The sequence below is a fragment of the Oricola cellulosilytica genome (assembly GCF_019966575.1).
GTDB lineage: Bacteria > Pseudomonadota > Alphaproteobacteria > Rhizobiales > Rhizobiaceae > Oricola > Oricola cellulosilytica.
The window spans coordinates 223,747-420,231 of record NZ_JAINFK010000002.1; the positions used below are offsets into that span (position 1 = coordinate 223,747).

Below are 196,485 nucleotides of genomic sequence, written 5' to 3' on the forward strand. Positions count from 1 at the left end.
GTTGGCGCCAGCCACCGCCTGCGCCCATTTGGCAGTCGTCCAGCGTTACAGCCATTGCGTCGACACCCGTCTCCGGATTATTGCACCGCAATGTTGCAAATCTCAGAGCTCACCTTCCGCATGATGGGCCGGCCGCTGTTCGAGAGCGCGTCTGCCGTCGTGCCCGAAGGCATGAAAGCCGGACTCGTCGGGCGTAACGGCACCGGCAAGACGACGCTGTTCAAGCTGATCACCGGCGAGCTTTCGCCGGAAAGCGGGTCGATCGAGATGCCGAAGGGATTGCGCATCGGCCAGGTGGCGCAGGAAGCGCCGGGCACGGCGCAGACGCTGATGGAGGTGGTGCTCGCCGCGGACGCGGAACGCTCCGCGCTGCTGGCCGAAGCCGAGACGGCGAACGATCCCCACCGCATCGCGGCGATCCATACAAGGCTTGCCGATATCGACGCCCATTCGGCGGAAGCGCGCGCCGGGGCGATCCTGCACGGGCTGGGTTTCGACGCCGATGCCCAGCAGCGGCCCTGCTCGTCGTTTTCGGGCGGCTGGCGCATGCGCGTGGCGCTCGCCGCGGTGCTGTTCTCCGCGCCTGATCTGCTGCTGCTCGACGAACCGACCAACTATCTCGATCTCGAAGGCACGCTGTGGCTGGAAAACTACGTGCAGCGCTATCCGCATACGGTGATCGTGATCAGCCACGACCGCGACCTCCTGAACTCGACGACCAATTCCATCCTGCATCTCGACGCCCGCAAGCTGACCTTCTATCGCGGCAATTACGACCAGTTCGCACGCGCCCGCGCCGAGAAGCTCATGCTGGCGGGCAAGATGGCCGAAAAACAGGCCGCCAAGCGCAAGCACATGGAAGCCTTCGTGGAGCGATTCCGCTACAAGGCGTCGAAGGCGCGGCAGGCGCAAAGCCGCCTCAAGGCGCTGCAGCGCATGAGCGAGGTCGAATTCGCCATCGACGAGGCAGTTCAGCCTATCCGGTTGCCCTCACCCGAGCGCCAGCCTGCCTCTCCGATTATCGCCATGGAGAACGCAAGTACCGGCTACGGCAGTGGCGCGCCGGTTCTGCGCGACCTCAACCTGCGTATCGACCATGACGATCGCATTGCGCTGCTCGGTGCGAACGGCAACGGCAAGTCGACATTCGCCAAGCTCATCGCCGGCCGACTGGGTGCGATGAGCGGGCAAATAACGCGCGCCGACAAGCTCAAGGTCGCGATCTTCGCGCAGCATCAGCTCGACGACCTGATTCCCGAGCAAACGCCCTACGAACACGTCCGGCCTTTGATGGCGGAACAGGGCGAAGCGAAAATCCGAGGCCGGGTGGCCCGCATGGGTCTCGGGGGAGACCGTATGAACACCAAGGCGAAGGACCTGTCCGGCGGCGAGCGCGCGCGCCTGCTGATCGGACTCATCACCTTTGACGCGCCGCATCTCCTCATCCTCGATGAACCGACCAACCACCTTGATATCGACAGCCGCTCGGCGCTCGCCGAAGCACTCAACGACTATTGCGGCGCCGTAATCCTGATCAGCCACGACCGCCACCTCGTCGAATCCTGCGCCGACCGCCTCTGGCTCGTGCATGACGGCACGGTCAGCCCGTACGAGGACGATCTGGACGCCTATCGCAGACTGATCCTGAAAGGTCCGGGCAAGCCGGGTGCATCGAACGGAGCGGAAAAGGCAAAGCCAAACCTCTCCGGCAAGGAAAAGCGCAAGCACGCGGCAGCCAAACGTGCACAATTCGCTCCGCTGAAGAAAAAGATCAACGATCTAGAGCGTTTGACGGAAAAGGCTCAGGAAGCGATTCATGTCATTGACCGGGATATAGTTGCCGCGGGAAGCGGTCAGAACGCCGATGAGATCGCCTCGTTGTCCCGGAGACGCTCGGAACTGCAAACCCGCATTGCCAGGCTTGAAGAGGACTGGATGCGGCTTTCTACCGAATACGAAGAGGCAATGGCCGACTGACGGGTCTCTTTTTCGTCTAGTCGCGCCGGCCCCTTCCCCATGTAAGGGGTGACTTCCTCTTCTTTCGATGGCCGATGCGTGCGGTTTTCGAGCGCGACCGTGAGCCACGGTCGGAGGAACGCTTCCGCCTTCCGCCGAACAGAAAGAGGATGCCACCCACCGCCATAATCGCAAACCCGGTGGGGCGGTGCTCGTTGACCCATCCGCCGGCCTTTCCTTCGACGATCAGATCGACCGCCGAAATGCCCAGATCATCGCGGTCTCCCTCCCCGACCAGGAACGTGTGTGTTCCACGTTCCAGGGTCCCGATCTCGGCCGCATCCGCCATGAGGGAGCCGTTCTCCGTGACCGCCGCGGTTTCCGGCGACAGGAGAACCACAGCGGTCGCGATCGTCGCTCCCGAGGGCCCGTTGACGACGAGCGTCAGTGTGCTCTCCCCGCCCCCGTCCAGACCTGCCGCCACCTCGACAGTGATCTTCAGAGGAGCATCGCCCTCGGAAAGCGGCACCGTAGCCGGGATGTAACCTGTATCCTCGCGAAAAACCTCGTAGCGCCCGATCTCGAAGTCCGACGCTTCCCCTCCGATAAACCGATCGCCGAATGCGGCGAAAAGCCCGATCAGGACGAGCACCGCTCCCAAGAACCGCATTCAGTCGCCCTCCCCGCTTTCCCGTGGCGAAACCGATTCTGCATGATTTTTCAGCCGACGCCAAACCGTGAAAGCGTGCGGAATCACGCGGCGAGGCTTGTGAATGGCGAAAAGATCCTCGTGAACGGCGGTGAACCCCAGAGACTGAAAGACTCGCAGGTTCCTGCGCTCGAGGGGCCAGGGCGGACCGCTCGCCTCGGCGCCATCGGGCCGCCAGCGCGCATAGACCAGCAACAGGCCACCTGGCCTGACCGTCGAGGCTATCGCTCGTGAGGTCGCGTCAAGCATGTCGGGCGGAAGCGACTGAAGCGTGTAGCATTCGTTGACAAGATCGAATGCGTCGCGCCAGTGAGCCGGAAGAGCGAAAAGGTCCGCCTGACTATAGTCCACCCCAGATTCCGGGAAACGCCGCTTCGCCCACTCGATTGCCTCCGGGGATAGATCGAACGCGGTTGTCGCGTACCCGGCCGCGGCCAATGCCTCCGCGTTGTCTCCAAGTCCGCAGGCTATATCGAGTGCAGATTCGTGCGCTGACGCCGGGTTGCGCGCGAGCCACTCGGCTATCCTTTCCTTCGGGGCCAGATCAGCCCAGGGAATCCTGTCGGCGTCTCCGTCCGCGTCGCGGTAGAGCCCATTGAAGAATGCCGTTCTGCTCCGATCCTCGCCCTTCAAGCCTTTCTCTCCCACCGGCCTTCGTTGTCCTGCTGCCAGTATGTGAGCTGGTGGCCTGCCGCTTTCAAAGCCTTCCAGTGGCCGCGCGCAGAGGCCAGTGCGTCTTCGTCCAGGCCGTCGAACATGAGCACCACTCTCTCGTATCCGGACAGATCGTCCGGCGGCTCGGCTCGCCCGATCAAAAAGCGAATGTCCGCACCATTGGGATTGGCCGTTTCCGTCGTGAGAAGCACCGGCTGGGATTCCGGGTGGTCGCACCCATCCGCCCCGTGCGCGAGGAATCCCTCGGGCCGGTAGGTCCACAGATGCGTGTCCAGTCGATCGCGCAATTCCGCGCTGTCAGACTGAATGGCGGCACGCCAGCCGCGCGCCACCGACTTTTCCACCAGGGCGGGAAGCGCCTCGTCCACGCTCGACTCAGTCAAGTGGTAGAAAAAGACTTCGGACAAGGTTTCGTCAGTTCTCGTAGTGCTCGGCAACGAGCCTATCGAGCAACCGGACACCATATCCGGAACCCCACGACTGGTTCGTGTCGTTTGCCGGGGAGGACATGGCTGTTCCGGCGATGTCGAGATGCGCCCAAGCGACATCTCCGACGAAGCGTTCGAGGAACTGCGCAGCCGTGATCGACCCGGCATTTCGGCCGCCCACGTTTTTCATGTCGGCGAACTTGGAGTCGATAAGCTTGTCGTACTCCTTGCCCATCGGCAGCCGCCACACCTTCTCGCCGGACGTCTCGCCAACCTGGGAAAGTTGACCCGCAAGTTCGTCATTGTTCGAGAAAAGGCCCGCATGCTGCTGCCCCAGCGCGATCAGAACCGCGCCCGTCAACGTCGCCAGATCGATCATGAATCGTGGCTTGTGGGTTTCCTTGCAGTACCAGAGGGCGTCGGCAAGGACGAGGCGGCCCTCGGCGTCGGTATTGATCACCTCGATCGTCTGGCCCGACATCGATGTCACGATGTCCCCCGGACGTTGCGCGTTACCATCAGGCATGTTCTCGACCAGACCGATGATACCGATCACATTGGCCTTCGCCTTGCGCGCCGCCAAGGCGTGCATCAGTCCAGCCACCGCAGCGGCGCCGCCCATGTCGCCCTTCATGTCCTCCATGCCGCCGGCCGGCTTGATGGAAATGCCCCCGGTATCGAAGACAACCCCCTTGCCAATGAAGGCGACCGGCTTGTCCTTCGCCTTGCCGCCCATCCACTTCATCACCACCAGACGTGGCGGCCGGGAGGACCCCTGTGCCACCCCAAGCAGCGCGCCCATGCCAAGTTTCTTCATCTCCTTTTCGGTGAGCACCTCGACCTCGACGCCAAGCGCTGACAGCGCTTCCGCGCGAGCCGCGAACTCCACCGGTCCGAGGATGTTTGCAGGCTCGTTCACGAGATCACGCGCCATCATGACGCCACGGGCGATCGCTTCGGCCGTAGCCCAGGCTTTCTTGCAGGCAGCCGGATCTCGTACCAGCAGTGTAACCTTCTGCGCCCCGGCAGGCTTTTGGTCGCCGTTCCCGTTGGCCTCATTCTCTTTCTTCGTCTTGTATTTGTCGAATTCATACGCCCGCAACATCAATCCCTGCGCAAAAGCGGCAGCCGCCTCGGGATCGGCGTCGAACCCGTCGCCGGAGAGCAGAACCGATAGCGTCTTCGCGGCTCCGCTCTTTCCGCGAACGACGCCGCCAAGGGCCGCCCAGTCGGTAAGCTTCGCCGACCCTGTATCACCGACGCCGAGAACCAGGATGCGATCAGCCGCGGAATTCGCTGGCGCAACGACATCAACGACCGATTTCGACTTGCCGGAAAAGTTCGAAAACTTGATCGCACGGGCCAGAATGCCGGCGGGGTCGATCTCGTCTGCCAACTGCGGGAGGTTGGCGTCCTTGGCTGCCAGCAGCACGACCGTGCCCTTTTTGGGGGCGGAGATTTTGGCGAATGTGATTGTCGGGAGAACGCTCATCGATTTCCTGTCATGGTTTGCCTGAGGATCGGGGACGGCGATGGAAGCTTGATTTTGCCGCAAGGGTTGGCGATAGCAAAGCGAGCATCAAGCAGCAATGCGTTAACCAGGTCCATTCGCGAAGGTTTAGTGCGCATACGCTATCGTTAACGGCAAACTGCCGTTGAAACCGAAATCTTAACGGCCTGACTGATATGCATGCGGACAACGCGGCAACGGCGCCGCCGGTCGAAGAAGGTGCGTATTGAATACGCTGCAACGTTATATCGCCCGCAGGGTAGCCGTCATCGCGACGAGTTCGTTTCTTGCGATTCTGGGGGTCGTTTGGGTTACCCAGGCGTTGACGCGGATCGATTTCGCCATGGGGTCCGGGCAGTCGATTATGGCATTTCTCACCCTGATCATGGCGTTGACGCCTCAACTCGTCGCGCTGGTTTTGCCGTTCGGCGTCGTCATCGGGGTGGTGCAGGTCTTCAACACCATGAACTCCGATTCGGAGCTTGCCGTCATGTCGGCGGCGGGCGTCTCGCGCGGCACGCGGGCATGGCCGGTGCTTCTGATTGCGGCGGCAGCCAGCGCATGGCTTCCGATCTCGAACAATTTCGTGGAACCGGCGTCTAACCGCGCGGGGCGCGACATTCTCGTCTCGGCCCGCAGCGACTTGCTGACAAGCATGATACGTGAGGGCGTATTCACCCGCATCGACAAGGACCTGACCATCTATGTCGACAGGCGGCTCGCCGGAAATCAACTCTCCGGGATCATGGTTTCCGATACGCGCGACGACGATCTCGCCCTGATTTACTACGCACAGACAGGCGCGGTCGGCCGGATCGGCGACAAGGAGGTCCTGGTCATGACCAATGGCCAGATCCACCGGGACAACCTGCGCGACGGCGCCTTGTCGATCATCAGGTTCAATTCCTATGCAATCAGCCTCGCGCAATTCACGTCCGCAGGTGGCAAGACACATTACTATCCGGACACCTACCCGACGGCGGATCTCATCAATCCGGACCCCAATGACCGTCTGGCCAGGGAAAGGCCGGCATGGCTGTCTGCCGAGTTGCATCGCAGGATGACCGACTGGATGTACCCGATCCTTTTCGCGCTGATCGGGCTCGTCGTGGCCGGGCAAACCCAGTCTCACCGCCAGACCAGGTTCAATGCCTATTTTCTGGCGCTCGGCGGCGCCATGCTCTACCGGTGGGGCGCCTACGCGGCTTACGGCGCCACCAGAGCGAACGCCGAGGTCTGGCCGCTCATGTACATCATTCCGGTCGGCGGCATCGCCATCAATGCCCTGCTGTTCCGCTTCGGCGTGGCGATTGCGCTTCCTGAAGGCCTGTTGCGCCAGTTCGACAGGGCCTCGGCGGCGTGGACGAGACTGCGGGTCCGGATGGCGCGCGCAAGGACAACCTGACAATGGGCCGGACACTGCAGACATACTTCTTCTTTCAGATGCTGCGCGCGATCATCCTGTTCTCGGTCGGCATCGCGGCGATCGCCTATCTGATCGACTTCACTGAACTCTCAAGGCGGACCGGCAGTCTGCCGCAATTCGAGGTAACGATGGCGCTCGCGCTTTCGGCAATGCGTGTGCCGTTCATCATGCAGGTGGCGGTACCCTTCGTCGTGCTGTTTGCGACGATGACGACACTGATCATGCTCAACCGCAAATACGAGCTGGTCGTAGCGCGCTCCGTCGGCGTTTCGGCATGGCAGTTTCTGTTTCCCGCATTCAACGCGGCACTGCTTGTCGGCATCTTCGCCGTCACGGTGATGAATCCTCTCGCCGCCACCGGGTTCGCGCGGGCCGAAGCGATCGAGGGAGAATGGCGCTCGCGGCCCTCGTCGTCGCTGTTCGCCAAGGATCGGCCATGGCTGCGTCAATCCCTCGATGATGGCGGCAGCATCCTGATCGGCGCCAGCCGCGCTGCGCGAACCGACCGCACCACTCTCTACGACGCCGTGTTTCTGGAAATCGACCCCGAGGGATCAGTTCGACGTCGCATAGACGCCCCAGACGCCTATCTCGAACCGGGGCGCTGGCGGCTCAATGGCGCTGAAATCAGCAGACCGGGAGAGAAGACCGAACCGGCCAGCGACCTCGTGATTCCGACAAAGCTCGACGAGTCGGTGGTCCAGGAAGCGCTTGTCCCCCCGGAAATGATTCCGTTCTTCGATCTTGGGGATCAAATCGAGGCAGCGCAGTCATTCGGCGTTTCGGCGAACCCGCTTCGCATGCAGTATCATTCGTTGATCGCGCTTCCCTTGCTGCTGGTCGCCATGACCCTGATCGCGGCGACTGTTTCCCTCCGCTTCGTGCGTTTCGGCCAATCCGGCGGCATGATTTTGGCTGGCATAGGGGCGGGCTTCATGCTTTATGTCCTCACCGCCATAACCAAGTCGTTCGGGGGCGCAGGTGTGATTCCACCGATTGTGGCGGCGTGGCTTCCGGTTTTGGTCGCGACTCTTTTCGGTGTCGCGTATCTCCTTCACCGGGAGGACGGGTAGTGGGAATATCGGGGCGGGCAGTGGCCAAGCACTTAAAAAGATTGGCAATTGACCTCGTGGGGGCGGGTGTCTTGGCAGGTTTGGCGGCCGGCGTCCCGGCGTTCGCCCAGACGACCGAATCTGTTGCAGGCCTGACCCGCGTACAGGACGAATCGCCGCTTCTGCTGCAGGCCGACGAACTTGTGTATGACCGGGACCGCGAATCGGTCGCGGCCGTTGGCGATGTCCAGCTCGACTACGGCGGAACCCGCCTGGTCGCACGGCGGGTCATCTACAATCAGCGCACGGCGCGCATGGTAGCGATCGGAAATGTCGAGATCGTCCAGCCGGACGGAACGCGTGTCTTTGCTGACGAGATCGATGTCACCGAGGATTTCGCCGACGGATTCGTGAACGCACTTCGCATCGTGACGCCGGACAAGACATACATCGCCGCCGAAAACGCGGTGCGCGAGGGCGGTACCACGACGACGTTCGGCCATGGTGTCTACACCGCATGTGAGCCGTGCCGGGAGCGACCCGAAAAGCCGCCGCTGTGGCAGATCAAGGCCCAGCGCGTCATATGGAACGGCGAAGAGAAGACGATCCGTTTCGAGAAGGCCTCTTTCGAGTTCTTCGGGATGCCGATCGCATACCTTCCCGTGTTCACGACTGCCGACCCGACAGTGAAGCGCAAGACCGGCTTTCTGATGCCCGGGGTGCGCTACTCGCAGGAACTGGGATTCGGGCTGGCGATCCCGTATTTCATCGCGCTCGCGCCAAATTACGACCTCAAGCTGACCGGCACGGGTTTCACCAGGCAGGGCGGCCTCGGCGAGGCGACCTTCCGGCACCGGACGGAGAATGGCCTCTACACCATCACTGCCGCCGGTATTCATCAGCTCACGCCGGAAGCCTTCGACCCAATCACGCAGGACAGCACCCACGTCAACCGCGCCATGATCGGCACTACCGGCAAGTTTAAGATCAATCCTCGCTGGACTTTCGGGTGGGACGTGCTGGCGCAAACCGACAAGAATTTCTCACGGACCTACGACATCACCGGCTTTTCCGATCTGGTGCAGCAAAACGAGGTCTATCTGACCGGCCTCGGGGATCGAAACTTCTTCGATGCGCGGGTCATGCAGTTCGACGTCCAGGAATCCGATCCCGACGGCGCTGGCCGTGACGCGCAGCAGCCATGGGTGTTGCCCAGCATCGACTATAATGCGGTGACGTCGCGACCCGTTGCCGGCGGCGAACTTGCCTTCAACGTGAACGCCCGCGGCATTTCTCGCGATATTGCGGACCAGCGCGGTAATCCCGCCGACTCTAACTTCGCGACTCGAGGTCTGCGGGGCGAGAACGGGAGGATCACGACAGAGGCAGAATGGCGGCGAACCTATATCGCGCCAAACGGAGTGGCTCTCACGCCGATTCTTGCGGCTCAGGCTGATGCCAATTTCCTCGATACGTCGACGTTCCCGTCCTACTCCGCGACGGGCGCGGCGCTTACCAGCGACGATACCTTCTATCGCTCCATGGTGACCGCCGGGATGGAGGTACGCTGGCCAATCCTGTTCTCCTCGACCAGTTCGGTTCACGTGCTAGAGCCCATCGCACAGGTTTTTGCGCGCCCTGATGAAACCGGGAGCGGCAAATTGCCGAATGAGGATGCGCAAAGCTTCGTGTTCGACACAACGACGCTTTTCGAACGGGACAAGTTTTCCGGTTACGACCGGATCGAGGGTGGACACCGCGCCAATGTTGGCCTGCGCTATACTGGCACCTTCAACAACGGCTGGACGCTGTTCGGCACCGTCGGGCAATCATACAATCTCGGAGGCGAAAACCCGTTTGCCGCGCCCGACCTCCTGAACGTGGGCGCAGAATCAGGCCTCGAGACGGATCAGTCTGATTTTGTCGGCATGTTCGGCGCCTCCTACAACAACTGGCTGCGTGCCGCGGTGCGGGCGCGGTTTGACGAGACGACATTCGAGAACCGCCGCACCGAGACCGAAGCCGAAATCCACACGGGCAGATTTACCGCAGGCGCCGAATACGCCTTCGTTCAGGCTCAGCCGACTTACGGCTTTGCGGCCGACCGGCACGAGGTCACGACACGGGCCTCGGTGCGCTTCGGCGAGAACTGGCAGGCGTTCGGTGGGGCTACCTACGACATCGTCAACGACAGGTTCTCGAGGAACGGCATCGGATTGGCCTATGATGACGAGTGTTTCTCACTCACGTTGCGGTTCGACCAGTCCCGTGACAACAGCGAGGTCCAATCCAATTCGTTTGCCTTCCGGATCTCGCTGCGCACGCTCGGCGATTTCGGCAGCGCTGGCACCGATTTCTAAAGATCCTGGCAGCGCGCAAAGTCACGCTTTCGCCCAACATGTCGGGCATTGGCGTCAATCGCCGGTCAGGGCTGTCGCCTTGTCGGCCGAAAACACAACGGGTAGGACATGACATTCGGGGCTGGCAAGATGAACCAACGAAACCGACTAAGGGCCACTCTTCTGGCGTTTGTTCTCACCGCGGGCACCGGCCTCGCCGCGCTCCAGCAGGAAGCGCGAGCGACGGAAATCAAGGTCGTGGTCAACGATCAAGCGGTCACCTCCTACGATATCGCGAGGCGTTCGGCATTTCTCAAGCTCCAGCGCCGCAGCGGCAACGTACGGCAGATCGCCACGGACGAACTGATCGAGGAGGCGCTCAAGCGGAGCGCGGTGGAGCAGGCCGGCTACCGCATACCCGACAGCCAGGTGGACGCCGCTTATGCGAACTTCGCGAGCACAAACAAACTCTCAATCAGCCAGCTGACCCAGATTCTTCACCAAGCGGGCGTTACACCCAGACACTTCAAGGAATTCATCCGTCTCCAGATCGGCTGGTCCCAAGTTGTAGGGGCGCAATCGCGCGGATCCGGCAATTTGATGAGCGAGCAGGAGGTCGTCGCCAAGATGCTCGAGCAGGGCGGCAACAAGCCGACCTCGACCGAATATACGCTTCAACAGGTTATCTTCGTCGTTCCGCAGTCGCGGAAGGGAGACCTCAAGCGGCGGCGCACCGAGGCCAACAACATGCGTGGCCGCGTCAACGGCTGCGATGGAACGATCGACCTGGCCAAGCAGTTGCGCGACGTGACCGTCCGCGATCTCGGCCGCGTGCTGGAATTGCGGCTTCCCGAGCGCTGGAAAAAAGACATCGCGGGCCTGCGGAGCGGACAAACGACCCGGGTTCAAGATACCGAAAATGGTGTCGAGTTTATCATTGTCTGCGAAGCGCGCTCAGTTTCCGACGACCGTGTGGCCCAACTCGAGTTCTCGACCAAGGACCTTGAGGAGTCCGGCGGTGATCGGGGTGCGAAGCTTCTGGAAGAATTGCGCAAGAACGCACGCATCGAGCGGCGTTGAAGCCTGCTGTCGAACCTTGGCTTGTGACAACGCGAATGCATCTTCCGCTGGCGCTGACGATCGGTGATCCCGCAGGGATAGGTCCTGACGTCATTATGGAAGCCTGGCGACGCCGCCAGCATGCCGGCCTTCCCGAGTTCTATGTTCTCGCCGATCCGGATCACTTGCGCGCGCGCGCCGATGCGCTCAAGGCCGACATTCGGATTGAATCCTGCACGCCGTCGGATGCCTCCGAATGTTTCCGGCGCGCGCTTCCGGTGGTGCGCCTGACACATTCGTTTTCGCGGGCGACCGGTTCGCCGGACCCGGACAATGCGCAGGGCACGATCGAATCCATAGACCGCGCGGTCACCGACGTCCTGGAAGGCCGCGCGTCTGCGCTCGTTACCGCGCCGATAGCCAAGAAACCGCTCTATGACGCAGGGTTCCGTCATCCCGGTCATACCGAATATCTTGCTGAACTGGCCGCTCGCTCCACCGGCCGCGAAGTGACGCCGGTAATGATGCTGGCCGGGCCTAAATTGCGAACGATCCCGGTCACGATCCACATCCCGCTCTCGGTAGTGCCGAGTCAGCTTACTACCGGGCTGATCGTCGAGACATGCCGAATTGCCGACCACGACCTGAGGGAACGCTTCGGGATCCCCGCCCCCCGTCTCGCGGTCGCTGGCCTTAACCCCCACGCCGGTGAAGGGGGAGCGCTCGGGGCCGAGGACGGCGCGATCATTCTTCCCGCGATAGAAGCTCTTCAGCGATCGGGAATTGCGGCGAAAGGACCACTTTCGGCCGACACCATGTTTCACGACCGCGCGCGGGCCCAGTACGATGTCGCCATATGCATGTATCATGATCAGGCGCTGATACCCGCAAAGGCCCTCGGCTTCGATGACAGCGTCAATGTCACACTCGGACTGCCGTTCATACGCACGTCCCCCGATCACGGTACAGCCTTTGATCTGGCAGGCAGTGGCGACGCAGCGCCTGACAGCATGATTGCCGCAATACGGATGGCAGCAAGGATGGCCTCTCACAGCACGAGAGCCAAGTCAGCGTGAGCCGAAGGCCGGTCACGGAGCTTGCCGCGGACGGTCTGCCGCCGTTGCGCGCGGTGATCGAAGAGCACGGTCTGGCCGCAAGAAAGTCGCTTGGACAGAACTTTCTGCTCGATCTCAACCTGACGGGACGGATTGCCCGAACAGCAGGGGATCTTGGTAGGTACACCGTGATCGAAGTCGGCCCGGGACCAGGCGGACTCACACGCGCCCTGCTGACGCACGGTGCGAAGCGCGTGATCGCGATCGAGCGGGATGAACGCTGCCTCCCCGCACTCGCTCAGATCGCGGCGCATTATCCCGGTCGCCTCGAGATCGTTCAGGGAGATGCACTCACAACGGATTTCGAGGCCCTCGCCTCTACCGTGCCAACGCGGATCGTCGCGAACCTACCTTACAATGTCGGCACGGAACTGCTGACTGGCTGGCTGGAAGCGGAGCCGTGGCCGCCCTATTACGACTCGCTGACGCTGATGTTTCAGCGCGAGGTGGCGGAGCGGATTGTTGCCGCGCCCGGCCACAGCGCCTATGGACGCCTCGGTGTTCTGAGCGGGTGGCGCACGCACGCGAGCATCGCGTTCGACGTGCCGCCGCAGGCCTTCTGGCCTCCGCCCAAGGTGACATCGTCTGTCGTGCATCTCGAGCCTCGACGGGAACCGCTGAATGCGCGCGCGGAGGCGATCTCGCGTGTAACCCGGCACGCCTTTGGTCAACGCCGCAAGATGCTGCGCCAAAGCCTGAAACCGCTGGGCGGCGCAACGCTTCTGGACAAGGCGGGAATCGACGGCACCCGGCGCGCCGAAACGCTTACGATCGATGAATTCTGCCGGCTCGCTAACTCCCTCTGACGGCCAGCGTCAATTCATCTTACCCCGGAACCTAGCCTCTGCCGCGATATGGCGCTACGCCTTGGTCGGGCGCCCAGACCCCCTCCGGCAGCTTTCCGTGTTGCCAGAAAACGTCGATCGGAATGCCCCCGCGCGGATACCAGTAACCGCCGATTCTGAACCAGCGTGGCTCTAGAAGCTCAACAAGCTTTCGGCCAATGTGGACAGTGCAGTCCTCGTGGAACGCACCATGGTTGCGGAACGAGGTCAGGAACAGCTTCAACGACTTCGATTCAACCAGCCACCGGTCCGGCACGTAATCCAGTACAAGGTGCGCGAAGTCCGGCTGCCCCGTTACCGGACAAACCGACGTAAACTCCGGCACGGTGAAGCGCGCGACATAGTCGGTGTCTGGGTGGGGATTTTCCACGCGTTCCAACTGCGCTTGTTCGGGTGCGTCCGGCGTGGATACCGGTTTGCCCAACTGGGATAGCTGATCGGTTCCGTCGGTCATTTCCACGGCTCCTGCTGTTGCGAAACGGGTAATGGAGAGACGGGCGTTCCGCGTCGTCGCACCAATCAGCCCGAATACTACGTCTTTTCCGCGAGAAGCTCGCTCACGAAGTCAAAAAGCCCCGGCCGCCGGTCGCGGCGCAGGCGTTCGGCCTTAACGATGGCGCGTACGGCGTCGAAGGCGCGATTCAGATCGTCATTGACGATCACGTAATCATACGACCGCCACTGCTCGATTTCCTCGGCCGCGTTCTTCAAACGACGCGCGATCGTCTCCTCATTGTCCTCGGCGCGGCGGTGGAGCCGCGATTTCAGCTCCGCCATCGAAGGGGGGAGGATAAAAATCGATACGACGTCGACGCGCATCCGTTCACCCAATTGTTGCGCTCCCTGCCAGTCGATGTCGAAGAGAATGTCCCTGCCCTCGGCCATCGCAGCTTCGACCGGTTCACGCGGAGAGCCGTAGAAATTGCCGTGCACCTCCGCCCACTCGAGGAGGGCGTCCGTGTCCCGCATCCGGTCGAATTCGCGGCGCGTAATGAAGTGGTAATGAACGCCGTCGATCTCGCTGGGGCGCCGCGAGCGCGTGGTCACGCTGACGGAAAGTTCCAGTCCGTGGTCCTGCTCAAGCAGGTTTCTTGCGATCGTCGACTTGCCGGCGCCGGACGGCGACGACAACACCAGCATCAGTCCCCGCCGCTGTATCCGCTGCGACGGAAGTTTCCCCTCTTCAGACATGCCGACCTCGCGCAACAGCGACTATTGCAGGTTCTGCACCTGCTCCCTGAATTGATCGATCACGGCCTTGAGCTCCAGACCGATGGCCGTCAACGACGCCGATGCAGCCTTGGAGCAAACCGTGTTGGCTTCGCGGTTAAACTCTTGCGCCAGGAAATCAAGTTTTCGGCCGATCGGCCCTCCGGCCTTCAACAAATTGCGTGCAGCGGACACATGTGCTGCCAGTCGGTCAATCTCCTCGCGAATGTCCGCCTTTGTCGCGAGTAGCGCCGCTTCAGCGTGGAGCCGTGCCGGTTCGATACCGCTCTCGTCCTGCAGAAGCGCCGCCACATCGGCTCGCAGCCGTTGATGGATCACAGATGGATCGCTGCCGGGATCAGCCGCAGCGCGCTCCGTCAGCGCCGCGATCGCATCGATCTGCCCCGCAAGGACGGCTTGCAGGGCCCGCCCCTCGCCCGAACGCGCTTCCACCAGCGTTGCGAGCGCCTCGTCGACCGCACTTATCACATCCTCTGCGTTGGCCTCCGGATCGAGCTTTGCCGCGCCGTCTTCGTCCGTCACGACGCCGCGCACGGAAAGAAGGCCGTCCGCGGTGGGCGGCGCGATGCCGGCCTCCTCTGCCAGCCTTTTTCCCGCATCGGCCAGCGACATAAAAAGCGCTTCGTCGATGCGGGTGGACGCGGCGTCCTCGTCGGGGGAAACATTAAGGAATAGCTGAATGCTGCCGCGCGCAAGGGCGGTGGAGATCCGTTTTTTTATCGGCAATTCCAGAGCTTCGAGCCCGGCCGGAATGCGTAGGCGGACATCAAGCCCCTTGTTGTTGACGGATCGAATGTCGCAGATCAGCGAAAAACCCTTCAGGCGGCGTGAGGCGCTCGCAAAACCGGTCATGCTCTGAACGCCGCTCATCGAAATCCCCTCTCGCCGGCAAAGGCGCTTCGGACGCCAGTCAGTTTTGCCCCGCCTGTTCTTCGGCCGGCTGTTGCTGCGCCTCTTCGGCCCGCCGCTTCTCGATCTCGCGCCACCGGCGCACATTCTCGTTGTGCTCATCGAGCGTCTTGGCGAAGACGTGGCCACCGGAGCCGTCAGCTACGAAATACAGCTCGTCGGTCACGGAGGGATTGGCCACCGCCTCCAGCGCCGCGCGTCCCGGTATGGCGATCGGCCCGGGGGGCAAGCCGTCGATCTGATAGGTGTTGTAGGGTGTCACCTTGTCGATGTCCGAGCGGTAAATGGGCCTCTCCGCCGGTTTGCCCTCGCCGCCGAACAGGCCGTAAAGAATGGTCGGATCGGACTGAAGGCGCATCCCCTTGCGAAGACGGTTCACGAACACGCCAGCAACGCGGGAGCGTTCGTTGGGGACACCTGTTTCCTTCTCGACGATGGATGCCAGCGTGACGAATTCGTTGATATCCTCGATAGGGAGGTCCGGTCTGCGATTTGCCCAGATCTCCTCGACAATTGCGCGCTGCTGCGCTTCCATCGTCCGGACAATCTCCGCTCGTGTCGTGCCGCGAGAAAATTTCTGCGTGTCGGCGACGAGCATGCCCTCCGGGGGCAGTTCCTCAGGCATCTCGCCGACCAGCACCTCATTCTCCGCCACGCGCTGCAGCGCTTGCGCAACCGTGGTGCCTTCCACGACAGTCAGCGGGTGGAGAATTGCCCGTCCACTTACGAGGACGTCCATGACATCCTTCATCGAGGCCCCTGCCTTGAATTCGTACTCACCGGCCTTCAGCTCGCCGTCACGGCCGTAAAACCGGACGCCGAGCTGGAAGATCCGGGCATCGGAAATGATGTTCCGGCTTTCCAGGCTGGTCGCGATCTGGGTCATGCCCGCGCCGGACCGGATGGTATGGGTTACAGCGGTGGTGGTGGGCCCCTCCTCTTCAAAGCGGACCTTGCCATAATAGAGCGCGCCGCCGACGGCGATCAGTGACAAGGTCACCAGCGACAGGAGGAAGTTGAAAAAAACCACGATTCGGTTCCGGGCAGCCCTTGCACGGCGTTTCGGAGGCGGCCCGAGCGCCGGCCCCGGCCGCAATGCCTGGCTGGGCGACTGGGGAATAATCCGCTCGCGCCCTGGCGCGCCGGCCTCTTCGGCGGAAGCGGGCTTGCGTCCAAAATGGTGGTCCGTACTCACATCTTATCCCTGTTTCTGCCTCCCGATCCGGTCACGCAAGGCAACGGGAGAATTGCCGCTCCGACACGCGATTAACCGAATTCGAAAACCCGCTCCCGGCCATTCGGCCCCAAGACCGATTACCCTTCAATGTGGCAAAAACATGCGTCTCGGCTCAGTCGCCGAGGCGCCGAAGAACAAGCGAAGCGTTCGTCCCGCCAAATCCGAAGGAATTCGACAATGCCACGTTGATCTCGCGTTCACGCTTTGTGTGCGGCACAAGATCGATCGGCGTCTCGACATCGGGATTGTCAAGATTGATCGTCGGCGGCGCAACGTTGTCGCGAATAGCAAGCAGACAGAATATGGCCTCGACCGCTCCGGCAGCGCCAAGCAGGTGGCCGATACAGGACTTGGTCGACGACATGGATATCTTTCCGGCGGCATTGCCAACCACCCGCTCCACCGCTCCAAGCTCGATCGTGTCTGCCATTGTCGAGGTGCCATGGGCGTTGATGTAGTCGATCTCCGAGGCTTCGATACCGGCCCGCTTCAGCGCCGCCCTCATGCAGCGCTCCGCCCCTTCGCCGTCCTCCGAGGGGGCGGTGATGTGATATGCATCCCCCGAAAGGCCGTAGCCGATCACCTCGCCATAGATTTTCGCGCCTCGCGCCTTTGCGTGTTCGAACTCCTCGAGAACGACAACGCCGGCGCCCTCGCCCATGACGAAGCCGTCACGGTCCCGGTCATAGGGGCGGGATGCCGCGGTCGGATCGTCGTTGCGTTCCGTCGACAGCGCCTTGCATGCCGCAAAGCCCGCCAGGGAAATCCGGCTGATCGGCGATTCCGTTCCGCCCGCCACCATGACGTCCGCATCGCCGAGCGCAATGAGGCGGCTGGCGTCGCCGATCGCATGGGCGCCGGTGGAACAGGCGGTCACGACCGCGTGGTTGGGGCCGCGCAGCTTGTGACGTATAGAGATCTGACCGCCCGCAAGATTAATCAGCCGGCCGGGAATGAAGAAGGGCGACACCCGGCGCGGACCGCGGTCCCGCAGCGTGTAACCGGCTTCGACTATCCCCTCAATCCCGCCAATACCCGATCCGACGAGCACACCCGTCGCGATCTGATCTTCATCGCTTTCGGGATGCCAGTCGGCGTCATCCAGCGCTTGGTCGGCTGCGGCCATGGCGTAGGTGATGAACGGATCGACCTTGCGCTGCTCCTTCGGCTCCAACCAGTCGTCGGCATTGAACGTACCGTTCGAACCGTCACCAACGGGAATGCGGCAGGCAATCTGGGCGGGGAGATCGCTGACGTCGAATTCAGCGATCCGCGCGGCGCCGCTCTCGCCCGCCAACAAACGTTTCCAAGAATGGTCGGCATTGGCGCCCAAGGGCGAAACCATGCCGATGCCGGTAACGACAACGCGTCGCATGTTCATCAAGCTACACCTGGATACGCCGGCGGGTGAGCCGGCGAGTGCTCCCTGTTAAGCGTTTGCTTTCTCAATGTATTTGATAGCATCGCCAACAGTGAGAATGGTCTCGGCAGCATCATCGGGGATTTCAACCCCGAACTCCTCTTCAAACGCCATCACAAGTTCAACTGTATCAAGGCTGTCTGCGCCCAAATCGTCGATGAAGCTGGCGCTTTCGGTGACTTTTTCGGCGTCAACGCCCAAGTGTTCAACAACGATCTTTTTGACGCGTTCTGCGATGTCGCTCATGTCGGTTATCCCTCGACTTTAGAGTTTTTCGGTTCGTGGTTATCTTCACAACCCGGGCTAATCAAGTCGCAACAAACAGATAGCGACAACTTTGTTTTCCCGGCTGAAACGTGAAAATCGGTCAGATCATGGCCATTCCGCCATTCACATGGAGCGTTTGTCCGGTCATGTAGGCCGCTTCGTCGCTTGCTAGAAATGCGACCGATGACGCGACTTCGGGCCCCGTCCCCATGCGTTTCATGGGAATGGCGCTCATGATCGATTCTTTCTGCTTTTCATTGAGTTTCTCGGTCATCGCGCTTTCTATGAAACCCGGGGCGACGCAGTTGACGGTGACGTTGCGGCTAGCGATCTCCTGGGCAAGGGACTTGGAAAATCCGATCATGCCCGCCTTGGAGGCGCAATAGTTGGCTTGGCCGGGATTGCCGGTTACGCCAACCACCGATGTTATGTTGATGATGCGGCCGAAGCGGCGACGCATCATCGGATGAGCCAATTGCCGCGTAAGGCGAAATACCGCGGTCAGATTGACCTCGAGCACCGCGTCCCAATCGTCATCGGACATGCGCACGAAGAGACCGTCTCGGGTGATGCCTGCATTGTTAACGAGAATGTCGACGCCTTCCAGCGTGCTTTCGGCCTCTTCTCCAAGTGCCTTGACGGCATCGCGATCCGAAAGATCGGCGGGAAAGACATGGACCCGCTCACCGAGTTCCCCGGAAAGCGCATCGAGTTTTTCCCTGCGGGTGCCGTGAAGCCCGACAACGGCGCCCTGGGAATGCAGCACCCGGGCGATCGCCTCGCCAATCCCTCCTGACGCACCGGTCACCAGCGCCTTGCGGCCATTGAGTTCAAACATGATGCTGTCCTTCCGGCTCAGTCTTGTCGGCTGGGATCTTTGCGCTTGGCCTCGCGCCGTCAGGCGTGGGACTGGAGAAACGCTTCTATATCGGCGGGAGTGTTGATGGCAACGCCGGCCAAGGCGCGGTCTATGCGGCGGGCAAGACCGGTCAAGACCTTGCCGGAGCCAACCTCGGCGACCTCATTCACGCCATTTGCCGAGAACCACTCGATCGTTTCCCGCCACCGGACCTGCCCGGTCACCTGCTCCACCAGACGCGCCGCGATGTCCTCGGGTTCGCCCACAGTCCCCACCGTGACATTCGCGATCACCGGAACGCGCGGCGGGTTGATGCGGACATCGGCCAAGGCTTCACGCATCACGTCCGCGGCCGGCGCCATCATAGCCGAATGAAACGGTGCCGATACCGACAGCAACAATGCACGTTTCGCGCCTTTCTCGGTCGCGAGTTCGGCGGCGCGCTCGACCGCCGCCTTGCCGCCGGAAATCACCAATTGCCCGCCGCCATTGTCGTTTGCGATCTGACAGACGCCGCCGGTTTCGCCGGCCGCTGCTTCGCAGACGAAAGAAACCGCGTCATGCTCGAGACCAATGATCGCCGCCATCGCGCCTTTGCCAACGGGGACGGCCGCCTGCATGGCATTTCCGCGAATACGAAGGAGCCGAGCGGTGTCCGCGAGCGAAAGCGTGCTTGCCGCACAGTGGGCCGAGTATTCGCCAAGCGAATGACCGGCAACATAGGCAACCTTCCGGCCAAGATCGAAGCCCTGGCTTTCCAGAACCCGCACGACCGCCATCGAGACCGCCATCAAGGCCGGCTGTGCGTTGGCGGTCAGCGTCAACGTTTCTTCCGGGCCGTCCCACATGACCGCGGAGAATTTTTCACCGAGCGCGTCGTCGACCTCTTCGAAAACGGCACGGGCCTCCGGGAAGGCTTCCGCCAGATCCTTGCCCATGCCGACGGCCTGGCTGCCCTGCCCGGGAAACGTGAATGCTAGCGACATGGAGCGCGCCCCCGCGTTGAAAGTCGCGCCGGTTTGGGAAATGGCGCTTCGCCTGTCAAGTCCTGACCTGCCGTAAGATTGCAACGCGGCGCGCCCCTTGTATCATGGCGCGCTTAAGACGGCAGGGAGGCGGGATTGGGGACATCGTACGATGCGATCGTGGTGGGAGCAGGCCTTGCTGGGCTCGCTGCGGCCGCGGAACTCGGCGACCGTGGCAAGAAGGTGATTGTACTCGATCAGGAAGGCGAGAAGTCCTTGGGCGGCCAGGCATTCTGGTCACTTGGCGGCCTTTTCATGGTCGACACCCCGGAGCAACGGCGGATGCGCATCCGTGACGGTATCGATCTGGCGCGGATCGACTGGATGGGATCGGCGCAGTTCGACCGTGCCGAGGATCACTGGCCGAGGCAGTGGGCGGACGCCTACCTCGATTTCGCCGCGGGTGAAATGCGGCCGTGGCTCTCGGACATGGGCATGAAGTGGTTTCCGGTCGTCGGATGGGCTGAGCGAGGCGGCGCGTTCGCGAACGGTCACGGCAATTCCGTGCCGCGCTTTCACATTACGTGGGGCACGGGACCCGGCGTTCTCGCACCCTTCATCAGACGGGTGCGAGAACGCGAGGCGGACGGCCTGATCACCTTCGCATTCCGCCACCGGGTCTCCCGCATAGAACGAGACGGCGGCCGCCCTTCCGGCGTTTCCGGGGAAATCCTCTCCCCTGCAGGAGTCGAGCGTGGGCAAAAGAGCAATCGCGACCCCATTGGCGAATTCCGGTTCGATTCCGGCAATATTATCGTGACGTCGGGGGGCATCGGCGGAAATTTCGATCTTGTACGGGGAAAGTGGCCCCGCGAGCGCCTCGGAGAACCACCTTCCCACATGATCGCAGGCGTACCGGATTATGTCGACGGTCGGATGATCGGTATTGCCCGTGACGCAGGCGCGGCAACGATCAACGAAGACCGGATGTGGCATTACACCGAAGGTGTGAAGAACTGGGATCCGATCTGGCCCAACCACGGCATCCGCATTCTACCCGGGCCGTCTTCCCTATGGTTCGACGCCCTCGGTAACAGGCTGCCGGCGCCCTGCCTGCCCGGATTCGACACGCTGTCGACCCTCAAGCACCTTCGCACCACCGGTTACGACCACTCCTGGTTCATCCTGACGCAAAAGACGATCGAAAAGGAGTTCGCGCTTTCCGGTTCGGAACAGAACCCGGACTTTACCTCCGGCAGGTGGAGGGAAGTTCTGAAATCACGGCTCGGCAAGGGAGCCACGGCCGCAGTCGAGGCTTTCAAGCAGCACGGCGAGGATTTCATTGTACGCAATGACTTGGACGCACTTGTCGAGGGCATGAATCACCTGACCGGAGGAAACGAGCTCGACGCCGGAAAGATACGCGCCCAGATCGAAGCCCGTGATGCGCAAATCCGCAATCCTTTCTCTAAGGATGCCCAGATCATGGCGATCCACGCGGCGCGAAATTATCTCGGCGACAAACTGATCCGCACGGCGAAACCGCACCGGTTTCTCGATCCCGCAAATGGGCCCCTTATTGCCGTTCGGCTCCACATCATCACCCGGAAGACGCTTGGCGGCCTGCACACCAATCTCTCATCGCAGGTGCTCGATGCGAAAGGCGAACCGGTGCCGGGCCTCTACGCGGCGGGCGAAGCGGCCGGCTTCGGCGGCGGCGGGTATCACGGGTACAACGCGCTGGAAGGAACGTTTCTTGGGGGTTGCATCTTTTCAGGCAGGGCTGCCGGGCGGGCGGCCGCCTGAACAGTAGGGGCAAACCGTCCGGCCTTCCGAAAATATTTTCTCCGGCACGACTCGGCGACGCTTGAAAAATTCTCGGCGCAGACCGACCTGTCATTTCGCACAGCCCCGCATGGTGGCTGGACCGAGTATCGATCATGTCGCATCCAGCGGCCCCTCAACTCCACTCCCCCTCCCCGCCCGACATCCGTCCGGAAAAAGTCCCCCTCAGTTTCCACGTCGTAATCGGCATAGGCGGGTTGTTCCTGTTCCTAGCGAGTCAGATCTGTATCGTCGCGGTTGCGGCGGTATGGGCAATCGGCGGTTATCTACATCTTGCGCTGACCGGCTTCCTGGTTCTGATCGCGATCCTTGGTGCACCGGCCCTTTACCTGTGCTGGAAGGTTCTCGTGATGACCATCTCGGCCGAACGCGACCCCGAGAACAACTGAGCCGGAGCAAAAGATGCTGTCTGATATTATCCTGGTGGCTACCGGGCTCGTCGCTCTTTTCGCAGGCGGCGAATGGCTGGTACGCGGTGCTGTGGCGCTGGCATCGCGCATGGGAATGCCGACCCTCTTGATCTCTCTGACCGTCGTGGGGTTCGGCACGTCGATGCCCGAACTGCTTGTTTCCCTGCGGGCCGCCATGGAAGGCCGGGCCGATATCGCGCTTGGAAACGTGGTTGGCTCCAATATCGCGAACATCCTGCTCATCATCGCGGTCTCGGCGATGGTTTCGCCGATGGTGCGATGGGACGGCGCGGTGAAACGGGATGCAATCGTGATGGTCGCCGCGGGCCTCGCCACTCTGGCTCTGGTGCAGTCCGATGTCATTGGCGCGACCGCCGGGGTTGCGCTGCTCGCGGTCCTGGCCGCCTATGTCGGCTACGCCTACTGGGCCGATCGGAAAGCGGGACAAGCGCTGCAGTTCCACCCTTTCCCCGAAATCAGCCGTCGGAAGACAGTATTTTGCATCCTCGCGGGCTTCATATTCCTTTTTGCCGGCGCCGAGGCACTGGTGAACGGCGCCGTCGGCATCGCTCGGACCTTTGGCATATCTGAAGCCGTGATCGGCCTGACGATCGTCGCCGTCGGCACGAGCCTTCCCGAACTTGCAACCTCGGTGATCGCCGCGGTCCGGCGCCACTCCGACATCGCCATCGGCAATATTGTCGGGTCCAACATTTTCAACATTTTCGGCATTCTCGGCATAACCGCCGTCGTCGCGCCCGTCAGCGCAAGCAACAACTTTCGCGAATTCGACGCGCCGGTGATGTTGGTGGTCAGCGTGATGTTCGCCATGCTCCTGTCGTTCGGCAGGTCCATCGGACGGATTGTGGGTCTCCTGTTCCTCGGTGCCTACGGCGCCTATCTGGTGATGCTGTTCGCCAGCTGACGGGGAAGGCTTGCGGACAAAGCGGAAATCTGTATAAGCACGCCCACTGCCGGTCAGCTGGGGGCTGAACGGAGGAATGGCTATGGCCATTGTCAGGTCTCATTCGACTTGCGCCTCCGGTGTCTCCGCTCTCGACCCGTCAAGTTCGAAGCGCCTTTCTCTCCCTCTTCCGGAGGTTCGGGACTGTCGCAGAGGCTTAGCCGCTGAGCGGCAGTGAACAGAGAACGAAAGGCAAGAATCAATGGCTTATTACGAGCACGTGCTGCTTGCGCGTCAGGACATCTCGTCCCAGCAGGCAGAAGAGCTTGTCACTCACTTCAAGGGCGTCCTCGAAGAGCGTGGCGGCAAGGTCGAAAAGGTGGAAAGCTGGGGTATCAAGTCACTTCAGTACCGCATCAACAAGAACCGCAAGGCGCATTTCGCCCTGCTGAACATCGATGCGCCGGCGGACGCCGTGCAGGAGATGGAACGCCAGATGCGAATTCACGAAGACGTCCTGCGTTACATGACCATCCGCGTCGACGAACTGGAAGAGGGTCCGTCCGCAATGATGCGTCGCAACGACCGAGACGACCGTCCGCGCCGGGGTGATCGCGAAGATCGCCCGCGCCGTGATCACGATCGTCCGCGCCGCGACCGTGACGAGAACCGCGAAGGAGACAAGTAATGGTCGACATCAACCAGATTCCGACGCGCCGTCCGTTCCATCGCCGCCGCAAGACCTGCCCCTTCTCCGGGGCCAATGCTCCGGCGATCGATTACAAGGACATCCGTCTTCTGCAGCGCTACATTTCCGAGCGCGGCAAGATCGTTCCGTCCCGCATCACTGCAGTAAGCCAGAAGAAGCAGCGCGAGCTTGCAAAAGCCATCAAGCGCGCGCGTTTCCTGGGCCTGCTGCCCTACGTTGTAAAATAATCGGCTTGGCCGGGGCGGCATTCCCGCCCCGGCTGGCATCTCGGCAGCCGCGTCGGGCGCGGAGTGCCTTCAATACGAAAATTCCGAGTTGGGGCGCCGGACATCGTGCCTCTAACTGCTGAAGCAGCAGGACAGCGAGAGAAATGGCATCCAGACTGACACCAGAAACAGGCGGAAGGGGCGCGCTCGCCGGGGCGGCCACGGCGTTGCTGTGTCTCGGCTTGTCCAGCGGAACGCCGCTTGCCGCGCTGCTCTACTTCATTTCGCCCGTGCCGCTGATGATCGCCGGACTTGGCTTCGGCCTGAACGCTGCCCTCGTCGGCGCAACCGTCGCAATCGTCGCGACGCTCCTGACCGCAGGCGGCACTGTTGCGACGCTTGTCGCGCTCTCCATCGCAGTGCCGGCCTGCGCCAGCGCCTTCTGGCTGAATCTCGCCCGGCCTGCCGAGGAAATCGGAGGCCCGCGGGGCAAGATCGCTTGGTATCCACTGGCTGACGTTCTCCTGGCCGTCTCCCTTCTCACCGGCCTAGCGTATGTCGTTCTCGGCTTTATGGTCGGGTTCGGACCGGAGATGGCGGCGGAACTCGCAGACGAGCTCATCAACCGTTTCAAGCAGGCGAATCCTGAGGTGGCGTTCACCCCGGAAGGCGTCACGAGCCTTCAGAACTTCATCGAGGCCGCCATTCCGGTGGCTCAGCCCTTCATGTGGATGTTGACGCTGACCGCCTCGATCTATCTTGCGCTCGCGGTCGCCCGCCGTTCCGGCCTGACGAGGCGTCCGAAGGACGACTGGCCAGTGGCGTTGCGCATGCCACGCACGGCCACATTCGCTTTCCTTGCAGCCATCCTTGTAAGTTTCGCGCCGGGAGGCATAGGACACGCCGCAAGCAGCTTCGCCGGGGCGTTGGCAGCCGGATTTACGCTCGCAGGTTTCGCGATGCTGCATCAGCGCACGCGCGGCACCGCCGGACGCACGGCGATCCTCGTTCTCGCGTATGTCGGCGTCGCCTTTATCGCCTTCGTCGCGGTGTTCTTTTTCATCGCCGGAATATTCGGGACCGGCCGTCATGTCCCGCTGTCGCCGGGCTCGCCTCAATCATCTTCATCCGCATCAAACATCGACTGAAAGGAACCCGACATGCAAGTCATTCTACTCGAGCGCATCGCCCGCCTTGGTCAGATTGGCGACGAAGTTGCCGTCAAGGACGGCTTCGCGCGCAACTACCTGCTGCCCACTGGCCGTGCGCTTCGCGCTAACGCCGCCAACCGTACGCGTTTCGAGGCGGAACGCGCCCAGATCGAAGCCCGCAACGCCGAGCGCAAGTCGGCAGCTTCCGAGATCGCCGAGCGCCTCAACGGAAAGACCATTGTCGTGGTGCGCTCCGCCGGCGAGACCGGCCAGCTCTACGGATCAGTGTCCACTCGTGATATCGCCGACATTCTCACCGGCGAGGGGTTCGATGTTTCGCGCAACCAAGTCGACCTAAAAAATCCGATCAAGGCAATCGGCCTGCATGAAATCGAAATCGTGCTGCATCCGGAAGTCGAAACCAAAATCACATTGAACGTCGCTCGTTCATCAGACGAAGCCGAACGTCAGGCTGCCGGCGAGGATTTGAGCTCCGCCGAGGCAATCTATGGTGTCGACGAAGACGCACAGTTGCAGACCTACGATCCGGAAGCCGAGGAGTTCTTCGAGGAAGGCGCCTCCGGCCCCGAAAAAGCAGACGACGAGGAGGCTGAAGAGCAGGCCTGACGCGACGCTCATTCAGTTCCCGCTAAACCACGGCTCCGGATCGTTTCCGGAGCCGTCTTGACTCTTCGGCCCAAAGTTTTATCCAATTGTATCAGACTGTTGGACGAAACCGATGCCTTCGACAGTGCTTACGATACTGAATCGCTACCTGGACGATCAGGATATCCAGGGCCGACTCTCCGTGACATATCCGGACGGGAAAACCCGTTCTTATGGAAAGGGCAATGGCGAAAGTGTCCACGTCGAGGTCACGTCATGGCCCGTTCTCTGGCGAATTGCGCTGTCTCCCGACCCAGGGGTTGCTGAAGCCTATATGGATGGCGAGCTGATCTTTCGGGACGGCGATCCGGCGACCCTGCTGAAACTGATCTATACCGCCAGACCCCCGCAACCCGGCTTCCAGCCGCACCCGCTGTTTTCGGCTGACAGGCTGCGGTATTTCGTCCGCCGCCTGCACCAGTTCAATCCCAAGCCCCGCGCGCGGGCAAACGCTAAGAGGCACTACGACCTCTCGCGGGCATTGTACGATCTCTTTCTCGACGAGGACCGGCAGTATTCCTGCGCCTACTTCTCCGATCCGGATCTTACGCTGGACGCTGCACAGGAGGCGAAGAAGCGTCACATCGCCGCAAAACTGCTGCTGAAGCCGGGAATGAAGGTCCTGGATATCGGATCGGGTTGGGGCGGTTTGGGGCTGACGCTCGCACGCGACCATGGCGCGCTTGTGCGCGGCGTTACCTTGTCGGACGAGCAGCTGGCGCTTTCTCGCCAACGCGCGAAAACTTCCGGCCTTTCCGAGCATGTTCAATTTGATCTGATGGATTACCGAGATGTCGCGGGCCCGTTCGACCGGATCGTCTCGGTCGGCATGTTCGAGCATGTCGGCGTCAATCATTATGCCGAGTTCTTCCGCAAGTCCCGTTCCCTGCTTTGTGATAAGGGCGTGATGCTGCTCCATACGATCGGCCGGACAGGCCCGCCAGGCGTGACGTCCGCCTTCATCAGACGCCACATCTTTCCCGGCGGATACATACCCGCCCTTTCCGAAATCATGCAGGCGGCCGAACCGTCCGGATTGCACGTGACCGACGTAGAGGTGCTAACGGACCACTATGCGGAAACTCTGAAGCACTGGCGCGAACGCTTCATGGCGCGACGCGACGAAGCCGTAAGACTGTACGACGACCGATTCGCGCGGATGTGGGAGTTTTATCTCGCTGCGTCTGAGGCGGCCTTCCGCTATCAGGACATGGTAGTGTTCCAGGTGCAATTCGCGCGCGACAAACTGGCAATCCCGCGGACCCGCCAATACATCACCGATTTCGATCGGGAAGGCATCGCCGGAGCACACGGGATGAAGGCGGCGGAATAATCGCCAGACCCGTCGCGAATCATATAACTCGTCAAGCGAATAAAAACTTTTTTTGCGGGTTATGCACCGGCTGTGAATCACGGGTGCGAAGGGTGTTTTGTTGCCGGGTGCGACATTTGCGGGACTGTCGCCGGAGGACCCGGGGGCTATAGGTGGGCCCCGAACCAGGAGACCGTAATGGCTGACGCAGCCCTCAAATTTGATGACGACAAAAAGGGTGGCGAACTCTATCGCGAAGCGCCGAATAATATTGAGGCGGAACAGGCGTTGCTGGGCGCTATTCTCATCAACAACGACGCGTTCTACCGCGTCTCGGACTTCCTGAAACCGGAGCATTTCTACGAACCGCTGCACCGGCAAATCTATGCGGTCGCGGCGGACCAGATCCGCATGGGCAAGATTTCAAACCCGGTGACGATCAAGACGTTTCTGCCGGCTGAAGAGAAGCTCGGTGACATCACGGTGGCACAGTACTTGGCGCGTCTCGCCGCCGAAGCTGTCACCATCATCAACGCGGAAGATTACGGCCGGGCCATCTACGATCTCGCCACGCGGCGCGCGCTGATCGGCATTGGCGAGGACATGGTCAACATCGCCTACGACGCACCAGTGGAAATGGGGCCGAGCGCGCAGATCGAGGACGCCGAGCGAAGGCTGTTCGAACTGGCCGAAACAGGCCGCTATGACGGTGGTTTCCAGCCCTTCACGGAGGCCGTGCGAATCGCCGTTGACATGGCGAACGCCGCCTTTCAGCGCGACGGACACCTGTCCGGCATTTCGAGCGGCCTGCATTCGCTCGATGCCCGGATGGGAGGATTGCAGCCTTCGGACCTGATCATCCTCGCGGGCCGCCCCGGAATGGGAAAGACATCGCTTGCAACGAATCTCGCCTTCAACATCGCCAACGCGTATCGCGGCGAGCAACAGGCCGACGGAACGGTCAAGGCGGTCGATGGCGGGGTGGTCGGGTTCTACTCGCTCGAGATGTCGTCAGAGCAGCTCGCAACCCGTATCATTTCCGAGCAGACCGAAATCTCCTCCTCGAAGATCCGACGCGGCGAGATTACCGAGGCCGATTTCGAGAAGCTTGTCGCCTGCTCGAACATGATGCAGAAACTACCGCTTTATATCGACCAGACAGGCGGCATCTCGATTGCGCAGCTTGCCGCGCGCGCGCGGCGTCTGAAACGTCAGCGCGGACTGGATGTGATGGTGGTCGACTACATTCAGCTGATGACCGGCTCCAGCGCGAGGGCATCGCAGAACCGGGTGCAGGAGATCACCGAGATCACCACCGGGCTGAAAGCGCTCGGAAAGGAACTGAACGTACCGATTATCGCACTCTCGCAGCTCTCCCGCCAGGTGGAAAGCCGCGATGACAAGCGTCCGCAGCTCTCGGACTTGCGCGAATCGGGTTCGATCGAACAGGACGCGGACGTGGTGCTGTTCGTTTACCGTGAAGAGTACTACCTCAAGAACAAGGAGCCGAAGCCCGGCACCGAGGAATACATCCAATGGGAAACCGATCTGGCGGAGGTGACCGGAAAGGCCGAGGTTATCATCGCCAAGCAGCGCCACGGCCCGACCGGCACCGTACCGCTCGCCTTCCAGGCCGAATTCACCCGTTTCGCCGATCTCGCCTTTGATGATCGCCTGCCGGAACGGTTCGAGTAACCGCGCGGCCACGTGAAGTCCGCCAAGCAAATGACCCTCGTCCAAAGGGGATCCGACCCGCGCCTCGCGGGCGGGCGACTGACGATCGACCTCGACGCGCTTGCGGCCAACTGGCGCGATTTGGCCGAACGCTCGAAACCGGCGCGATGTGCTGCGGTCGTCAAGGCAAACGCCTACGGTCTGGGCGTGGAGCAGGTCGTCCCGGCCCTGCTCGCAGCAGGCTGTGACACCTTCTTTGTCGCCTTGCCTCAGGAGGGCGTCGCCGCGCGAAAGATTGCGCCGAAGGCCGAAATTTTCGTCCTGAACGGCGTTCACGAGCAGTCCGTCGCGACGATCGCTGAGGCCGGACTGATACCCGTACTCAACAGCCTTGAGCAGATCGAACTCTGGGCCGGCCATTGTTCAAGCCGCGGCCTGAACGTCGCCTGCGCACTGGGGGTCGACACGGGGATGAACCGACTTGGGCTCGCCGTGGCCGACATGCTGGCTTTTCGGACGCGGAACGTGAGCGAGCATGTCGTTTCGCCCCTCCTGGTGATGAGCCACCTAGCCTGCGCGGATCAGCCGGACCATCCCTTGAATCGGCTTCAACTTGAATCATTTCAACGGGTTACCGAAGCTTTTGACGACGTGGAGTCAAGTCTTGCCAATTCCGCCGGCATCCTTCTCGGCGGAAAATACCTGTTCGGCGTGACCCGCCCCGGAATTGCGCTCTATGGCGGAGCAGCCACGCTGGAAGGCGCAAATCCGATGCGTCCGGTCGTGACGCTTGAAGCCAGAATTATACAGCTCCGGGAAGCCCGAAAGGGCGAAACAGTCTCCTACGGTGCCGCGGAAACCCTGGAACGGGCTACTAAGATAGCGGTTGTCGCGGTCGGCTATGCCGATGGATATCCGCGTTCGGGCTCGAGCGCCGGCGTGCCTCTCAGGAAAGTTGCGTCGGCTGGCCAGCGTGGCTGGATCGGCGGCGTCACGGTGCCCCTCCTCGGAAGGATCACGATGGACCTGTCGATGTTCGACGTCACCGACGTAGCGGATGATGCCCTGGAGTCAGGCTGGATCGAACTGATTGGTCCCAATATTCCTCTGGATGAGGCGGCGGGTTCCGCCGGAACGATCGGATACGAGCTTCTCACCGGCTTGGGTCCGCGTTATGAGCGCCGGTACATCCAGGCCCCCGAAAGCTGATACGTGGCAAAACCCCGCACCACCTTCATCTGCCAGAACTGCGGCGCCGTCCATGCGCGCTGGGCCGGCAAATGCGATTCCTGCGGCGAATGGAACACCATTGTCGAGGAAGATCCGGCCGGCGGCATCGGCGGGGGTCCCGGCAAGGCGCTGCGCAAGGGCCGCGCAGTGGCGCTGACCGCGCTATCCGGCGAAATCGAGAACGCACCGCGCATCCTTTCCGGCATCTCGGAGCTCGATCGGGTGACCGGCGGCGGCATAGTGCGCGGTTCGGCGCTGCTGGTCGGCGGCGACCCCGGTATCGGCAAATCGACGCTGCTGATGCAGGCGGCGGCAGCGCTGTCGCGCAAGGGGCACCGCATTGTCTACGTCTCCGGCGAAGAAGCAGTCGCACAGGTACGCCTGCGCGCTCAGCGGTTGAAAGCCGCCGAAACCGACGTCCTGCTCGCGGCCGAGACAAATATCGAAGACATTCTGGCCACGCTTTCGCTGGAACAGCGGCCCGATCTCGTGATTCTCGATTCCGTGCAGACACTGTGGACCGAGAGCGCAGATTCCGCACCCGGCACGGTTACCCAGGTACGCTCAGCATCGCAGGCGATGATCCGCTACGCCAAATCCACCGGCGCTGCCGTCATACTTGTCGGCCACGTGACCAAAGACGGACAAATCGCCGGCCCCCGCGTCGTCGAGCACATGGTGGATGGCGTGCTCTATTTCGAGGGCGAGGGCGGACATCACTACCGCATCCTGCGCACCGTCAAGAACCGCTTTGGTCCGACCGATGAGATTGGCGTCTTCGAGATGACCTCCGGCGGTCTGCGCGAAGTATCCAATCCCTCCGAGCTGTTTCTCGGCGAGCGCAACGAAAACGCGCCCGGGGCGGCTGTCTTCGCTGGAATGGAGGGAACGCGCCCGGTGCTCGTGGAGATCCAGGCACTGGTCGCCCCGTCCTCGCTCGGCACGCCGCGCCGCGCTGTCGTTGGCTGGGATTCAGCGCGCCTGTCGATGATCATCGCGGTCCTGGAAGCCCATTGCGGCGTACGGCTCGGTCAGCACGACGTCTATCTCAACGTCGCGGGCGGCTACCGCATCTCCGAACCTGCGGCCGATGTGGCTGTTGCCGGCGCTCTCGTGTCGTCGCTCGCCGGTCTTGCCCTGCCTGCGGATTGCGTTTATTTCGGCGAAGTCAGCCTGTCGGGCGCAATCAGGCCAGTCGCCCATGCGGCGCAACGCCTGAAAGAGGCCGAAAAGCTGGGTTTCAAATCCGCCGTCATGCCAAAAGGCAGCCAAGATGTTCCCGACGCCAGCCGCAAGAGTTCGATCGAGATCGCGAACCTGCCTGATCTGGTTTCGCGTATCGCGGGCGGCACAATCCTGTCGCGTGAGCGTGACGTAGACGAAAGCTGAGATGGCCTGCAGGCCGAGAACGTATTCAGGCGAAAAGCGCGACATCGCGTCGCTACCGGAGAGACATTTTCATGCCCATTACCCTGCTTGACGGCCTACTTCTGGGCTTGACCCTCGTTTCCGCGGTGCTTGCTATGGTACGCGGCTTCTCACGGGAGGTTCTGTCGATCGTCTCCTGGGGTCTTGCAGCGGTCGCCGCGTTCCTCTTCTACAGGCAGGCAACGGCTTATGTGCAGCCCTATGTCGACAACGAGCTGATTGCTCAATTGATTGCAGCCGCGGTGATCTTCGTCGTAGTACTGATTGTGGTCACGTTCATTACCATGCGCGTCGCCGACCTGATTATCGACAGCCGGATCGGGCCGCTGGACCGAACGCTTGGTTTTGTCTTTGGAGCGGCCCGAGGCATTCTGATCGCTGCCGTCGCCGTTTGGTTTCTTGGCTTCTTCATCGGAGAGCGTGAAGTTACGTGGATCGACGGCGCGAAGTCGAAACCGTTTCTGGATTCGATCGCACGCAGCCTCGTGAACATGCTTCCCGAGGATCTCGACAGCATAATTCCGGGCGGAGAGTCAGAAGCCGCGAGCACGGAGGCCTGATGACCATGGACATGCTGTCCGGTGAAGCGGACGATCATTTCCACGACGAATGCGGAGTGTTCGGGATATTCGGCCGGGCGGACGCGGCTTCCTTCGTCGCGCTCGGTCTGCACGCGCTCCAGCATCGTGGCCAGGAGGCCGCTGGAGTTGTCTCATATGACGGCAAGCAGTTCCACGCGGAGCGCCATGTCGGCCTGATCGGCGACAACTTCACAAAGCCGTCGGTGATTGCCCGCCTCGGTGGCGAGAGCGCTATCGGCCACACGCGCTATGCGACAACGGGTGGCGCAGGCCTTCGCAATGTCCAGCCGTTCTTCGCCGAGCTCGAAAGTGGCGGTCTGGCGGTGGCCCATAACGGTAACATCACCAACGCGATGACCGTCCAGCGCGAATTACAGCGGTCGGGATCGATCTTCTCATCGACCTCCGACACCGAGACTCTGCTGCACCTCGTCGCGGTCAGCCCCGAGAAGGATCTGCTCGGAAAGTTCGTGGACGCGGTCAAGAAGCTGGAGGGAGCATTCTCCTTCGTTGCCTTGTCGCGCAAGAAGATGATCGGTTGCCGCGATCCGCTGGGCATCCGTCCGCTTGTTCTGGGCGATCTCGAGGGCTCGTGGATTCTTGCTTCCGAAACCTGTGCACTCGACATCATGGGCGCGCGCTACGTCCGCGACGTGAAGCCGGGTGAAGTGGTCGTGGTGACGGACAAGGGGATTTCCAGCCATTTTCCGTTCGAGCCGCAAAAACGCAGGTTCTGCATTTTCGAGTATGTCTATTTCGCTCGCCCCGACAGCCATGTCGAAGGCCGCAACGTCTACGAAGCGCGCAAACAGATCGGTATCGAACTGGCGCGCGAAATGCCCGTCGAGGCCGATATGGTGGTTCCGGTTCCGGACTCCGGTGTGCCTGCCGCGATCGGATACGCGCAGCAGGCCGGACTGCCGTTCGAACTGGGCATTATCCGCAACCACTATGTCGGGCGAACCTTCATTCAGCCGAGCGATTCCATCCGCCATATGGGCGTCAAGCTGAAGCACAACGCCAACCGCCAGTCGCTTGACGGCAAGCGTGTCATCCTCGTCGACGATTCGATCGTTCGTGGGACGACCAGCCAGAAGATCGTCCAGATGGTGCGCGACGCCGGCGCGAAGGAAGTGCACATGCGCATCGCCTCCCCGCCTACCATGTCATCGTGTTTTTACGGTGTGGATACGCCCGAGACCAACAAGCTCCTTGCTTCGCGGATGAGCGTCGCGGAGATGGCCGATTTCATCCGGGTCGATTCCCTGGGCTTCCTGTCCATCGATGGCCTTTACCGCGCCGTTGGCGAAGCGCAGCGCGACGGCAACCAGCCGCAGTTCTGCGACGCCTGCTTTACGGGCGAGTATCCAACACGCTTGCTCGACCGCGATGGCACCGACAACATTCGCCAGCTATCCATCCTTGCCGGCGGCAATTGAGCTTGGAAGTTTCCACTGATGAACCTGAAACCCGACCTTTCCGGCCGTCTCGCTCTCGTAACTGGCGCATCGCGCGGCATTGGGCGTGAGATCGCGCTGCAGATGGCCGGCCTCGGAGCGCATGTTATCGCGGTCGCGCGCACAGCCGGCGCACTCGAAGAGCTTGACGACGAGATCCGTGCAGGCGGCGGTGAAGCGACGCTGGTGCCGCTCGACCTGACCGATTTCGACGGGGTCGACCGATTGGGCGGCGTCATCGACGAGCGTTGGGGCAAGCTTGACATACTTGTTGCCAATGCCGGAATTCTCGGTCCCATCTCGCCGATCGGCCACGTCCGTGCGAAGGATTTCGAGCGGGTCATGGCGATCAATGTCACGTCGACGTGGCGGCTGATCCGCTCCACGGATCCGTTGTTGCGCAAGTCCGACGCCGGACGCGCCATCATCCTCTCGTCGGGCGCCGCGCACAGTTGCAAGCCGTTCTGGGGTCCCTACTCGGCCTCCAAGGCGGCCGTCGAGGCGCTGGCGCGCACATGGGCCGCCGAGACAGAGAAGTCCGCACTGCGGGTCAATAGCGTGAATCCCGGCGCCACGCGCACGCGCATGCGCGCCCAGGCGATGCCGGGCGAGGATCCCCAGAGCCTTCCATCCGCGACAGAAGTAGCGGCCGCGATCGTTCCCTTGGCCGGCAGTGCCATCCGCCAGACGGGCCAGTTGTGGGATGTCCGTGGGAAGTCCTGGCGGGCCTACAGTTCCTGACAGACGTGTGAAGGGTTCTGTCCCTGCGAGAACCTCGTGAGCGACCCGGATGGGCAAATCCGAAACCTGCTCGCGCGGTGCGGGCTGGATTTCGAGCCCGAGTGCATCGAATTCCACAAGACAGAGCGCATTGTCAGGACCGCCAGCGCCGGACAGGTTCGCAAGCCGGTCTATACCGTCCGCCATTGGAACGTGGCGACGTTTCGAGCCGTTTGTGCCCTCGCTGGGGGCAATCGCGGCCTAATCGCCATTTCGTTTGCCGATTGACCTCCCCCCGGCAGCCGTTATCGTTTTCCCCAAGCGGGCGGAACGATCCGCGGAGCATGTACGGGAGGAGCGCATGATCCAATGGACAGCCGCAATACTGGTAGTGATGTTCGCCGCCATTCTGCTGGCCGCTATCCGCGAAATGAGCGCATTGGGCATCGGATTTCGGCGGGCGTTGATCTTTGCGCCCCTTAAACTGATATACCGGATCGATACGAGCCGCATGAAACGGGCCCGGGACCCGAAGCCCCCGGTCATTTATGCTGTTTCCGAACAATCGAAGCTCGATCCCGCGATCTATCAGGCCATCCTCCCGCCAGATACACTGCACGTTCTGGATCCCGCGTCGGCCGATTCCTGGCTCGTGCAGACGTTCCGGAGCCTCGGCAAGTCGGTGGTGTTCGACAAGGACCACATGATCTCCAACAGACGCTTGGTGCGGCATCTCAAGGGCAAGGGCCGCTTGGCTGTGTATTTTCCCGAGGATGTCGAACCGAACCCGGTGAACTTCCGCCTGTACCGGGCGATCACGCTGCTGGCCCGGAAATCCAACGCGCAAATCGTTCCCCTGCATCTGAGAAACGCACGGTTTCTGCCCTCGTCGTTCACGCCAGCCAGCAAGGCACCGCGGCGAAGGTTTCCCCGACTGAGCGTGCATGTTCTGCCGGCCAAGCGGATTGATGATCTCGTTAACGAGGCCGGAAAGAACTATGTAACGCCGTCGAATGCGCTGTTTGACAGGATGGCGCTGACGCGGTTCGACACTACGGATTTCTCCGTCGGGCTTTTCCGCGCCTTCGTTCAGGCCGCGAAAATCTACGGTCCCTCGCGTATAATTCTGGAGGATACGGTCACCGGTGAACTGACCTATAAACGTCTCCTGATCGGCGCCCGGGTGCTTGGAAAGCGCTTTTCTGCCATGGCCGCTAAGGGCGAAGCATTGGGCGTACTGCTCCCAAACGCCAATGGCGTGGTCGTGACCTTTCTTGCGCTCCAGTCGGCCGGCCGGGTGGCGGCGATGCTTAACTATACGGCCGGCCCAAGGAATGTCGTATCGGCGATCGAAACCGCTAAGATCCGAACTGTCCTATCGTCTCGCGTCTTTATCGAGAAGGCTGAGCTCCATGCGGTGTCAGAGGCCATCGAGGCGAGCGGAACCCGGATCGTCTGGCTCGAAGATATCCGCAAGAGCGTCACGACGGTTGAAAAACTCCTCGCCGCCCTGCAATGGACAAAGCCCCTCGTTCGCGTGGACGCGGACGATCCGGCCGTGGTTCTCTTCACTTCCGGATCGGAGGGTGCACCGAAAGGGGTTGTGCTTTCGCACCGCAACATCCATTCCAACGCGGCGCAGGCAGAGTCCCGGTTCTCCATCTCGGTCGAGGACACGCTCTTCAACGTCCTGCCCGTGTTTCATTCCTTCGGCCTGACGGGCGGAACCATTCTGCCCCTGCTCTACGGCGTGCGGTTGTTCCTGTACCCCTCACCGCTCCATTACAAGCTCATCCCTGCGGCCGCCGCGAAGGTGCGCCCGACAATCATGTTCGGCACCGATACCTTCCTCATGGGCTACGCCCGGACGGCGAAGGACACCGATTTCGAAAGCCTGCGCTTCGTCGTGGCCGGAGCGGAGGCGGTCAAGCCGCAGACCCGCGAGCTATACAAGGACCGCTTCAACTGCGAAGTCCTGGAAGGATTCGGCATGACCGAAGCCGCTCCCGTTGTAGCGGCGAACACCACATCGCACGCTCGTGCGAACACCGTCGGCAGGCTGCTGCCGGGTATGTCAGTCCGGATTGAGCCCGTCGAGGGAATCGAGGAAGGCGGACGTCTGTGGGTCCGGGGGCCGAACGTCATGCTCGGTTACATGACGGCCGACCGGCCGGGCGAACTGCAGCCGCTTGGCGACGGATGGCACGATTCCGGTGACATCGTCACGATCGACCGCGAAGGATACATGGCGATACGCGGTCGGGCGAAGCGGTTTGCCAAGATTGCCGGCGAAATGGTCTCGCTCGGCGCCGTGGAAATGCTGGTTCAGGCGCTTTGGCCCGAGGATCGGCACGCCGCTGTCTCGGTTCCGGATCGGCGCAAGGGTGAACGGATCATCTTGGCAACGACGGCGGCCCACCCGGACAAGAAGACCATTATCCAATATGGAAAAAAGAACGGCGTCGCCGAGCTCATGCTTCCCTCCGATATTGTGCGGCTTGACGAGATACCGGTACTCGGTTCGGGCAAGACGGACTATGTGACGACACAAAAGAAAATCGAGGACAAGCTGGGTATTGGCGACCGGGCGGCCTGATTTAACAGGAGTGCATCACGCAGCCGTCTGCTTTTTTTTCATCTCCTGCGCCGCGCGCTTCCGCCACATGCGCAGACTGATCGGCAACAGCGCGATATAGGCCACCGCGGTGAACGTCATGGTCTGCCACGTGTAGGTTGCGAGCAGTGCGACATACAGCACGACCCCCAGGATCACGGGGATGACGACGGCGCGGGGAATCTTTGCCCCAAGCGTCTTGCCGGACCAGACCGGCAAGCTCGACACCATGAGAAACGCGATGACCAGGGTGTAGACGGATACGACGCTCGCATAATGGAGGTCGGGCTTGATGCCAAGAAAGCCCAGATACACGGGGAGCAGGACCAGAAGTGCGCCTGCCGGTGCCGGCACACCCGTAAAGAACGCCGCCTGCCACTGAGGCCTGTCGCGGTTTTCCATCATCACGTTGAACCGCGCGAGGCGCAGTCCGCACGCAATCGCGTAAAGCAACGCGGCAATCCAGCCGAGAGATCCAGCCGCGTTCAGCACGAACGCATAGAGCACAAGCGCTGGTGCGACGCCGAAATTGACAATGTCGGCAAGCGAATCCATCTCCGCGCCGAACTTCGAACTGCCCTTCACCAAACGCGCGACGCGGCCGTCGAGGCCGTCGAGAAACGCCGCGAGGAGAACCATTGCGACGGCGGTGTCGAAGCGATCCTCGAACGCGAGGCGCACCCCGGTCATTCCGGCGCAGATCGCGAGCACGGTGATGATGTTGGGCACGACGAAACGCAACTGGATATCGCGCAGCCGCCGCTTTCCTTCGGCACCGTCGTCGTTCCTCGGTCCGTCGGGCTCGAACGAGGCGAAGGGCCCTTCGTCGATGTCCATTTCGCGCCTCAGCCCGTCCGGCTCAGCGGCGTTGCCGCATCTTCACTATAATCGGCCATTACGGTCTCGCCGGCGATCGCAGTCTGACCGATGGAGACGCGCACCACCGCCTCCGGCGGCAGATAGATATCCACGCGCGATCCGAAGCGAATCATTCCGAAGCGTTCACCGACCGACAGGTCTTCGCCTTCCTTCGTCCAGCACAGGATGCGCCGGGCGACCAACCCCGCAACCTGCACCACGCCAACCGGCCCGTGCGGACTGTCAATCACCAAGCCGTTGCGTTCGTTTTCTGCGCTCGCCTTGTCCAGATCGGCGTTGACGAACTTGCCCGGCCGGTAGGCGATGCGAGTCACCTTGCCCCGCACTGGGGCGCGGTTGATGTGAACCGAGAACACGTTCATGAAGACCGAGATACGCATGCGCTCTTCATCGCCGAGGCCTAGTTCCTGGGGCGGTGTGACCGGTCCTATGGACGAGATCACTCCGTCGGCTGCGCTGATGACGAGATCGTCGTCGACGGGCGTGACGCGCTGCGGATCGCGAAAGAAATATGCGCACCAGGCCGTCAGCGCGATCCCGGCGTAAAACAGCGGGTCCCAGAGCCAGCCGAGAAGAATGGCGCCCACGGCAAAAGCAGCGACGAACGGCCAGCCCTCCCGGTGAACGGGTACAAGCGTTTTTTGGATTGTATCGACTAGGCTCAAGCGAGTTCTCCGGATGCAGTGACGCTCACATCTATTGCGCCGCATGGCCGCATGCAATCCATCATTGCTGCAACCTGTGCGTCTATCCCGGCGTTGGAAAGGTGCACGTACGAAGAAGGGATATCCAATGAATACGATTTACGAAGAGATTCGCAGCGATCATGACAAGCACCGGGAAATGCTTGACAAGCTGGAAAAAACCAGCGGTGACAGCGAAGAGCGGCGCAAGCTCTGGGAAGATTTCTATTATGAGGTGAAGGCGCATGCGGCGGCCGAGGAAGAGACCTTTTACGCGAAGCTTATGGAGCGTCCGCGCGGCCAGGACGACGCCCGTCATTCGGTTTCCGAGCACAAGGAACTCGACGACATACTGGAAGAACTTAATTCTATGGGATTTGACAATCCAGGCTGGCTGACACGCTTCAAGACGCTGAAGCACGATTACGAGCATCACATCGACGAAGAGGAAGAAGAAATCTTTGCCAAGGCGCGGGAAGTCCTGCCGGATGCCGACAGCAAGCATTTCACGGAGCGGTTTCTGGCCCGCAAGGCCGCCGAGCGCAAGCTGGTCGATCAGAAGGCCAGGGAAAGTCTAGAGGAATAAAGCAGCCTGCAGCCTGCTTACGATCCGCTGGAAAATCCCCGCGCGCTGCCTTCTTTCTGGGTCGAGGAACTGACGCTGTCCGTTGCGTCGACAGTTTCCATTTCTCCCGGTCCCAGCAATCGGCGACGCACGATGACGCCATATTCGTCGGTCTCCCGCGCCTCGCGCAGCCGGCGCTCGGCTTCGATTGCCTCGCTCTGACGCGCCCACATGCTGGCGTAGAGGCCGTCCTCGATACTCATCAGCCGGGTGTGCGTGCCGCGCTCGGCGATCATTCCATCCCGCAGCACAATGATCTCGTCGCAGCCGATGACCGTCGACAGCCGGTGCGCGATCACGAGCGTTGTCCGTCCTTCCGAGACGTAATCCAGCGCCTGCTGGATTTCCTGCTCCGTTGCGGTATCGAGGGCCGAAGTCGCCTCGTCTAGAACTTGGATAGGCGGAGCCTTGAGGATGGTGCGGGCAATTGCCACGCGCTGTTTCTCGCCGCCGGAGAGCTTCAGCCCGCGCTCGCCGACCATCGAGTCATATCCGTCCGGGAGGGACTGAATAAAATCCCCGATCTGCGCCATCTCGGCAGCTTTCTCGACTTCTTCCTTCGTCGCCGTCGGCCTGCCGTACCGTATGTTGTAGCGGATGGTATCGTTGAACAGGACCGTGTCCTGCGGGACCATGCCGATCGAGGCCCGCAAGGATTTCTGGGTCACGTCGCGCACATCCTGCCCGTCAATCGTGATCGCTCCATCCTGAACGTCGTAGAAGCGGTAGAGCAGCCGGGAGATCGTCGACTTCCCGGCGCCGGACGGTCCGACAATGGCGACCGACTTGCCAGCCGGTACTTTGAAACTGATACCCTTCAGGATCGGGCGCTGACGATCGTAGGCGAATTTTACGTCATGGAATTCGACGGTGCCGTCCCTCACGTGCAGATCCGGCGCGTCCGGCTTGTCCTTGACCTCGGCATCGACGTCGAGAAGGTCGAACATCTGCTCGATGTCGGTGAGGCCTTGCCTGATCTCGCGATAGATGAACCCGATGAAGTTCAGGGGAATGGAAAGCTGCATCAGCATCGCATTGATGAACACAAAGTCGCCGATCGTCTGTGTCCCGGCCTGCACCGCGCGCGCCGACATCCACATCATGATGAGCATGCCGATCCCGAATATCAGTCCCTGGCCGAAATTCAGCCATCCGAGGGAGGTCCACACCTTGGTCGCTGCCCGTTCGTAGCCGGCCATCGATGCATCGAAGCGGCGCGACTCCATCTCCTCGTTTCCGAAATATTTCACCGTTTCGAAGTTGAGCAGCGAATCGATCGCCTTGGTGTTGGCGTCGGTGTCGGAATCGTTCATTTCGCGGCGAATCTGGATGCGCCAATCGCTCGCCCGGATCGTGAACCACGCGTACGCGTAGATCGTCACGGCGGTGATCAACACATATTCCCAGCCGTAGGCGAACGCGAAAATGACGGCAACGAGCGCAAACTCGATCAGCGTCGGCGCGGTGTTGAGGATCGTGAACCGAACGATCGTCTCGATACCCTTCGTTCCCCGCTCGATGATGCGCGAAAGACCGCCGGTCCGTCTTTCGAGATGAAACCGGAGCGACAGCGCGTGCATGTGCACGAAAGTCTTGTAGGCGAGTTGGCGAACGGCGTGCTGACCCACACGGGCGAACAGTGCATCACGAAGCTGGTTCAGCCCCCACTGGATGATCTTGAAGACATTGTAGGCGACGACCAGCATCACCGGCGCCAGCAACAGCGTCGGGATCCAACCGGGGGCGTCCAGTTCTCCGTTCAGCGCATCCGTCGCCCATTTGAAGGCGTACGGAACCAGCATGAGGATAAGCTTGGAGGTCACGAGGAAGAACGTCGCGTAGACGACCCGCATCTTCAGATCGGGCCGGTCTGCGGGCCACATGTAGGGCCACAGATTTCTGATAGTCTGGAATGTCGAGCCGCTTTCGGCGGAAACGGTTTTTGAAGACAATGTCAATCCAATCGGTTGCTCTTGCCGCCGCAGCACGCCCCAACGCAGCACTGGTCGACAATGGCGTTCAAATGCTCCGAAACGGCCAAAAGGGCATCGCGGTTCAACCGGTAGGTCGAACGGGGCCGTTTTCGTTCGTGCGTAATCAGATCTGCCTCGAGCAGGACCTTTAGATGCTGTGACACGGTCGACTGCGCCAGCGGCAGAGTGTCGACCACGTCGCCGCAGCCGCAACCGTCGGTGCGCGCAAGATGCAGCACAATCTCGAGACGGGCCGGATGGGCGAGCGCTGCAAGCCGCTCCGTAAGCCGAGTGGCGTCCATGATTCCAGGGTTCATCGTTTATCGGCGATATACGATGAATTCGCGTCGTTGGCAAACGGGCTTGGGGCTCAATTCACTGAAGACGTCTCGTCGTTGTCCGACAAAGCCTTTTCGGGCAGCTCGAAAACCTGTCCCGGCCAGATCAGGTCGGGATCGGCGATCTGTGTCTGGTTTGCCAGATAGATCGTCGTAAAGCGCAGGCCCTTCCCATAGATCCGGCGCGAAATGTGCCACAGCGTATCTCCACGGCGGATGATGACGGACGAGTTGGTCCGCCGCAACTGACCCGTCGTCTGCGGAACGTCTGCCTCGATCGCGGGCGGCGCCGTCGGAAGCGCCGTCTCCGGCCGCGGGACGCTTGCCGCAGCGACTTTTTCGCCCGTGGCCGCTGGTTCTGCCGATTGGGATCCCTGGCCCGCCTCCGCAGAACTTGCGGCTTGCCCCGCCTCAACCGCGACGGCGGCGATTCGCTCGCCCTCGGCGCGCGAGAATGGAACTGCGGCTCGCGCGGTGACCTCGGATGTTCCGCGTTCGATTACGTCGGCACGCATGATGTAGTCTCCGACCGGTAGGTTGCGATTGGCCTGAACCAGAAAGCGCCCGCTCGGTCCCGCCCTGGTGTCACCCAGCAGAAGATCATTGGCATAGACACGGACCTGAGCGCCGGGCGGGGCAGCGCCCGCGACGAATACGGTCTCGCCTTCGATCTCCACGGCTTCGATCCGGACAAGTTCCTGGGCCGGCGGACCGCTCTGCTCCGATCCGGTTTCGCGCGGCGCGGCAGCGACCTGACCTGGCGGTACGGAAGCAGCTTCGGTCCCGGACTGCCGTGCGGCCTCCGTGGACACGGCCGTTTCGTCTGCTATTTTCGCAGATCCGGCGGCTTCGCCATCGGTCGCGGCGTTGCCCGCCTCCGCGATTCCATCCTGAGCGACGGCGATCTGCGTTTCGGTTGCCCCCTCGGTGACGTCCGAATCCGCTGTCGACGCCTCCCCACCGGAAGGCTCCTCGAGTGCGGCCACACCAGCCGTTTCTTTTTGGACCTCCCGCAGAACCGTTGCCGTGGGCTCAGGGGTAGTGATGAGCCGTGAGGGCGCACCGGGCTCTTCGACCAGCGCGAGCAAGCTTCCTTCATCACCCGGCTGCGGCACGCTGACGACAGCCGTTTCCGACGACATCGCAACAGAACCGTCGCGATCGATCGCGCGCAGGACGATCTCGTAATCGCCTGGCGCCAGCGGCGTATCGAGGACTGCGACGAAATCGCCGTTCCCCTCGGCCCTTGCCGATGCGATCATGTCGGCGCCGGCAAGAACCTCGATCTCGGCATTCGGGCCGGCTTGGCCTGCAATCACGGTTGAGCCATCTGGCTCGACGCGAAGGAGACCGAAGGTTGGGACCATAATTCGATCCGCCTTTCCCCCGGTTCCGTTTTCCCCCCGCGAAACAGAGGCCATCTCGGTGGTGGAGGCCTCGCCGTCCTTTTCCGCGAGCGTCGACTGGTTCGGGACTCTTTCCTGTCCGCTGGACGGGGCGCCGGTGCCGGGACTGCTGGTCCTGACCGCCGCGCTGTTCCTGCCTAACAGCGTTTCCACCCGCTCGGATACCGGCGTCAGGCTCAACACGGCGACCACCGCGATGACTCCGCCAACAAGTCCGGCTGCGACAATGCCCTTGTTCATCAAACCCACCCGTTCAACCTCTTCTGTTCTAACACCTGGCTTGCGAGGCGCTCAACACGTCTTGTTGAAAGGTTGCCGCAAATAAAAACGACCCCGGGGAAAGTCTTGACGCGCGTCGCGGGAATGGCAAAAGGGCGCATGACCTCAAATTCCATCTCATCCGTTTGCGTCTACTGCGGCTCCTCACCAGGGAACAGCCCTGAATATCTGCGGGCTGGCGAGGCTCTGGGCCGCGCGCTCGGCGAATCCGGGCTCCGTCTCGTCTATGGCGGGGGGACCAAGGGAATCATGGGCGCGGTTGCGAAGGGGGCCATGAAAAGCGGTTCGAAAGTCACCGGAATTATCCCCCGCTTTCTGATGAACAAGGAAGCGACGGAGGACGCGCTCGGCGCGCTCGACGAACTCGTGATCACTGAAGACATGCACGAGCGCAAGCACAGAATGTTCGAGGCATCGGATGCCTTCGTGACATTGCCGGGGGGTATCGGCACGCTGGAGGAAGTGATCGAAATCATGACCTGGGCGCAGCTCGGGCGCCACACCAAGCCTATCGTGCTCGCGAACATCAACGGCTTCTGGGATCCGCTGCGTTCTCTGCTCGACCACATGCGCGAGGCAGGGTTTATCCATACCGGTCACCGGGTCGACCCGCTCATCATCGACGATGCATCCGGCATCGTGCCGGCGCTGCTGGCGGCACGCGAGCATGGCGGTGGCGATCAGCGCGTCATCGAGCGCCTGTAGCGAGGAGCGCAGCCTTCATCGGCGCAAGAGCGACGTCGTGTAAAGCAGCAGCGCTGTCCAGATGAAGCCGAAGGCGATCAATTGCCATAGGGAGAACGGCTCGCCGAAAAAGAAGACGGCGACCAGAAAAATCATGGTCGGTGTCAGGTACTGCACGATGCCGATGGTTGTATAGCGTAGCGCCTTCGCGCCGAACGCATACAGGATCAGCGGGAACGCTGTGGCGGGCCCGGCCAGAAGCAGCAATCCGATATCCGCGGGACCCGTGGGCCCGAAGTGCCCCTCCCCTTGTGCGACGAGCCAGCCGATGATGACCGTCGCAGGTAGGGACAACAGGATAACTTCCAGCATGAAACCTTGGGTCGGGCCGATCGGCAGCGTCTTTCGCAAAAACCCGTAGAACCCGAACGAGAAGGCCAGCGTCAGCGAAACCCAAGGCAGGCCGCCGGCCTTCACGGTCAGGATGCCTACGGCGATGACTGCGCAGGCAATGGCCGCCGCCTGAAGCCGGTTGAAGCGCTCGCCGAGAAACACCGCACCAAGCAGCACATTGACCAGCGGGTTGATGTAATAGCCCAGCGCCGCCTCGACCGTGCGCTCGGCGGCGACCGCCCAGACATAGACGCCCCAGTTGATGGAGATCAGGCCCGCAGTCAGCGCGGCCAGCGCGAGCGTGCGCGGGGACCGAAAAGCGGCGCGCAGATCGGCGGTGCGGCGCATCAGGATCAGAATGACGCCGGCGACCGGCACCGACCAGACGACCCGGTGTGCTACCACCTCGTAGGCGGCGATATGGTCCACCGCCTTCATGTAGAAGGGCAGGAATCCCCAGAAAATATACGCGCCCAGCGCATAGGCGAAACCGGCGAGCGGCTCGCGCTCGGCTTGGCGGGCAGACGGGACGCTGGCGACTGTTTCGGGCATCCGGCTTGCCTACACCCCGGTTGAGCCGACCGCAAAGCGGCAATTGTCACGAGGACAATTCAGATTCACGCGGCGGCACAATGAACCGCGACAACTTTTCGTCGAGTTCCATCCACCGGTCATGCCAGACGAGTTCGAGCGCGGTTGAGATGATACCCGTCGGGACATTCTCGGCATGGCGCACAATGCGCGGAGAGATGATCGAGACCCGCCTGCGTTGTCCCGCATATGACCAGTTCACCGCAACACGATGTTGGTCGACTGGATACACCGAGAAGGAGTAAGGAAAAGCGAAAATCACATGGAATAACCGATACTGAATTGGAGCACTTGATGCATCGGGTTGGATCGTACTTCCAATCGAAAATACTTGCTTCGCCTGCTCGAGAGATGCGCCCCGATAGAGCGTCGTCGATCCGTCGCAATTATTCCATCGTACATCGAACCGAAGCGCGTTCTCTGATGCTCCCACCTTGGGAAGCTCGCCGTCCTCAACGACGGAATGCCTTTTGATTCTTGGCCGCCAACCTAGCAAGAGCCACGCTATCGCGGCGATGCCGGTTCTATGTGAGGGGTGTGGCCCGCTCACTCCGCCGCCGCCAGGCCGGCATGGCCGCGATTCTTCATCAGCTTGAAGGTGATGGAATCCATCAGCGCCTCGAAGGAAGCGTCGATGATGTTTTCAGAGACTCCGACCGTCCACCAGCGATGTCCCGACGCGTCGGCGGATTCGATTAGTACGCGGGTTACAGCCTCGGTCCCGCCATTGAGGATGCGGACCTTGTAGTCCACCAGCTCCAGATCGGCGATCTCGGCCTGATATTTGCCGAGGTCCTTGCGCAAGGCCATGTCGAGCGCGTTGACCGGGCCATTGGCGCTTTCGGCGACCGACATGCGCTCCTCGCCGTCTACGCTGACTTTCACCACCGCTTCGGCAACGGTCACAATTTCGCCGAGCGCATTGTGCCGGCGTTCGACCAGAGCGCGAAACGACACCACCTCGAAGAAATCTGGAACGTCGCCGAGCGTGCGGCGAGCCAGCAGTTCGAAACTCGCATCCGCGCCTTCATACGCATAGCCTGTCGCTTCGCGCTCCTTGACCATGGCGATCAGGGTGTCGAGGCGCGGATCGTCCTTCGCAACGGTGATGCCGCGGCGCATCAGTTCGCTGATGAAATTCGACTTGCCGCCCTGGTCCGACACCATGATGTGGCGAACATTGCCGACCTTCTCAGGTTTGACATGCTCGTAGGTCGCCGGGTCCTTGACCAGTGCAGACGCATGAATTCCGGCCTTTGTCGCAAATGCGGACGATCCGACATAGGGCGCCTGCGCGGCGGGCGAGCGGTTCAGCAACTCGTCGAAGGACCGTGACAGCCGGGTCAGGCCTTCGAGCTGTTCCGCCGTCACGCCGGTCTCGAAACGCTCGGCCCAGGCCGGTTTCAGCGCAAGCGTGGCGATGATCGTCACCAGATTGGCGTTGCCGCAACGTTCGCCGATTCCGTTCAGCGTCCCCTGGAGATGGCGCGCGCCCGCGGTGACTGCCGCAAGCGAATTGGCGACTGCCTGCTCGGTGTCGTTGTGAGCATGAATTCCCAGCCGGCCGCCCGGAACGCCGGCCTCGATCACGGCGCCGACGATGTCGCGAACCTCGTGCGGTTGCGTGCCGCCATTGGTGTCGCAAAGCACCACCCAGCGCGCGCCTGCCGCCAGCGCCGCCTTCGCGCAGGAAAGCGCGTAATCGGGATTGGCCTTGTAGCCGTCGAAGAAATGCTCGCAGTCGACCATCGCCTCCTTGCCGGCGGCAATGGTGGCTTCGACCGACCGGCCGATATTGTCGAGGTTTTCGTCGTTCGAGCATCCGAGCGCAACGCGCACGTGATAGTCCCAGCTCTTGGCGACGTAACAGACCGCGTCCGCCTTCGACCGGTTGAGTGCGTTGACGCCGGGATCGTTGGACGCAGACACGCCTGCCCGCTTGGTCATGCCGAAGGCGACGAACGCGGCATTCTGGGTGCGTTTGCGCTCGAACAGGGCGTCGTCGGTGGGGTTGGCTCCCGGATATCCGCCCTCCACATAATCGACGCCGAAGCCGTCCAGCATCGACGCGATGGCGATCTTGTCCTCGACCGAAAAGTCAATTCCGGGCGTCTGCGCCCCGTCACGCAGGGTCGTGTCGAAAAGATAGATGCGTTCGCGCGCCATGTCTTACCCGTCGCCGCCTCTTGGCGGCCTCTTATTTTCCGGCGAACTTATCGGTCGCGCGGATCAGCCGGTCAAGGATGCCGGGCTCCGAATAGGCGTGGCCGGCACCCTCGATCAGATGAAATTCGGCTTCCGGCCACGCCTGGTGCAATGCCCAGGCGTATTTCGCCGGACAGGGCATGTCGTACCGGCCATGAACGATCACGCCGGGAATGTCGTGCAGTTTGTGCGCGTCGCGAAGAAGCTGGCCTTCATCGAGCCAGCCGCCATTCATGAAAAAGTGGTTTTCGATCCGGGCGAAGGCTTCCGCGAATTCATCTTCGCCGAAATCGAAATCCATCTCCGGTTCGGGCAGAAGCGTGATCACGCTGCCCTCGAACAGACTCCAGGCCTTTGCGGCCTCTATGCGGGTGGTGCGGTCGGCGCTGGTAAGACGCCGGTGATAGGCGGCCATCATGTCGTGGCGCTCGTCTTCGGGTATCGGCGCGGCGAACTCGGCCCACCGGTCCGGGAACATCTCCGACACTCCGAACTGGTAGAACCAGTCGAGTTCGGGCTTGGTCAGCGTGTAGACCCCGCGCAAAACAAGTTCGCTGACGCGCTCCGGATGCCTCTCGGCATAGGCGAGCGCCAGCGTCGAACCCCACGAACCGCCATGTACAAGCCATTTCTCCACGCCGGCCATCTCGCGCAGCCGCTCGATATCGGCAACGAGATGCCAGGTCGTGTTGGCGTCCAGCGATGCGTGCGGCGTCGATTTCCCGCATCCGCGCTGGTCGAACAGCAGGACATCGTAAAGCTCCGGATCGAACAACCGCCGGTGGTTCGACGAAATTCCGCCGCCCGGCCCGCCATGCAGGAACACCGCCGGTTTCGCGCCCGGCGTTCCGGCGCGTTCCCAGGAGATGCTATGCCCGTCGCCCACATCGAGGAACCCGGTCTCATATGGTTCGATTTCGGGATAGAGCGTGCGAAGCTCGCTCATTCGCCGCGCTCCGGCGGCCAGACATCGGTGTCGCGATCCGGGTGCTGGCGATTTTCAAGACCGGCGACGAACTCCTCTCCGCCGTCGAAGTCACCGGCACGGCGAACCGGCAGCGCATGCAGGCCATCGACAAAGGAAAGCTTGTCGGCCGGCATTACCTGTATCACGGGCGGCGCCAGTTCCGGATCGTCGAGCGAGCCGATGGATACCTCGACCGGCCCGCCCCAGTCATAGGTGAGCGGCGTGCCGCACTGGCCGCAGAAGCCGCGCCGGACCTTGTTGGAACTGGCGAAGAACTGCGGTTCGCCACGCATCCATTTCAGCCCGAACGCGGTAACCAGCGGTCCGTAGAAGCCTCCGAACGCTTTCTGGCACATGCGGCAGTGGCAGATAGACGCGCGGCCGAAGGACTCGCAGCGATAGCGCACTGCGCCGCACTGGCATCCTCCGGTGATTTTCTCAGCCACTATCATCCTCCATCGGCCAGACATCGGTGTCGCGGTCGGGATGCTGGTGGTTGCTGTCCCGGATCGCCTTGATCTCGTGGGCGGAAAAATCGTCCTCGGTCACCTTCTGGCGCGCGCCGGCCCATTCGGCGACGAAAGAGACCCGCGATTCCACTGAATCCTCCGAAACCGGCTTGTAGCGCGAGGGATCGTCGAGGCTGCCAAGCGTCACGGCCATTCCGTCGCGGGTGACATCGTCGAAGAACAGGGGCGTGCCGCAATCGCGGCAGAAGCCCCGCCGGACGATGTCGGACGAATGGAACCAGCCGGGTTCGCCGCGGGTGATGACGATGTCTTCCCGGCGCGCGCCGGCGAGCGGCATGAAATAGTTTCCCGCCGCCTTCTGGCACATGCGGCAATGGCACAGATGGGGGTTGGTGAGTTCCTGCTCGATGCGATAGCGCACCGCGCCACACTGGCACCCGCCGGTGATGGGACGTTTGGTCATGCGCCGTCCTTTCCCTCCCCCCTGAGGGGAGGGTGTCCGCCCAGCGGACGGGTGGGGTTGTTGCATTCATGCTCGATCATCGATGCGATCCCCTGCGCCACCTGCCATGCGTTCGCCGTCACGTCCGGCGAATCCACACGGACGACACGATACCCCTTGGATCGCAGATATTCATCGCGATTTGCATCGTGGCGTTTACGGCTTTCGCTTTCATGGCTATCGCCGTCGACCTCGACGGCCAGTTTATGGGCCAGGCAAACGAAATCGACGATATATGGCCGGATTGGCGCTCGCCGTCTGAACTTTAATCCCATTTCACGCAGGTCGCGCAGTTCGTACCAGAGAGCGACCTCCGATTTCGTCATGTTCTGTCGAAGCGCCCGCGCCTTCGTGTTTCAGCCGTGCCCCGGGTGCGCGGCATCAGACAACCCCACCCGTTCAGCCGCTTGCGCGGCTGTCCACCCTCCCCTCAAGAGGGAGGGAGAGGTCCGGCCCTTCACCTTTTCACTTCCCAGGTGGTGACGCGCTCGCCGGTCTCGGGGTCCTTGCCATCCTTCAACTGGATGCCCTGCGCCAGAAGTTCGTCGCGGATTTGGTCAGCCTCGGCCCAGTTCTTGTCGCGGATGAGGGCGAGGCGTTCATCAACCTTTATCCCGATTTCCGACCGCAATTCATCGCTCACGCCAATGCCAAGTAAGGCCTTTGCCGCATACTCGATTTCATCAAAACCGAGTAAATTCATCCCCAAACGAAACGCAATTTGAGCATCTCCATCACCGGCATTCGCTTCTTTGTACAATCCCTGCAACTGGTTGATGAACAGTGGAGTGTTTAGGTCGTCTACAAGCGGAGACCCTTCAGGGAGCATGGGACTATAACCTGCAGTGTTGGTGCCTAAAGCCAGGTCGGCCCAGCGGTGGTAAATCCGCTCCGCTTCCTCCAGCCGCTTGACGCTGAAATCGATCGGCTCGCGGTAATGCGTCATCAGCATGGCCAGCCGCAGCACTTCGCCCGGCCATTTGCGGCCGCCGAATTTTTCGGTGTGCATCAGTTCGTGGATGGTGAAGAAGTTGCCCTCCGACTTCGACATCTTCTTGCCTTCCACCTGCAGGAAGCCGTTGTGCATCCAGACATTCGCCATCTTGTCGGTGCCGTGGGCGCAGACCGACTGGGCGATCTCGTTTTCGTGGTGCGGGAAGATCAGGTCCAGCCCGCCGCCGTGAATGTCGAACATGTGAGGCCGCGCCAATCCGGCTTCGGAGAGCTTCCCAGCCTCCTGCAGGTTCTCCCAAAGCAATTTGTCGCTCATCACCGAGCATTCGAGGTGCCAGCCGGGGCGGCCGTAGATCGGCGTTCCGTCGAACGTCGCCGGCCAGCCGGGCTCCTTCTCGGAGGATTCCTTCCACAGCACAAAGTCTGCCGGGTTCTTCTTGTGCGCCTCCACCGCTATACGCGCGCCGGCCTGTTGTTCGTCCAGCTTGCGGTTCGACAGTTTCCCGTAGGACGGCATCGAGGTCACGTCGAACAGTACCTCCCTGCCCTCGCTGCCGGTTGCCACATAGGCGTTGCCGCTGGCGATCAGCGTCTCGATCATCGCGATCATGCCGTCGATGTGTTCTGTAGCGCGCGGCTGAAATGTCGGCTTCAGGCAGCCAAGCGCGGCAACGTCCTCCTGATACTGGTTCAGCGTCTTCTCGGTGACGGCGCGGATCGCCTCGTTCAGCGGCAGGTCCGGATGATCGCGCAGCGCCCGTGCGTTGATCTTATCGTCCACGTCGGTGATGTTGCGGACATAGGTTACGTGATCCTCGCCATAGAGATGGCGCAGCAGCCTGAACAGCACGTCGAAGACGATCGCAGGTCGCGCATTGCCGATATGGGCGTAATCGTAGACTGTCGGCCCGCACACATACATCCGCACGTTTTCCGGATCGATAGGCGCGAACGGCTCCTTCGTCCTTGTCAGCGTGTTGTAAAGCGTCAGTTTCGGCGCGTCGGTCATCAGTGTCGTCTCGTTGAAATCGCGGCTTTCCATCGCAAGGGCGTGGCCCAAAGGCAACCCGTCAGGCGACGAGGCTGACCGCCAGCGCGAACATCACGAATGCGATCAGCAGATCGAGCACCTGCCACGCGCGCGGCTTGGCGAACACCGGCTGCAGCAATCGCGCGCCGTATCCGAGGGCATAGAACCACACGAAGGACGCCAGCACCGCACCCGTGCCGAACGCAAGGCGCGCCTGTCCCTCAAAGCCTGCCGATATTCCGCCGAGCAGGACGACCGTATCGAGATAGACATGCGGATTGAGGAAGGTGAACGACAGGCAGATTGCGACCGCCGTCGCGAGTGGCGTGTGCCCGTCCTTCTCCGCCCGCAAGGCATGCGGCCTCCAGGCCCGGCGCAAGGCGATCAGGCCGTACACGGTCAGGAACGCCGCGCCCGCCCACGTGACCAGCCGGATCGCCGTCTCGCTGGTGGCGATGAGCGAGCCGAAACCGGCGACGCCGAGCGCGATCAACAGCGCGTCCGAGAGCGCGCAAATGAGGCAAAGGATGAAAACGTGCTCGCGCAGCAACCCCTGGCGCAGGATGAAGGCGTTCTGCGCGCCGATCGCGATGATCAGCGACGCGCCAAGAAAAAAACCGGAGAGGCCGGCGGAGAAGACCGGTGAGAACGGCATGGAGACAACCTAGAGAAGTTTCATCTGGGCGCCGCCGGATGCAGCGCCGTCCTGCCCTCTATCCGGCTTTTTCTCGGTAGGAAACTCTTTCGGCTCCACCCGCTGCTGGATGTCCGGCGTCGCATTGGCCACTTTGTTGACCTTGTCGGAGACCGGAATCGCCTCGAAATAGTCTTCCGGCGGCGCGGTCAGGAGATCGGCGACGTGCCGCGGCTCCTGCGTGCGGCAGTCCAGCCAGCGCGCGAATTCCTCCGGCGGGACGACGACGGGCATCCGGTCGTGGATTGCGCCGAACTCGCCCGTCGCCCCGGTCGTCAGAATGGCTGCCGTGTCGATTTCGCTTCCGTCCGGCCCGGCCCAAGTCTCGCCCAGTCCTGCGAAGGCGACAATGCCGCCATCGACCGGCCGCACCCAGTAGGCTTGCGATTGTTTCGTCGCCTTGTCGCGCCGCCATTCGTAGAAGCCGGATGCCGGTATCAAGATGCGCCGATGGCGCATCGCGGCGCGGAACGACGCCTTTTCTGCGGCGGTTTCGCTGCGCGCGTTAATCAATAGCGGAAAGTCCTTCGGATCCTTCACCCACGCGGGAAGAAAGCCCCACCGCGCCAGAACTGCCTCACGGTCGGGACGGTTCGAGCCCGGTTCGCGCGGTGGCGCCGCCGCAAGCGTCAGGATTGGCTGCGTTGGCGCTATATTGTAGCGTGGCGGAAACGCCTCGACCCCTTCCAGCGCGAAATAGGCCGCGATCTCCTCGGGCGTTCGAAGCAGGGAAAACCGTCCGCACATGCCGCACTCTTCCGCGCCGCTTAAAGCACGGAAACCCTCCCAACCCCTGTCGTGGACCGTATTTTCGCTTTCATGTCGGCAATTCCCCTGTAACCATCCCTCTCATGCCGATAAGCATGGAACTCCGCAACCAGCGCCTCTCCGAATGCATTTGACTGAGACATCCCCTCGTCCATCTATCGCGGTATCGGTAGTTGCGCGAGACCCCGCCACAGGACTTTTTCTGCTGGTCAGACGCGGCTTGCCACCCGCGCAAGGGCTGTGGGCCTTTCCCGGCGGCAAGGTCGGGTTCGGCGAGACGCTTCTGGAAGCCGCACAGCGCGAATTTCACGAGGAAACCGGCCTTTGCCTGCGCAACACCCGTTTCCACAGATTTCTCGAACTGATGGCCGATGGTTCCGGCGACGATCCGGCGCACCACTTCGTTCTCGCCGTCCATCGCGCCGACGCCTCCGGCGAACCGGTCGCGGGAGACGATGCTGCAGAGGCGTCGTGGTTCGACGTCGGGGCGATGAGCGGCCTGCCGATCACTGCGACCACGCTCGCCCTGGCCCGCGAGATCGCCGACGACACCTGAACGCACGGGCTTCAAGCGATTGTGAGCGGGATTTATTGGGCGCGGCCGTCACCTCGCGCTACTCAATGGCGGAATGCACCCAAATCACCGGGAGGCGTCCATGAAATCGCTCCTTGCCCTCGCGACCGCCCTCGCTCTGGCGGCAACCCAAATCGCCAATTCAGAACCGCTCCGGTGGAAATCGGAGGGATGGCGGACCGATTTCACGAAATCGACCGTCGATCTCGACCGGGTTCTCTCGGGCGGCCCGCCGCGTGACGGAATTCCCTCGATCGACGATCCAAAATTCATCCCGATCGGCGAGGAGACATCCCTCGACGAAAACGAAGCGGTGATCGGACTGAAGATCAATGGCGACGCCCGCGCCTATCCGATTCGCATCGTCACTTGGCACGAGATCGTCAACGATACCGTCGGCGGCGTGCCCGTCGCCGTCACCTACTGTCCGCTCTGCAATTCGTCGCTGACGTTCGACCGCCGCGTGGAAGGCGAGGTTCTGGAGTTTGGCACGACCGGAAAGCTCAAGGATTCCAACCTGATCATGTATGACCGCACAACCGATAGCTGGTGGCAGCAGTTCTCAGGCGATGCGATCGCCGGAAGTTATGCGGGCACATTCCTGAAACTTCTGCCCTCGCGGCTGCAATCGTGGTCGGAATTCAAGGCGGAGAATCCGGACGGAAAGGTGCTGGTGCCGAACAACCCGCGGCTGCGGGATTATGGCCGCAATCCCTATGCCGGTTACGACACCGCACGTCCCTTCCTCTACGACGGACAATTACCGCCCGACATCGAACCGATGGAGCGGGTCGTGGTCGTGCGCCGCGACGGCGAAGAGCCGCTGATCGTGACGCTTAACAAGGTCCGCGAAGACAATGGGCTGCGGGAGGGCGACTATCAGGTTGAATGGGCGCCGGGGCAACGTTCCGCACTCGACACGTCACAGATTGCCAAGGGCCGTGAAGTCGGCACGATCACCGTCCAGAAGGGTGGCAGGGACGTCCCCTATGACGTGACGTTTGCCTTCGTCGCCCACGCCTTCTATCCTGATGTCGCCATCCGCAAGGACTAGTGCCAAAGAACGCTAGTCTCCGTTCGGAAGGCAATGCCAACGTACGTCTGACAGCGAGACGAAGCGTGCGAACCGGGCAAGCTCGGCCTCCAGCTTGGCCGCCCGCCGCGCTGTCCATCGCACGCCCGGCTCCGGCCAGAGACTGACGACATTCAGTACGCCCCCGGCGCGGTCCGCCCTGGCCTCGATCCGGCCGACGAAGCGATCGCCTTCCAGCAGCGGAAAGACGTAATAGCCCCACCTCCGTTTGGCGGCGGGAACGAAAATTTCGATCCTGAAGTCGAAACCGAAGAGCCGCATCAGCCGCGCGCGGTCGCGCACGATCGGGTCGAACGGGTTGACGATGCGCAGCCGCGATCCAGGCTCCGGCGGCTCGGAAATGCGAAGCTCGATATCGTCCGGCGCAAGCGCCCTGCTCCAGGAGCCGTCAGCGGCCTGGATTTCGACCGGCACGAGCGACCGTTTACTGCCGTCGGACCACCTCCTGACCTCCCCCGCGTCCGTGGCGTCCCAAAACCTCTGCACCTCGCCCGGCGTCCCGAAAGCCAGGCGGTCCAGCGCGCCGCGGCAAAGCCAGTCGACCTGTGCCTCATCGGAGTGCTCGAGATCGCGGACGTCAGCCGGAATGACGCGCTCTGAAAGATCGTAGAACTTCTTGAAATTATTGCGATGAGAGGTAGCGAGTTCGCCCGCGTACCACATGTAATCGAGCGCCAGCTTGTGCGGCGGTCTCGACCACATCCGCCTTTCCCCGGCGACCTTGGTCTCGAAGGCGTTTGTCGACAAGGGGCCTTCCGCCTCGATACGCTTCCGGATGGCCTGGCGGCCGGCCGCGTCGAGCATGGAACTGTAGTAATTCGAGCGGTCTATGCGTTCCTTGAGCCGCCGGAATTGCCGCCGCCACATCGAATAAAATTCAATCGGGAGAACGGAGGCATCGTGCGTATAATGTTCGAACAGGCTGCGCTCATGGGCCAGCAGCCGGTTGAGCATCGGCTCGCGGTAATGCTGATTGCGGCTCCACAGGATATGATGGTGTGCACGGGAGACGACGCGAATCGTGTCGAGTTGAACGTAGCCGAGCTTGCGGATGATCGACATCACGTCGAGCGGCCCGACGGGGGTTCCCGCCAGGCCCTGCGCATCGAGCCAGAGCCTGCGGGCATCGCGATTGCTGATCTTCAGGGGCGCGTGTGTGGCGAACATTTCTTGAAAGACGGGTTCCGCTTCAAATCATCTGCGAGTCATGTTCATGCCTATCCCGAAAAACGGGACAAATAAAGAACAGCGACGAACGTGACTGGCCGGCCAAGCGCACGAATTCACCGCAAGCGCGGTAGCCGCGCGCCGAAAAATTGGCTAGAGCGTCGATTAGTCGTGTGCTGTTGCGCGCTGCCGCCCCTTGGAGTTCGCCCTCGGTGAGATTTGGAAAATTACCGTATTGTCTGTTGATCGTGGCGCTGGCGTTCGGCGCTCCGCACGCCGCCCGCGCGCAAGCCGGTCCGTCGGCGGTGGTCCCCTACGACGAGAATCTCCTGCGCCTGGCAGAGGTGCTCGGCTCGGTCCACTATCTGCGCAATGTCTGCGGCGAGGAATCCAACAGTTGGCGCGAGCGTATGGAAGAATTGCTTGTCGTCGAGAATCCCGAACCGCTGCGCCGGGCTCGTCTCGTCGCGAGCTTCAATCGCGGCTACCGCACCTTCGATAGCGTCTACACGAAGTGCACCCGGCAAGCGCTGGACGCAGTGGAGCGCTACATGCGCGAGGGCCTCGAACTCACCCGCGAAATCAACAGCCGCTACGGGGAGTGAGCAGCCTCTCCGGCGCTCATGAGATTATCCAAGTGTTAACGTTTACGCGCTTTGGCGCTTTTGTTTCGCAATGCACTGCTGATATGTTAACAGGCAGTGAAGTGTGTGTGCCAAATTGGTAGCGTATGGTTTGCGAAATGGATGTAACGATCAGCGAAATGGACGAGATCATCGCGCGCGAGAAGCGTGACGCGGCGCTTGAGGTTCACAGCGATGCGTGGGCCGACGGCACGATGGAAGGCATCGACGCGGACATCCTCGCCGATGCGGCCATCGCTACGGCGCTTGAGGAAACGATCCGGGAACTTGGCGAGGAGGCCGCCCTTGCGCTGGTCGAAACGCTGCGGGACCGTATCCTCACCGGCGAGTTCACGCCCAACAGATCACTCCAGTAGATCGACCGGCCGTTCGGGCTGGCGGGGACGGATAATGGGGCGCGCCCTTCGGTTCGTAAATTCGCCGCAACGTTTTCGCTCAGGGCCCGGGCCCCTTACACTTTTTTTCCTCTTGGCGATCCTGTCTGCATCAGGAGCAGGCGCTTCATCGGCTTGGGCGGAAGGGCATTCAGAAGTTTTGCCGGACGGCGAAATCCGGCGTGAGGATCTGCCGCCGCTCGAAACTCCCATTCCCGGCAACACCCCGTCCGACCGCGAGAGCATCGTCGGTCCGCCTCCTTCCGATGCCATCCCTCTACCCGAGCCATTCCGCGCCAAGCCCGGGATGGACCCCGAAAATCCGCTCGCGATCCCGGGGCAAGATGGCGTTGAGCAGGACGGCGGGCTGCCACAGGGCGGGGAGCCTGTCATCGGGGGAGATGTCGAGGATCTGCCGCCCCCCGTGCAACGCATGCGGGAGATGATCATGCAGGCGGCGCGCGACGCCGACTTCGAGGCGCTGCGGCCGCTGATCGGCAGCGGCGCAGATATGACGCAATTGTCCCTCGGTGGCTATGAAGGCGATCCGATCGCCTACATCCGCGACTTGTCCGGCGACACGAAGGGTCACGAAATCCTTGCCATCCTCCTCGAAGTTCTCGAAGCGGGCTACGCGATCTACGATCCCGGAACACCGAACGAGATCTTCGTATGGCCGTACTTCGTCGCAACGTCCCTTGACGAACTCACGCCGAAGCAGCGGGTGGAACTTTTCAAGCTCGTCACGTCGGGCGATTACGAGGACATGCGCGCGTTCGGCGCTTACATCTTCTACCGGGTCGGCATTTCGCCCGACGGGCGCTGGCGGTTCTTCGTTGCCGGAGACTAGGGTCAGGACCCTGGAGCGCTTCGCGGCCCACCCTTGGAAATCATGCCTTCCGTTACGATATCCGGTACGGACGCAATCGGGAGAGGCTGATGGAAACCGGCAACATGATCGCGGAGCGGAAAGCCCCCGCTGACACGGAGAGTTCATCGCGTGGTGCGCTGGTCCGCCGCCTCGTCATCTTCCAGATAAAGCTGTTTACGGACGGCATGCGCGACCTTCTGCTAAGTCCGGTCTCGCTCGCCGCCGCCGCGTTCGGCTTCTTCCTGGGCGGACGCAACCCGCATGGCGCGTTCGACCGGTTGATGGATGCAGGTCACGCCAGCGACCGGTGGATCGACCTGTTCGGACACCACCAGAACGGCGGCCAGGCGGTGTGTCTGGAAAAAATGCTGGGCGATATCGAAACGGTGTTGCGCGAGGACCACGCGCGCGGCGGCCTCACCGCCGAGGCGCACCGGCGCCTGAGATCGCTGGCCGACGAGCTGCGCCGCCGGACGTCACCCCGGCAGAGCCTCTGAAAACAATACCGGCTCGCCCTGCGACGGCGCCGTGATTTCGCCTTCCCACATCACCCGTTCGCCGCGAATCATGGCGCCGACGGGCCAGCCGGTAACTTGCCTGCCGTCATAGGGCGTCCAACCGGCCTTCGACCCCTGCTGCGCGTTGCTGATCGTCTCACGGCGCTTCATGTCGACGATGGTGAAATCGGCATCGTATCCAGCCGCGATGCGGCCCTTGCGGGCGATGCCGAACAGGCGGTTCGGGCCGTGCGATGACAAGTCCACGAAGCGCTCCAGCGTCAGCCGGCCGGCATTGACGTGATCGAGCATGATCGGAACCAGCGTCTGCACGCCGGTCATCCCGGACGGACTTGCCGGATAGGCCTTCGCCTTCTCCTCCAGCGTATGCGGTGCGTGGTCGGAGCCGAGCACATCGATGACGCCCTGCCCGATACCGCGCCAGATGCCGTCCCGATGCCTGCCATCGCGCACCGGCGGGTTCATCTGGATCAATGTGCCGAGCTCCGCGTAATCGTCCGCGGTCAAAGTCAGATGATGCGGCGTCGCCTCCGCCGTCGCGACATCCTTGTGTCCGGCTAGAAAATCGATCTCCTCGGCAGTCGAAATGTGCAGCACATGAATGCGCGCCCGGGTCTCCCGGGCGATACGCACCAGACGCTCGGTGCATTGCAGCGCCGCCGTTTCGTCGCGCCAGACCGGATGCGACGTCGGATCGCCCTCGACGCGCAGGCCGGCCCGCTTGCGCAGCCGGAACTCGTCCTCGGAATGAAAGGCGGCCCGGCGGCGCGTGTTGCGCAGGATCGCCGCAACTCCCCCGTCGTCCTCGACCAGGAGGCTGCCGGTCGACGATCCCATGAACACCTTGATGCCCGCGGCACCGGGAAGCCGCTCCAGTTCTCCGGCAATATCGGCATTTTCGCGCGTGCCGCCGACCCAGAACGCGAAATCGCAATGCATACGATGCCTTGCGCGCCGCACCTTGTCCACAAGCATCTCCTCGCTTGTGGTCAGCGGATTGGTGTTGGGCATTTCGAATACGGACGTAACCCCGCCTAGCACCGCCGCGCGCGACCCGGTCTCAAGATCTTCCTTGTGTTCCAGGCCGGGCTCGCGGAAATGCACTTGGCTATCGATCACCCCCGGCAGGACGTGCAGGCCGGTGCAATCGATGGTTTCTCCGGCTTGAGAGGCATCGAACGATCCGATCGCAGCGACCTGCCCCTGGCGGACGCCGATATCCCGCACGCCCCGGCCGTCGTGATTGACGACTTCGCCGCCTTTCAAAACCAGGTCGAATGTCTTGCTCATTGCCGGTGATCCCTTGCCGCGCCGCCGCTCCGGGATTACGTACCCAACTGCCCTAAAGCAAGCGCGCAAAGTGACCGACCCCATGCCTGTTCACCTCCCCACCGGACGCAGTGTCATCCTCATTGAGGGCGAGGACGCCGAGCATTTCCTGCAGAATCTGGTGACCTGCGACCTCGGTTCGCTTCAGGAAGGCGTGGCGCGCGCTGGCGCGTTGCTCGCACCGCAAGGCAAGGTGCTGTTCGATTTCCTGATTTTCCGAGTTGGCGCCGACGCTTTCATGATCGACATCCGGTCCGATGTGGCCGCCGATTTCATCCGCCGTCTGACCCTCTACAAACTGCGGGCAAAAGTCGAAATTGGTGAGTCGGAGGAATCTCTTGTGGCGATTTCCTGGGAAAATGATTCAAGCGACATCGCGGCGGCGCGCGCCGTGCGCGATTCGCGCTTCGTTGAGGAAATCGGCGTGACGCGCCATTACGGCGATGCCATTTCCGGCAGGAACGACAAGGCCGACGCCTGGAACGCGCTTCGCGTCTCCCATGGCGTCGCCGAAAGCGGCCCCGATTTCGCGCTTGGAGAAGCTTTTCCGCATGACATCTCGCTCGATCAGAATGACGGCGTGGATTTCCGCAAGGGTTGTTATGTCGGACAGGAAGTCGTCTCTCGGATGCAGCATCGCGGCACCGCCCGCCGCCGCATCGTGATCGTCGAGTCAGCGGAGCCGCTGCCGGCTCCGGGGACGGCCATCGAGACAGGCGGGAAACCGGTCGGAACGCTGGGAACCGTCGCCGGCGAACGCGCGCTCGCCATTGTCCGGCTCGACCGGGCGCGTGACGCGCGCGAGAAGGGAATGCCGATCGTCGCTGGCGACACGCCTGTTGAACTCACCTTGCCGCGAGGCGTGAGCTACGACTGGCCGAACGATACTGCCGCGGCGGACGACTGACGGTGGCCGATCGCGAAGGCGCACCGGCGCGGGCATGGCAGCGCATGCTTTCAGGACGGCGGCTCGATCTGCTTGATCCCTCCCCACTCGACATCGAGATCTCCGACATCGCTCACGGACTGGCGCGCGTCGCCCGCTGGAACGGGCAAACTTCCGGCAAACATGCCTACTCAGTGGCGCAGCATTCGCTCGCGGTGGAGTACATCGTCGGACGTATTGTGCCGGATTGCTCGCCCATGCTGCGGCTGGCGACGCTGCTGCACGATGCGCCCGAATACGTCATCGGCGACATGATCTCGCCATTCAAGAAGGTGCTCGGCGGCAACTACAAGGCGGTTGAGACGCGGCTCGAGGCGGCCATCCACATCCGCTTCGGCCTGCCGCCGCATCCGGGCCGGACGATCCGGGGCCAAATCAAGCGCGCCGACCAGATTTCCGCCTTCTACGAGGCGACCGTACTTGCCGGATTTTCCGAAAAGGAGGCCGTTACCTATTTCGGTCGGCCGCGCGGATTTTCACCCGATGGTCTCGATCTGACACCGCGCCCCGTCTCCGACATACAACGGTTGTATCTTGACCGTTTCGCGGATGTGGAGACCGCCTTCAGGAGCCAGGGCGCGCCTGCGCGAAGAAAGGCCTGACCAATGCCCTATATCCTCGTTTGCCCGCTATCGTGCATTCAGGACGCGGCAACGTCGTCCGGCGCCCGGCGGATGCTGACGGTCATCAACGCCGGCACTCCGGTAACGCGCCCGCGCGAAATCGCCGAAGAGCATCACCTTTTCCTCGGCTTCAACGACATCGCTGTCGCCATGGAAGGCATGACGCTGCCGGGTGAGGAACATGTGCGCGCCATTCTGGACTTCGCCCATGGCTGGGACCGCGAAGCACCGATGATCATCCACTGCTTTGCCGGCATCTCGCGCTCCACGGCATCGGCCTATATGAGCGCGCTGGCGCTCAATCCCGAACTGGACGAGTACGAACTGGCGCAGGATTTGCGCTGGCGCGCGCCTTCGGCAACGCCCAATCCGAAACTGATCGAGATCGCCGATGCGGTTCTAGGCCGCGGCGGCCGGATGGTCGACGCCATCCGCGAAATCGGACGCGGTGCGGATGCCTTCGAAGGCGAGCCCTTCAAACTTCCGCTGACGCGCGACGAGATCTGAGCCGGCGCCGGCCAGAAGCCCGGCCTCACCAGCCCCACTGGAACGTGAGGCCGCTCTGCCGGTTACCGCTCTGGGCTACGTCGGATCGGGTGTTCCGGCCAAATTGGAATAGCCCGTAGGCGTTGTCGCTTCCGTACTGGCGCAATGTCCCGGAATGACCGGTACCCTCCTGATGAACGACCCCGTAATTGCGTGAGCCACGCTGCGCGATCCCTGCGCTGTTGTCCGAGCCATATTGGCGAACGACCGCCCCGCGGCGGGATTTGTTGTAATAGGAGTAGAGATCGAGCCCGGTACGGATCGCCGAGGCCGACTCACGGCTTGTCGGTACAATCTCGACAGAAAAGGAGCCTCCGGCGGAAGCTGGAGCGATCAATGCGGTCGTTGCGATCAGCCCAGCTGCTGCGCCTTTGAATGATTTCGGGGTCATGGTCATCTCCTCCATCGACTTTCTGTTGCGGCGGGTCCGTCCCGCTGACAGATCCAGATTGTCGCGAGGGTGCTGAACGGTCCCGGAATTTTCCGTTCAGTTGCCATTCATGGGCCGGACCCGACATCATCCGTTCCAATAAAAAACCCCGGCGTTTTCGCCGGGGCATCCGTTGGTCATGTCAATCGGTCAGATCGCACCGAAACGCTTATCACAAACGATTGTCTTCCCGCGCACCTCCAACTCAAGGCGGGCGTCAAAGATCGCCCCGGGACTGGAGAGCATGACATTGCCGACCTCCGCGTCCTCGCCCGGCCCGGCTTCGAACTCGCCGCTCTGCGAGATGTTGCTGCTGCCGGAGCGACCGGAGCTTTTGACATCGAAGCGATAAATGCCCGTATGGACCGCGTCGGCTTTGACCATGCCGGTCAGGCTGGTCATTCCGGCGCGTGTGGAAGCCTGGATTTCACAGCGGACCGGCTCAACTCCTGAATGCGCCGATCCAGTTGAGACGGCCGCGCCGGCTGCGGTCAAACCGATGGCGGCGACCGCCATGCCGGACATGAGTTGTCTGTGTCTGGTCATCGATCATTCTCCTCGGTTGCGTTTGAACACGCGGCGCGGAAGCTTGGCCGCCTCCGGCCGCGACGGTTCGGGCGTTGCTCAGAAGCAATCCTGAACGAAGGCCGTGACATTGCCCTGGCCGGACTGATTGACATCGGCCTTGCAACCATGACCGACCTGGACGCCGGCGGCGATGTTGCCGTTGCCGTCCTGCGTCAGGATCGTGGTGTGCCTGGCTCCGAACTGGCCGACGCCGGCGGTATTGCGGCTTCCGTACTGCCGGGTTTCGGCAAAGTTCCGGCGGCCGTCCTGGCCGACCACGGCAAGATTGCGCTGGCCGGTCTGCCGACTGATCATCTTGTTATATCTGCCGCTCTGATAGACGCCGATGCGATTGTGAATTCCGGTCTGGGTTCCGCCGGCGGAATGAGCGTAGCCGTATTGACGGATGTTGACTTCATTGGCGCTCGCCGGGATCGCGGACGCGCCGAGCACGGCTGCAACAACAGTTGTCAGGAAGAACTTGCGGGGCATTTTGGTCACTCCTCTCGATGGTGCGATCCGCTGGACCGCTGCTTGACCACCCGAAGGTTAGTGACGCCATCCCGAACGCAGTCTGAAGCCTGCATTCAGCAATCGTTCATGGTGGAGAGGAGTGCAAGGCCGGAACTTAGCTGCCGGCGGGCGTGCTCGCGAATCTCGTTGCGTAGAGCGCTTCGTGCCCCGGGGCCACGTTCGTCCTCGACAGATCGCCATCTGCCCAGCGCAAGACCTTCGGGTCCATGACCGCCCGCCAGAGTGGTGGGATCGCGGCGAGAACGAAGCAGCCCGGATAACCGCTCGGCAGCCTCGGCAACTCCTCAAAGTCGCGCAATGCCTGATAGGGACGCATCGGGTTTGCGTGATGGTCGGAGTGCCGCTGCAGGTGAAACAGCATCAGGTTCGAGACAATATGATTGGTGTTCCAGGAGTGGCGCGGCTGGCACGGCTCGTAGCGTCCGTTTGGCCTCCTCTCGCGCTTCAGTCCGTAGTGTTCGACATAGTTTGCCTGCGTCAGTTGCAGCCAGCCGAAAACGTGGTGAATGACGAGGAACGGAACCACCGCCCATCCGAGGAAGGCTATCAGTATCGCGGCAACGGCGAGCGCGACCGCGTAGCCTTGCAGAAGATTGTTCTTCCAATGCCAGAACGAGAGCCCCTTTCTCTCAAGCCGGGTCCGCTCAAGCGCCCAACCGCGCCTAGCTGCTCCGGGAATTTCGCGCAGGGCGAAACGGTAGACGCTTTCTCCAAGCCGAGCCGAGGCCGGGTCCTCGGGCGTAGCCACCTGAGAGTGATGGCCTCGATTGTGCTCGATGCAGAAATGGCTGTAGCCGGTCAGCGCGCAGGCGAGTTTCGCGCCCCACTGATCGAGCGCGTTCGTCTTGTGGCCGAGTTCATGGCCGACTGTTAACCCGCCGCCAGAGGTGCTGCCGGCCGCCAGCGCCAGCGCCACATAGGCCAAGACCGGCAATTCCATCGTCGCGGCCACAACTGCCGATGTCACGAAACTGAACCAGAGCACCGGAATGGAACAGAACAGCAGAACACGGTAATAGGAATCGCCTGACAGATCCTCGACGACCTCTTCGGGCGGGTTGTTGGCGTCCTCACCAAAAAGCATATCGAGGACCGGAACGGCGACGAAAAAGAACAGCAACGGAAAGGCGGCCCAGAATAGGGCGCCGGTCTGCCAGAGCAGAATCGCTGACACTCCGAGTACGGCTGGCGCGGCCACCGAGAGCCACCAGAGATAGCGCTTCGTGTCCCGGTAGCGAATCTCGTCGCCGTCGCGCGTCGTCGCGACAAAGATCATCGGTCATCCTCCCGTCTCATGACTATCCGCCGAATGTGGCGCGAGTCAAAGCCGCGCCCGATCGGCAAAAACCCTCTTTGCCGCGATCCTGGCAGCCGTCCTGGCGGAACAGCCGCACGGTATACCCGTTTCACCAACGGTGTGGGAGACTGCGCCAGCGGTGGAAACGCGGCTACAGGCCGGAAAATGGCAGGAGAAAAGATGAACCAGCAGCTATACAAAAAGGACAGTCTCTCCCTTGCCGGAGCGGTGGCGATGGGAACGGGGGTGATGATCGGCGCGGGCATATTCGCGCTGACTGGGCAGGTTGCCGAATTCGCTGGCGCCTTGTTCCCGCTCGCATTTCTCCTTGCCGCCATCATCAGCGGGTTCAGTGCCCACTCCTATATCAAGATGTCGAACGCGTATCCGTCGGCAGGCGGAATCGCGATGTACCTGCAAAAAGCCTATGGCCGCGGCACGATGACCGGAGCTTCCGCCCTGTTGATGGCGTTTTCCATGATCATCAACGAAAGCCTCGTGGCGCGCACCTTCGGATCCTATACACTTCAACTTTTCGACAACCAGGAGAACGGAGTCCTCGTCTCTATCCTGGCGGTCGGCCTCATCGTTTTCGCCTTTCTCGTCAACATCGCCGGCAACAAGGTCATCGGCCCGCTTTCGCAAGTGACGGCGCTTCTGAAGATCGGCGGCATAGCGATTTTCGCGATCGCCACGCTTTGGGCGGCAGGGTTTTCCTTCGAAGCTGCATCGGGCGACGTGGGCAATAGCACCTCAGCCGGCGGATTTCTCGCTGCCGTGGCGCTGGCGATCCTCGCCTACAAGGGGTTTACGACCATCACGAACAGCGGCGGTGAACTCAAGAATCCGCACAGGAATGTCGGTCGTGCAATCATCATTTCACTTGCTATCTGTCTTGTGATTTATCTTCTTGTGGCATTCGCCGTCGGTTCCAATCTCAGCGTACCGGAAATCATAGCCGCGAAGAATTACTCACTTGCCGAAGCGGCCCGTCCCGCTTTTGGCCGATACGGCGCGTGGTTCACCATCGCCATTGCCATTATCGCAACGGCATCCGGCCTTATCGCAAGCATCTTCGCCGTCTCGCGAATGCTCGCCATGCTGACCGACATGGAAATCATCCCGCACCGGCACTTCGGCATGCCCGGCACGATCCAGAAGCACACTTTGGTTTACACGGTCGTCGCGGCCGCGCTTCTTGCCGCTTTCTTCGACTTGACCCGCATCGCTTCGCTAGGCGCTATTTTCTATCTCGTCATGGATATCGCTATTCACTGGGGAGTGTTCAAACACCTGAGAAAGGAGATCGGTGCGAACCCCGCGATTCTCGTTAGCGCCATCGTTCTCGACGTGATCGTGCTAGGCGCGTTCGTCGTGATCAAGGCAACCGCCGATCCCCTTATCATCTGGGTCGGTTTTGGCGGAATCGCGTTGGTCTTCGGCTTCGAACACTTCTTCCTCCGCAGCCGGAGGGAACAGGCAGACGAAGCGCCGGAGCACTCGATGTAGCCGACGCCAGCGCCGCTCTAGTGGCCGGGTTTGTGGCTCGGCCTCGCGCCCGCTTGGTGCCCGATAATCTCCGGATGATTGCAGGCATGGCGGCTGCATTCGAGTTGTAGGGTGGAGTGCGCGATCGCGAACTTGTCGCGCAGAGCGGCCTTCACGACGTCCTTGATGGCGTCAGCCTCGCCCCATTTCCCCGCTTCGATGACCAGATGCGCGTCCAGCGCATTTTCATGTTCCTGCATCTGCCATAGATGGACGTGGTGGACGGCGTTGATCCCATCGATTGCACCCATGGCGGCGATTACCTGTCTGGTGTTGATGTCGGGCGGACTGCCGAGCATGAGAATGCGGATCACTGGACCGATCTCCTTGAACGACTGCCAAAGTATGTAGCCGGCGATGAGCAGCGTCACGAGGGGATCGATGAGGCGCCAGTCATAGAGCAAAATCAGCGTGCCGGCGAAAATCACGGCGATCGAGCCCAGCGCATCGGCGACGTTGTGCAGAAAGGCGGCACGGATATTCATGCTCTGCTTGGAAAGAGTGTAGGTCAACGCCGCCGTCGCAGCGTCGACGACCAGCGCGATCGACGCGATTACCACGACCAGCCAGCCATCGACGCTTTGCGGGTCGAAAAAGCGGAAAATCGCCTCGTAGACGAGATACAGGCCGATCACGATCAGCGTGGTGTAATTGACGAGCGCCGCGACGATTTCTGCGCGGGCGTAGCCGAAGGTCATTGCCGCATCGGCGGGCCGCCGGGCGATCTTCCTAGCAAAAAACGCAATGATCAGCGACAAGGCGTCGGACAAATTGTGGATGGCGTCGGCAATCAGCGCCAGGCTTCCGGACAGGATTCCCCCGATGACTTGGGCGACCGTCAGTCCGAGATTGACGATCACCGCCCAGAAAACGCGGGCGTCGCCGGCGTCCGGATCGACGTGATTATGATTGTGCCCCACGGCGCGCTCCCTGTTTTCCGGCGAACTCAGCCGGGCGGGCTGCAGGTTTAACCGGTCAGATCGTGGACATCACATGGGTGGAGAACGGAAATATGGCAACCCGGCTGATCGCCGCAGCTCATCCCAGGCCCCATTCCACGCCTGTCACCTGCAGGAGCGTCGACATCGCAAAGAACGACACCGAGAAAACGAAGGCGTTGCGGGCGTAATGCGTGTGCACTTCTTGCATCATCGTGCGAAAGGCGCGCTTGGCGTGGTCGTTGCGGGGCCGCTCGTTTTCCGCCAGGAGCATCCAGACTTCGGTGCGTTTCGGTTCCCGCCGTTCGGCGGTGAAGGCGAACCACAGAAGAATGGCCGCCATCACGAGCGTCAATATGGCGCCGGCCTGCAATGCCAGGGCGAAATCGAACGCAAACGAGATCATGACAAGGCTGATTGCGAGGCCGCCGAAGAATACGGCTCGCCCCACGCAGAGCATCGCCAGTTGCCGGGTCTTTTCCATGGGTGGCCTCAGCGCACAGACCGCTACTTTCGTATAATGTAGGCTAAAGCGTGAGGGGGCAATCGGTTCCGCCTCTTAAGCGGGCGGCGCACGCATTTGTGATCGGCTGCTTCAGGCGCCGGGCTCCGGGCCGGTCAGATAAGGCGTCGCCTTGAGCCGTATATCGTCCGGTATGACGGTCGCCCGGCGTGCTTCAAGATCGAGAAGAACGCAGCGAAAAATCGCCTCGAACGCCACGATGTTCGGCTCCATGCGGTAGAGCTGGTGCCGGAATGTCATCGACTTGTTGCCGATCTTCTCGATGCCGGATCTCATCACGATCACCTCACCGGCCATGACTTCCGATTTGAAGTCGCTCTCGGCGCGGACCACCGCGAAAGAGAGACGCCGCCCGCCGACGATCTCGCTCAGCCCCAGCCCCAGATCGGTCTGGAGCGAAAACACGGCGTCGCTGCAGGCGGCAAAATAGCGGGCGACATTCATGTGCCCGAGAATGTCGCATTCCGAAGGATCGACCGCCTTTCTCAAGGTCTCCGTCAACGGCATCTCTTCCTCCCCTACTGCATCCGGATATCCAGCCCGATATCGAGCGTCGGGGCGGCCATGGTGATCTTCGAGGTGGAGATGTAGTCCACGCCGGTTTCGGCGATCGCGCGTATGGTATCAAGCGCGACATTGCCGGATGCTTCCAGCTTGACGCGCCCTTCATTGTCGCTCGCGTTGATCGCGACCGCCTCTCGGAGTTCGTCATTCGTCATGTTGTCGAGCAGGATGGCGTCGGGTGCGGCCGTCAGCGCCTCGCGCATCTGGTCGAGCGTGTCGACCTCGACTTCCAAATTCACGAGATGACCGACATATGCACGCGCCGCCTCGATTGCCTTGGCGACCCCTCCGGAAACCGCGATGTGATTGTCCTTGATCAGGATCGCATCGTCGAGACCGTACCGGTGGTTGGAGCCGCCGCCGCAACGAACCGCGTATTTCTCGAAGGCGCGATGCCCGGGAATGGTCTTGCGCGTGCACGTCACCCTAGCATTCGTGTGGGCGATTTCCGACGCGAAGCGCGCGGTGTAGCTGGCAATCCCGCTCATATGCATCAGGTAGTTCAGGGCGACACGCTCCGCCGACAGGATGGCGCGCGCATTGCCCGAAACCTCGACGATCAGGGTCCCGGCCCCTACATGCGCGCCGTCGGCGACCTGTGCCTCGAATCGCAGTGACGGATCGAGCAACCGGAAGGCGCTCGCGGCGAGCGGCAGCCCGGCGATGACACCCGCCTCCCGAACCGAAAGCACCGCCGAGGCTGTGGCATCCGGGCCGATCGTTGCGTTGGTGGTAATGTCCCCGGCCCTGCCGAGATCCTCCAGCAGCGCCGCGCGAACGGCATCCTCGACCATGAGCAGCGGCAATTCGGGCAGCCTTGCTGGTGTCATTCTTCACGCCTCCACGAAATCGGGAATGACGGCTTCGGCCTGATCGAGCGTCACGAGCGTGCGCCGCTTCCAGGCGTCGTCCGGTTCGGGGAAATCGGTGCGGAAATGGCCGCCGCGGCTTTCCTCCCGGTTGAGCGCCGAAACGGCGATCAGCTTCGCCGTCACCAGCACATTGCGAAAGCGTTCGGTCTCCGCCCCCTCCTCGAGTTCGAGGATCGTGCGCAGCGCTTCGCGCATTCCGCCGGCATTTCGCAGCACGCCAAGGTTGGCGCTCATCGTCCCGCGCAGCCGCTTCATTTGCGCACTGTCGTCCGGGGCTTCGAGGTCGGCGCTCCCGATCGAACCTTCCTGCCACCCGACCGGCGCATCGGCGGCGTCATCGCGCAACGCTTCAGCCACGCGGGCCGAAAACACCACCGCCTCCAGCAGCGAATTCGACGCCAGCCGGTTTGCGCCATGCGCACCGGTCGACGTCACCTCGCCGCAGGCCCACAGTCCGGGCAGCGATGTCCTTCCGTGCTGGTCGGTCCAGATGCCGCCCATGAAGTAGTGCGCCGCCGGGATCACCGGGATCGGTTCGGACACGGGATCGATGCCCGCATCCCTGCAATAGCCATACACGGTGGGAAATTCGTCCGGAAACGCCGTTCCCACGGCCTCGGTGCAATCCAGAAACGCGCCGCGTCCCACCTGCACCTCGGCGAATATCCCGCGCGCCACGACATCGCGCGGCGCGAGCTCGGCATCAGGATGCAGCGGCACCATGAACCTTTCCCCGGCGGTGTTGACCAGCGTCGCGCCATGGCCGCGCAGCGCTTCGGTCGCCAGCGGCGCGGGGTCCTTGCCGACGTCGATCGCGGTCGGATGAAACTGCACGAACTCCATGTCGGCCATCCGTGCGCCCGCGCGCGCCGCCATGCCGATGCCGCCGCCGCGCGCCTCCGCCGGGTTCGTCGTCACCTCGTAAAGATGGCCGATCCCGCCCGCGGCGATGACCACGCCGGAGCCCCGGATCGCAATCATGGCATCGCCGCCCGCTGCATGGTTGCGCGCGCGAACACCCGTCACCCGGCCGTTTTCGACGATCAGTTGCTCGGCGACATGACCTTCGAGCACGCGGATCGAGGGCGTCTTGCGCACCGCATCCACCAGCGCCTGCATGATTGCCCGACCAGCCATGTCGCCGCGTACCCGCACGATCCGGCTTTCCGAATGCGCGGCCTCGCGGCTCACCTGCAGCCGGCCCTCCAGATCGCGGTCGAAGGGCACGCCGAATTCGAGCAGATCGTGCACCCTGTCCGATGCTTCCGCCGCCATCAGACGGGCCACCGCCTCGTCGACGATGCCGTCACCGGCGATGATGGTATCGGCGACATGCTTGCCGATCGTGTCGCCCTCGCCGACCGCCGCGGCGATGCCGGCCTGCGCCCACGCAGACGATGCACCCTGCCCGATCGGCGCCGCGGCGATCACCGTCACCGCCTTCGGGGCAAGCTTCAACGCGCAGAAGAGACCGGCCAGCCCGCCGCCAATGATGAGTATGGGGTTGGTCAATGCTTCAAGTTCACCATCCGCTCGACGGCCAGCCGGGCGCGGTCGGCAATCGCGGGATCGACAAGCACCTCCTCCTTCATCTCGCACAATGAATCGAGGATCTTCGGAAGCGTGATGCGCTTCATGTGCGGGCACAAATTGCACGGCTTGACGAATTGCACGCCCGGCACCTCGCTTTCGATGTTCGAGGCCATCGAGCATTCGGTGACCAGGAGCACCTTGGGCGGCCTGCGGTCGCGCACATAGTTGATCATTCCCGACGTTGAGCCGGCATAGTCAGCGATCTCGACCACCTCGCGCGGACATTCCGGATGCGCGATGATCTCGATCTCCGGGTCGGCTTCCTTGTAGGCGAGCAGTTCCTCTGCCGTGAACCGCTCATGCACCTCGCAATGGCCCTTCCAGGTGAGGATCTTTACATCGGTCTGCGCGGCGACGTTCATCGCCAGATATTCGTCGGGAATGCACAGCACCGTATCGGCCCCGAAGGATTCGACCACCTGCACGGCATTCGACGAGGTGCAGCAGATGTCGGTTTCCGCCTTCACGTCCGCCGAGGTGTTCACGTAGGTCACCACGGGAACTCCGGGATAGCGCTCTCGCAACAGCCGCACGTCCGCGCCGGTGATCGATTCCGACAGCGAACATCCGGCCTTCATGTCCGGAATGAGGATGGTCTTCTCCGGATTGAGCAGCTTCGATGTCTCGGCCATGAAATGCACGCCGCACTGGATGATGATCTCGGCGTCGACCTTGGTCGCTTCCTTGGCAAGCTGCAGCGAGTCGCCAACAATGTCGGCAACACAGTGGAAGATGTCCGGCGTCTGGTAGTTGTGCGCCAGGATGACCGCGTTGCGTTCCTTCTTCAGCCGGTTGATCGCCGCAATGTAGGGCGCGTAAACCGGCCACTCGATCTCCGGGATGTGATGGCGCACGCGCTCGTAAAGCTGCGCGGTTTCGGCCGCGATCTCAGGTGTCCACTCCAGGGGCGGCCGCTGGACGACGCCAAAACGCTCGGCCGCCGTCGGTGCGCCAGCCTTTTGCCCCGCGTGAACTTGTCCGCCAGACTGAGTCATTACCGTGATCCTCGTTTGCCTGTTCGTGCCGATGCCAGCTTGCCCGGCGTCGACCTGCCTCCTTTTGGCAGATAGTGAAAGCGTCTTTCAATCCCGATGGAACGAATCGACGATTTGCTGGGTTTTGGTTTTTCGCGGGGCAAGCCGGGGGCGCTTTTCATTATCTGCAATCTGGCTATAAATTTGCGCCCATGCATCCGGAACATTCTATGACTTCGTTCTCGTCCGCGGTCGAGGCGTCGATCCGCGGCTCATCAGCACGCACCTTGCTGAAGGCGACGACGCGGGACTTGCACGAACGGGTCGATGCCCGATTTTCGATGAGCGGCGACAGCACTCGCGATGGATACCGCAACATGCTGCTGGCGCATGCGCGAATCCTGCCGCCGCTGGAGGAAAAGCTGGCGCGGAGCCTCCACGTCCGCAGCATTCCGCATATGGATAGCAGGTGGCGTTCCAGCCATCTTCGCGAGGATTTGCGGGCACTAAATTGCGAAGTCCCGACGCCGATGAATATGTCTTTTGATGATGCGGCCCCGAGCGTCGCCGGGATAATGTATGTCCTTGAAGGATCTAGAATCGGCTCGGGTTTTCTCTTGAAGCAGGTCTTGCGTAACACACAGGAGATGCCGGTGGCGTTTCTTTCCCATGGCCGGGAACAAAAGCTTTGGCCGAGCTTCGTCGCGTGGCTCGACGCTGAACCATGGACGGAAGACGATCGATTGCGGATGCGCGAGAGCGCGCGCTCGATTTTTTCGGCCTATCTTGAAGCCGCGGAACGAACGTCCACGGAGAACCAATGACCGAACTACCATCTCGCGATCGGGTGGATCTGACAAACTGCGACCGCGAGCCCATCCACGCGCTTGGCCGCGTTCAGTCGTTTGGCTTCCTCATCGGTGTCACATCCGATTGGATTGTCTCCCACGCGTCCACGAACATCAGCGAATTCATCAATGCCGACGCGCGCGAACTGATCGGCATGCCGGCGAGAGAGATGTTCCCGGACGATACGATTCACGCGATCCGCAACAAGCTTCAGAACCTTGGTTCGCGAAGTGGTCAGGAACTGATCGGCGGCGTTTCGTTTCGCGGCAATGACCGCCTCTTCGACCTCTCCATTCATGTTTCGGGAGAGACCATCGTTGTCGAGAGCGAACCGCATGACGGCGCCCTGGCCGTCATCGACGAGATCACCGGCGTACAGGTTGCCGCAGAGCGGCTGAACCGCGCGGATACACCCGAAAAGATGCTCGACTTCGCGGTGCGCTTCGTCCGCGCGCTGACCGGTTTCGACCGCGTCATGGGGTATCGGTTCCTGCCGGACGACAGCGGTGAAGTCGTCGCGGAAGCCAAGTCGGCCGGCATGGAACCGTTCCTCGGCCTTCGCTATCCCGCTTCGGACATCCCGAAGCAGGCCCGCGCGCTGTACGTCAAGAATCCGATCCGTATCATCGCGGATTCCCATGACGACGGCTTTGCGATCGAGCCTGCGCCCGCATCTGTCGCGGACACGATCGACCTCTCCGGGTCCGTTCTTCGCAGTGTGTCGCCGATCCACATCGAGTATCTCCGCAACATGGGCGTTCGGGCGTCGATGTCGGTTTCGATCATCGTGGAGGGCAAGCTCTGGGGACTGATCGCGTGCCACCACGACACCCCGCGCGCGCTGACGCAGGCCAAGCGCAACGCCGCCCTCCTGTTTGGTCAGATGCTGTCGCTGATCCTGCAGGCGAAGCTATCGAATCTCAGTCACTCGCTTGATAATCGGGTGCGCGACATCACCAACGCCATCTCCCGTTCAGCCTCGGCCGACGTGAAGATCAAGGACCTGATGCTCGCGCAGGCGGAAGCCATCATCGACATGATGGAGGCGGACGGAATGGCGATCGTCCGTGATGGCGCCGCCGATATCGAGGGAATGACGGCCAGCCCCGACGAACTGGGACTCATCGCGCGCGCGCTCAACGCCAGGCCGGCCGGAATGATCGTTGCCACCAACCAGTTGTCGACCATCGTTCCGGAGGCTGCGGACTACGCCGAGCGGGTAGCCGGCTTGCTTGCGATCCCGATCTCGAAGACACCGCGCGATTACCTGATGCTGTGCCGCAGGGAAGTCTCCAAGTCCGTGAAGTGGGCTGGAAATCCGGCCAAGCCGGTCACGGTCGGCCCCAACGGCGCACGGCTCACGCCACGCAAGAGTTTCGAGACGTGGGCGGCCATCGTCAACGGACAAAGCGAGGACTGGACCCCCGCGCAAATTCGCGCAGCGGACCAACTCCGGATCACCCTGCTCGAGGTTGTTCTGCGTTTGACGGACGAGGCATCGTCAGAGCGCAAGCGCGCAAACGAAAAACAGGAACTCTTGATCGCGGAATTGAACCACCGGGTCAGAAATCTCCTTGGGCTGGTGCGCAGCCTCATCTCCCAGACAAACGGCGGCGGGATGTCGACCGAGGAATTCGTCCGCGTTCTCGACAGCAGGGTCCAGGCCCTCGCCCGCGCCCACGATCAGATAACGAAAGACAACTGGTCGCCCGCCTCTCTGAAAGGTCTGATCCGTACGGAGGCGGAAAGCTATCTGGTCGGCAAGCAGGATCGCGTGCGAATCGACGGTGAGGATGTTTTTCTGGTGCCGGTCGCGTTCTCCAACGTCGCTCTCGTCGTACACGAATTGATCACCAACTCAGCGAAATATGGAGCGCTATCCGATAACCGGGGGCAAGTGAAGGTATCTTTGAGGCGTGGAAACGACGGCTCTCTGTTTATCGACTGGGTTGAAAAAGGCGGACCTCCCGTGAAGGCGCCGACGCGGCGCGGCTTCGGCACCACCATCATTGAGCACTCGATTCCGTTCGAATTACGCGGTACGGCCAGCATCGATTATCGCCTATCGGGAGTACGCGCCGAATTCTGCATTCCCGCCAGCCATGTCCGTGATGCGCCAAGCGAAGTTCCCGCGTCGGTGGTCTTGTCGACAGAGAAGATCGCAGAGGTTCCGTTCCCGGCCGAGGTGATGGTGGTGGAGGACAATCTGCTGATCGCAATGGACGCGGAGGACGCGCTGAAGCGGCTGGGAGCCCAGAACGTCACGGTTTGCCCCGGCGTCGATCGCGCGCTCGAACATCTCGAGAAAAATCCCTGCAACTTCGCCTTGCTTGATATCAACCTCGGTTCGGAGACAAGCACTCCGGTGGCGGAGGAACTCCTGTCGCGGGGCACGCCGTTCGTATTCGCGTCGGGTTACGGGGAAAAAAGCGCCCTGCCCGATGGTCTGGACACCGTCCCGATACTTTCCAAACCCTATGACGGGGACGGAATCAGGGCGGCTTACGCGGCCGTCATGCCGCGAGCCGTCGTCCCGTAAGCCGTTCGGCCACGGCCACATAATTCGAAGGCTTGGCGAATATGAGCGAGTTGTCGAACCCCTCGCTGCGCAATGCCGACTGGTCATGGCCGGACACGAGGGCGAACGGAATATTCTTGCCCGCGAGCTTGTCGGCGATCGGCTTGCTTGTTTCGTCCCCGAGATCGAAATCCAGGATCGCCGCCAAGAACATCCGCGTTCTCAACAACTCCAGTGCCGCCGAGACGCTTCTGGCGGCGACGATGCGGTAGCCCGCATCTTCGAGCGACATCTCCGCATCGAGCGCGATGAAGGCATCGTCCTCGACGAGAAGTATTTCGTTATGGTCATCACGTTGCGTCATGGCCCCTCAACGGGAGGTCGGTGGAATGGTTGCCTGTGCCGATACGAAACAGGCGGTTTCCGCACATGAACGTGCAGTTATGGTAAAGGAACGGTTTTCGGTCGGTGGAGTCCGGACGCTGTTGACAGGTGACCCAATATATCGATAAATCTCGAATTATGGATAAATCATCTGCTGTAGAGGCGCTTCATGCGCTGGCCCAGGAAACGCGGCTGGAGGTTTTTCGCCTGCTCGTCCGGTGCGGCAATGACGGAATGGTGGCCGGAGAGATCGCATCAACGCTCGGCGTGCGGCAAAACACCATGTCGTCGAATCTCGCCGTTCTGGCCCGCGCCGGTCTGGTTCGAAACGAGCGCAACGGCCGCGAGATACGCTATTTCGCCGAATTCGACGGAATGCGCGCGTTGCTGGCCTACCTGATGGAGGATTGCTGCGGCGGCAATCCCGAGGTGTGCGCACCCGTTCTCGACGAAATCGCCTGCGCCTGCTGAGGCGCCGCCACGGAGCCTCTCTTGTCCGACCAGCCCTTCAACATTCTCATCTTGTGCACCGCCAATTCGGCCCGCTCGATTCTCGGCGAGGCGATCCTGACGAAGCTTTGCGGCGACCGCGTCAAGGCCTTTTCGGCCGGGTCCACGCCGCGCGGGACGCCCAATCCTGACGGCATCGCACTGCTCAAGTCGCTCGGCCACGACGTCGGCGGACTCCGCTCGAAGTCGTGGGACGAGTTCGCCGGGCCGGACGCGCCGAAGATGGATATCGTCATCACGGTTTGCGACAACGCAGCGGGCGAGAGCTGCCCATTCTGGCCCGGTGCTCCGGTGCAGGCCCATTGGGGCATCCCCGACCCCGCCGGCCGCGGCGAAACCTCCGACGAGCGCCGGGCGGCATTTGCCGAGACCTACCGCTTGCTGGAAGCCCGGATCCTGGCGCTGGCGAGCCTGCCGTTCGAGGAAATGCAGCCGCAGGACCTCAAAGCCGCGCTCAACACGATCGGCGCGATGAGCGGCGCGACCGATCTCGCCGCTTCCGGCGCGGGCTGAAGGTCATGGGTTGGGAAGACGACAAGTCGCTGCCCAATGTCGCGGACGGCCTCCTCGTGCAGCCGGACTTTGCGGCGCTGTTCAACTCCGCGCCTGCGCAGCACAAGCCGCGCGTGCTGATGCTCTACGGGTCGCTGCGCGAGCGGTCCTTCAGCCGCTTCGCGACGGAGGAAGCCGCTCGAATACTCGACAAGCTGGGTGCGGAAGTCAGAATTTTCGATCCCGCCGGCCTTCCCCTGCCCGACTCCGTGAATGCCGATCATCCGAAGATCCGGGAGTTGCGCGAGCTGTCGCTATGGTCGGAGGCCCATGTCTGGTGTTCGCCTGAGCGCCATGGCGCGATGTCCGGCACAATGAAGGCGCAGATCGACTGGCTGCCATTGTCGCCGATCGGCGGCATTCGTCTGACGCAGGGGCGCACTCTGGCGCTGATGCAGGTCTGCGGCGGCTCGCAGAGTTTCAATGCGGTCAACCAGATGCGCATTCTGGGACGCTGGATGCGGATGATCACGATCCCGAACCAGTCGTCGGTCGCCAAGGCCTGGTCCGAGTTCGACGATGACGATCGCATGAAACCGTCGGCTTTCTACAACCGGATCGTCGACGTGATGGAGGAGCTGATGAAGTTCACGCTCCTGACCCGCGACAAGGCCGCCTACCTGACGGACCGTTATTCCGAGCGGCTGGAAACCGTCGAGGACGTCCACAAGCGCGTCACCACAGGAAACATCTGACAGCGGGCGCGCCTCTTGCCGCCCAAACTCCTTAAAATTTTCATCTAATTACCTGCGATTTCCCGACCTCAATCGTAACTTTTTCGCTTTACCGTCTCCCGACTGATGTGCTGTTGGGCGGGAGTTCGATTTGAATAACAGGGTCGCAGAATTTTTTGCCGATCGCCGCGGAAACTTCGCCGCGATAGGCGCCATTCTTCTGCCGATGCTTCTGCTCAGCGGAGCGATGGCGCTAAACGTATCTGATATGAATAACCGCAAATCGGAGTACCAGCAGTCGCTCGATTCGGGTGTGCTGGCCGCCGCCGCCATGCCCGGTCTCACGGTTGCGGAGCGCGTTGCGATCGCTGAAAGCTACTTCGTCGCCAATACGGACCAATACTGCTCACAGAAATCCTACGACATCCGCATCGAGGGGGATACTGTATACGGGGACTTCACCTGCCGCTACCGGGCCATTCTGGACGGCGTCTTAAAACGGGAATGGCTGGATATTCGCGTCACGTCGGCGGCAAGGCTTGGGACGACCGGTGATCCACTTTGCATCGTCTCGTTGAACAAGACAGCCAAGCGGAGCTTCCTTGAGAGCGGGAAAAGCCATGTCACGGGAAACGGTTGCCGCGTTCACGTCAATTCCGCCAATGTCGAAGCGGTCACGCTGTCGGGAGGATCGACTCTCACCAGTACGGAAAACTGTATCGTGGGGGGCGTCAAACAAGGGCTGACAAGCATTACTCCACGACCGCCCGCCGCCTGCGAGCAGATCGATGATCCTTTCGCGGCGATCGCCAAGCCAGCGGTCGGAACCTGCGACTATTACAATTTCACTGCAAACGCCAACATGACGCTTTACCCTGGCGTTTACTGCGGGGGAATGCGCATCTCCAATGCCACGTTCGATCTCAAGCCCGGATTGTATGTCATCAAGGACGGTATTCTTGAATCGACCGGAGGGGCGACGATCAGGGGTGATGGCGTGACTTTCTTCCTGACCGGCATCGACGCCGGCGTGGTGTTCAGCGGGGGCGGCAAGTACCAGCTTTCGGCCATGACCACCGGTAGCCTCGCTGGCTTCGTCGTTTATCTGGACCCCAACGCTGTCAAGCAGGACAAAAGCACCGTTTCGGGTGGCGGCGACACCTATTACGAGGGTGCAATGTATTTTCCGGAGCAGACCCTCCTGATCTCCGGCGGCGGCACGGTGACGACGCCCTCGCCCTTCACAGCCTACGTGGCGGACATGATCGAATTCACTGGCGGCAGCCAGTTGACCATAGGCATCGACCCGTCCGCCACCAAGGTTCCCGTACCAAGAGGTTTCTTCGAAGCGGGGGCGCCGATCCTCATCCAATGAGGCAGTATGCGGCTTGAACATCTTCGCGAAAAACTGATCCGAAGGCTCAACGGAATCGACTTGGCGGGTCAGGCGGCTTCGGCTATTCCTCGGCTCTCTTGAGAGGAACCGCCATGTCCGCGTCATCGTCCGCCACCGCCGCGCGCGAACCGTCCTTTCCCTGGCTCATCATCGCCAGCGGCTGCCTGATCGCGGCGCTGACCTTCGGTCCGCGCTCGGCGATGGGGTTCTTCCAGCTTCCGATGCTCGCCGAAACCGGCTGGAGCAGGTCGGACTTCGGCCTCGCGCTCGCCATCCAGAACTTGATGTGGGGCGTCGGACAACCGTTCTTCGGCGCGCTCGCGGACAAATGGGGCTCGTGGCGCGTGCTGATGCTGTCGGCGCTGCTCTATGCCGCCGGGCTGGCGATGATGTCCTCGCCGGAAAGCGTATGGTTCCTGCATGTCGGCGGCGGGCTGCTCGTCGGGCTCGGCGTCGCCGCCGGTTCGTTCGGGATCATCCTCGCCGCCTTCGCCCGCAACGTGACCGCCGAACAGCGCTCGCTCGCCTTCGGCATGGGCACTGCCGCCGGTTCGGCGGGCATGTTCCTATTTGCGCCGTTCAGCCAGGCCGTGATCAGTCAGTTCGGCTGGTCGGATGCGCTGCTGATCATGTCTGCCATGATGCTGATCATTCCGGTTCTCGCGATCCCGCTGCGCGGAAACTCGGATTCCGGCACGCAAAAGCAGACCGATATCGACCAGTCGATCGGCGCGGCACTGCGGGAAGCCTTCGGCCATCACAGCTATCTCCTGCTGACCGCCGGCTTCTTCGTCTGCGGCTTCCAGGTGGCATTCATCACGGCGCACTTTCCCGCCTATATCGGCGACCTGGGAATAGACGCGCGCTACGCCGTCATCGGCATCGCGCTGATCGGGTTCTTCAACATCATCGGTTCGCTCGCCTCGGGATTCATCGGCCAGAAATACTCCAAGCCGATCTTTCTGGCGCTGATCTATATCGGTCGCTCCATCGCCGTCACCGCCTTCCTGCTGCTGCCCCAGACGCCGACGTCGGTCGTCGTGTTCTCGGCCGTCATGGGCCTGCTCTGGCTTTCGACCGTTCCCCCGACAAACGCGCTGGTCGCCATCATGTTCGGCACCCGCTATCTCGGAATGCTGGGCGGCATCGTCTTCTTCTCGCACCAGATCGGCTCGTTCCTCGGCGTCTGGATGGGCGGCTATCTCTACGACATCTTCGGAACCTACGATCCGGTCTGGTGGCTCGGTGTCGCGCTTGGGCTTTTCGCCGCAGCCGTCCACTGGCCCATTCGGGAAAAACCGGTCGACCGGACGGTTCTCGCCCCGGCCGGATAGGTCTCCCCCACCGCGCCAAATTCGCGTGGAGCGGCCCATGCACCGCTTCCCTCGCGTAATCCGTCATTTTTCATGGGCCGCGTTCTCATCTGTTTGTGATATTGATGGTGTCCTGGAGCGACGACTTCAGATTTCAGGGAGGAAGCAATGAACGAGCACGTCAAGCACGACACCGTAATCAAGACGCTGACCGATCTCCGCGAAGAGTCGGAGGATGTAGGCCGCAACCGGTCGGAAAATCCGACGATGGGCGACATCATCAACCGCCGCTATTCCAGGCGCAATTTTCTCGGCGGTTCGCTTGCGGTAACGGCGATCGGGGCGACCGTCAGCCCGCTCGCGCTGCTCGCCGCCAGCGAGGCGAAAGCAGGCACGTCCGCGTTTGACTTCACCGAAATCGAGGCCGGCGTTGACGAGACCCACCACGTCGCCGAAGGCTATGACGCCAACGTTCTCATTCGCTGGGGCGACAAGGTGTTCGCGGATTCGCCGGACTTCAACCCGATGAACCAGACGCCGGAAGCGCAGGAGCGCCAGTTCGGCTACAATTGCGACTATATCGGTTTTGTGCCGATCGAGGGCTCCAACGAACACGGCCTTCTGTTCAACAACCACGAATACACCAACGCCGAGTTGATGTTCCCGGGCCTCGCCACCATCGGCAAGGATGACGAAGGCAAGGACAAGGTCATCATCGGCGAAATCACCGAGGACATGGTGAACATCGAGATGGCGGCCCATGGCGGTACCGTGATCGAGATCAGGAAGGTCGACGGGAAGTGGGAGCCGGTTCTCGACGGCGCGATGAACCGGCGGATATCGGCGAACACGGAAATGACGCTTTCCGGCCCCGTCGCGGGGCACGAACGAGTCAAGACCAACGCCGATCCGGACGGAACCAAGGTGTTCGGTACGTTCAACAACTGTGCCGGCGGGGTGACGCCGTGGGGCACCTATCTCATGGCCGAGGAGAACTTCCACGGCTATTTCCTCGGCACGCTTCCCGAAGGTCACCGCGAAGCGAAGAATCACGAACGCTACGGCGTGCCGTCCGGCTGGTACAATTGGGGTAAGTACCACGACCGGTTCGACGTCTCGAAGGACCCCAATGAAGCCAACCGGTTCGGCTGGATCGTCGAGGTCGATCCGTCCGATCCGAACTCGATCCCGAAGAAGCGCACCGCGCTTGGCCGCTGCAAGCACGAGGGCGCGGAAAGCGTGGTCAATGGCGACGGGCGCGTGGTGTTCTACTGCGGCGACGACGAGCGTTTTGACTACATCTACAAATTCGTCACCTCGGGCACGTTCAACGAAGGCGACATGCCATCCAACGCGGATCTGCTCGACGAGGGAACGCTGTATGTCGCGAAATTCAACGAGGACGGGACGGTGGACTGGATGCCCATCGTGCATGGCGAAGGTCCGCTCACTGCGGAGAACGGCTTCGAGAGCCAGGCCGATGTTCTGATCGAAACCCGGATCGCTGCCGACCTGCTCGGCGCGACCAAGATGGACCGGCCGGAAGACGTCCAGCCGAATGCGCAGACCGGCAAGGTCTACGCCATGCTGACCAACAATACGCGGCGCAAGGAAGGCGACGAAAACCCGGCCAACCCGCGCGCCAACAACGCGTTCGGCCACATCATCGAGATCATCGAGCCCGATGGCGACTTCGCCGCAACAAAGTCGACCTGGGAAATCCTGCTCAAATGCGGCGATCCCAGCATTGCCGACGTCGGAGCGACCTTCTCCGCAGCAACGACCGAAAACGGATGGTTCGGCATGCCGGACAACGCCGCGGTCGATGCCGACGGACGGTTGTGGGTCGCGACCGACGGCAACAGCGGCAAGAAGACTGGACGCACGGACGGTCTCTGGGCGGTCGATACCGAGGGCGAGGCGCGCGGCACGTCCAAACTGTTCTTCCGCGTTCCCATCGGCGCGGAAATGTGCGGCCCGCTGTTTACCCCCGATGGGGAGACGGCTTTCCTCGCCGTACAGCATCCGGGCGACGAAGGATTGTCGACCTTCGAAAATCCGACCACACGCTGGCCGGATTTCGATGAGTCCCTGCCGGTGCGACCCTCGGTCGTAACCGTGACCAAACAGGGCGGCGGCAAGATCGGCTGACGTCGTTCCAGATTCGCCAATGCTGGCGCGGGCGGCAACGCCCGCGCTTTTTCGTCTCGCCTCAGCCCGGATGCTTCATTGATTGATTTCGGGTTCGACGAGCCTTGCCAGATTGCGCAGGGAGTCCTGCCAGCCGAGATAGCAGGCTTCGAGAGGAATGACGTCCGGAACGCCCTCTTGGGTGATGTTCACTTCGGTGCCGACCGAGACCGCTTGCAGCGTCACCGTGACCGTCATTTCCCCGGGCATATTGGGGTCATCGAACCTGTCCGTGTAGCGGATGCGTTCATCGGCAACGAGTTCGAGATATTCCCCGCCGAAGGAGTGGCTCTTACCCGTGGTGAAATTGCGGAACGACGCCCGGTGGCTGCCCCCCACCTTCGCCTCCAGTTCATGCACGGTGCAGACGTACCCGTTCGGCGGAAGCCACTGCGCCAGCGCGTCGGGTTCGAGAAATGCCCGGTAAACCTTCTCGGGCCTGGTCGGGAATACGCGATGCAGACGGACCGTATTGGGCATGGCGGCTTTCCTTTCGGCTGGCCTGACTGTCAACTTGCTTTGACGTAACGGGTGAAATTGTCGAGAATGGCTTGCCACCCGTCGCGCTGCTGCTCGACGGAATGAGTGGTTTCCGCATCGAAAGTCACGCGAACGCGCACCCTGTCCTTCTCCGGCAGGAATTCGACCTTTGCGGCGCGGTCCCCGAAAGTATATTCGATAAGCTCGTGTTCGATGACCCTGGTGTAGGTTCCTGCGAAATCGAACCCCATCGAGCCGTCCTTGGCTTCCATGCGCGAAGAGAACGCGCCGCCTTCGCGCAGATCGACGGTCGCGGCGGTGGTGTGCCAGTCATCGGATGCCGCATTCCAATGCATGATGGCCTCAGGATCGGTGTAGGCACGCCAGACGGCGTCGACGGGGGCTGAGACATTGGTCTCAACGGCAATCTTCTGCGTGGTCACTTTCAATCCTTTCCGTGGCTGGGTCACTCCGCGATCCGCCGACATGGCTCGTCGTGCAATTTCCTCTTCAGTCGGCGGCGGCCGCTGCTTCGAGCGTGGCGATGTCGATCTTGGTCATCTCGAACATTGCCTTGGCACCCCGCTCTGCGGCGTCGCTGTCGGCCCCGTAGAGAAGCTCAATCAATTGCCGTGGCACCACCTGCCACGAGAGGCCGTAGCGGTCCTTGCACCAGCCGCACTGGCTGGCCTGACCACCGTCGGCGGTCAATGCCTCCCAATAGAAATCGACCTCGCTCTGATCCTTACAGTCGATCGCGAAGGAAACGGCCTCGTTGAACTTGAAGGCCGGTCCCCCATTGATGCCGAGGAATTTCTGCCCGATCAGCGTGAATTCGACGATCAGCACTTCCCCCTTGGCGGCTGACGGATTGTCCGCGGGCGAATGCATGATCCGGTCGATCCGGCTGTCCGGAAACAAACTGGCATAAAATTCGGCAGCTTCCACGGCATTGCCGTCGAACCAGAGATTTGGCGTGATCGGTTTCATTGCATGGTCCTCCTGTCGGCTACTGACTGTTCCGGCCGGCTCTTCGTGTCCGCTGTGAACAGCAATGTCAGGTATCGGTGCAGATGCTCGATGCTCTCTATGGCGCGGCTGGCTTCACCGCTCGCCTTTGCGAGAATGAACGCGCCCTGGAGTACCGCCTGCGTATGCAGGGCAAGGCTTTCGGCCGTAAAGTCCGCGTCGACATCGTGGCGGGCCATGGCGGCCTCGATATCGGCAATCAACGTCGCGGCATGGCCAAAAATACTATCTCGGCAGGCCGCTTGAATGGCCGGGCTCGTGCCATAGGCTTCCTGCGTCATCGTCCCGACGAGACAGGTAAACTCCGGGACTGAGCCCTGAACGATCTCCTTGCGGAATGACACGTAGCCGAGCACCCGCTCCAGCGGGTCGTCCAGTTCCTGATACGGTGCCGCGGCGAAGAATTCACCGGTGACGTCCGACCAGTGCTGCGCGGCTGCGACCGCCAGCGCTTCCTTGCTGGTGAAGTGGTGAAAGAAGGCCCCTTTCGACACTCCGGCCTCGGCGCAAATGTCATCCACGGTGGTGGCCGAATACCCCTTGGCGCGGATGACAGCGAACGCCGCTTCCATGAGGCTTGATCGGGTGGATGGGTTTTCTTTCCGGGCCACTACAAATCTCCTTCATAAATACATACCAACCAGTCGGTTTTTATTCAAGAGTGATATTTCATACCTTGCATCAACTGGAGTGGATGTTGATACGATTTCCGCCGGTCCCGTCTAACGCACTGTTTTTATTACTGTTTCGAATTTTTCCACGCGAATTTTATCAACAGCTCCCGGACCTCGTTTATCCTTTTCGTGATTGTGACGGGAAAGGAACCGATGGACTGGGAAGGGGCGATCGCGCAAAACCGCGCGGATCTCGAACGCATCGTCGCCGCGCTGTTCGCGCTGGCCGGGCTGATCGGCATGAAGACGGTCGCGACCCTGCCGCGCAGCGTCCATGACCAGATCCTGCTCGTGCTCAGGCCCGCCGAATCAGCCGTCCGCCGGCTGATCGTCACCGCCGCAAGGCACGTCCTGTTTCAGCCCCGCAAGGGCGAGGCCGAGGCCGGTCCGCCCGTGAGCCAGGCGGAGATCATCGCCCAGGCAAGGCTTGCGAGGGAACGGGGAAGATTGATGGAGGCGCAGGCCACCCGCATCGTCTATCACCGGATCAATCTCGGCCTCGCCACCTTTGCGCCCCCAGGGGCCCGTCAGCAACGACGCGAAGCGGAGGCGCTTAAGGGCGGGGCGAAAGACTCCATGCCGGCCTTCCAGTTGTTCGATCCGCTGAAGCGGTTCGATTTTTCCCCTGCCCGCGGTGGCCCGCGGGGCGTGCCGCGCATCGTCAACTTCTTCGACGGCGATCCGCAGCCCGTCCCGGTCCGCCCGGCGCCGACCCCCGACGACCCGGTCAGCGCCGTGCAGCTGTGCCGCCGGCTGCTGGCGCTGAAGGCCGCCCTCGACGACATTCCGGGCGAGGCCAGACGACTCGCCCGCTGGAAGGCGCGGCACGACCACGCGCGGGATAACGGCCGGCCGGTCAGGCCGAGGCGCATCGATCCGCTCAGATCCGGCTGGCCGCCCGGCCACCGCAAGCGCCACGTCCACGACATCGACGAGGTGCTCGTCGAATGCAACTGGCTGGCGCACTACGCGCGGGAAAAGACCGCCGCTCCCGACACGTCCTAAGGCCCCCGCCACCGACGAGCCCCGGGGAGGAGCTTAAGGGCGCAATAGAAATACCTCGCGCCCTCCCTCCCCCTTGTGGGGAGGGATGCGAGGCAGCGAACGCAGTGAGCATGCCGCAGCCGGTTGGGGGTAACGATCGGTGGCGCTGATGCACCCCCACCCAGCCGCGCCTAACTCGCTCTCGCTCACAAGGCTTGGCGATCCCTCCCCACAAGGGGGAGGGAAACCGGAACCGCGCAGCCGGTCGGCTCGCTGCCTAAGCGACCGTCTCCTCGCCGGCGTCCATCGCGCGCAGGACGGCGGACACGAACCCTGTTCGTTCGTCCGGCTCCTTCGCGCCTCGCGGATCATAGACATGGCGATGGAGAAAATAGGTGGTCAGGCGAAAACCGGCCTCCATGGTCTCGCGATCGGGCGTGACGGAGGGCTGGCCGGCAAGGAACGGCGGCAGGGCCAACAGCTTGTCCTTCCACGGCTCGCCGGCCAGCCGGCTCACCGCCCTGCCCGTCTTCGGCGACACATAGACCAGATCGTTGCGCACGCCTGTTCCCGCGCAACTCGACAGATCGAGACCGAAGCCCAGTTCCTCCAGCAACCGCAATTCGAAGCGCACCATGAGCGGTCCGGCGATCTGCGGCTCGCAGAGGTGCTCGATGACCACCTCCATGGCCCGGTAGAGTTCGCTGTGCCGGTCCCGTTCGGGAAGCAGCCGCAGATGGCTGCCGAGGAGCTGGATCCCGTAGACGCCGGATGAATGGTCCATCAGCCGCGCCGCCGACAGCGCAACCGGTTCGACCTGGTAGGTGCCGAGGTGCTCCTCCAGGCGGGCGCGCCATGTCAGATCCACCGCGTTTCCCGGCTGCAGCAGCGGTTGCAGCTTGCGCGAGCGTCCGCCGCGCACGAGGCCGAGATGGCGGCCGCGCCGCTCGGTCATGACTTCGAGGATCAGGCTCGTCTCACCGTGCCTGCGGGTCCCGATAATGATCCCGTGATCGTGCCATTCCATGGCGCGGACAATGCGTCACCCGGCGGAAAAGTCCAGCCCCATCTCGCGATAGCGTTCGGGGTCGTCGCCCCAGTTCTCGCGCACCTTCACGAACAGGAAGAGATGGACATTCTGCTCGAGGATCGCACCGATCTCCTTGCGGGCGGCCTGGCCGATCGCCTTGATTGTTTCGCCCTTGTGGCCGAGGACGATCTTCTTCTGGCTGTCGCGTTCGACATAGATCACCTGCTGAATGCGCACGGAGCCGTCCTTGCGCTCCTCCCACTGCTCGGTCTCGACAGTGGACGAATACGGCAACTCCTGATGCAGGCGCAGATAGAGTTTCTCGCGCGTGATCTCGGCGGCGAGCTGGCGCATCGGAAGATCGGAAATCTGGTCTTCCGGATAGTACCACGGCCCTTCCGGAACGGCCGCCGCCAGCTTGTTCAGAAGATCGTCGCATCCCGATCCGTCGAGCGCGGAGATCATGAAGGTCTCCGCGAACTCGGCCCGCTCGTTGAGCGACTTCGCCAGTTCCAGCAGCTTGGCGCGCTCCACCGTGTCGATCTTGTTGAGGATCAGGTATTTCGCCGGCTGCATCGCCGGCAGCATTTCCAGCATCCGCTCCTCGTCCTCGCGCACCCCTTTCCGCGCATCGATCATCACCAGGACAATGTCTGCGTCCCGGGCGCCCGACCATGCGGTCGTCACCATGGCGCGGTCGAGCCGGCGTTTCGGCGCGAAGATGCCCGGGGTGTCGGTGAAGACGATCTGGGAGTCGCCGACCGTCGCGATGCCGCGCACGAGGGCGCGTGTCGTCTGCACCTTGTGCGTGACGATGGAAACCTTTGAACCGACAAGCCGGTTGACGAGCGTCGACTTGCCGGCATTCGGCGCGCCGATCATGGCAACGAAGCCGGAGCGTGTCTTTCTCTCGCTCGTCTCACTCATCGCCGCGCACCTCTTCACGGGCGAGCAGTCCGGTTGCGGCCGCCTGTTCGGCGGCACGCTTCGAGCGGCCCTGCGCCTTCACCGGATCGAGATCTCCGACAGTGACCGAAACCGTAAACACCGGATCGTGGTCGGGACCGGTCCGCGAGAGGATCGAGTATTCCGGCGTCACGCCGTGCACGCTGTGCGCCCATTCCTGGAGTTCCGTCTTGGCGTCCCGCCTCGCCGCCTCCGCATGCGCCGCACGCTCGCTCCAGTAGCGCTCGATGAACGGGCGAACCGCCTCCAGTCCGCCGTCGAGATAAAGCGCGGCGATCAGCGACTCGACCACATCGGCCTGCAGGTTCTTGCGATGGGTCTTGCGCAGCCGCTGCACGTCGGAGCCCGTCCGGATGAAATCCTGGAGCGACAATTCCTCCGCCACCTCGGCCAGCGTGTCTGCGTTGACGAGCTGGTTCAGCCGAACCGACAACTCGCCCTCGGCGGCGTTCTGGAACTGCGAGAACAGGAGCTCGGCAATGCACAGTCCGAGAACGCGATCGCCCAAGAATTCGAGACGTTCGTAATTGCGGCCGTCGCGGCTGCGGGCGCTGGAGTGCGTCAGCGCCCGGTCGAGCCGCTTCGGATCGCGAAACCGGTGGCCGGTTTTCTCTTCCAGTTCCTGGAGTGCCGCAGGCACCACGCTTGGCTTGACGGCCCTTCTCGTCATTTCGACGCGGACTTGAAGAAGCGGTCGAGCCGCAACTCGGTCGGCCAGCGCCAGATCTCGAGCGGCGAGGCGCCGCCTGCGATCGAGAAGAACACGATGTTGGCGCGTCCGACGAAATTCTCCAGCGGCACGAAGCCGACGCCGAAACGGCTGTCATTGGAGTTGTCGCGGTTGTCGCCCATCATGAAATAATGGCCCTCGGGTACGGTGAACTCGCGGGTGTTGTCGCCGCTCGTCTGCGGCGACAGGTCGAGGGTCGTGTATTTGACCCCGTTCGGCAGCGTTTCCTCGTAAACGTCGACGGGCCTGTTCTGTTCGGTAACGTCGACGTCGTCGAGCGCACCCACCAGTTCACGCGGCACCGCATCGCCGTTGATGAAAAGCTGCCCGTCGCGCACTTGGATGCGGTCGCCCGGCAGGCCGATGACGCGCTTGATGTAATCGACATTGCTGGTCGGGTGCTTGAACACTGCAACATCCCCGCGCTCCGGGTTATCCGACCAGATGCGCCCCGAGAACAGATCGGGGGAAAAGGGAATGGAGGCGTTGGAATAGCCGTATGCGAATTTCGACACGAACAGATAGTCGCCTTCGAGCAGGGTCGGACGCATCGAGCCGCTCGGGATCGAAAAGGGCTGGAACAAGAGGGTCCGGATGACCAGCGCAAGCAGCAGTGCCTGCACGATGACCGAGATCAATTCGACAAACGAATTCTGTTTGGTTTCGGTCTTGTCAGCCACGTTGCTCATTTCCTGTCTTTCGCTTTTTCCGGCGCGCGATCGCGGCTGGTCATAACCGTTCACGGTATGCGCCGCAATTCCCTTGTTTCGAGGGCAGAACTGCTAGTCTGGCACGGCCTCGATAATGACGAATGCCTGGGCGAGCGGCATGTCGTCGGTGATGGTCAGATGGATCATCGGCTTGTGGCCCGCGGGCATCATGGATGCAAGGCGAACTGCGGCGCCGCCGGTCAGCTTCATGGTTGGTTTGCCGCCCGGCAGGTTCACAACGCCCATGTCACGCCAGAATACGCCATGGGCCATTCCTGTCCCGAGCGCCTTCGAACAGGCCTCCTTGGCGGCAAAGCGCTTCGCGTAAGAGGCCGCGCGCATCCTGCGGCGGTCGGACTTCACCCGCTCGATCTCCGTAAAAACGCGATGCGTGAAGCGCTCGCCAAAGCGTTCCAGCGACTTCTCCACCCGACGAATGTCGATGAGGTCGCTCCCCAAGCCAATGATCATGCATTGAGCTCCGGCTTGCCAGTAACCGACTGGCCGGAAGCTGCCTGCCGGCGCTGGGACTGGCTGGCCGCAAGCCGGTGTGTGCGGCGGTTCTGGAAGGCGGCCACGGTGAACCGCGTCAAGATGTAAAGGACGACCGCGACGGCAAGCCCCAACGGGACCCCGCCTACCACCATCGGTTTGAGCAACGGATCCCAGAGAGCCATGATCTCCCCATGTTGCCAAAGCGAACCCAGCTTGGCCGGCGCAACCTCGGCGGTTTCTTCACCCAGGCCGAGAATCGCCGTGCCGGTGCCCAGTGTAGCGGCCCAGATCGCCGGGAAGGTCAGAGGATTGCCGATCGCGGTGCCGAGCGCGGCAGCCAGCATGTTTCCGGCGAGCAGCCAGGCGAGTACGAAAGCGAGAAGGAAGTGAAAGCCCATGAATGGCGTGAAGGATGCGAATGCGCCCGCTGCCACCCCGGCAGCGATCGCGTGCGGGGTCGCCTTGAGGCGCAGCACACGCTTCCAGTAGTAGCGGAAAGAGCGCAGGTAGTTGCGACGGGGCATCAGCCACACGCGGAACCGTCCCCGCCAGTTTTCCCTGTTTCTGCGCTTAAAGATCATTCGGGGCTCACCCAATCATCGCCATGAGGCGTCTTCGCCGCCAAGCCGACAGACCGTATTCGGTACAAATAATGAGGCGGAACTTGCGCATCAAGGCGCGCCAATGGCTAAAGGTTCCGACTTCCCGGTTTCACCGCCGGAATGGCGGCCAATTCCGGCGGCAGTTGATCCGCTGGATATGCCGGAACGGCATATTGCGCAAGCGCGATCAACGGCACGCCGACATCGGCAGCCCCCGCCGACCGATCGATCAGACATCCGGCTGCCAGCACGTTCGCTCCGATCTCCCGCAGGCTCTCGACGGTTTCGCGGATCGAAAGGCCGGTTGTGACGATATCCTCGATAATGACCACGCGCGCGCCCTCCTCGATTTCGAAGCGCCGCAGCTTGAACTTCCCATCTTCGCGCTCGACCCAGATGGCCGGTGCCCCGAGGTGCCGCGAGGTTTCATAGGCAGGAATGATCCCGCCAACTGCCGGCCCGACGACATAATCGATCCGGTCAAGCCCGGAGGCTCTGATCTTCTCGGCCAGGGCGCTGCACAAGGTCTCCGTCTTGTCCGGGTGCATGAAGACACGCGCCTTCTGCAGGAACATCGGGCTGCGCAGGCCGGATGTCAAAATGAAATGCCCGTGCATTATGGCGCCCGCACTTTCGAATACCGCCAAAACCTCTTCGGTCTTCATCAATTTCCCTCTTTGTGCCGGTGTCAGCCGCTCGCCCGCTCCACCGTGCTGACGGCGCTGGTATCTCGAAGTCGCGCGATCACACCGTTCAGATGTTTCAGATCCCAAACTTCGAGGTCGAATATCATCTCGGTAAAATCAGGTGCAGTTCGTACCATCGAAAGCGTATGGATATTGGCGTCCATCTCTCCGATGATCTTGGCGATCTCGGCGAGAGAGCCGGGTGCGTTGATGGCGCTGACGACGACTTGCGCGGAAAATCGCCGACGGTCGGCGCCGCCGAGATCCCAGCGCACGTCGATCCAGCGTTCAGGCTGGTCGTCATAGGCGGCCAGCGCCGGAGACTGGATAGGATAAATCGTTATTCCTTTGCCCGGTGTCGAAATGCCGATAATGCGGTCTCCGGGCACGGCCCCTTCCGGTGAAAACCGGACTGCCATTTCACTTGCCGCGCCGCGAATCGGGACAGCCTGCTTAATGGCTTCGTGGGTGGCGGCATGGCCGTCCTCGCCGGGTATCCGGAACATCATTCCTGTTGCATTGGTGAGATTGAACCAACCGTCGCCCTCGACTCCGCCATCCGGAATTGTGGTCGTTCGTGTCTCCTGATAGTCAGGGAACACCGCACGTACGACGTCATCCGACGGGATTTCGCCCCGTCCAACCGCAGCAAGCACGTCCTCGATCTCCTTGAAACCCAGCCGTTTGACGCCCTGCTTGAGAACGGTGCGGGAGAACTCCTTGCCGGCCCGTTCGAATGCACGCTCGAGAATGCGATGGCCGAGTCCCGCATATTGCTTGCGCACCGCCATGCGTGAGGCGCGCCTGATTGCCGAGCGCGCCTTGCCCGTCACCACAACATGCTCCCAGGCTGCCGGCGGCGTCTGCGCGTTCGACCGGACGATATCGACTTCGTCGCCGTTCTGCAGACGGGTGACGAGGGGCATGATGCGGCCGTTGATCTTCGCGCCGACGCAGGAATTGCCGATGTCCGTGTGCACAGCATAGGCGAAATCGACCGGCGTCGCGCCACGCGGAAGTGCAATCAGCCGCCCCTTCGGGGTGAAGCAGAACACCTGATCCTGAAACAGTTCGAGCTTGGTGTTCTCGAGAAACTCTTCCGGATTGTCTCCTTCGCCGAGGGACTCGATGGTATGCCGCAGCCAGGCATACGCATTCGAATCCTTCGACATGGCGAAATCCACCTCGCGACCGTTACCCTTGGCACCTGCCGCCGCGAGATCCTTGTAGATCGCGTGAGCTGCGACGCCGTATTCGGCAACATTGTGCATTTCGTGCGTCCGGATTTGCAGTTCCACGCGCTGCTTGGACGGTCCGACGATTGTGGTGTGGATCGAGCGATAGTCGTTCTGTTTCGGGGTCGAGATGTAATCCTTGAACCGGCCCGGAACCATGTTCCATTTACGATGGACAACGCCGAGCGCCCTGTAGCAGGCGTCGACATTGTCCACGAGAATCCGAAATCCGAACACATCAGACAGTTGCTCGAAGGACAGGGCCTTGGATTCCATCTTGCGGAACACCGACCACGGCTTCTTCTGGCGGCTGTTTACCTTTGCTTCGACACCGTTTTCCGCAAGCAGAGCTTCGAGCGTCTCGGTGATCTCGCTCAACGTTTGCCGGTTGTACTCGCCGAGCTCGGTCAGACGGTCGGTAATTGTGCGGTAGGCTTCCGGATTGATATGGCGGAAGGCCAACTCCTCCAGTTCTTCGCGCATGTCCTGCATGCCCATGCGGCCGGCAAGCGGCGCATAGATTTCCATCGTCTCCTCGGCGATCCGTGCGCGCTTCTCTGGGGGAACGAAATCGAGTGTGCGCATATTGTGGAGCCGGTCGGCCAGCTTGACCAGCAACACACGCACATCGTCGGCGATCGCCAGGAGAAGCTTGCGCAGATTTTCTGCTTGGGCAGCGCGTTTCGAGACGAGATCGAGTTTTTTCAGCTTCGTCAGCCCGTCGACGAGACGGGCGATATCTTCGCCGAACAGATCCTCGATTTCGTGACGTGTGGCGCTGGTATCCTCGATCGTGTCGTGAAGGAGCGCGACGGCGACGGTGCTTTCGTCGAGGTGCATTTCAGTCAGGATCGCCGCGACCTCAAGCGGGTGGGAGAAATACGGGTCGCCCGACGCGCGCGTCTGGCCGCCATGCTTTTGCATGGCGTAGACATACGCCTTGTTCAGCAGTGTTTCGTTCACCTCGGGCTTGTAGCGCTGGATGCGCTCGACAAGCTCGTACTGACGCATCATGGACGGAACGGCCTTCTGATCTCAACAAAAAACGCGCGGACGGGACCGGCCGCGCGTTTTAACATAAGTGCATCACGAGTGGCTATGAAGGCCGTTCCTCGCGTCAGAGATCGTCGGATTTCTCCGGCGGGACGAGCCCCTCGATACCTGCAAGCAGTTCTTCTTCCGACATGCTGTCGAATGTGAGAGCTTCGGGGGCGTCTTCCCCTTCCGCAGCATCGGCGAAATTTTCTTCCGGCTCGTCCACTTCGACATGCTTCTGCAGCGAATGGATGAGGTCTTCCTTCAGGTCGCCTGGAGAAAGGGTTTGATCGGCGATTTCGCGCAGCGCCACGACCGGGTTCTTGTCGTTGTCGCGATCAATGGTGATCTGCGCGCCCTGCGACACCTGTCTTGCCCGATGAGCGGCCAGGAGAACCAGATCGAAACGGTTCTCTACCTTGTCGATACAATCTTCGACGGTAACGCGTGCCATGTGCGTTCCTTTACTTCAAACTGTGCGGAGTGGTCATCCATACGGATGTCTGAGCGCGCTATAGCCTTTTCGCAGGCGAAGCGCAACTCGATGAACCTCGTCCATACGCCCCATCATGGCTGAAAGAAGGCCTCGCGACATAAATATGCCGGTATTTCATGGCGTCACAAAGAAAGACGATTTGATTTTGAAGTGAACCTGCCCCTCAGCGTCGGGCGCAGCTTTTTTAGGATTTACTCGACGAGGCATAATGATGTTTGATTCCCGCGAGAAGATTGCACTCTTTATCGACGGTGCGAATCTTTATGCCGCGGCCAAGTCTCTCGGCTTTGACATTGATTACCGAAAGCTTCTGACGGCCTTCCACTCACGCGGATATCTGCTGCGCGCCTATTATTACACCGCGCTTGTCGAGGATCAGGAATATTCCTCGATCCGTCCCCTCATCGACTGGCTGGATTACAACGGATACAAGGTGGTGACCAAGCCTGCAAAAGAGTTCACCGACTCGATGGGCCGGCGAAAAATCAAGGGCAACATGGACATCGAGCTGACGATTGACGCCATGGAGCTTTCCGAAGAGGTCGACCATTCGGTGATCTTTTCCGGTGATGGCGATTTCCGGTCACTGGTCGAGGCGCTGCAACGACGGGGCAAGAAGGTTAGCGTTGTTTCCACCCTCGCGACCCAGCCGCCGATGATTGCCGACGACCTTCGCCGGCAGGCCGACCATTTTATCGATCTGAAGTCGCTCAAGGAAGAGATCGGCCGCGACCCATCGGAACGTCCCGCGCCGCGCGCGGCCGTCGAAGCGGACGAAGAAGATGACGACTACTGAGGCCGGCGGCCGGGACCCGGATGATCCTGCGGTCAGTCTTCGACGGTCCTGACCGTGCGCATTCCGGAAATACCGGGTGAACCGCCGCGCGATTGCGCCTTGTGCCCCCGCCTGCACGATTTTATCTCCGGCTGGCGCGCGCGCGAGCCGCGCTGGCACAACGCGCCGGTGCCGACATGGCTGCCGCCCGGCGGCGCCGGGGAGGTCGAGCTTCTGATCGCGGGCCTCGCTCCCGGATTGCGCGGTGCCAACCGCACCGGGCGTCCGTTCACCGGCGACTTTGCCGGTGACCTTTTATACGCGACGCTCGGAAAGTTCGGCTTCACGCGCGGCGCATTCCAATCGTGGCCCGATGACGGGCTCGAACTTTCGGGCGCCGCGATCACCAATGCGGTGCGGTGCGTTCCGCCCGGAAACAAGCCAACGGCGGCCGAGGTCAACACCTGCCGTACGTTTCTGAAGTCCACCATCGACAGGTTCGATAATTTGCGGGTGATCGTCACGCTCGGCAAGATTGCTCACGATTCGACCGTTCGCGCGTTTCAGGAACGGGTGGCGGCGCATCCGTTTAAACACGGCGCCGCTACCCAGATCGCCGGCGTTCACATCGTTTCGAGTTATCACTGCTCTCGCTACAACACCAACACCGGCGTGCTGACCCCGGAGATGTTCGAGGACGTCTTTCGGAATGTCCGCAAGCTGGTTCGCGCCCGACCCCCCTGCAGGCCATTCCCGTCGTAGCCGTGCCGCTTGCGTCCCTGGCAGGAACCGGTCGGGGTCTCACGTGCCCCGATGGCTGCCGACCCTTAGCCCCGGTCGCGTAGAATCCTCGCTTTTTCGCGGTTCCAGTCGCGCTTCTTGGCGGTTTCGCGCTTGTCATGAAGCTTCTTGCCCTTGGCAATCGCCACTTCCAGTTTGGCGCGGCCGCGGTCGTTGAAATAGAGGCGCAATGGCACAAGCGTCATGCCTTCACGGTCCGACGCCTGCGCCATTCTGGCCATCTCGCGCTTGTGCAGCAAAAGCTTGCGGCGGCGGCGCGGCTCGTGGTTGAAGCGGTTGGCCTCAAGATATTCAGGGATGTGCGAGTTGATCAGCCAAATCTCGCCCCCCTCCTCCGACACATAGCTTTCCGCGATATTTGCCTCGCCGTTGCGCAAGGCCTTCACTTCGGTGCCCTGGAGCACAATGCCGGCCTCGGTCGTATCGACGATCTCGTAGTTGAATCGCGCCTTGCGATTGTCTGCGATCACCTTGCGGGCCGCGTCCTTCTTGGTGCTTTTTGCCATAGCCGAAAGGTGGGCGCGGGCCCTCTCAGTTCAAGAGACCGGCGTGGCGCATCGCGCCATCGATGGCCGCGGCCGTCGAATCCTCGACCGGAACCATCGGCGAGCGCAGCCTGTTCTTGATCCGCCCGAGCTTGGCCAGAGCGTATTTCGCCCCGGAGACGCCGGCCTCCATGAACAGCGCCTTGTGAAGCGGCATCAGGCGATCCTGGTATTCGAGCGCCTTGGCGAAGTTCCCGGCGAGGCATGCTTCCTGGAATTCAGCGCAAAGCCTCGGCGCCACATTGGAGGTGACCGAAATCGCGCCCACGCCGCCATGTGCATTGAAGCCCAGCGCACTTGCATCCTCGCCCGAGAGCTGGACGTATCCCGTTCCGCAACTCATGCGCTGTTCTGAGACCCGCTCGACCTTCCCCGTCGCGTCCTTGACGCCCCAGACATTCGGGAAGTCGGCGGTCAGGCGGCCCATCGTGGATGGCACCATGTCTATGATGGAGCGGCCGGGAATATTGTAGATGATCAGCGGGATCTCGATTGCCTGGGCAACCGCCGCGAAGTGTTCGTAAAGTCCGCGCTGGTTGGGCTTGTTGTAATAGGGCGTCACGACCAGAACGGCGTCGGCCCCTGCCTTCTCGGCATGCGCGGCGAGATCCACCGCCTCGGCCGTGTTGTTCGAGCCCGCACCCGCAATGACCGGTACACGGCCTTCCGCCGCCTCGATACAGATTTCAATCACGCGCTTGTGCTCGTCGTGAGTCAGCGTGGGTGATTCCCCGGTCGTGCCAACAGGCACCAGCCCCTTCGTTCCCTCCGCGATCTGCCAGTCGACAAAGGCTCGAAACGCCTTTTCATCGAGCGCTCCCGTCATGTCGAACGGGGTAACGAGCGCGGTCATAGAGCCGCGAAGCGCCGAACGTTCAACCATGGAAAAGCACTCCCGAGTAAGATGTGCGCGCCGTGAGGCGCGCCGATACGTCTGAAATTCGGCGCACCATAGTCGGGGGTCCCCCACGCCGCAAGCGCGGAGACGCCGCCGGGCATAATGCGATTTACGCCTTCTTCATCGCGTGTGCCCACACTCTGCCCGAATGACGCCACGAGTGGCAGGTATCGCGACGGGCATGAGCATTCGCAGCAAGATACTGGTCCTGACGATCGCCGGAGGTCTGACCGTCTCGGGTGCGGGCTGGCTTGCCGACGCGCCCATTCCCGGCGATCGCGGGTCGGTCGCATCGGTCGATCACCCTGCGCCCGGTTCAGTCGATCGCATTGCAACCGGGTCGGTCGGGCGGATCACCACCGGCTCGACCGATACCGGTGAGCGCGGCGCGCCCGAAGATGAGGGCCGCACGCTGAGGAGCGCCTTGCAGGCTCTCGAGGACGGAGACATCACGGGCGCTCACTTCGCCCGCGCGTCTCTGCCGAAAGACAGCATCGACGGCAAGATAATCGACTGGGCGTTAGCCCGATCAGGGCGATCCGGCGTTTCCGCCGCGCATATTGAAGAAGCGCTGAAGGAGCTGTCGGACTGGCCGGATCGCAACCGGTTGCAGGACAATTACGAGCGGGCGTTGTCGCGCGAACGGTCCGATCCCGAGGCGCTTGCGCGGGCTTTCGAAAATTCGCCCCCAAAGACCCTGACCGGGGCGATCTCGCTCGCCCGGGCTCACAAGCTGCTCGGCGATTTCGGCAAGGCGCGGGCGGCGCTATCGCCCTGGTGGCGCAGCGAACCCATGGACGCGCGCAGCGAACTTCTTCTGCTTTCCGAATTCGACGACGTTCTAACCCGGGAAGATCACCGCGAGCGGTTCCTCGCGATGATGTATCGCGACCGGATCCGCTCGGCGGAGCGCGTTGCCGAACCCGCCGGCACGACTGACTTTCTGAAGCCTTGGGCCGCCGCAATCCGTGGGCAGAAGGATGTGCTAAAGTTGCTCGACGGAGCCTCCAAATCGTTCAAGGAGACGCCCCACCACCTCTTCGCGCGCATTGCTTACCTTCGGCGGACCGAAAGGGATTCCGATGCCGCCGAACTGTTGCTGCAATCGCCGACCGACGAGGCCGAGTTGGTCGATCCGGACAAATGGTGGACCGAGCGGCGCATCGTGTCGCGCGATGCATTCGAGCGCGGCGATATCGAAACAGCATACCGGATCGCCGCCATGCATCGGGGCGGCTCCGCCGAAACCCAGATCGATGCAGCCTTTCACGCCGGCTGGTATGCCTTGCGCGGGTTGAAGGACGGTGCGAAGGCCATTCCCCATTTCGAGAAAATCGGCCAACTTGCCGGCGGCGCGATTTCCAGGTCGCGCGGCGCGTATTGGCTCGGCCGCGCCCACGCTGCTGCCGGATCGGCGGAGGCCGAGAGCCATTTCACCCGCGCGGCGGCATTCCAGACCACCTATTACGGCCAACTCGCGCGGCACCGGCTCGGTCTCGACCTTTCCGATCTGCGCCGCCCCTCCGTGACCGCGGACGACATGGTTCAATTCAGGGAGCGAGAACCCGTTGCCGCGATGCAGCGCCTCGAGGCGGTCGGAGAGCAGACGCTTGCAAGACAGCTCGCCGTCGGTCTGGGAAGGTCACTGCGGCGAACATCGGAGATTACCCAACTCGTTGCGCATCTGGAACGGCAAGACCAACGCCAGGTTGCTCTCCGCATAGCCAAATCAGCAGAATGGCGAGGAATTCGGACCGGCGCCCTCACCCACCCGATCGGCGCGATTCCCGCTTCAACGCCGATCGACCCCGCGGAGCGCCCCCTCGCCTACGCGATCGCGCGGCAGGAAAGCGAGTTCAACATTGCTGCGCGCTCACCTGCCAATGCGCTGGGGCTGATGCAGCTTCTCCCAGGAACCGCGCGCGAGGTCGCGCAGCAGACGGGCCTGGAGTATTCACGCACCCGGCTGGATTCCGATGGTGCCTATAACGCCACGTTGGGAACCGCCTATCTGAACGCCCAACTCGACCGGTTCGACGGCTCCTATATCCTGACTTTCGCAGGGTATAACGCCGGCCCGGCGCGGGCGCTCGAATGGATAAAGCGGTTCGGTGACCCGCGGGGCAAACCCCTCGACGAGGTGATCGACTGGGTGGAATCGATCCCGTACCCCGAGACGCGCAGTTACGTACAGCGCGTGATGGAGAACCTGCAGGTCTACAAGGCGCGGCTCGGCGAACCCGCGGATATCGCAGGCGACCTTCGCTTCGGGCGAAGGTCCTAGTTTGAGTTTCCACTCTACGCATCTGTAATATCAGGATATCTTGTCCGCCAGAGCTACCGGGAATTCAGGAGGGAGGGGAAGAGCTCCTCGTTTCGTCCATTGCCCCGGAACCGGAGCCAAGCCGAGGCGCGCGGTTTCCGCCCTCTTTCAATTGCTTCGCGAGACCGTTACCACTTCGCCCCCGATCAACATTCCCACCATCGCAGCGGAGTTTCCATGGCAGTCGAAGGCAAGAGCGTGTTCTTTTCATCGCCGGACGGGCTTCGCCTCCATGCGGTCGACTACGGACGCGGCGCCTTCGACGCGCTGCCGGTGGTCTGCCTTCCGGGCCTCAGCAGAAACGTTCGCGACTTTTCGCGCCTCGCCGAGTATCTGTCGGGACAGGCAAAAACCCGTCGGCGGGTCGTGGCGTTCGACTATCGCGGCCGCGGTCATTCGCAATGGGACAAGAACTGGAAGAACTACAATATCCTGACGGAGTCCGAGGACGTCATCGCCGGCATGGCCGCGCTCGGCCTCGAACACGCCGCGATCATCGGCACCTCCCGTGGCGGCCTGATCGCCATGACACTGTCAGCGCTGCGTCCGGGTCTGATGAAGGCGGTTGTTCTCAACGATGTCGGACCGGTCCTTGAGGGGGACGGATTGACGCAGATTCGGGCTTATCTGACGAAGGTGCCGAAGCCGCGTGACTGGGACGACGCCGTTGCCATTCAGAAGGCCACCATGGGGAAGGCCTTTCCGGCGCTGACCGAGGAGGACTGGCAATTCGAGGCGCGCGCAAAGTACCGGGAATTGGATGGTGTCATCCAGCCGGATCATGATCCCGCACTTGTCAAGACGCTGACGACGCTGGATCTGCGTGACCGCCTGCCCACGATGTGGCCGCAGTTCCAGGGGCTGCGCAATCTGCCGGTGTTATTGCTCCGCGGCGAAAACTCGACGCTGCTCGCCGAGAAGACAGCCGAGATGATGGAAGAGCAGCATCCGCGGATGCGTCGGGAGACTGTCTCGGGTCAGGGCCACGTGCCGATGCTGCACACGGCAGGCATTCCGGAGCGGATCGCGGAGTTTCTCGAGAAAGCCGGCCACTGACCGGCACGGAAGCGCCGCCTACGCGTTCTCCCGGTATCCGAAACGAAAAAACCCGGCAGTTGCCTGCCGGGTTTTCATCAACTGACGATTGTCAGGCGATTAGTACGAACGCTGGAAGCGAACCACGCCGCCCCAACCGTCGGTGCCGTCGTTGAACTGAGCCCACTGAACTTCCGGACGGAAGTCGAAGCCCGGAGCGATCTGGTAGTTGACGTTGGCAGCAACTGCCCAAACGTCCTGAACGCCGCCGTTGGCTTCAGCCCACTGAACCTGCGTGTTGAAGGTTGCAGCGTCGGTAAGCGCGAGCGATGCGCCACCGATGACCGACCAGGTCTTGTCGGTTGCAGCACCGGTTGCCCAGCTCGTGTAGCCGCTGGAGTTCTCACCGTACATGACCATGACGAATGCCGAGATAGCGTCGGTGATGTCGACGTCACCGCGAACCTTGGCAGCCCAGCCACCCTGCACAGTAGCCGGAGCGACGAAATCGTCGCGGGTGTCGTATCCGAACACACCACGGAGGTTCACGATACCGGCGTCGTAGCCGAGACCGACAACCACATGCGGTACGTAATCGTCGATACCCCAGCCGCTCGGAGCAAGACCAACCATCGTGCTGTTAACGCCTTCTTCGAGCGAGATACCGGCAGTGAAGGCACCAGAGGACCAGGTGTAGCTGATCAGGTTGGTGTCGAACGGACCGTAACCACCACCCGTGGTGTCGTTGATGACGGAGCCGGCATAGCCGGTGAAGGTGGTGAAGTAGGACTCGTCCTTACCGACGCGGAAGCCGTTCAGGTCGATGTAGGCGAAGTTGATCGAGAATTCGCCGGCGTTCGTGTAACCCGGGGCGGCGCCGTTGGCGACTGCGTAAGGAGTAGCGCCATTGGTGTCGAACTGCCAACGGGTCTCCACATAGGTGCGGAGCGTGCCGTAGTCGGTTTCAGCAGCGGTCGAAACGCGGAAGGAAGCGCGAGCGCGCTTGCGCCAAGTTTCGTCACCCGAGTTGGAAACAGCGCCGTTCAGCTCGCCAAAGCCCATGTCGTAACGGACATAGCCATGGACGCGCAGGCAGGTTTCGGTGCCGGGGATGTAGAAGTAGCCGGTGCCGTAAGCGTCGCAGACGCGAACGTATTCGACAACTTCCGGTTCCGGAATGATCACGGCGTCCGCTGCGCGAGCGCCGGAGACAGCGACGAGGGCCGCTGCGGAGCCGAGAAGAAGGCTCTTGAGTTTCATGGTCTGACCTCCAGTCAAAAGTTAAAAATGGGTCTGGGCTTTTGTGCTGAAGGACAGCGAGCTGTCCCATCCCCTTGAGAAAGATTCACACAGCAGCGCTCATCTCTCGCCCCGATAAATACCGAACGGGTATGGGGGCGCAACCACGATCAGCATGCATACACCCGCCTCTCGTCGCCTTCCGGGGTGCCTGTTGCGAAAATGACACGATTTGCGTGGCGCGGACCTCACTTTCTTAACAAGGGGTTAAGCCGAAACGGCGAGAACGCTTGGGACTCAAGGTGAATCGCCCGACTCCCTGCACGGTTGCACGCCGCATCAGACGGCGACTCAGAGTGCCCGTTTTGGCGTTTCGCTGGTTCAAAATCAGCCTCAATCGGTCTCCCGAAGCTGTTCCTGCGCACAGGTCGGCGAGACGAATCGGATCCGATTCCCCAGGCGGCTGCCCTCCGATTTGCACATGATTCGGATGCACCCAGGGTATCGTTCGCGATATCCGGCGTGACATCAGAACGATCTCGCCATACATAGAGCGTGCTTCCGGGACTCGTCCCGGCCTTGCAGCGGGAGAGAGCCGAAAGGCCGCCGAAGGGGAAATCGCCCGAAATCTCTCAGGCAAAAGGAACCGCTGCCGGGTGAAGGCACTCTGGAAAGTCGGAGCGAAAGCTCCGCGCCGAAGGTGTAAGCGTTTCCGCCAGGATTCCGGAATCGCGAGTCTCTCAGGCTTCAGACAGAGGGGCACCTCCTGCCATCGCGGATGGCGGAACGTGCTTGTCTGTTGAAAGGAAGTCTATGAGCGATACAGGGCCACTCCGGGAATTGCCCCTCCGCCACATGCATGAAGAAGCCGGGGCGCGATTCGCGCCATTCGCCGGCTGGTCCATGCCCGTCTCCTATTCGCTCGGCGTGATGAAGGAACATCTGCACACGCGCGAACAGGCCGGGCTCTTCGACATCTCGCATATGCGGCTGATCCGCATCTCGGGTCCGGACGCGGCCACGCTCGTGGCGCGCGCCAGCCCCCTCGAAGCTGAGAGCCAGGCTATCGGCGCGAGCAAATACACCTTCCTTCTCAATGAAGATGCCGGAATCATCGACGACCTGATCGTCACCCGCCTTGCCGCGGACCGTTTCATGGTGGTCGCCAATGCGTCGCGCGCGGCGATCGACGAAGCGCAGCTTCGCTGTCTCGCATCCGGTCTGAATGTGCAAATCGAACCGCTCGACCGGGTTTTTCTCGCCCTGCAGGGGCCACAGGCCGCCGAGGTGATGAAGGACTCGGGAATTGAAACCCATGGACTGACATTCATGCATGGTCTCGAGACCGGCGACGGATGGTTCCTGACTCGCTCCGGGTACACGGGCGAGGACGGTTTCGAGATCGCCCTGCCCGCCTCCGATGCGGAAACGCTTGCCGGGAAGCTGCTCGCAGACGAACGCGTCGAATGGATTGGTCTCGCGGCGCGCGACAGCCTGCGCCTCGAAGCCGGGCTTTGTCTCTATGGCAATGATCTCGACGAGCAGACCGATCCGGCAAGCGCGGGTCTTGTGTGGGCGATTCCCAAGCCACTTCGCGGCGGGGGGGGGTATGCCGGCGCGGAAAAACTGGCCGAAATCATCTCGGCGGGCCCGCGGAAGAAGCGCGTGGGCCTGCAGCCGGAAGGCCGCCAGCCGGTGCGTGACGGCGCGACACTGACCGACCCGAACGGGAAAGCGATCGGACGCGTCACCTCCGGCGGGTTCGGGCCTTCCGTCGGACATCCCGTCGCCATGGGCTACGTGCCACCCGATCTCGCCGAGCCGGGAACTGCCGTCCAGGCCGATGTCCGCGGCAAGCCGGTAGCGATGAAAATCGTCAAACTTCCCTTCATTACAAAGCGCAGCAAAGGATGAGCGCCGTGAGCAAGACCTACTATACCGAAGATCACGAATGGATTCGCGTCGAGAACGGCGTCGCAACCGTCGGCATCACCGAATATGCGCAGGAGCAGCTTGGCGACCTCGTCTTTGTTGAACTCCCCGAGCCCGGCGCCACAGTCTCGAAGGGCGATGCGATCGTCGTGGTCGAATCGGTCAAGGTTGCATCCGACGTCTACGCCCCCGCGGACGGAGACATAAAGTCCGTCAACGACGCTCTCTCGTCGGAACCAGGACTCGTCAATTCCTCCGCCGAGAAGGACGGCTGGCTCTGGACGATGGCGCTGTCGGACGAAAGCCAGCTCGAAGGGCTGATGGACAAATCGGCCTACCAGACAACGGTCGACCAAGGGTAACGATGATGACGGTTACACAGTCATACCCCTTCGATCGACGCCATATCGGGCTGTCGCGGGACAATGTCCGGGCGATGCTGACGACGATCGGCATCCCCTCGGTCGAGACGCTGATTTCCGAGACCGTGCCGGGCAATATCCGGATCAAGAATCCCCTCGCCCTGCCCAAGCCGGCTAGCGAACAGGCGGCGCTCGACGAACTTCAGACGATGATGTCGCGTAACACGGTCATGAAGAGCTTCATCGGACAAGGCTATCACGGCTGTTACGTCCCGCCGGTTATCCAGCGCAACATGTTCGAGAATCCGGCCTGGTACACGGCCTATACGCCCTATCAGGCCGAGATCAGCCAGGGCCGTCTGGAGATGCTGTTCCACTTCCAGACGCTGGTGGCGGAGCTGACCGGCCTGCCGGTCGCCTCCGCGTCCCTCCTCGACGAGGCAACCGCCGTCGCCGAGGCGGTTGGCATCGCGCTCCGCCATCATCGCAACAAACGCACGGAGATCGTGTTCGCAGGCGATCCCCATCCGCAAACGCTCGATGTGGTCAACACCCGATGCGAGGCGCTCGGCCTTGCGATCGCCGATACGGTAGGCGACGCCACGGCCGCGCTGATTGTCTCGTGGCCCGATACGCGGGGCATATACGGCGAGCACAGCGAAGTGATCTCCAGGGCCAGGGAGGCCGGCGCGCTGATCGTCGCCGTGGCGGACCCGCTGGCTCTCACGCTGGCGGAGGCGCCCGCGACATGGGGTGCCGATATCGCGGTCGGTTCGATGCAGCGCTTCGGCGTGCCGCTCGGTTATGGCGGGCCGCATGCCGGCTACATGGCCTTGTCGGACGAACTGACACGTCTCCTGCCGGGCCGCCTCGTCGGAGAATCCGTCGATTCGAAAGGCCGGCCGGGCTACCGGCTCGCCCTGCAGACGCGCGAGCAGCACATCCGCCGCGACAAGGCGACCTCGAACATCTGCACCGCGCAGGCGCTGCTCGCCAACATGGCGGCAGCTTATGCGATCTGGCATGGGGCGCCCGGCCTGCAGGCGATCGCCGAACGCGTGCAGGGATTGGCAGCCCGATTCGCCGACGCACTGGGCGACGCGAACCTGAATTCGCGCTTCTTCGACACGGTCACCGTGAAGGTGCCGGGCGACGCGGCAGCCATTGCCGATAAGGCCGAAAAAGGCGGACGGCTGATCAGAATCCTCGATGCGGACCATGTGTCGATTGCCTTTGACGAGACATCAAGCGAGGCGGACCTGAACGCGCTGTGCGCGCTCTTCGGCAGGACCGCACCCACCACCGCCGAGGGCCGCCTGCCCGCGCGTCGGGATCCCGAGCGTTTCATGACGCAGGAAATCTTCCGCCGGAACCGTTCGGAAACCGAGATGATGCGCTTCCTGAGGCGGCTCGCCGACAAGGATCTGGCGCTCGACCGGGCGATGATCCCGCTCGGCTCGTGCACGATGAAGCTGAACGCGGCCGCCGAGATGATGCCCGTCAGTTGGAATACGGTCGCAAACCTGCACCCGTTCGCGCCGAAAGCCCATGCCGCGGGCTATCACACCATGTTCGAACAGCTTGAAACCTGGCTTGCCGAGATCACCGGTTTCGACGCCGTCTCGCTGCAGCCGAATGCCGGCAGCCAAGGCGAATATGCCGGCCTGCTGGCGATACGCCGCTATCACGAAGACCGCGGCGATTCAGGCCGGACGATCTGTTTGATTCCGTCATCTGCGCACGGCACCAACCCGGCGAGCGCCCATGTGGCCGGCCTCGACGTCGTCGTCGTCAAATGCACTGAGACTGGCGACATCGACCTCGACGATCTCAAGGAAAAAGCGGCGCAGCATGCCGACAAGCTGGCGGCGCTGATGATTACCTACCCCTCGACCCACGGCGTGTTCGAGGAAGGCGTTGCGGACATCTGCGACATCGTCCACGACTATGGCGGCCAGGTCTATCTCGACGGAGCGAACCTCAACGCGATGGTCGGCTTGGCCCGGCCGGGCGATATCGGCGCCGATGTCTGCCACATGAATTTGCACAAGACGTTCTGCATTCCGCATGGCGGCGGCGGGCCGGGCATTGGCCCGATCGGCGTCAAGTCGCATCTTGCGCCCTTCCTGCCGGGCCATGTCAGCGAGGGGACCGACCACGCGGTCTCGGCGGCGGCCTACGGCAGCGCGTCGATCCTGCCGATCACCTGGATGTATATCCGGATGATGGGCGCGTCGGGCCTTAAGCGCGCATCGGAAATGGCGATCCTTTCAGCCAACTACATGGCGGTGCGGCTCGATCCGTATTTCCCGGTGCTTTACAAGGGCCGCAAGAACCGCGTCGCGCATGAGTGCATCATCGACACGCGCATCTTCAAGCACAGCGCCAGCATCACGGTGGAGGATGTCGCCAAGCGGCTGATCGACTACGGCTTTCATGCGCCGACCATGTCGTGGCCGGTGGCAGGCACGCTGATGGTGGAGCCCACGGAATCGGAGCCTAAGGACGAAATCGACCGGTTCTGCGACGCGATGATCGCGATCGCCGCGGAAGCCGACCGGATCGCCAAGGGTGAATGGGAGCGCAGCGACAACCCGATCGTCAATGCGCCGCATACGGCGGAAGACGTGATGGCGAATGAATGGACGCACCCCTATTCGCGCGCCGAGGCGGGTATGCCAACGGGCGACTCGCCGGCCTCGAAATACTGGCCGCCGGTGTCGCGCATCGACAATGTGCATGGCGACCGCAATCTGGTGTGCACCTGCCCGCCGATGGAGCATTACGCCACGGGGTAAACAAGCGGCGGACGCGGCGTTCGTCGAGAACGCCGCGTCCAAGCCCTTGCGCGTCAGCCGTCATCCTGCTCGGGCGAGAGAAGGTCTATCAATTGGGCGATCCGCCCGCTCGGTAGTTCACGACCGTCATTGATCAGGGCTTCGTCGTTGTTGATCCATGCCCAAGCCGAGGCCAACTCGCCGGGAGTCGCCCCTGTCTGGACGATTGCGGTCGCGAGAGCCTCGTCAACAGGCCCAAGTATCGTGGTGATTTCAGCGCTCTTCATGATTGACCTCCATTTGCGAGGTTCAGGCACTCCCGTCTTCTTCCAATCTGGGAATGTCTTCGCCCCATGTGAAGGCGGGAAATTTCGATTTCTCCTCTTGAACCAGGAAGAGCCGTTACCAAATCATTTGTGCCGGTCGCCGACTCGGGGCCGGTCCAAAGCTACGAGGCCATCACCGCCTCGCATCACTTGTACCCATGTTGCTCAAAAGGAGGATGTGGCTATGAGAAAAACCGTTGATATTTCTCCCCTTTTCAGGTCGAGCGTCGGCTTCGACCGCTTTATCGACACGCTGGAAAATGCCAGCCGCGAGCCCGTCGACGAATGGCCGCCCTGCGACATCGTGAAGACCGCAGAAGACGAGTACGCCATCACCCTGGCCGTGCCCGGCTATTCATCGGACGCCCTGACGATCGTCCACGAGCCTAACAGGCTGACGGTGACAGGCGAGAAGCTGCACGAGGACAGGGAATACCTGCACCGCGGCATGGAGGACCGGCCGTTCAGGAAGCGGTTTGATCTCGCGGACCACGTGACAGCAGGCGAAGCGGAGTTGGCGAACGGCTTGCTCACTATTTCCCTGAAACGCGAGTTGCCCGAGGAAATGAAGCCCCGTCACATCGCAATCTCGTCCAGCCCTGCTTCGCTCAAGGCGAACGCCAACAAGGCCAAATCCAGAAAACAGGCTGCCTGACGCCATGGACTCTCGCAGCGCCTCGCCGCGGCAGTCCACTCGAAAACGAAAGGAGAAATACATGAGCGTACGTGATCTGATTCCCTGGGGCCGCAATGACAAGCAAACGCCGGCCCTCTATCGCGACAATGATCAAAATCCGTTTTTCTCGCTTCATCGGGAGATGAACCGCCTGTTCGACGACGCCTTCCGTTCGTTCGACGCCCGCTTGCCGGCGTTCGGAAGCTACTCCGTTCTCAACGGCAACTGGCCGAATGTCGAGATTTCCGACACTGAGAAAGAGATCAGGGTTACGGCCGAGATTCCCGGGCTGGAGGAGAAGGACATCGATGTCCTGCTCGATGATGATGTGCTGACCCTTAAGGGCGAGAAGCAGTCGGAAATCAAGGACGAGGAAAAACAGTTCTCCGAATGCTTCTATGGCCGTTTCGAGCGCCGAATCCCCCTCGGCTACGACGTGCAGCCCGATAAGGTCGACGCGCGGTTCAAGAACGGCGTCCTCACCGTGGTTCTGCCCAAGAGCGCCAGCGCGCAATCGAAGGTCAAACGGATAACGATCAACGGATAAGGAGACGTCGCATCCGGCGGCGGTCCTTCGGGGCGCCGCCGGGTAAGTCCCTCGGGCGGCGACGCGGCTTGTGCGCCTTGCCTAAGGCTGGTTTATGTAGGCCCTTTGGATTGCCGAGAAGCACAACATGACCGAGCCCTGCATTATCTGCGTCGCCATTACCGGGTCCGTGGCCCGCAAATCCGATAATCCTGCGGTTCCTGTGACGATCTCCGAGCAGATCGAATCGACGCACCAGGCTTTCGAGGCGGGCGCTTCCATTGCCCATTGTCACGTGCGCAACGACGACGAGACGCCGACGTCCGATCCTGACAAGTTCGCGAAACTGGCCGATGGGCTAAGGAAGCACTGTCCCGGCATGATCATCCAGTTCTCGACGGGCGGGCGCTCCGGTGCGGGCGCGGCCCGCGGTGGCATGCTACCGCTTAAGCCCGACATGGCGTCACTGACGGTCGGGTCGAACAATTTTCCGACGCGCGTCTATGAGAACCCGCCCGATCTCGTCGATTGGCTGGCGTCCGAGATGCAGAAATACGGGGTCGTGCCGGAGATTGAAGCGTTCGATCTCAGCCACATTTTCCAGGCTGTGGCGATGGCGAAGAACGGGCAGCTTCCCACGCCGCTCTATGTACAGTTCGTGATGGGCGTGAAGAACGCCATGCCGGCCGACCGCCCGGTTTTCGATTTCTATGTCGAGACGCTGAAGCGGCTGGCGCCGGACGCCAACTGGTGCGGCGCGGGTGTCGGACGCCACCAGATCGAGCTCAACGAATGGTGCATCGAGAAGGGCGGCCATGTGCGGACGGGGCTGGAGGACAATGTGCGCCTCGACCGCGACTTGCTCGCCCCGTCGAACGCAGCGCTTGTACGCCGAGCAGCGGAACTGTGCGAAAAATACGAACGGCCTGTCGCGACGTGGCGGCAGACGCGCGACATCATCGGGCTGCGGGAAGCCGAAGGCGTGGCGTGACGCGGCTATTCTTCCGGCAAGCCCGAAAGGCGCAGCCCCTTCAGGAATAACTCCATATAGTGCGGGTTGTTGCGCTGGGGATGGTTCTTCAGATTGGTGGCGATCGTCACTTCCGGATAGGCCTCGCGGTAGATTCGCATCGCCTCCCTCGCCTCGTCGATCTCACCCGCCAGCGCCGCATAGGTCGCGTATTGGCGGTATGCCCAGGTGATGCCCGGATGCGCATCGATGGTCGCGCGAGAGAGCGCGGCCGCCTCGCGGTAGTTCCCGTGAGCGAAGAACACGCCCGCCAGGCCGAATTCCAGATTGAAGCCGAGCGGATCGAGCGGGCTCAACGCCTTGGCGCGGCTGAAAGCCTCGCCGGCCTCCTCGTAACGACCTGAGAAGAAGTGCGCCCAGCCGCTCCGAGCCCAGGCCCAGGCATTGTTCGGGTCGATCGCCAGCGCCCGCGCCAGGAAGACCCGCGCGCGCTCCTGATCGCCTTCCGCCTGGCTTATGGCGGCGCCGACGGCGGCGAGCGCTGTCGGATCGTTCTGGATCAGTGGTGTCGCCTCGCGGACATGGCGCGAACAGAGCGTCCGCGACCGGTCTGGGTCATCGCTCCAGTAGTAGACGACGTCCTGCGCGTGGCACCATGCCAGCAACGCCATCGCCCGGCCGTAATCGGGAGCAAGCTCGAGCGCCCGCTCGAACAGGCCGCGGGCGGCCGCGTTGTCTGCCTTGGTGTGGCTCCACAGTCTCGGCAGCCCGGCCAGCACGCAGTCATAGGCCTGGCGGTTTTCGGGCGGTTTGGACCTCGCCAGAAGAATTTCCGACGAGCGGATGGTGGGCGATATCGCCGCCGCGACCTTGATGGCGATCTCGTCTTGCAGTTCGAACACGTCCTCGATGCGCCCATCGAAACGCTCCGACCAAATCTGGCGCGACGTGCTCGTATCGACCAGATGGATGTAGAGTCGCACCAGCGATCCGCCACGCCGCACCGTGCCTTCCACCGCATAGCGGACGCCTAGCCGATCGCCAATCTCATCCAGAGGCACCAACTGGTCCTTGAACGCGATGGCAGTCTGTCGGGCGATGACGAAAAAGTCCCCTGCCCGCGACAATGCGGCGGTGATCTCCTCGACCACCCCGTCCGCAAAGAAGTCGTTCTCCCCTTCCGGCGCAAGATCGTCGAATGGCAGGATCACGAGCGACGGCCTTGCCGCGTCGGGCGAGGAGGCCGGCGAGCGGGGCCCCGCGGCCTTTTCGACGGTGGGAACCGGTTCCGACAAAAGCGCCGCTGTCGCCGGTTCGGGCTCAGCGCCGAATGCGGCCCGCGTCGCGGCTCTGCACGCGTCATATTGACGGCGCGCCTCGTTGGGCCGCGATCCGGCGAGGTGAAGCCGGATCAGCGCGCGATGCGCGCGTTCATCGGCCTCGTCGTCCTCGAGCAGCGTCGTCGCAAGCCGGCGGCAGTTCGCAACGACGTCTTCGTCTCCACCGGATCGCGAGAGTTTCTCAACGATCTCGCCCGCCAGCGAGACGAAGCGCGCAGCATTGTCGCGGCGCCACCCTTCCAGATCTTCCGGAACCGGCGTGCTGTCGAGAAAGCGGCCAACGTACAATTTCGCGGTATCCACGAGCGCGTCCATGTTGCCTGACTTCGCGAGCGTCTCGAAGCGAATGCAATCGACTGTTGCCGCCGGGTCGACGATCCAGACATGCTCCGTGTCAGCGCCAACAAAGGCGTGCGACGGCTCGGGGGTGAGTTTGCGTAGCGCGCTCAAGGTCTGACGCAGGCTGTTGCGCGCCTGCGGTTCGGCACGGTCGGGCCAGAATACCCGGCAGAGCTTGTCGCGGCGGCAACGGGCGTCCGGCGCTGATGCCAGGTAAGCAAGAAGCAATGCCGCTTTGCGGGTGGGAAATCGAAGCGCCTTGCGCGCGGATTCATTCAGCGACAGATCACCGAAGACCCGGAGGGACGGCTCGTCGCGAAAGTTCACACGTTCCACCGGTTACCCCGTCAAAGAGCGTATTTAATGAATTTATAACGCCGGGAGCGGCTTTTCGGCAAACCGCCAAACGGTCTGCATGACGGTCAAGGAACGGGCGTCGGCGATGGTCACCAGTACGAATTCAGCAAAGGAGACCGCCATGACCGCCCGGGCCACCCTCGATATCACGTATCGTCCGCATACGAACTTGTTCGCAACCGCTGCCGCCTTCGCCCGTACGCTGATAGCGCAATACCGAATCCGCAGACAAACGACCGGACCAATGCCTCGTTGTCCGCGTACCCCCGATGAGATCGCGCTTATCGCCAATCTGTCGTCGATGCGCTGACAGGAGATGCTCTCAGGGAGGCGCCGAGATCCCCGGCTGCTCAATCCATTTCAGAGACCAGCGCGCCCGATGCGCTGAGGCAATCGATGGCTTCGCTCCCATAGCCGACTTCCGCGAGCACCTCGCGATTGTGCTCGCCCAACCTCGGAGCCGGCCGTTCGATCGCGCCCGGCGTTTCGGAGAACTTGATCGGAAGGCCGATCGTCTTGACCGGACCCGCAAGCGGATGCTCGGTTTCGGTGACCATCTCGCGGGCGAGTGTCTGCGGATCGCGATGCATCTCGGCGATGTCCAAGACAGGCCCGGCGGGAACCCCGGCGGATTCAAGCAGTCGCATCCATTCGTCCGTGCTTCGTGCGGAAAACTTGCCGTTGAGCACTTCCGTCAGCGCCTCGAGGTTGTTCATTCGTGCATTGTTGGCGGCAAAGCGCGGGTCCTCTCCAAGTTCCGGCGCGCCGATGACGCCCAGCATGCGCTCCCAATTCTTCTGGTTTGCCGCGCCCACGTTGAGCCAACCGTCGGCAGTGCGGAAAGCCTGATACGGCGCGTTCAGCGGATGCGCCGAACCCATCGGTCCCGGCGGCCTACCCGTCGCGAACGTGATCGCAGACTGCCAGTAGGTGTGAGTGATCGCCGCCTCGAAAAGCGAGGTATCGACCCTTTGTCCTTCACCCGTCTGCAGCTTGCGGGCATAGGCCGCGGACACGCCTAGCGCTGCGAGGATCCCGGCGGTGATGTCGGAGACGGGCGCGCCGGACTTGACCGGCGGGCGCCCCGGCCCCTCGCCGGTGATCGACATCAGTCCGCTCATGCCCTGGGCAATCAGGTCAAAACCGCCGCGATTGGCATAGGGACCCGTCCTGCCAAAGCCGGAAATCTCGCAATAGATCAGCCCCGGATTGATCTCCTTGAGCGTCTCGTAACCAAGCCCGAGCTTCTCCATCGTGCCCATGCGGTAATTCTCGATCACCACGTCGGCGTCCTTCAGGAGCCGTTTCAGGACGTTGACGGCCTCCGGTTCCTTGAGATTGAGGGCAATGCCGCGCTTGTTGCGGTTCATCATCAGAAAGGCGGAAGACACACCGCCGACATCGGGCGGCAGGAAGCGGCGGGTGTCATCGCCGTCGGGCTTCTCGACCTTGACGACATCGGCACCCATGTCGGCGAGCATCAGGCCGCAGACCGGTCCGGCCATGATATGCGCCAATTCGATAACCTTCATGCCGGCAAGCGGCCCGCCCATTCGGTCGGTATCGGTCATGGTCAGCGACCCTTCCATTCGGGTTTGCGCTTGCCGAGAAAGGCTTCCATACCTTCCTTGAAGTCCTCGCTCATATAGGCTTCGACCACCAGGTCGCGATCATCGGCGCCGGCGCCCTCGACGCGCAGCCGCCGCAGTGCCTCCTTGGTGGTTGCAAGGGTGATCGGCGCATGACTGGACAGCGTTTCGGCGAGGGCGCCCGCCCGCTCCACGAGCGCGGCGTGATCTTCGACTATTTCCGATATCAAACCCACGGCCCGGCCCTCGTCCGCGCCGACAAGGCGAGCCGTGAAGATCATCTCCTTGACCCTGCCCGTTCCCATCAGGCTGGATAGTCGCGACAGGTTGGCTATCGACAGACAGTTGCCGAGTGTGCGGGCGATCGGAAAACCAAACCGCAGATCGGCCGTGGCGATGCGGATGTCGCACGCGGCCGCGATCCCCGCGCCACCGCCCGTGCAGGCGCCCGCGATCGCCGCGACGGTCGGGACCGGGCAGGCTTCGACCGCGCTGAGGACAACGTCCATCCGGTGTTCGTAGTCCAGGGCGTCCTGATCGGTGGTGAAGCCGCGGAACTGCGTCATGTCCGTGCCGGCGGCGAACGCCTTCTCGCCCGCACCCGTTATGACGAGGCATTTGACCGAACCGTCGGACGCAACCGTCCGGCAGATTTCGGCGAGGCCGTCATACATGCCGAACGTCAGCGCATTGCGCGCCTGCGGCCGGTTCAGAATAACCCAACCGGTTGTCCCGCGGATTTCGTAAAGAAGCTCGTCGGCAGCCATTTGATCACCTGTAGAAGAATTCGACCAGGAACATCGGAATCGCCGGAACATAAGTGGAGATCAGGAGCACAAAGGCGAGCACGGCGATCAACGGCAGGTTCCATTTCGTCACCTCCCAGATGTTGGCCTTTGCGATCGAGCAGGCGGTGATCAGCACCGAAGCGACCGGCGGTGTCTGCTGGCCGATGGCAAGATTGAGCGTGACCACGAGGCCGAAGTGAACCGGATCGATTCCGGCCTGCTGAATCAGCGGAGCGATTATCGGCACGACGAGGATAATCGCTGCGGCCGAATGCAGGAAGAAGCCGATCACAAGGAAGAAGACGTTTAGGATCAGCAGGATCAGATACTGGTTCGCGGTGATGTCGAGGATGGCCGCCGCGATCTCCTGCGGTACGCGCGCCGTGGTTAGAAACGACCCCATCAGCACCGAGGTTGCGACAAGCAGCATGACCACGGCCGTCTGCATGCCCCCTTCGAGCATCGCCTGCTTCAGCTCGCGCCAATCGATCTCGCGGTACCAGAGACCAACGAGAATTGCCGCGACCACCGCGATGCCGGCCGCCTCGGTCGCGGTCATGAAGCCGCCGAAGATGCCGCCAAGGATGATTACCGGTAGCGCGAAGGTGGGCAGCGCTTCGACAAAGGTCGCGCGCAACTGGCGCAGATTGAAAGCTTCCTCCGTTGGCCAATTGTATTTCAACGCGTAGTAATAGGCGACTCCCATCAGCCCGGCAGCGCCCAGCAACCCCGGTACCACGCCGGCTACAAATAGCTGCTCGATGCTGACTCCCGACGACACGCCGTACAGGATCATCGGGATCGAAGGCGGTATGATGATCGCCAGCGACGCGGAGGATGAGGTGATGGCCGCAGCGAACGGCGCTGGATAACTGCGGCGTTTCATCTCCGGGATGATGATCGAACCCATTGCGGCGACATCGGCTACCGCTGAACCCGAAATCTCGGCAAAGAACAGCGAGACGCCGACATTGACCATGGCAAGCCCGCCACGCACGAAACCGATGATCGCGGAGACGAAGGCGATCAGACGGCGGGTGATGCCGGTGGCATTCATGATCGCGCCGGCGAGGACAAACATCGGGATGGCGATAAGCGAGAAGGATTTTGCGCCGGAATACATGTCGAGTGCGACGGTGACCAGCGCGCCGGTTCCGTCGGCCACTCCGATTGCAAGAACCGCTGCCAGACCGAGCGCGATGGCGATGGGTACGTTGATGCAGACCAGGATCACCAGAGCGACCAGAATACTGAACATGAACATCAGGTCTGGTCCTTCTCGGGCGTTTCGCCATGCGCCATGACGGCATGCTCAACGGATCGTCCGGCCAGGACGTCGCGCCAGTAGTCCGGCAGGCTCAGCAACTCGGCGATGATGAAAAGAATGGCCCCAATAGGAATGATCGACTGGGTGACGGAAACCGGTACCCAGGTGAGGCTGACTAGCGTTTCACCCTCAAGGATGCCCAGCACTTTCAGTCCGGCCCAGGCGAGTAGCGTAAAGAAGCCGATCACGAATATTTCGGAGAAGACGACCGCCACGGCCCGCGCCTTGCGCGGCAGCGCGAGGAGAACATCGTCGAACCCTATATGGGAGCGCTTGAGAGCTGCCAGAGCAGCACCGTAGTAGGTCACCCAAGCCAACAGAACCGAAGCAATCTCGTCATACCATGAAAGTGACGCCCCGAGCTTTCGGTAGATGACGGCGACCACCACCACCGTGGTCAGAGTTATCATCAGGACGATTACGATCCATGTCAGGATCTCGCCAACGATCTGCGCAGCCCTTCGCAAGGTTCCTCCCTGGCGCCGTGCGGCAACCGAACCCTAAGTTCAAGAGAAGACGGCGATGGCTCAGAATCGCCGCCACGGGGGGTCGAAGCAGGCGCCGGAGCGCCTGCCTCGGATCGACATCAGTCGGCCAACGCCTGAATATCTGCTATTAGCTTTTCGCCCCCTTCGACCTGACCGCCGAAATCCTTGTAGATCGTGCCGGAGGCATCGATGAAAGCTTGCTTGTCTGCTTCGTTGATCTCGACGCCGGCCTCCTTGACAACGTCGATCAGACTTTGATCGAGTTCAGCGGACCGGTCATAGGCGAAATCGCTAGCCTGCTTTGCGCAATCCGAGATCGCGGTCTTGATTTCGTCTGACCATCCATCCCACTGTTTCTGGGAGCTTGCCAGGTAGGCCGGCGAATAGACGTGGCCGGTCATCGAGAGATATTTCTGGACTTCCTGGAACTTGCCCGAGGTGATCTGGGCCAGCGGATTTTCCTGGCCGTCAATGACGCCGGTCTTGAGCGCGGTGAAGACTTCCGAAAATGCCATCGGCGTCGGATTGGCGCCGTAGCTCTGGAACATCTTGACGCGCCATTCTCCCTTCGGCGTGCGTAGCTTGATGCCTTTCAGATCCTCCGGCTTGTTGACCGGCCGGACATTGTTCGTAACATTTCGAAAACCGTTCTCCCAGAATCCGATAAGCGCATAGCCCTTTTCATTGGCTGCATTGACGAAGACGTCGCTCATCCCGTCACGCACCTTGCGCATGTGATCGCGATTCTTGATTAGGTACGGCATCTCGAAAATGCCGAATGTCGGGTGCACCGAGCTCATGATCGACGACGGAATCGAGAATGCAATCTGGCCAAGCTTCAGCTTCTGCATCATTTCCTGGTCGTTGCCGAGCTGCGACGATCCGTACACCTCGACATTGACGTCGACGCCTGCCCCGTTGACGCATTCGGCGAACTTGTTGGCGGTCTCTTCATACAGCGATCCGGGATCGCCGACATGGCCGAGCTTGAGGGTCGTCTGCGCCTGAGCGCCGGATGCCAGCAGAGCGGCGACGGCCACTCCTGTCAGGAATGCTTTTGCGTTCATTGCTTTTCTCCTCCCAGTGCAGATCGGCACGGCATCGCCATCCGATCGGTTGCGTAACGGCTACGCGGCCGCCACCTTTGCATCCCCGCCGGCCCGCCTTTGGCCGGAGAGGAAGTCCATTGCTGCGCGTACGCCGCCCGGTGTGTGCGGAACACCCGCGATAGCCAAGCCCATTTCCACGCCACCAAGCGTGCCGAGCAGCATCAGGTCGTTGAAATCGCCCAAATGTCCGATCCGGAACACCTTCCCAGCGACTTTCCCAAGGCCGGCGCCCAGCGACATGTTGAAGTGATCGAGCACAACTTTGCGAAACTGATCGGCATCTTGCCCATCCGGCATGAGAACCGCAGTCAGCGAGCCGGAATGCTGGCTTTCCTCCTCGCACAGCACATCAAGACCCCAAGCCCGAACGGCCCGGCGTGTTGCTTCGCCATGGCGCGCATGACGATCGAAGACCTTGGCCAGACCCTCGTCGAGAAGCATTTCGATGGCCGTGTCGAGCCCGTAGAGCAAGTTGGTGGCCGGCGTGTAGGGAAAGAACCCATTCTTGTTTACCAGGAGCATTTCCGCCCAATCCCAGTAGGACTTGGCAAGGCCGGACTTCTCGTGCGCATCAAGCGCCTTGTCCGATAGCGCGTTGAACGAGAGGCCGGGCGGCAGCATGAGCCCCTTCTGCGAGCCCCCTACGGTGACATCTACGCCCCATTCATCATGGCGGTAGTCGATAGAACCGAGAGACGAAATCGTGTCGACAAGGAAAAGCGCCGGGTGGCCGGCTTCGTCAATCGCTCGGCGTATCTCGGCGATCGGCGCGACACAGCCGGTCGACGTTTCATTGTGGACCACGCAAACCGCCTTTATCTCGTGATCCGTATCCGCCTTCAGGCGATCGCTGATTGCATCCGGCTTTGCGGCGCTGCGCCAGTCACCCGACAGGAACTCGGTGCGCAGACCAAGCTTTTCCGCGAGCTTTTTCCAGAGCGCGGCGAACTGGCCGCTTTCGTACATCAGCACGAGATCTCCGGGAGACAGCGTGTTGACCAACGCTGCCTCCCAGGCGCCCGTCCCCGACGCAGGATAAATTACGACCGGCTTCTCGGTCTGGAAAATGACTTTGATACCGGAAAGAACCCGCTTCCCCAGGGCCTGAAACTCAGAGCCCCGGTGATCCATGGTCGGCATATCCATAGCGCGCAGCACCCGGTCGGGCACGTTGGTCGGCCCCGGTATCTGCAAGAAATGCCGCCCCGGCATCGCGTTCACCCGGTGCCCTCCCTCTTGTCACGCAGATCAATTTCCGCTCCAATTGGATTATGAATTCATTATTCGTGTCAAGGGTCAATCTTCGCCCACTGGGAAACCGGGAGGCTGCGCCATGGCGGCGCTGATCCGTCCTGGCCTTCAACGGCGCCTTGAGCGAGAAGTTCGCGGCGAGGTACTCTTCAACGCATTTGCACGCGGACGCTACGCCACCGACGCCTCGATCTACCAGATGATGCCGGCGGGGGTCGTCATCCCCCAGTCGGTCGAAGATGTGGAGTGTGCCTTGTCGGCGGCGCGTGAGGAAGGCGTTCCCCTCACCATGCGTGGGGGCGGCACATCGCAGTGTGGCCAAACAGTCAATACGGGGCTGATCGTCGACACGTCGCAACACCTAACCGGACTGCTGGAACTTGACGTGGACAGCCGAAGGGCGGTGGTGCAGCCGGGCATCGTCCTTGACCAACTGAACCGGCTCCTGAAGCCGCACGGATTGTGGTTTCCAGTAGACGTCTCAACAGCGTCCCGGGCTACAATCGGTGGTATGGCTGCAAACAATTCATGCGGCGCGCGCTCCCTCAGATACGGCACAATGCGGGACAACACGCTGGCCATCGACGCCATCATGGCCGACGGCACGCGCGCACGGTTCGGCCCCGTCGAACAAGGCTCGAACCGGGCAACCAGCGATCTGGTGGCCGACCTTCTCTCACTGGGACGCCGCGAAGCTGACGAGATCGGAGAGCGGTTCCCACAGGTGCAGCGGCGGGTCGGGGGTTACAATCTCGACGCGCTTCTGCCCGACGCCAATCCGCTTAACCTCGCGCATATCCTCGTCGGATCAGAAGGAACGCTTGGCATTTCAACGGCTATCGAAATCCAGCTCTGGCCGCTTCCGCCCAAGAATAAGGTTATGGGCGCCTGTCATTTCCCCACTTTCCGCGCGGCAATGGAAGCCGCGCAGCATCTGGTGAAGCTGGAACCAACATCCGTCGAACTCGTCGACGCCACGATGATCGCACTCGCGCGTGACATTGCGATGTATCGTCCGACGCTCGAATCTTTCGTACGCGGGAACCCGGCCGCACTGCTTCTGGTGGAGTTTGCCGACGAGCCGGCCGAGAACCAGCGCAAGGTTTCCGCGCTGGAAGACGCCATGAGCGATCTCGGCTTTGCGTTCTCCAACACCGGTCCACGCGAAGGCGGCGTGATACAGATTTCCGACCCGGCCTTGCAGGCGGCAATAGCGGAACTGCGCGCCGGAGGGCTCAACATCATGATGTCGATGAGGCAGGAGGGAAAACCGGTATCCTTCGTCGAGGACTGCGCGGTTCCGCTTGAACACCTCGCCGACTATACTGACCGGCTGACGGCGATCTTCGAGAAGCACGGCACGCGCGGTACCTGGTACGCGCACGCATCGGTCGGCTGCCTTCACGTTCGCCCTATCCTCAACATGAAGCTCGAGAAGGACGCTTCGGCGATGCGCGCCATAGCCGAGGAAGCGTTCGCCATGGTGCGCGAATACAAGGGCTCGCATTCGGGCGAGCATGGCGACGGCATCGTGCGCTCGGAATTCCACGAGCAGATGTTCGGCTCCCGCATCGCCCGCGCCTTCGAAGAGGTCAAGGACCGCTTCGATCCCGTTGGGATTCTTAATCCCGGCAAGATTGTCCGCGCACCGCGAATGAACAACCGCGAACTGTTCCGCTATCCGCCGGGCTACACTTTCGACGAGATAAGGACAGGTTTCGACTGGTCGGCCTGGCCGGGCGCATCAGGCGGCTTTCAGGGGGCCGTAGAGATGTGCAACAACAATGGCGCGTGCCGCAAGCATGTGGGCGGCGTCATGTGCCCGAGCTATCGCGTTACCCGCAACGAGCGGGACGTCACACGGGGTCGCGCCAACACGCTCCGGCTGGCGCTATCCGGCCAGATCGGTGCGGACGCGCTGCATTCCGATGAAATGGCCGAGACGCTGAAACTGTGCGTATCATGCAAGGCGTGCCGCCGCGAATGTCCCACCGGCGTGGACATGGCCCGGATGAAGACCGAGATTCTATACCAGCGCGGCCTGAAAAACGGCATCGGCCTGCAACAGCGATTGATTGCCGAACTGCCACGTTACGCGCCGTGGGCGAGCCGCGTCGGCGGGGTCATGGCGATGCGGGATCGCTGGAGGTTGGGCGCTCGTCTCTCGGAAAAGGTTATCGGCTTTTCTCACCGGCGTTCCCTGCCCCGCTTCGCCAAATCGCCCTTCCGCGACAGCGAGGCCAATACGCCCACCGGCAAGCGGAAGGTTGTGCTGTTTGCCGACACTTTCGGCCGCTGGTTCGAACCGGCGACGCTTCGCGCGGCCGTGTCGGTCCTGTCGGCGGGCAATTATGCTGTCGAAACTGCCCGGCCCGCGGAAGGGCGCAACCGCCCGCTTTGCTGCGGGCGGACCTATCTTGCCGCTGGCATGATAGACAAAGCGCGGGAGGAAGCCGCACGCACGCTGGAGGCGCTGCGGCCGGCTCTCGACAGCGGCGCCGCAATCGTTGGACTCGAGCCATCCTGCATCTTGACGATGCGTGACGAGTTTCTTTCGCTGTTACCCGGCGACGAGGCGAGGCGGCTGTCGCAGCGGGCCCAGCTTATCGAGGAATTTCTTGGGGACGAGGCTGAACGCGGCGAACTCGATCTGGTCCTGGCAGCCCCTGCCCCCACGGCGCTGTTGCATGGCCACTGCCACCAGAAAGCGTTCGCCACGATGGGCGCCGTCGAACGAACGTTGCGCCTGATCCCGGGCATGGATGTCGAGACAGTCGAGTCCAGTTGCTGCGGAATGGCTGGAGCCTTCGGTTATGACGCCGAGACAATCGACGTGTCGTTGGCCATGGGCGAACTTTCGCTGCTTCCGGCCGTCCGGTCGGCAACCGGGGACACGATCATCGTTGCCGACGGCACCTCCTGCCGCCACCAGATCGGTGACGGAACCGGCCGCAAGGCATTGCACGTGGCAGAAGTTCTGGCCAGCGCTCTGGAGACGGCGCGGAATACAAAGCATGAAGCGGCGAACCGGGATACAATGAGACAGGCGGGGAACGAATCATGAGCTTGGCGGACGTTGAACCGGTTGAAACACTGAGCCGGCCGGCCCTCGCAGTCGAACTCACCGACCGGCTGCGCACCCTCATCATGGAGGGGGAACTGAAGCCGGGCGAAAAGATTCCCGAGCGCCTACTGACGGAGCGGTTTGGCGTGTCACGCACACCGGTGCGTGAGGCGGTGAAGGTCCTCGCCGCCGAAGGCCTCGTGATGCTCGTCCAGAACCGCGGCGCCGTCGTATCGGAACTGACCGTCGCCGAGCTGGAAGAGGTCTTCCCTGTGCTTGCCGCACTTGAGGGCCTTGTGGGAGAACTCGCGGCCCTGCATGCCACGACGCAGGAGATCGACGATATCCGTCGCCTCAACAATGAAATGCACCGCGCCTTCGATCGCGGGGACCGTCCGAACTATTTCGAGATCAACCAGCAGATCCATGCCGCAATGCTGGCCGCTGCGCGCAACCCGACTTTGGCTCAGCACCATCAAATCGTGGCGCGCCGCGCCAGCCGGGCGCGTTATCAGGCGAACCTGACACCCGAACGCTGGGCCGAGGCGATGGAGGAGCACGATGCCATCCAGAGGGCCTTCGAAGCCAGGGAGAGCAAGAAGCTTGGCGCGCTGATGAAGGCGCATATGGAGCACAAGCTTCGTTCGTTGGCGCCGGCGATCGCTGCAAAATCCGGCGGCGGATGAGGTATTTCATCGTTCGGTAACGCGACCATGGGGAGGTAGCCAGGACCGCGGGATGACGAAAACGAAAGTCAGACCCCCCGCCTGTTTCCCCAGATGAGGACGTGAAGCTGCGGCAGGACATGCGCCTCGAACCAACCTTCCGACAAAACCTTCCCGACGAGCCATTCAAATCGCCTGTTGATCCCATCAAGGTCGATAGCGGCATCTTCCTCGCCGGGCGGCGGGGGGGTGTGATTGCCAGGCTGCAGATAGACCCGGAGGGTTGGAAAGAGCGCCGCCGTCTGTCGCGCGAAGCGAAAATCCGCGTCATCGAAAACTACGAATTTGAGGACGCTGCGCGGCCCCTCCCCTGCGGCGCGGAGACAGGTTCTGACCGCATCCACGTCGCACTGCATCCCGCTCGAAGGCGGTTTGGGGCTGAGGACCAAGGTCTCCAGCTCAGAGAACCACGGCTGGCTGACCGACCCTTGGGTCTCGAGCGCGAAGCCGTATCCATCCGCCTTTCCCCGCCGGATCAGATCGGCAAAAGGCTGGATTGCGGGATTGCCGCCAGACAGCGTGACGGTCAACGGCTTGCCGCCCGACAGCCGTCGAACGCTTTCCAAAATCTCGTGCGGCTCCATGGGCCTCCAGTCGTCGCGGAAGCGGCTTTCCACGGCGTGCAGACTGTCGCACCAACTGCACCGGTAATCGCAGCCGCCGGTTCGAACGAACACAGTCGGCCGGCCGATCAACGCGCCCTCACCCTGTATGGTCGGGCCGAAGATCTCGCAGACCTTTATCGTTCTTTCTTCGCTCATGGGCGATATTCGGCCCAGGTCTTGGGCGTTTCGCTGACCCTGACAGCGGTCGTCTCGGGCCAACGCTCCCTGCACCAACCAAAGAGGTGGTGCGCCAGGCATTCCGCCGTGACGCTGTCGTGGCCAAGCACCTCATTGAGATGACGGTGATCGAAGGTATCGTCGATATAGTTTTTCAGCGGAGCGAGCTCCCGGTAGTCCCGGACGAAGCCGTTGCCATCAACATCCTGAGAAGCCAGCTCGACGACCACGATGTAGTTGTGTCCGTGTAGTCGAGCGCAGGGGTGATCGTCCGGCAGCTTGCAGAGTTGGTGGGAGGCGGAAAAATGGAATTCCTTGGTGATCCGGTACATCACGCGGACCTCGCGTCGATCGCCGCCCGCCAGAAATCCGGATCGGCATAGTCGGTCTCGTCCGGCACGCCGGCAAGGTGGAACGCCTCACGCCGCTCGACGCAGGTGCCGCAGCGGCCGCAGTGCCGCTCCCCACCCTTGTAGCATGACCAAGTCAGTGCGAACGGGGTGCCGTGACGTGCGCCGTCGAGAACGATCGCCGATTTCGGCTGATGAACATAAGGAGCCAGCAGCGTGATCTCGGAATATCCGTCGAGGGCGTGATCCTGCATCTTCTGGAAGGCGTTTATGAAGCCCGGCCGGCAGTCCGGATAGATGAAGTGGTCTCCGCCGTGCACTGCGGTGGCGACGGCATCGAGACCGCGCGCGGAGGCGATGCCGAAGGTGATGGCCAGCATGATCGCGTTGCGGTTAGGAACGACGGTGGAGCGCATCGTCTCTTCCGCGTAATGACCATCGGGAACCGCGACATCGTCGGTCAGCGCCGAGCCCGAAAGCGACCGACCTATATCGCCGATATCGACGATCTGGTGGGGTGCCCCCAGCCGCTCGGCGCAAAGCGCCGCGAAGCCGAGTTCCTTCCTGTGCCTCTGGCCGTAGTCGAACGAGACAAGTCCCGCCAGTTCATTTTCAGCTGCGATGCGATGGGCCAGCGCAACAGAATCCAGTCCGCCGGAGCAGACGACAACAGTCTTCATTTGGGTCTCCTTGTTTTGTCCGGGTAGGCTGCGACCGGTATTGCCGGGCTCCCTAACAGGAGCGTGAGGCGAACGAAAGGCAGGGATCTATCGGTCTGTCCCTTCCAGACGGTTGAGCAAGCCGTTATCCGCCGTATAGGTTTCGTGCGCACGCCGCTTACAGCCGTTCGCGTGGGCTATGACCTGCGACCGCAGTTGGAGAAGGGTGAAAGGTCGTCGTGTTGGCTGATTTTCGGCGAAAGCCTTCACGGATCGAAGGAACCCCGCCCGGGGCAAGGCGGGGTTCGTCCGGGGCTAAAATTTCGTCATCTAGTAAACAGCCCACGTCATCTTACGCCACTGCTCTTTTTAATCACAATCAATTCCTGATACACTTGTGACGATCACAACGTCGCTACCCGGACACCCTGATTCGCAAGCCGGCGAACCTGACGTATTACAGCAACAAGGTCGAGATTCTTCTGACCGGATCAGTCCGCCACAAGAGCAAACTCTGGGCCCGTTCAGCGTCACAGCGGCGACAAGCCATTCATGCGTGCAAGATATACAATCTCAATGGTCGCGTAATCCGCTGAGAGATACGACATGTTGTTCGGCTTGCTTCGCTACCCCGGTTCAGTTTGTTACAATTTTGCATCAGTTGCGCAAAATGCGGACAGGATCGGGTTGGACTTGCAAGGTTGGTCTGGGGCGATCTGGAATTCTCGCTTAGAAGAAGCGTCGGGCGATTTGGAAAAAGTTTAACGTACACACCATGCAGATTCGACTTTCGCACGTAGCGCTTCTCGCAGCGTCCCTGGCAATGCTCCCAGGCGCGCGCGACGCGAACGCCGAAACAATTTACGAAGCGCTTGCGAAGGCTTATTCAAACAATTCGGAGTTGAACTCTGCTCGTGCAGGGGTGCGGGTGCAGGACGAAAACGTTCCACTCGCGAAGTCTGGTTATCGCCCCCGCGTAACCGGAACGTCCGGAATATCCAATTCTTCGACGGCTGGCGGCCCGGGTGTCAGTTCCGCGTCTTTCGGAATTGAGATCGACCAATCGATCTTCGACGGCTTTCAGACGATCAACAACGTGCGCGCCGCAAAAGCACGGGTGCTTGCCGAGCGCGAAAACCTTCGTAACACCGAGCAGAATGTCCTTTTCGATACCGCGCAGGCATACGTCGATGTATTGCAGAACAGGCGGATCGCCGCACTAAGGCAGCAGAACCTCGCTTTTCTGGAGGAACAGGTGCGTGCGGCGAACGCCCGTTTCGAAGTTGGTGAAGGTACGCGGACCGATGTTGAGCAGGCCAGGGCCAGTCGCGCCAGCGCACTGGCACAATTAACTGCGGCCCGTGCGGCGGCGCAGTCAAGCCAGGCGGTGCTGGAACAGCTCACTGCGTCCTCAATCAAGTCTGTTTCGCCTGCCTCCCCGCCCGGACGCGGATTGCCGTCCTCGCTTGATAAAGCTCAGGCAATAGCCTTCAGCGAACATCCGGCGATACGATTGCGCCAGCATTTGGTCGATGCGGGGCTTTTCGACGTCAAATCTGCTGAAGGACGGTTCTTGCCTCAGGTAGGATTGTCGGCAAGTGTCAGTCGTACCTATACCGATAGCAGCACGATACCGTCCCCATCAGACACCGCGACGATCGGTGCTCGGGTAACGGTGCCGATCTATCAGGGCGGCCAGGCCAGTGCCAACGTTCGCCAAAGAAAGGAACTGCTCGGGCAGGCGCGGATAAATACCGATGTCTCGCGTGACCAGGTGCGCGCGGCTGTCACTTCGGCCTGGACACAGCTTGTGGCATCACGTGCTACCGTGTCCGCCAGCCAGGAAACGGTCCGCGCGGCCCGTCTGGCTCTGCAAGGCGTGATTGAAGAGCGGGATGTCGGGCAACGGACAACCCTCGACGTCCTAGACGCTCAAGCCACCGTTGTTGAGGCACAGGTCGGCCTGGTCCAAGCCGAACGCAATGTAATTGTCGCCAGCTATGCGCTTCATTCCGCAATCGGCAGGCTTTCTGCCGCGCGCCTCGGTCTAGGCGTAAAGGCACATGATCCTGAAGATCACTATGTTGCCGTCAAGGACAAGTGGTACGGCCTGCGGACGCCGGACGGACGTTGAGGCGAGTTCAATTGCTGCTCAATTGTTGCCGACGAAATCAGCGCGGAACTCATCTGGTCCGCGCTGATCTGCACTTTTGCTGCCATTATCTGATGAGAGAGGCCGTAAGCGGATCCGGACCGAGTTTCCTTATGCTTCTCTAATGGTCTCCCCCCGTGTTGGCGCTTGCGCTCACGCCTCCGGCACTGCTTTCCGCCTCAGCCGAACTTCCGCCAGTTTCGGCTTCCGCTTCGGCTCCACCATTGTGACCGCCCCCTGTCTCGGCTTCCGCGGATGTGCCATCAGTCTCGGCTTCAGCTTCAGCGCCGCCGTTATGGTCATTGTCGCCGTTTCCGCCGTTACCCCCATTCCCGCCATTATCTCCGTTATCGCCGTTACCTCCATCTCCGTTATCGCCGGTACCTCCATTCCCACCGTTGTCGCCATTTCCGCCGTTTTCGCCGTTGCTGCCGGTGTTTGTGCTGCCGCCCAGGCCGTCGCCGGCTTCCCTACCGCCAAGGTCTCGGAGAGCGCGGAGCAATGTCGTCCTGATCGGCGGGCATTGTTCAAGCTGGTCCAGAGACAGGATTTCAGTCCGGTTCTTCGCGTAACAACAGGACAGATAGTTGGCTTCCGTCAGTGGCTGGCACTGGGCGGCGGACAAGATCAAACGCGGCACTTCCTGGGCTGATGCCTTCTGCCCGAATGGACTGGAAAATAGAAGCACCGTCGCTGCAACGGACAGCCTGCTCGTCTTTCTGAGGTGACTAAAGGACATGACAACCTCCTTTCATCCCAAGTCGGCAAATCAGCCAGCTTCCTGCCAGCCGTTCACCCCGCTAACCAGACGTTAACGAAATTTTATTATGACATCGGCCCCCTTTCCGCGGAATCCGTTTCGGCTTGGGTTGCGTAGTCTATTCCGGCTAGGCAGAACGGGTATGGCAAGAGAGGGCTGAAAGGGGGAATGCAATGACCCGCCTCATCGCGCTTGCAATTTCCGCACTAATTGCGGTTGGTTGTAGCCAAACAACGTTTGTCTCCTCCACGGCGAGCCTCGGAACATCCGATAGCGAAATCGCCTTTTCCAGCGCTTTCATGAAGCTGGACGGGAATGCCTTTCCTCCTCCCGCATTTCACAAATTCTGTGCTGAAAGCCCACGTCTCTGCGCAACGTCTGACGGGAGCCGGACGGTCGAGCTGACGCCGGCCCGAATTGCCCAACTCAAGGCAGTGAACGTTTATGTCAACAATCGCATAAAGGAACAGGATGACCGTGTGACGGCCGGACGCTGGGACGACTGGCGACTGCCTACCAAAGTCGGCGATTGCGAGGATTTCGCGATTCTGAAAAAAGACCGCCTGACAAAGCAAGGGTGGAGCCCGGCAGCGCTCCTGCTCACCGTCGCAACCTTCCGCGGCGAAGGCCATGTCGTCCTGACGGTCCGGACCGACAAGGGCGATTATATTCTCGACAACCGCACCGATTCGATCCGCATCTGGTCTCGCGCGCCCTACCGCTTTTTCGCGCGCCAGTCACAGGTTCGACACGGCAAGTGGGAAAAGATCGTCAAGGAAATCTGACGCGCGGGCCGAACCCTGGATTGCCCTGCCGTCATCTCAGTCCCGGAAGCCATATTTTCGCATGATCGCCCAGATGGCCTTGTTGAGGTTCGCAAGCTGGGTGATGCTTTCCGTGATGCGCTGAATCTCAACGGTATCGAGTTCTTCAACCTTTCCGTACCGAACTCGATCTTTGGTCTCGGCAATTCGCATTAGCTGCGTGGCGCCCCGGCCGCTTTCGGGATCGAAGGAATAGATACAGTGATTGTATTTGTTGCGTAGCCGAAGCTCTCTGGTCAGCCTGGCGGTGACGTCCAAGATGTCTTTGCGACACTCCGACGGGGTTTTCTCCGTCTTTGCGAGCCGCTCAACTAGGTCGATTCGCGCCCGAGGCGTATTCAAAGTAAGGAAAATTATAATGGCCGTTTCCTTGTCGGTTCTGGCCAAGCCGCCAATCAGATATATGAGAAGGCTTTCCGTGTTTGTCCAAGTGTAGTTGAGCTGGCCCACCAACAAGAGAACGCGTTGCAACTGCGATGCGGGGTCATCGCTCCGGCGAGCTTCAGCTGCGGGTGATCGCTTATCTTTGTGCGCCCTCTCCTGCTTTCGTTCGGCTTTCGCGTCCCGGATTTTTTCGCCGGTTCCCATGCCGAGGTCTAAGCCTTGTCGCCCATTCCGCGATCATGGGCAAAATACAAGGCCGCCGCCTCCGTGCGGTTATGGACACCAAGCTTACGAATGATGTTGTGAATGTGGATCTTGACCGTATTTTCCGACAACTGCAGATCCGCTGCGATAATCTTATTTTGATGGCCCTGCGCGACCATTCCAAGAACTTCTTTTTCTCTTGCGGTCAGGTTTTCGAGCATACTCTCCTCAGTCTCCGGTTCCATCTTCAACGTGGATTCGGCAAATCGCTCATCGGCAACGCCGTTTCCGGATTTCCGCCCGTCGTGGAAACTGCGGAACATGTGCGGCGGGAAATACTCGCCCCCCTTCAGCATAATCAGAATAATTGACAGCCAGATGTCGAGATTCACATCGGTCGGCAAGACACCGCTGACAGTGCCAGTTGCGATTAGATCAAGCAACTCGTCATCCGGGACAAAATGCGCGGGCGCCAACAAGGCAATGGTGGTGTTCGGATCCGCATTCGTCCAGCGGGCTGGAGCCTCGCCGAGTTCAGCAAGGAAATCCCGATCGATCAGCACAAGTTGCGCACTCAGGGTCGCAGGTCTGCGGACTTCTTCAGGGTCGGAGAACCGCTTGACCGATAGCCACGGAAAAGCTCGCTCTACCGCGCCCGTCAGGGCATCTGAAACAATACCGTCACGAGCGATGATCAGCAGTGATGGCTGCCGAAGCTCATCCCGGGCGTAGGGGCCAGAGACACCTTGGTTATCCAGATTCCGATTTTCTTTGGACAGGGATACCGACTGGTACATATCACAACCCCCAACCCTTCACGCTAGGTGGACCAGACTTTTGCGACATGCCCCTACCACGAAGGGTAAACTATAGTCGCATAGGGCTAAATAGATCAATCGAGCTATTCGCGGCTAGCCGTTTCGGCGATAGGCGGAAGGAGCTGTTCCGCGCCCTATCGCGATCACCCTCCGCTGTGAGATTTTCAGGGGAGCTATCCGGTAGTGAGGACGCTGGTCAGAATCCCTTTCAAGTCTCTTGATGGATAAGTCAGTTGCGCTTTCCGATCCGAGTGCCGCGGGCCTGCTGCGCCAGTTGAATGGCTCCATCCATCGAAAGTCCAACCCCGGACCCGAACGTCTAGACGGTTAGCCGCTTCCTATTCCGATGATCTAACACGAAGTGTTCTCTTCTTCACGCGACGCGTGAGCGCGACACTGTCCCCGTTGAAAACGACTGACCGTTGCGGGGTCTTGCCGCGTGGAGTTTGTAATTGCGCGGCGCGCGTTCGTACCCGCAGCTGTCGTCCGGAAAAAGAGGAGGGAGGCAGTCGCACAGCAGAACCCAATAAAGTCTGTAGAGGCGCCGGCCGCGTAGATGCGCGTCAAGGCTCTCGAACAATCCATAGACTGAAACAAGCCGACCAGCGAAGAGCCTAGCAAGATGAGCAGGCGTCAAGCTGTCCGGCTTCATCGAGAGGATGAAATCATGGCACAACGTCACTTCTTCCCATGGGAACTGGAGCAGGAGCAGGAGCAGGAGCAACTGCAAGGCCAGGGCCAGCTCCAAGGGCAGCTTGGACTGCAGTACAGCGAAACCGAGGCGGAGGCGGAAGCGGAAGCAGACGCCGATGCGGAAGCTGAAGCCGGCGCGGAAGCTAACGCCGGCGCGGAAGCTGACGCCGAGGCAGAAGCGGAGTCTGAATCTGAATCCGAAAGCACATCGGAATCCGAATCCGAAAGCGAGTCCGAAAGCGAGTCCGAGAGCGAGTCCGAGTCGGAGGCGTCTGCCGAGGCGGACGTTGACGTCGAAAACGACATCACCAACACCAACGAGAACATCAACAAGAATGAAACGGAAGTTGACGTTGACGTAGAAGTCGAAGCCGAGTTCGAACTCGACATGTCGGAGTACGACCCCTTCTCCGAGGTTGAACTTGACAATTCCGAGATCGAGAACCTGATCATTGCCAAGGAAAGCACCGTGGATCTCGACCCTGGTGACGACATCGATGTCGCCATTTCGGGCCTGAACAACTCGCTGAATGGCGAGGGCAATGACAGCGCGATCGTTATCAATCAGGTTGCGACCCTCAATGACGAGGACGAGCTCCACAACCCCTCGGTAGCCAACAACGCACCCTTCACGCAGACCTTCAACGTGACGGCTGGCGAAGCTGAAGCAAGTGAAGGCATCCAGGCCGGAGGCCGGGGTGGCGACACCGACGGTGACGCCGAGTCTGAAGGCGGCGAAGGCGACGAAGCCAATGCCAACACGTCCGGCGATATTGAGGGCGGCGAAGGCGAAGGCGGCGAAGGTGAAGGCGGTGAGGCCGAAGGTGGTGAAGGCGATGAAGGCGGTGACGCTTCGTCAGCCGCGATAGCGCTTGGCGGTCTTGGCGTCGGTGTCGGTCTCGGCGGCAACGCTGACGAAGGCGGTGAAGGCGGCGAAGGCGGTGAAGCTGAGTCCGAAGGCGGTTACGGTGAAGCTGACGAAGGCGGAGACGCCGAGTCCTATGGTGGTGAAGGCGAAGGCGAAGACGCCGGATTCGCAATGTCGTTCGGCGGCGAAGGCGAAGGCGAAGAAACCGGTGAAGCCGAATCCGAAGGCGGTGAAGGCGAAGGTGGTCGCACCGGTGACGCTGAATCCGAAGGCGGCGAAGGCGAAGCCCAGCAAGGTGGCGAAGCTTCCTCGGAAGGTGAAGCCGAAGCCGAGGATGCCGGCAGCAATACCGCCAACGGCGGCAATGAGACTGGTGGTGCGAATGCTACGGGTACCGGTTCCGGTACCGGTACTGGTACCGGTATTCTCGGAGTTGGGACAGGCGTCGGTACCGGAGTAGGCACCGGTGTCGGAACCGACAGCGGCGATGCTGGCGATGCTGGCGATGGCTCTGGCGGCAGCAATACTGCGACCGGCGGTAACGGCGGCACCGCGACCGGTGGCGACAGCAATGGCACCGGCGGCGATGGTGACGAAGCCGAAAGCGGTCATAGCGTCGGCCTTGGCGGCGACGGTGGTGACGCAACGAGCGGCAACAGCGTTGGTACGGGCGGTGCCGCCGGAAATGCCCTTGGTGGCGACAGCATCGGCACCGGCGGTGACGGCGACGAGGCCTATGGCGGCCACAGCATAGCGCTTGGCGGCGACGGCGATGAAGCCGAAGGCGGCGACGGCGGCCACGGCGGTGACTCCGAGGGTGGCGACGGCGCAGGCGCCGGAGCCGGCTACGGTCACGCCGCGGCGGCAGCCGCTGCTGAAGGCGGAGCCGGTGGTGCCGGTGGAAACGCCCACAGCGGCAACGGAGCCGGCGGTGCAGGTGAAGGCGGGTTCGCAATGGGCGGCGATGCCATCGCGTGGAGCGCGGGCGGCCATGCCGGCAACGCAGCGACCGGTGACGGTGGCTTCGGTGGTGCTGGCGGAACGTGGGGTTCCAACAATGGTGACGACGGCTTCGTTGAAGGCAATTCCATTGCTTCCGCCGATGCCTACGTCGACGATACCTCATCCTTCAACCTGGACATCGTGATGGGTGCCAACCTGCAGCAGAACGCGGTCGACATGACCGTGGTCGGCGGCAACCTCTCCAGCTCGGTTACAAACGTCGGTGAGGATGACGGTATCGCGTAAGCGAATGCCGTAAAACCAGAACGGACTGCGCGGTCTCCGCGCAGTCCACTTTCCGGGGCGGCGAAATTCCCGACGGGCATGGTCCCGGCGCAAGGCGACGAAGGGGTTTGTCCAATGGTCCGAGACTGGATTACCGAAGCAATCGCCCATTTCGTAGGAATATTCGAGACGATCGTCGAAGCTGCCCGTTCCAGAGAAGCCTATGACGAATTCCGCGCTGCAAAGGCCGCCCAGGCAAAAAATGCCGAGCTGAAACAAAGCCGGCCCGACACCGAAGCGGAAATCAAGCAAAAGGACTTCGATCCGGATGTCGAACACCGGCCCGTCCCGCCGGAACTCAGGGATGTCGTCTTCATCAACCAGGTTGCGTTTGAGACCCCGGATCCGATGATGTCGAGGGGGCTGGATATTGCGTTCCCGGGCTATCTGCCGAACCTGCCGCCAGTCTTTTCCTCGGGGAAATTCCTGCCGCCGCAATTCGAACCGGTCGGATCATATGCGGTGGTCATCAACCAGATGAACCGGCTGTCAGACAATGACATATTTTCCATCGGGGGCTCTGGCCTGGTTTTCAATCCCGATAGCACTGCGGACGAGGAATTGGACAGTCTTGTCGCGCAGGCTGGCGCACTGGCACCTTTGTCGGACCTTCCAATGCCGGAAACGGCTACAGATATTCCGCAGATCATTCATCAAGCAGGCAAGACGCTCAGTGAATTCGTCGAGGAGCACGGCGATGACCACAATGTCGATGCCGTAAGCGGAAGCGTTATCGTGGGCACGTTCGTCAATGGTGAACTGGTCGAAACAGCGCCGAAGCTGGAGGACTACCGTCGAATTGACGATGACGAGGATGAACCGGTTGACGTCGATGAGGACCATCCCCTTTCCGAGTTGTATCAAAAAATCACTGGCAGCCACCTGATCCATCGGGTGGACCTGGAAGCCGGAGGCAATACGGCAATCAACGAAGCGGTGATTTTGAACAACTGGCTCAAGGCCCCCGTAATCGTCGGAATGGGCGATAGCTTTGAAATCAATGCGATCATCCAGATCAATGTGTGGTGGGATCAGGATCTCGTCGCAGATCAGTTCGCGTCATGGGAAATGTTCAAGACCGGATCCACATCCGCCTTCAACATTGCGAAGTTCCTCCGGGAGGATCCCCTCAGCGATAAGTCGGATGATTCCAGTGAGGACCTTTCCGAGATCTTCCCGAAATATTGGTCGATCAGCAAAGTCGAGGGTGATCTGGTGTTCATGAACTGGATCCAGCAGTACAATTTCATCCGAGACAATGACAGCGCCCTTCTGGCTTCGAGCGGGGTCAAGGCGAGCGTCATGGCGGGCGGCAATACCCAGATCAACGCCACATCGGTCGCGGAACTCGGGTTCTATTACGATCTGATCATCGTCGGCGGCAGCATATATGACGCAGCCTTCATCCAGCAGATGAACGTGCTTCTCGACAAGGATCTTGTGGGCGGCGTGGACGGATTCCACACATCCGGTCACGGGACTGCGTCGACGTCCGGCAACCTTCTCTGGAACGAGGCGCACATCTTCAACATAGGTGGCGCCGGTCGGTTCGAATCCCTTCCCGATCATTTCCGCACTGCTGCCGAAGGGCTCGCAAATGGAAGCATGAACCTTCCTGGGGGGGTATTCGAGGATAGCATGTTTGCCGGGCTGGAAAACCTTCGCGTTCTATACGTCAAGGGAAGCATCTACGATCTGCAACTCATCAAGCAAACCAATATCGTCGGAGACAGCGACCAAGTCGCGCTGGCGATGAACCAGGTTCTCGGTGACGGGGTGGCGGACTGGTATATCTCCACGGGATCCAACGAACTCATCAATCTCGCCAGCATTTACGACGTGGATGCGAGCGGAAAGACATACCTCTCCGGCGCCCACTACTCTCAGGAAATTCTCATACAGGCTGAGATCATTTCGTCCGATCCGGATCTGGGCGGGCAGGATCCGAATGTCCTCATCAATGAGGCCGTCGCCTTCCTCGACGATCAAGTGGGCGGTTCCGATCAGGAGGGCAACGATGCGCCGATCGGCGGAGCGGCGCCAAACGACGCGTCTCATCAGGACGTGATGCAGACAATGCTTGCATGAAGCGCGCACCGAGGAGTGATCTGCATGGCGTTTAATCGCAACCCCGGTGCCGCATGGAGCGGGCCTGCCCGCGCCAAGTGGGATTCGTCGAAGAATAATGGCGATCTTGGCGGTCGGCCGCCATCAGATGGCTACCCGTCGGCAAAGAGCCTCCATGACCACATGGCGAAGCAGTTGGCGCGCACTGAAGATACTCTCGCCGAGATCGATGAATGCGTGAAGCTGCTGCGATCAGCCTCTCTGGACACGATTGCAGCTTCGCCTAACGCGAGAAGCGATACGCCTGTCCAATTGAATAGTTCGGCGCCGGTTCGCAGCGAGACCGAAGCTGCCAAACGCCCGGAAGAAGCCACTGGATCGCGCCCCGCGGTTGAGCGACGGACTTTCGCCGAAACTGGCGCACCATCAGTTCCAGCCGGACAGGAAAAAGCCGGGGCGAAGAATGAGTTCAGCGCTTCCATGACCCCCAACAAAGCCCATGCAGGGCGACCCCGCCAGAAGTTGCGCGACACAAATCCGGTGGACCGAAGCGAGCCAGGCAACTCGAAGGCCAAGACCGACGTTCATCAGCCGGGGAAAGTCGTTCTCGAAGGCGATACAGGGCCGGTTCAAGCTCGCCTGCATGACCCTGCGAATAAGCTCCAAACCGGCGGCGACAACGGATCGCCGGGAGGCGGTGGCGGCAAGGGCCGTGGGGGCGGCGGCGGCAATTTTCACAAGAGGCTAGGCCCGATCGATTTTGGTGCCAGCTTGAAAGCCGGGAAGAAAGCGGTCCGGAAAAACCTCGCCGCGGTCATGATTTTCACGGTCGCATCGAACGTGCTTGTTCTCGCGATCCCAATCTACCTTTTCCAGATATCTGACCGTGTCCTGACCAGCCGTTCCCACGATACGCTGATAATGCTGACTGCCGTTATTGTACTTGCCGTCATACTCCAAGCCGCCTTCGACGCCGTCAGGCGGTTCATCTTGATGCGCACTTCGGTCGAGGTTGCGGTTCAATTGGGATCGCCCGTCTTGAGCGCGGCCGCCCGAGCTTCGCTTCACAGCAACGGCAAGGAATACCAAGTACTCGGGGACCTCCAGCAGCTTCGCCAGTTTCTCGTTTCGGGAACGTTGCTCTCATTCCTGGATGTCCCCATGGCGCCCCTGTTCTTCTTGGCGGTTTTTTTCGTCCATCCCCATCTGGGATGGATCGTCGTCACCGCAGCGACGCTTCTCTTCTTGATTGCCCTGATCAATCAGAAAGCGACTTCCGCACCGTTCGCCGATGCCAATCAACATCTCAGCCGAGCGAATTTGCACCTCGATTCAATGTCACGCAATTCTCAGATCATCAACGCCATGGCGATGATACCCGAGGCGGTGAAGATCTGGGGCCGTGATACAGCCAGTTCGATGACCAGCCAGGTGGTTGCCCAAGACCGCAATGTCGTTTCGGCATCCTTCTCAAAAGCCTCCCGTCTACTGACACAGGTCGCTCTGCTGGGATGGGGCGCCAATCTCGCGATTGCGGGTGAAATCACCGGCGGCATGGTGATCGCGGCGTCGATCATTGCAGGTCGTGCCCTTTCTCCGATCGAGGGTGCGATCGAAGGCTGGAACCAGGTGATTCAGTCGCGGTCGGCCTATGGAAGGATTGCTGCGCTTCTAACCGCTTCGCCGCTGAACTTCGAGCGGCTCGAATTGCCCCGACCGGAGGGGCGCCTTGATGTTGAACGCCTGCTCTTCGTTCCGCAGGGCACAAAGCGAGTCGTTCTGAATGGAATTACGTTTTCGTTGCAGCCGGGCGAGAGCCTCGCCATCATCGGCAATTCCGGTGCCGGCAAGTCGACGCTCGGCAAAATGCTGGTCGGGTCAATCCTGCCAACATCGGGGAATGTCCGCCTCGACCTGATGGACTTGAGGAACTGGGACCAGCGCCAGTTCGGCGAAAATATCGGCTATCTGCCCCAAGACGTTCAGCTCTTTCCAGGTTCGATCAAGGCGAACATCGGGCGGATGCGGGAGGACGCAAGCGACGAGGCAATTTTCGAGGCAGCAAAACTCGCCGACGTCCATGAACTGATCGCCAACTTCGCCCAAGGCTACGAGACATTCGTTGCCGCAGACGGAGCCCCACTTTCGGGCGGTCAAAAGCAGCGGATCGCGCTAGCCCGAGCCTTTTTCGGAAACCCGCGGTTGGTGGTGTTGGATGAACCAAACTCAAACCTGGATGCGGAAGGCGAAGCGGCTCTGGGGCGGGCGCTGCAGCACGCCAAGAAAAACCGGATCACGGTTGTAACCATCACCCAACGGCCGAGCCTGCTTCAATGCGTGGACAAGATCCTGCTTTTGACCAACGGCACGGTCACCATGTTTGGAGCCCGTCAGGAAGTTCTGGAAGCCCTAGCGCTGAGCGGGAAGAAGCCTTCGAGCGGGATCGCCGATAATAGCAAGTCAACGTAGGAGCATCGTCCATGTCCGCAATGGTACCTGCCGGCGATCAAGACTGGTATGCTGACGTGCCTCGTTCGATCCGCAGCCAGACAATAATCGGCTTGATCCTGATCGTGCTCTTCTTTGGCGGATTTGGTACTTGGTCCGCCACGGCGCCGCTCGCAGCCGCCGTTATCTCTCAAGGTAGTTTCGTCGCCACTGGCAACAACAAGATTGTCCAGCACCTCGAAGGCGGAATCATTGAGGAAATCCTCGTGTCTGAGGGCGAAAGCGTGAAGAAGGGCCAGCCTCTCATTCGGCTGGACGAGACGGCTGCATCCACGCGCGAAAGACAGGTGTTCCTCCGTCGGGCTCGCCTTGAAGCGGTCGTCGCGCGACTTAAGGCAGAGCAGGCAGGGAAAGATGACTTGTCATTTCCGCCGATAATCACTGCCAACTGGGAGGATCCCGATATCCGCGTGATGGCCGATGAACAACAGGTCAATTTTCAAACCGTCAAGAACAAGCTTGCGAGTGAAATACAGTTGCTGACTCACAACATCGATTCACTCAGTTTCCGTGTGCGTGGCTTCGAAAATCTCCTGGCTTCCACTCAGCGACAGCTGGAGCTGCTGACCGAAGAGTACCAGGGCAAAAAGAAACTGCTGGAAAAAGGATTCATGCGTGATCCGGAGCTCAAGGCGATCCAGCGCGCCATCGCGGACGCAGAAGGCAATATCGGCCGCTTGGAAGCGGAAATCCAGGAAACGGATTCTCAAATCAGCAAGCAGGAACAGCAGATCACGCAGACCAGGAGTGCCTATCGCCAGGCGGCACTGGATCAGTTGCAGTCCGTCGCCGCTGAACTGGATACGGTCAGAGAAGAAGAAAGGACGGCGCGTAATGTCCTGAACCGGGCGATCATCCATGCGCCGGTCAGCGGGGTAGTGGTGCGCATGCACTATTATTCCTCGGGCGGCGTTATCGAAAGTGGCAAAAGCATTCTCGAGATCCTGCCCGCAAACGTGCCGCTCATCATCGAATGTCAAATTTCGCAGAATGACATCGACAGCCTCAAAGTCGGCCAGACGGCGACGATCCGGCTCACGGCGCTCAACCGGCGCACCACGCCGGTCCTCTACGGACAAGTCTTCTACATTTCCGCCGACTCGGTTCCCGATGCCTCGGGGAATAGAAACGAGGCATATGTCGTGCGGGTCCGCCTGCCCGCGAGCGAGCTGTCCCGCATTTCCGGGTTCAGCCCGACGCCGGGCATGCCGGCAGAAATTCTCATTCAAACCGCCGAGCGAACGTTTCTCAGTTATATCGTGAAGCCAATTCGCGACAGCATGTCTCGTGCCTTTGCAGAACGATGATGCTTCGGGATGTCGTGTGGAAGCGTCGCCGTTCTCGCTCGCAATATGCAGCATTGGAGATGCCCCATGACGCCGTTCGGTTCAATCGTGGAAATCGAGGAAAACCCGCGTTTCTCGCTTGCCCACGAGCAACTACCCCATAAGGATATGTGGGAGGGGAGAAGCAATGACCGAATCAACGCGTGACGGTTTTCTAAAGGTGATGAGACGGTACGCCGACTGCGAGAACGCGCTCGAGGGTCCATTTCGCGAAATAGTTGAAGACGCTTTGGCCTCAGGCTGGACGGAAAACGAAGTCGCCGCGACGCTGATTGGACTTACTGTCGAAATGCTCACGGAACCCGATGCCAGAAGCAGCGACCTAGTTCACTAGTTTCCTCGGGCGGATCTTTGTCCAACCCGGGCATGCCACGCAAACGTTCAGGGGGCGTTCGCAAGGTCCATTCCCGATGTTCTCGGGCTTCCGGCGGGCCGGAAGGCACTTTTGACCCTGTCTCATTTCTTGGCCAGACCGATCGCCGATCAAGGCTTCGGCATCATCAAACTTCTCCGACATTCGCGCGCGCGCCGCGAACGGTCTAGTCAAAATGAGCGACTGTCGAAATCCGGAATTTATTGAGAGCATTCTTGCCGGTGGGTTTTCTTCGCGATGGGTCATTCGGCTGCATCGGCATCACGCGTTTCCTTCGCTGACTATGCCTAATGTCACTCCTGCCTGGGCCTGAATCCAATCCCATGAATGAATTGGACGGCCGATCCCGCGAAGATCTGGAGAAGCGCTATGGCTGGATTATTTTCTCTTTGCGTACGATTCCGTTATGTCATCAGCTTGTCGTTAATTGCAGCCTTGTTGTTCGGCTTGGCAAATCTCAGAGCTGCTCCGGTCGATCTGCTGCCGGAATTTCAGCCTACGCGGGTGGAAATCCAGACTGAAGCATTGGGATTGTCGGCGGAAGAGGTTGAGTCTCTTATTACCGTTCCGCTCGAAGTTGATCTCCTTAACAGCGTCTCCTGGGTCGAGACAATACAATCCCAATCCATGCCGGGTTTGTCATCCATCGTGCTGACCTTTGAGGAGGGCACAAATCTGTTCCGGGCGCGCCAACTTGTTCAGGAGCGGCTGACGCAGGCCCACGCGCTTCCGAATGTCTCCAAGCCACCCGTCCTGATGCAGCCGCTTTCATCGACCTCGCGCGTTGTGCAGGTGGCGATGTCTTCCGACACGCTCTCGCTTATCGACCTCTCGGTCGCTGCGCGATGGACGATGAGACCCAGATTGCTTGGCGTTCCGGGCGTTGCGAACGTATCGATCTGGGGACAGCGCAAACGCCAGTTGCAGGTCCAGGTCGACCCGCTCGAATTGAGCGCTTCCGGCGTATCGCTCGACACCGTCGTTGAGGCGGCGGGCAACGCGCTCTGGTACTCTCCTCTCGGCTACCTTGAAGCATCCTCGCCCGGAAGCGGCGGCTTTATTGATACGCCTAACCAGCGCCTTGGCATCCAGCATCGGCAGCCGATCTCCACACCCGACCAACTTGCCAGGGTCGCGGTAAGAGGGACGGAACACACGCTCGGCGATGTAGCAACCATCGTGGAGAGCCATCCCCCCCTTATTGGCGATGCCGCCGTGGGCGACGGAAGAGGCCTGATACTGGTAGTCGAAAAGTTTCCGTGGGCCAGCACTTCAGAAGTTGCCGCTGGCGTGGAGGAAGCGCTGACGAGCATACGCGCGGGTATGCCGGGAGTTACGCTGGACACGTCAGTATTCAAGCCGGCAGGCTTCCTCAGCGCCTCCGGAGCGACACTACTGATGACAATTACAATCGGGACCTTGGTCTCACTTGTAGCTGTTTTCGTGCTCACCCGTGATTGGCACGATACCGCCATTATTTCCCTGACCGCTGCAACGTCGCTCGCCTTGAGCGCAAATATTGCTCTGTGGCTCATGAGCGGCATCGATCTGGTGATGATTTCGGGATTGCTCGCTGCAACCGGATTAGTGTTCGCAGACGCTTTCCTCTCCAACCGCACCTCAGCAGGTGAGATCGCCGCCCGGATTGCGGGCAAGCGATCGCCCGCGCGGCTTTCTTACGCGGAAGGACGCGGTGTCTCCGCTTATGCCACCCTCGGCGTCTTGCTGATGTCCTTCCCGCTTCTTCTTCTCGACGGCGTTGCCGGCAGGATGAGCACTTCGTTCTTTGTCGCGTTTGTGTCAGTTGCGGTTGTGACTTTCGTCATATCCTCGATCTTGCCTCCGGCGCTTGCATCCATTCTTGCGAGCTGGAGACAGCAAGCCGGTTCTGACGACGAATATATGCAGCCTCCCGAGATCCCGAAACGTGACGGCGTCCTGTTTGCGCGTGCCAAACCATTTGTGTTGATCGGCGTCGTCATCCTGCCGTTCGTAGCAGCGGCCGGATTCGCCTCCATGCCCCTGTCCTTTGCTCCGGAATTCAAGGAGCGTGATATCGAAATCAGGTGGAACGCTGCTCCCGGAACGTCGAGTGAGGCCATGTACCGCCTTGCCTCGATGGCCATGAGCGAGATCAGGAAACTCGAAGGGGTGTCGGAGGCGCGCGCCCATGTCGGACGCGCAGAAGTCTCGGACCGCATCGTCAACCTGAACGCCGCCGATATCTGGATCACACTTGATCAGGACGCACGCTACAATTCCACGATCAACGCCATCAGGGAGATCGCCAATTCCTATGCCGGAATATCAGCCGATCTGCTGACGTATAGCGGGGACCGGATCGCAGCGGAGTCCGGGCGAGACGACGCTGTGACGATCAGGCTTTTTGGGTTCAATCCGGAGACGTTGAAGGGATTGGCCGATGAAGTCGCCTCTGTGGTATCAGACGTACCTGGGCTCGGTGTTCCAGAAGTTCTCGCTCCCGTCGAAAAACCGGTCATCAAGATCACGCCGGACCTGCAGAGGGCTCGGGAATATGGCCTGAAACCTGGCGACATCCGTCTAACGAGCGCTGTCCTTCTTTCCGGTCTCGAAGTGGGAAATCTGTTCGAGGAGCAGAAAATTTTCGATGTGATCGTGTGGGGCAAGCCGCACATCCGCCACAGCGTATCCAGCGTCAAGGATCTGCTCATCGAAACACCGACAAACCAGCTCGTCAGGCTTGCCGATGTTGCTGATGTCGAAGTGGCACCGATGCCCACCGAAATCCGGCGAGACGCTTCCTCGCGTTTCATCGATGTGCGGGTGTCGCTGGTGTCGGGCGATGCAAGTGCAATGTCGGACGTCATTTCACAACGCCTTGCAACGCTGCAGTTCCCTCTCGAGTATCATGCGGAAATCCGCAATGGCCGGGCTGAAATTGATGCGACAGCTGCACGCATTCGTAACGGCCTCCTGCTTTCCCTTCTTGGCGTGTTCCTGATCGCACAGGCAGCCCTCGGCAGGTGGAGCCTCGCTGGCGGGGCACTGGTTGCATTTGTCGCGTCACTGTCGGGCGGGATAGCGGTGTCCGCCTTTGTGGGCGGCCTGTCTATCGGATCTATCGCCGGCTTGCTTGCCGTTTCGGCGGTCGCGTTGCCCGCCCTGATATTCATGCTGCAGTCGTATCAGGAAGCCGAAAGACTAGGTGTCCCATTGGAGGCGGTCCTGAACGAATTCGCTGCTCGTGCCAACATACCAAGGTTCCTCGGCCCAGGCCTCGTGTCCACCGCATTTCTGCTTCCCGTGGTTTTCCTGGGCTCCGCGCCCGGCCTCGAAATCTTGCGGCCGATGAGCATGGTTCTTCTGGGCGGTATGGTCACGGTATCCCTGGTCTGCTTCTTCGCGATTCCATCTGTCTACAGACGTCTTGGTGTCGGTTCGGGCCAGGAGAAATCAAGCCTGTTCGAAAACAATCCGAACGAAGGAGGTCTTCGTCATGCAACGTAGAATTGCGGCACTGATTGCTGCTTCCGTTATCGTCACAACAGGCGGAGCGGCACAAGCAGCAGGCGAATCCGAACCGGTCGAGGGATACGTTCCGCCATATGAACTGATCGTTGCAGGCGAAGGGCGCTACAAGATCAAGCTGAAACAAAGCGCTATTGATCGCTTGGATATCCAGACCGCCGAGATGCGCACGGAGACCAAATCCCGGACGATATCCACCGGCGGTCTCGTTTTCGAAATAGAGCGGTCCGGCGCTGATCAAAGCTCCGATTTCTTTGTGGGCATCCCTGACAATCAGCTGGATTACATGATTACCGGCGGCATCAAGGTCGCTGCCGGCATAGGCGGTATCACACAGGAATACCTTGCCGCTGAAGACCCTGACATCCGGTATCTGGAAAGCAGGCAGCAAGGCTATAAATTCTTCCGCGTAACGACCAACAGCCCGTTATTGACCAACGGGCAGCGTGTCCTCGTCGAGGCTGAAGCCAATCCCGAGCAAGAACTGACCGTCGCTCCGTACAGTGCCCTGATCTACGACAAAAACGGAGGGACATGGGTTTACGTAGCCGAAACTCCGGACACCTTTCTCCGCCACAAGGTCGACGTCGAGTTCATTGATGGCGACAGCGTCTATCTGCTCGACGGACCGCCGCCTGGCACCAAAGTCGTGACCGTCGGCGCGGCCGAGCTCCTCGGCACAGAGTACAAGGTCGGTTACTAGCCGCAGTATCCGCAAACAGGGAGCTGAGAAGATGTTTCGTTTCATCGTCGGCACAAGTCTGAAATTCAGATTCATTCTTCTCGCCCTGTCCATCCTCCTGCTCTATGCTGGCTATGACCGTCTGCAGAATATGCCGGTCGATGTGTTTCCTGAGTTTGCTCCGCCTATCGTGGAAATCCAGACCCCCTCCTTGGGCATGTCGCCGAAGGAAGTGGAAGAGCTCGTTACCGTACCGCTTGAGGATGCTCTCGCCGGGCTTCCGGAGCTTGATGCGATGCGGTCGAAGTCGGTGCCGCAGCTCTCGGCTATAAAGCTATATTTCAAACGCGGAACCGACCTTCTCTGGGCACGTCAGATTGTTCAGGAAAGAGTGGATATCGTCGCACCAACCCTGCCGACATGGTCCAGCCCGCCGTTCATGCTCCAGCCGCTATCGGCGACCAGCCGCGTGATGAAGATCGGTCTCGCCTCCAAGGAGCACTCGGTCATCGACCTGTCGATGATGACCTACTGGAAAATCAATCCACGATTGCAGCGCGTGCCGGGCGTTGCCCACGTCGCCATCTGGGGTGAGCGGCTGCGCATGCAACAGGTCCAGGTCGATCCACGGCGCCTACGGGCCAATGACGTGACGCTGGAAGAGGTAATGCAGGCGACGTCCGAAGCTGTCGACGTCGGCCTGTTGCGGTATTCGCAAGGCTCCGTCATCGGCAAGGGAGGATATATCGACACACCCAACCAGAGGCTCGACATCCAGCACGTTCTGCCCGTGGTCTCCACGGACCAGCTGGCGGAGGCTGTGGTGAAGACGGATGTCTACGGAAACGTACTGCGCCTAAAAGATGTTGCCGAAGTCGTCGAGGACCACCAGCCGATGATCGGCGACGGCATCGTCAACGACGAAATCGGTCTCCTGCTGATTGTGGAGAAGTTTCCCTGGGCCAACACGCTCGACGTCACGCGGGGCGTCGAAGAAGCTCTCGATGCGCTGAAGCCAGGTCTCCCGGGAGTCGAAATTGATTCCGAGATCTTCCGTCCCGCAACCTTCATCGAGATGGCGATCGACAATCTCACCAAGTCGCTTCTTGTCGGCGCCGCGCTTGTCGTTATCGTGCTTTTCGCCTTCCTGCAGGAGTGGCGCGTGGCTCTGATCAGCATCGTCGCCATCCCGCTCTCGTTGGTTGCAGCCGGCCTGGTGCTCTATTTCATGGGTGTAACCATGAACACCATGGTGCTCGCCGGCATGGTAATCGCGCTTGGAGCCGTCGTTGACGACGCTATCATCGATGTTGAAAACATCATGCGGAGGCTGCGGGAGGCGCGCGCGCAAAACAGCAGTGTTTCGCTTGGCCGCATCGTGCTGGATGCGTCGGTGGAGATTCGCAGCTCCATAGTCTATGCGACTCTTATCATCGCCCTGGCGGTCGTGCCCGTGTTTTTCCTGACCGGATTGTCAGGCTCGTTCTTCAAGCCGTTGGCCTTGGCTTACATCCTGTCCATTTTGGCATCCCTAGTCGTCGCCTCGACAGTGACGCCAGCTCTGTGCATGGTCGTTCTTTCCGGTGCTGACAGGAAAAAGCGAAACCCTCCGATCCTGACATCCTGGCTGCAGGCTCGTTATACCAGCCTGCTAGAGCGCATACTGAAGCAGCCTCGCTACGCTTACGGTGCCGTCGGCGCGCTCGCCTTCATTGGCATCGCGATCTATCCGCTGCTCGGCCAACAGTTGTTGCCGTCGTTCAAGGAGCGCGACTTTCTGATGCACTGGGTTACCGAACCCGGTACCTCGCACCAGGAAATGAACCGGATCACCATCCAGTCAAGTAAGGAGCTACGCGCTATACCCGGCGTGCGGAATTTTGGCGCACATATCGGCCAAGCCCTTTTGATGGACGAGGTCGTTGGCATGCATTTCGGCGAAAACTGGGTTAGCGTTGATCCAAGTGCTCCCTACAGCGATACGATCGACATGATCCAGGAAGTAGTCGATGGATATCCGGGGCTGTATCGTGATGTCCTGACGTATCTTCGCGAACGAATCAAGGAAGTGCTGACCGGCGCCAGCGAGTCCATCGTCGTCAGGATATTCGGCCCGGACCTCAACGAACTGCGCACACAGGCCGAAGAAACGCTCGTTGCTATCGAAGGCATCCCCGGGTTGATGGGCGCCCATGTCGCCCATCAGAAGGAGATTCCGAATCTCGAGATTCAGGTGGATCTCGACAAAGCGCAGCGGTATGGCCTCAAACCCGGAGACGTGCGACGCGCAACGAGCACGTTGATCGCCGGAATCGAGGTCGGTGACATCTACGCCAAGGGCGAGACGTACGACGTGCAGGTCTGGTCTGTGCCGGCGATCCGTTCTGACGTCACCGACATCAAGGAAATGATGATTGATACGCCGAACGGCGATTTCGTTCCTCTGTCCGCGGTCGCCGATGTCCGGATTGCGCCGGTCACGAACGTCATCAAGCGCGAATTGAGCTCCAGATACATCGATGTGGAGGCGAACGTTGATGACGATTACGATCTCCTCACGGTTGCCAACCAGGTTAAAGAGGCCGTCGCGCAAAGGGAGTTTCCGCTAGAGTACCGGGCTGAGTTGATCGGAGAATACAAAGAACTGAACGACGCCAAGACCCGTCTTTTGGCCAGTGAGATCGTGGCACTCGCAGGTGTTCTCGTGCTTCTGCAGGCTGCGTTTAACAGTTGGCGTTTAGCCGTGCTGGCCTTCTTCGTGTTGCCGACCGCTCTTGTCGGTGGCGTTTTGGCAGCACTGGCCGCCGGCGGAACCATTTCACTCGGGTCTCTCGTCGGATTCATCACCGTGCTCGGGATATCGGCGAGAAACGGAATCTTGCTGATCAGCCATTATCAGCATCTTCAGGCTCGCGAAGGCATGTCGTTTGGGCGGGAATTGGTGATCAGGGGGGCGCGGGAACGATTGGCGCCGATCCTGATGACTGCGATCACCACGGGAATCGCGCTTCTGCCGCTGGTCGTCGCGGGGGACATTGCTGGCCACGAGATCGAATATCCCATGGCGACGGTTATTCTTGGCGGCTTAATCGCGGGGACGTTAGTGAATCTGTTCGTGATGCCTTCTCTGTTCTGGCGCTTCGGCGAACTGCGGCAAACCGCTCTTTCGCGCGAGGCGGTCCCGGCTTGAGCCGCGAGTTCCGCCACGCGAGGGAAGTGTGCCATGCCGGCAACAGTCGGTTGGAAGTTGTGTGGTCTTGATAGACGGTAAAGACAGGTTTGAGTATTAATAGGCAGTTATTCTGTCTTACGGCGGGCTGCAGCGTCTTGGAGGGGTCTATGAGGCGTCTAATCTGGCTGTTGATCTTTGTTCCGGTCGCACTTCAAGCCTCGGCCGACGAGGACCAAGTGCCGGTCAATATCTCTGCGATCGAAGATCCGGCGACAGCAAGCGCTGAAGGACGAGACGGACTCGTATTCGATCTAGGCGACGATGTTTCAGTGCGTTTTACCGGAACTGCCGAATTCGAACTCAAACGTGAACGGGATTTCGAGGCCCTTCAGACCAACACGGCACCCATCGTTATAACGCCTGGGCTGGAAATTTCGGTTGCGGATTGGCTTGTGCTGTTCGGCGCTCTGGAGTTCGGCTACGAAGCGGGCGACTCGGCGCTGCTGGTCGATGAATTGTACGCGGAAGCAAGCAATGAGGATCTTTCGCCGTTCTCGCTGAAGGGCGGCTACTATACTATCCCCTTTGGCCACTTCGACACTCGACACGACGCGAGTCCGTTGCCGGAAACCGCGTTCGAAGCGAAGGGCGATGTGGCAGAGTTGATTTTCGGCCATGGTGCCATCACTGCCAACGCCTATGCCTTCCGGGGACGTCGGAATTGGGTTTTGACACGGTTTGCCGGCGAGAACGAGGAGGAGCAGAACCAGGATTGGCGGGTCGGCGGTGGCGTGGCCCACACGGCGTCTGTAAACGGGCTGACTATCGACGCATATGTCGACCTCACGAACGGGATTTTCAGTTCAAGCGAGTTGATCTACTCGGTCCCGGATCGACTGGGCGGCCTTGGCGGAAGTGCTCGGGTCGCGGTTGGCAACCAATACGCGGCTATCACCCTGCAATATGTCGCCGCCTTGGAAGAGATAAATTTTTATGACGAGGACGAGGAAACCACTACCGCAGCACGTCCGTCAGCGTTCAGTATCGAGATCGCCGGCACAAGGGAATTTGATTACTTCACCGGCTTCGCCGCGGCAGGCTATTCGCGCACTTGGGACCTCATGCCGCTACTGCCCCAGGAGCAGGTTTTGCTAACCGCGGGCGTGAGAAAGGATCAGTGGGAATTCCTTGTCGAGTACGGCCATCAGTGGGATTATCCATCACCCGATGACGGCAGTCGCGCAGAGGGGCATTTCTTCGGCGCTAAAGCCGCATTTGAGTGGTAGGATCCGGTTCTGAAAGGATCGTCATCAACACCCACCGCTGGCGGCTACGGTGGGTTTCACACGCTTCACCCCGCGCGCCCTGATGACGGGATAACGGCCCGAGAACGGCGTATCAAGGTACCCATAAGCGGCGCAACTAGCGGTCAAGCATCGAGGTCCAGTTTGGTAAGCCGAAGCTCACGATCGACGAGCGATCGCCCCGCGCTGCCCACCGCGGAGACGATCGCCGGAACGAATTTGACGCGGGCAGGAGATATCTCCTCCCAGTCGATGTCGATCATGCGATTGCCATCTCAACCGATCCGACTAGTTGGACAACCTTTAGGGTCGCGGTATCCTTTTTCATTGGCTAGTGCGCAGGCGGGAATGCGTGCCCGCAATTCTATCGGACTTCGGAAAATCCGTTGACCTCGGATCATTCGCACTCCTTCGGCAACAGGAGGGTCATATGAAAAATGCTGTATTGTATTCATGTCTGTCCTTCCTTATCGCGAGCCCTGCGGATGCCGTCGCTGCAGAACCGATATTTGTAGATTTCGATTCCGCGACCTTCAGCAATCCGACCAGGATCGACAACAGGTGGCTCCCCCTGAAGCCAGGATCCGGGATCGTGCTTCAGGGAACGACATCAGAGGAAGGAGAAGTCCTGACCCGCCGGATCGATTTCATGGTCACCGGGCTAACCAAAAGGATCGACGGAGTGGATGCTGTCGTAGCCTACATAGATGATTTCGCGGATGATCAGTTGGTTGAGTCGGAGATCGCCTTTTACGCGCAGGACGATGAGGGCAATGTGTGGTATCTGGGCGAATATCCTGAGGAATACCAGGACGGGGAATTCGTCACCGCAAAACCATGGATACACGGCCTTGAGGGTGCCAAGGCCGGAATGAAGATGAAAGCCTCTCCAAAGGTTGGCGAGGTTCCCTATTTTCAGGGTTGGGGCCCGGCAGTCGATTGGAACGATTTCGCTTTCGTTGCAGAAACGGGAATGAGCGATTGTGTGAGTTCGGATTGCTACGAGGACGTTCTGATGGTCAGGGAAACGAGCCTTGATGAGCAAGGCGCCTTTCAACTCAAATATTACGCCCCTGACATCGGTAATCACCGTGTCGGGTGGGAGGGCAACGACGCAACGCGAGAAGAGTTGGAACTGGTCGAGCGAGTAGCGTTGGACGACGAAGGACTCGAACAGTTGAATGAGAAAGCCCGTGCCTTGGACAGGCGCGGAAGCGAGATCAACCAGATGTACAGCGAGACATCACCTGTGAACTAGGGGCGGTTTCCACTGATCAGTTCCTCGTCTCCGGTAGAGCCGCGGACCAATTATGGGTCTCGGCACGCGCTCTGACACAGTGCCTGACGTTTCAAGGTGCCGTCGATTCATCCGCCCCCGCTTCGATTAACCGGGTGATTTCGGCGTAAAGGTGAGCGGGAACGGCCAGTCCGTCTCGTTGCGCCGCGACCCGCATTTCAGCGCGACGAGCGCCGGGCAAGCGTACACCTTCCTGCGAGGTCATTTCAGACAGCAGGCTTTCGAGCCGGTGTACGAACGCGCCCTTGACGGCGCAGCGCGGATCAAAAACGATAATTGTTTGACCGACGCCGGGCGGTGCGCCTGCTGCATCGAAGAACGAAGTCGCTTCATAGGAATGATTTGCGCCGGTCAGCGTCGCGCAAAGGACCTCCACAACGAGCGCAAGCATGGCCCCTTTGGCTTCGCCGGCGGGCAGCATGGTGCCCGCCAGCGCGGCTTGCGGATCGGTTGTCGGCCGGCCTTCGGCATCGAGCGCCCAGCCCTCCGGGATCGGCTTGCCGGCCTTCGCAGCAGCCATGACCTTCCCGCGGGCGGTTTTCGATAGCGAGAGGTCAACCACCAGTGGCAGCCCATCCAGCCTGGGTGCGGCAAAAGCGATAGGGTTCGTTCCGAACAACGGTTTGGAACCTCCCCACGGCGCCATGGCGGACGGCGCGTTGCCCACCATGAGAGCGACAAGTCCCTGCCCGGCGAGACGTTCAACATGCAAACCAAGCTGACCGCAATGATGCGAGCGCCTGATAAGCGCACCTGCCACGCCCGTTTGCGGCGCGAGTGCTGCGAGCGCGGAAATCGCCGCATTGATCGCCGGGTAGGCAAAGCCGTTTCGCGCATCAACCGTCACCAATGCGGCCGCCGTTTGTTCCGCATGGGGCGTTGCGGTGCCGTCGACCTTGCCGGACCTCGCCTGCGCCGCGTAGGCGGCCACGCGCGAAAATCCGTGGCCGGACTGACCGTCTATCTCCGCAGCAACAAGCGCGTGCGCGACGCTCGTGGCGTTAGGCCGCGTAACGCCACTGTTTTCCAGCGCCCGGATGATCAGTGCCTCCGCCTCGGCAATTGCCAGATTCACAACGTCTTCAGACATGTATCAATTCCAATCCGTAATCCAACGAATGAGCGAGAGCGCAATCGACCCGACAAGTCCTCAAATACCAGTCCCCGCACGCCTCGACGAGCCGCCTTGCGATCATGACGTAGTGGCTTGGGCGCTCAGGTTTGCGAGTGCATGTTTGGCGATCGTACGCTCCTCGTCCGCACCGATGACAAATACTTGGACGGGCGAGTCCACCGCGTGAAGGTTGGTCGCATGCTCCGCGTTGGCCGCCCCGTCAAACCTCAAGCCGGTCCAAGCAAGGCCGTTAAGGATGGTCGTGCGCACTCCGGTATCGTTTTCACCGATCCCACCGGTAATGGCGACCGCGTCCAGCCCGCCCATAGCCGCGATCATCGAACCCGCGTTGCGGATTGCCCAGTAGCAGAAATGGGCGACGGCGAATTCGGCCTCGGACGTCCGGCTTTCACGAAGAGCGCGCATGTCGGAGGTACCGCCGAGCGCCTTGAGGCCACTCTCGCGATTTAGGATCCGCGAGGCGCCCTCAATCCCGTATTCTTTCGCGAGGCGAAGGACCGCGTTCCCGTCGATGGAGCCCGACCGCGTTCCCATCGTCAAACCTTCAAGCGGCGAATAGCCCATTGTAGTGGCAACCGATCTGCCGTCGCATACGGCACAAAGGCTGGCGCCATTCCCCAGGTGCAGCGCCAGCAGACGTGATGGCAGTTCCCCGCCGCAAACCTCGCGCAGTTGCCCAACCAATCCCTCAAAGGAAATTCCATGAAACCCGTAGCGTCGTATGCCCATCTTCGCCGCCGTCTCAGGGATGGCATAACGCAATGCGACCTCGGGGTTCGTCGCGTGAAACGCCGTGTCGAAACTTGCGAATTGCGGCAGACTGGGCGAAATTTCTGCAAGCGCCCGGATTGCAGCGAGGTTATGCGGATTATGCAATGGGGCAAGAGCGCAGCAGGCCTCGATCTCGGCAATGACGTCGGCCGTCAAAAGGCAAGGCGCAATCAACCGGCTGCCGCCATGAACTACCCGATGGGCGGCGGCTCCAAGCTCCTTGATGGGGTACCCGTGCTCCTCGATCGACTTGAGGCACGCCGCCAGCGCAGCAGCGTGATCGGGGAAATCCGCCCGGGTGGTCGACTGCCCCACATCGAGCACGGAGTTTCCTCCGATTTCCGTCGCGCTACCCTCGAGCAGCCTCGTCATGTCGGCGGCGAACATCACGAACTTGATCGATGACGAACCTGCATTGATGACGAGTACATTAGTCATATGAGATCACACCACCGACCTGATCAGACGGAGGCGAGCCAATGCGGCCAGCGTTCCGGTCGTCGTGAGGCGGACTGCATGCGGCGATGTGACAGTAGAAATGCCGCGCACCTAGCTGGTCAGGCCCGCATGTCGGCAGGATCAATGCCCGCAACGGCAACCGGTTTCTTCATCGCATCACGGCGGAACGGTTCCCCCAGCTCCTGGTTGATCATCGCCTCGATCAAGGTCGTCTTACCATGCTTCATCTGGTCTTCGATCGCCTTGTCGAGGGCCGAAGTAAGCTCGTCCATCGTGAACGCCTGAACACCCTCCAGTCCACAGGCTTTCGCGATCCCCGCATATGAGACATCCGTATCAAGCTCGGTCCCGATGAAATTGTCGTCGTACCAAAGGGTCGAATTGCGCTTCTCCGCGCCCCACTGGTAGTTGCGGAAAACGATTTGCGTGATTGCGGGCCACTCGCCACGACCTATCGCCGTGAGTTCCGTGACCGCGATGCCGAAAGCACCGTCCCCGGAGAAGCCCACAACGGGAACGTCGGGACACCCGATCTTGGCGCCCACGATCGACGGGAGGCCGTATCCGCAGGGACCGAACAGGCCCGGCGCAAGGTATTTCCGGCCCACGTCGAACGTCGGATACGCATTACCGATAGCGCAATTGTTGCCGATGTCCGACGATATGATCGCGTCGCGCGGAAGCGCCGATTGGATCGCACGCCACGCCATGCGCGGACTCATCCAGTCAGGCTTGGCGTCGCGGGCGCGCTGGTTCCATGTAGTGCCGGGATCATCCTCCTCGTGGTCCATCGAGGAGAGTTCCTGGGCCCAAGCCGATTTGGTCTGCGCAATCCGCGCCTTGCGTTCTTGCCGGCCTGAATCGCCAGCCGTGTCGCTTAGCCGCGCGAGAATGCCATGCGCGACCTTGTCGGCATCGCCGACGATGCCCACGCTGACAGGTTTCGTCAGTCCAATGCGGTCCGGGTTGATGTCCACCTGAATTATCGCCGCGTCCTTTGGCCAGTAATCGATGCCGTAACCGGGAAGAGTGGAAAATGGATTGAGGCGCGTGCCGAGTGCAAGAACGACGTCCGCCTGCGCAATCAACTGCATTGCCGCCTTTGATCCATTGTATCCGAGCGGTCCCGCAAAAAGGGGATGCGAACCGGGAAATGCGTCATTGTGCTGATATCCGCAGCAGACCGGCGCATCCAGACGTTCAGCGAGCGTCATCGACGCCTCGATGGCGCCCGCAAGCACGACCCCCGCTCCGTTGAGAATAACAGGAAACCTGGATTTGGAGAGAAGAGCGGCGGCACGTTCGAGCGCCTCGTCTCCGCCTGACGGCCGCTCGAAATCGACAATCGCCGGCATTTGGATATCGATTACCTGCGTCCAGAAATCGCGCGGCATGTTTATCTGCGCCGGGGCGGAGGCGCGTTTGGCATGCAGAATGACGCGGTTCAGGACTTCGGCCACGCGGGAGGGATCGCGAACCTCTTCCTGATACGCGACCATATCCTTGAACAGAGCCATCTGCTCGACTTCCTGGAATCCCCCCTGCCCCATGGTTTTGTTGGCCGCCTGGGGAGTGACAAGAAGAAGAGGAGTATGGTTCCAGTATGCCGTCTTTACCGCCGTAACGAAGTTGGTGATACCGGGACCGTTCTGCGCGATCATCATCGACATCTTGCCGGTGGCGCGGGTGTAGCCATCTGCCATCATGCCGCCGGAACCTTCATGTGCACAGTCCCAGAAGGTAATGCCGGCCTTCGGAAACAAATCGGAAATCGGCATGAAGGCCGAGCCGATAATACCAAAAGCATGCCGGATGCCATGGCGCTGCAGCACTTTGACGAAAGCTTCCTCGGTCGTCATTTTCATATCGGTCGGCTCCCGTTCCGTGGCGCACGACACGCGTGCAAACTGATCTCAATGGGCGGAGACTTACTTAAAACCGACGCATACGGTTAGGGCCAGTGATATCGTCGGAATAATGCCAGACCGGTCAGAACTGACTGGCAATGAGCCGGATCCCTTCGGCGATCCTCGACGCTTCCACGGAGGAATAGGCGAGCCTGTAGAAGTTCCTTGGCGCATCTTTCGGATCAAAGAAAACGTGACCGGGCTCGATCAGCACACCAAGCGTGCGCAGCCTTTGCGCAGTTTCCTCGATATCGACATCGTCAGGCGCGCGCATCCAGAAGCTCGATCCGCCGGCAGTGTCCGACTGGGCGACCGTCAGACCGTGTTCCGCAATTGCACCGCGCATGACCGTGCGGCGGTTGGCGAAAGCCTGGCTCATGCGAGCCACCAAGGCATCATAATGACCGAGAGACAGGAAATTGGCGACCGTGCGTTGTATCTGGCCCGGGGGATGGCGCAACACGGTCGCACGCAGCGCCCTCAGTTCGCGTATCAACGGTTCCGGCGCCACGACATAGCCAAGCCGCAGGCCTGGATATAGTGACTTGGAGAATGATCCGACATAGATAACGCGTCCTTCGCTATCGAGCGATTTGAGCGCCGGCGCCGGGGGCTTCGCGAAACTTATTTCGAACTCGTAGTCGTCCTCGACGATTACGTATTCGTTCTTCCGGGCGTGGTCGAGCAAGCCCTGCCGTCGCTCGAGAGGCATGGTGACGTTGGTCGGACAGTGATGGCTCGGCGTTGCGAAGACCGCATCGACCCCTTCGGGAAGGCCTTCATAGACAATGCCTTCGTCATCCACCTGCGCTTGGATGAGTTTGCATCGGGTCTGTTCGAGGATCGCCCGCAGTCCCGGATAACCGGGATTTTCCATGGCGGCGGTCCGCCTCTGGGTAAGCAGGATTTGCGCACACAGCCAAAGCGCGTTCTGAGCGCCCAGCGTTACGAGAATTTCTTCGGGCCGCGCGAAAATGCCGCGTCTCGGCAGCGTGTAAAGCGCGATGAACTTAACCAGTTCCGGGTCATCACGTTCGTAATAGTCCGACGTAACATCAGAAAAATCTTTCTTTCCCAAGGCCTGCAGAGCGCAGAGCCTCCAGTTGTGATGGTCGAACAGCGTGTAATCGGCTTGCCCATAGATGAAGCGGTACGGGTAGTTCTGCCAATCGGACGGTTTCTCGGGAAGGACCTGGCTTGAGTAGCGCTGGCCGATCACCCGGTTCCATTCGATCGTCGGCCTGTCGGGTTGCGCAGTCGGTTCAAAGACCGCCCGCCGGGGCGCACTTTGAGACACGAAATAGCCCGACCGCCCTCGTGAACACAGATAATCGTCGGAAAGGAGTTCTCCATAAGCGAGCGTGACCGTGATCCGGCTTACCCCGAGATGATGAGACAACTTTCGGCTCGATGGAAGCTTGTCGCCCGGATTGAAGCGCCCTGCCAGAATTCCCTGTGAAACGATGTGCTGGATCTGCTGCTGAAGACTGCCCTTGTAATGCGGATCGAGAAAAAAGGCATCCGGCGCTATCTGCATGACCGGCCGTACTCCGCTTTAAAACCCGTCTCCGGCTCTTCGTAGCAGATTACGGCCGCTCGTTCATACCAGTTTTGTGAACTGCTGCCGAATCTGGATCGAATGCGGGTCAGCCAAAGACGCGGTCGAGCGCACCGTCGATCGCGTTCGAGATGGCATCAATGTCACTCTCGGTGGCGATGAGCGCCGGGCTCAGGCACAGGGTATTGTTGAAGCCCGGCAGCGAGCGGTTGGTGGCGCCTATTATGACGCCCTGCGCCATGCAGTCGGCAACCACCTCCTGCACCTTTTTCTCTTCGACCGGCTCCTTCGTGGCCCTGTCCACAACCAGTTCAGCCCCGCAGAACAGACCCTTGCCGCGCACGTCTCCAATAACCTTGTGCTTCTCCATCAGCGTGCGGAGATTGTTCATCAGCCGTTCGCCCATGGCGTTCGTATTGTCGAGCAAGTCTTCATCTTCGATGATGCGCATATTCTCCAGCGCGGCCGCCGGGCCGGCCGCGCAGCCTCCGAACGTGGAAATGTCCCGAAAATACGAAAGTGGATCGTTCGCATCGTCCTTGAACAGGTCGAAAACCGCCTCGGTCGTGACAGTGCAGGAAATCGCCGCATAACCCGAGGCCACGCCTTTTGCCATGGTCACGAAATCTGGTTCGATGCCGTAATTTTGGTAGCCGAACCACGCGCCCGTGCGCCCGACCCCGCACACCACCTCGTCTATGTGGATCAGTATGTCATGACGCTTGCAGATGTCCTGCACTTTTTCCCAATAACCCTTGGGCGGCGTAATGACACCGCCTCCGGCAGTAATTGGCTCGAGGCAGATCGCGCCGATCGTGTCAGGCCCCTCACGCAAGATGACCTGCTCGATCGCGTCGGCGGCAGCTTCACCATAGTTCTCGGTCCCGCCATACTGGTCGCGATACTCGAGGCAATGCGGAACCTCGACAAATCCGGGTGTCATCGGTCCGTACTGCGCCGCGCGCTGCGGCTGACCGCCGGCCGACAGCGCTGCGATCGTCGTGCCGTGATAATCGCGTTCGCGAAAGAGAATCTTGTACTTTCGCCCGTCATGTTTGCGATGCGCGATCTGGCGCACCATTTTGAAAACCTTCTCGTTCGCTTCAGACCCCGAGTTCGAATAGTAGACCCGGCTCATCCCGGGCATCTTCTCGATTAGCTTGCGCGCAAAGAGCGACCCGGGAATCGAGCCAGCCGAATTCGCAAAATAATTCATCCGAACGAGCTGGTCGCGCACGGCATCGGCGATGCTCTCGCGGCCGTAACCGACATTGACGGTCCAAACCCCACCGGAAACAGCGTCGAGGTGCTCCTTGCCGGTCGCATCCCAGACCCGCATCCCCCGACCTTCCACGATCACGCGCGGGTCCACCGTCTCGAACATCCTGTGCTGAACAAGATGATGCCAGAGATGCATGCGGTCGGCTTCGACAATGTCGCGGATGTCGTTGGGGTTGATGCTCGTATTCATGGCTCGTGCTCGCGATCTGCGGCTTTCCCGCCGCCGGGTGGGAGTATCAGCATCGACATTGCACGACCCGATGCGTGTCCACATGCCCACATGCGGGACAAGGATAAGTCCAGATCGGATCGTGCCGGCAGCGAAATTGCCGCGCCTTTATCAGGCGGCTACCGGAACGTGCCGCCCGAACTTCAGCTTCGGCCCTTCCAAGGCACGAGGACGCTTTCGGCCTTGCGCATCAGGATATCGATGCCGAAGCCGATGACCCCGATGAGGATGATACCCATCAACACGATATCAGTGAGCTGAAACTTGGACGCGACCATGATCATCATGCCCGCACCTTCCGAAGCTGCGACCAGTTCCGCGGCGACCACGGTTCCCCAGCACACACCCATGGCAACCCGTGCGCCGGTGAAGATTTCCGGCAGAGAGTTAGGCATGATGACGTGGCGCATGACCTGGAACTTGCTCGCCCCCAGCGAATAAGCGGCGTGCACCTTCGAAATATTGACGCCGGAGACACCGGCGCGCGCGGCAATAGCCATGATCCAGAGCGAGGCCAGGAACAGGAGGATGATCTTGCCGGTCTCGCCGATCCCGAACCAGATAATCACGAGGGGGATGAGGGCTAGCGGCGGGACAGGACGCATGAATTCCACGATCGGTTCGAACCACCCGCGGAACCAGTCCGACAAGCCCATCGCGTAGCCCAACGGGATGCCCAGCAGCGCACCAAAAACGAAACCGGCGATCACGCGAAAAAGGGAGTAGCCTAGATGCCGCCACAGGGTACTGTCGCGATATCCCTCATTGGCAATTTCCACCACTCGGCCGACCACGTCTTCGGGAGGCGGAAGCCAGATGGGCTCCATCTGAAGTCCCGAAGGGGGAGCAAAGCTGATGGCCCCCTTATCGGTGAGCGCAAACCTTCCGGTCTCAGTCCGGATCTCGTCTCCGGCCCCGATTGCTATGCCATCGATGGCGACGACGCGCGCACCGTCCTTGCGTGTGACCTCGTCATTCCTATCAAACAGGATCGTGGCCGTGCGCGACGCGTTCATCGCGACGGCATCATCCTTGGCGATCCCCTCGCCCGGAGCGGCTTCAATACTCTCGGTTTCCTGGCCGAAATCGGCCACCTTCACATATACGGTGGCATCGTCGCGCACGCCGTCCGCGGTTTCCAATGTGTAGGTGAATGACGTTTCGCCGACGAACGGCCCGGGTGCATGCAGGAAACCCGGCACCCAGGACGAGCCGGTGAAAGAGCCCCAGATCAAAAAGACGGTGGTCACCGACACGATGGACGCGATCCGGTTGGACGTTACGGCACTCTCGTCACCAAAGGTCACCGTTTTAAGGGAGGTGAAGTCTCGCGTTGTCTTGTGGACAAGAAATCGCACCGCGAGGAAGGACAGGACGAAGATCGCGACATAGACGAGAAGAATGACCGATCCGATCATTGTGCAGCCTCCGCGCGCCCCATGATCTCTTCTTCCATGTCCCAGATCATTTCCAGAATCTCCTCGCGAGTCCTGGCGTAGTCGGGGTGTTTCTTCACCTCGCGCAGGTCGGCGCCAACGCCCAGATCGGCGAAGGGCAAATTGTATTCCTTGTGGATCCGGCCGGGGCGCGGCGCCATGACCAGCAGGCGTTCGCCCAGAAGCAGCGCCTCCTCCACCGAATGTGTGATCAGGATGATTGTCTTGCCCGTCTCCTTCCAGAGCTTCAGTACAAGTCCCTGCATCTTCTCACGGGTCAGCGCATCCAGCGCGCCCAGCGGTTCGTCCATCAGGATCACGTCCGGGTCGTTGGCCAGGCAGCGGGCGAGCGCCACGCGCTGCTGCATGCCGCCGGAAAGTTCATAGATCGCCTTGTCCTTGAAATCACGCAGGCCGGTGACATTGAGCAGATGATCGACATGTGCGTCATATTGCGAGGGTCTCTGGCCCTCCATTCGTGGACCGAAGCTGACGTTGGAGCGCACATCCATCCATTCGAACAACGCGCCCTGCTGGAACACCATGCCTCGCTCGGCGGCGGGCCCTGTGACCTTGTGCCCGTTCATCACCACCTGCCCTTCGGTGGGGGCCAGGAAGCCCGCCACGATGTTCAGAAGAGTGGTCTTGCCGCAGCCCGAAGGCCCCAGCACGCTCATCAACTCGCCCTCGTTCAGATGCAACGACACGTTCTTGAGTGCCTGCACCGAGCTCCCATTGGGCAGATCAAAGCGCATGGAGATATTCTCGATAGACAGTCCCGTCATGGCCGCCCTTTGTGCTGGTGGTGTGGTCCGGGTCACCGGGAACTATCACGCAAATCGCAGCGGGCGTGAAACGCCCGCCGCGTGGGACGTTTCGCGTTTACATGCCACTCGCCGCCTGCAACGGGCCGGTGTTGACCGCGTTTTCATATGTGTCCAGCGCGCCGTCAATGCTGCCGGCCTCCACAAACACATCAGCTACGCCCTTCATGAAGGTTTGCGCATTGCCGCCCAACCACTTGTCCGAAAGTTGCTCCTCGACGGTCGGGAAGGTGAAAGTCGCCATGGTTTCGGCAGTCGCGGTCTCGTCCATGCCGGCGTCTTTGGCGATCAAGGGAAGCATCTCGGCATGGTTCGCCTCGTCCGCCCACATGGCGTTGGCGTCCGCAGTTACCTTGAGGAATTTGGCGACCAAATCACCGTTCTCGGCCACCCAGCCAGCCGGGCCGGACGTGACGTCAAACACCAATATGCCCAACTCGGTCTTCTCGGCACCGGTCAAAAGCGTATTGCCGTGTTCGAGTGCGCGGCGCAACGAGCCGCCCCAGCCGCAGAACACGTCAACAGAGCCCTGAGCAATCGCAGCGGCACCGTCGGGCGGGTCCATGTCCACCACATCCATGGAGGCCACGTCCACGCCGAAATGGTCCATCTGCTTCAGGAAGCCGTAATGCGCCGCCGTTCCTAGCGGCACGGCAACCTTTTTACCGGCCAGTTCTTCCGCATTCGTCTTGTCTATCTCGTGCTCGGACCGTACGACGCAGTTGTCGTTGTCGGCATAGGAAACCGCCACGTCGAGGATTTGCAGATCCTGGCCGGCGGATGTCGCAACCACAAAAGGCGGCACCCCTTGGCTGACCGACAGATTTACATCGCCAGATGCCATCGCCGCCGACATCTTGACGCCAGATTCGAAGCTGACCCAATTTATGTCGACACCCAACTCTTCCTCGTAGGTGCCTTTCTGCTTTGCGTATTCGAATGGCATCGGCCATTCGAGGAAATAAGCCACCGTGATTTCTTCCGCCCTCACCTGCGTCATGCTGAACATCGCCGCGCCGGCGGCGAGCATCGCGATGGCGGACTTGATGGTTCCTGATCTCATATCGTACTCCTCCCTGTTGTCGCGTTGACCGCAGTTCCGCTGGGGCAGATCTGCAGTGAATATGGACCACGACCATTCCGCAACTTTTTCGAAGGCGGTGTCCAAAAAAAACGTCATCTCCCAGAAGGCTGAATTATAGTTTCGATAAAATCGAAATAATTGGTCGAAACCCTCACGAATCCGGGTAATATGCCGTCATGCAGCGAACGGCTTTGAGCCTGCGTGGTCTGGAGATATTCCAACTCGTGGCAAAATCAGGATCGGTGGGCAAGGTCGCCGCCGAAACCGGCCTGTCCATCAGCACGGTGTCCCACCATTTACGCGGCGTTGAGGAATCGCTGGGCGTCAGCCTCCTCGATCACTCCCGCAGACCGATGGTTCTGACCCCGGCGGGCAGCACCTTTGCCCGCTACGTGGAAGACGGCCTTAGGCTCATTCGTCGTGGCGAAATCGAGCTGACATCGGGCGACCTTTCACAGACGCGAGAGCTGCGGTTCGGGATCGTCGACGATTTCGACAACGAGGTTGCGCCGGAACTGACCCGGTTTCTGGCGCGTGCGATGCCGAAGTGCACCTTCAATCATCACACCCGTCCAAGCCATGATATCGTCCGGCTTCTTTCCGAGCGAAAACTCGACGTTGGCGTTGCGACCCGTCCGATCACCGGCGCTTCCGGATTATCCGAGTATCCGCTTTTGCGGGACCCCTTCGTGATCGCCCTCCCCGCCTCGAGCTCCGATGCGCCTGAAAGCTGCCTGGCGGGACGCTCCAAGCTCACGTTCCTTCGCTACTCGAGAAACCAGATCATCGGAAAACTGATCGAATCCCATCTGCGCCGCCTGCGGTTATCTCTGCCGAACCGGTTTGAGCTCGAGAGCAATCAGTCAATTATCGCGATGGTGGCCGACGGAAGCAGTTGGGCGATCACCACACCCAACAGCTACTTGCGCGCCAGAAGGTTCCACGACCGCGTGACGCTTCACCCATTTCCCAGCAAGGGTTTCGCTCGCACCCTATCGCTGTTTACCACTGAAGATTATCCGCAGAATGTAACCGATATGATTGCGACGACCCTGCGTCGCCTGATCACGCGGCACATGATAGAGCCGGTCTCCATTCAAGCCCCGTGGCTGGCTTCAAGCTTTCGCCTGCTTGGCGGCGACGACCCTGAAGCAGCCTGAGACGGTCCGTTCCTGGCGCTGTCCCGCATCGGCGGCAGGCCGGCACCTGGCGTCTGTTGCTGTCTGGTCACCAACATGTTTCCTCAGTCAAATACTCAAAACCTGGTTTCGATATCCTCGAAACCATGACGACCCGTTTGACCCGTCTGCCGGAAAAAGGCGTTGGTTTCTGGGCCAGTAGGAAAAGGGGCGATGAAAACGCGTACAAAAGTAGTGGTGATCGGCGGCGGCATCGCCGGCTGCTCGACGCTCTATCACCTGACGCGGGAGGGTTGGAGCGATGTGGTTCTGATCGAGCGTGACGAACTGACCTCGGGAACGACCTGGCATTCAGCCGCGCAGGTGACCAATTTCGGCATGAACCAGACCATGGTGGGGCTGAAGAGCCATTCCATCTCGCTCTACAGGGAACTGGCGGATGATCCGGAATATCCGATCAACTACCATCACGCCGATGGCGGCATCCGCCTAGCTGGCTCCGAAGCGCAGATGCAGGGATATCGGCATTTTGCCTCGATGGCGCGCGGCATGGGAGTGGAGTTCGAGATCCTCGACGCCGAGGAATGTGCCCGCCGCCATCCGTTGATTTCGACCGACGACCTTTTGGGCGGGCTCTGGGACCCGCTCGATGGCGACATCGACCCGGCGCAACTCTGCCAGGCGCTGGCTCGCCGGGCTCGCAAGGCCGGTGCCGAGGTTTATCGCCATACGCCGGTAACCGGGCTCACCAAGCACGGTGACGATACATGGACCGTACACACGCAAAATGGCGATATCGACTGCGATATCGTCGTGAATGCCTGCGGCTATCGCGTGAACGAGGTGGGCGCAATGATGGGCGTGCATCACCCAGTAGTCTCCATGGAGCATCAGTATTTTCTGACCGAGGATATCCCCGCGATCCGCGAGGCCGGGCACCGGATGCCGCTCATTCGCTGTCCGATCAGCGATTTCTACTGCCGCCAGGAAAAACAGGGTTTGCTCGTCGGGTTCTACGAGCAGGACTGCAAGACCTGGGGCCTGGACGGGATCGATCCGAATTTCGTCAACGCGCTCTGTCCGGACGACCTCGAAAGGGTGGCGGACGTGCTGGAGGGCGCGATCGCGCGGCTACCGGTGCTGGCCGAGACCGGCATCCGCAGCATTATCAACGGACCGATCACCTACACGATCGACGGCGCGCCGCTCGTCGGACCGATTCCGGGCAAGCGGAACGCATTCTGCATCATCGGGTTGCGTGCGGGCCTTGGAGAAGGCGGTGGTCACGGATGGCTCCTGGCGCAGCAGATCGTCCACGGCGAAGCCTGTTACGACACCTGGTGCATCGATCCGCGCCGGTTCACCGGCCATGCGAATGTCGAACTGACCGCTCTAAAGGCGATCGAGGATTACCAGAACGAATTCCGGTTTCATTTTCCGCATGAACACCGCCCTGCCGGACGGCCGGCGAAAACGACGCCGCTCTATCCCTTGCTGGCAGCCGAAGGAGCCGAGTTCACAGTGGTCAATGGATGGGAGCGTGCCGACTACTTCAAGCCGGCGCCGGACTTCCGGACCTCACTAAGCTTCCATTTCGACGAAGCCTTCGACGTGGTGGCGCGCGAGGTAGCAAATGTGCGCGACAATGTCGGCCTCTGCGAAGTCAACGGCTTCAACCGGTTCGAGATCACCGGCAAGGACGCCCATGCCTTCCTAGACCGCATGTTCTGTGGCCGAGTCACCCGAAACCCCAGACGTGTGGGGCTCGGCTACCTGTTGAACCACGACGGCATGGTGAAGGGCGAAGCCACCATCGCCAACCTGCCCGCCAGCGACCGCGGACCTGACCGCATCTGGTACGGCTCAGCGGCTGCCAGTGAGTTTCACGATATGGACTGGCTGAGCATGCACCTCCAACCCGGTGAGGACGTACAGGTCCGATCACTCACCAACGACCTGACGATACTGGTCCTCGCCGGGCCGCGTGCGCGCGCTGTGCTCTCTGCCTGTTCCCGGGCCGACTGGTCCAGAAAGGCTTTCCCCTGGCTCAGCGTGCGCGAATGCTTCATCGGCTTTGCTCCGGCGACGGTCATGGGCGTCAGCTTCTCCGGTGAACTGGCCTACGAAATCCATGTCCCCAACGCCTCGCTCCACGCGGCCTGGCTTGCGCTGCGCAAGGCAGGCGAAGCCTTCGGCATCGAGCTCTTCGGCGCCCGCGCGGTGGAATCGATGCGGATGGAAAAGGGTTTCCTGCATTGGAAAGCGGACATCATCACCGAGTTCGATCCGTTCGAAACCGGCCTCGAACGATTCGTGAAGCTCGACAAGCCCGCCTTTGTTGGCAAGGAGGCTCTGCTCAAGCGCCGGCCCGCGGGGGTGCGCAAGAAGCTTGTCACGCTTCAACTGGATGCCACCCATGCGCCTGCCCATCCGGGAGCATCCGTCTTGGGGGGAAAAGAGGTCGTTGGTATCGTGACCTCGGGAGGTTGGGGCCATCGCACTGGCTTGAACCTGGCCTATGCTTTTGTCTCTCCGGCGATTTCGGCCCCCGGGACCGTGGCGACAGTCGACGTCCTCGGTGCGCCGATCCCTGCGCGGGTCATTCAGCCAAGCCCCTACGATCCTGACTTCGCCCGTATCCGGGCGTAACCGCCAACCAGCGAGGATAGAAATGTATCTTCTGCACCAGATCGCCGCTCCGTACGACGAGCCACGGAATGTCTGAACCATGAGCGCTCGCAAGTTCACCGGCAATTTCACCCAGCAGGAGCCCCTCTCCGAGACGGCCATCGAAGCTGCTGCGGCAGTCCTGCGGAGCGGACGGCTGCATCGTTACAATCTGGCGCCCGGCGAGGTGGGCGAGGTAGCGCTGCTGGAAGAGGAATTCGCAGCCTGGCAGGGCAGCCGATACTGCATTGCCGTGGCATCGGGCGGGCAGGCAATCCAGATCGCCTTGCGTGCGGCGGGCGTGGCGCCTGACGATCGTGTCCTTACGAACGCCTTCACGCTCGCGCCCGTCCCCGGTGCGATCCACGCCGTTGGGGCGCGGCCCGTGCTCGTCGAAATCGACGAGAATCTTCGCCTCGACTTCGAGGACCTCGCTCGCAGGGCCGAGAGTTCCGGAGCGCGTTTCCTGTTGCTCTCGCACATGCGCGGCCACCTGTGCGACATGGACCGGCTGATGTCGCGGGTGGCGCAATTCGGGCTGACCGTTATCGAGGATTGCGCCCATACAATGGGCGCGACCTGGAACAATCTGCGCTCGGGGAGTTTCGGCCTTGCGGGCTGCTTTTCCACGCAAACCTACAAGCATATCAACTCGGGTGAAGGCGGGCTTCTCACTTCCGACGATCCCGACTTCATTGCCCGCGCGACGATCCTCTCGGGCAGCTACATGCATTATGCTCGCCATGGGGCGGGACCGGATCCGGAACACTTCGCCCGACCGCGCTATGACATGGCCAACATGTCGGCCCGCATGGACGCGCTGCGTGCCGCGATCCTGCGACCGCAGATCAGGTCGATCGAGGAGAACGTGGCGCGCTGGAACCGCCTCTACACTGCCGTCGCCTCGGAACTCGTCAGTTCGAACCGGATCGTACTACCTGCTCGTCCGGAGGCCGAAGGCATGGTGGGCTCATCGATTCAGTTCAGGGTGCCGGACCTCGGCGAAGCTGGTTGTCGCCGCGTGGTAGCGCAAGCAGGCCTGCGCGGAGTGGAGCTTAAGTGGTTCGGCAACGAGGAGCCCAAGGGCTTCACCTCGATGCATCGGAGCTGGCGCTATGTGGACCCTCATCAACTGCCTCAGACAGACGGGGTGCTCGCAACGCTGTTCGACATGCGCCTTCCGCTCACATTTTCTGAAGACGACTGCACCCTGATCGGGCGGATCATCCGCGAAGAGGTCAGCGAAGTGCGTCTATGAGCCCCCACACCCTGCATTTCCGGGTCACACCTTCACCCTTTCTGATCTCGGGTCGTAGAATGGCTTCAAGGATGCATTCGCCGCGAAGCGCTGCCCGGCGACCTCGATCTCGTAGCGCGATGCCAGCACCTCCTCTACCGTCTCGCCCGCGCAGGGCACGTAGCCCATGCCCACGGCCGCACCGAGATGGTGGCCATAACTGCCGGAACTGAGGTATCCCACTATTACGTCGTCGCGGATGATGGGCTCGGCGTGATAGAGCAGCGGTTCGGGATCGCTCAGCAGGAACTGCACAAGACGCTTCTGGAGCCCCTCCTCTCGCTTGCGTTCCACCGCATCGCGGCCGATGTAAGCCACATCGGTTTTCTTCATGGCAAAGCCCAGGCCCGCTTCGAGAATGTGATCTTCACTGGAAATGTCATGACCGAAATGGCGAAAGCCCTTTTCGATGCGGCAGCTGTCCATCATGTGTAGCCCGCAGAGCTTGGCGTTCATCTCGCGCCCGGCTTCGCGCAGCACTTCGAAGACATGTGCCGCCATGTCGCTCGAAACGTAAATCTCCCAGCCCAGTTCGCCCACATAGGTGACGCGATGCGCGCGGGCCAGCCCCATGCCGATCTCGATTTCCTGACAGGTACCGAAGGGATTTAAAGCATTTGAGAAATCGTTGGGCGACACACGCTGCATCAGCGCCCGCGCGTTCGGACCCATGACGCAGATCACCGCCTCTGCCGCTGTCATGTCGGTGAGCGTCACCCGATATTCGCCCGCCTGTCGGCGCATCCATTCCTGATCCGCCAACCGCGTAGCGGCGGGCGTCACCACCAGGTAGGCGGTTTCCGACAGGCGGGTGATCGTCACGTCTGCCTCGATTCCGCCGCGCGTATTCAGGAACTGGCTGTAGACGATCTTGCCTACCGGCACCGACAGATTGCCGGCTGCGACGTAGTTCAGAAACGCCTCAGCCTGCGGGCCCTCGACGCGAATCTTGCCAAAGGAAGACATGTCGTAGACGCCGACGTTTTCGCGAATCGCCATGTGCTCGCGAGAGGCGTTGGCAAACCAGTTCTGCCGTTGCCACGAGTATTGATATTCCGGCGCTTGGCCCGGATCGGCGAACCAATTGGCACGCTCCCAGCCGGCGAGTTCGCCGAAGACTGCGCCTTCGGCCTTCAGCGCATCGTGCAGAGGCGAGCGGCGGATACCGCGGGCGGTAGCCTTCTGGCGGTAGGGGAAGTGGTCGGCATAGAGCAGACCCAGCGTTTCCCTGGATCGCTCGAAGAGGTAAGTCTTGTTGCCCTGGAAGGGCTGCATCCGCGCTATATCCACATCGCCCAAGTCGAAGGGCTTTTCGCCCGTGTCCATCCACGAGGCCAGCGCCATGCCGGCACCACCCGCGGACTGTATGCCGATCGAGTTAAATCCGGCCGCCACCCAGACATTGTCCATCCCGGGCGCAAGGCCAAGGTGATAGGCGTCGTCGGGCGTGAAGCTTTCAGGTCCGTTGAAGAAGGTGTGAATGCCCGCCTCTGCCAGCAGCGGCATCCTGTTCACCGCCATTTCGAGGATGGGCTCGAAATGGTCGAAATCTTCCGGCAGTTGGTCGAATTCGAAGTCTTCGGGGATGCCATTCATTCCCCAGGGCTTGGCCTCGGGTTCGAAAGCGCCCAAGAGGATCTTCCCGGCGTCCTCCTTGTAATAGGCGCATTCCTCCGGCACCCGGAGGACCGGGAGTTGCGACAGACCGGGCACCGTGTCGGTGACGATGTAGAAATGCTCGCAGGCATGCAGCGGGACGGTCACGCCCATTTTGCGCCCGACTTCATGGCCCCACATGCCGGCGCAATTGATGACGTGATCACAGGCGATGGTGCCGCTCTGGCCTTCCGCCTCCCACGATACGCCGATGATGCGGCGGCCATCCTTCCCAAAGCCTGTGACCTTGGTGCGTTCGAGCACCTGCGCGCCGCGCATTTTCGCGCCCCTGGCCAGCGCCAGCGCGATGTTGGCGGGATCACCCTGTCCGTCCTTGTCGAGATAGACCGCCGCGGTCACGTCCTCGATATTGACATGCGGGTAGCGCGCCAGCAGCTCTGACGGACTGATTTCCTCGACCTCGACGCCGAAAGCGCGCGCCATCGAGGCCTGTCGCAATATCTCTTCGCGGCGCTCATCCGACAGGGCCACGGTGATCGAGCCGTTGCGGCGGAAGCCCGTCGCGACGCCGGTTTCTTCTTCAAGGCTACCGTAAAGCTCCTGGCTGTATTTCGCCAGCCGCGTCATGTTCTGCGAGGCGCGCAACTGCGCGATCAATCCGGCCGCGTGCCAGGTGGTGCCGGAGGTCAGCTGCTTGCGTTCAAGGAGCACCACATCCGTCCAGCCAAGCTTGGTCAGATGATAGGCAACCGAGCAGCCGATCACGCCACCGCCAATTATGACCGCTTGGGCTTTTTGAGGGGGAAGAGCCATTCCGAACAGTCCTTTAATGAAAGGTCAGGCGCGGATGCGGGCGTTGTCCGCGTCCCAAAGAGAGGCAGTGTCCTGCACGGTTGCGGTCAGGCGCTGGCCGTAGACTTCGACCTCGACAGTGCCGCCAGCGGGGACGGAGGCGTCAAGCATTGCGATCGCAAGGGCAGCATCCACGCGGTAGCCGTAGGCGGCTGAAAGAACCTCGCCCACGCGTTCGCCATTCGAAAAGATCGCCGCCATGTAGGGCGCGTCCTGCTGGCCCGGTTCGACCACCAGTGTAAGGAGACGCCTGACCGGCGCGGTCTTGGCGGAAGCTGTCAATGCCGCCTTTCCAGGGAAATCCTGCGGCTTGCCTAGTTTAACAAACCGTTCCAACCCACTTTCAAACAAGCTATAATCGGTGGAGAGATCGCCCTTCCATGTCAGATACCCTTTCTCAATGCGCATTGAATTCAGCGCATACATGCCGAAGGGTGTCGCGCCCGCGCCGCGGATCGCGGCATAGACCTCGGCGGTGTCTTCGGGCGCGGCATGAACTTCCCAGCCCAACTCGCCTGCAAAGGAGACCCGCGCCAGCATCGCCGGCTTGCCCGCCACGGTGGCCTGTTGGTGCGACAGCCAGTCGAGCGACAGGTCCGCGTCAGAAATTCCCGCCAACAGCTCCCGCGCCTTGGGACCGGTAACAAGCATGGCAGTCACATCGGCGGTCCGGTCGGTCAGCGTCAGTCCCATGGGAAGCTTGCGCGACAGAATCTCGAAGTCGTGCCACTGCGCCACTGCGGCAGTCATCAGGGTGAAGTCATCTTCGCCGTGGCGAATGCATGACATCTCGGTTAGCACGCGGCCGCGCGCATCGGCCAAGTAAACGAGGTTCATCCGGCCCACCTTGGGCAGGGCGCCCGCGATCAGTCCGCGAAGCCATTCCGCCGCGCCTTCGCCGCTCAGGCCGAACCGCGAGAAACCGCAGAGGTCGATCACGCCGACGCCGTCGCGCACTGCCTCGACCTCTTCGCGCAGGCGCGACTCCCAAGGGCCATTGCGATGCCACGTGAGAGTCGCCTCTTCCGAGGTGTCGTCGCCGGGCTTGGCGAACCAGTTGGCCCGCTCCCAGCCGTTATAGGCGCCCATCTGCCCGCCGTCTGTGACAAGCCGAGCATGGTTCGGCGAAAGCTTCTTGTTGCGCCCGGCCGGCCACTCGTGATGCGGGAAATGCATCGCGTACTCATGGCCGTAGGTCTCCAGTGCCTTGCCCAGCGAGTACTGCGCGTCGGCATGCCCGGTGTAGCGGCGGGGATCGCAGGACCACATGTCCCATTCGGTGTAGCCGTGCATGATCCACTCCGACAGTACCTTGCCCGCGCCGCCGCCTTGCGCGATGCCGAAAGTGAAGCTGTGGGCCTCGAAAGCATTGGGTACGCCGGGCATCGGGCCGATCATCGGCAGTCCGTCCGGCGCGTAGGGAATCGGCCCGTTGATGTTGCGCTGCACGCCCTGACTGCCCAGAAGCGGCACCCGCGCCATGGCGTCCTCGATATACCACTCGAGCCGATCGAGATCGTCGGGGAAGAGCTGGAAGCTGAAATCGTCGGGCAACTGGTCGTCCGCGCCGACCCAGGCCGCCCGGCAGTTACGCTCATAGGGGCCGAGGTTCAGCGAATGGGTGTCCTGACGCAAATAGTAGGAACTGTCGACGTCGCGCAGCAGAGGAAGCTTGCGGCCATGCTCCTTGGTCCACGCAGCGATTTCGGGGATCGCCTCGGTCAGAAAATACTGGTGGCTCATGACCGTGAGCGGCACCTTGCGCCCGCCATGGGGCAGGAACCACTCGCCCACGCGCGCGGCATAATAGCCGGCGGCATTCACGACATACTCGCAGCGGATGTCGCCCTTGTCGGTGTGCACGATCCATTCGCCATTTTCGCGGCTTACGCCGGTGGCGGAGGTGAAGCGCGCGATGGTACCGCCATTGGAACGCGCGCCCTTGGCCAGCGCCTGGGTCACCTGGCTGGGATCGATGTCGCCGTCGAGCGGATCCCAGAGCCCGCCTTCCAGATCATGCGTCTCCATGAAGGGGAAATGCGCCTGCAACTCTTCGGGCGTGCACATGTCCATGGTCAGCCCCATATGGGCTGCCAAGCCTTGCACGCGCTCGAACTCCATCATGCGCTGCTGCGTATGGGCCAGGCGGACTGCGCCGGTGACGTGGTAGTTGATCGGATAGTCGACGATGCTGGCCAGATCCCGGTACAGCGCGAGCCCGTAGCGCTGCATGTTCATCACACCGTAATTGCCGGCGAAATTCGGACAATTGCCCGCCGCGTGCCAGGTCGACCCGGCGGTCAGTTCGTTCTTCTCGAGCAGGACACAATCGGTCCAGCCCGCCTTTGCCAGATGATAGAGCGCCGAGACACCGACGATACCGCCACCGACAATCACCACGCGCGCAGTTGGAGGAAGGGTCGTCATGATCAAACCTCAATAGACCGGGGGAGAGATGACCCAGATCGCGACTGCGGGGTCGTCATAGGGATTGGCCCAGCGATATTTTGAGCCCTTGATGCGGAAGCTGTCGCCGGCATTGATCGTGAAACCACGATCCCCGATCACGATGTCGAGCCTGCCCGATATCAGGTAAATCACCTCCGAGGTGGCACGCTGGCGGTAATGTTCAAGCGCGGAGCGCGGCAGGAATGTCGAGTGGATGACCTCGAAATCGTCGGTGAGATCGGGGGAAATCAAGGCTTCGACAAGACCGGTGTCGCGCTGGCCGAGTTCGCGGCGGGCCGAGGCCCGAACGATCAGTCCCCGCTCTTCCTCTGGGGCATCGGCGACACCGAAGAACATCGACAACGGCACGCCGAGAATACGCGCGATCGTGTGCAGGTCGTCCACCGACGGTCTCGACAGGCCCCGCTCCACCTGAGAGACCCAGCCAAGCGATTTTCCCGTCCTCTTCGAAAGCTCTTCGAGCGTTATCCCGCGGGAGTTCCGCAAGGCCCTAATGTCCTGCCCAACGCTCCTGTCGCCCGACATTTTCTCGCAGGTTCCTCCCTGTGGAAGCGCAAACACCGTGCGTGCTCCCGGCGTGAAATTCTAATCAAAATTTTCACGTAACTGCAATGAAAATTCCATTGAAATTTTCACAACGGGAGGCAGGGTGTTCCCTGGCAACTGCCCAATCTCTCAATCGGTTGACGGCCATCGGACGATCATCGATTCAAGCGTTCTCGCATTCCTCCGCTTCGACTCGTCACGGATCCAAGCGTATAAATGGATGGATTGATCGGTCGAAGGGCGATGCAGGAGCGTGGCGAGCGAACATCGATAGACAGCAGCTTGCGGAGCGGTGGCGGAGGCGCCGTACGGCTCCGCGTCCGGCTGCTCGGCGCCGCCGAAGTCATTCTGGACGGCCGGCGGCTGCGTGAGTTCAACTCTCCCCGCTTACAGCGTTTTCTGGCGATGATCGCCCTGCGCAGAGAACCCCATGAGCGCTCGCGGCTGGCATTCGTTCTCTGGCCCGAATCCAGCGAACGTCAGGCGCATACGAATCTCAGGAAGCTGATCCACGAGTTCCGCCGGGCGCTGCCTGGCGTAGAGGATTTTATCGAGATTGAGAAGAAAACCGTCCGGTGGCTGCCGACCGCCCCAAGTGAGGTGGATGTATTGAGTTTCCGCGACGCCATCGCATCCGGTGATTTTGAGCAGGCGTCGCGCCTGTATCACGGCGATCTGCTGCCCTCCTGTTACGACGACTGGGTTCTGCAGGAGCGCGAAGAACTTCGGGCCGAGGCGCTCGGTGTCCATCGCCGCCTCGCCAAAGCGGCGGCCGAGCGCGATGACCATCGCGCGGCAATCAGGCATGCCGAGGCGGTCAATGACCTCGATGCCGCCGACGAAGCCGCCATTCGAATTCTCATGCAAGCCCATCTCGCGCTAGGCGACCGGGCAGCTGCGTTGCGGGCGTATCAGCGATACGCCGACACCCTCCGGCGCGAACTGGCGATTGAACCCGGCGAGGATCTCGTGGCGCTGTGCGACGTGTTTCGTGGCGACCCGTCCGATCGGGATCGTCCGCGCGTATCGGACCAGGACGTGCCGCCGTTTGTCGGGCGCGATCAGGAATGGCGCGCGGTTCTCGAGGCATGGAGGACGTCGCGCGCCGGAAGGGCGCATCTGGCCCTGCTGACGGGCGTTCCGGGCATCGGCAAGTCCCGCCTTGCACAAGAGCTTGGTCGGCAAGCGCAATCCGGTGGCCACGAAGTCGCGACGGCGCGAGCCTACGAGGCGGCGGGAAGGCTTCCCTGGGGTCCGGTCGTCGACCTGCTTCGCTCAGCCGGCATCCAACAACGCATCCGAGCGGTCGGTCAGGTCTGGACCGCAGAGCTTACCAGGCTGCTGCCTGAGCTCGGCAGTGCCATCGGGCAGCCCCCGAACGGCGTTGCCCGGCGCCACCGGCTCTTCGACGCCGTTTGTCAGGCGATCGCGGTTCACGACAAGGCGCAGGTCTTGATCATCGACGATCTGCAGTGGTGCGACACCGAGACCATCGAATTGATCGGCTATCTGCTTCGCGCGTATCCGCAGACGCCTGTGCTGATTGTCGGCACCGTGCGATGGGAGGAGCTTCCCGATCGCCACCCGCTCCCCGGTCTGGTCGATGCTCTGGAGCGGGACCAGGCCGTTACCGTCATCACGATCGACGCCCTCGATCAGGCATCAACCGCAGCGCTCGCCGCAGAGCTGCAGAGCGTTGAAGAGATCGATCCCGGATTGGCTGATCGGTTGTGGAGTGAGACCGAAGGCAATCCCCTGTTCGTCGTCGAGACGATCCAGGCCGGGATATCGTCGGCCGGCGCGCAAGGCGTCCTGACACCGACAATGCGCTCCGTTCTGAGGGCAAGGCTCGGCCAATTGACCAACGGCGCGCAGAATCTGGCAGAGGTGGCTGCCATCTTCGGTCGGTCGTTTTCGGCGCATGCCATCGTCACTGCAATGGGCGTCGGCGAGCAGGCGATTGCCGACCAGCTTGACGAACTCTGGCGCCGGCGGATCGTGATCGAACGGGGCCAAGGCTATGACTTCAGCCACGATAAGCTGCGCGAAGTTGCGCTCGAGATGATCAATCCCGCGCGCCGACGTCGGCTGCACCGGGTCGTTGCCAATGCGCTGGTGCGCGAGCATCGTGAGGACCCCACCGCCGTTAGCGCGCAGCTCGCCGCCCATTACGACCAGGCAGGTATGGTTGAACAAGCAATCGCGGCCTATCGCACCGCCGGCGCGCGAGCGGTGGCGATGTCGGGACTCGACGAGGCGGTCGCAATGTACCGCCGCGCTCTTGCGCTGTTGGCCGAGTTGCAGGCCTCGCCGGACCGCGACGCCATCGAGTTGGACATACGGATCGCGTTGGGTTCTCCGCTCGTAGCAATTAAAGGCTACGGTGCGGAATCCTCCCATCGTCTTTACGAACGCGCGCAATCGATTTGCCGCAAGCTCGGGGTGCCGATCGCGCCGCCCATTCTCCGCGGTCTGGGTCTCGCCCGCCTGCAGGGCTGCCGATTCGATGCCAGCAGCGACTTCGCGAAGGCGCTGATCGATCACGAGAGCGGTGACCAGGTTGCCGGGACCGAGGGGCGCTACCTCATGGGCGTCAGCGCGTTCTGGCAAGGCGACCTGGGAAAGTCGCACCGGTTTCTCGAGGCGGCCATCGAACATTATGACACCGCGCGACGCGAAGAGCACCTGGCACTCTATGCACAGGACCCTAGGGCGGTTTGTCTCGTGCGATTAGGGCTCTCAACGCTTTGGTCCGGCGACCCGGCGCGGGCCGAGGCGATGGCCCGGTCGGCGCGCGAACTCGCCGACGAGCTCGACCACCTGATGACCTCCGCTTATGTCATTACCTACGGAGCCATCCTGGCGGCCGTGGCCGGGGATTTCATCCGGCTGGAAGATATTCTGACCCACGCGGATCGAGTTTGGTCTCGTCTCTCCGAGCGCTACCTCAGGGTCGTCCTGGACGCGCTGCGGGCCTGGCTGGACGTCCGCGCCGGGTCCGACGCCGGCATCGGGAAAATCTTGCAGTCGGTCGAGCGGTCGCGGATCGAGGGCGAAAACCTGCATCTGAGTTTTACCTTGCTTCTGCTGGCCATGGCACGCGGACTGCGCGATGAGTTGCATGAGGGCCGCGCAGCGACCCGCGATGCGCTCGCCTGGTCGGAACGATGCAACCAGCGCTATCTCGTCGCGGAACTCCTGCGCGTCGACGGCGAGCTCGCCTACGGCCTCGGCGAAACCGACCATGCGCTTTCATCCCTGCGTCAGGCAGTGGATGTTTCCCGTACGCAGGGCGCGCAGTGGCTAAGGCTCAAGGCGTTGCATTCGCTTGCCCTCCGTTTTCCTGACCCAGAGGTGCAAGCGGAACTCGCGGCCCTCGCCGACCAGCTTCCCTCGGGCCAAGATCTGCCGGCGTTCCGGGCGGCCACCGCCTTTTTGCGCGGAACCGGATAGGCGGGAACGCTTTCGGAACGCCCGGATGTGTATTCCTCTGAGAAAGCCAGGAGGATCATTGAATGTGCAATCTGGTTGGGAAACTGTCTGAAAAGGTTCGGGGCACGATTACCACCGCCGCGGACTCCGGATACGACGAGGCGCGGTCCGTCTACAACGCGATGCACGACCGCCGCCCGGCCGCGGTGATCAGTTGCGTCGACGCGGCCGATGTCATGGCCACGATTGCTGCCGCCCGCGAAGACGGGCTCGATCTCGCAGTGCGCGGTGGCGGGCACAGTGTGCCGGGCTTCGGCACGGTGGACAACGGGCTGGTTATCGACCTGTCCATGATCAACAGCGTTCAGGTCGATCCCGACAAGAAGATTGCCCGTGTCGGCGGGGGCGCCACCCTCGGTGACGTCAATCACGCCACCTATCCCTTCGGCCTTGCCGTCCCCGGCGGAATCGTGTCCACCACCGGGGTGGCGGGACTGACGCTGGGCGGCGGGCTCGGTTACCTTACCCGAAGCGCCGGGTTCACCATCGACAATCTGCTATCGGCCGATGTGGTTTTGGCCGACGGACGCCAAATCACTGCGAGCCACTACCAGAACGATGATTTGTTCTGGGCCCTCCGCGGCGGCGGCGGCAATTTCGGTGTCGTCACGAATTTCGAGTTCCAGTTGCACGAGGCCGGCGATGTTGTCGGCGGGCCGCTGTTTTACGAATTCGACGATGCCAAAGCGGTCCTGCAGGGCTACCGCGAGTATATCGCCACGGCGCCTGAGGCGCTCGGATGCTTCTTCGGTTGGCAGATCGCGCCACCCCTGCCGTTCATCCCCGTGGACCGGGTCGGCGACCTCTTCTGCGTGCTTGTCCCCTGCTGGAACGGACCCTTGGAGGAAACCGATAGGGTGCTCAAGCCGCTACGGCAATTTGCCGAGGTGAAGGCGGAGTATTGTATGAAGATGCCGTTCCCGGCGCTCAACAGCCTCTTCGACGGAGCGGTCCCGAAGGGCATGCAGCATTACTGGAAGGCGGATTTCATTACCGAGCTCACCGATGACGCCATCGCCGCGCATATCGAACATGGTCGGCACACACCTCATGTCAGTTCCTCGATGCACCTGCATCCGATCAACGGCGCGGCGCAGCGGGTCGGAGCCGACGAAACCGCTTTCGGTCACCGCGACAAGGCGTTTTCGCCGGTAGTCGCAGGCATCTGGGACGATCCCGCCGACAACGAGGCAAACATCAAGTGGGTCCGCGATTACTACGATGCCATCCATCCCCATTCGGGAAGCGATGGCGGCTACGTCAATTTCATGTCGGATGACGATGGCCACCGGGCCCCGGCGAACTACGGGGCGAACTACGCACGGCTGGCCGCGGTGAAAGCGACCTACGACCCGGACAACATCTTTCACGTCAACCAGAATATCGAACCGGCGAAGGGAGCAAGCCGTGTCAGACCAGTGGCACTTTAAGAGCGAGACCTTCGACAACTGCAATTGCGCGATCAATTGCGGCTGCCAGTTCAATCTGCCGACTACGCATGGGTTCTGCCAGTCGGCCTATGTCGGCCGCGTCACCGAGGGGCATTTCAACGGCACCTCGCTTGCAGGGCTGAAATGGGCGGCGATCTACAAGTGGCCCGGCGAAATCGCCGAAGGCGGCGGCAAATGCCAGATCGTCATCGACGAAGCGGCCGACGCGGAACAGCGCTCCGCGCTTCAAACGATCCTTTCCGGCGATGCGTGCAAGCCTCTGAGCAACGTCTTCGCGGTGTTCGCCTCGACCTGTTCGCAGTTCTGCGAAACGCTGCTCCTGCCGATCGTACTCGAGGTCGATCTTGAGGGTAGGACCGCGCGCGCCAGCATTCCCGGCCTCCTCGAGAGCCGCGGTGCCCCGAAGATCAACGAGTTCACGGGCGAGCCCTTCCATGTCGCATTAGCGCGGCGGAGCGGCAGCTTCGAATTTACTTATGCCGAACTCGGCCTCGGCACGACGTCTGTCAACGGCGAGATGGCGATGGCGTTCGACGAGACCTGGGCGCTCTTCTGCATCCATCACTTCAATCAGGACGGATTGATCCGCGACCGGCCGCGCTTGACAGCCTGGCTCGGCCACTAGGACCGCGCACGGGAAAGATGACCATGCCTGCAACCGGCAAGCCAATCCACGGCGAAGGCTCGGTCCGTCAGGACCGCATGCGCGTGGCCACTGCGATCGCGGTCCTGGTCGCGTTCGCTGCGGTCTACACGATCGCCGGTGTTGGCACGAACATGTCGGCGCTCGACATGACATTCGGCCGCGGCATGCACGCGGGCGAAGGCATGGGGGCAATGGCCTTGGGGGTCCCGGGAGGATGGGGCGGAGCGAAATTCGCACTCGTCTTTCTGATGTGGTGGCTGATGATGATCGCGATGATGCTTCCCTCGGCTGCACCGACGATCCTGCTTTACACCGCGCTTCTTCGGCACTTGCCCGACACGGCCGAGCGTCGAGTCCGGTCGGGCGCGTTCATGGCCGGGTACTTGGCGGCATGGGCCCTCTTCAGCCTTTGGGCCACGGCAGCGCAGTGGTGGTTCGAGGCCGCAAGTCTCATATCACCGGCAAAAATGGCTTTCACGGAAGGCATCGCTGCGCAGCTTCTCCTGATCGCGGTAGGGGCCTATCAGTTTCATCCCCTTAAGGTCCGCTGTCTTGCTCAGTGCCGGACGCCGTCCGACTTGATTGCGCGCCAATATCGGCCCGGCATCTCCGGCGCCGCTCAGGCCGGATTCCGCCATGGTGCATTCTGCCTGGGATGCTGCACTGCCTTGATGGCGCTTTTGTTCGTCGGCGGGATCATGAACCTCTTCTGGATCTTCGGGCTCGCTGCCCTCGTAGCCTTGGAGAAGTCGGCACCATGCGGACGGTTTATCGGCCGCGCCGTTGGTGCGGGACTGTGCGGGCTCGGGATTGCTGGACTGGGTCTGTTGGCGGTATCGTAAAGCAGGCCGGCGTCCAAGGTTTGACTCGGGCGGCAGAAAGGTCTGCGAAGTTAGCCTTTAGAGGCCGTCAAAATTATGGCGTTAGCGATGGCGGAGAGGAAGGGATTCGAACCCTCGAGACGGTCTCCCGTCTACTCCCTTAGCAGGGGAGCGCCTTCGACCACTCGGCCACCTCTCCGCGCGCACCGCCCGTAACACGTTTCCCGGGGCTGTCCAAGATTTTTTGCCCCTGCCGGCGGGCGCTTCGCGCTTGACAGGGCGAACGCAAGCCGCTTGCTGGTTTCGCCATTTGCGGAGAACCCGATGCCGAAGCCAAATGCGGTCGTCAGCGCCCTGCCCTCGACCATTCCGTTTGTCGCGCCGGAACGCATGGAGCGCGAGAGCGGCCGGCCGTTCGCCGCCCGACTGGGCGCGAACGAGAGCAGTTTCGGCCCCTCGCCGCGCGCCATCGAGGCGATGCAGCGCACCGCGCGCCAGGATGTCTGGAAATATTGCGATCCGGAGGCGTTCGACCTGACCGCGGCGCTTGCCCGCCATCTCGGTATACGCCCCGCCGAGATCGTTGTCGGCGCGGGCATCGACAATCTGCTCGGGCTGACGGTGCGAATATTCTCCGAACCGGGCGATGCGATCGTCACCTCGCTCGGTGCCTACCCGACCTTCAACTACCATGTGAACGGCTACGGAAGGCGGCTCGTCACCGTGCCCTACCGGAACGACCGCGCCGATCTCGACGCGCTGGCCGAGACCGTCCGCCGCGAAAACGCCTCCATCGTCTATCTCGCAAATCCGGACAATCCGATGGGAACGTGGCACGACGCAGAGGCAATAGAATCCTTCGCCGCGTCGCTGCCCGGGGAAACGCTGCTGCTGCTCGACGAGGCCTACGGGGAGATGGCGCCACCTTCCGCGCTGCCGCCGCTCGATACGGGCCGGAACAATATCGTCAGGGCGCGAACGTTTTCGAAGGCCTATGGCTTGGCCGGTCTGCGCGTCGGATATCTCGTCGGGGCCGAACCAATCTGCGCTCAGTACCACAAGGTACGCGACCATTTCGGGGTCAATATCATGGCGCAGAGTGCCGCGCTCGCGGCGCTTTCAGACTGTGAATGGCTCGCATCGGTGCTGGCGAAGGTCGCCTCGGCGCGAGAGCGAATCGCTTCAATCGCGAAAGAGAGCGGCTTGGCCGCCCTGCCCTCGGCAGCCAATTTCGTCACGATTGATTGCGGACAGGACGGCGATTTCGCGATGGGGGTCCTCAAGGCGCTCGATGCGCGCAGTGTCTTCATCCGCAAGCCGATGGCGCCCGGCCTCGACCGTTGCATCCGCGTCAGTTGCGGCCTGCAGCAGGAACTCGACCTTTTCGAAACCGCTCTTCCCGAGGCGCTCGCGGCGGCGGGCAGGTCGCGAAGATAAAATACCGCCCGCGGCTCCCCCTGCCGCGGGCGGCTCCTACCGGAAGCCCCACCCCCGGTATCCTGCTATTTGTGGCGCGCAATCGCGCCTCAGTGGCGTGTCATCCACTCGCGCGCTGCGCGTAGTGCGCTGGCCAGTTGCGGTTTCGACATCGTTTCAGCGATTTCCGAGCGCAGCAAGGCAGCGCGCGAACAACCCTTGATCGCTGCAATGTTGAACCATTTGTGGGCGGCCACCATGTCGACCTCGCAATCGCGGCCGGTCGCATACATCATGCCCATTTCAAAAAGGATGCCTGCATTGTTCGCCGCGCCCAGCGCAGCCATGTCGGCATTTTCGATTTCAATGCGTGCCATCGTGAATTTCCCTTGTCGTCCCTGTTCACACTCCCGAGGCGGCCTGTTTTTTATCGGCTCGTTCCCGTTCGATGCGTTGAGAATGGCGCATTGACTTGAATCGGTTGCTAAAAAGCGTGCTTAATTTCCGACAAACAAAGTTCAAATGCTTGGTAAATTTGACGATGCGTTAATCGACCAACGGTTTGATTTTTCTAGATATACTGGAATTTTTACGGACAATTCGACCGGCCACAAGCAACGCTTTGCTAACCGTGATCACCGGAGCGGTGCGGCGCACCAGGAAAAAATATCTCCAAAATGAGCGCGCGGCCTCTGTTCCCCGGACGGGACTTGTGGTTTACGTTTACGTATTGGTCAACGACAGCGGCGATCCGAGGCGCTCGCCGGCACTTGGGAGGTAGTTCATGATCCGACGTTTCATTCTGGCCAGCGCGATCGCCGGTCTGGTCGCAGCCCCCGCGATGGCTGCGGAGCCCATCGAAGGCAGTTGGAAGCGCGACAATGGTACGGTGATCAAGTACGCGGCAAATGGTGGAGCCTTCTGCGGCACGGTGATGACGGGAGAATACAAGGGCCAGTCGATCGGCTGCATGAAGGGCTCGGGAGCCAATTACAAGGGCAAGGTCAACAAGCTCGATGAGGGCAAGACCTACACGGGCAAAGCCTCTGTCAACGGCAACTCGATGAAGCTCTCGGGCTGCGTCCTCGGCGGCGTAATCTGCAAAAGCGAGACGCTGAAGAGGCAGTAAGCCCGGGCCCGCTACATTTTCATAGGCGGCGTCCCTTGGCGGGGCGCCGTTTTCTTTCACCGACCTCAATCTGCCCTAAGCGAACGCCTTGCCGTATCTCTCCCGCAGGACGTTCTTCTGCACCTTGCCCATCGTGTTGCGTGGCAACTCCTCGATGACGAACAGCCTGCGCGGGTGCTTGAAGCGGGCAAGCGACTTTCCGACCGCATCGCCAATCGCTTCCGTGTCGAGCGTAGCGCCATTCTCCGGCACCAGGACGCCGACAACGGTCTCGCCGAAATCGGGATGCGGCACACCGATGACCGCGCTTTCTAGAACGCCCGGCTGATCGTCGAGGACCAGTTCAATCTCCTTGGGATAGATATTGTAGCCGCCGGAAATGATCAGGTCCTTGTTGCGGCCGACGATCTGGACATAGCCATCCGCGTCAACCTTGCCGAGATCGCCGGTGATGAAGAAGCCGTCATCGCGCAACTCCTCGCGGGTCTTGTCGGGCATCTGCCAGTAGCCCTTGAAAACGTTCCGGCCGCGCACCTCGATCTGCCCGATCTCACCATTTGCAAGTTGATTGCCCGTTGTCGGATCGCAGATTTTCAGTTCCACGCCTGGCAGCGGGAAGCCGACTGTTCCGGCGCGCCGTTCGCCGTCATAGGGATTGGAGGTGTTCATGTTGGTTTCGGTCATACCGTAGCGCTCGAGGATGCGATGTCCGGTACGCTCCTCGAACTGCACATGGGTCTCGGCAAGCAAGGGAGCGCTGCCTGATATGAAGACCCGCATGTGGGCGGTCAGGTCGCGGGTAAAGCGCGGGTCGCCCAGCAAACGCGTGTAGAAGGTCGGAACGCCCATCATCGCGGTCGCCTTGGGCATCAGCGCAATCATCGCGTCGAGATCGAATTTGGGAAGAAAGATCATCGATCCGCCGGAAAGGAGCGTGACGTTGCTGGCCACGAACAGCCCATGGGTGTGGAAGATCGGCAATGCATGGAGGAGAACGTCCTGGTCGGTGAATTGCCAGTAATCGACCAGCGTCTCGGCGTTCGACAGGAGATTGTCCTGCGTCAGCATCGCGCCCTTCGAACGCCCGGTCGTTCCCGACGTGTATAGAAAGGCGGCAAGGTCACCGGAGGCGCGATTGACGGTCGGATAATCCGTCGGCTTTTCCCTCGCGCGCTCCGGCAAACTGCCGCCCCCGTCAGCGTCCAGTGTCTCCAGCATCGCGTCGGCGGCCTTTGCCATCGGCTTCATGGCCTCGGCGCTGGTTCCGTCGCACACGAAAAGACGCGCGCCGCTGTTGTCGACGAAATACGAGACCTCGTCGGCGGTATAGGCGGTATTGAGCGGCAGGAACACCACGCCCGCCTGCACGCATGCGGCATAGAGCGCCAGCGCCTCAGTCGACTTCTCCACCTGTACGGCGCACCTGTCGCCCGGCTCCAATTCCAGGTCGCTGAGAACATGGGCAAAGCGCGCCGTCGTCGCGAGAAACGCCTCATGCGTGATGATGCTCCCGTCGCGCAGATACAGAAATGGCGTCGTCTTGCCCGCGTGGCGCGCGAACAGTGAATCGTAAAGCGGATTTCCCATAACCTTTTTCCTCAGGCTTGGATTTTCGCCGCCGCGTTGCTCAGCGAGCGCACCTCTTGCGAGGCGGCGATCTGTCCCGTCGTGGCGAAGCGTTCGTGGTTTTGCGAGATTTTCGGCAGGTCATAGAGGTAGCTGACCATGGCGCCACCCGACTGAGCACGCCCCTTGGGCGAGGTATCGGCGTCCGCGTGCACGGCATGGACCAGCGCACCGTTTCCGAGATGGAAGCGGGCGACAGGATCGAGCGGAGCGCCATCTGGCCGCTTGGCCGCGAGGAGGTAGTGCGCGGCGAGCGATCTCAACCGTTGCGCATCGACGTTCTCATGGTCTTGGCCAGTCTTCTCCAGCCAGCCGGCTAGGCCCGGAATGGGTGAAAGGGTGACGAACGTCCTGAGTCCGGCGAGTTCCGCCGAGAGATCAGCGACGACCTGCTTGATCAGCGAGTTGCCGAAGGAGATCCCTGCCAGCCCGGGCTGGCAGTTCGAGATGGAATAGAACACCGCCGTGTTCGCCGCTTCCGAGGCAAGTTCCGCGCGCGTCCCGCTCAGCAGTCCCTGTATCGATCCGGGTACGCCCTTGGTCAGCGCGACCTCGACAAAGATAAGCGGCTCGTCCGGCATCGACGGATGGAAGAAGCCGAAGCAACGCCGGTCCGACGGACGAAGCCGCCGCCGAAGATCCTCCCAACTGTCGATCGCGTGCACCGCCTCGTAGGCAATGATCTTCTCGAGAATATGCGCCGGGCTTTCCCAGTTGATCGGGCGCAGAACCAGGAAGCCCCGGTTGAACCAGGAGGCGAAGAGATGCCGGAAATCGACATCGAGCGCTTGCAGTTCCACATCGCCACGGCCCAGCCGCAGCAAATCCGAGCGCATCGCAACCAGTTGTCCGGTCGCGCCCGGCACCTGGTTGAGCCGCCGGATGAGCTCCTGGCGCCGCGGTTCCGCGGCGACCATGAATTCGCGATAGGTGTGTTTCCCGGGCGCCTGCTCGTGGGCCTCCAGCGTCTCGCGGACCCGCGCCGGGTCGATGTTCATGGCGACCGCCAGATGGCGGAAGAAGCCGAGTTTTTCCTCGTCGGCCATGCGCTCGAACCGGTCGAGTATCTTCTGCGCGAATACCAGTCCCGAGACTTCCCCGCGCGTCCCCATCAACTCGTCGGCCAGTTCGCCGATCGGACGGTTGTCACGATCCCCCGGAGACAGGCCGATATAGCGTCTCTCGAAAACCGTGGAGAGAAGATCGGCAAGAAGGCTCACACGCTCGCTCCCATCACCACGTTCGGCAGCCATGTGGCCAACCCGGGGAAAATGCAGAGAAGGATGATCGCCAAGACCATGCACGCCACGTAAGGGAGCGAGCCCGTAAGGATCGTCTTGAGCGAAATATCCGGCGCAATTCCGTTGATGACGTAAAGGTTCAGCCCGACCGGCGGCGAAATCAGGCCGATCTCCATGTTGATTGTCAGCACCACCGCGAACCAGATCGGGTCGAACCCGGCGGTGATGATGATCGGCAGGAGGATCGGCGCGGCCATCAGGATCACCGCCACCGGCGGCAGGAAGAACCCTGCGATCAGGAGGAAGACGTTGACGGCGCCCATCAGCACCCAGCGGTTGACGTCGAGCGTCCCGATCCACTCGGCGATCGACTGGGTGATGAACAGGCTCGACAGCATGTAGGAAAAAACGCCGGCCGCCGCGATGATGAACAGGATCATCACGCTTTCCTTGGTGCTGTCGCGCAGCACGACCCATATAGCACGCGGGGCCCACAGCTTGTAGATGACCATTGCAATCAGCAGGCACAGCAGCGCTCCCACCGCCGCGGTCTCCGAGGGAGTAGCGATGCCGCCATACATCGCATAGAGCACTCCGAGGATGATCGCCAGGAACGGCAGGACGCGCGGCAGGATCTCGAAACGCTGTCCCCAGGTATACGAGCCGGAGCCGAGACGGGCAGTATCGCCGGAGCGCCAGGTCGAATAGAGCGACCAGGCCATGAACAAGCCGACCAGCAGGAAGCCCGGTATCACGCCGGCGAGGAAAAGCCGGCCAATCGAGGTTTCCGTCGCGATGCCGTAGACGATCATCGTCACCGATGGCGGGATAAGGATGCCTAGCGTGCCCCCGGCGGCGATCGAACCGGCGGCGACGCCGTCGGGATAGCCGCGCTTGCGCATTTCCGGGATGCCCATCTTGCCGATCGCGGCGCATGTGGCGGGACTGGAGCCCGACATCGCGGCAAACAGGGCGCATGCGCCGAGATTGGAGATCACCAGCCCGCCCGGCACCCGTGTCAGCCAGCGTTCCAGCGCTTCGTAGAGATCGGCGCCCGCCCGGGTGGAAGCGATGGACGCGCCCATGATGATGAACATCGGGATCGAGAGCAGCGCAAAATTGTCGAGCTTGCCGAACAGGATTTCGGGCATCAGTTCGAGCGACCGCATTCCGTCGAAAACTATCAGAAATCCGGCCGAGACGATCAGCAGGCCGATGGCCACCGACACGCCAGAGAACAGGACGATGATTGTCACGACCGCGACCAACAAACCGAGCAGAAGCGGATCCATCAGCCTTCCTCCAGACCGAAGGGCTTGTCGACGCCGAGGAGGACAGCGACCAGATCGGCTATCAATTGCAGCATCAGAAGGGCGAAACCGATCGGGATCGACAGATAAGGTATCCAGAGCCGTACGCCCCAGACCGTGTCCGACTTCCAGCCGCGGTCCCAGGCGAAATGCCAGAACTCGTAGCCGTACCACAGCATGATCGCGACGATGACAATCGACAGACCGAGCGTGAAGACGGCCAGCAACCGGCGTACCGGCATGCTGAGCGCCAAAGGCACCAGATCGACATTCACGTGGCCGCGAAGCCGCTGCACATAGGGCAAACCGACCAGCGTCGCCGCGACCATCAGATAAACGACGGCCTCGGTCTGCCAGATGGTGGAGCCGTTAAGCACGAAGCGAATGAAGATCATCTGACAGGTGATCGCCACGGCGGCCACGACCATCGCAGCCGAAAACCATCCGGCAAGTGTAGAGATCGCCGCGACGGCGCGCAGAAACGGGTTGTCGCCTGCGTGTGCCGTGGCAGCTGTGCTGTGCCCAGCCATCGGTCACCCCATTGTGTAGAGAACGGCTTTGAAAGATGGCCGGGGGACGTGCCCCCGGCCCGAGACTCACTCCACGGCGAGTGCCTTGTCGAGAAGCTCCTGCCCGTCAGGAACTTCCTCGATGAACGCCTTGTAGGAGGTCTGCTTGGCCAGTTCGCGCCATGCGTTGAACTCCTCCTCGGTCATCTGCGCGATCTCGACGCCCGCCTCCTTGTAGACTTCGACCGAGGCCGCATCCTGCTTCTTTGCTTCCTCGAGATAGAAGGCTTCGGCCTTTTCGGCGGCGGCGAGCAGCGCTTCCTGCTGCTCTTCGGTCAGCCCCTCGAAGGTCGATTTGTTCATCAGCAGCGGCTGGTACATGAACCACAGGGCATATTCGCCGGCCGGCGTGTAGCACTTGGCCTGCTCATAGATGCGGTAGCTCACGAAGGAAGAGGACGATGTGTTGGCGGCGTCGAGGACGCCGGTCTGCATCGCGTTGTAGATCTCCGAAGAAGCCATCGACGCGATCGAGGCCCCTGCCCCGGCAAGCATCTGCTCGAAAGCCTTGCCGGCAGCGCGCGTCTGCAGGCCCTGAACGTCCTCCGGCGAAGTGATGCACTTGTCCTTGCCGACGAACCCGCCGGCGAGATAGCCGTCGACCAGCACCATGACATCGTCCTCCGCCATGCGCGCCTTGATCTCCTCCATGAAGGGGCTGTCGTTGAGGCGGGCCGCGTGGTCATGGTTTTTCACAAGGCCGGGCATCAATGTAAGGTTGAAGGCGGGTTGCTGGCCGCCCGCATAGCTGAGCGGAAACACGGTCATGTCGAGCTGGCCGCGGCTGAGCGGCTTGTACTGCTCGCGCGGCTTGAACAGTGACTTCGATCCGAAGATCTTGATATCGAGGTCGACATCGGCCTTGGCGACCTCGTCGGCGACGATCTGCGCGACCTGGTGCCGGACATCCTTGTTCGACCATTGGTGCGAAAGCCTCAGTTCCTTGGCACCGGCAGTGGACACTGCTGCAAGCAGGGCGATTGACGACACTGCGGTCAGTATTCTCGATTTCATGGTTTCCTCCCGAAACAGTGAATCCGACCCGGTCGGGCCGATAGGTGTTTGTACCGTTTCGCTGTATTTGTTGTCAAACTTTCTGTATACAAGAATCTGTTGATTGCATCTCCAATGCCGTATGACTAGGCTGGAACCATGGAACCGAGACGCGCAGACGCCATTGCCGAGGAGCTGGAAGACCTGATCTTCAGCGGCGCCTTCGCGAATGGCGACCGGCTCGACGAGATCCGGCTGGCCGAGCAGTTCGGCGTCTCGCGCACGCCCATTCGTGAGGCATTTCAGCGTCTCGCCCTGTCCGGACTTGTCGAGCAAATCCCGCGCCGCGGCGTGTTCGTGCGCCAGCCCGGCCCGGTGGAACTGATCGAGATGTTTGAAGTCATGGCGGAACTGGAGGCCGTGTGCGGACGCCTTGCCGCGCTCCGCATCTCCGACAAGGCGCTGGACCGGTTGCGGGACGCCAACGCCCAATGCCAGGCCGCCGTGCAGGCCGGCGACGCCGATGCCTACTACCGCCAGAACGAACGCTTCCACCACATTATCTACGCGCAGTCCGGCAACAGCTTTCTCGAACAGGAAGCCCTGCGGCTGCACCGGCGGCTCAAGCCGTTCCGGCGTATGCAGCTTCATCTCCGGGGCCGCATGAAGCAGTCCATGGCGGAACATGAGGATATTGTGGCCGCGCTCACCGAAGGCGATTCACTAGGTGCTTCCAATACGCTACGGCAACATGTTGCGATCCAAGGTGAGAAATTCCATCACCTGATGGCGAGCTACAAGGCGGCAGCAGAGTAGCCCTTTCCAGTTCGCTCTCAGGCCTGCATCCCGTGTTAATCATTCTGAACGGCAGATGAACGGCACTATCAGCCGTCATTCACACGCCTGCGCGGACAATGGCTGCGGTTTCTAAGAGGGGGAACCCGATGCATGCACGCCGCTTCTCATTCGTCTGTCTCGCCGCAGCCCTGCTCGGGGCGGGATTTGCGATCGTCGTCCAGCAGCCCTCGCGGCATGCCATGAACTGGGCGACGCCATTGGCCGGGGATTGCCCGGTGATCCTGGCTCCCGGCTGCAATTCCCAAAGATATTACTAGGACTATGTCCTGGAACGGACAAACCGCGGCCCGGAGAGACGGGACCGCGGCTTGCCGACGTGCGGTGAGGCGGAGGGGAGCCTGACCGCTGGGGGTCGTTATTGGTGGAGCGGCGAACCGTCGCCGAGGCGCGGCGCATGGAGCCCAAACGCGGACTGACCCACCGGTGCTCCGACCGAAGAAGTTGCCGTGAAATCGATCCGTCCATTATTGGAAGGATATCTCGGCGAACCGTCGCCCAAGCGGTCGTTTTCGAGGTCGGCAGCACCAGCGCCGATGGCTGCGGTCGCCGTATAGTCGATGGCGCTCTGGGTGTTCACCGGCTCGTAAACGTCGAGAGCGGACGATGCCGCGAAGGCGGTCGTAGTCGATGCGATTGCGATGGCTGCTGCTGTGAGAAGCGTTTTCATGGTGAGGTCCCTTCTAAGTCCTTGTTGTCAGAACAGTCTCGAAACGAGCGATGACCGGTTGAAGCTTGGGAGGTCGGGAGAAAACCGGGCACCGCGTCGTTTCGATGCGTGGAATATGATTGCATTCCCAGCGAAAGATAATAGCCTCCCTCATCATATGAATTATTCTCCCGGGGAATGAACAATGGATCTGGTTTCCGCCTTCAGGACGTTCGTTCGGGTCGCCGAAACGGAGAGCTTTTCGGCAGCGGCCCGGGAACTGAATGTCGGCCAACCTGCTGTTTCAAAACAGGTTTCATCGCTGGAAGATTATCTGGGCGCTCGTCTGTTTCAGCGCTCGACCCGCTCGCTTGCGCTCACCGACGAAGGCCAGGAGCTCCTGATCCATGCGCGAATCGCAATCGAGGCGGTGGACGAGGCAACCGACCGGCTGCGACGGCGCGAAGGCAGGGTCTCGGGCATATTGCGCATGACGACCACGGCAAGTTTCGGGCGGATGCATATCGTGCCGCGTCTCGGCCTCCTGGAGACGCAGTATCCGGACCTTAAGGTTGACCTCATGCTGCAGGACGCAAACGCCAATCTCGTGGAACAGGGGCTAGACCTCGCGATCCGGTTCGGCGAGCCGCGCGAACCCAATCTGATTGCCAAGAGGATGGGCAGCATCCGCAGGATCGTCGTCGCCTCGAAGGACTATCTCGACCGTCAGGGCCGTCCGGAAACGCCCCGCGATCTGGAGCAGCACGAGTGCATCGTCTTTGGCGGAAGGCCCGATAGCGATGAATGGGAGTTTTCGGTCGGCGGGGAGACCGAAACCATCAAGGTGAACTGGCGGCTGCGTATCGACAATTCCGACGGCATGCGCCAGGCAGCCCTATCCGGCCTCGGAATCATCATGGCACCGAGCTGGCTGTTTCCCGACCTGTGGGAGCTGGAAAACATGGAGACGCTTTTGGACGATTACGAGCGTCCGTCGTTTCCGATGTACGCGGTTTATCCGTCGCGGCGCTTCACGCCCTCGAAGGTGCGCGCAATGATCGATTTTCTGGAATTCGAGATCCGGCTGGATCCGTCGATGACGGGCGGTGCGGCGTTGATCTGACCGGCGCCCGGTTCAAACAGATGTTTGGCGCTTGCATTTGACAAAACGCTGTCGCGCCACCGCAAAGCGTGGGGTCCGAGGCAGGCAGCTCCTGGTTTCAGGCGAACTGGCGCTGATCGGCAAGCGCCAGCATGCGGCCGCGGATTTCCTCGGGCTCCATCCGTCTGGTCGGGTAAGGATAGGCATTGGCTTCGACGACCTGCCCGCTCGAATCGACCAGGAACGTTGCCTCCAAAGGCAGCGACCAGTCGCCCGATTCGTTGAGCTTGGTCAGGTCGAACCCCTGGCATTGATACATGTTGATCATCTCATCGATGATTTTGACCCGCACGCCCATGGCTTCGGCGAACGCCTGTTCGGGGTCCGTCAGAAGAGGGTAGCCAAGCGCATTGCGCGAGGTGGCGGCAGCGAGCGTAATGTGCCGCTGAGGCGTTACCCCGATCATCGCGACGCCATGGCGAGACAGATCCACGCGGATGCCCTCGAGCGCGCGCATCGACGTGGTGGAATACGGACACCAGCTGCCGCGGAAGAACAGCACCACCGCCGGCTTGCCTTCAATCAGGGAATGAACACTTTGACGGTTTCCGTCGGCGCTAATCAATTCAATGTCGGGAACGCTCTCCGGGTGGTTGACGATCCTGCCTTCCTCCGTCGCGTACTGACTCTGGTTCTGCAATGCGAGATCACGCACCTGCTGGTCTTCGCAGCAGGCGTTGCGCCACATCGTATCACCCAGAAATTTCAGTCGCTTGTTGAGAGACATCGATCATCGTCCGGTTCGGTTCTCCGTTACGATAGCACCATCGCCGGAGAAGTGAATGTCTCCGGCGACGGTGATCACAAAATTGACTTACTGGTACTGCGGCGAACCGTCACCGAGGCGCTCGCGCTCGACGAGGGCGTTGTCGATACCCGTCGCAGCGGTTGCGGTGTAATCGACGGCGACTTCGTTCTTGACCGGCTCGTAGGCATCCAGCGCGGTCGAAGCCGCGAAGGCGCCGCTCGAGGTTGCAAGAACGATTGCAGCAGAAGCGATAAGCGTTTTCATTTTTCTTTTCCTTTGTTTGTTCGGTTGTTCGGCGAGCCATGCGGCCCTTCGAAATCGAAACCGAAGGGCGGGAGCCTTCTCGTCCGTGGGAGGTCAGACCGATGGGCCATTCCGCCGCCGTTTCGATGATGCAGATATGATTGATGCCACTAAAATTCTGTAGGGCGCGCTATCTCATATCATTCATGCCAAATTGGAATGGAACCTCCGCAGATGAATGGAACCTGAACAGCGTTCTCAGGGTTGGTTCAGCGCCCGGATGGCATTCGGGGGGCAGAAAATTTCAGGAAGAGTGATGAAACAGACCAGCAAGACCTACCACCGTATTCGGGTCGCGGCACGTGCCTCGGCGATTGCCGTTCTCCTCATCGGCCCGCTCGTCGGCTTTGCTGCGGCGCAGGACGATGGCATCCGCAAGCCGAGCGGCGCGGGTTTCGTTCTCTATGTCTCGCTGATGCGCCGGGGCTGATCTCTGTCGCCTTTGCAGGCGCTACGGGCCTGCGTACAAAAAACAGACCCCGAACCCGCAGGGGTGGTTTGCCTGTCACATCGGCGCGTTTATAGTGCGCCATGACCATACAGACTCTCGAAACCCTCCCCCGGAACCCGATCTCCAGCGCAGGCTGCGAGCTGCCTCCGCCCTTCAAACCGCAATCCTTCACCGATCCCGCGAAGGCCGTTGAAGCCATCCGCGCGCTTTACGACCGCAATACCGGCTTCCTGCGCGACCGGTTCGAGGCGATCGGCCGCGGCGAAACCGATACCGGCCGCGTGCGGGCATTCTACCCCCTGCTGGAGTTCGAAACCGACAGTTACAGCCATGTCGATTCGCGGTTGGCTTACGGCCATGTGGTCGCGCCGGGCCGCTACACCGGCACGATCACCCGCCCGGACCTCTTCGGCGACTATCTGAAGACGCAGATCAGCCTGATCATGCGCAATCACGAGGTGCCGGTCACCGTGTCGGAATCGGAAACGCCGATACCGCTGCATTTCGCGTTTCAGGAAGGCGCCTATGTCGAGCAGGCCGACGCCGGCAATCTTGTGCGCCCGCTCCGCGACACCTTCGACGTTCCCGACCTCAACACCACCAATGACGACATCGTCAACGGCGACTTCGAACCCGTGCCCGGCAGCACACTGCCACTGGCGCCATTCACCGCCCAGCGCGTCGACTACTCACTGCACCGGCTGGCGCATTACACCGCCACCAGCCCGTCGCACTTCCAGAATTTTGTGCTGTTTACGAACTACCAGTTCTACATCGACGAGTTCTGCCAGCTTGCTCGCGAGGCCGTCGCCAACGGAGACGGCAAATACACCGCCTTTGTCGAGCCGGGAAACCTCATTACCGAGGCGGGCGCGTCCACGCCCTCCTCGGGCATGGTTCCGCCGCGGCTTCCGCAAATGCCCGCCTACCACCTGATGAAGGACGACCGCGCCGGCATCACCATGGTCAATATCGGCGTCGGCCCGTCCAACGCCAAGACGATCACCGACCACATCGCCGTGTTGCGCCCGCATGCCTGGCTGATGCTCGGCCACTGCGCCGGACTGCGAAACAGCCAGAATCTCGGTGATTACGTGCTGGCGCACGCCTATGTCCGCGAGGACAATGTGCTGAACGAGGATCTGCCCCTGTCTGTGCCCGTTCCGCCGCTCGCCGAGGTCCAGGTGGCGCTCGAACAGGCGGTCGAGGAAGTGACCGGCTATACCGGTTACGAGCTGAAGAAGATCATGCGCACCGGCACGGTCGCCACAATCGACAACCGCAACTGGGAACTGCGCGACCAGCGCGGGCCGGTCCGCCGGCTGTCGCAGTCGCGCGCCATTGCGCTCGATATGGAATCGGCAACCATCGCCGCCAACGGCTTCCGCTTCCGGGTGCCCTACGGCACGCTGCTCTGCGTCTCCGACAAGCCGTTGCACGGCGAGTTGAAGCTACCCGGCATGGCGACGGACTTCTACAAGCGGCAGGTTTCGCAGCACCTCATCATCGGCATGAAGGCGATGGAGAAGCTCGCCCAGATGCCGCCGGAACGGCTGCATTCGCGCAAGCTGAGAAGCTTCAACGAGACAGCGTTCCAGTAAGCCTGCCGCTAGGCAGAACGAGGATCGCAGCATCGCCCGGGATGCCCGCGCTCCGCCTCTGGCGGGACTGGTTAGACAGCATCTGTCCCGCAGGTGGACTTTCCCGAGCACCGCATCGCGGATTATTATGACGTCACGTCTTGCCGAGGCTCGTGACCGGGAGCGGGCGAAATGGGTTTATGCGTCAGACTTCTTGGGACGTTCCAGGCGGAATTCGGGGGCGAGGATCTCCACATCGCGTCGAAACGCGGCCGGGCGATGCTCGCCGTCCTCGCTCTTTCGCCCGGTCGGCGGATATCCCGCCAGGGCGCTGCGGCCCTGCTGTGGCCGGATCGCGACGAGCCGCAGGCACGGGCGTCGCTTCGTCAGGAACTTTCCTCCCTCAGAAAGGCGCTGGGTCCTGCCGAAACGACCATTCGCGCAGACACCGAGACAATCACCATGGATGGCGGGGTTGATCTCGACGTCTGGTCGGTCATGGCTGATCGAATCCCGTGCGGCGAGGCCCTGGACCTATTTAGGGGCGAGATACTCGACGGCATCGATCTTCCGCTGGAACCCTTCGAGGAATGGCTTGCGGACCAGCGGCGGGTCTTCCGGGGACGGCTCGTCGGGCTTGCCGAACAAAACATCAGGCAGCAACTGGATCGGGGCGATCTTGCTGCCGCGGAAGAATGCGCCGGCAAGCTCCTGCAGATCGACACTTGCAACGAAATCGCGGTCGCGGCGCGGATGCGGAACGCCCTGGCGAACGGACGGCGGCTCCACGGACTCTCGCTCTTCGATGATTTTGCCGCGCGGCTCGACGCCGAATTCCAGGCGAAGCCGGGGCCGGAACTGACGCGGCTGCGCGAGGAAATCGCCGGCGCAAAGTCGGCGGGCGCCGGTCCAACGCCCAATACCTCCGAAGCGACCCTGTTCGACCGGCCATCGGTTCTGGTCATGGGTTTCGACTGCCTGAGCGCCAGCGCGGACGACCGCATGCTCGCGATCGGTCTGGTCGACGAAATGCGGATGACGCTCAGTTACTGGCGTTGGTTTCCGGTTATCGGACCGGAGGCCATCGGCTGGAAATCGGTTCGCGAGGCCGACATCCGCAGCGCGGCGCGGGAAGTCGCGGCGTCCTATGCGGTCTGCGGCAGCCTGCGCCATTACGGTGACACGGCCCGGATAACGGTGACTCTTGCGGACGCCACCACCGGAGAGTCGCTCTGGTCGCAGAATTTCGACGGCGAGATAAAGGACATTTTCGATTTCCAGGAGGTCGTAAGCCGGTCCATCGTCGCTCAGTTGGAACCTCAGATCGCCCGTGCGGAAGCGGAACGGATCGCCCGCAAGCCCCCTGTCAATCTCGCTGCCTGGCACCTCGTCACGGAGGCTGACGAACTGGAGCGGCTCGGCGGAGGCGGCTACGGAACGCCCGAGGGAAATGCCGCCCAGTTGCGCCTGCTGGAACGGGCGACAGGTTTGGAGCCGGGATACGCCCGCGCATGGACGCGCATCGCGAAGGTCCACTGGCGGTTCTTTCTGATGGGCTGGGACGCGGACCGCGACGGGCGCGGCCTGAAATCGGAGGAAGCCTCGAAGCGGGCGATCGCGCTCGATCCGAACGATTGGGAGGCCCATTCCTACCAGGCGCTCATACAGGTGTTCGGACACAGGGATTACCGCGCCGGGGAATACCACAGCGGCGAGGCGGTCAGGCTTAATCCCTCGGCCGCCCTTGCCCGCCACGCCGCCGGGTGCACCCTGGAATGGCTGGGCAGACCGGAGGAAGCGCTCCGGCATCTCGAACTCGTGTTCCGGCTCAACCCGGACCCGCCGCACAAGGGTGCGGTGCTGGGCGATCTGTCCACCTGCTACATGCTCTCCGGCCGGCTGGACGAGGCGGTCGAGGCGGCCCGGCGGCTGATGGCCGCCGCGCCGGACTATTCGCGCGGGTTGCAACGGTGCATCGCCACCTTCGGCCTTGCCGGGCGCGGCGATCTCGCCGCCGAAGCGTTGGCCCGGCTGCGCAAACTGCAGCCGGACTTTTCGGAAGACTATGTGCGGTCCACCTATCCGTTCCGCCGCGGAGACGATTTCGCGACCTTCATGGACGGGCTCAGGCGCGCGGGCTGCTGGGCCTGACCGTCAATCGTATTTCTTCGGCGCGAACTGCCGCAGGAACGCTTCGTCCTGCTGCTTCTTCGTCAAGCCGACGTCCCGCAGCCGCTCGCGCGTCAATTCCTTGAAATGGACATAGGCGGCGAAGGCGGCATTTGCGTCGCGCAACCATCTGAACGGCAGCGACACGACGGCGGGATCGATAGCGGGCGGGGAAATGGCGGTGTGGGCCTTTCGGATCGCATCGGTGGTCATGGCGTTTCTCCTGTGCTGCTCAAGCACAGGATGCTCTCTCCCCGTGAAAGCGCCGCCAAAATCGCGTTAGCGGTTGCCGCCATGCGCGTTATAAATGCGTCAAAACGCAAGAATCGGGCTATGGGGACACAGCCTCGGCCGGCGTTAACTGCCTCACCGCGCCGCCTCACCTTCAAAACTCGGCAGCGTGGCGTAGTGTAGGGCCGAACCGGGGCAGAAGCCGCCACGACTGATTGCTGAACCCCTGCCGATGGTGCCGTCCATACGGTGCCGCTGATAAAACGGAACTCTTCGATGCCCACCCTGCCCCGCGCCGTCTATCCGCTGCTCGCCGGCTCCGCCCTGCTCATGTTCGCCGGCGGCGTCAACGGCCTCATCCTGCCGGTGCGCGGCAGCGAGGAAGGGTTTTCGTCGTTCGCGCTCGGCCTGCTCGGCACCGGCTGGGCCGGCGGCTACATCCTCGGCTGCCTGGTGATGCCGCGCACGGTCGGGCGCGTCGGCCACATCCGCGCCTTTTCGGCGATGACGTCGCTTGCCGTGGTGTCGGTGCTGGCGTCGCTGCTGATCATCGACCCGTGGGCGTGGGTGCCGCTGCGCGGCGTCGCCGGCTTCGCCTTCGCGGGCGCGGCGATGATCGTCGAAAGCTGGCTCAACGAGCGCTCCGATGCCGGCAGCCGCGGCCGCGTGTTCGGCCTCTACACGATGATCAATCTGGCGGCGACGACGCTCGGCCAGATGGCGCTGACCTTCGGCGACACCTCGACCTACCTGTTCTTCGTGCTCGCCGCGATCTTCTATTCGCTGGCGCTGCTGCCGAGCGGGCTTTACGCCAGCCATGCGCCGAACCCGCTCGTCGGGGCCAAGCTCGACCTGCCGACCCTGTGGCGCAACTCCCCGATCGCGGTGGCCGCCGTCGTGCTGATCGGCGTGTCGAACAGCGCCTTCGGCACGCTCGGCGCGGTCTATGCCGACCGCATCGACCTGGACATCGGGACCATCGCGCTGTTCATGAGCATCTCGATCCTGGCCGGTGCCGGGGCGCAGGTGCCGATCGGCTATTTCTCCGACCGGATGGACCGCCGCATCGTGCTGGTCGCGATCACCGCCACCGCGCTGGTGGTGGACATCTTCCTGGTCCTCGTGCAGCCGGCCTCGGTTCCCGTCGTGCTCGCCGCCTCGGCGGTTTTCGGCGCGTGCATCTTCTCGATGTACCCGGTCGTGGTGGCGCACGCCAACGACCACGCCCCGGACAATTACTTCCTGCGCACCTCGGGCGGGCTGCTGCTGCTGTTCGGCATCGGATCGGTCGCCGGGCCGCTGCTCGCCGGCGTCATCATGTCGTTCGCGGGGCCGGCCGGCCTGTTCGTCACCACGGCTCTCGCGCACGCGGCGCTGATCGTCTACGCGCTGCTGCGCATCCGTACCCGCGCCGCGCCGACCGAAAAGACCGAATTCGTCGCCGCCCAGCCGGGGCGGATGTCGACCCTGGAGACCGCATCGCTCGACCCGCGCGCCGAGGAGGACGAGATCGAGCTCGAGCGCCTCGACGCCGGAGAATAGACCGCCTGCGCGGACCTGTCGCCTGACCGTCACGGCGCGCCGCAACCCTTGCAGCCGGCGCGCACCCGGCGCACAACACTGACGTGCGCAACAGAGGCTTTCCATGTCCGACACATTTCTTTCCCACCTGACCGAAACGCTTGCGGAGATCGAGGCTGACGGGCTCTATAAGCGCGAGCGCGAGATCGTCTCGCCGCAGGCCGGCCATATCCGCATCCGCTCCGATGGGAGCGCGCGGGAGGTCATTAATTTGTGCGCCAACAACTATCTCGGCCTCGCCGACGATGAACGGCTTGTCGAAGCAGCGAAGAAGTCCCTCGACAAGGACGGCTTCGGGATGGCCTCGGTGCGCTTCATCTGCGGCACGCGGGCCTCGCACCGCGAGCTGGAACAGGCGCTCGCCGCGTTCCTCGGCAAGGACGATTCGATCCTCTTCGCCGCCTGCTTCGACGCCAATGGCGGCCTGTTCGAGCCGCTGCTCGGCCCCGACGACGCGGTTGTATCCGACTCCCTCAACCACGCCTCGATCATCGACGGCATTCGCCTCTGCAAGGCGAAGCGCTACCGCTACGCCAATTCCGACATGGACGATCTCGAAACCCAGCTCAAGGCGGCAAAAGCCGATGGCGCGCGGCACATCATGATCGCCACCGACGGCGTGTTCTCCATGGACGGCTATCTCGCGAAACTGCCGGAGATCACGGCGCTTGCCGAGAAATACGACGCGATCGTGATGGTCGACGATTGCCACGCCACCGGCTTCATGGGGCCTGAGGGCCGCGGCACGCCGCATCATCACGGCGTGGCCGACAAGGTCGCGATCCTCACCGGCACGCTCGGCAAGGCGCTGGGCGGGGCGATCGGCGGCTATGTCGCGGGGCCTCAAGCCGTGATCGACATGCTGCGCCAGCGCGCCCGGCCCTATCTCTTCTCCAACGCCCTGCCCCCGATGGTGGTCGCCGCCGGGCTGGAAGTCCTGAGAATCGTAGAGGCCGGAGACGATCTGCGCGCGAAGCTGTTCGACAACGCGAAATACTGGCGCGTGGGCCTGGAAGAGGCCGGCTTCACGCTGCTGCCCGGCGAGCACCCGATCGTGCCCGTCATGCTCGGAGACGCCCGGCTGGCGCAGGATTTCGCAGCCGGCCTCGACGCGCGCGGCGTCTATGTCTCCGGCTTCTTCTTCCCGGTCGTCCCGAAGGGCAAGGCCCGCATCCGCACGCAGATGAATGCCGCGCTGACCCGCGACGATCTCGACACCGCGCTCGACGCGTTCAAGGCGGTCGGCCGCGAATTGGGAGTCATTTGAATGAGTTCGAACGGAACCATGAAGGCGCTTGTGAAGGCCGAGACCGCCCCGGGGCTGTCGCTGATGGATGTCGACGTGCCGGAAATCGGCCCCAACGACATCCTGATCAGGATCAGGAAGACCGGCATTTGCGGCACCGACATGCACATCTGGAACTGGGATGAGTGGGCGCAGAAAACGATCCCCGTGCCGATGGTCGTCGGCCATGAATATGCCGGCGAGATCGTCGAGATCGGCTCCCATGTCGAGGATCTGAGGATCGGCCAGCGGGTTTCCGGCGAGGGTCATGTGGTCGGCCACCGCTCTCGCGCGGCCCGCGCCGGCAAGTTCCACCTCGATCCGGAGACCAAGGGCATCGGCGTCCACATCCCCGGCGCGTTCGCCGAATATCTGAAGCTCCCCGCCTTCAACGCCGTGCCCCTGCCCGACGACATCGACGACGAGCTCGGCGCGATTCTCGATCCGTTCGGCAACGCCGTCCACACGGCGCTCACCTACCCGCTGGTCGGCGAGGACGTGCTGGTCACCGGCGCCGGGCCGATCGGCATCATGGCGGCGATGGTTGCCCGCCACGCCGGGGCGCGCCATGTCGTGCTGACGGATATCAACCAGGATCGCCTCGACCTCGCCGGCCGCATCGCCGACATCACCCCAGTCAACACCGCGAAGGAAGACCTGATGGAGGTCCGCGCCCGCCTCGGCATGCGCGAGGGCTTCGATGTCGGCATGGAGATGAGCGGCGCCGCCCCCGCCTTCGCGCAGATGATCGAGCAGATGATCATGGGCGGTAAGATCGCTGTGCTCGGCATTCCGGCAAAGCCGATTCCGACCGACTGGACTGCGATCGTCTTCAAGGCGCTTGTCATCACCGGCATCTACGGGCGCGAGATGTTCGAGACCTGGTACAAGGAGATCGCGATGATCCAGTCGGGGCTGGACCTGCGCGCGATCATCACCGACCGGCTGCCGGTGACGGACTACAAAAAAGGCTTCGAGCGCATGGGCGAAGGAAGCTGCGGGAAAGTGGTGCTGGACTGGGGGTGAGGCGTTGGAACGCCCTCCCTTCTCCCCTTGCGGGAGATTGAAGGCCGTATTGCGAAAGCCAACGATTTGGCTTTCGCCGGCCGGAAGGTTTTCGTCCGTTCCGTCAACGGGCGAAAACGGATGAGGGGTTCTCCTGGCGCCAGTCCTGTCGCAGCGCTGGATCACTGGCGCAAGCGATGATGTTGCGTAGGCGCTGCAACCAAACATAGCTCGTCATCCTCGGGCTTGCCCCGAGGATGACGGAGTGTGGGTTATGGTCCTTTGCACAGCTTCGAGGCCGCCGAACAGCTCGGCCCACCCCTCCGTCATCTTCCCCCATTCGACTCCGGATTCTCGCGCCCAACCTAACTCGCCCCGGCCTCCCCGCCCTGCCCCAGGTCCACGGCAATCGAACCGGCATGGTCCTCGTCGAGGCAGCGCGTCTCGATCTGCAGGGTGGAGAAGAAGAAGCCGTATTTGTCGCGCAGCAGCGCGTGCGCCTCCTCGAGGATCTCGTGGCTGTCGCGCCCGCCCTCCCCGACGCGCATATGCGCGCTGAACACGTATTTTCCCGCCGTCAGCGCCCAGCCATGGGCGTGGTGGATGTCGCGGACGCCGTCGATGGCGGCGAGATCTGCGGCGATGCCCGGCAGGCTGATGTCGCCGGGCGTCCCGTCCATCAGCAGGTGGCCGGCGTCGCGCAGAATCCCCCAGCTCGCCCATAGCAGCACGAAGCCGAAGGCGATGCCGAGCAGCGGGTCGATGGCGAGGAATCCGGTGAACCGGATGACCAGGGCCGCGATGACAATGATGATGCTGCCGACAAAGGTCTGGATGATGTGCCAGTAGGCCCCGCGCACGTTGAGGTCGGTCTTCTGCTGCTGGAACAGCAGGTAAAGCGCGACGAATTCGGTCACGAAGCCCCCGGCGGCCGCCAACAGCATCGGCGTCGTCGGCAGGTCGACGGGCTCGCCGAGCCGCATCGCGCCCATGACGATCACCAGCACGGCCATCACGAGCAGGAAGGCGCCGTTGACCAGCGCGCCGATGATTTCGGCCCGGTACCAGCCGAAGGACAGTTTTTCGCTTGCCGGCAGCCGTGCCAGCCGCGCGGCGGCGATGGCGACGAGTACGCCGCCGACCGCCGAAAAGGTATGAAAGGCGTCCGAGAGCACCGCGATGGAGCCGGTCCAGAGCCCGATCCCCAGTTCGATCAGGAAGTAGATCCCCGTCAGCCAGCCGGAAATCGTCAGCGCCCGGCCCGACGACGGCAGATGCCCGGAATGGCCCTGCATGTTCATTCCGGTTTCGTGTTCCATGCTCATGGCGGATGCGCCTCCGATCGCGCGACGGTCCGTGCCGAACCATCCGGGCGGACATTACGTCCCGGACGTTATTTCTTCCAGTCACCGGAAGGTCAAGAAACGTTCACACGTCTGGTTTCGTCGATAAATTTTCTAAACACATTCCTTCAACCCATTGTTTTCGTTCGTTATTCGCATTTTTTCATCCGATTTTTATCGACACTTTCGCAGCTTCCGGCATCATTCCTCCGAGTTTGACGGAAAGGAGATCCGATGGACTGGGAAGGGGCGATCGCGCAAAACCGCGCCGATCTGGAGCGCATCGTCGCGGCGCTGTTCGCGCTGGCCGGGCTGATCGGCGTGACGGCTGTCGCCACCCTGCCGCGCAGCGTCCATGGCCAGATCCTGATCGTGCTCAGGCCCGCCGAATCCGCCGTCCGCCGCCTCATCGTCACCGCCGCAAGGCACGTCTTCTTCCAGCCCCGCACGCGCGAGCCCGATGCCGGGCCGGCCGTGAGCCAGGCCGAGATCATCGCCCAGGCACGGCGTGCACGGGAAAAAGGACGGCTGATGGAAGCGCAGGCCACCCGCATCGTCTATCACCGGATCGATCTCGGCCTCGCCACCTCTGCGCCGCCAGGGGCCCGCCAGCAACGACGCGAAGCGGAGGCGCTTAAGAATGGGACAGACGACTCGGCCCGCCAGCGACGAGCTTCAAGCGAGGAGCTTAAGGGCGGGACAGAAAACCCGGCCCATTCCGTGAAGCCCGACATGCCATCATTCCAGTTGTTCGACCCGCTGAAGCGGTTCGACTTTTCCCCTGCCCGCCCCGGCCCGCGGGGCGTGCCGCGCATCGTCAATTTCTTCGACGGCGATCCGCAGCCCGTTCCGGTGAGGCCGGCGCCGACCCCCGACGACCCGGTCAGCGCGGTGCAGCTCTGCCGCCGGCTGCAGGCGCTGAAGGCCGCGCTCGACGACATTCCGGGCCAGGCCCAACGCCTTGCCCGCTGGAAGGCGCGACACGACCGCGCGCGGGACAACGGCCGGCCGGTCAGGCCAAGGCGCATCGACCCGCTGAGGTCCGGCTGGCCGCCCGGCCACCGCAAGCGCCACGTCCACGACATCGACGAGGTGCTCGTCGAATGCAACTGGCTGGCGCACTACGCGCGGGAAAAGACCGCCG

Annotated in this window: 178 protein-coding genes, 1 tRNA gene, 1 pseudogene and 1 riboswitch; of the genes and pseudogenes, 87 read left to right on the top strand and 93 right to left on the bottom strand. The window is 61.5% G+C overall.

The genetic code is table 11. The features are described 5' to 3' along the window. The first annotated feature begins 90 nt into the window (after positions 1–90). On the top strand, positions 91–1,977 hold the full coding sequence (locus tag LC298_RS05810; protein WP_131568226.1) for an ABC-F family ATP-binding cassette domain-containing protein: 1,887 nt from the start codon (positions 91–93) through the stop codon (positions 1,975–1,977). A gap of 16 nt (positions 1,978–1,993) precedes the next feature. On the opposite strand, the gene LC298_RS05815 is transcribed toward LC298_RS05810, so the two are convergent. From LC298_RS05815 to LC298_RS05830, 4 genes are read right to left on the bottom strand one after another with little or no spacing between them, the layout of a single operon-like run. Continuing rightward, positions 1,994–2,626, bottom strand: coding sequence for a hypothetical protein (locus tag LC298_RS05815; protein ID WP_131568224.1), 633 nt, complete (start codon positions 2,624–2,626; stop codon positions 1,994–1,996). After that, positions 2,627–3,298 (bottom strand): class I SAM-dependent methyltransferase, encoded by a 672-nt coding sequence (locus LC298_RS05820; RefSeq protein ID WP_223385562.1) that lies wholly within the window; start codon positions 3,296–3,298, stop codon positions 2,627–2,629. Continuing rightward, the gene (locus LC298_RS05825) at positions 3,295–3,747 is read right to left on the bottom strand and encodes a DNA polymerase III subunit chi (protein WP_131568222.1); all 453 of its coding nucleotides are present in this window, start codon (positions 3,745–3,747) and stop codon (positions 3,295–3,297) included. The genes LC298_RS05820 and LC298_RS05825 overlap by 4 nt, the downstream gene beginning before the upstream one ends. Before the next feature lie 7 nt (positions 3,748–3,754). Further along, a complete protein-coding gene (locus LC298_RS05830) occupies positions 3,755–5,260 on the bottom strand; it encodes a leucyl aminopeptidase (RefSeq protein ID WP_131568220.1) in 1,506 nt (501 codons plus the stop codon). 244 nt (positions 5,261–5,504) lie between these two features. Here LC298_RS05830 and lptF point away from each other — a divergent pair, with 244 nt between their 5' ends. The 6 genes from lptF (at position 5,505) to rsmA (ending at position 13,075) form a co-directional block, all read left to right on the top strand. Continuing rightward, entirely contained in the window at positions 5,505–6,683 is a 1,179-nt protein-coding gene (lptF, locus tag LC298_RS05835; protein ID WP_131568218.1) for an LPS export ABC transporter permease LptF, read from the top strand. 2 nt (positions 6,684–6,685) lie between these two features. Beyond that, the gene (lptG, locus tag LC298_RS05840; RefSeq protein WP_131568813.1) at positions 6,686–7,777 is read left to right on the top strand and encodes an LPS export ABC transporter permease LptG; all 1,092 of its coding nucleotides are present in this window, start codon (positions 6,686–6,688) and stop codon (positions 7,775–7,777) included. Positions 7,778–7,848: 71 nt separating this feature from the next. After that, positions 7,849–10,116, top strand: a complete 2,268-nt coding sequence (locus LC298_RS05845) for an LPS-assembly protein LptD (protein ID WP_223385563.1) — start codon at positions 7,849–7,851, stop codon at positions 10,114–10,116. Positions 10,117–10,245: 129 nt separating this feature from the next. After that, positions 10,246–11,175, top strand: coding sequence for a SurA N-terminal domain-containing protein (locus LC298_RS05850; protein ID WP_131568215.1), 930 nt, complete (start codon positions 10,246–10,248; stop codon positions 11,173–11,175). Between the two features lie 35 nt (positions 11,176–11,210). Next, positions 11,211–12,230, top strand: coding sequence for a 4-hydroxythreonine-4-phosphate dehydrogenase PdxA (gene pdxA / locus LC298_RS05855; protein ID WP_131568213.1), 1,020 nt, complete (start codon positions 11,211–11,213; stop codon positions 12,228–12,230). Continuing rightward, on the top strand, positions 12,227–13,075 hold the full coding sequence (gene rsmA / locus LC298_RS05860; protein ID WP_131568211.1) for a 16S rRNA (adenine(1518)-N(6)/adenine(1519)-N(6))-dimethyltransferase RsmA: 849 nt from the start codon (positions 12,227–12,229) through the stop codon (positions 13,073–13,075). Before pdxA ends, rsmA begins: the two co-directional genes overlap by 4 nt. 31 nt (positions 13,076–13,106) lie before the next feature. On the opposite strand, the gene queF is transcribed toward rsmA, so the two are convergent. The 8 genes from queF to fabD all read right to left on the bottom strand — a co-directional run bounded on the left by queF (position 13,107) and on the right by fabD (position 20,022). After that, complete coding sequence (queF, locus tag LC298_RS05865) at positions 13,107–13,568, bottom strand: preQ(1) synthase (RefSeq protein WP_131568209.1); 462 nt, start codon at positions 13,566–13,568, stop codon at positions 13,107–13,109. 77 nt (positions 13,569–13,645) lie between these two features. Continuing rightward, positions 13,646–14,305: a guanylate kinase gene (gmk, locus tag LC298_RS05870; RefSeq protein ID WP_131568207.1), complete on the bottom strand. Its 660-nt coding sequence runs from the start codon at positions 14,303–14,305 to the stop codon at positions 13,646–13,648. A gap of 21 nt (positions 14,306–14,326) precedes the next feature. Next, positions 14,327–15,214, bottom strand: coding sequence for a YicC/YloC family endoribonuclease (locus tag LC298_RS05875; RefSeq protein ID WP_131568205.1), 888 nt, complete (start codon positions 15,212–15,214; stop codon positions 14,327–14,329). A 40-nt stretch (positions 15,215–15,254) separates the two neighbouring features. Further along, the gene (gene mltG / locus LC298_RS05880; RefSeq protein ID WP_131568203.1) at positions 15,255–16,448 is read right to left on the bottom strand and encodes an endolytic transglycosylase MltG; all 1,194 of its coding nucleotides are present in this window, start codon (positions 16,446–16,448) and stop codon (positions 15,255–15,257) included. 154 nt (positions 16,449–16,602) lie between these two features. Beyond that, positions 16,603–17,865: a beta-ketoacyl-ACP synthase II gene (fabF, locus tag LC298_RS05885; protein WP_199223267.1), complete on the bottom strand. Its 1,263-nt coding sequence runs from the start codon at positions 17,863–17,865 to the stop codon at positions 16,603–16,605. 54 nt (positions 17,866–17,919) lie between these two features. Continuing rightward, positions 17,920–18,156, bottom strand: a complete 237-nt coding sequence (locus LC298_RS05890; protein WP_131568199.1) for an acyl carrier protein — start codon at positions 18,154–18,156, stop codon at positions 17,920–17,922. Positions 18,157–18,277: 121 nt separating this feature from the next. After that, on the bottom strand, positions 18,278–19,015 hold the full coding sequence (gene fabG / locus LC298_RS05895) for a 3-oxoacyl-[acyl-carrier-protein] reductase (RefSeq protein WP_131568197.1): 738 nt from the start codon (positions 19,013–19,015) through the stop codon (positions 18,278–18,280). A gap of 59 nt (positions 19,016–19,074) precedes the next feature. Then, on the bottom strand, positions 19,075–20,022 hold the full coding sequence (gene fabD / locus LC298_RS05900) for an ACP S-malonyltransferase (RefSeq protein WP_131568195.1): 948 nt from the start codon (positions 20,020–20,022) through the stop codon (positions 19,075–19,077). A gap of 135 nt (positions 20,023–20,157) precedes the next feature. Between fabD and LC298_RS05905 the strand changes: the two genes are divergently transcribed. From LC298_RS05905 to LC298_RS05980, 16 genes are all read left to right on the top strand, one after another. Next, the gene (locus LC298_RS05905) at positions 20,158–21,807 is read left to right on the top strand and encodes an FAD-binding dehydrogenase (protein WP_131568193.1); all 1,650 of its coding nucleotides are present in this window, start codon (positions 20,158–20,160) and stop codon (positions 21,805–21,807) included. 134 nt (positions 21,808–21,941) lie between these two features. Continuing rightward, a complete protein-coding gene (locus tag LC298_RS05910) occupies positions 21,942–22,235 on the top strand; it encodes a hypothetical protein (protein ID WP_131568191.1) in 294 nt (97 codons plus the stop codon). Positions 22,236–22,248: 13 nt separating this feature from the next. After that, the gene (locus LC298_RS05915; protein WP_131568189.1) at positions 22,249–23,181 is read left to right on the top strand and encodes a calcium/sodium antiporter; all 933 of its coding nucleotides are present in this window, start codon (positions 22,249–22,251) and stop codon (positions 23,179–23,181) included. Positions 23,182–23,422: 241 nt separating this feature from the next. Beyond that, positions 23,423–23,848, top strand: a complete 426-nt coding sequence (gene rpsF, locus LC298_RS05920; RefSeq protein ID WP_131568187.1) for a 30S ribosomal protein S6 — start codon at positions 23,423–23,425, stop codon at positions 23,846–23,848. Continuing rightward, entirely contained in the window at positions 23,848–24,096 is a 249-nt protein-coding gene (gene rpsR / locus LC298_RS05925; RefSeq protein WP_131568185.1) for a 30S ribosomal protein S18, read from the top strand. Before rpsF ends, rpsR begins: the two co-directional genes overlap by 1 nt. Before the next feature lie 143 nt (positions 24,097–24,239). Beyond that, positions 24,240–25,223: a DUF2232 domain-containing protein gene (locus LC298_RS05930; RefSeq protein WP_131568183.1), complete on the top strand. Its 984-nt coding sequence runs from the start codon at positions 24,240–24,242 to the stop codon at positions 25,221–25,223. Between the two features lie 12 nt (positions 25,224–25,235). Further along, positions 25,236–25,853 (top strand): 50S ribosomal protein L9, encoded by a 618-nt coding sequence (rplI, locus tag LC298_RS05935; protein ID WP_131568181.1) that lies wholly within the window; start codon positions 25,236–25,238, stop codon positions 25,851–25,853. A 112-nt stretch (positions 25,854–25,965) separates the two neighbouring features. Beyond that, positions 25,966–27,225, top strand: coding sequence for an SAM-dependent methyltransferase (locus LC298_RS05940; protein WP_131568179.1), 1,260 nt, complete (start codon positions 25,966–25,968; stop codon positions 27,223–27,225). A gap of 177 nt (positions 27,226–27,402) precedes the next feature. Then, complete coding sequence (locus LC298_RS05945) at positions 27,403–28,899, top strand: replicative DNA helicase (RefSeq protein WP_131568177.1); 1,497 nt, start codon at positions 27,403–27,405, stop codon at positions 28,897–28,899. Positions 28,900–28,929: 30 nt separating this feature from the next. Further along, the gene (gene alr, locus LC298_RS05950) at positions 28,930–30,087 is read left to right on the top strand and encodes an alanine racemase (protein WP_131568175.1); all 1,158 of its coding nucleotides are present in this window, start codon (positions 28,930–28,932) and stop codon (positions 30,085–30,087) included. A 3-nt stretch (positions 30,088–30,090) separates the two neighbouring features. Further along, a complete protein-coding gene (gene radA / locus LC298_RS05955) occupies positions 30,091–31,497 on the top strand; it encodes a DNA repair protein RadA (RefSeq protein WP_131568173.1) in 1,407 nt (468 codons plus the stop codon). Between the two features lie 71 nt (positions 31,498–31,568). After that, positions 31,569–32,096, top strand: a complete 528-nt coding sequence (locus LC298_RS05960; RefSeq protein WP_131568171.1) for a CvpA family protein — start codon at positions 31,569–31,571, stop codon at positions 32,094–32,096. Next, complete coding sequence (gene purF / locus LC298_RS05965) at positions 32,096–33,556, top strand: amidophosphoribosyltransferase (protein WP_131568169.1); 1,461 nt, start codon at positions 32,096–32,098, stop codon at positions 33,554–33,556. The genes LC298_RS05960 and purF overlap by 1 nt, the downstream gene beginning before the upstream one ends. 18 nt (positions 33,557–33,574) lie before the next feature. Further along, positions 33,575–34,315 carry an SDR family NAD(P)-dependent oxidoreductase gene (locus LC298_RS05970; RefSeq protein WP_131568167.1) on the top strand — a complete coding sequence of 247 codons (741 nt, stop codon included), beginning with the start codon at positions 33,575–33,577 and terminating at the stop codon, positions 34,313–34,315. Between the two features lie 36 nt (positions 34,316–34,351). After that, positions 34,352–34,582, top strand: a complete 231-nt coding sequence (locus tag LC298_RS05975; protein ID WP_131568165.1) for a hypothetical protein — start codon at positions 34,352–34,354, stop codon at positions 34,580–34,582. Between the two features lie 73 nt (positions 34,583–34,655). After that, a complete protein-coding gene (locus LC298_RS05980) occupies positions 34,656–36,890 on the top strand; it encodes an AMP-binding protein (RefSeq protein WP_131568163.1) in 2,235 nt (744 codons plus the stop codon). A gap of 15 nt (positions 36,891–36,905) precedes the next feature. On the opposite strand, the gene pssA is transcribed toward LC298_RS05980, so the two are convergent. Next, positions 36,906–37,745, bottom strand: a complete 840-nt coding sequence (pssA, locus tag LC298_RS05985; protein ID WP_131568161.1) for a CDP-diacylglycerol--serine O-phosphatidyltransferase — start codon at positions 37,743–37,745, stop codon at positions 36,906–36,908. A gap of 8 nt (positions 37,746–37,753) precedes the next feature. Further along, entirely contained in the window at positions 37,754–38,497 is a 744-nt protein-coding gene (locus tag LC298_RS05990) for a phosphatidylserine decarboxylase (RefSeq protein ID WP_263289052.1), read from the bottom strand. A gap of 82 nt (positions 38,498–38,579) precedes the next feature. On the opposite strand from LC298_RS05990, the gene LC298_RS05995 reads away from it, so the two are divergent. Beyond that, the gene (locus LC298_RS05995; protein ID WP_131568157.1) at positions 38,580–39,056 is read left to right on the top strand and encodes a hemerythrin domain-containing protein; all 477 of its coding nucleotides are present in this window, start codon (positions 38,580–38,582) and stop codon (positions 39,054–39,056) included. Positions 39,057–39,073: 17 nt separating this feature from the next. Here the strand turns inward: LC298_RS05995 and LC298_RS06000 are convergent, their stop codons facing one another. Genes LC298_RS06000 through LC298_RS06010 form a run of 3 tightly spaced genes read right to left on the bottom strand, consistent with a single transcriptional unit; the run spans position 39,074 to position 43,052 of the window. Continuing rightward, a complete protein-coding gene (locus tag LC298_RS06000) occupies positions 39,074–41,047 on the bottom strand; it encodes an ABCB family ABC transporter ATP-binding protein/permease (RefSeq protein WP_223385564.1) in 1,974 nt (657 codons plus the stop codon). A gap of 2 nt (positions 41,048–41,049) precedes the next feature. After that, a complete protein-coding gene (locus LC298_RS06005; protein ID WP_131568155.1) occupies positions 41,050–41,385 on the bottom strand; it encodes an ArsR/SmtB family transcription factor in 336 nt (111 codons plus the stop codon). 53 nt (positions 41,386–41,438) lie between these two features. Continuing rightward, the gene (locus tag LC298_RS06010; protein ID WP_131568153.1) at positions 41,439–43,052 is read right to left on the bottom strand and encodes a LysM peptidoglycan-binding domain-containing protein; all 1,614 of its coding nucleotides are present in this window, start codon (positions 43,050–43,052) and stop codon (positions 41,439–41,441) included. A gap of 138 nt (positions 43,053–43,190) precedes the next feature. Here LC298_RS06010 and LC298_RS06015 point away from each other — a divergent pair, with 138 nt between their 5' ends. After that, a complete protein-coding gene (locus LC298_RS06015) occupies positions 43,191–43,796 on the top strand; it encodes an LOG family protein (RefSeq protein WP_131568151.1) in 606 nt (201 codons plus the stop codon). A 15-nt stretch (positions 43,797–43,811) separates the two neighbouring features. Here the strand turns inward: LC298_RS06015 and rarD are convergent, their stop codons facing one another. The 9 genes and pseudogenes from rarD to LC298_RS06060 all read right to left on the bottom strand — a co-directional run bounded on the left by rarD (position 43,812) and on the right by LC298_RS06060 (position 52,328). Further along, positions 43,812–44,720, bottom strand: a complete 909-nt coding sequence (rarD, locus tag LC298_RS06020; RefSeq protein ID WP_131568149.1) for an EamA family transporter RarD — start codon at positions 44,718–44,720, stop codon at positions 43,812–43,814. Positions 44,721–45,305: 585 nt separating this feature from the next. Beyond that, a complete protein-coding gene (cimA, locus tag LC298_RS06025; RefSeq protein ID WP_131568146.1) occupies positions 45,306–46,925 on the bottom strand; it encodes a citramalate synthase in 1,620 nt (539 codons plus the stop codon). A 31-nt stretch (positions 46,926–46,956) separates the two neighbouring features. Further along, the gene (gene pip / locus LC298_RS06030) at positions 46,957–47,910 is read right to left on the bottom strand and encodes a prolyl aminopeptidase (protein ID WP_131568144.1); all 954 of its coding nucleotides are present in this window, start codon (positions 47,908–47,910) and stop codon (positions 46,957–46,959) included. Beyond that, positions 47,907–48,383: a GFA family protein gene (locus LC298_RS06035; protein ID WP_131568142.1), complete on the bottom strand. Its 477-nt coding sequence runs from the start codon at positions 48,381–48,383 to the stop codon at positions 47,907–47,909. Before LC298_RS06035 ends, pip begins: the two co-directional genes overlap by 4 nt. Further along, a complete protein-coding gene (locus tag LC298_RS06040) occupies positions 48,370–48,864 on the bottom strand; it encodes a GFA family protein (RefSeq protein WP_131568140.1) in 495 nt (164 codons plus the stop codon). Before LC298_RS06040 ends, LC298_RS06035 begins: the two co-directional genes overlap by 14 nt. Further along, positions 48,861–49,244, bottom strand: a pseudogene (locus tag LC298_RS06045) (endonuclease domain-containing protein); the annotation flags it as partial. The pseudogene LC298_RS06045 and the gene LC298_RS06040, both read right to left, overlap by 4 nt. A gap of 116 nt (positions 49,245–49,360) precedes the next feature. Beyond that, complete coding sequence (gene cysS, locus LC298_RS06050; RefSeq protein ID WP_131568807.1) at positions 49,361–50,866, bottom strand: cysteine--tRNA ligase; 1,506 nt, start codon at positions 50,864–50,866, stop codon at positions 49,361–49,363. A 61-nt stretch (positions 50,867–50,927) separates the two neighbouring features. Beyond that, on the bottom strand, positions 50,928–51,542 hold the full coding sequence (locus tag LC298_RS06055) for a LysE/ArgO family amino acid transporter (RefSeq protein WP_131568138.1): 615 nt from the start codon (positions 51,540–51,542) through the stop codon (positions 50,928–50,930). A 9-nt stretch (positions 51,543–51,551) separates the two neighbouring features. Further along, positions 51,552–52,328: an SOS response-associated peptidase gene (locus tag LC298_RS06060; RefSeq protein ID WP_131568136.1), complete on the bottom strand. Its 777-nt coding sequence runs from the start codon at positions 52,326–52,328 to the stop codon at positions 51,552–51,554. 145 nt (positions 52,329–52,473) lie between these two features. Here LC298_RS06060 and LC298_RS06065 point away from each other — a divergent pair, with 145 nt between their 5' ends. Next, entirely contained in the window at positions 52,474–52,905 is a 432-nt protein-coding gene (locus tag LC298_RS06065) for an NUDIX hydrolase (protein WP_131568134.1), read from the top strand. A gap of 100 nt (positions 52,906–53,005) precedes the next feature. Continuing rightward, entirely contained in the window at positions 53,006–53,977 is a 972-nt protein-coding gene (locus tag LC298_RS06070) for a DUF3179 domain-containing protein (protein ID WP_131568132.1), read from the top strand. A 12-nt stretch (positions 53,978–53,989) separates the two neighbouring features. Here LC298_RS06070 and LC298_RS06075 read toward each other — a convergent pair whose 3' ends face one another. Further along, positions 53,990–55,183, bottom strand: coding sequence for a winged helix-turn-helix domain-containing protein (locus tag LC298_RS06075; protein ID WP_131568130.1), 1,194 nt, complete (start codon positions 55,181–55,183; stop codon positions 53,990–53,992). Between the two features lie 212 nt (positions 55,184–55,395). On the opposite strand from LC298_RS06075, the gene LC298_RS06080 reads away from it, so the two are divergent. The 4 genes from LC298_RS06080 to LC298_RS06095 all read left to right on the top strand — a co-directional run bounded on the left by LC298_RS06080 (position 55,396) and on the right by LC298_RS06095 (position 57,569). Then, on the top strand, positions 55,396–55,788 hold the full coding sequence (locus tag LC298_RS06080) for a TIGR02301 family protein (RefSeq protein ID WP_131568128.1): 393 nt from the start codon (positions 55,396–55,398) through the stop codon (positions 55,786–55,788). A gap of 137 nt (positions 55,789–55,925) precedes the next feature. Then, positions 55,926–56,183, top strand: coding sequence for a hypothetical protein (locus LC298_RS06085; RefSeq protein WP_131568126.1), 258 nt, complete (start codon positions 55,926–55,928; stop codon positions 56,181–56,183). 178 nt (positions 56,184–56,361) lie between these two features. After that, a complete protein-coding gene (locus LC298_RS06090; protein WP_131568124.1) occupies positions 56,362–57,051 on the top strand; it encodes a hypothetical protein in 690 nt (229 codons plus the stop codon). Between the two features lie 89 nt (positions 57,052–57,140). After that, positions 57,141–57,569, top strand: a complete 429-nt coding sequence (locus tag LC298_RS06095; RefSeq protein ID WP_131568122.1) for a hypothetical protein — start codon at positions 57,141–57,143, stop codon at positions 57,567–57,569. Here the strand turns inward: LC298_RS06095 and LC298_RS06100 are convergent. Then, positions 57,549–58,880 carry a dihydroorotase gene (locus LC298_RS06100; protein ID WP_131568120.1) on the bottom strand — a complete coding sequence of 444 codons (1,332 nt, stop codon included), beginning with the start codon at positions 58,878–58,880 and terminating at the stop codon, positions 57,549–57,551. The genes LC298_RS06095 and LC298_RS06100 overlap by 21 nt on opposite strands. 82 nt (positions 58,881–58,962) lie before the next feature. Here LC298_RS06100 and ygfZ point away from each other — a divergent pair, with 82 nt between their 5' ends. The 3 genes from ygfZ to LC298_RS06115 are packed head-to-tail and all read left to right on the top strand — an operon-like array spanning position 58,963 to position 60,995. Next, on the top strand, positions 58,963–59,826 hold the full coding sequence (gene ygfZ, locus LC298_RS06105) for a CAF17-like 4Fe-4S cluster assembly/insertion protein YgfZ (protein ID WP_131568118.1): 864 nt from the start codon (positions 58,963–58,965) through the stop codon (positions 59,824–59,826). A gap of 44 nt (positions 59,827–59,870) precedes the next feature. Further along, positions 59,871–60,467, top strand: a complete 597-nt coding sequence (locus tag LC298_RS06110; protein ID WP_131568805.1) for an HD domain-containing protein — start codon at positions 59,871–59,873, stop codon at positions 60,465–60,467. 3 nt (positions 60,468–60,470) lie between these two features. Continuing rightward, on the top strand, positions 60,471–60,995 hold the full coding sequence (locus LC298_RS06115; RefSeq protein ID WP_131568116.1) for a tyrosine phosphatase family protein: 525 nt from the start codon (positions 60,471–60,473) through the stop codon (positions 60,993–60,995). A 25-nt stretch (positions 60,996–61,020) separates the two neighbouring features. Here the strand turns inward: LC298_RS06115 and LC298_RS06120 are convergent, their stop codons facing one another. From LC298_RS06120 to LC298_RS06135, 4 genes are all read right to left on the bottom strand, one after another. Beyond that, positions 61,021–61,425, bottom strand: a complete 405-nt coding sequence (locus tag LC298_RS06120) for a curlin (RefSeq protein ID WP_131568114.1) — start codon at positions 61,423–61,425, stop codon at positions 61,021–61,023. A 189-nt stretch (positions 61,426–61,614) separates the two neighbouring features. Beyond that, positions 61,615–62,010 (bottom strand): curli-like amyloid fiber formation chaperone CsgH, encoded by a 396-nt coding sequence (gene csgH / locus LC298_RS06125; protein ID WP_131568112.1) that lies wholly within the window; start codon positions 62,008–62,010, stop codon positions 61,615–61,617. A gap of 78 nt (positions 62,011–62,088) precedes the next feature. After that, entirely contained in the window at positions 62,089–62,523 is a 435-nt protein-coding gene (locus tag LC298_RS06130; RefSeq protein ID WP_131568110.1) for a curlin, read from the bottom strand. A 136-nt stretch (positions 62,524–62,659) separates the two neighbouring features. After that, positions 62,660–63,841: an alkane 1-monooxygenase gene (locus tag LC298_RS06135; RefSeq protein ID WP_131568108.1), complete on the bottom strand. Its 1,182-nt coding sequence runs from the start codon at positions 63,839–63,841 to the stop codon at positions 62,660–62,662. A gap of 201 nt (positions 63,842–64,042) precedes the next feature. Between LC298_RS06135 and LC298_RS06140 the strand changes: the two genes are divergently transcribed. Further along, on the top strand, positions 64,043–65,371 hold the full coding sequence (locus LC298_RS06140) for an APC family permease (protein WP_131568106.1): 1,329 nt from the start codon (positions 64,043–64,045) through the stop codon (positions 65,369–65,371). Positions 65,372–65,388: 17 nt separating this feature from the next. On the opposite strand, the gene LC298_RS06145 is transcribed toward LC298_RS06140, so the two are convergent. From LC298_RS06145 to nadA, 6 genes are all read right to left on the bottom strand, one after another. Further along, positions 65,389–66,330 (bottom strand): cation diffusion facilitator family transporter, encoded by a 942-nt coding sequence (locus tag LC298_RS06145; protein ID WP_131568104.1) that lies wholly within the window; start codon positions 66,328–66,330, stop codon positions 65,389–65,391. A gap of 118 nt (positions 66,331–66,448) precedes the next feature. Next, positions 66,449–66,832 carry a VirB3 family type IV secretion system protein gene (locus tag LC298_RS06150; protein WP_131568102.1) on the bottom strand — a complete coding sequence of 128 codons (384 nt, stop codon included), beginning with the start codon at positions 66,830–66,832 and terminating at the stop codon, positions 66,449–66,451. Positions 66,833–66,943: 111 nt separating this feature from the next. After that, entirely contained in the window at positions 66,944–67,378 is a 435-nt protein-coding gene (locus tag LC298_RS06155; RefSeq protein ID WP_131568100.1) for an acyl-CoA thioesterase, read from the bottom strand. Between the two features lie 11 nt (positions 67,379–67,389). After that, the gene (nadC, locus tag LC298_RS06160) at positions 67,390–68,265 is read right to left on the bottom strand and encodes a carboxylating nicotinate-nucleotide diphosphorylase (RefSeq protein ID WP_131568098.1); all 876 of its coding nucleotides are present in this window, start codon (positions 68,263–68,265) and stop codon (positions 67,390–67,392) included. Between the two features lie 3 nt (positions 68,266–68,268). After that, positions 68,269–69,819 carry an L-aspartate oxidase gene (locus LC298_RS06165; RefSeq protein WP_131568096.1) on the bottom strand — a complete coding sequence of 517 codons (1,551 nt, stop codon included), beginning with the start codon at positions 69,817–69,819 and terminating at the stop codon, positions 68,269–68,271. Continuing rightward, complete coding sequence (nadA, locus tag LC298_RS06170; RefSeq protein ID WP_131568094.1) at positions 69,816–70,895, bottom strand: quinolinate synthase NadA; 1,080 nt, start codon at positions 70,893–70,895, stop codon at positions 69,816–69,818. The genes LC298_RS06165 and nadA overlap by 4 nt, the downstream gene beginning before the upstream one ends. 209 nt (positions 70,896–71,104) lie before the next feature. On the opposite strand from nadA, the gene LC298_RS06175 reads away from it, so the two are divergent. Both LC298_RS06175 and LC298_RS06180 read left to right on the top strand, forming a co-directional pair. Then, entirely contained in the window at positions 71,105–71,698 is a 594-nt protein-coding gene (locus LC298_RS06175) for a biliverdin-producing heme oxygenase (RefSeq protein WP_158284753.1), read from the top strand. After that, positions 71,695–74,262 carry an HWE histidine kinase domain-containing protein gene (locus tag LC298_RS06180; RefSeq protein WP_131568090.1) on the top strand — a complete coding sequence of 856 codons (2,568 nt, stop codon included), beginning with the start codon at positions 71,695–71,697 and terminating at the stop codon, positions 74,260–74,262. Before LC298_RS06175 ends, LC298_RS06180 begins: the two co-directional genes overlap by 4 nt. On the opposite strand, the gene LC298_RS06185 is transcribed toward LC298_RS06180, so the two are convergent. Beyond that, positions 74,237–74,605, bottom strand: coding sequence for a response regulator (locus LC298_RS06185; RefSeq protein ID WP_131568087.1), 369 nt, complete (start codon positions 74,603–74,605; stop codon positions 74,237–74,239). The two genes, LC298_RS06180 and LC298_RS06185, sit on opposite strands and share 26 nt — an antisense overlap. 158 nt (positions 74,606–74,763) lie before the next feature. Between LC298_RS06185 and LC298_RS06190 the strand changes: the two genes are divergently transcribed. The 6 genes from LC298_RS06190 (at position 74,764) to LC298_RS06215 (ending at position 81,221) form a co-directional block, all read left to right on the top strand. Then, entirely contained in the window at positions 74,764–75,096 is a 333-nt protein-coding gene (locus LC298_RS06190; RefSeq protein ID WP_131568085.1) for an ArsR/SmtB family transcription factor, read from the top strand. 21 nt (positions 75,097–75,117) lie between these two features. Next, positions 75,118–75,648: an arsenate reductase ArsC gene (locus LC298_RS06195; RefSeq protein ID WP_131568083.1), complete on the top strand. Its 531-nt coding sequence runs from the start codon at positions 75,118–75,120 to the stop codon at positions 75,646–75,648. A gap of 5 nt (positions 75,649–75,653) precedes the next feature. Beyond that, entirely contained in the window at positions 75,654–76,382 is a 729-nt protein-coding gene (gene arsH, locus LC298_RS06200; RefSeq protein ID WP_131568081.1) for an arsenical resistance protein ArsH, read from the top strand. 130 nt (positions 76,383–76,512) lie between these two features. Beyond that, entirely contained in the window at positions 76,513–77,736 is a 1,224-nt protein-coding gene (locus LC298_RS06205) for a TadE/TadG family type IV pilus assembly protein (protein WP_131568079.1), read from the top strand. 113 nt (positions 77,737–77,849) lie between these two features. After that, the gene (locus LC298_RS06210) at positions 77,850–79,091 is read left to right on the top strand and encodes an MFS transporter (RefSeq protein WP_131568077.1); all 1,242 of its coding nucleotides are present in this window, start codon (positions 77,850–77,852) and stop codon (positions 79,089–79,091) included. Positions 79,092–79,238: 147 nt separating this feature from the next. Then, positions 79,239–81,221 carry a PhoX family protein gene (locus LC298_RS06215; RefSeq protein ID WP_131568075.1) on the top strand — a complete coding sequence of 661 codons (1,983 nt, stop codon included), beginning with the start codon at positions 79,239–79,241 and terminating at the stop codon, positions 81,219–81,221. A gap of 75 nt (positions 81,222–81,296) precedes the next feature. Here LC298_RS06215 and LC298_RS06220 read toward each other — a convergent pair whose 3' ends face one another. From LC298_RS06220 to LC298_RS06235, 4 genes are all read right to left on the bottom strand, one after another. Continuing rightward, entirely contained in the window at positions 81,297–81,740 is a 444-nt protein-coding gene (locus tag LC298_RS06220) for an SRPBCC family protein (RefSeq protein ID WP_131568072.1), read from the bottom strand. Between the two features lie 29 nt (positions 81,741–81,769). Beyond that, positions 81,770–82,183 carry an SRPBCC family protein gene (locus LC298_RS06225; protein WP_223385566.1) on the bottom strand — a complete coding sequence of 138 codons (414 nt, stop codon included), beginning with the start codon at positions 82,181–82,183 and terminating at the stop codon, positions 81,770–81,772. 67 nt (positions 82,184–82,250) lie between these two features. After that, the gene (locus LC298_RS06230) at positions 82,251–82,730 is read right to left on the bottom strand and encodes a VOC family protein (protein ID WP_131568068.1); all 480 of its coding nucleotides are present in this window, start codon (positions 82,728–82,730) and stop codon (positions 82,251–82,253) included. Next, positions 82,727–83,380, bottom strand: a complete 654-nt coding sequence (locus LC298_RS06235; RefSeq protein WP_131568066.1) for a TetR/AcrR family transcriptional regulator — start codon at positions 83,378–83,380, stop codon at positions 82,727–82,729. Before LC298_RS06235 ends, LC298_RS06230 begins: the two co-directional genes overlap by 4 nt. A 216-nt stretch (positions 83,381–83,596) precedes the next feature. Between LC298_RS06235 and LC298_RS06240 the strand changes: the two genes are divergently transcribed. Further along, positions 83,597–84,448 (top strand): hypothetical protein, encoded by an 852-nt coding sequence (locus LC298_RS06240; protein ID WP_131568064.1) that lies wholly within the window; start codon positions 83,597–83,599, stop codon positions 84,446–84,448. Between the two features lie 256 nt (positions 84,449–84,704). Here LC298_RS06240 and recO read toward each other — a convergent pair whose 3' ends face one another. The 9 genes from recO to rpoZ all read right to left on the bottom strand — a co-directional run bounded on the left by recO (position 84,705) and on the right by rpoZ (position 92,370). Further along, positions 84,705–85,454: a DNA repair protein RecO gene (gene recO, locus LC298_RS06245; protein ID WP_131568062.1), complete on the bottom strand. Its 750-nt coding sequence runs from the start codon at positions 85,452–85,454 to the stop codon at positions 84,705–84,707. A gap of 15 nt (positions 85,455–85,469) precedes the next feature. Next, positions 85,470–86,384: a GTPase Era gene (era, locus tag LC298_RS06250; RefSeq protein ID WP_131568060.1), complete on the bottom strand. Its 915-nt coding sequence runs from the start codon at positions 86,382–86,384 to the stop codon at positions 85,470–85,472. Next, positions 86,377–87,093 (bottom strand): ribonuclease III, encoded by a 717-nt coding sequence (gene rnc, locus LC298_RS06255; RefSeq protein ID WP_131568058.1) that lies wholly within the window; start codon positions 87,091–87,093, stop codon positions 86,377–86,379. Before rnc ends, era begins: the two co-directional genes overlap by 8 nt. After that, positions 87,090–87,842: a signal peptidase I gene (gene lepB / locus LC298_RS06260; RefSeq protein ID WP_131568056.1), complete on the bottom strand. Its 753-nt coding sequence runs from the start codon at positions 87,840–87,842 to the stop codon at positions 87,090–87,092. The genes rnc and lepB overlap by 4 nt, the downstream gene beginning before the upstream one ends. 93 nt (positions 87,843–87,935) lie before the next feature. Beyond that, positions 87,936–88,334 carry a holo-ACP synthase gene (acpS, locus tag LC298_RS06265; RefSeq protein WP_131568054.1) on the bottom strand — a complete coding sequence of 133 codons (399 nt, stop codon included), beginning with the start codon at positions 88,332–88,334 and terminating at the stop codon, positions 87,936–87,938. Further along, positions 88,331–88,939: a DUF2062 domain-containing protein gene (locus LC298_RS06270; RefSeq protein ID WP_131568052.1), complete on the bottom strand. Its 609-nt coding sequence runs from the start codon at positions 88,937–88,939 to the stop codon at positions 88,331–88,333. Before LC298_RS06270 ends, acpS begins: the two co-directional genes overlap by 4 nt. Before the next feature lie 107 nt (positions 88,940–89,046). Continuing rightward, a complete protein-coding gene (pyrE, locus tag LC298_RS06275; protein WP_131568050.1) occupies positions 89,047–89,625 on the bottom strand; it encodes an orotate phosphoribosyltransferase in 579 nt (192 codons plus the stop codon). A gap of 23 nt (positions 89,626–89,648) precedes the next feature. Next, a complete protein-coding gene (locus LC298_RS06280) occupies positions 89,649–91,895 on the bottom strand; it encodes a RelA/SpoT family protein (protein WP_131568048.1) in 2,247 nt (748 codons plus the stop codon). 103 nt (positions 91,896–91,998) lie between these two features. Beyond that, entirely contained in the window at positions 91,999–92,370 is a 372-nt protein-coding gene (gene rpoZ, locus LC298_RS06285) for a DNA-directed RNA polymerase subunit omega (protein WP_131568046.1), read from the bottom strand. A 253-nt stretch (positions 92,371–92,623) separates the two neighbouring features. Between rpoZ and LC298_RS06290 the strand changes: the two genes are divergently transcribed. Next, complete coding sequence (locus LC298_RS06290; RefSeq protein WP_131568803.1) at positions 92,624–93,208, top strand: LabA-like NYN domain-containing protein; 585 nt, start codon at positions 92,624–92,626, stop codon at positions 93,206–93,208. Positions 93,209–93,262: 54 nt separating this feature from the next. Then, on the top strand, positions 93,263–93,949 hold the full coding sequence (locus LC298_RS06295) for a uracil-DNA glycosylase (RefSeq protein ID WP_428977542.1): 687 nt from the start codon (positions 93,263–93,265) through the stop codon (positions 93,947–93,949). Between the two features lie 65 nt (positions 93,950–94,014). Here the strand turns inward: LC298_RS06295 and smpB are convergent, their stop codons facing one another. Beyond that, a complete protein-coding gene (smpB, locus tag LC298_RS06300; RefSeq protein ID WP_131568044.1) occupies positions 94,015–94,494 on the bottom strand; it encodes an SsrA-binding protein SmpB in 480 nt (159 codons plus the stop codon). 25 nt (positions 94,495–94,519) lie between these two features. After that, positions 94,520–95,416: a 4-hydroxy-tetrahydrodipicolinate synthase gene (dapA, locus tag LC298_RS06305; protein WP_131568042.1), complete on the bottom strand. Its 897-nt coding sequence runs from the start codon at positions 95,414–95,416 to the stop codon at positions 94,520–94,522. A gap of 196 nt (positions 95,417–95,612) precedes the next feature. Here dapA and LC298_RS06310 point away from each other — a divergent pair, with 196 nt between their 5' ends. Continuing rightward, positions 95,613–97,715, top strand: a complete 2,103-nt coding sequence (locus LC298_RS06310) for a lytic transglycosylase domain-containing protein (protein WP_158284752.1) — start codon at positions 95,613–95,615, stop codon at positions 97,713–97,715. A 216-nt stretch (positions 97,716–97,931) separates the two neighbouring features. Continuing rightward, a complete protein-coding gene (locus tag LC298_RS06315) occupies positions 97,932–98,810 on the top strand; it encodes an alpha/beta fold hydrolase (protein ID WP_131568038.1) in 879 nt (292 codons plus the stop codon). Positions 98,811–98,909: 99 nt separating this feature from the next. Here LC298_RS06315 and LC298_RS06320 read toward each other — a convergent pair whose 3' ends face one another. Then, positions 98,910–100,049 (bottom strand): porin, encoded by a 1,140-nt coding sequence (locus tag LC298_RS06320; protein ID WP_131568036.1) that lies wholly within the window; start codon positions 100,047–100,049, stop codon positions 98,910–98,912. Positions 100,050–100,603: 554 nt separating this feature from the next. Continuing rightward, positions 100,604–100,687, top strand: a riboswitch (glycine riboswitch). Between the two features lie 154 nt (positions 100,688–100,841). Here LC298_RS06320 and gcvT point away from each other — a divergent pair. The 3 genes from gcvT to gcvP are packed head-to-tail and all read left to right on the top strand — an operon-like array spanning position 100,842 to position 105,120. Further along, positions 100,842–101,942 carry a glycine cleavage system aminomethyltransferase GcvT gene (gene gcvT, locus LC298_RS06325; RefSeq protein ID WP_131568034.1) on the top strand — a complete coding sequence of 367 codons (1,101 nt, stop codon included), beginning with the start codon at positions 100,842–100,844 and terminating at the stop codon, positions 101,940–101,942. 5 nt (positions 101,943–101,947) lie between these two features. Continuing rightward, positions 101,948–102,322 carry a glycine cleavage system protein GcvH gene (gene gcvH / locus LC298_RS06330; RefSeq protein WP_131568032.1) on the top strand — a complete coding sequence of 125 codons (375 nt, stop codon included), beginning with the start codon at positions 101,948–101,950 and terminating at the stop codon, positions 102,320–102,322. A 5-nt stretch (positions 102,323–102,327) separates the two neighbouring features. Beyond that, entirely contained in the window at positions 102,328–105,120 is a 2,793-nt protein-coding gene (gcvP, locus tag LC298_RS06335) for an aminomethyl-transferring glycine dehydrogenase (RefSeq protein WP_131568030.1), read from the top strand. Between the two features lie 53 nt (positions 105,121–105,173). On the opposite strand, the gene LC298_RS06340 is transcribed toward gcvP, so the two are convergent. Then, entirely contained in the window at positions 105,174–105,386 is a 213-nt protein-coding gene (locus LC298_RS06340) for a hypothetical protein (protein ID WP_131568028.1), read from the bottom strand. A 223-nt stretch (positions 105,387–105,609) separates the two neighbouring features. On the opposite strand from LC298_RS06340, the gene LC298_RS06345 reads away from it, so the two are divergent. The 3 genes from LC298_RS06345 (at position 105,610) to LC298_RS06355 (ending at position 107,618) form a co-directional block, all read left to right on the top strand. Then, positions 105,610–106,080 carry an Hsp20 family protein gene (locus LC298_RS06345; RefSeq protein ID WP_131568026.1) on the top strand — a complete coding sequence of 157 codons (471 nt, stop codon included), beginning with the start codon at positions 105,610–105,612 and terminating at the stop codon, positions 106,078–106,080. Positions 106,081–106,141: 61 nt separating this feature from the next. After that, on the top strand, positions 106,142–106,648 hold the full coding sequence (locus LC298_RS06350; RefSeq protein WP_131568024.1) for an Hsp20/alpha crystallin family protein: 507 nt from the start codon (positions 106,142–106,144) through the stop codon (positions 106,646–106,648). Positions 106,649–106,775: 127 nt separating this feature from the next. Further along, the gene (locus LC298_RS06355; RefSeq protein WP_131568022.1) at positions 106,776–107,618 is read left to right on the top strand and encodes a 3-oxoadipate:acetyl-CoA acetyltransferase; all 843 of its coding nucleotides are present in this window, start codon (positions 106,776–106,778) and stop codon (positions 107,616–107,618) included. Positions 107,619–107,623: 5 nt separating this feature from the next. Here the strand turns inward: LC298_RS06355 and LC298_RS06360 are convergent, their stop codons facing one another. The 7 genes from LC298_RS06360 to LC298_RS06390 all read right to left on the bottom strand — a co-directional run bounded on the left by LC298_RS06360 (position 107,624) and on the right by LC298_RS06390 (position 116,146). After that, a complete protein-coding gene (locus LC298_RS06360; protein ID WP_131568020.1) occupies positions 107,624–109,612 on the bottom strand; it encodes a tetratricopeptide repeat protein in 1,989 nt (662 codons plus the stop codon). 371 nt (positions 109,613–109,983) lie between these two features. Then, complete coding sequence (locus LC298_RS06365; RefSeq protein ID WP_131568018.1) at positions 109,984–111,204, bottom strand: CaiB/BaiF CoA transferase family protein; 1,221 nt, start codon at positions 111,202–111,204, stop codon at positions 109,984–109,986. A 2-nt stretch (positions 111,205–111,206) separates the two neighbouring features. After that, positions 111,207–111,989, bottom strand: coding sequence for an enoyl-CoA hydratase/isomerase family protein (locus tag LC298_RS06370; RefSeq protein WP_131568016.1), 783 nt, complete (start codon positions 111,987–111,989; stop codon positions 111,207–111,209). A 4-nt stretch (positions 111,990–111,993) separates the two neighbouring features. Beyond that, positions 111,994–113,274, bottom strand: coding sequence for a TRAP transporter large permease (locus LC298_RS06375; protein WP_131568014.1), 1,281 nt, complete (start codon positions 113,272–113,274; stop codon positions 111,994–111,996). Beyond that, on the bottom strand, positions 113,274–113,804 hold the full coding sequence (locus LC298_RS06380) for a TRAP transporter small permease (RefSeq protein ID WP_131568012.1): 531 nt from the start codon (positions 113,802–113,804) through the stop codon (positions 113,274–113,276). The genes LC298_RS06375 and LC298_RS06380 overlap by 1 nt, the downstream gene beginning before the upstream one ends. 119 nt (positions 113,805–113,923) lie before the next feature. Further along, positions 113,924–114,892, bottom strand: a complete 969-nt coding sequence (locus LC298_RS06385) for a TRAP transporter substrate-binding protein (protein WP_131568010.1) — start codon at positions 114,890–114,892, stop codon at positions 113,924–113,926. Positions 114,893–114,952: 60 nt separating this feature from the next. Further along, positions 114,953–116,146 carry a pyridoxal-phosphate-dependent aminotransferase family protein gene (locus LC298_RS06390; RefSeq protein WP_131568799.1) on the bottom strand — a complete coding sequence of 398 codons (1,194 nt, stop codon included), beginning with the start codon at positions 116,144–116,146 and terminating at the stop codon, positions 114,953–114,955. A 121-nt stretch (positions 116,147–116,267) separates the two neighbouring features. On the opposite strand from LC298_RS06390, the gene LC298_RS06395 reads away from it, so the two are divergent. Both LC298_RS06395 and LC298_RS06400 read left to right on the top strand, forming a co-directional pair. Then, positions 116,268–119,249: an FAD-binding and (Fe-S)-binding domain-containing protein gene (locus LC298_RS06395; RefSeq protein ID WP_131568008.1), complete on the top strand. Its 2,982-nt coding sequence runs from the start codon at positions 116,268–116,270 to the stop codon at positions 119,247–119,249. Further along, complete coding sequence (locus tag LC298_RS06400; RefSeq protein ID WP_131568006.1) at positions 119,246–119,935, top strand: GntR family transcriptional regulator; 690 nt, start codon at positions 119,246–119,248, stop codon at positions 119,933–119,935. Before LC298_RS06395 ends, LC298_RS06400 begins: the two co-directional genes overlap by 4 nt. A 68-nt stretch (positions 119,936–120,003) precedes the next feature. On the opposite strand, the gene queE is transcribed toward LC298_RS06400, so the two are convergent. From queE to queC, 3 genes are read right to left on the bottom strand one after another with little or no spacing between them, the layout of a single operon-like run. After that, positions 120,004–120,735, bottom strand: a complete 732-nt coding sequence (gene queE / locus LC298_RS06405) for a 7-carboxy-7-deazaguanine synthase QueE (protein ID WP_223385567.1) — start codon at positions 120,733–120,735, stop codon at positions 120,004–120,006. After that, the gene (locus LC298_RS06410) at positions 120,732–121,088 is read right to left on the bottom strand and encodes a 6-pyruvoyl trahydropterin synthase family protein (protein WP_131568002.1); all 357 of its coding nucleotides are present in this window, start codon (positions 121,086–121,088) and stop codon (positions 120,732–120,734) included. Before LC298_RS06410 ends, queE begins: the two co-directional genes overlap by 4 nt. Beyond that, the gene (queC, locus tag LC298_RS06415; RefSeq protein ID WP_131568000.1) at positions 121,088–121,786 is read right to left on the bottom strand and encodes a 7-cyano-7-deazaguanine synthase QueC; all 699 of its coding nucleotides are present in this window, start codon (positions 121,784–121,786) and stop codon (positions 121,088–121,090) included. The genes LC298_RS06410 and queC overlap by 1 nt, the downstream gene beginning before the upstream one ends. Before the next feature lie 754 nt (positions 121,787–122,540). On the opposite strand from queC, the gene LC298_RS06420 reads away from it, so the two are divergent. Then, positions 122,541–123,899, top strand: coding sequence for a TolC family outer membrane protein (locus LC298_RS06420; RefSeq protein WP_131567998.1), 1,359 nt, complete (start codon positions 122,541–122,543; stop codon positions 123,897–123,899). 139 nt (positions 123,900–124,038) lie between these two features. Here LC298_RS06420 and LC298_RS06425 read toward each other — a convergent pair whose 3' ends face one another. Continuing rightward, the gene (locus tag LC298_RS06425; RefSeq protein WP_131567996.1) at positions 124,039–124,656 is read right to left on the bottom strand and encodes a hypothetical protein; all 618 of its coding nucleotides are present in this window, start codon (positions 124,654–124,656) and stop codon (positions 124,039–124,041) included. Positions 124,657–124,850: 194 nt separating this feature from the next. On the opposite strand from LC298_RS06425, the gene LC298_RS06430 reads away from it, so the two are divergent. Beyond that, the gene (locus tag LC298_RS06430; protein WP_131567993.1) at positions 124,851–125,462 is read left to right on the top strand and encodes a transglutaminase-like cysteine peptidase; all 612 of its coding nucleotides are present in this window, start codon (positions 124,851–124,853) and stop codon (positions 125,460–125,462) included. 36 nt (positions 125,463–125,498) lie between these two features. Here the strand turns inward: LC298_RS06430 and LC298_RS06435 are convergent, their stop codons facing one another. Continuing rightward, positions 125,499–126,089 (bottom strand): hypothetical protein, encoded by a 591-nt coding sequence (locus tag LC298_RS06435; RefSeq protein WP_317851173.1) that lies wholly within the window; start codon positions 126,087–126,089, stop codon positions 125,499–125,501. Positions 126,090–126,097: 8 nt separating this feature from the next. Beyond that, on the bottom strand, positions 126,098–126,886 hold the full coding sequence (locus LC298_RS06440; RefSeq protein ID WP_131567991.1) for a helix-turn-helix transcriptional regulator: 789 nt from the start codon (positions 126,884–126,886) through the stop codon (positions 126,098–126,100). 688 nt (positions 126,887–127,574) lie between these two features. On the opposite strand from LC298_RS06440, the gene LC298_RS06445 reads away from it, so the two are divergent. The 9 genes from LC298_RS06445 to LC298_RS06485 all read left to right on the top strand — a co-directional run bounded on the left by LC298_RS06445 (position 127,575) and on the right by LC298_RS06485 (position 144,699). Beyond that, on the top strand, positions 127,575–129,716 hold the full coding sequence (locus LC298_RS06445; RefSeq protein ID WP_158284751.1) for a hypothetical protein: 2,142 nt from the start codon (positions 127,575–127,577) through the stop codon (positions 129,714–129,716). Between the two features lie 114 nt (positions 129,717–129,830). After that, entirely contained in the window at positions 129,831–131,843 is a 2,013-nt protein-coding gene (locus LC298_RS06450; protein ID WP_131567983.1) for a type I secretion protein, read from the top strand. 162 nt (positions 131,844–132,005) lie between these two features. Then, positions 132,006–134,291, top strand: coding sequence for a type I secretion system permease/ATPase (locus LC298_RS06455; protein ID WP_131568795.1), 2,286 nt, complete (start codon positions 132,006–132,008; stop codon positions 134,289–134,291). Positions 134,292–134,302: 11 nt separating this feature from the next. Continuing rightward, positions 134,303–135,637, top strand: a complete 1,335-nt coding sequence (locus LC298_RS06460) for an HlyD family type I secretion periplasmic adaptor subunit (protein WP_131567981.1) — start codon at positions 134,303–134,305, stop codon at positions 135,635–135,637. A 166-nt stretch (positions 135,638–135,803) separates the two neighbouring features. Then, complete coding sequence (locus tag LC298_RS06465) at positions 135,804–136,010, top strand: hypothetical protein (protein ID WP_131567979.1); 207 nt, start codon at positions 135,804–135,806, stop codon at positions 136,008–136,010. Between the two features lie 408 nt (positions 136,011–136,418). After that, positions 136,419–139,538 carry an efflux RND transporter permease subunit gene (locus LC298_RS06470; protein ID WP_158284750.1) on the top strand — a complete coding sequence of 1,040 codons (3,120 nt, stop codon included), beginning with the start codon at positions 136,419–136,421 and terminating at the stop codon, positions 139,536–139,538. Beyond that, positions 139,528–140,262 carry an efflux RND transporter periplasmic adaptor subunit gene (locus LC298_RS06475; protein ID WP_131567975.1) on the top strand — a complete coding sequence of 245 codons (735 nt, stop codon included), beginning with the start codon at positions 139,528–139,530 and terminating at the stop codon, positions 140,260–140,262. The genes LC298_RS06470 and LC298_RS06475 overlap by 11 nt, the downstream gene beginning before the upstream one ends. A 31-nt stretch (positions 140,263–140,293) precedes the next feature. Further along, positions 140,294–143,431 (top strand): efflux RND transporter permease subunit, encoded by a 3,138-nt coding sequence (locus LC298_RS06480; RefSeq protein ID WP_131567973.1) that lies wholly within the window; start codon positions 140,294–140,296, stop codon positions 143,429–143,431. A 149-nt stretch (positions 143,432–143,580) separates the two neighbouring features. Continuing rightward, positions 143,581–144,699, top strand: coding sequence for a hypothetical protein (locus LC298_RS06485; protein ID WP_131567971.1), 1,119 nt, complete (start codon positions 143,581–143,583; stop codon positions 144,697–144,699). Between the two features lie 143 nt (positions 144,700–144,842). Here LC298_RS06485 and LC298_RS06490 read toward each other — a convergent pair whose 3' ends face one another. Continuing rightward, positions 144,843–144,980: a hypothetical protein gene (locus LC298_RS06490; protein WP_158284749.1), complete on the bottom strand. Its 138-nt coding sequence runs from the start codon at positions 144,978–144,980 to the stop codon at positions 144,843–144,845. Between the two features lie 329 nt (positions 144,981–145,309). Between LC298_RS06490 and LC298_RS06495 the strand changes: the two genes are divergently transcribed. Beyond that, positions 145,310–145,975 (top strand): hypothetical protein, encoded by a 666-nt coding sequence (locus LC298_RS06495; protein WP_131567969.1) that lies wholly within the window; start codon positions 145,310–145,312, stop codon positions 145,973–145,975. A gap of 91 nt (positions 145,976–146,066) precedes the next feature. On the opposite strand, the gene LC298_RS06500 is transcribed toward LC298_RS06495, so the two are convergent. The 8 genes from LC298_RS06500 to LC298_RS06535 all read right to left on the bottom strand — a co-directional run bounded on the left by LC298_RS06500 (position 146,067) and on the right by LC298_RS06535 (position 156,677). Further along, positions 146,067–147,089: an Ldh family oxidoreductase gene (locus tag LC298_RS06500; RefSeq protein ID WP_199223264.1), complete on the bottom strand. Its 1,023-nt coding sequence runs from the start codon at positions 147,087–147,089 to the stop codon at positions 146,067–146,069. A gap of 117 nt (positions 147,090–147,206) precedes the next feature. Next, the gene (locus tag LC298_RS06505; RefSeq protein WP_131567965.1) at positions 147,207–148,358 is read right to left on the bottom strand and encodes an acetate/propionate family kinase; all 1,152 of its coding nucleotides are present in this window, start codon (positions 148,356–148,358) and stop codon (positions 147,207–147,209) included. A gap of 119 nt (positions 148,359–148,477) precedes the next feature. Next, positions 148,478–150,244, bottom strand: a complete 1,767-nt coding sequence (gene xsc / locus LC298_RS06510; RefSeq protein ID WP_131567963.1) for a sulfoacetaldehyde acetyltransferase — start codon at positions 150,242–150,244, stop codon at positions 148,478–148,480. A gap of 124 nt (positions 150,245–150,368) precedes the next feature. Next, positions 150,369–151,823 carry a MocR-like pyridoxine biosynthesis transcription factor PdxR gene (gene pdxR / locus LC298_RS06515; protein WP_131567961.1) on the bottom strand — a complete coding sequence of 485 codons (1,455 nt, stop codon included), beginning with the start codon at positions 151,821–151,823 and terminating at the stop codon, positions 150,369–150,371. Positions 151,824–151,932: 109 nt separating this feature from the next. Continuing rightward, positions 151,933–153,315 (bottom strand): aminotransferase family protein, encoded by a 1,383-nt coding sequence (locus LC298_RS06520; protein WP_131567959.1) that lies wholly within the window; start codon positions 153,313–153,315, stop codon positions 151,933–151,935. A 182-nt stretch (positions 153,316–153,497) separates the two neighbouring features. Beyond that, complete coding sequence (locus LC298_RS06525) at positions 153,498–154,772, bottom strand: ABC transporter permease (RefSeq protein WP_131567957.1); 1,275 nt, start codon at positions 154,770–154,772, stop codon at positions 153,498–153,500. Beyond that, complete coding sequence (locus LC298_RS06530) at positions 154,769–155,545, bottom strand: ABC transporter ATP-binding protein (protein ID WP_280176619.1); 777 nt, start codon at positions 155,543–155,545, stop codon at positions 154,769–154,771. The genes LC298_RS06525 and LC298_RS06530 overlap by 4 nt, the downstream gene beginning before the upstream one ends. Positions 155,546–155,672: 127 nt before the next feature. Further along, entirely contained in the window at positions 155,673–156,677 is a 1,005-nt protein-coding gene (locus LC298_RS06535) for a taurine ABC transporter substrate-binding protein (RefSeq protein WP_199223249.1), read from the bottom strand. A 197-nt stretch (positions 156,678–156,874) separates the two neighbouring features. Here LC298_RS06535 and LC298_RS06540 point away from each other — a divergent pair, with 197 nt between their 5' ends. The 3 genes from LC298_RS06540 (at position 156,875) to LC298_RS06550 (ending at position 161,762) form a co-directional block, all read left to right on the top strand. Then, complete coding sequence (locus tag LC298_RS06540; RefSeq protein WP_131567953.1) at positions 156,875–157,858, top strand: LysR family transcriptional regulator; 984 nt, start codon at positions 156,875–156,877, stop codon at positions 157,856–157,858. 192 nt (positions 157,859–158,050) lie between these two features. Further along, complete coding sequence (locus tag LC298_RS06545) at positions 158,051–160,486, top strand: GcvT family protein (RefSeq protein WP_131567951.1); 2,436 nt, start codon at positions 158,051–158,053, stop codon at positions 160,484–160,486. 79 nt (positions 160,487–160,565) lie between these two features. After that, the gene (locus LC298_RS06550; protein WP_131567949.1) at positions 160,566–161,762 is read left to right on the top strand and encodes a DegT/DnrJ/EryC1/StrS family aminotransferase; all 1,197 of its coding nucleotides are present in this window, start codon (positions 160,566–160,568) and stop codon (positions 161,760–161,762) included. 24 nt (positions 161,763–161,786) lie between these two features. Here LC298_RS06550 and LC298_RS06555 read toward each other — a convergent pair whose 3' ends face one another. Genes LC298_RS06555 through LC298_RS06565 form a run of 3 tightly spaced genes read right to left on the bottom strand, consistent with a single transcriptional unit; the run spans position 161,787 to position 167,264 of the window. Further along, positions 161,787–164,231 carry a GcvT family protein gene (locus tag LC298_RS06555; RefSeq protein ID WP_131567947.1) on the bottom strand — a complete coding sequence of 815 codons (2,445 nt, stop codon included), beginning with the start codon at positions 164,229–164,231 and terminating at the stop codon, positions 161,787–161,789. Between the two features lie 24 nt (positions 164,232–164,255). Further along, on the bottom strand, positions 164,256–166,697 hold the full coding sequence (locus LC298_RS06560) for a GcvT family protein (protein WP_131567945.1): 2,442 nt from the start codon (positions 166,695–166,697) through the stop codon (positions 164,256–164,258). Between the two features lie 9 nt (positions 166,698–166,706). Further along, complete coding sequence (locus LC298_RS06565; protein WP_131567943.1) at positions 166,707–167,264, bottom strand: helix-turn-helix domain-containing protein; 558 nt, start codon at positions 167,262–167,264, stop codon at positions 166,707–166,709. 237 nt (positions 167,265–167,501) lie between these two features. On the opposite strand from LC298_RS06565, the gene LC298_RS06570 reads away from it, so the two are divergent. The 4 genes from LC298_RS06570 (at position 167,502) to LC298_RS06585 (ending at position 173,716) form a co-directional block, all read left to right on the top strand. After that, the gene (locus LC298_RS06570; protein WP_199223247.1) at positions 167,502–170,738 is read left to right on the top strand and encodes an ATP-binding protein; all 3,237 of its coding nucleotides are present in this window, start codon (positions 167,502–167,504) and stop codon (positions 170,736–170,738) included. Positions 170,739–170,800: 62 nt separating this feature from the next. Next, positions 170,801–172,207, top strand: a complete 1,407-nt coding sequence (locus tag LC298_RS06575) for an FAD-binding oxidoreductase (protein WP_131567941.1) — start codon at positions 170,801–170,803, stop codon at positions 172,205–172,207. Next, positions 172,185–172,853 carry a DUF1326 domain-containing protein gene (locus LC298_RS06580; protein ID WP_131567940.1) on the top strand — a complete coding sequence of 223 codons (669 nt, stop codon included), beginning with the start codon at positions 172,185–172,187 and terminating at the stop codon, positions 172,851–172,853. The genes LC298_RS06575 and LC298_RS06580 overlap by 23 nt, the downstream gene beginning before the upstream one ends. A gap of 17 nt (positions 172,854–172,870) precedes the next feature. Further along, the gene (locus LC298_RS06585) at positions 172,871–173,716 is read left to right on the top strand and encodes a DUF2182 domain-containing protein (protein ID WP_199223246.1); all 846 of its coding nucleotides are present in this window, start codon (positions 172,871–172,873) and stop codon (positions 173,714–173,716) included. Positions 173,717–173,804: 88 nt separating this feature from the next. Here LC298_RS06585 and LC298_RS06590 read toward each other — a convergent pair. Beyond that, positions 173,805–173,894 (bottom strand) — tRNA-Ser (locus tag LC298_RS06590). 125 nt (positions 173,895–174,019) lie between these two features. On the opposite strand from LC298_RS06590, the gene LC298_RS06595 reads away from it, so the two are divergent. Further along, on the top strand, positions 174,020–175,132 hold the full coding sequence (locus LC298_RS06595) for a pyridoxal phosphate-dependent aminotransferase (RefSeq protein WP_131567938.1): 1,113 nt from the start codon (positions 174,020–174,022) through the stop codon (positions 175,130–175,132). Positions 175,133–175,221: 89 nt separating this feature from the next. Here the strand turns inward: LC298_RS06595 and LC298_RS06600 are convergent, their stop codons facing one another. Further along, positions 175,222–175,488: an SEL1-like repeat protein gene (locus tag LC298_RS06600; RefSeq protein WP_131567936.1), complete on the bottom strand. Its 267-nt coding sequence runs from the start codon at positions 175,486–175,488 to the stop codon at positions 175,222–175,224. A gap of 407 nt (positions 175,489–175,895) precedes the next feature. Between LC298_RS06600 and LC298_RS06605 the strand changes: the two genes are divergently transcribed. Then, complete coding sequence (locus tag LC298_RS06605; protein WP_131567935.1) at positions 175,896–176,240, top strand: DUF2147 domain-containing protein; 345 nt, start codon at positions 175,896–175,898, stop codon at positions 176,238–176,240. 75 nt (positions 176,241–176,315) lie between these two features. Here LC298_RS06605 and LC298_RS06610 read toward each other — a convergent pair whose 3' ends face one another. The 5 genes from LC298_RS06610 to dctP form a co-directional block, all read right to left on the bottom strand. Further along, entirely contained in the window at positions 176,316–177,827 is a 1,512-nt protein-coding gene (locus LC298_RS06610; protein ID WP_131567933.1) for a malonate--CoA ligase, read from the bottom strand. A gap of 11 nt (positions 177,828–177,838) precedes the next feature. Then, positions 177,839–179,119 (bottom strand): malonyl-CoA decarboxylase domain-containing protein, encoded by a 1,281-nt coding sequence (locus tag LC298_RS06615; RefSeq protein ID WP_199223245.1) that lies wholly within the window; start codon positions 179,117–179,119, stop codon positions 177,839–177,841. Further along, complete coding sequence (locus LC298_RS06620) at positions 179,083–180,399, bottom strand: TRAP transporter large permease (protein WP_131567931.1); 1,317 nt, start codon at positions 180,397–180,399, stop codon at positions 179,083–179,085. Before LC298_RS06620 ends, LC298_RS06615 begins: the two co-directional genes overlap by 37 nt. Beyond that, positions 180,399–180,947, bottom strand: a complete 549-nt coding sequence (locus LC298_RS06625) for a TRAP transporter small permease (RefSeq protein ID WP_131567929.1) — start codon at positions 180,945–180,947, stop codon at positions 180,399–180,401. Before LC298_RS06625 ends, LC298_RS06620 begins: the two co-directional genes overlap by 1 nt. 66 nt (positions 180,948–181,013) lie before the next feature. Next, positions 181,014–182,000 (bottom strand): TRAP transporter substrate-binding protein DctP, encoded by a 987-nt coding sequence (dctP, locus tag LC298_RS06630; RefSeq protein WP_131567927.1) that lies wholly within the window; start codon positions 181,998–182,000, stop codon positions 181,014–181,016. A 138-nt stretch (positions 182,001–182,138) separates the two neighbouring features. On the opposite strand from dctP, the gene LC298_RS06635 reads away from it, so the two are divergent. Beyond that, the gene (locus LC298_RS06635; RefSeq protein WP_131567925.1) at positions 182,139–182,795 is read left to right on the top strand and encodes a GntR family transcriptional regulator; all 657 of its coding nucleotides are present in this window, start codon (positions 182,139–182,141) and stop codon (positions 182,793–182,795) included. Between the two features lie 128 nt (positions 182,796–182,923). Beyond that, on the top strand, positions 182,924–183,094 hold the full coding sequence (locus LC298_RS06640; protein ID WP_158284747.1) for a hypothetical protein: 171 nt from the start codon (positions 182,924–182,926) through the stop codon (positions 183,092–183,094). 98 nt (positions 183,095–183,192) lie between these two features. Here LC298_RS06640 and LC298_RS06645 read toward each other — a convergent pair whose 3' ends face one another. Next, positions 183,193–183,504 carry a hypothetical protein gene (locus LC298_RS06645; RefSeq protein ID WP_131567924.1) on the bottom strand — a complete coding sequence of 104 codons (312 nt, stop codon included), beginning with the start codon at positions 183,502–183,504 and terminating at the stop codon, positions 183,193–183,195. Positions 183,505–183,688: 184 nt separating this feature from the next. On the opposite strand from LC298_RS06645, the gene LC298_RS06650 reads away from it, so the two are divergent. Then, positions 183,689–184,606 carry a LysR family transcriptional regulator gene (locus LC298_RS06650; protein WP_131567922.1) on the top strand — a complete coding sequence of 306 codons (918 nt, stop codon included), beginning with the start codon at positions 183,689–183,691 and terminating at the stop codon, positions 184,604–184,606. Positions 184,607–184,703: 97 nt separating this feature from the next. Here LC298_RS06650 and LC298_RS06655 read toward each other — a convergent pair whose 3' ends face one another. Together LC298_RS06655 and LC298_RS06660 are read right to left on the bottom strand one after the other, a co-directional pair. After that, positions 184,704–185,372 carry a peroxiredoxin-like family protein gene (locus tag LC298_RS06655; protein ID WP_131567920.1) on the bottom strand — a complete coding sequence of 223 codons (669 nt, stop codon included), beginning with the start codon at positions 185,370–185,372 and terminating at the stop codon, positions 184,704–184,706. An 87-nt stretch (positions 185,373–185,459) separates the two neighbouring features. Further along, entirely contained in the window at positions 185,460–185,657 is a 198-nt protein-coding gene (locus tag LC298_RS06660) for a hypothetical protein (RefSeq protein WP_131567918.1), read from the bottom strand. Between the two features lie 295 nt (positions 185,658–185,952). Here LC298_RS06660 and LC298_RS06665 point away from each other — a divergent pair, with 295 nt between their 5' ends. The 3 genes from LC298_RS06665 (at position 185,953) to LC298_RS06675 (ending at position 189,878) form a co-directional block, all read left to right on the top strand. Next, on the top strand, positions 185,953–186,126 hold the full coding sequence (locus LC298_RS06665) for a hypothetical protein (protein WP_158284746.1): 174 nt from the start codon (positions 185,953–185,955) through the stop codon (positions 186,124–186,126). A gap of 101 nt (positions 186,127–186,227) precedes the next feature. Continuing rightward, positions 186,228–187,748: an AMP nucleosidase gene (locus LC298_RS06670; protein WP_131567912.1), complete on the top strand. Its 1,521-nt coding sequence runs from the start codon at positions 186,228–186,230 to the stop codon at positions 187,746–187,748. Positions 187,749–187,919: 171 nt separating this feature from the next. After that, positions 187,920–189,878 (top strand): BTAD domain-containing putative transcriptional regulator, encoded by a 1,959-nt coding sequence (locus tag LC298_RS06675; protein WP_131567910.1) that lies wholly within the window; start codon positions 187,920–187,922, stop codon positions 189,876–189,878. A gap of 3 nt (positions 189,879–189,881) precedes the next feature. Here the strand turns inward: LC298_RS06675 and LC298_RS06680 are convergent, their stop codons facing one another. Continuing rightward, the gene (locus LC298_RS06680) at positions 189,882–190,109 is read right to left on the bottom strand and encodes a hypothetical protein (protein WP_131567908.1); all 228 of its coding nucleotides are present in this window, start codon (positions 190,107–190,109) and stop codon (positions 189,882–189,884) included. A 294-nt stretch (positions 190,110–190,403) separates the two neighbouring features. Between LC298_RS06680 and LC298_RS06685 the strand changes: the two genes are divergently transcribed. From LC298_RS06685 to tdh, 3 genes are all read left to right on the top strand, one after another. Continuing rightward, positions 190,404–191,669, top strand: coding sequence for an MFS transporter (locus LC298_RS06685; RefSeq protein ID WP_131567906.1), 1,266 nt, complete (start codon positions 190,404–190,406; stop codon positions 191,667–191,669). Positions 191,670–191,772: 103 nt separating this feature from the next. Then, entirely contained in the window at positions 191,773–192,975 is a 1,203-nt protein-coding gene (locus LC298_RS06690) for a glycine C-acetyltransferase (RefSeq protein ID WP_131567904.1), read from the top strand. A gap of 18 nt (positions 192,976–192,993) precedes the next feature. Further along, complete coding sequence (tdh, locus tag LC298_RS06695) at positions 192,994–194,019, top strand: L-threonine 3-dehydrogenase (protein WP_131568785.1); 1,026 nt, start codon at positions 192,994–192,996, stop codon at positions 194,017–194,019. A 344-nt stretch (positions 194,020–194,363) separates the two neighbouring features. On the opposite strand, the gene LC298_RS06700 is transcribed toward tdh, so the two are convergent. Next, a complete protein-coding gene (locus tag LC298_RS06700; RefSeq protein ID WP_223385568.1) occupies positions 194,364–195,323 on the bottom strand; it encodes a cation diffusion facilitator family transporter in 960 nt (319 codons plus the stop codon). A 252-nt stretch (positions 195,324–195,575) separates the two neighbouring features. Between LC298_RS06700 and LC298_RS06705 the strand changes: the two genes are divergently transcribed. Continuing rightward, a partial coding sequence (locus tag LC298_RS06705; RefSeq protein ID WP_223385569.1) for a hypothetical protein occupies positions 195,576–196,485 on the top strand: 910 nt, incomplete at its 3' end.

Bases quoted from the DNA above. Each gene is read 5' to 3' on its own strand.
- LC298_RS05810 (WP_131568226.1), top strand. From the start codon at position 91: ATGTTGCAAATCTCAGAGCTCACCTTCCGCATGATGGGCCGGCCGCTG.
- LC298_RS05815 (WP_131568224.1), bottom strand. From the start codon at position 2,626: ATGCGGTTCTTGGGAGCGGTGCTCGTCCTGATCGGGCTTTTCGCCGCA.
- LC298_RS05830 (WP_131568220.1), bottom strand. From the start codon at position 5,260: ATGAGCGTTCTCCCGACAATCACATTCGCCAAAATCTCCGCCCCCAAA.
- lptG (WP_131568813.1), top strand. From the start codon at position 6,686: ATGGGCCGGACACTGCAGACATACTTCTTCTTTCAGATGCTGCGCGCG.
- LC298_RS05850 (WP_131568215.1), top strand. From the start codon at position 10,246: ATGAACCAACGAAACCGACTAAGGGCCACTCTTCTGGCGTTTGTTCTC.
- pdxA (WP_131568213.1), top strand. From the start codon at position 11,211: ATGCATCTTCCGCTGGCGCTGACGATCGGTGATCCCGCAGGGATAGGT.
- queF (WP_131568209.1), bottom strand. From the start codon at position 13,568: ATGACCGACGGAACCGATCAGCTATCCCAGTTGGGCAAACCGGTATCC.
- gmk (WP_131568207.1), bottom strand. From the start codon at position 14,305: ATGTCTGAAGAGGGGAAACTTCCGTCGCAGCGGATACAGCGGCGGGGA.
- LC298_RS05875 (WP_131568205.1), bottom strand. From the start codon at position 15,214: ATGAGCGGCGTTCAGAGCATGACCGGTTTTGCGAGCGCCTCACGCCGC.
- fabF (WP_199223267.1), bottom strand. From the start codon at position 17,865: ATGCGACGCGTTGTCGTTACCGGCATCGGCATGGTTTCGCCCTTGGGC.
- LC298_RS05890 (WP_131568199.1), bottom strand. From the start codon at position 18,156: ATGAGCGACATCGCAGAACGCGTCAAAAAGATCGTTGTTGAACACTTG.
- fabG (WP_131568197.1), bottom strand. From the start codon at position 19,015: ATGTTTGAACTCAATGGCCGCAAGGCGCTGGTGACCGGTGCGTCAGGA.
- fabD (WP_131568195.1), bottom strand. From the start codon at position 20,022: ATGTCGCTAGCATTCACGTTTCCCGGGCAGGGCAGCCAGGCCGTCGGC.
- LC298_RS05910 (WP_131568191.1), top strand. From the start codon at position 21,942: ATGTCGCATCCAGCGGCCCCTCAACTCCACTCCCCCTCCCCGCCCGAC.
- LC298_RS05915 (WP_131568189.1), top strand. From the start codon at position 22,249: ATGCTGTCTGATATTATCCTGGTGGCTACCGGGCTCGTCGCTCTTTTC.
- rpsF (WP_131568187.1), top strand. From the start codon at position 23,423: ATGGCTTATTACGAGCACGTGCTGCTTGCGCGTCAGGACATCTCGTCC.
- rpsR (WP_131568185.1), top strand. From the start codon at position 23,848: ATGGTCGACATCAACCAGATTCCGACGCGCCGTCCGTTCCATCGCCGC.
- LC298_RS05930 (WP_131568183.1), top strand. From the start codon at position 24,240: ATGGCATCCAGACTGACACCAGAAACAGGCGGAAGGGGCGCGCTCGCC.
- rplI (WP_131568181.1), top strand. From the start codon at position 25,236: ATGCAAGTCATTCTACTCGAGCGCATCGCCCGCCTTGGTCAGATTGGC.
- LC298_RS05940 (WP_131568179.1), top strand. From the start codon at position 25,966: ATGCCTTCGACAGTGCTTACGATACTGAATCGCTACCTGGACGATCAG.
- LC298_RS05945 (WP_131568177.1), top strand. From the start codon at position 27,403: ATGGCTGACGCAGCCCTCAAATTTGATGACGACAAAAAGGGTGGCGAA.
- alr (WP_131568175.1), top strand. From the start codon at position 28,930: ATGACCCTCGTCCAAAGGGGATCCGACCCGCGCCTCGCGGGCGGGCGA.
- LC298_RS05960 (WP_131568171.1), top strand. From the start codon at position 31,569: ATGCCCATTACCCTGCTTGACGGCCTACTTCTGGGCTTGACCCTCGTT.
- purF (WP_131568169.1), top strand. From the start codon at position 32,096: ATGACCATGGACATGCTGTCCGGTGAAGCGGACGATCATTTCCACGAC.
- LC298_RS05970 (WP_131568167.1), top strand. From the start codon at position 33,575: ATGAACCTGAAACCCGACCTTTCCGGCCGTCTCGCTCTCGTAACTGGC.
- LC298_RS05980 (WP_131568163.1), top strand. From the start codon at position 34,656: ATGATCCAATGGACAGCCGCAATACTGGTAGTGATGTTCGCCGCCATT.
- pssA (WP_131568161.1), bottom strand. From the start codon at position 37,745: ATGGACATCGACGAAGGGCCCTTCGCCTCGTTCGAGCCCGACGGACCG.
- LC298_RS05990 (WP_263289052.1), bottom strand. From the start codon at position 38,497: ATGCGGCGCAATAGATGTGAGCGTCACTGCATCCGGAGAACTCGCTTG.
- LC298_RS05995 (WP_131568157.1), top strand. From the start codon at position 38,580: ATGAATACGATTTACGAAGAGATTCGCAGCGATCATGACAAGCACCGG.
- LC298_RS06005 (WP_131568155.1), bottom strand. From the start codon at position 41,385: ATGAACCCTGGAATCATGGACGCCACTCGGCTTACGGAGCGGCTTGCA.
- LC298_RS06010 (WP_131568153.1), bottom strand. From the start codon at position 43,052: ATGAACAAGGGCATTGTCGCAGCCGGACTTGTTGGCGGAGTCATCGCG.
- LC298_RS06015 (WP_131568151.1), top strand. From the start codon at position 43,191: ATGACCTCAAATTCCATCTCATCCGTTTGCGTCTACTGCGGCTCCTCA.
- rarD (WP_131568149.1), bottom strand. From the start codon at position 44,720: ATGCCCGAAACAGTCGCCAGCGTCCCGTCTGCCCGCCAAGCCGAGCGC.
- cimA (WP_131568146.1), bottom strand. From the start codon at position 46,925: ATGGCGCGCGAACGCATCTATCTTTTCGACACGACCCTGCGTGACGGG.
- pip (WP_131568144.1), bottom strand. From the start codon at position 47,910: ATGAGCGAGCTTCGCACGCTCTATCCCGAAATCGAACCATATGAGACC.
- LC298_RS06035 (WP_131568142.1), bottom strand. From the start codon at position 48,383: ATGATAGTGGCTGAGAAAATCACCGGAGGATGCCAGTGCGGCGCAGTG.
- LC298_RS06040 (WP_131568140.1), bottom strand. From the start codon at position 48,864: ATGACCAAACGTCCCATCACCGGCGGGTGCCAGTGTGGCGCGGTGCGC.
- cysS (WP_131568807.1), bottom strand. From the start codon at position 50,866: ATGACCGACGCGCCGAAACTGACGCTTTACAACACGCTGACAAGGACG.
- LC298_RS06055 (WP_131568138.1), bottom strand. From the start codon at position 51,542: ATGCCGTTCTCACCGGTCTTCTCCGCCGGCCTCTCCGGTTTTTTTCTT.
- LC298_RS06060 (WP_131568136.1), bottom strand. From the start codon at position 52,328: ATGTGCGGACGGTTTTCCCTGCTTCGAACGCCCGAGGAGATCGCGGCC.
- LC298_RS06065 (WP_131568134.1), top strand. From the start codon at position 52,474: ATGCATTTGACTGAGACATCCCCTCGTCCATCTATCGCGGTATCGGTA.
- LC298_RS06070 (WP_131568132.1), top strand. From the start codon at position 53,006: ATGAAATCGCTCCTTGCCCTCGCGACCGCCCTCGCTCTGGCGGCAACC.
- LC298_RS06075 (WP_131568130.1), bottom strand. From the start codon at position 55,183: ATGTTCGCCACACACGCGCCCCTGAAGATCAGCAATCGCGATGCCCGC.
- LC298_RS06085 (WP_131568126.1), top strand. From the start codon at position 55,926: ATGGATGTAACGATCAGCGAAATGGACGAGATCATCGCGCGCGAGAAG.
- LC298_RS06095 (WP_131568122.1), top strand. From the start codon at position 57,141: ATGGAAACCGGCAACATGATCGCGGAGCGGAAAGCCCCCGCTGACACG.
- LC298_RS06100 (WP_131568120.1), bottom strand. From the start codon at position 58,880: ATGAGCAAGACATTCGACCTGGTTTTGAAAGGCGGCGAAGTCGTCAAT.
- ygfZ (WP_131568118.1), top strand. From the start codon at position 58,963: ATGCCTGTTCACCTCCCCACCGGACGCAGTGTCATCCTCATTGAGGGC.
- LC298_RS06110 (WP_131568805.1), top strand. From the start codon at position 59,871: ATGCTTTCAGGACGGCGGCTCGATCTGCTTGATCCCTCCCCACTCGAC.
- LC298_RS06115 (WP_131568116.1), top strand. From the start codon at position 60,471: ATGCCCTATATCCTCGTTTGCCCGCTATCGTGCATTCAGGACGCGGCA.
- LC298_RS06120 (WP_131568114.1), bottom strand. From the start codon at position 61,425: ATGACCCCGAAATCATTCAAAGGCGCAGCAGCTGGGCTGATCGCAACG.
- csgH (WP_131568112.1), bottom strand. From the start codon at position 62,010: ATGACCAGACACAGACAACTCATGTCCGGCATGGCGGTCGCCGCCATC.
- LC298_RS06130 (WP_131568110.1), bottom strand. From the start codon at position 62,523: ATGCCCCGCAAGTTCTTCCTGACAACTGTTGTTGCAGCCGTGCTCGGC.
- LC298_RS06135 (WP_131568108.1), bottom strand. From the start codon at position 63,841: ATGATCTTTGTCGCGACGACGCGCGACGGCGACGAGATTCGCTACCGG.
- LC298_RS06140 (WP_131568106.1), top strand. From the start codon at position 64,043: ATGAACCAGCAGCTATACAAAAAGGACAGTCTCTCCCTTGCCGGAGCG.
- LC298_RS06150 (WP_131568102.1), bottom strand. From the start codon at position 66,832: ATGGAAAAGACCCGGCAACTGGCGATGCTCTGCGTGGGGCGAGCCGTA.
- LC298_RS06155 (WP_131568100.1), bottom strand. From the start codon at position 67,378: ATGCCGTTGACGGAGACCTTGAGAAAGGCGGTCGATCCTTCGGAATGC.
- nadC (WP_131568098.1), bottom strand. From the start codon at position 68,265: ATGACACCAGCAAGGCTGCCCGAATTGCCGCTGCTCATGGTCGAGGAT.
- nadA (WP_131568094.1), bottom strand. From the start codon at position 70,895: ATGACTCAGTCTGGCGGACAAGTTCACGCGGGGCAAAAGGCTGGCGCA.
- LC298_RS06175 (WP_158284753.1), top strand. From the start codon at position 71,105: ATGACTTCGTTCTCGTCCGCGGTCGAGGCGTCGATCCGCGGCTCATCA.
- LC298_RS06180 (WP_131568090.1), top strand. From the start codon at position 71,695: ATGACCGAACTACCATCTCGCGATCGGGTGGATCTGACAAACTGCGAC.
- LC298_RS06185 (WP_131568087.1), bottom strand. From the start codon at position 74,605: ATGACGCAACGTGATGACCATAACGAAATACTTCTCGTCGAGGACGAT.
- LC298_RS06190 (WP_131568085.1), top strand. From the start codon at position 74,764: ATGGATAAATCATCTGCTGTAGAGGCGCTTCATGCGCTGGCCCAGGAA.
- arsH (WP_131568081.1), top strand. From the start codon at position 75,654: ATGGGTTGGGAAGACGACAAGTCGCTGCCCAATGTCGCGGACGGCCTC.
- LC298_RS06210 (WP_131568077.1), top strand. From the start codon at position 77,850: ATGTCCGCGTCATCGTCCGCCACCGCCGCGCGCGAACCGTCCTTTCCC.
- LC298_RS06215 (WP_131568075.1), top strand. From the start codon at position 79,239: ATGAACGAGCACGTCAAGCACGACACCGTAATCAAGACGCTGACCGAT.
- LC298_RS06220 (WP_131568072.1), bottom strand. From the start codon at position 81,740: ATGCCCAATACGGTCCGTCTGCATCGCGTATTCCCGACCAGGCCCGAG.
- LC298_RS06230 (WP_131568068.1), bottom strand. From the start codon at position 82,730: ATGAAACCGATCACGCCAAATCTCTGGTTCGACGGCAATGCCGTGGAA.
- LC298_RS06240 (WP_131568064.1), top strand. From the start codon at position 83,597: ATGGACTGGGAAGGGGCGATCGCGCAAAACCGCGCGGATCTCGAACGC.
- recO (WP_131568062.1), bottom strand. From the start codon at position 85,454: ATGGAATGGCACGATCACGGGATCATTATCGGGACCCGCAGGCACGGT.
- era (WP_131568060.1), bottom strand. From the start codon at position 86,384: ATGAGTGAGACGAGCGAGAGAAAGACACGCTCCGGCTTCGTTGCCATG.
- rnc (WP_131568058.1), bottom strand. From the start codon at position 87,093: ATGACGAGAAGGGCCGTCAAGCCAAGCGTGGTGCCTGCGGCACTCCAG.
- lepB (WP_131568056.1), bottom strand. From the start codon at position 87,842: ATGAGCAACGTGGCTGACAAGACCGAAACCAAACAGAATTCGTTTGTC.
- acpS (WP_131568054.1), bottom strand. From the start codon at position 88,334: ATGATCATTGGCTTGGGGAGCGACCTCATCGACATTCGTCGGGTGGAG.
- LC298_RS06270 (WP_131568052.1), bottom strand. From the start codon at position 88,939: ATGATCTTTAAGCGCAGAAACAGGGAAAACTGGCGGGGACGGTTCCGC.
- pyrE (WP_131568050.1), bottom strand. From the start codon at position 89,625: ATGAAGACCGAAGAGGTTTTGGCGGTATTCGAAAGTGCGGGCGCCATA.
- LC298_RS06280 (WP_131568048.1), bottom strand. From the start codon at position 91,895: ATGATGCGTCAGTACGAGCTTGTCGAGCGCATCCAGCGCTACAAGCCC.
- rpoZ (WP_131568046.1), bottom strand. From the start codon at position 92,370: ATGGCACGCGTTACCGTCGAAGATTGTATCGACAAGGTAGAGAACCGT.
- LC298_RS06290 (WP_131568803.1), top strand. From the start codon at position 92,624: ATGTTTGATTCCCGCGAGAAGATTGCACTCTTTATCGACGGTGCGAAT.
- smpB (WP_131568044.1), bottom strand. From the start codon at position 94,494: ATGGCAAAAAGCACCAAGAAGGACGCGGCCCGCAAGGTGATCGCAGAC.
- dapA (WP_131568042.1), bottom strand. From the start codon at position 95,416: ATGGTTGAACGTTCGGCGCTTCGCGGCTCTATGACCGCGCTCGTTACC.
- LC298_RS06310 (WP_158284752.1), top strand. From the start codon at position 95,613: ATGAGCATTCGCAGCAAGATACTGGTCCTGACGATCGCCGGAGGTCTG.
- LC298_RS06315 (WP_131568038.1), top strand. From the start codon at position 97,932: ATGGCAGTCGAAGGCAAGAGCGTGTTCTTTTCATCGCCGGACGGGCTT.
- LC298_RS06320 (WP_131568036.1), bottom strand. From the start codon at position 100,049: ATGAAACTCAAGAGCCTTCTTCTCGGCTCCGCAGCGGCCCTCGTCGCT.
- gcvT (WP_131568034.1), top strand. From the start codon at position 100,842: ATGAGCGATACAGGGCCACTCCGGGAATTGCCCCTCCGCCACATGCAT.
- gcvP (WP_131568030.1), top strand. From the start codon at position 102,328: ATGACGGTTACACAGTCATACCCCTTCGATCGACGCCATATCGGGCTG.
- LC298_RS06340 (WP_131568028.1), bottom strand. From the start codon at position 105,386: ATGAAGAGCGCTGAAATCACCACGATACTTGGGCCTGTTGACGAGGCT.
- LC298_RS06345 (WP_131568026.1), top strand. From the start codon at position 105,610: ATGAGAAAAACCGTTGATATTTCTCCCCTTTTCAGGTCGAGCGTCGGC.
- LC298_RS06350 (WP_131568024.1), top strand. From the start codon at position 106,142: ATGAGCGTACGTGATCTGATTCCCTGGGGCCGCAATGACAAGCAAACG.
- LC298_RS06355 (WP_131568022.1), top strand. From the start codon at position 106,776: ATGACCGAGCCCTGCATTATCTGCGTCGCCATTACCGGGTCCGTGGCC.
- LC298_RS06365 (WP_131568018.1), bottom strand. From the start codon at position 111,204: ATGACCGATACCGACCGAATGGGCGGGCCGCTTGCCGGCATGAAGGTT.
- LC298_RS06370 (WP_131568016.1), bottom strand. From the start codon at position 111,989: ATGGCTGCCGACGAGCTTCTTTACGAAATCCGCGGGACAACCGGTTGG.
- LC298_RS06375 (WP_131568014.1), bottom strand. From the start codon at position 113,274: ATGTTCATGTTCAGTATTCTGGTCGCTCTGGTGATCCTGGTCTGCATC.
- LC298_RS06385 (WP_131568010.1), bottom strand. From the start codon at position 114,892: ATGAACGCAAAAGCATTCCTGACAGGAGTGGCCGTCGCCGCTCTGCTG.
- LC298_RS06390 (WP_131568799.1), bottom strand. From the start codon at position 116,146: ATGCCGGGGCGGCATTTCTTGCAGATACCGGGGCCGACCAACGTGCCC.
- LC298_RS06395 (WP_131568008.1), top strand. From the start codon at position 116,268: ATGGCGGCGCTGATCCGTCCTGGCCTTCAACGGCGCCTTGAGCGAGAA.
- LC298_RS06400 (WP_131568006.1), top strand. From the start codon at position 119,246: ATGAGCTTGGCGGACGTTGAACCGGTTGAAACACTGAGCCGGCCGGCC.
- queE (WP_223385567.1), bottom strand. From the start codon at position 120,735: ATGAGCGAAGAAAGAACGATAAAGGTCTGCGAGATCTTCGGCCCGACC.
- LC298_RS06410 (WP_131568002.1), bottom strand. From the start codon at position 121,088: ATGTACCGGATCACCAAGGAATTCCATTTTTCCGCCTCCCACCAACTC.
- queC (WP_131568000.1), bottom strand. From the start codon at position 121,786: ATGAAGACTGTTGTCGTCTGCTCCGGCGGACTGGATTCTGTTGCGCTG.
- LC298_RS06420 (WP_131567998.1), top strand. From the start codon at position 122,541: ATGCAGATTCGACTTTCGCACGTAGCGCTTCTCGCAGCGTCCCTGGCA.
- LC298_RS06425 (WP_131567996.1), bottom strand. From the start codon at position 124,656: ATGTCCTTTAGTCACCTCAGAAAGACGAGCAGGCTGTCCGTTGCAGCG.
- LC298_RS06430 (WP_131567993.1), top strand. From the start codon at position 124,851: ATGACCCGCCTCATCGCGCTTGCAATTTCCGCACTAATTGCGGTTGGT.
- LC298_RS06435 (WP_317851173.1), bottom strand. From the start codon at position 126,089: ATGGGAACCGGCGAAAAAATCCGGGACGCGAAAGCCGAACGAAAGCAG.
- LC298_RS06440 (WP_131567991.1), bottom strand. From the start codon at position 126,886: ATGTACCAGTCGGTATCCCTGTCCAAAGAAAATCGGAATCTGGATAAC.
- LC298_RS06445 (WP_158284751.1), top strand. From the start codon at position 127,575: ATGGCACAACGTCACTTCTTCCCATGGGAACTGGAGCAGGAGCAGGAG.
- LC298_RS06450 (WP_131567983.1), top strand. From the start codon at position 129,831: ATGGTCCGAGACTGGATTACCGAAGCAATCGCCCATTTCGTAGGAATA.
- LC298_RS06455 (WP_131568795.1), top strand. From the start codon at position 132,006: ATGGCGAAGCAGTTGGCGCGCACTGAAGATACTCTCGCCGAGATCGAT.
- LC298_RS06460 (WP_131567981.1), top strand. From the start codon at position 134,303: ATGTCCGCAATGGTACCTGCCGGCGATCAAGACTGGTATGCTGACGTG.
- LC298_RS06465 (WP_131567979.1), top strand. From the start codon at position 135,804: ATGACCGAATCAACGCGTGACGGTTTTCTAAAGGTGATGAGACGGTAC.
- LC298_RS06470 (WP_158284750.1), top strand. From the start codon at position 136,419: ATGGCTGGATTATTTTCTCTTTGCGTACGATTCCGTTATGTCATCAGC.
- LC298_RS06475 (WP_131567975.1), top strand. From the start codon at position 139,528: ATGCAACGTAGAATTGCGGCACTGATTGCTGCTTCCGTTATCGTCACA.
- LC298_RS06480 (WP_131567973.1), top strand. From the start codon at position 140,294: ATGTTTCGTTTCATCGTCGGCACAAGTCTGAAATTCAGATTCATTCTT.
- LC298_RS06485 (WP_131567971.1), top strand. From the start codon at position 143,581: ATGAGGCGTCTAATCTGGCTGTTGATCTTTGTTCCGGTCGCACTTCAA.
- LC298_RS06490 (WP_158284749.1), bottom strand. From the start codon at position 144,980: ATGATCGACATCGACTGGGAGGAGATATCTCCTGCCCGCGTCAAATTC.
- LC298_RS06505 (WP_131567965.1), bottom strand. From the start codon at position 148,358: ATGACTAATGTACTCGTCATCAATGCAGGTTCGTCATCGATCAAGTTC.
- xsc (WP_131567963.1), bottom strand. From the start codon at position 150,244: ATGAAAATGACGACCGAGGAAGCTTTCGTCAAAGTGCTGCAGCGCCAT.
- pdxR (WP_131567961.1), bottom strand. From the start codon at position 151,823: ATGCAGATAGCGCCGGATGCCTTTTTTCTCGATCCGCATTACAAGGGC.
- LC298_RS06520 (WP_131567959.1), bottom strand. From the start codon at position 153,315: ATGAATACGAGCATCAACCCCAACGACATCCGCGACATTGTCGAAGCC.
- LC298_RS06525 (WP_131567957.1), bottom strand. From the start codon at position 154,772: ATGATCGGATCGGTCATTCTTCTCGTCTATGTCGCGATCTTCGTCCTG.
- LC298_RS06530 (WP_280176619.1), bottom strand. From the start codon at position 155,545: ATGCGCTTTGATCTGCCCAATGGGAGCTCGGTGCAGGCACTCAAGAAC.
- LC298_RS06535 (WP_199223249.1), bottom strand. From the start codon at position 156,677: ATGAGATCAGGAACCATCAAGTCCGCCATCGCGATGCTCGCCGCCGGC.
- LC298_RS06540 (WP_131567953.1), top strand. From the start codon at position 156,875: ATGCAGCGAACGGCTTTGAGCCTGCGTGGTCTGGAGATATTCCAACTC.
- LC298_RS06545 (WP_131567951.1), top strand. From the start codon at position 158,051: ATGAAAACGCGTACAAAAGTAGTGGTGATCGGCGGCGGCATCGCCGGC.
- LC298_RS06550 (WP_131567949.1), top strand. From the start codon at position 160,566: ATGAGCGCTCGCAAGTTCACCGGCAATTTCACCCAGCAGGAGCCCCTC.
- LC298_RS06555 (WP_131567947.1), bottom strand. From the start codon at position 164,231: ATGGCTCTTCCCCCTCAAAAAGCCCAAGCGGTCATAATTGGCGGTGGC.
- LC298_RS06560 (WP_131567945.1), bottom strand. From the start codon at position 166,697: ATGACGACCCTTCCTCCAACTGCGCGCGTGGTGATTGTCGGTGGCGGT.
- LC298_RS06565 (WP_131567943.1), bottom strand. From the start codon at position 167,264: ATGTCGGGCGACAGGAGCGTTGGGCAGGACATTAGGGCCTTGCGGAAC.
- LC298_RS06570 (WP_199223247.1), top strand. From the start codon at position 167,502: ATGGATGGATTGATCGGTCGAAGGGCGATGCAGGAGCGTGGCGAGCGA.
- LC298_RS06575 (WP_131567941.1), top strand. From the start codon at position 170,801: ATGTGCAATCTGGTTGGGAAACTGTCTGAAAAGGTTCGGGGCACGATT.
- LC298_RS06585 (WP_199223246.1), top strand. From the start codon at position 172,871: ATGACCATGCCTGCAACCGGCAAGCCAATCCACGGCGAAGGCTCGGTC.
- LC298_RS06595 (WP_131567938.1), top strand. From the start codon at position 174,020: ATGCCGAAGCCAAATGCGGTCGTCAGCGCCCTGCCCTCGACCATTCCG.
- LC298_RS06600 (WP_131567936.1), bottom strand. From the start codon at position 175,488: ATGGCACGCATTGAAATCGAAAATGCCGACATGGCTGCGCTGGGCGCG.
- LC298_RS06605 (WP_131567935.1), top strand. From the start codon at position 175,896: ATGATCCGACGTTTCATTCTGGCCAGCGCGATCGCCGGTCTGGTCGCA.
- LC298_RS06610 (WP_131567933.1), bottom strand. From the start codon at position 177,827: ATGGGAAATCCGCTTTACGATTCACTGTTCGCGCGCCACGCGGGCAAG.
- LC298_RS06615 (WP_199223245.1), bottom strand. From the start codon at position 179,119: ATGGCTGCCGAACGTGGTGATGGGAGCGAGCGTGTGAGCCTTCTTGCC.
- LC298_RS06620 (WP_131567931.1), bottom strand. From the start codon at position 180,399: ATGGATCCGCTTCTGCTCGGTTTGTTGGTCGCGGTCGTGACAATCATC.
- LC298_RS06625 (WP_131567929.1), bottom strand. From the start codon at position 180,947: ATGGCTGGGCACAGCACAGCTGCCACGGCACACGCAGGCGACAACCCG.
- dctP (WP_131567927.1), bottom strand. From the start codon at position 182,000: ATGAAATCGAGAATACTGACCGCAGTGTCGTCAATCGCCCTGCTTGCA.
- LC298_RS06635 (WP_131567925.1), top strand. From the start codon at position 182,139: ATGGAACCGAGACGCGCAGACGCCATTGCCGAGGAGCTGGAAGACCTG.
- LC298_RS06640 (WP_158284747.1), top strand. From the start codon at position 182,924: ATGCATGCACGCCGCTTCTCATTCGTCTGTCTCGCCGCAGCCCTGCTC.
- LC298_RS06645 (WP_131567924.1), bottom strand. From the start codon at position 183,504: ATGAAAACGCTTCTCACAGCAGCAGCCATCGCAATCGCATCGACTACG.
- LC298_RS06650 (WP_131567922.1), top strand. From the start codon at position 183,689: ATGGATCTGGTTTCCGCCTTCAGGACGTTCGTTCGGGTCGCCGAAACG.
- LC298_RS06655 (WP_131567920.1), bottom strand. From the start codon at position 185,372: ATGTCTCTCAACAAGCGACTGAAATTTCTGGGTGATACGATGTGGCGC.
- LC298_RS06660 (WP_131567918.1), bottom strand. From the start codon at position 185,657: ATGAAAACGCTTATCGCTTCTGCTGCAATCGTTCTTGCAACCTCGAGC.
- LC298_RS06665 (WP_158284746.1), top strand. From the start codon at position 185,953: ATGAAACAGACCAGCAAGACCTACCACCGTATTCGGGTCGCGGCACGT.
- LC298_RS06670 (WP_131567912.1), top strand. From the start codon at position 186,228: ATGACCATACAGACTCTCGAAACCCTCCCCCGGAACCCGATCTCCAGC.
- LC298_RS06675 (WP_131567910.1), top strand. From the start codon at position 187,920: ATGGGTTTATGCGTCAGACTTCTTGGGACGTTCCAGGCGGAATTCGGG.
- LC298_RS06680 (WP_131567908.1), bottom strand. From the start codon at position 190,109: ATGACCACCGATGCGATCCGAAAGGCCCACACCGCCATTTCCCCGCCC.
- LC298_RS06685 (WP_131567906.1), top strand. From the start codon at position 190,404: ATGCCCACCCTGCCCCGCGCCGTCTATCCGCTGCTCGCCGGCTCCGCC.
- LC298_RS06690 (WP_131567904.1), top strand. From the start codon at position 191,773: ATGTCCGACACATTTCTTTCCCACCTGACCGAAACGCTTGCGGAGATC.
- tdh (WP_131568785.1), top strand. From the start codon at position 192,994: ATGAAGGCGCTTGTGAAGGCCGAGACCGCCCCGGGGCTGTCGCTGATG.
- LC298_RS06700 (WP_223385568.1), bottom strand. From the start codon at position 195,323: ATGAGCATGGAACACGAAACCGGAATGAACATGCAGGGCCATTCCGGG.